Raw genomic sequence first — 229,937 nt, forward strand, 5'->3', positions numbered from 1 at the left:
CAGCAAACTCTCGAACCCCACATGAGCGCGGACCGTGCTGGACCACCACGAGCCTTCGTAGTTCCGCTTGCCCGGCCACGCAAAGAACGACCGCACCGGCAGCGTCGATTCGAACCGAGACGACGCGACATCGCACGACAGCCCGGCATCGAACATGCCCTTCTCGAAACGGGCCAGTACGCGAACGGATCCCGTCGCGTTCACAGGCAACGACCTCAGACCACCCTGAACCACGCTGACAGGTTAACTGAGACAGACAAGGGGATCCCGTAGGCTGACCGATTCAATGAGAAAACTGACAACAATGTTGAGTGTCCCGTCTCAAATAAGGTGAACCACCTCGCCACGGAATTGCGCGGTTTGGGTCAACTAAAGTGAGACAAGTTTCCCCGATTTGTCTCACTTTAGTTGACCCAAATCGTCGAATCCTGCCGTTGACGTCGCGTCTACCTCTGCTGCCTATCATCCGAATCGTCAGCAAGTGGCGCCGGGCACCAGGGCGAGGTCCCGTAAGGGGAACCCTGACCGGACAGTCCTAGGCGTCAAGCCCTGCTGATCACTGCTGGCCGCCTGGCATCCAGCACTCTGGACTCTGAGCACGCCACGCGTACATTGACGAGGCACCGAGATGGACCGGGGTCGCGTGTGAGCGGGTGCCATTGTTCCCAGTCGTCGGTTCCGGCGTAGTGGCTGGCTGAGAGGGTCTTCCCGATCCCGGGAGGTCCGTAGCACAGGGCCGATGTATCGGTGGGAGCGCACGGTGTCGGCGAACTCCGTGAAGCGGCGATGTTCTCGCATGGTGACGAACGCCGGCCGGGTGTCTGCGTGAGGCGGTGGTGCGGTGAACTCGTCGAAGTGGCCGCTGAGGAACCGGCGTCCGTCATCGCCGGGAGCGAAGAGAAGTCCCTTCTCTTCGATGGGAGCGAAGAGAAGGGACTTCGGAGCTCGTCCTCGGCCTTGGACGCTATTCGGTAAACACCTTCTTCGCTATCCCCATCGCACCCATCCCCTTGGGCCAGCCGGCGTAGAGGGTGACGTGGGTCAGGGCTTCGATGAGCTCTTCCTGGGTCACGCCGTTCTCAACGGCACGGCCGAGGTGGAACTCGAGCTGGGGGTAGTCGCCGCCGGCGGCGAGCACCGCGACGGTGATGAGGCTGCGGTCGCGGGCGGAGAGCTCGGGGCGGTTCCAGACGTCGTCGAAGAGCACATCGTCGGTGAGGGCGGCGAGCTTCGGAGCGAAGTCGCCGAACAGGCGGCGTCCGCCGCCTATCTGCTTGGGCTGGTCAGTCATGAGGATCTTCTTTCATTGGTGGGGTGGGCGGTTGGTTCTACGGTTGCAGCAGCACTTTGATGGCGCGGCGTTCGTCCATCACCGATCATCTTCTGCATCGGGGCTTGTTCGTTGTCGGTCATGATGGCTTTTTGGGGATTGTGGCGGCTCCTGGGGGTGGCTGGGTTAGAGATGAAAGGCAGTCCGGGAGGACCGCACCGGGCTGATAGCTGGAGCAGCGGTTCGTGGCGCTGCTCCAGCCGGAGGTCAGTCCGCGTCAGTGGACAACGCGAGCTGCTCCTGCGCCTCGAGCGCCGTGAGGCGATCCTGCAGAACCTGATGCGTTGTGCCGTAGGCGTCGGAGCCGAGCAGCAGTCGTAGCGGCGCGGGCTCGACATCCACACTGTCGATCATCGCGGCGGCCATCTTGCCCGTGTCACCGAGCGCATCGACACCGATCAGTCCGCGGAACGCGTGGGCCGGGTTGCCTTCGTAGGCGGCGAGCTCGTCGGCGATCTGCGCGCTGCCTCTGAGGAAGTCGGTGCGCGCTGCACCGGGCTCGACGATCGTCACACCGATGCCGAATGGGGCAACCTCTTGCGAGACCGACTCCGCAAAGCCTTCGATGCCCCACTTTGTGGCGTGATACATCGACGAGCCGGGGAAGGTGACCTGCCCGCCGTAGCTGGAGATCTGGATGATCCGTCCCCCGCCCTGTGCACGGAGGTGTGGCAGCGCAGCGCGGATCAACTGGATCGAGCCGGAGAGGTTGGTGTCAATGATGTGCTGGATCTGCTTGTCGGAGAGCTCTTCGGCCGCCCCGAAGAGTCCGTAGCCGGCGTTGCTGACTACGGCGTCGATGCGGTCAAGGTCTCCGAAGGCGCGGTCGACGGTCGAGCGCACGGCGGCGGCGTCGGTAACGTCGAGCAGCTCAACGCGGAAGGCGTCGCCGTACTGCTCCTGCAAGTCCGCGACGGTTTCGGGCTTACGCACGGTGCCTACGACACGGTCACCGCGCGTAAGCAGCTGCTCGGCGAGCACCCGACCGAAGCCGCTGGATACACCGGTGATGAGCCAGGTGCGCTTGGCGGTGATGGAATCGGTGGTCATGGTTCTCCTTTTACGAGGTCGGCCGGTTAGGAAGGTTTTGGGTTCGTTTAGAGATGAGGAGGCCGCCGTCGACGCTGCGGGTGGTGCGCGACGCTGTTGCGTCGAGTGTCCCGCGCACCGAGCACGACCGTGTGGCCACGCGTGGCGGGACCTGGCGGGGGCCCGGCTGACTTTCTGCCCGTTCCCAGGATCCCTATTCTCACGATTCGCCTCCGGGCCTGTCAGCGGGTGGTCGGGAGGGCGACGCCGCTGTGGTCGGCGAGCTGTGCGATCAGTTCGTCCTGAAAGCCTTGGTTCAGGGTGGCCGGGTGGGGTGCCTGCTGGTGCATGTGGTGCCAGTGCCCGCCGGTGACTTCGGCTCCGGGGTCGTTGCTTCCGGCCAGCCATGCCTGGGTGCGGTGGCCTTCGCGGAGGTCATCCGACGCCGCAGGCCCGCCCATGCGGGTGGGCACCCAGCCGGGGTCGACGGCGTTGCTGAAGGTATCAGGCCAGGTGCGGGCGAGGAACATCGTGAATGCGGTAATGAACAATTTCGAGTCGGAGTACGTCTTGGTGGATCGGGTCCCGGACCAGTCTGCGCCGGTCAGGTCGGCCCGCCCGCCGCGGTGCATACCGCTGCTGAGGTACACCAGCCGGTCCGGGCGCTCGATCAGGGCTGTGAGCAGGTAAGGGGCGACGACGTTCACTGGTAGGAGCGGGAACCCGTCAACGACGCCGGCGTTGTGGATGATGGCGTCCATCCGGCCTATGCTGTTGACTTGCTCTGCGACAGCGAGAACGTCGTCGGTGTGGGCGAGATCTCCGACGACGACCCGTGCCCCGCGCGCGGTCAGGTCGATCAAGGCGTCGACCCGGCGGTCGTTGCGCGCGTGGAGGACGAGCTCGTGCCCGTCGTCGAGAAGCGCGAGGGCGGCGTTTCGGCCAAGTCCTTCGGAGGATCCGGTGATGAAGATGCGGGACATTCGAGGATCTCTTTCCTGGTGTTCGGTGGTGTCAGTTCTGGTCGATGAGAGCACCGCGGCGGGTGAGGACCCAGACAAGAAGCGCGACGACGACAATGCCCAGTGCGGTGCCGGTGATGGTGGTCCACCCTCCGGTGGCCCACAGCGGCCCGGCGAGGGCGGAGCCGATCGCGCCGCCAAGGAAGTTGCTGACGACGAACGCGGTGTTCAGGCGGCTCCGGTTCTGGCCGGGCAGGGACAGCAGCCGGGTCTGGCCGAGCACGAGGGTGGCCTGGGCGGCGAGATCCAACACGATGACGACCACGATCAGGGCGATGACGGAGGACTGTGCCAGCCATGCGCCGACGAAGGACACCGCAAGGAGGCCGAGCGTGACTCCAGAAACCGGCACTGACCAGCCGCGGTCGTGAAACATGCCCGCGCGCCGTGCGGCGACTGCACCCACGAGGCCCGCGAGGCCGAACAGGCCAATCTGGCCAACGGTGAAGGAGAATGGCGGCGCGGACAGCAGGTAGGTCAGCGAGGTCCAAAACAGGGAGAACACGGAGAACACGGCGGCGCTGATGAGGATTGTGGGCGCGGCGGCACGGTGCTGGGCGACGGTGGTGAATACGGACCCGAGCAGACGGAAGTAGTTCGTGGCCGGGCGCTTTTCCAGCCGTGGGATCAGAAACGAGAGCACGACGGCGAGAGCGACGGTGAGGATGGCGGCGAGGACGTAGATGGCGCGCCAGCCGACGTACTCTGCTACAGCTCCGCTGATGGTGCGGGACAGAAGGATGCCGATGAGGGCTCCGGAGGCGATGGTGCCCAGCACACGCCCGCGCTGTTCGGGTGCCGCCAGCTCACTGGCCAGCGGGGTCAGCAGCTGCGCGGAAACGGTGGTCAGGCCCACTCCGCCGAGTGCGGCGAGCAGTAGCGAGAAAGTGGGGGCGACGGCCGCGCCGATGAGGGCGAACGCTGACATTCCGAGAATGAGGGGGATCATCCTCTTGCGGTTGAGGACGTCGCCAAGGGGGACGATCAGGAAGATCCCGAGCGCGTAACCGATCTGGGTGACGGTTACCAGCGACGCGGCGACAGCGGAAGAGACCTCAAGTGAGCCTGCGATCTCTTCGATGAGGGGCTGCGCCCAGTAGAGGTTTCCGACGGCGAGGCCGGCGGCGATCGCGAAGGTAATGGTCCGCGTGCGCGTCATGCCACTGCTGGCGAAAGTTGAATTGATTTTCGTTACTGATGATGGCGTGACACTCATAGCCGATGTCCTTCTCTCTGACGCCGCTCTCGCGCGCCAATCCATGAAACAAGGCCCGGGCGGGCCGCTAGCACGTGCGGCCCGCTCGGGGCGTGGTCTAGGTCCTAGGCCTCGTCGATGACGATGCCGAAGGACTCGGGGTCGAGGCTCTCGAGGTCGAGGGTGTCGCCGGTGTCCAGGGCATCGATCCGTGCCAACTCGCTGGTGGTCAGCTCGAAGTCGAACACGTCGAAGTTCTCGGCGATGCGTTCGGCGTTGATGGACTTGGGGATGGCGGAGCGGCCCTGCTGGATGTGCCAGCGCAGCATGACCTGTGCATTCGTCTTGCCGTAGCCCTCACCGATGGCGCGGATCGTGGTGTCGTTCAGCGGGTTGGAGGCCTCACCGTTGTAGCTGCGGATACCACCGATCGGGGACCACGCCTGGGTGATGACGCCGTGCTCGGCGTTCTTTGCTTGCAGCTCGGCACGGATGTTGTACGGATGAAGTTCGATCTGGTTGACCGCCGGCACGATGTCGGTCTCAGCGAGCAGTGCGTCCAGGCGGGCCGGCAAGAGGTTGCTCACACCGATGGCGCGGACAGATCCGTCGGCGAGGAGCTTCTCCAGTGCCTTGTAGGCCTGGATGGTGCGCTCGAACTTCGCGGGCAGCGGCTGGTGCAGGAGCAGCAGGTCCAGCTGCTCGACGCCGAGCTTCTTCGCACTCTTCTCGAACGCGTGCAGCGTCTCTTCGTACCCGTAGTCGGTGACCCACACCTTGGTTTCGATGAACACCTCTTCCCGCGGCACCCCAGAGCGGCGCAGGCCCTCACCAACCTCCCGCTCGTTCAAGTAGGCGGCGGCGGTGTCAATGTGGCGGTACCCGAGCTCCAGCGCCGTCTGCACGGCTGTGACCGTCTCCTCCGGAGCAGTCTGGAACACGCCCAGGCCGATCGCGGGCATGGTGACGCCATTGTTGAACGTGATTGTCGAAGACATCTCTTCTCTTTCCTTCTTTCGGTTCAATGTTGAAGTTGGAGCGCACTCCCACGACAAGGTGTCCAGTCGAATCAGAAGCACGACCGCAGGACGACTGGCGCAGCGCTTAGGAGGCCTCCGCCGCGACACCCGTTGCGGGCTTGTGGTGGGCTCGCATGTCGCCGACGCCGTCAGCATCGACAACTCGCTCGTGAAAACGCCACGTTCCCTCTTCGAATACGAAAGTGTCGATGTAACGCCCCTGGAAAATCAGCTGCAGCGGGAAGTCCTTGGTTACCTGGATCGAGTCGACGTACGAGACGCTTTGAGCGGTTGCACCGTCCTCCGCGATGTCGATGATCAAGTTGCTCACCACATGCCGGGTGCCAAGCCTGTCACCGTAGACACGAATGACCTGGAGGGCAGCGAGATGCTCCTCGGCGCCGTGGCAGATCACATCGGGCGATAGCTGCCAGCGTGCGTTCTCGAACAACGCGGCCGCGCCGGCCAAGTCAGCGCCATCCAGACGATGGCAGTAGGTGTAGATCAAGCGTGTGATCGCCGATTCGGCGTCGCGACGCTGCTCAGATGTCAGCATGTTTTCCTTCACTTTTAATCGGCAGTACGACTGCCCCTGTTCGCGCTGGGCTCCGGAGCGTTGACTGCTACAAATCTGAATACCCGAGTCCAGACGGAGACCTGGGAACCCTTCTGGCGCGCCGGTTTTAGTGCCGAACTTCGGAGGCTGGATGCACGCTGTCTGACGGCAGCAAACTTGATTACAAGGAAGCGGATACCGTGCATCCGTATAACGAAATTATCATAGAAGCGGATACGCTGCAACCGCTTTGATAGGCTCTTGCACATGAACGACGTCAAGTTGCGTAAGGATGCCGCCCGCAATCGCGCACGACTCTTGGAAGCAGGGCGCGAGGTCTTCGCCCAGCGGGGCCTGGATGCGACCCTGAACGATGTCGCCCACCATGCCGGCGTAGGTGTGGGCACCGCGTACCGACGATTCGCGAACAAGGAAGACCTCATCGACGCGATTCGATGTCAGCAGGACAATGAACTCGAGGCAATCCTGAATGAATCTCTCGCCATGGATGACCCCTGGGACGCACTCGTGCTCTATTTGGAGAAATCGCTCGCTCTGCATGTGAAAGATCGGGCGATGGCTCAGCTCCTCACAGGCCGCCGCGTCAGGCCGGAAATGCACGATCAGAGCCGCAACCGGCTCGCGCCTCTCGTGAATCGCGTCGCCGAACGTGCACGCGACGCCGGAGTCATACGCGCAGACGCTACCGGCACCGATCTAGTCTTCCTCCAGATAGCCTGCATCTCCATCAGCAACGTCGTGCAGGACGGCCCCGAGATTGAAGAACGCAGCGATTCCCGCGACCTATACCGCCGCTATCTATGGGTCATGCTCGATGGCCTGATCCCTCAACGCGGCGACACCGCACCACTCCCCGTACAGGCACTTACGACGGTGCAGCTCCACGCACTCCTCAGCGATCCCATCAACGCGGACAACTCACAAGCGGCGCGAAGCACCTGACCCCGCCATTGCGGCGCGTTGTCCTACTTGCACCGCTAGGTTCGCGGCATCCAATTTTCAGCGGGGAACGCAAACGACGACCGCGAGTATTGTTGTCCGGTGTTTGAATCGCGTCAGCTTAGTGAAGATGTCAGCATGCGTGTACTGCGCCCGAGCGATGCGTCAGCGCTGGCCGCTTCGTATGTGCGCAACCGCGAGTACCTTTCTTTCTGGGAGCCGGTGCGTGCCGAGGAGTATTACACCAGGCCATGGCAGGCTGCCGACATCGCCAGCCGCCTTGCTGCGAAGGAAGCCGGTGAGGGGTATCCCTTGGGTTTATTTGCCGGCGATACCCTCGTGGGCCGATTCAACGTGGCCGGGATCGTACGTGGCCCCTTCCAGAGTGCGGGTCTTGGTTACTGGGTGGATAGCACATACTCGGGCCGCGGGCTGGCATCAGCTGCGGTCCAATTGATAGTCGAAACGGCCCGCGACGAGCTCGGACTGCACCGCATCGAGGCGAGCACTCTGCCGCACAACGTTAGCTCGCAGCGGGTGCTTTTGAAGGCCGGCTTCCAGCAGATCGGGATGGCACCGCGATACCTGCAGATTGCCGGGAGATGGCAAGACCACAACCTCTACCAAGTAGTCCTGCATGACTAGGCCCCTCTCGTACTCACCGATAAGTTTCAGAGTCCTAAAGGCGGCGGCAACCCGTCCTCGGAGCCAACCCGCTGAGGACGATTCCGGGGCATCCGTCGGCAGAGTCGCCCTGACCGCAAGCGGATCCTTCACCGGACAGCTCAGTTGAACGAGACCGAAGGCTATGGCATCCAGATCATTGCAGTTACGGTGGCGCTATGAGGGACAGGATGCTGCTGATCATGTGCGGGACGACAGAGTTTACCGCGCCGCGCTGGTCTATAAGCTGGAGACCGACTGACGGAAGGCTGGTTCCGTGCGGAAACTGATCTACGGCATGAACCTGACCATGGACGGCTACATCGCCGCGGCCGGCGATGACATCGGCTGGAGCGGGCCGAGCGACGAACTGTTCCAGTGGTGGCTCGACCAGGAGCGGGCGAGCGGGCTGTCGCTGTACGGGCGCAAGCTGTGGGAGACAATGAGCTCCTACTGGCCGACCGGCGACCAGCAGCCCAACGCCACCCCGGCGGAGATTGAATTCGCGCGGAACTGGCGGGACACGCCCAAGGTGGTGTTCTCCTCGACGATCGACAAGGTCGACTGGAATACCCGCCTGGTCACCGGCGACGCGATCGCCGAGATCACCCGGCTAAAGGCCGAGGACGGCGGCCCGATGAGCGTCGGCGGCGCAACGCTCGCTGGGGCGGCCATGCGGGCCGGGCTGATCGACGAGTACGCGCTGGCCACCTATCCGGTCCTGGTGGGCGGCGGCACGCCGTTCTTCACTGCGCTGGACAGCTGGGTGAACCTGAACCTGGTGGAGAGGCGGACGTTTCCCGGCGGCGTGGTCCTGACCAGGTACGAGACGAGGCGCTGAGCGCGATTCCTCCGCGCGATCGGGGAAGTGCATCCACCACCAGCGGCCCCACGGCGGTGGCCAGCCAGCAGATAGTCCGGAAGGTGCTCGCGAACCGCCTCGGCGACCAGCTCTGCCCGTAAGCCGGTCCTTCACCGGACAAACCTGCGGCTGACCTGCAGCGACCCTGTTCCCGATGGTCCGCTGTCCCGTGAGACCAGTCCGTTGAAGTGTCCGGTGAGGGGACCTTACGTGGAACAGGGATCCGAGTACCCATGTGGCGGCTCTCATGGCGCAGGTTAATCATCGAGGTATGGACGGACGAATCGCGTCTGACCCACGAAATCCTGGCAGCCAGTCGGTGTCCATCCAGTGTCGCAGGGGGTCGAAGGCTCCGCGCGGGGACCACCCTTCGGTGACTTCAACGCTGATGCGGTCCAGGAAGAGGTTGGGGCGGCGTGCGTGGGCTATCTGTGCCCAGTAGTGCGATGCCATCGCTGCGGTGAGGTTGACGATGGAAGGGTAGAGCGAGGCCGCCACGACGGCGTGACCGTTGGCATGCGCCGGCTGGTCTGCTGCCAATGCGTCGTAGATATCCGTGGAGGCGGTGAAGTGGTTGAACTGGTCGTACCAGGTCCAGTTGATGACGCCGGCAATGTGGAAGGCCTTCCGTACTCCGGAGCGTCCGTGCCGGGTGATGAGGTTTTTGTGGTGGTGCCACGCGGCGGTGATCTCCGTGCCGGCACGGATGGAGAGCTGGTCGGTGAAGCCGGTGACTCCGTCGCCGATCCAGAGGCCATGGCACGGGCAGATGACGTGTTCGTGGGTGGTGTAGATCTGCACGTACCGGCCGGCTCCGTGGGCAAGGGTGCAGCGGTGGCAGGCGACGGTGTGGGTTGTGCGGGTTGGACGGCCCGCGAGAGTCCGTCGCACTACTGGATCTGGATCGTGCATGCCGAGTTGGGGCATGGCCAGCTGAAGCACAACCGCATCGTAGCTTGTCCAGGCCGCAAGGCCTTCTATCCATGGCCGGCGGCTTGCCTTCAAGAGCGTTCGGAGCTGCCCGGGCCGGAGGGAGTTGGCGGCTTCGAGCCGCCGGATGAAGGAGGGTGTTGTCTCGTCCTTGTAGAAGGCGTTGGGGAGGTAGGCCTTGCCGTGGTCGCAGACAATAGTTTCCGGAACAATGATCGGTTTCGCTGCGGCATTTTCGAGTCGTTCGTCGATGGATCTCATCGACCGGTAAGGCAGGGCGGAGGCGGCCATGGATGCCGCCTGGGCCCAGCCAGGTCGCATCAGTTCCGGGGTCAGGCAACGGGCCAGCAACAGGGCGGCATCCACAGCCTTCGTGGTCGGTCGGATGACGGCTGCGGGGATGCTGCGGGTGGCGATATCAACCATGGCCGTTAGCTCGACCCGCCCGATGATGCCGTCGTCGAGTTCAACGGCAATGTCCAGGGGAGTGGAGTCGATCTGCATCAGTTCCCCGGGCCTGACCGGATAGACGGCGCCGAACGGACCCGAGGGTTGCTGGGCAAGGGTGCGCCGGGTTCGGGCAGAACCCGTCGCATGGCGGCCTTCAGCAAGCCGGCCAACCAGGCGGTGGAAGGTTGAGGTTGACGGCATGGGCACAACGCCAGCGCCGTGTCCGGCTTCGAGGAGTTTGCGAACTTGGCGCATCAGGCGGTCCGTGGTGCCGGAGGATTGCCGGGTGTTTTCACTCAAGACCCGAAGGATGGCGTCGACAACGCGCTGATCGGTTTGTCCGGCAATCGGTACTTGGCGGATGAGTCGTTGGTCGACCAATCCGAGGACACCTTGCTTTTCGTAGGCCCTGCGCATTCGTTACAGCTTGCTGAAGCTTACGTCATTGCCCAGTTCGTGGAGTTCAGCGTGTTTTGTCAGCTCACGCTGGCGAAGCGAGCGGAGCCGCACGTCATAGCTGCGGTTGGGGACCTGCTCCGGGGCAGCGTTGCAGGGTACGCCGTCGAGGACCTCGGTGACGTGGCCTTCCCACCATCGGGCTGTTTTCTGAACGTCGGCCGGTAGAGAATCGAAAACCCTGGACGGGCCGGTGATGCGCCGATGCAGTGGTATGGCATCAAGGATCTCAAAGCTCTGATCGGCTAAGAGAGAAGTCACTCTGATGGCGACTGGCGGCTCACCTGGCACGGTCAGGAGTGCCACGTCCCCGTCGAACCCGGTGAGTCCATAGGTCACGCCCCGGAACGAAATACGGTCCCCGATTCGCAAGGTCGCGTTTCCGTTTTTCACGCTGCCCTCACCAGACTCACCATGGTGTCCAGATGCAGGGGAGTGGTCCTCAGATTGGCCGTTATTTGCTGTTGCCACATCAAATGAAACAGCGTTGGGAGAACCCAGACCGGGTCACCAACTGCTGCCGCCAGATCCCGCAACGATAGTGGTCCCGCAGCCCCCAGATGTGCAAGCAAGGCGGGCGGAAGCCCACCTCGAATACACCTTGGATGGCGGTAGCCAGCGAGCCAATGAAGGTTGGCCACATAAACGGAAGGCAAGCCGCCGAGCCGCTGATAGCCCCAGCCTACGGACGTGCACAGTGCCGCCGTGGCATCGAAAACCTCCTTGTCCTCGGGTTTTACCAAGGCATCGGGACGGACGTCGATGACGACGCCGGTGCCGTCGGCGCGCCGGACAAAGTAGTCGGGCACATGAGTGATCTGGGAGAGCGACCCGGGAAGAGTGATGCTAAACGGCTGGGAGGCCACACCGGTCACATCAGGATCAAAGTCCAGGCACATCAGGTGATCGCGTTCGCACCAGGATTCAAACCCGACATGGCGCCGGTTCGTTGCACACCACCACAGGCCGGCGAAGTTATGTTGTCCTTTGTAGGCCGCAGCGCGTCGGATCGGCAGGGAATCCTCAAACGGGATCACCCAGGAATCCGAAAGATGCCCGGTGCTGGGGGCAGAGCTGAATTGCGCCCTGAATCTCAAGGTGCCTGCAAGAACAGAGTGTCCGGCGCCGACCTCGGACACCAGCAACGGGCGTCCCATGCGTCAACTGTAGTGACATATTTTTGCACAATGCCTCAGGTGTAATGAGACACGCCGAGCCAATACCTCGACTGTAGTGACAAAAATTAGCCAGATGCCCTGACTGTAATGAGAAAAATTCGTCCAATGCCTCGATTTAGGTGAGAATGCCTCAACTTAGATGACAAAGGACATTGAGACCGGACACATATCTTGCATCAGATGCAACAATCATCATTCAACTTTACATAATGTTGATTATCGGCGTTTTAGAACAAAGCCCGGAAGTAGCCCTGGCGCATCGAGCCCGAACAGCTTCATTCCGTCCGTTGGCCCGGCGATTATCCTGCCGAATCCATTGTCTTTAGCGGCACGCTCACTGAGAATGAACCATGACGGTCTACCTGAGGTCCCTGGAAACTGCTGTTCCGCCAACTGTCCTGATCCAGTCCGAAGCCCGGGATGTGTTCGCCGCCCAGCCGGGTCTCACTCGGCTTGGCTCACGGCTCGTCAGCACGTGCTTTGACTCGGCAGCCATCGACACACGGTTCACCGCCGTCGAGGAACTGACCAAGGACAGCCGGGCTGAGAACCCGCGATTCTTCGACCCCGCCACAGGCCTGCTGCTCAGTCCCAGCACTAAGGTCCGGAATGACATCTTCGCTTCGGAAGCCACCAAGCTCTTCATCGAGGCGGCCCAAAAGGCCCTGGATGCCTGCTCCGGAATCGATTTACTTGACATAACTCATCTCATCACCGTCTCCTGCACCGGCTTCTTCAATCCCGGCCCGGACTACAAGATCGTCCGCGCCCTGGGCCTGAACCCGGCCGTGCAGCGCTACCACCTGGGTTTCATGGGCTGCTACGCGGCCTTCCCGGCGCTGCGGGCCGCCAAGTCCTTCTGCGAGGCCGATCCCGAGGCCGTGGTGCTGGTGGTCTGCGCCGAACTCTGCTCCCTCCACGTCCGCACGTCCAACGATCCCGACACCATCATGGGATCAGCCCTGTTTGCCGACGGCGCCGCAGCGGCCATCGTGACAGCCAGGGAATTCCCCGGCGAACCCGCGCTGCTCCAACTGGACCACTTCGAGACGGTCCTCACGCCGGTCGGTGAGGAATCCATGGCGTGGAACATCGGCGACGAAGGCTTCGAGATGGTGCTCGGCAACTACGTCCCGCACATCATTGATGACCACATCATCGGGGCCCTTGAACCCCTGCTGTCCCGGGAAAGCGCCCTGCTCGGACTCCCCTACCGGCACATCCGGCACTGGGCCATCCATCCGGGCGGCCGCAGCATCCTGGACAAGGTCCAGTCCAGGCTGGACCTCAGCGACGAGCAGCTGGTGCCGGCGCGCGAAACGCTGCGCAACTTCGGCAACATGAGCAGCGCCACGGTGCTGTTCGTGATCAAGCACATCCTGGACCTGCCTCCGGCGGAGGGAGAATTGGACGGAGCCGCCGACGGCGACGAGCGGATCTGCTCGATGGCGTTCGGCCCCGGACTGACGGTAGAAACGGCACTCTTCACCAAGATCCGCGACCCGCGGCGTGCTGATCCTGCGCGCCCGGAAACGGCGGCTGAACCCGGGCGGCAGCAACCGGTGGAACCGGAACAAGCACACCCTGACCTAGCACAGCCGGCATCGGCCCTGGCCTGAAACCGTTCAGCGTGAAGCTCCTGCGGGACCGGGCGGCAGACGCCGTCGAAGAAATGGACCTGCCCGGCTGCGACCCGGCGCGACTGGACCGCACCTATGCCCAGTTCGCCCTTGTCAACCGGGCCGTCTCCGGCTGGCGGGGGCTCTACCGGACCCAGCTGAGGCCTCGGCTCTCCGCCGGCTCCCCCACCACATTGCTGGACATCGGCTGCGGCGGCGGCGACGTGCCGGTCATGCTCTCCCACTGGGCCGCCCGGGATGGACTGCGCCTGGATATTACGGCCATTGACCCGGATCCGCGCGCCAGCCGCTTCGCCCGGAAACGGCACGCATCCGCCGGTATCAGCTTCCGACAGGCGACCGCCGCGGAATTGGTGGCGGAAGGCCGCAGCTACGACCTCGTGGTCTCCAACCATGTGCTTCACCATCTCGGGCAGGATGAGCTTCGCTCGTTCCTGGCCGAGTCGGCGGCGTTGTGCAGCGGCCGCGTCTTCCACAACGACCTCCGCCGCAGCCCCGCCGCCTATGCGCTCTTTTTTGCCCTTTCCTGGGCTTTCACCGGTTCTTACATCCGGCAGGACGGACTGACGTCCATCCGGCGGAGCTACACCGCACCGGAGCTCGAGTCCGCCGCTCCCCCGGGATGGACGGTTGCCCGCCACTCCCCTTTCCACAACCTGCTGGTCCTGAACAAGACAGCTAGCGACACGACGGACAGGGACAAAACGGACGGGACGGCAGTCGATGGCTGACGTGCTGATCGTCGGCGGCGGACCGGTGGGGCTTTTCATGGCCGCCCTGCTGCTGCAGCACGGCGTGGAAGTCCGGGTCCTGGAACAGCGGGCCACGCCGGAGACCCACTCCCGGGCCATAGGTATCCATCCCCCGGCGCTTGCCGCGCTGCAGCAGATCGGCGTTGCCCGGGCCCTCGTCGCCGAAGGGGTCCGGATCCGTCGCGGCATCGCCGTCGCGGGCGGAAGGACGCTCGGCGAGATGTCCTTTGCCGGCGTGTCGGAGAGCTTCCCGTACGTATTGTCCCTTCCCCAGGCGCGCACCGAAGCGGTGCTGGCACAGCGCGTCCGGATGCTCGACGCCAACGCCCTGCTCAGCGGCGTCCGGCTCACCGGACTGCACGACGACGGCGGCCGGGTCACGGCGGAGGCAGACTTCCGTGGCGGGGCGCTCTTGTATTCGGCACCGCTGGTCATTGCGGCCGACGGTGTGCGCTCCACCGTGCGCGCACTGCAGGGCACCGCCCTGAGGACGAAGGACTATCCGGACAGCTACCTGATGGGCGATTTTGCCGACAGCACGGGCTTCGGCCCGGATGCCGCGCTGTTCCTCGAGGGCGCGGGCATCGTCGAGTCCTTTCCCTTGCCGGGGCAGCTGCGCCGCTGGGTGGTCCGGCTGGATGCCGAAAACCCCGGCGCGGACGCCCGGTGGTTGGCACGCCATGTCCGTGAACGGACGGGAATCGACGTCGATCCCGGAACCAACAGCATGCTCAGCAGCTTCGGCGTCCGCTCACGCTTGGCGCGCCGGATGGTGGCCGGACGCACCGTGCTGATCGGGGATGCCGCCCATGAGGTCAGCCCGATCGGAGGCCAAGGCATGAACCTCGGCTGGCTCGACGCGGCGGCCCTGGCACCGGTGGTGCTTGCTGCCTTGGCGGGCCGGAACGTGGCGGCGCCGTTGCGCACCTTCGAACGGACCCGGCTGCGGGCAGCGGTCAAAGCCTCCCGCCAGTCGGAAATCAACATGGCGCTCGGGCGCCCCCTGACGGGCTGTCTCCTGGCGGTGCGGAACCGGGCCATCTGCGCTGCGGCCGCAGTTCCGGCAGTGAATTCGCTGGTGGCCCGCCGGTTCACGATGCACTGAAAACCCCGGGCCGCCCAAGCCGGGAATAGACTTTCCGCATGGACCGGCTCCCCGCGAAGCACCGTCGTCGTACAGCGCCGCGGATACTGGCCGCCGCGGCCGTACTGGCAACGGCGTCCTGCAGTACGGTCACCGGAGGAACTGCCGCCGGCACGTCCGCCCTCGAGACCGCCTCCACCGCGGCTTCGCCCGTGACTGCCGAGATCAGCCAGTTCCGCGACAACTACAGCAAGCAGATCATCGAGATTCAGCTCACGAACACCACCGGCGCCGCGCTGACGGTCCTCAGCGCGGAACTGACGAGCCCGCTCTTCATCGCGGGGATCACCTGGCCGGCGCGGACCGGCGGGATCGAGCTCCCGCCGGGACAGACGAAGAGCCTCCCGGTGCCGCTTCCTGCCGCGGACTGCAGCCGGCCGCCCACGACAGGAGCCACCGCGGTTCCCGCCACCGTGTCCCTCCGGCTGGCCGCACCCACGGGTACGGCAGCCACGGGAACGGCAGCAGCCGGGGCCGCCACCACGGCCACAGCGGCGGACCCCTACGGCGTCCTCACCCGGAACAGCCAGGAAATGTGCGTGGCCCGGGCAGCCGCCGCCGTGGCCGCGATCCGGCTGGAACCGGAACTTGAGGTCACCGCAGACGCACAAACCGCCGTCGTGCGTCTGCTGATTACGCCGCGCGCGGCGGCCGGCGCGGCGGATCCGGGCACCCTGACGATCGACCGGATCGAGGGCACCACCCTGATCGCGGAGGACCCGGCCATCCCGTGGCCCCACTCGGTTTCCATCAGCGCGGGCGGGGACAGCCAGGAGATCCGGCTCAGTATCCGGCCGGCCCGCTGTGATCCCCACGCCGTGGCGGAAGACAAGGTGGGGACGCTGCTGCCGCTCCGGGTAACGGTCGCGGGGCGGGAAGGGCTGCTGAAGATCGACGCCGGCGCCACCCTTCGCGGCCGGATCTACGACTTTGTCACCACAGCCTGCGGACGCCAGTAGTCTGTTCCCATGTCCACAGACGCCAAGCCCACTGACTTCAGCGCGGCCCGCATCCACGAAACCGCCCAGCAGATTCTGACTGCCGGCGTCCTCCCTGCGATCGTCGAGGCCGGCCACCCGGTCCTCCGGCACGAGGCCGCGCCTTTCGACGGCCAGCTGGGCGAGGCGGAACTCGGGCAGCTGATCGACCTCATGCGCAGCGTCATGCACAAGGCTCCCGGCGTCGGCCTGGCAGCCCCGCAGCTGGGGATCCCCCTGCAGCTTGCGGTCCTGGAGGACCAATTCGAGGTCGACCCCGAGGTCGCTGCCGCCCGCGGACGTGAACCGCTGCCGTTCTTCGCCATGCTGAACCCGTCCTACCAGCCGCTCGGCACCGCGGTGGCGGCGTTCTACGAAGGATGCCTCTCCGTGAGCGGGCTCCAGGCGGCGGTGGTGCGCCCGGAGTCGGTGCGGCTGGATTTCACGACGCCGGACGGTACACGGCTGCAGCGGGACTTCACCGGCTGGCAGGCGCGGATTGTCCAGCACGAGACCGACCACCTGCATGGGATCCTGTACCTGGACCGGGCGGAGTTGCGCTCGATCAGCAGCAACGCCGAATACTCCGCACGCTGGGCGCAGCCGGACATCAGCCACGCCCGGCAGGAACTCGGGTTCCTGCCGGACCGCTAAGGACCTGCGTCATAGCCTCAATACCGCTCGGCAATGGGGCCGGTCGGGGCCGCAGCCACGGCCTCCGCTTTCCGGGGAGCCGGTGATCGAGGCACTACGGTTCTGCTGGGCGGTCCAGGGGACCCCGGGCGGGCGGCTCCTCGCGGCCGCACTGCCGGACCTGGTGCCGCGCCTGCGACGGTTCAAGGAGCTGCTTCGACGAGACTCGTCTGGCCAGTGGATTCGGGCTTAGTCCTGCGTCTTAGCCCTGCGACCGGTGCCGGGTTCGCCGTCGTCGGCAGATAGCGGGCCCACCACTTCAGGATCTCGTCGAAACGCTGCTTGCGGTGGTGCGGCGTGCCGGATCGTGAGAGCTCATGGTTCCCGCCCGGAAGACCAGGAAGGCGGCCTCCACGCCCTGCTGCTTGAGGGCAGTGAAGTAACGCCGCATGACACGCGCGTGGAGCGGCGCCCCTAGGATGGAGCGTATGCTCCCCGCTGCCGCCTCCGCCCTGCTCTGCCCGGTGTGCCGGAAGAGCCTCGGACCTGGCGACGGCGGCGGCCGCACCCTGGTGTGCGCAGCCGGCCACAGCTTCGACGCGGCCAGGCAGGGCTACTTCAACTTCCTCGTCGGCAAGGGCACCGTCTTTGAGGCGGACGCGGCCGACATGGTGGCGGCCCGCTTCGACTTCCTCTCCGCCGGTCACTACCAGCCACTCGCCGAGGCAGTCGCCGAACTGTCCGCCCCGGCACTCTCGCGCGCTGCCGACGGCCCGGCCGGCACGGTGCTGGACGCCGGCACAGGCACCGGCCACTACCTCAGGACCCTGCTGGACCGGATCCCGGCAGCGGCCATCGGACTGGACATTTCAAAGTTCGCACTGCGCCGCGCCGCCAGGATGAACCCGGAAGCCGTGAACCTGGTCAGCGACGTCTGGCAGCCGCTGCCCGTCGCGGACGGCGCCGTCGACGTCGTGACCGTCGTCTTCGCGCCGCGCAACGCGGCCGAGTTCGCCCGCGTGCTCCGGCCCGGCGGCCGCTTGGTGGTGGTCACGCCGAGGCCCGGCCACCTCGCGGAGGTCTCCGGACAGACCGGCATGCTGGGGATCGAACCGGCGAAGGACGAGCGGCTCGCGGCTTCGCTGGAGGGGCACTTCGCCGCACACTCCGCCCGGGACCTGGATCTGGGCCTGTCCCTGAACCCGCGCGACGTCGAGAACCTCGCCCTGATGGGCCCCGCCGGGCATCATCTGGACCGCGCGGCCCTGGCCTCACTCGCGGCCGGGCTTCCGCCCGTGACCGCCGTGACCGCGCGCTTCCGGATCAGCACGTTCGAACCCCGTTCTTGAGCGCCCCTTCAGAACCCCGCAAGGACCCGCCACGTAACGACTTGGCCACTATGGCCACCGGTTTTCGGTACCCCGCCGCAGCCCTTGCCTTTCGGCTTAGGATGGAATCACAGTTACTGGGGAGCAGCGCGTGCAGCTCCCGGGACGAAGGGGGAACGGATGTTTGAATGGCTGCCCGAGAACTGGTGGGCCTTGTGGCTCACGTTCTTCCTGGTGTTCGCCGTGGTCGAGATGCTGACCCTGAACCTCTTCTTCATCATGCTCGGGGGCGGCGCCCTCGCCGGGCTGCTGGCCGACTTCGCCGGCGCGGTCCTCTGGCTCCAGATTGTGGCCTTCTGCGTGGTCTCCCTGCTCATGATCGGCTTCGTCCGGCCGGTTGCCCTCAAGCACCTCCGCATGGGCCCGGCGGACCAACGCAGCAACATTGAACGCCTCATCGGCGAATCCGCCCTGGTCATGGAACCCGTCAGCGCTAGCGGCGGCCTGGTCAAGATCGGCGGCGATGTCTGGAGTGCCCGGTCCGAGTCCGGGGTCCTGGCGCCCGGCCAGCACGCCGTCGTCAGTGCCATCGACGGCGCGACCGCCGTCGTGGCCCCGCAGCCCGAAACGGCGGTCCAGTAGCAGCACGCCCGCGCGTCGGGCACAACTTACTGCTGCCGGCACCGGCGGCAGGTGACGTGGCGGCGAATCCGTCACAGCGGGAGCAAAACCAAACAACTGGGGAATAGGTGATGTATGGATATCGCAGTCGCAATTGTGCTGCTGGTTCTGGTTGCATTCGTAATTATTGTGCTGGTCCGCTCGGTGCGGATCATTCCGCAAGCGCGCGCCGGCGTCGTCGAACGGCTGGGCAAGTACCAGCGCACCCTCAACCCCGGCCTGACCATCCTGATTCCCTTCGTCGACCGACTTCTGCCGCTGCTTGACCTGCGTGAACAGGTGGTTTCCTTCCCGCCGCAGCCGGTCATCACCGAAGACAACCTGGTGGTCTCAATCGATACCGTCGTCTACTTCCAGGTCACCGACGCACGGGCCGCGACCTACGAGATCGCCAACTACATCCAGGCCGTAGAGCAGCTCACCACCACGACGCTCCGTAACGTCGTCGGCGGCCTGAACCTCGAAGAGGCCCTGACATCGCGTGACCAGATCAACGGACAACTCCGCGGCGTTCTGGACGAAGCGACCGGGCGCTGGGGCATCCGCGTCTCCCGGGTGGAGCTCAAGGCGATCGATCCGCCCCACTCCATCCAGGACTCGATGGAAAAGCAGATGCGTGCCGAACGTGACCGCCGCGCCGCCATCCTCACCGCCGAGGGCACCAAGCAGTCAGCCATCCTCACGGCTGAAGGCCAGCGACAGTCCTCCATCCTGAAGGCCGAAGGCGACGCCAAGGCCGCGATCCTCCGGGCCGACGGCGAGGCTCAGGCCATCCAGAAGGTGTTCGACGCCATCCACAAGGGCAACCCGGACCAGAAACTCCTCGCCTATCAGTACCTGCAGGTGTTGCCGAAAATCGCCGAAGGCACGGCCAACAAGCTCTGGATCATTCCAAGCGAGGTCGGCGAGGCCCTCAAGGGAATCGGCAACGCCCTGGGCGGCGCGGTGGCCGGCCAGGCATCAGACGGACTGTTCGGTCCGGATGCCGGTCCCAAGACGGCGGAGGCGGGTGCCGTTTCGGGTGCCGGTGCCGTTTCAGCTGCCGGCGACGGCCGGGCAGCTGGCACGGGGGCCGGGTCCACAGCACCGGCACCCGCCACGCACCCGGAGCCTTAGGTCGCCGGTGGCCCGGGTCCGCCGGTGGCCCGGGTCCGCCGGTTCCGGCACGTCAACGGCGGACCCGGACCCGGACCGGGCGTTCAAGAGGATACCTGTGTGCCCCGGGGCAGCTACTGATCCCGCCACTGATCCGCTACTGGGGCGCCGGCAGGCTTTACCTGGAGTGCGCCGTTCCCGTATACTTGGTTATTTGTCCGGCCGGTTCAGCCAGTCGGAACAAATACGCCTCGCAAAGCGTTAAATGCAGTGACTGCTTATCCAGGATTCATCCACTCATGCAACGCAATGCAAACAGTAGTCCGGCGAGGCCCCACGGCCCCCGGCTAACGCAGGGCATGACCCTGCGAACCGAATAGAGGGAGAAAATATGAGCGATCGCAGCCTGCGGGGTATGCGCCTTGGCGCACAGAGCATGGAGACCGAATCCGGCGTGGAGCCGGCTCCGCGCCAGCGCGTCGAGTACCGCTGCGAGGACGGCGAGCAGGTATTCGTGACCTTCTCCTCCGAAGCGGAGATCCCCCCGGTATGGGTTTCGAAGACGGGCAAGGAAGCCTTGCTGGTCGACGGCGAACGCCCCGTTAACAGCAACGAGAAGGCAGTGCGCACGCACTGGGACATGTTGCTGGAACGCCGCAGCCTCCCCGAGCTGGAGCAGATCCTCGAAGATCGCCTCACGATCCTGCGCGAACGCCGCGGCGAACGCCGCTCGGCCTAAGCAGCCGGCGCTACACCCACAGCAAAAGGGCCGGGCCCGCATCGTCTTTCCGACGACGCGGGCCCGGCCCCTCTGTTGTGCCGGCTGCTGCAGCTGTTAGGCGGCTTTCTTGCCCGTGAGCTTGTTCCAGCGGGCCGCAAGGCCCCATTTGGTGACGTTGATCATGGCTTCCACCACGATGATTCCGCTCATCTTCGAAGCGCCAAGCTCGCGCTCGACGAAGGTGATGGGACGTTCCACAATGTTCAGACCGAGCTTCGCCACACGCCAGGCGAGATCCACCTGGAAGCCGTACCCGATGGAGTCCACCACATCCAGATTCACCTTCTCCAGGGTGTTCCGGCGGAAGGCGCGGAAGCCCCCCGTGACGTCCTTGATCTTGACACCGAGCATGATCCGCGCGTACGTGCTGCCGACCCGGGAAATCGCCTGCCGGTAGAGGGGCCAATTGACGACGCTGCCGCCGGGAACCCAGCGGGAACCCATGGCGAGGTCGGCGCCCTGCTCAACGGCGTCGAGCAGCAGCGGCAGCTGCTCGGGCTGGTGCGATCCGTCGGCGTCCATTTCGACAAGGACGTCATAACCGGCGTCGAGGCCCCACTTGAAGCCGGCGATGTATGCCGCCCCGAGCCCGGCCTTGCCCAGGCGGTGCAGGACGTGGACCTGGCCGTCCTCTGCTGCCATGCGGTCCGCCAGCCGCCCCGTACCGTCGGGGCTGTTGTCGTCGACAACCAGCACATCGGAGGCCGGCACGGCTGTGCGCAGGCGCCCGAGGGTCTTGGGCAACGATTCCAGCTCGTTGTAGGTCGGGATGATGGTGAGGACACGCACAGCGAGGCCTTTCCTTGAAGGGAGCGGTCAAAGCGCCAAGCTGGATTCAATCCAGACAGGAATCCGGACAGCATCCGGACAACAATCCAGACAGGAGTGACTGATACCTTGGCGCAACTCTCCATTATAGGGAGTCGCCGGGGGCTCGGAGGCCGCAACTCTTCCGCCGGGCAGGTCCACCCGCTTCGGGCCAGTTCCGGCAGGCCACGAGAAGCGGCGCCGGAACCGTTTTCTGCTGCGAAGTGGACCCGCCCGCGGGGGATACCCGTGGTCACGGCCAGAGAAACTACCGCGCGCGGCAGCCTGGAACGGACCGGGGTCAACGGGAGCCTGCGGTGTACGCTACCCTCCGTTGACCCTCAATGCTACGGGCCTGCCCTGATCTGTCAACCGGACCGTGACCTGCCATTACATCCATCGGCCCAGCTCAGAGGCATGTTGCGGGGATCGGAGTTTCCGGCCGGACACCCGCGGCGTCAGGAGCTGAGGGAGCCGAGGGAGCCGTTGGTGAACAGTTCGTGGCCGTCCCGCACGGTCCGGAGGCAGACCGGATCGTTGCCTGTGTCCAGGGCGGGCAGCAGCGGTGTGCGGGCCCGCGGGTCCGTGCTCCACGACTGCACCCTGCCGTCGGCGACCTGGACCATGAGTTCCTCGACGTCCCAGACCGCGAAGCTGGCCGGGGCGCCCGGCACCAGCTGGCCGGCCATGGGGTTCCGGTAGCGGGCCGCCCGCCAGCCTGCCCTCGTGTGGCCGAGGAATGCTGCGCGCGCGGAGATCTGTTCTGCGGGGTTGTTGTGCTCCAGGCACGCACGGACGCTGGACCACGGCCGGAGCGGGGTCACCGGGCTGTCGCTGCCGAAGCAGATCGGCACCCCGGCGGCGTAGAAGGATCCGAAGGGGTTCATGCCCCGACGGCGTGAGCCGAGGCGCTGCTGGTAGAGGCTGTCCTCGCCTCCCCAGAGAGCGTCGAAGACCGGCTGTGCGCTGACTGTGACGGAATGGCGGGCCAGCCGGCTGATGGCGTCGGGATCGGCGATCTCGACATGCTCGAGTCGGTGGCCGGCGGCACGGACCCGCTGCTCGCCCACCTCGGCAGCGGCCTGGTCCAGGGCGTCCAGGGCCGCATCGAGGCCGGCGTCGCCGATGACGTGGAAGCCGGCCTGGATGCCCAGCAGCGAGCACGCCGCCAGGTGCGCGGCCGCCTCCGCGACCGAGAGATACAGGCTGCCACGCTCCCCCGGAGCGTCGCTGTAGTCGGCGCGGAGGGCCGCGGTCCGTGAGCCGATCGAACCGTCGATGTTCAGGTCTCCGGCGAGGCCGAGCACGGACACGCCCAGGCCGTCCAGGACGGACTGGGCATGTTCCGCGGAAGTGGCCAGCTGGCCCCAATACGGCAGGATTTCAGGGACTGCGGCCCCTTCGCCGGTGGCCGTGTTCCAGCCCGCCGCGAGCTGCAGGTCCTCGAGGCTGCCGATGTGCGGGGCCGCCATCTCCGCGAGGGCCACGTAGCCGTTTGCGGCCGCTTCGGCCAGGGCCCGCTGCTGGTAGCCGCGCAGGGCGGCGGCGGGAAGCTGCCGCGCCGCCAGCCGGGCCGCGGTATGGGCGCCGCGTTTGACCTGGCTGCCGGTGGAAAACCCGTCGACGCCGTCGAGGCCGGCCGACGCCGCCAGGGATGACGACACCAGGGCCGAGTGGACGTCAACGCGGGACAGGTAGACCTTCCGGCCGCCGGCTGCCCGTTCGAGTTCTTCCCGCGCCGGCAGGGTGGGATCGGCCCACAGGGTCTCGTCCCAGCCATGGCCCAGCACGGTGCCTTCCGCGCGGGAGCCGGCGACGGCGTCGAGCAGTTCAGCCGCCGAGCGGACGCCGCCGAGCTGCAGCGAGTCCAAGGCGATTCCTGTTTCCGTCAGATGGACGTGGGAATCGACGAATCCAGGAGCCAGGAGCGCGCCCTGGAGATCGATTACCTCCATGGAGGAGTCGGCAATCGAGGTGGCGGCCTGCTCGGAGCCGACCCAGGCGACGGTGTCGCCGTCGACCAGCATCGCCGTCGCAAAGGGATCGGCGGCCGTGTAGACTGAGCCGTTGCGGTACAGCGTGATCTTGCGCGGTGTTGGAACGGCCGGTGAGTCGGTCATGGTGCGGGGGCTCCTTGTAGCTGGTGGCCGGCACGGCGCCGGGCGTGTTCGAAGACGGTGGCTGCGGGGTGTTCTGCGGGGTAGCGGCGTTCAGGCGTCCACTGTTGAACCCGGCACTAGGCCACCGAGGAATACGCGACGACGCCGCGTTTGACGAGTTTGATGGCGTCCCCGCACAGCCGCGCCACACGGGGATCGAGGTTCGGGATCTTGGCCAGCTGGTCCAGCAGGTCGATGACCTGTTTCACCCAGCGGACAAAGTCCCCGGCGGCCAGCTCCGTGCCGCTGAGGACGTCCTGGAGGTGCCGGCCCTTGGCCCACTTGAAGATCGGCCAGACGAGGCCGAGCTCCGGCTCGCCGGTCAGCGGAAGTTTGTTGGCCTCCTCCACGTCCTCAAGGGCGGACCACTCGCGCACCACGGTGTCCACCGCGGACTCCAGCGAGACGCTGGGCATCTTGGGCCGCAGCCCGCGGTCCTCCCGCTTGGCCTGATACACGAGGACGCTGACGAGGGCGGCCACTTCGGCGGCGTCGAGGTCGCCGAAGGCGCCCATCCGGAGGGACTGCGAAATGAGCAGGTCCTTCTCCCCGTAGATCCGGCGGAGCCGCTGCCCGTCGGGGCTGATGGAGAGCACACCGGCGTCGGACGTTTCCAGGTAGCCGTAGCTCGTCAGCACCCCGCACACCCGGTCGAAGGTCTTGGCGATGGTGTTGGTCCGGCCCTGGATCTGGCGTACCAGCCCGTCCGTCTCCTGGCGGAGCTTCCACCAGCGTTCGGACCACCGCGCGTGGTCCTCGCGTTCGCTGCAGCCATGGCACGGATGGGCGCGGAGCTCCCGGCGCAGCTCGGCGATCTTCTTCTCCTGGTTCGGCAGGGCGGCGGCCCGGCCGAAGTCCTCGTTCCGTCTCGGCGGTGCCGGCGGCCGGTTCTCGCGGACGGCGTTGCGCACCGAGGACGCCAGGTCACGCCGGGACTTGGGCAGCTTGGCGTTGAAGGACTTCGGGATCCTGATCCGCGTGATCGGCGACACCGGACCGTCGACGTCGTGGATGCCGATCCGGCGCAGCTGGTTGTCCAGCGTCATGACGGCCGGTCGTGGCTCGCGGGATTCGTGGTCGGAGCTGAGCACGACGGCGAGGCCCGGCGCCCTGCCCGTGGGTACATCCACCACGTCGCCCGGGAGCAGGCGGCTCAGGGAATCCTCGGTAAGGGACTTCCTGGCCCTGGAGCTGCTCTTGGATGCCATGTTCTCCGCATCGGCCAGGGCCCGCCGCAGCCGGGAGTACTCGGTGAAGTCGCCGAGGTGGCAGGTCATCGCCTTGCTGAAGCCGGCCAGCGATTCCTCCCGGCTCCGCACCTGCTTCGCCAGTCCGACGACGGAGCGGTCCGCCTGGAACTGGGCAAAGGACGATTCCAGGATCTCGCGGGCGCGGGGCCTGCCGAACTGTGCCAGGAGGTTGATGGACATGTTGTACGTGGGCCGGAAGCTGGAGTTCAGCGGGTAGGTGCGCCGCGAGGCGAGGCCCGCGACGGCGGCCGGGTCGGTGCCGGGCTGCCACAGCACGACGGCGTGGCCTTCGACGTCGATTCCGCGGCGGCCGGCGCGGCCGGTCAGCTGGGTGTACTCCCCCGCCGTGATGTTCACGTGCGCCTCGCCGTTGAACTTGTCCAGCTTCTCGAGCACGACGCAGCGGGCCGGCATGTTGACGCCGAGCGCCAGGGTTTCCGTGGCGAACACAGCCTTGACCAGCCCGTCGACGAAGAGCTTCTCCACCACCTCCTTGAAGGTGGGCAGCATGCCGGCGTGGTGGGCGGCGAGGCCGCGGAGCAGGCCGTCCCGCCAGCTCCAGAACCCGAGGACGTCCAGGTCGTCCGAGGGGATATCCTGGGCGGCTTCGTCGACCCGCTGGGCGATGATCAGCTGTTCCTGCTCCGTGGTCAGCCACAGGCCGGCGGAGACGCACTGGGCGACGGCCGCGTCACAGCCGGCACGCGAAAAGATGAAGGTGATCGCCGGCAGGAGGTCCTGCCGGTCCAGGCTGGCGATGACCTGGGGGCGGCTGGCCTTCCGCACCGGGCTGCGCTGGCCGGCTTGCGGCTCGTCGTGCTGGCGCGGCTGCCTGCGCTGGTTGCGGCCGCCGTGGCCGAAGCGGCCGCGGAAATTCATCTGGCTCTCGGCCCGCGCCATGGACAGCAGCTCGGGGTTGACCTCGAAGCCGGCCCGCGTGCTGAGGTCGGCGGTATCGGCGGGCGCGGACACCTCGGACTCTCCGGCCGGGGCGATCTCGTCGAAGCTGGTGTCGCCGGCGAAGAGATCCACGATCTTCCTGCCCACCATGACATGCTGCCAGAGTGGCACCGGGCGGTGTTCGGAGACGATCACGTCGGTCTGTCCGCGGACGGTGTCAAGCCAGGCGCCGAACTCCTCGGCGTTGGAGACGGTGGCGCTCAGGGATACCACCTGGACCTCGCTGGGCAAGTGGATGATCACTTCCTCCCAGACGGCGCCGCGGAAGCGGTCGGCAAGGTAGTGGACCTCATCCATCACCACGAAACCGAGGTCGTCCAGGGTGTCGGAATCCGCGTACAGCATGTTGCGGAGCACCTCGGTGGTCATCACCACCACGGAAGCGTCGCCGTTGATGCTGGTGTCGCCCGTGAGGAGACCGACTTGGGCTGGGCCGTACTTTGCGGCCAGCTCGGAGTACTTCTGGTTGCTGAGGGCCTTGATGGGAGTGGTGTAAAACGCCTTGAGTCCGCGCTGGAGGGCCAGGTAGATCGCGAACTCCCCCACGATCGTCTTGCCGGCGCCGGTGGGGGCGGCCACGAGCACACCCCGTCCGGCCTGCAGGGACAGGCACGCCTCGCGCTGGAAGTCATCGAGCTCGAATTCAAGCGAACGGATGAAACCGCCCAGATACGTTTTGGCTTCAGCGGCCCGCTCGACGCTGGCGCGGTAGCGATCGGACGGCGACTCCGGCCCGGGTTGTGAGGACATGCTTCCAGCCTAGTGCGCGACGGCCTAGAGATTCTCCAGCTCGGAGCTTGGAGTCGCCTCGTCCGCGGTGGCTTCGGTTTCGGCGGCGCGCTTGACGGCGCGGCGCTCCCGCCGGCGGTCGTTGAGCAGGCAGAGCCCGATCGCTGTGAAGAACAGGACCAGCATGGGCACCGCGAGGTAGAACATGCTCATGGCATCGGCGCCGGGAGCGGCCATGGCGGCAAACAGGCATACGAGGAAGACGGTGACGCGCCAGCTCTTGAGAAGCTGCGCGCCTTTGACCAAGCCCGCCAGATTCAGGCCGAACAGGACCACGGGCAGCAGGAAGGCAATGCCGAAGGCCAGCAGTAGGCGCAAGACGAAGGAGAGATAAATCTGGGCGCTGATGAAATTCGAGCCCCCCGAGGGGGTGAAATCGGTCAGCACCCGCACCGCGTTCGGCAGCACGAGCCAGGCCAGGAGCACGCCGCCCACAAACAGCGGGACGGCAGCCGCGACGAAGGAGAGGGCGAGCCGCCGTTCTTTCTTGTGCAGGCCCGGCACAATGAACGCCCAGAGCTGGTACAGCCAGACGGGGCTCGCCACGATGAGGCCCAAGAAAACGGACACCTGGATCATGAGGTCAAACGAGCTCGCCACGCCGTCGAAGTTCAGCGACGCCTGCCGGCCCTCGTGCGCGTTCAGGTCACGGATCGGTTTGATCAGTGCCGCGAGCATCGGCTGGTAGACGAAGAAGCCGACGACGGTTCCCAGCACGACGGCGATCGCCGCCTTGAAGAGCCGGTTGCGCAGCTCCTTCAGGTGATCGAGGAGCGCCATCCGTCCTTCGGGATTGGATCGCCGGCTCATGGTTACTGCCATGTGGTCTTAGGCGCGGGTCGACGGCGGGACGTCGGTTCCGTCTCCCGTCCGGGTTTCGGTGCCGGTGGACTGCGGGTGGTTGACTACCCTGCCCTCAACCGGATCGGAGTCCGTCTTGGATTCGGGGGTGCCGTCCTTCTTCATTTCGCGGACTTCCGACTTGAAAATACGCATCGACTGGCCAAGGCTCCTGGCCATGCCGGGCAGCTTCGGTGCAGCGAAAAGCACCAGAGCCAAAACGATGATGATGATGAGATGCCAGCCTTCAAGCCTCATGGGGGGAGGTCCTTTCGTTGAAATACATCCTACGTCTATCTGAATTCGATGTCGCGCAGCGCCTGGGGCTGGCCCCGGTCCTTCTTGCGCTGGATGCGCCGCAGGCGGCGGTCGTCCTGCCGGGACTTCTTGGATGAGTGGTAGTCATGTCGCACCCGGGCGGGCGAGGCAAAAACGGCGGCGCCCGGCTCGGGGCGCGGCCCCGCCGTTGCCCCGGTGCCCGTGCTGCCGGTGTCCGGGTCGCTCGTGTGCGGGCGCGACGGCAGGTGGGTGAACCTCTCCCCCGCCTCGCCGAGTTCCTTGAGCGTGGTCATGAACTGCCGGAACAGCCGGATGCCAAGCATGACGAAGAACAACAGCGACAGCGCGACGAGCGCTATCCAGATCACGATCCAGGACCACCAAGGCATGCTGAGTAGTCTAGCTGGCGTACTGACTAGTCTTTATATTGCGCCAGGGCCGCGGCGAGCCACTCCCGCGCAGCGTCCGCGGGGGCCCCGGGCTGAAGGATCCGGACCAGGCCGCCATGCCGGGCCACGAACATCGGCAGCCAGTCCGTGCTGCCGAACCGGATCTCGGCCAGCATGGCGCCGCCGGGGAGTGCCGCGGTCCGTTCCGCATAGTAGTCATCGGCGAGCCAGGTCCCGCGCGCGGCCAGTTCAACCACAACCATGGTGTCGTCGTCGTTCGGGGTGAACAGCTTCACCGGGAAGCTCTCCGCAGGCGTCGCCGCCGCGGACACGGGACGGCCGTTCGGCGCCAGGCCCTCGATCCGGTCCAGCCGGAAGTTGCGCAGGCCCCGGGCCGAATGGCAGTACGCCTCGAGGTACCAGGTGTTGTCCAGCGAATAGAGCCGCCGCGGGTCCACGTCCCGCTCGGACACCGCATCCCGCTGCGCCGAGAAGTAGCTCAGATGAAGCTGCGCACCGGCACGGATCGCCTCCCGGGCGGTTTCGAGTGTGGCGGAGTTCGCGGGGGCCACTTCCGGGCCGGAGAGCGAGGCCGCCTTGAGCCCCTCCTCCCCCGCAGCCGCCATGAGCTTGAGCGTCACGGACTCCAGGGCGCTGCCTTCGGCGAGCTCCGGCAGGCCGTTGAGGGTCTCCAGCCCGGTCAGCAAGGCGCAGGCCTCGTCGACCGTGAATCGGACGGGCCGGTTCAGCTCGAGGTCCTGGGTGATGAAGACGTGGTCGTCGTCCCATTGGATGTCCAGCAGGTCGTCGGGGTAGCCCTCCGGCAGGCCAGAGCAGATCAGGATCCGCAGGTCATCCTCCAGTTCCTTGCGGGTGACGCCGAACTTCGCGGCCACCTCGCTGATGTGCAGGCCCTGGTTGTGCACGAGGAACGGGACGAGCTGCAGCATCCGCTTGAGCTGGTCCTCGGAGGTGCGTTTGCGGCCGCGCTGGGCCGGTCCGGCTTGCCGGAAAACCTCAGGGAAGGCCACCTCCGGGACCGGAGCCGCAGCGAACACGGCGGCGGCGCTCAGGCGCCGGCGTACGGCGGCGACGAGCTCGGGAGGGGAAACCGCCGCCACCCGGGGTCCGTAGGAGGCGAGTTCCTCACCGAGGGCCTCCGCGTCCCGGAAGGGAACGCTGAGCCTGTCCCGCCCGGCGCGGGGCTGCCCGGCCGCCGGGCCCTGGGCGACGGGGGCAGCGGAGTCGCCGGCACGCTTCCGGAGCCCCAGCAGCCTGCCTTCCTCGACGTCGACGACGGCGGTCCGGACGGGCAGCTCCTGAAGGCCCGCCAGTTCGGCCCGGACGTTGAACCCCGACGGCGCCGTGAAGGATTCCTTGTCCAGCACTGTGACCGCCGAGGTGAGGCGCGAGAGGCGGAAGAAGCGCTTGGCTCCCCTGCCCCGGTCCTGGCCTACGACGTACCACTGGCCGAAGCGGCTGCCCAGGCCCCAAGGCTCGACAAGCCGCTCCTCCTCCTTGCCCGTGCTGTCGGCAAAGTAGCGGAAACTCACGGGATGCTGGGCGTGCATGGCGCCGACGAGGTCCTCGAAGGCCCTGCCGGCCGGACGGATGCGCGGCTGGACACCCACCGGAAGTTCGGCGTCGACCAGGCCGCCGGCCGCCTGCAGCTTGCGCACCGCGTTCACGGCGGCGGAACCGAGGGCGGCGTGCTCCCAGAGCTGGGCCGCCAGGATAAGGACCGCACATTCTTCGGGGGTGAGGCTGACGTCGGGCAGCCGGTTGGATTCCTTGCCGATCCGGTACCGCGTCGTGGCGGGATCATCCGAGCCCCAGCCCTGGTCCATCACGGTCTCGACTTCGAAGCCGAACTGGCGCAGCTCGGCCTTGTCGCGTTCGAACATCCGGCCGAACGAGACATCGGTGCTGGTGGTGTCGTGATAGACCTTCTCCCGCAACTCGCTGCGGCGGAGCCCGTACTTGGTGTTGAGCAGCGCGATGAGCAGGTTCAGGAGGCGTTCTGTACGTGAGGCGGACACCTCGCAAGGGTACTAAAGTCCCTGCTGGAAAAAGACGAAAGCGCGGCAACAGCCGGAAGAACTTTTCCGATTGTTACCGCGCTTCCGGTCCGGCCCTGCTATACGCCTAGCGGACGGCGACGAGGTCTACGACGAAGATCAGTGCCTCGTTGGGGCCGATCGCTCCGCCGGCGCCGCGGGAACCGTAGGCTAGTTCGGACGGGATTTCCAGCCGGCGGCGGCCGCCGACCTTCATGCCCAGCAGGCCCTGGTCCCAGCCTTGGATGACCTGGCCGACGCCGACGCGGAAGTCCAGCGGTGCGCCGCGGCCCCAGGAGGCATCGAATTCTTCGCCGGTGGACCAGGCGACGCCCACGTAGTGGGTCGAGACGGTGTCGCCGGCCTTGGCCTCGGTGCCGTCGCCCTCGATGAGGTCGGTGATGACCAGTTCGGTGGGGACGTCGCCCTGGGGGAAGTCAATTTCCGGCTTCTGGCGGTCGAGGTCGCGCTGTCCAAATGACATGGTTGCTCCTTCTGCGTTGCTTTGGGTGGCGTGTTTGGTGCCGTGGTTACTTGACGGTACTTACTTGAGGGTGCTTACTTGACGCCGAGGATGTCGACAACGAAGACGAGGTCGCCCTTGGCGTCGCCCTGGCCTTCGTCACCGTAGGCGAGGTCCTTGGGGACCACCAGCAGGACACGGGAGCCGACGGTCTTTCCGGCCAGGCCCTGGGTCCAGCCCTTGATGACGCCGGTGAGCGGGAAGCTGGCCTTCTCGCCGCGGTCGAAGCTGGAATCGAAGACCTTGCCGCCCGCGAGGGCGACTCCGACGTAGTTGACGGTGACCGTATCGGTTTCCTTGAGCTCTTGGCCCTTGCCCTTGATGAGGTCCTGGGAGATCAGGGCGGTCGGGGCGGGCACGCCTTCGACCGAGATTTCCGGGATGCCCTTGTCATTTTCTTTCACGGTCGGCAGTCCGGCCGGCGGGGTGACGGTGTCGCCCTCCGGCTTGTCCAGGACCGGCGGAGCGTCCTTGGCGGAGAGCACCTTAACGATGAGGAGCTGGGTGGGCTTGGCTTCCGCGCCGTCGGCGGCGGCCTGACCGGGAACGGCGAGGGCCAGGTGTGAGCCGATCTTCGCGCCGACGAAGGCGTTGTAGATGACAGCGCTGCCCGTCTTGAGCTGGTCGTTCAGTTCGAGCGGCTCGGGATCGTTCGGGAAGGTGTCTTCCAGCGTTGTGCCGTCCGTGCCGTTGAAGGCCACGATGGAGATTTCGGCGATCTGGTTTGCCTTGACCCTGTCGCCGCTGCCTTCGCTGACTACCTTGGCGGTGGGTTCTTTGACGTCGAGAGGCTTGGCGAAGTCGACACCGGGAGCTTTCTTGTCGCCGTTCTCGGTCAGTTTGACGGAGTCCAGCTTCGCGATCTCGCCGGCGGACTGGCTGGTGGGTTCCGGCGGGGCTGGCGGTGTTCCGCCGCCGCAGGCGGTCAGCAGCAGCAGTCCGGGAAGAAGAATTGCTAGTAGTCGGCGCACTTAGAAACTTTCGTCGAGGCTGGGTGGACGCATTGCCGGACGGTTTCCCGTGGCAAAGAAAACGGTGGCCGCAAGGCGGCCCCGTCCAGAATAACGTGGAAAGCTGGCAATCAACCCATAGAGTCCAGCAGCGCATCCACCCGTTCGTCCACGCTGCGGAACGGATCCTTGCACAGAATGGTCTGATGGGCGCGGTCGTTGAGCTTCAGATGGACCCAGTCCACCGTGTAATCGCGGCCCAGTTCCTGGGCCCGCCGGACGAAGTCGCCGCGGAGTTTGGCGCGCGTCGTCTGCGGCGGGGCATCCACCGCGTCCTTGATCGTGGTGTCGTCCACCATCCGGCGCACCGCGCCGCGAGCCTGCAGCAGGTAGAAGAGACCGCGGCTGCGGGAAATGTCGTGGTACGTCAGGTCCAGCTGCGCGATCCGGGGCGCGTCGAGTCCCAGCCCGTGCCGTTCGCGGTAGTTGTCCATGAGCTTCTTCTTGATGGCCCAGTCAACCTCGGTGTCGATCGTGCTGGTGTCACCGCTTTCGATCGCGTCGAGGGTGCGTTCCCACAGGTCCAGGATCAGCGGCACATGTGCGTTGTGTGCACCGTGTTCGGCCACGAAGGCTGTTACCTTGCCCAGGTATTCCCGCTGGATTTCCAGGGCTGTCAGCTGCCGGCCGTTGGCGAGGCGTACCAGGGCCCGGCCGCTGAGGTCGTGCGAGATTTCGCGGATGCTGCGGATCGGGTTCTCCATCCGCATGTCGCGCATGATGACTCCGGCTTCGATCATCCGCAGGATCAGGTCCACGGTGCCGACCTTGAGCAGGGCCGCGGTTTCGGACATGTTGGAGTCGCCCACAATGACGTGCAGGCGGCGGTAGAACTCGGCGTCGGCGTGCGGCTCGTCGCGGGTGTTGATGATGGGCCGGGACCGGGTGGTGGCGGAGGATACGCCTTCCCAGATGTGGTCGGCCCGCTGGGAGAACGCGAAAGTGGCACCGTGGGGCGTCTTCAGGATCTTGCCGGCACCGGCGATGAGCTGGCGCGTGACGAGGAACGGGATGAGGATCTCGGCGAGCCGGGAGAACTCTCCGCGGCGCGGGATGAGGTAGTTCTCGTGGCTGCCGTAGGAGTTTCCGGCGGAGTCGGTGTTGTTCTTAAACAGGTACACGGTGCCGTTGAAGCCCTCGGCTGCGAGCCGTTCCTGGGCCTCGTCCACGAGGTCGCACAGGATCAGTTCCCCGGCGCGGTCGTGGGCGATCAGCTGGGCGAGGTCGTCGCACTCTGCCGTGGCGTACTCCGGGTGGGATCCGACGTCGAGGTACAGGCGCGAGCCGTTGGTCAGGAAGACGTTGGACGATCTTCCCCAGCTGACCACCTTGCGGAAGAGGTAGCGGGCCACTTCCTCGGGTGCCAGCGGCCGGGATTCCGGGCTCGAATAGGAAATTCCGAATTCGGTTTCGATACCGAAAATGCGCTTGTCCATGTCAGTTCTCCTCTGCAAGCAATGCCACGATGTCGGCGTCCTCGAGCCGGCGGAAGGCCCGGCGCGTGCCGCGGCCGCTTTCCGAGCCGCGGTCCAGCACGGCAACCTCCACCGCCGAAGCCGGCAGCGTGGTGGTTTCCTTGTCCGCCACGAGTCCCGCCAGGGCGAGCCGGATGGCTCCCGCGAAGTCGAGTTCGCTTTGCCAGCCCGCCGCGACGGCTGCGGACACCTTGTCCGCCTGTCCGCCCATCACGATGAAGCCGTGCTCGTCGGCGATGGACCCGTCAAATGTCAGCCGGTACAGGTGGTCCGCCTCCTGGTCGGGGCCGACCTCGGCCACGGCCAGTTCCACTTCGAAGGGTTTCTGCTCGGCCGTGAACACGGCTCCGAGGCTCTGCGCGTAGACGCTCGCCAGCCCCCTGGCCGTGACGTCCTCGCGGTCGTAGGAGTAGCCGCGGACGTCCGCGTACCGCACGCCGGCCTGGCGCAGGCTTTCGAATTCGTTGTATTTGCCGACGGCGGCGAACGCGATCTTGTCGTAGATCTCGCCGATCTTATGCAGCGACGGTGAGGGGTTCTCCGCCACGAGGGCGATTCCGTCCCGGCAGCTGATGACCACGACTGAGCGTCCGCGTGCGATGCCTTTCCGTGCGAAGTCCGCACGGTCCTTCATTAGCTGTTCTGGCGATACATAGAACTGCTGGGTCATCTCAGGCCTCCCGCTGGGCGACGGCCCTGGACTCAATGACCGCGCCGGCCACCGCGGCGAGGTCGCGCTCCGGGACCCGGATCGCACCTGTGCGGTTGACGATGTAGACCACCGGCCAGAGCTGCCGGACCGGATCCGGCCCGCCCGTCGCGGAGTCGTCGTCGGCGGCGTCGTACAGCGCCTCGACGGCGACGGCGACGGCGTCCTGCTCGGAAAGGTTGGGCCGCCACAGTTTCTTCAGCGCCCCGCGGGCGAACATCGAGCCGGACCCCACGGAATGGTGCTCCTGCTCCTCGTAGCGTCCGCCGGTGACGTCGTAGGAGAAGAGCCGGCCGAAGCCTTCGGGCCGGTCGAAACCGGCGAACAGGGGGACGACGGCGAGCCCCTGCATCGCCATCGGGAGGTTGCCGCGGATCATGGCACCGAGCCGGTTCGCCTTGCCGTCCAGGCTCAGCAGGGTTCCTTCGATCTTCTCGTAATGCTCCAACTCAACCTGGAACAGCCGTGTGAGGTCGAGGGCGATCCCGGCCGTCCCCGCGATGCCCAGCACCGAGTACTGGTCGGCCGGAAAGACCTTCTCGATGTGCCGGCTGGCGATCACGTTGCCCATCGTGGCGCGGCGGTCCCCCGCCATGAGCACTCCCCCCGCGTAGGTCAACGCCACGATCGTGGTCCCGTGCGGCACCTGGAGGGGCGCGGCGGCGTGGGCGGTCAGCGCCCCGGCAGGCAGCTGGCCGAAAGGCAGCTGGCCGAGAGGCAATTGTCCGAAAGGCAGTTGGCCGAGAGGCAATAATCCGGGACGCTCGCGTTGCAGGTGCTCGGTGAATGAGGACGTCGCGTTGGCTGCTACCTGGTTGGCTGTTGTTTCCTGCACTGACGCACTCCCTCAACGTGGTCTATCAACGACTCTTCCGGCCCTTAGCCCCTGTGTCTCCACAAGCCCTGCCGCCCTCATCCGGCGGCCGGCGGCGCTCCTACTGGCCGCCCTTTTGCACGAAGGCGCGGACGAACTCCTCGGCGTTGGACTCCAGGACACCGTCGATCTCGTCGAGGAGATCGTCGACACCCTGGGTCGCTGCCGACGCCTGGGCCTCCGCGGGGGCCGGCGGCGCAGCGGGGACGTCCTCGTCAACCTCGGTGTCCCGCGACTGCGGCTGCTGCTGCTCCTGGCCTGCCATTTTCTTCTCCTTCTATCCGTCCCCTTTTCGCAAGGGACATCCTGTAGCAATAGTGCCACGCCCGCGGCGTCGGCGGGGGCCTTTTATTCCTACGAACCGGGGCTGAGTCCCAGCAGTTCGGCCAGGAACGGCCCGGCCTCCCGGTGACGGGCAAACAGGCCGCCGGTGAGGGCCTCTGTTCCGCGCAGGGGCTCGCGGGTGGGGACCCGCTGAAGCCTTCCGCGGCCGGGAACATCGAAGATGACGGAGTCCCAGCTGGCGCCCACCAGATCGGTGCCGAACCGGCTGACGCAGCGCCCGCGGAAGTAGGCCCGCGTGTCCGACGGCGGTTCCGTCATCGCCCGTGCGATCACGGCGTCGTCGACGATCCGCTGCATGCGGTCGCGGGCAAGCAGCCGGTGGTAGAGCCCCTTTTCCGGCCTGATGTCAGCCCATTGCAGGTCCACGAGGCCAAGGCGGGCGTTGTCCCAGCCCAGGCCGTCGCGTTGACGGTACCCCTCGAGCAGGGACAGCTTGGCCAGCCATTCCACCGAGGAGGCCGCGGCAGCCCGGTCACCGCCCAGTTCGGTCAGGGTCGACGACCAGCGCTCCAGCACCTCGTGGGTGTGGCCGTCACCGTCTACGGCATCGGCGACGCCGGTGTCCTGGGCGTGCTTCGCGGCGGTCTCGTAGTAGATCCACTGCAGGTCCAGGGCCGTGATCCGGCGTCCGTCCAGCAGCCGCAGGGTGGCCGCGAGCGAGGTGTCGTGGCTGACGGCCTGGAGGGCGGCGACGGGTTCGTGGACTTCAATCCGCGGCGCCAGGCCGGCCTCGATCAGGCTCAGGACCATCGCGGTGGTGCCGAACTTCAGGTAGTTGGAGGCCTGGCTGAGGTTGGCGTCGCCGATGATGACGTGGAGCCGGCGGTACTTGTCCGCGGTGGCGTGGGGCTCGTCGCGGGTGTTGATGATGGGGCGGCGGATGGTGGTCTCGAGTCCCACCTCGGTCTCGAAGAAATCCGCGCGCTGGCTGATCTGGTAGCCGGGCCGGGAGCTGTCCTGTCCCATGCCCACCCGGCCGGCACCGCAGATGATCTGCCGCGTGACGAAGAACGGCGTGAGCCCGCGGACGATATCGCCGAACGGCACCGCGCGGGGCATCAGGTAGTTCTCGTGGGAGCCGTAGGAGACCGACTTGTTGTCCGTGTTGTTCTTGTACAGGTTGATGGGCGGTAGTTCCGGATCCGCGGCGAGGCGGCGAACGGCCGCCAGGGCCACGAGGTCCCCCGCGGCGTCCCAGGCGACGGCGTCGCGCGGGTTGGTGACTTCCGGGCTGGAGTACTCCGGATGGGCGTGGTCGACGTAGAGCCGTGCTCCGTTGCCCAGCACCATGTTCATGAGCAGCGTGCCTGACTCGTCCTCGCCGTCGGCCTCCAGCTCTTGCCGTCCGTAGGCGAGGGCGATCGCCTCGGCATCGAGCACCGGAGGCTGGTCGGTGAGCTGCTCCGGCTCCGCGGCTCTCCGCTCCAGAGTCCAGCCGCGCGCGTCGTGCAGCGGCTCCTCGTCCGTGTAGTCCCAGCGCGTTTCGGCGCCGCCGGCGGCGCGCTGCCGCGTTACCTGGGCATACGCCTGGATCACCCGGGCGGACATCATCGTGGCGTTGGCCCCGGGGGCGGAAGGCGCGTGGATGCCGTACTCGGTCTCCGAGCCCATCACCCTCATCGCCCCGCCCACGGGCAGGCCACCGGTAGCGTCGGCCGGCCTGCCGGAAACAGCCCCCGTCACAGGTACTGGCCCGTGCTCGGCATCGTCTCGATGGACTTGCCGGGCTCCTGGCCCGCCTTGCCCTGGACGATGGTGCGGATGTAAGTGATGCGCTCGCCCTTCTTGCCCGAGATCCGTGCCCAGTCATCCGGGTTGGTGGTGTTGGGCATGTCCTCGTGCTCCCGGAACTCGTCCACGACGGCACGCAGCAGGTGGTCGATGCGCAGGCCCTTCTGCCCGATGGTCAGCAGGTCCTTGATGGCGTACTTCTTGGCCCGGTCCACCACGTTCTGCACCACGGCGCCCGAGTTGAAGTCCTTGAAGTAGAGCATCTCGGTGTCGCCGTTGGCGTAGGTCACCTCGAGGTACTCGTTGGACTTCTCGGTGGAGTACATGGCCTCCACGGTCCGCTGGATCATCGCATCCACGGTGGCCTGGACATCGCCGTTGTGCTCGCCGAGATCGGACTCATGGAAGGGCAGGTCGGTGGTGATGTACTTGTTGAAGATGTCCGCGGCGGCCTCGGCGTCGGGGCGGTGGATCTTCACCTTGACGTCCAGCCGGCCCGGCCGCAGGATGGCCGGATCGATCATGTCCTCCCGGTTGGAGGCGCCGATCACGATCACGTTGTCGAGCCGTTCCACGCCGTCGATCTCGCTGAGCAGCTGCGGGACGATGGTGGTTTCGACGTCGGAGGAGATGCCGGTGCCGCGGGTGCGGAACAGGGAATCCATTTCGTCGAAGAACACCACCACGGGGCTGCCCTCGGAGGCTTTCTCCCGGGCGCGGGCGAAGATCAGCCGGATGTGCCGTTCCGTCTCGCCGACGTACTTGTCGAGGAGCTCAGGGCCCTTGATGTTCAGGAAGTAGCTCTTCATGTCAGTCTTGCCGGTGCGCTCGGCGGCCCGGGCGGCGAGAGAGTTCGCCACGGCCTTGGCGATGAGCGTCTTGCCGCAGCCAGGCGGGCCGTAAAGCAGGATGCCCTTGGGCGCCTTCAGCCCGTGTTCGCGGTACAGGTCCGGATGCAGGAACGGCAGTTCGACGGCGTCGCGGATCTGCTCGATCTGCGGACCCAGGCCGCCGATGTCCTGGTAGGTGATATCCGGCACTTCTTCCAGCACCAGGTTCTCCACCTCGGAGCGCGGAACCTTCTCCAGCGCGTAGCCGGTGCGCGAGTCGATCGAGAGGGCGTCGCCGACCCGCAGCTTCTGGGCAAGCAGGGCGCCGGAGAGCCGGATGACGCGTTCCTCGTCCGCGCGGCCGACCACCAGGGCGCGGTCCGGGCCAAGCATTTCCTTCAGGGTCACGAGGTCCCCGGCCCGTTCGTAGCCGAGCCCGGCCACCACCATCAGGGCCTCGTTGAGCAGGACCTCCTGGCCGACCGCCAGCTGGTTGATGTTGACCAGCGGGCTGATCCCCACCCGCATCTTGCGGCCGGCGTTGAAGATGTCCACGGACTCCTCGGTGGAGGCCTGGCCGCTGCTGCCGGCGGAGGGCTGGCGCTTCGGATTGAGCTGCAGCACCGTGCCGAAACTGTACGGCGGCTGGCCTTCCTGGTCGAGGGCGTTCTTGAGCCGCAGGATCTCGGCCTTGGCGGTCTCGAGCATGCCGACCAGCTTGGAGTTGTTCTGCGTCGCAGCGGCGAGCTGGCGGTCAATATGCCGGAGCTTGTCCCGGAGGATATTGACCTGCCGCTCTGCCACGGACAGCTCATTGGCCGCATAGCGGTCACCGTCGTCGGCGGCGGCGGCGTGTCCTGTGGCCTGGCCTGTGGCCTGGCCTGCGGCCTTTCCTGTTTCCGCCCGTGCCGCCGCCGCCGCTGCGTCCTCTGCCGGTGTGCGGCCCGGGTCAGTGTTCGGAGTCTCCATCGTGCATCAGCCCCTTCCTGCTCATCTGTTAAGACCTTAGCCCCAAGAAGGCGGGTGACGCTGGAGACATCCGAAATATGCTAGTTCGTTATCTCCGGGTCGTCCACGACGTTCGTTCCGGCGATCGCGTCCCGCGCGGCGCGGCGCAGCTTTTTGTCCGAGACCGCGCGTTCCCCCACCGCGCCGGGCGTCCAGGCGTTGACGTCCTCTTCGTTGAAGCCGGTCTTGGACGGGCGGCGCTTCACAGAGATGCCCGTGACGCCGTCGGCGAGCCGGCGCGTGACGAGCAGGAAGCCGGTGTGGGCGACCATCCGGTGGTCCGGGCGCACGGCCAGGCCCTCGAGGTGCCAGCCGCGGACCATGGATTCCCAGGCGTCGGGTTCCGTGAAGCGGCCGTCAGCGCGGATGGCCTCCGCCGTGCGGGACAGCTGGGTGACAGTGGCGACATAATTGATCCACACGCCTCCCGGGGCCAGGACGGTTGCGACGGCGTCGAGGCATTCCCAGGGGGCGAGCATGTCCAGGACCACGCGGTCCACGGACGCCGGGGCCTCGGTGCGGACGACTTCCTCCTGGAAGTCACCGAGGGAAATCTTCCACGCGGGGTGCGGGCCGCCGAAGATCGTCTCGACGTTTCCGCGGGCGATGTCCGCGAATTCCTCGCGGCGTTCAAAGGAGTGGAGGTAGCCGTTGTCCCCCACCGCACGCAGCAGCGAGATGGACAGCGCGCCGGAGCCGACCCCGGCTTCGACAACGCGTGCACCCGGGAAGATGTCCGCCATGGTGACGATCTGGCCGGCGTCCTTGGGGTAGACCACTGCTGCGCCGCGGGGCATCGACAGCACGAAGTCCGAGAGCAGGGGGCGCAGGGTCTGGTACTGCTGCCCGACGTTGTTGACGACGACGGAGCCGTCCGGCTTGCCGATGATCTCGTCGTGGTTCAGGAAGCCGCGGTGCGTGTGGAAAGCGCCGCCCACTTCGAGGGTGATCGTGTTCATGCGGCCGCGCTCGTCCGTAAGCTGGACACGCTCGCCCTCGCGGAACGGTCCGCGGCGGCGGCCCGCGCCGACAGGTGCAGGGCCTGCCGGTGCGGTGCCGGTAGCTGTGCTGGTGGCTGCGCCGGTGACGGTGTCGGTTTTGCTGGCGCCAGCGTTGGTGTGGGCGGCGGTGTGGCTGCTCATAAAGATATTCCTCGCTCCTGTAAAGCTCTGTGGCCGCGGATATGCCGGCGGGCACCGGTCCTTGCGCGTGGGGCCGGAAATTCACGACCGGCACGTAACTCTACCGGTTCTGGCCCTGGTTCTGGTGGGTGGTACTGCGCTGCCCGCGTCCGGCCGTGCCCCTGCCGGTGATGGCCTTGAGGACGGTTGACTGGCGGAGCAGGCCGGTAACGGTCCCGTCCCGGTCCACCACGGCGTACTCCTGGCCCTCCAGCTGCGCCAGGTACTGGACGAGTTCCTGGCCCCTGGACCACTCGGGTACATAGGCGCCGGCACCGAGGGCGTAGGACACGGCCGTGACAGGGGTCATCGCCGCAGCCGAAGCAGGGACCGTCGCGGCGGCTCCCGAGTCTACGAGGGCCACCGGGCGGCCGTCCCTCCCGCACAGCACGACGGCGGGAGCTGCGCCCGTGGCGCTGTCCCGTGACAGCGCCAGCACGTCGGCGACCGTGGCGGTTTCCGGGAGGCCGACGGCGGGCTCGGCGAGGGCGGCGGCGTCCACGAGGTGCAGCCGGCTCCTCAGGCGCGCCTGCTGGATCGACGCCGTCGCGCCCATCCAGAGGAAGCTGCCCACCAGGGCGGTAATGAGCGTGAAGGAAATGTCCGGGCGCCCTCCGCTGAGCAGGGGCAGGACCACGAACCACAGGGCCAGGGCGATCACGATGATCCTGCCGCCCCAGCCTGCCGCGATCGTGCCCTTTTCCTGGCTGCCGGTCGCCTTCCAGACGGCGGATTCGACAAGCCTGCCGCCGTCGAGGGGAAGGCCGGGCAGCACGTTGAAAATGCCGATCAGCAGGTTGGCCCACACGAAAATGTTGGCCAGAATGTCGGCGACGCCGCTCAGGGTTCCGGTGGACAGCAGGAGCCAGCCGCCACCGGCGAGGACAAAGTTCGCGGCCGGTCCGGCCATGGCCACCAGCACTGACCGGCCCGGGGAGGCGGTGAAGCTCTCGAACTGGGTGTGGCCGCCCCAGAGATTGAGGACGATCTTCTCGGTGGGCCAGTGGTACACCTTGGCGGTCAGCGCGTGGGCGAGTTCGTGTACAAGCACGGAAATCAGGAGGAGCACGGCGTACGCGAACGCAACGAAGTAGGCGGTCAGGCCCAGCCCGGGATCATTGCGCTGGAGGACGGGTCCGTAGACGATCACGGTGAACGCCGCAATGATGAACCAGGAATAGGCGAGCACCACCGGAATGCCGGCAATGCGTCCGAGCGGGATCCCGTCCTTGCGGGTGGCCGGGCCCTTGCCGGGCCGTCCCCGGGTGCCGGTGTCAGTCAATGGCCAGGCTCCTTGTGGCGGCGCTTGCGAACCCGAAGGTCGCATCCGGGAACTCATGCCGCAGGGCCACCAGCTCTTCGAGGTCGGCGACGGTGCGTCCCTCGAGGGTGTCCCAGGTGGCGCGGCGGGGATCGTGCGGCAGAGGCATGATGTGGGGGATGCCGACCGTCACGACGCCGGACGCCATCGCTGCGGCGACGCCCGGTTCGGAGTCTTCCAGCGCGACGCACTCGTGCAGCGTGAGTTCCGGATCCTGGCGCTGCAGCAATTCAACGGCTTTGAGGTAGGCCTCGGGGTGGGGTTTGCCCTGCGTGACGGTATCCCCGGTGACCAGGAAGTCGAAATACGGCTTCGGCAGGCTCGCTACGATCTCGCGGGCAAGCGGGGCCTCGGACATGGTCACGAGGGCGCAGCGGATGCCGGCGGTGTGGAGCTCGTCGAGCAATTCGCGCGCCCCGGGCCGCCAGGGAACGGAGGTACGGACCCGGCTGATGACCTGTGCCGTGAGGGTGTCGATGATTTCACGGCGGTCCAGCTTCACGCCGGCGTCCTGCAGGACTCCCGCGGAGAACACGAGGGACTGGCCGACGAGCTGCATGGCCTGATCGTGTGACCACTGTCCGCCGTGCGCGGCCACGAGGGCGTGTTCGGCTTCGATCCAGTACGGCTCGGTGTCGACGATAGTGCCATCCATGTCCCATAGCGCAGCTTTGAGAATTGGCTGGGAGGCTGAGGATTGCATGCCCTCCAGTCTACGGTGCTGCCCGCCCCCGCCACCCGTACTTCGCCGATGGCGAATACCACGCGGCCGGGAGGCAGAGATTTGCGGACTTGCGGAGCTTCATTCCATGCACTGGCCCGCCCCTTGGACGTAGGGTGATGAGATGAACAGCTTCGAGGGAGACCCCACGGAACCAGGCGCCGTCCCCGAACCGGAACGGTTGTTGCAGGCCGTTCCCGAGGGTCGGCGAATCACGGTGATGCTTGCGGCCTTTGAGGGCTGGAACGACGCCGGGGAGGCCGCGAGCGATGCCCTGCGCTACCTGAACAAGCTCTGGGGCGGCAAGAAGGTCGCGTCGATCGACGCCGACGAGTACTACGACTTCCAGTTCACGCGGCCGACGATCCGCCGGACCGCTTCCGGAGAGCGGAAGATCAAGTGGCCGTCCACGCGGATCTTCAAGGCCAGCGTGCCGAACTCCAATGTGGACGTGATCTTCGTCCAGGGCACCGAGCCGTCCTACAAGTGGCGCGCCTACACTGCCGAACTGCTGGTGCACGCTGAGGCGCTTCACGTGGACTACGTGATCCTGGTCGGCGCCCTCCTCGCGGATGTGCCGCACAGCCGCCCGATCCCCGTGAGCACGTCCACGGACGACAACGCCCTGCGTGAGCGGATGGACCTGGAGGCGTCGCAATACGAGGGGCCGGTGGGAATTGTCGGCGTGCTCGGCGAGGTGGCGTTGCTGGCCGGCCTGCCCACGGTCTCGCTCTGGGCCGCCGTGCCGCACTACGTGGCCCAGGCGCCGTCCCCGAAGGCGCAGCTGGCCCTGTTGCACCGGATCGAGGAGCTGCTGCAGGTTCCCCTGGACACCCAGGAGCTCGTGGAGGAGTCGGACGCGTGGGAGCGCGGCGTGGACGAGCTGGCCACGGAGGATCCCGAAATTGCGGCCTATGTGCGCCAGCTGGAGGAGGCGAAGGACACCGCCGACCTCCCCGAGGCCAGCGGTGAATCGATCGCGCGCGAGTTCGAGCGCTACCTCAAGCGGCGGGGCAAGGACAAGCCCTGACCAAGGGTCCGACTGCCAGTCCCGCCGCCGGGTGGCCGCCGCTAGGGTTCGCGGTTAGAGTTCGACGCCGAGCAGGGCGTTGACGGCGTCGCTCACCAGGGCGGCGTCCGTAGCCGAGCCCGCAGCCGCGGCGCCGGTGTTCGCCAACGCGGCGGCGGCCCATGCGTCCACCGCTGCCAGGGCCCCGGGGGCGAACAGGTCGTTGGACAGTTCGGCGCGCAGCCGGGCAACGAGTTCGCCGGCGGAGCCTGCCGGCGCCAAGGCCAGGGCGGAACGCCAGGCACGGAGCCTTTCCTTGGCCTCAAGGAAACCGGCGTCGGTCCAGGACCAGTCCGTGCGGTAGTGGTGCGCCAGGATGGCCAGGCGGATGGCCGCCGGCTCTTCCCCGGCGGCGCGGAGCCGGGACACCAGCACCAGGTTGCCCTTGGACTTGCTCATCTTCTCGCCATCGAGGCCAACCATGCCGGCGTGCGCAAAGTGCCGGGCCAGCGGGACCCCGGCCAGCGAATAGGCGTGTCCGGCCCCCATCTCGTGATGGGGGAAGATCAGGTCCGAGCCGCCGCCCTGGACGGTGAACGGGGCGGGCAGGTATTTCTGGGCGATGACCGTACATTCGATGTGCCAGCCGGGCCGCCCCTCCCCCAGCTCGCCTCCGGGCCAGTGCGGTTCGCCGTCGCGGGCAACCCGCCACAGCAGGGGATCCAGCGCCTGGCGCTTTCCGGCACGTCCCGGGTCGCCACCGCGTTCGGCGAAAAGTTCCAGCATTTCGGTGTCGGAAAGCCCCGAAACGGCGCCCAGCGTCCAGGCGTCGACGGCGTCCGCGGAGTGCTTGCCGGCGGCCTCGACGTCGTAGTACACATCGCCGTCGGGTTCGCCGGCACTGCCGGCAACCCGGTACGCGAGGCCCTGGTGCAGGAGGCGCTCGATCGCGGGCACGATCCGAGGGACGGCTTCGACGGCGCCCACGTAGTGGTCCGGGGCCAGGACATTGAGGGCTTCCATGTCCGTCTGGAAGAGCTCGATCTGGCTGGCGGCGAGGTCCCGCCAGTCGACGCCGGTCGCCGTCGCGCGCTCCAGCAGGGGGTCGTCGACGTCGGTCACGTTCTGGACGTAGGAGACCTGCTGCCGGCCGTCGCGCCAGGCGCGGTTGAGCAGGTCGAAGGCGACGTAGCTGGCAGCGTGGCCCATGTGGGTGGCGTCATAGGGGGTGATCCCGCAGACATACATTGACTGCTCACCCGTCGCCTCAAGGGTGACGACTCCGCCCTTGACGGTGTCGAAGAGGCGCAGGGCAGGCATGCTGCCCGGGAGCTGGGGAACGGGGCGGGATATCCAGGACTTCACAGCCCAAGCCTAGTGCTAGGCGCTGATGACATTGAAACCGAGCAGCAGGTACAGCGCCAGGCCCAGGAAGATCCGGTACCAGACAAACAGCCGGTAGCTGCGGGTCGAGACGAACCTCAGGAACCAGCCGATGATGACGTAGCCCACGACGAAGGCGATGACGGTGGCGAGGGCCGTTTCCGGGAGGCCGTAGGGGCCGGTGATCCCTTCCTTCGAGACCACCTTGTACAGCTGGTACAGGCCGCTGCCGAACACGGCCGGGATGGCCAGCAGGAAGGAGTAGCGGGCCGCCGCCTCGCGGGTGTAGCCCATCAGCAGGCCGGCGGTGATGGTGCCGCCGGAGCGGGACACACCCGGGATCAGGGCCATGGCCTGCGCCAGCCCGTAGAAGATGCCGTGCCTATAGCTCAGTCTGGTGAGGTCGCGTTCCTGTCGCCCCACGGCGTCGGCGACGGCGAGGATCATCCCGAAGACAATGAGCGTGGTGGCGACGATCCACAGGCTGCGGAGCACCGATTCGATCTGGTCCTGGAAAAGCAGCCCGAGAACAATGATCGGCAGGCTGCCCAGGATGACCAGCCAGCCCATCCGCACGTCCGGGTCCTGCCGGGACACCTTTCCGGTCAGCGAACCGGCCCAGGCCCTGACGATCCGGACGATGTCGCGCCAGAAGTAGACGATCACGGCCGTCTCGGTCCCCAGCTGGGTGATGGCGGTGAACGCCGCCCCGGGATCGGCAGCGTTGGAAAGGAACGAACCAACTATCCGCAAATGGGCGCTTGAGGAAATCGGGAGGAACTCGGTCAGTCCCTGTACTAGGCCCAGAAGGGCCGCTTCAAACCAGTTCACGTTTATAGACCCTACGTTATGAACCCTCCTGAATCCCCGTAAGCTTGCTGACATGCAGCAGCGTTATGTCGGCAACAGTGGGTTGCGCGTGTCCGCCCTTTCCCTTGGCACCATGTCCTGGGCCCGGGAGACCGATGAGCAGGATGCCTCGGGGCTGCTCCTCGCCTTTGTGGACGGCGGTGGGACCCTGATCGACACGGCGGCCTCGTACGCCGACGGCCAGGCCGAAGCAATGCTCGGCGGGATGCTGGGCGACGTCGTCGCACGTTCCGAGGTGGTGATCTCCACGAAGGCCGGGCTTTCGACGTCGGACGGGCGCCGGAGCGTCGATACGTCCCGGAACGGGATGCTGTCCGGCCTCGACGCGAGCCTGGCCCGGCTGGGAACCGACTACGTTGATCTCTGGTTTGCCCACGCCTGGGACCCGAATGTGCCGCTGGAAGAAACCCTGTCCGCGCTCGAATACGCCGTCCGTTCCGGCCGTGCGCGCTACGCGGGCGTCTCGAACTTCAACGGCTGGCAAACGGCCAAGGCCGCCGCGGTTGCGGGTTTCCCCCTGGTTGCGAACCAGTCCGAATACTCCCTCGTGCAGCGCACCGCCGAGACAGAGCTCATTCCGGCAATCGAGGACGCCGGGCTGGGACTCATGGCATGGGGCCCGATGGGCCGCGGAGTCCTGAGCGGAAAATACCGCGGGCACATCCCCGCGGACTCGCGGGCCGCACACCAGCGGCTCGCCAGCTATGTGGAACCGTACCTCGAGGGGCCCGCGTCCAGCGTGGTGGAAGCAGTTGCGATGGCCGCGAAGGGGCTGGGCAGGACGTCACTGGACGTCTCACTGAGCTGGCTGCTGTCCCAGAACGGCGTTGCCACCGCGATCGTGGGCGCGCGGACCTCCGTGCAGCTCAAGGAGATCCTGGATTCGACGCTGGTGCCACTCCCCCCGGAGATTGCACAGGCGCTGGAAGACGTCTCCAGCCCGGTCTGAACCCGCGTCTCTGAACCCGGCACCGGCTTGGTGCTTGCCTTAGTTCTGGTCGGAATCCTGGAGGATCTCGAGGTCTTCTTCGTCGTCGAGGTCGTCTTCCTCGTCCTCGTCGCTGTCGTCGTCGATCACTTCAAGCGGCGTCACTTCCCCGTACGCTTCGTAGAGGGAGTCGTCGTAGACTTCAAAGGCGTCAGCAACGGCAAAGAAGGCCGCTTCGACCGCGGGGTCCCCATCGCCCCGGCGCGCCGAGGCTGCTGCCAGGTGTTCTTCCAATGCGGAGGTCAGGGATTGAAGCGCGACACGCGGATCGATGCTCATGACTTCACGTTAGCCGGAAAAGGACGAAAATGGAGAGCAATGAAGGAACATTTTCTGAGCAGTTCAGTCCAGCGGGAGCGGGACTACGTGAAGCAGTACGAGTACCTCGTACTGACGGTCGGCCCTGAGGATTCCCTGCCCGAGGCGCGGCGGCGGCTCGTGGAGCATTCCGAGTACGGCAAGTGGGAACTGGAGCGCAGCCGCCTCTATGTAGGCGGCGGACGCCGGTTCTGGCTGCGCCGGAAGGTAATCCAAGTCCAGCGCACCGTTTAAGGCGTTTCGAGCGGTCCCAGCCAGGCGTTGGCCACCGTGTTGTGCGCCGATTCGTCGTCGGAAGGATGGAACATCCCGGCCAGCACGTCCCGATACAGCCGCTCCAGTTCGGACCCCCGGAAATAGCTTGAGCCCCCGGAAACCCGGATGGCGAGATCCACCACGGCCCGTGCCGTCTCCGTCGCCCTGACCTTGAGGCCCACGAGTTGCGGGAACCACTGGCTGCCGTGCTCGGCCAGTTCGTCGACGTCCGTGGCCACGCGGGACAGCTGCGGGTAGAGCGCGTCCATGGCCATTGCCGCCTCCGCCACCTTCCAGCGGATATCCGGATCCTGGGCGTAGCTGCGGCCGCCGTTCTTGAACGAGGTGCGGCGTTTGACGGCCTCCACCCCGAGCAGGAGCGCCCGCTCGCCGATGCCCGTGTAGACCGCCGCCAGCAGCGTCTCAAAGCAGGCAAAAATCGCGAAGATCAGGGGGTCGGCGTTCGGGCCCACCGGCATTTTCCGGAAGATCCGCTCCGCCGGCACGACGGCGCCGTCCAGCACCGTGGTGTTCGACTGGCTGGCCCGCATGCCGAGCGTGTCCCAGTCCGGCAGGATCTCGTAGCCGGCAGTCTCCCGGGTGATGAAGCCGTGCACCAGCTCCCCCGCGCCGTCCGCGGCCGAGGTATCCTTTCCGAAGATCCCCAGCCGCGTCCAGGCCGGTGACAGGCTGGTGAAGATCTTGCGGCCCGTGAAACTGTAGCCGCCGTCCGGCAGCGGGACAGCCTCGGTCTTCGAGTCGAACAGCACGGAGTCGTTGCCCGCCTCCGAATTCCCGAACGCGAAGACCTCGCCCTGCGCCGCTTCCTGGAGGACGAAATCGAGCGAGGAGTCGCCCCGGGCAGCCAGGACGTGCGCGACGCCGGTCCACACCAGATGCATGTTGATGGCCAGCGCCGTGGCCGGCGCCGCCGTCGCCAGCCGCCGCTGAAGCTGCGCAGCGTCGGCGAGCCCCAGTCCCAGGCCGCCGTCGGACGCCGGGACGAATATCTTCAAGTACGCCGCCGCGGCAAGTTCCGCCAGGTCCTCATGGAAGAACGCGTTGTCGCGGTCGTAGCCGGCAGCACGGCCGCGTATCCTTTCCAGCAGGGGCTCGGTCAGCACTTCCTCGGGTGCCATGGTCGAGGTCAGGCTCAGTAGTTCGTGAGCAGGGTGTCCAGCACCCGCGCGCCGAATTTGAGGGATTCGGCCGGGACGCGTTCGTCGACGCCGTGGAACATTCCGGTGAAGTCCAGTTCGTCCGGGAGCTGGAGCGGGGCGAAGCCGTAGCCGATGATGCCCAGCCGGCTCAGGGACTTGTTGTCCGTGCCTCCGGAGAGCGTGTAAGGCAGCACCTTGGCGCCCGGGTCCTCGGCGTGCAGGGCATCGATCATTGAATCGACGAGGTTGCCGGCGAACGGGACCTCGAGCGAGACGTCGTTGTGGACGTAGCTGATGTCGACGCCGCTGCCCGCGAGCTCGCGGACGATCTCCAGGACCTGCTGCTCCTGGCCCGGCAGCGTCCGGCAATCCACGAGGGCTTCGGCCGATTCGGGGATCACGTTGTGCTTGTAGCCGCCCTTGAGCAGGGTCGGGTTGGTCGTGTTCTGCAAGGTGGCCCCGACGAAGCGGGCCACCGTGCCGAGCTCCTTGAGGATCTTGTCCGGATCGTCCGGATCGAATTCCACGCCTGTGAGTTCCGTCACGCCGTCCAGGAACTGCCGGGTGGTGGGTGTCAGCTCCACGGGCCACTTGTATTCCCCGATGCGCGAGACGGCGCCGGCAAGCCGCGTCACGGCGTTGTCCGTGTTGATCTGGGACCCGTGGCCCGCGCGGCCGTGGGCCACGAGGCGCAGCCAGGAGAGGCCCTTTTCGGCGGTCTGCAGCAAGTAGGTGCGCTGGCCGCCGATCGTGGCGGAGAAGCCGCCGACCTCGGAGATCGCCTCGGTGGCGCCGTCAAAGAGTTCGGGCCGCTTCTCGACGGCGTAGCGGGCACCATACTGGCCGCCGGCTTCCTCGTCGGCGAAGAACGCGAAGATCAGGTCCCGCTTGGGTTTGCGCCCGGTCCGGGCGAAGTTGCGCAGCACGGACAGGATCATGGCGTCCATGTCTTTCATGTCCACGGCTCCGCGGCCCCAGATCATGCCGTCCTTGAGTTCGGCACCGAAGGGATCCACCGACCACTGTTCGCGGAGCGCCGGAACGACGTCCAGGTGCCCGTGGACCACGAGGGCGCTTGCCGACGGGTCCTCCCCCGCCAGCCGGGTGATCACGCTGGCACGGCCGGGTGCGGCCTCGAAGATTTCGGCGTCCAGCCCGACCTCCGTCATGAGCCCGGCGGTGTATTCGGCGGCCGCGCGTTCACCCGGACCAGAGCCATCGCCGTAGTTGGAGGTGTCGATCCGGATCAGCTCCTGGCAGATCCTGACAACTTCGTCCTCGGGCCTGGTTTCAGTCCGGATGTCGGTCATGTGCAGCTCCTCGTGGCGTGGCTCAATTGCTGGCTTCAGCCTACCCACAAGCCCCGATTCGATGTTTCCGGAAACTTCATGTTAGAGTTTTTCTCGCTGCTTCGGAGAAAAGCAAAACGCTGAAAGGCGCAAACGATCTCCGAATTACCACCTGCGCGGGTGGCGGAATGGCAGACGCGCTAGCTTGAGGTGCTAGTCCTCGAAAGGGGGTGGGGGTTCAAGTCCCCCTCCGCGCACAACAGGAAAAGGCCCTGGAATCCTATGATTCCGGGGCCTTTTTTGGCGTTTCAGAACATTCGCCGAGGTGTCCCCCGGGGGTCCGGGACCGTCGGCTCGAGGACCCTATTTGAGCAGCTCCGTCATGACGGGGGCGTTCCGATCGTTGTTGGTCAGGGGTGATAAGCCCCACACCTCCTCGATCGTGTGCAACAGGGAGTAGTGGGTGTACGCGGCATCGGATCTGTACGCTGTCCGTGCAGCCGGGCCGGCAAAAACCGTGGCCACCCGGTTGTCGTCGTTGCTGCCCTCGTCCCACGTGACTACCAGCAGGGAATTCCGGGTCGTGAATGCCGGCGAGCCAAGGATTCTCGGGACCTGCCGGGCCAGCCAGTCGTCTCCGGTCCGGATCGGGCAGTCGTGCGTGTCGTTGCACAAATCGGGACTGATGAAGACGTAGTTCGGAAGGGTGGAGGCGGACTTCAGGTCCTGGTCCAGCCGGCTCAAGGGCACGACGTGGGCGGAGCACGAGTTCTTGTCCGCCGTGACCGAGGGGTAGTACATGAACGGATTGTGCTTCACCGCGTACCGTCCGGAGTTCTCGGCCCCGCAGGGCGCAGGCATGCTCTCGGCGTACATCTTCCAGCTTCGTCCGGACCTCGAGACCTCATCGGCGATGGACCGCACGTCCGCCCTGCATTCTTTCGGTTTGCAGTTGCTCGTTATCCCGGCGTTGGTTCCGCCGGTCAGGGCGAGATAGTTGGGCAGGCTTGGGTGCATGATCGCCCGGTAGTTGGCGGCCAGCGCAAATTCGTCCGCAAGGGTATTCAGATAGCCGGCATCGCCGGCACCCATAATCTGTGAGGCGGACTTGTTTTCCTGGACGATGATGACGATGTGTTCGATCCCGCCGCTCGCCGGGTTGGCCGGGGGCGACGGCGGCTGGGCCGGGACCGGGGGCGGCGGCGGCTCGGCGGGGACCGGGGGCGGCGGCGCTTGGCTGGACTCCGGGGGCGCCTGCGGCGGGATGGGGGCCGGCTGCGCCGGAGTGCACCCCGCAAGCAGCATGGCCAGCGCAAAGCCACCAGCAAGAGAGCGCCTGCCGATTCGCCTCATCGGATCATGGTAGCGGGAGGAGCCACACCCCGCCATGGCTCCCGCCAAGATCTGCGTCAACGACGGGCCTGTGGGGCAGGTGACACCCGTAAGCGAGTGAGGTGCGCTACCTCAGCAGTTCGGTCATCGGGGCGGCGTTCCTGGAGTTGTCCGTCAGAGGCTGCAGCCCCCAGACGCTTTCGATCGTGCGCACTAACGAGTAGTGGTTGTAGGGCGCATCGGATTTGTACGCTTTCTTGGCGGCCGGTCCGGCAAATATTGCAACTGCCTGATTGCTGGAGTCATCGCCTTCGTCCCACGTGATCACCAGGAGGGAGTTCTGCGTCGTGAAGGCCGCCGAGGCGAGAATCTTCGGGACCTGCTGCGACAGCCAATCGTCCCCCGTCTTCATCGGGCAGTCGTGCATGTCGTTGCACAGGTCAGGACTGATGAACACGTAGTTCGGCAGGCTTGAGGCTGACTTCAAGTCGTCGGCCAACCGGGAGAAGGGCACAACGTGGGCGGCGCAGGAGGCCTTGTCCCCGGTAACTCCGGGGTAGTACATGAACGGATTGTGTCTGACGGCGTACCTTCCGGAATTGTCCGCACGGCAGGGGGCAGCCATGCCCTCGGCATACATCTTCCAGCTGCGCCCAGACTGCGCTATTTCGTCCGCGATGCTCCGTACATTCGCCGTACACCCGCTGTCCTTGGGACTGCAGTCATCTGTGACGCCTGCAGTGGTGCCACTTGTCATGGCCAGATAGTTTGGCAGACTGGGGTGCGTGATTCCCGCGTAGTTCGCCGCCACAGCATATTCGTTGGCCAGCTTGTTGAGATACGGGGCGGAACTGCCACCGAGAATGCCTGTGGCAGGCTTGTTCTCCTCGACGATGATGACCACGTGGTCGATACCACCGGAGCCTCCCGACGTCGTCGGCGGAGGCGAGGTGCACCCCGCAAGCAGCATGGCAAGCAACATGGCCAGCGCAAAGCCGCCAGCGAGAGAGCGCCTGCCGATTCGACTCATCGGATCATGGTAGCGGGAGGAGCCATAGGCCGCCATGGCTTCCGCCAAGATCGGCGTCGGCCATCCCGCCGGCTCCCCTCAGGCCCTTGGATGCAGGGCTGTCCGGACGGTCCCCACGAGGGACCGGAACCCGGGATCATCGGGTAGCCCATCGAGGAGGACGGGCCCGTCGGCTCCGGCCAGCGGGATGCACCAGTTCGGGTATTGCGTGCTGGTCCCCGGCTGGTTCTGGGTGCGGGTTTCCCCGACCGCATCGACGAGTGCCACCCCCAGCAGTGACGACGGCGTCAACGCGGTGAACGCGTAAAGGGCCTCGACGGTCCCCCGCACATCGGTGTGGTCCGCATCCGGCAGCAGCCCGCGTTCCCTGACGAGGGCGAGGACCGCCTCCTGCTCGGCGGCGGCCTCTGCGCGTTCCTCGTCCACGGGACGCTGCAGCAGCCCCAGCGACTCACGGAGCGTGACGTGCTCGCCGGCCAGGTAGCCCGCCGTCGGAGGCAGATCATGGGTGTTGACGCTGGTCAGGCACTGCTGGCGGTACCGCTCCGGCGGAATCGGTCCGGCTGCGTCGTGTTCGAACCAGAGGATTGACGTGCCGAAGATCCCCCGTTCGGCAAGATAATCGCGGACCCAGGGCTCGAACACGCCCAGGTCCTCGCCGATCACGATCGCCCCGGCCCGTTGCGCCTCGAGTGCAAGGATGCCGATGAGCGCCTCGTGGTCATAGTAGACGTACGTGCCCCGCTCCGGCCCGGCCCCCTCCGGGATCCACCACAGGCGGAACAGGCCCAGGATGTGGTCCACGCGGATTCCTCCGGCATGGCGCAGCACGGTCCTGAGCATGTCGCGGTAGGCGGCATAGCCGGATTCGGCCAGCCGGGCCGGATGCCACGGTGGCTGGGTCCAGTTCTGGCCCTGCTGGTTGAATATGTCCGGCGGTGCGCCCACCGTGACGCCCCGCGCGAGGACACCGGAGAGGGTCCAGGCATCGGCCCCGCCCAGCTTCACCCCGACGGCCAGATCGTGGATGACGCCGATCTCCATGCCTGCCTGCCCGGCCGAGTGCTGCGCCGATTCCAGCTGCCGGTCGCAGCACCACTGCAGCCAGCGGTGGAATTCGATCCTGTCCGCGAGCTGCGCCCGTTGTTCCGTGCAGTACGGCGTACCCGGGGCAGCCGCCGCGCCGGTCCACTCCGGGGCCGAGGGCGGCAGCTTTTCCGCGAGCGCGCACCACAGCGCAAAGTCGTCCAGTCCCTGTCCCTGTTCCGCGCAGAAGACCGCAAATGCGCGCGCGCGGGCCGGGCCCCGGCGGACCTGGAAAATGAGCTCCAGGGCGGCGAGCTTTGCCCCGTAGCTGGCGTTGCGGTCCAGCAGTTCCGCCGACCGGCTGGCGGGGTACAGTTGCCCGGCCTGCCGGGCCACCTCGGCCCGGCCCGCGGCGTCGAGGTAGCCGTACTCGGGAATTTCCTCCACCCTCAGGTACAGCGGGTTGAAGAAGCGCCTGGTGGTGGGGAGGTAGGGGGAATCCTCGACCGGCGGGGCAGGCTCGGCGGCGTGCAGCGGATTGACCAGGACAAAGCCGGCGCCCTCCTGCCCGGACATCGTGGCTATGTCCGCGAGGTCAGCGAAGTCACCTATCCCCCAGGAGCGTGAGGACCGCACGGAATAGAGCTGGGCCGTCAGTCCCCAGTTGCGTCGCCCGGCCAGCAGACCGGTGGTGCCGAGCTGCCGCGGTGTCACGACGAGCGGACATTCGGCGAGGGTGCCGTCGGCGTCCGCCCGGAGGGTGTGCCAGCCAAGGGCCAGATGGTCCGGGACGGCGAACGTCGCGCGGCCGGTGAGAACGCCGTCGACGTCGGCGGGCACGTCCCGATTCTCACGCTGGGTGGCCTCATGCCTGCTGCCGTCCTCGGCGTCGATCCAGACGGTGACCGTACCCCCGTGCGGGACGTGGACATCAACGTGGACTTCCTGGCCTTCCCGCTGGACGAGGACCGGGGGCAGGATGCGCCGCCACGGTGCCAGCCGGGCCTCGCGCAGTGATCGTTGCATCTCCTCGGGCCCGTCGGCCGGGACGCCGAGTGCCGCCAGGACACTCTGCAGCGTGCTTCCGGACACGGACCGTTCGACGCCGTCCCAGCCCCAGTAGCTGGTCCCTACGCCGTGGGCCGCCGCCAGTTCCCGAAGGAGCCCGTCTGTGTCGTCCTCTACGAGGTCCGCGTTTTCGTGGTGCTTACCGTCCGCCATGGGCCCACTCTAGACGCTGCCACGGGGCCAGCGCCCTCCCAGTGGATGTGGGATTCACCTACGTGTTCATCCAGGCCCTCCACTGCTGCGGCAGTTTGCCCTCCCGTGTGTTCCGCGCGCCGGCGTACAGCGGACCCTCCGACGTGTTCGACGGGGAGGAGCCGTCCGCGCTAGCCTTGCAGCCTATGGTTGACGTCGAACGGTTCCGGATCCTCCTTCAAGAGGAGCGCGATCGGAAACTTGCCCTCCTGACGGCACTCCGCCAGGACATCACTTCGGTGAATGCCGCCCGGCAGGATGCAAACGCCGACGACGAACACGATCCGGAGGGTGCCACGATCGCGTTCGAGCTCTCCCAGGCCTCGGCATTGCTGGAACAGAGCAGGGCCGGGCTGGCCCAGATCGAGGCCGCTCTCGGGCGGATCGATGCGGGCCGCTACGGAATCTGCGAAGTCTGCGGGGACGAGATCGCGGAGGGCCGGCTTGAGGCCAGGCCATGGACCCCATCCTGCATACGGCATTCCGCGGGGAAGGCATGAACCTCCCCGGCATGGACATCCCTGCCACGAACTTCCCTCTTGCGGGAACGTCACTGGTGAACGGCCCGGCCACGGACAACCTTGCCGAGACGTGGTGGAGCCGGATCATCGCCGGGTTCGCGCACTCCCCCAGCCCGCACGTCACGAGTACCGAGCTGGCTGTGGTGATCCTCCTCGCCGTCGCCCTGTCCCTGCCGCGCGCCACGTGGCGGTACTTCGGCCTGCTCGCCACCGTCGCGCACGAGCTGGGCCATGCCTTTGCCGCCCTCATGACGGGCCAGCGCCTCGGCGGCATCAGGCTGGGCCTGGACCACTCCGGCACCACCACCACCTACAGCAGGGGCCGCCTGCCCGCCGTGTGGTCCACCTTCTGGGGCTACCCCGTGCCCGCCGTCGTGGGCGCCGCGATGGTCTGGTGCGGCTTCAGCGGCTGGGGTCCGGCGGCGATGTCCGTGGGCACACTGGTGCTGCTGGCATCGTTCCTGTTCCTCCGCAACGGCATCGGCCTGCTCATCACGGCGGCGGCAGTGCTGGCCGCCGTGCTGCTCGTAGTGTTCGTTCCCGCGGAATTCAACGGACACGTGGTTATCGTGCTCGGCCTGGCCCTCCTGGTCGCCGCCGTCCGGGACCTGGGCAAACTGGCCAACCTTCACCTGCGGCACCGCGACCGGCTGTCGACGTCGGACGCCTACCTGCTGGACCGTGCAACCTCCGTTCCCGCAATCGTCTGGATCTTTCTTTTCGCCGCGGTGGTGGCGGGTTCCTGGTGGTGTGCGTGGCAGCCGATGGCGCTCGTGGTCACGGCGCTGCTGGGTGAGGGCGTTTCCCCGGCATAGGCTGGGACCATGAACCAGGCACACACCGATGACCCCGGATACAGCACCCGAGGCGCCTACGTCACGGGCGGCGAGGAGTTCACCCGGGACACCAACTACATCGAGGACCGGATCACCAGGGACGGAGCCCCGGGCCGCAACGGCGAACCCGGCTGGCCCTTGGAACCGGACCGCTACCGGCTGGTGGCTGCGCGCGCCTGCCCCTGGGCGAACCGGACGGTGATCGTGCGGCGCCTGCTGGGCCTGGAGGACGTGATCTCGCTCGGCCAGCCCGGCCCCACCCACGACGCGCGGTCCTGGACTTTTGATCTGGACCCCGGCGGCAAGGATCCCGTCCTCGGCATCGAAAGGATCCAGGACGCCTACTTCCGCCGCTTTCCGAAGTACCCCCGCGGCATCACGGTGCCGGCAATCGTGGACGTTCCCTCCGGGCAGGTGGTGACGAACAACTACCCGCAGATCACCCTGGACTTCTCCACGGAATGGACCCGATACCACCGGCCCGGCGCCCCGGAGCTGTATCCGGAACACCTGCGGGAGGAGATCGACGCCGTCAACCGCAGGGTCTTCACCGAGGTGAACAACGGCGTCTACCGCTGCGGCTTCGCCGGGTCCCAGGCGGCCTATGACGCCGCCTATAAGCGTCTCTGGACCGCCCTGGACTGGCTCGAGGAACGGCTCGCCGGCCAGCGGTACCTCGTCGGTGACACCATCACGGAGGCGGACGTGCGGCTGTTCACCACCCTGGCCCGCTTCGACGCCGTCTACCACGGGCACTTCAAATGCAACCGCCAGAAGCTCAGCGAGATGCCGGTCCTCTGGGCCTACGCGCGGGACCTGTTCCAGACCCCCGGGTTCGGCGACACCATCGACTTCGTGCAGATCAAGCAGCACTACTACATCGTCCACGAGGACCTCAACCCCACCGGAATCGTCCCGCGCGGGCCGGAGCTGGGCAAGTGGCTCACCGAACACGGCCGCGAAGTGCTCGGCGGCCGGCCGTTCGGCGACGGTACGCCGCCCGGCCCGGTCCGGTCCGGCGAGGAAGTTGCTCCGGGACACGGGGCCGCCTGACAGTCCTGTTGGCGGCGGCCCCCGGCGGGACTGGCTAGGGTGGTGCCATGCAAATTTCCGCTGCCCCGATGCCTGAAAAGGGGGCGCTTCAGAAAACGGAAAAAAATACCACGCTAAGCCTTGGAAGGTGATCGTAGGGGCCTGAATTTGCCCGTGCCGATCCTGGCGCTGCTGCGCCAGGTGTAGTCGCCGGTGAGGTTGATGTGTTCCCAACCCAGTGGTGACAGGTATTGCAGGAGCGCGTCATGGGATTCCGGGTCCTGGTCGCGTCGCGCGTTTGCGGCTCGTTCGAGGTAGACGGTGTTCCAGAGCACGATGGCGGCGGTGAGGAGATTGAGGCCACTGGCGCGATAGCGTTGCTGCTCGAATCCACGGTCCCGGATTTCGCCGAGCCGGTTGAAGAACACGGCCCTGGCGAGGGCGTTACGTGCCTCGCCCTTGTTGAGCCCGGCGTTTACCCGGCGCCGGAGTTCGACGCTTTGGAGCCAGTCCAGGATGAACAGGGTGCGTTCGATCCGGCCCAGCTCGCGCAGGGCCACCGCCAGGCCGTTCTGGCGGGGGTAGCTGCCGAGCTTGCGCAGCATCAGTGAGGCCGTCACGGTGCCTTGTTTAATCGAGGTGGATAGCCGCAGGATCTCGTCCCAATGGGCGCGGATGGCCTTGGTATTGAGGGCGCCACCAATCAGGGGCTTGAGTGCGCCGTAGGGGGTGTCCCCTTTGGGGATGTACAGCTTGGTCTCGCCCAGGTCGCGGATGCGTGGGGCGAAGCGGAATCCCAGCAGGTGCATCAGGCCGAAGACGTGGTCGGTGAACCCGTTTGTGTCGGTGTAGTGCTCCTCGATGCGCAGGTCCGACTCGTGGTAGAGCAGGCCGTCGAGGACATAGGTTGAGTCGCGGACGCCGACGTTGACGACCTTGGCGCTGAAGGGTGAGTACTGGTCCGAGACGTGGGTGTAGAACATCCGCCCGGGATCCGTGCCGTACTTGGGGTTGACGTGGCCGGTGCTTTGGGCACTGCCGCCGGCCTTGAACCGCTGGCCGTCGGATGACGAGGTGGTCCCGTCGCCCCAGTTCCCGGCGAGAGGTTGCCGGAATTGGGCGTTGACCAGTTCGGCCAGGGCGGTTGAGTAGGTTTCGTCCCGGATGTGCCGGGCCTGCAGCCAGGACAGTTTGGCGTAGGTCGTGCCGGGGCAGGACTCGGCCATCTTGGTCAGCCCGAGGTTGATGCCGTCGGCCAGGATCGTTGTCAGCAGGAGTGTCTTGTCCTTCGCGCTGTCGCCGGTCTTCAGGTGCGTGAAGTGGCGGGTGAAATCTGTCCACCCGTCCACTTCCATGAGCATGTCGGTGATCTTGACGTGCGGCAGCTGCATCGCCGTCTGATCAATCAGTGTTTGCGCCGCGTCGGGGACGGCCGCGTCGAGCGGGGTGATCTTCAACCCGGACCCGGTGATGATGGCGTCGGGCAGGTCGTTGGCTGCGGCCATCCGGTTGACCACCGTCAACTGCTGCTCCAGCAGTGAAAGCCGGCCATGCAGATACTCGTCGCAATCGGTGGCCACGGCCAACGGCAAGCCGCCGGACGCCAACAGATCGCTGAACACCCCCGCCGGGACCAGGTATTCCTCGAAGTCCTTGAACTGGCGCGAGCCCTGCACCCAGACATCGCCCGAGCGCAGGGCATTCTTCAACTCCGACAGCGCACACAGCTCGTAATACCGCCGGTCGACCCCGTCTTCGGTGACGACCAGTTTTGCCCAGCGCGGCTTGACGAATCCCCGTGGCGCATCGTCCGGCACCTTACGGGCGCTTTCCGCGTTCATGGTACGCAGCACCTCGATGGCCTTGAGCATATCCTTGGCGGCCGGTGCCGCCCGGAACTTGAGCACGGCCAGGAATTCGGGGGCATAGCGGCGCAGCGTGGCGTAGCTTTCGCCCACGCGGTGCAGGAAGTCGAAGTCCCCGGGCCGGGCAAGCTTTTGCGCCTCGGTCACGCTGGTCGTGAAGGCATCCCACGACAGGACGGACTCGATGGCAGCGAAGGGGTCGGTGCCGCTTTCCTTGGCTTCCAGCAGCGCCTTGCCGATGCTCCCGTACAGGCGCACCTTGTCGTTAATCGCCTTGCCGGACGCCTGGAATTGTTGCTGGTGCCGGTTTTTGGCGGTGTTGAACATCTTGCCGATGATGCGGTCGTGCAGGTCGATGATTTCATCGGTGACGGTGGCCGTGCTTTCTACGGCCACCGCGACCAGGGTCGCGTAGCGGCGCTGCGGCTCGAACTTGGCCAGATCAGCCGGCGTCATCTGCCCGCCCTCACGGGCGATCTTCAGCAGACGGTTCTGATGGACCTGCCGTTCGATGCCGGCGGGCAGCTCCAGCGCCTGCCAGGCTTTGAGTCGCTCAATATGTTCGAGCATGTGCCGCGAGTTCGGTTTGACCGGCGACTGGCGCAACCAGGCAAGCCGGGTGGACTTGCCTTCCTCCCTGCGCTTGAGCAGACCATCCAACCGGTGTTTATGATCATCTGAAAGGTCACCGGTCAATGCCGCGTAGATGCGCCGGTTGGCTTTGGTGATCGCCTCGGCACAAACCCGCTCGATGACATCCACTGCCGGGACGACGATGCCCTGGCGGCGCAGGCTTTCCACCAGGGCGCCGGCCAGCACGATGCCTTTGTCCGTTTGCAACGCCAGCTCAACCAGCTCATGGACCGCCGCCCGGTACTGGCTCAGTCCGAATAGTTTGAATCCGAAACCCGTTTGCAGCTCGATGAGATGCTCGTGCCGGGTCTGTTCGCGCCGGCCGTACTCGTCCCAGCTCTCGACCGGAACGCCGAGCTGCGCGGCCACCATGGCCAACACCGGTGGGTCCGGTGTTTGGTCGGTGCCAAGGATGGTGCCGGGAAATCGCAGGTAGCAAAGTTGGATGGCAAAGCCCAACCGATTCTCCGGCTTGCGACGCTGGCGAATGAGGGCCAGATCGGCATCATTGAGGGTGTAGTGCTGGATCAGCTCTTCCTGGCCCTCGGGCAGGGCGAGCAGGGTGTGCCGCTCGGCGGCGGACAGGATTGAACGATTGGGCATCGGCCCTCCTTCTGAAAACCTGGGTTCTCGATAAGCCCGGCCATGCCACCCATCGGACACGGAGAATCAAGTCATTCACATTTGCCACTGGTAGCCCGGGTCGACGGTTTTCCCAGCGTCCGGACTGCGGTTCCGGGGCCATACGCGCGGGCTCCTCCGGCGTTGTTTTGAACGTCGGACGGTCTGGGCATCTGCGCCGATGGCTCTGGGGCCGACGGGATCGAGGCAGCCGTGGATGGAGGGTCTGGCCTTCCCAGTTCCATGCCGGTCCCTCTCAGTCCTTCAGCCGGACGTTGGCTTGCTGGTGCCGGTACAGGGTGGCCCGGCTCCAGCCGACGAGTTGGGCGGCCTGTTGTGCGGTTTTTCCCTCGGCACGGGCCGTGGCGACGATCTGGAGCTTTTCGGCGGTGAGGGCGGGGTCGGTCACGGGGCGGCCGAAGATGGTCCCGGCGGCGCGGGCGGCGGTGATGCCGGCATTGACGCGTTCGACGATGAGTTCGCGTTCGTACTCGGCCAAGGTGGCGAGCATGTTCAGCATCAGGCGCCCCGTGGTTGTTTCCGGGTCAATGCCGTCGGCGATCGAGCGGACCATGATTCCCTTGTCCCGGAGCCCGTTGACGTGTTCAGGACATCGAGCAGAGATCGGCCGAGCCGGTCGATGCGCCACACCACGATCGTGTCACCGCTTTGGGCGTAGCCCAGGAGCCTCTGCATCCCGGGGCGGCTCGTGGCCTCCTTACTTCCGGAGGTCACATCGGAGTAGATGTCCCGGGCCTGGACGCCTGCCGCGGTGAGGGCGTCACGTTGGAGTTGGTCGTCCTGGCCGGCGGTGCTGATCCGGGTGTATCCGAGAAGTGCCATGACCGCAGTCTGCCCCATAAACCCCTAAGAAAGTACCTGAGACACGCTATGCTATGAGACGATTTGTCGAGACATTGCCGTTCCGTGCCGCAGTGCGAAAGTGCCCTGTTGTGACTGTTAACTTCGTTTGGCGGGTTTTTCACAGTTGGGAATGGCGGTTCTTGTTGACGTCGAATCCGAGATTGCCCCGCATGGCACAGTAGACGGTCCGCGAGATGAGGTCCGGAACCGCCAAATGAACTGTCAGAAACCCGCCATTCCTGACCAAAAGTCACAGCTCAGGGGCAAACGCCCGGTGAAGGTACGCCAAAAACGGCCGTTTCTGAGACGACCCGTGCCCCAGCAACGTGTGATTGTTAGCTGAGAATGGCGGCTTTTCACAGTTCGGATGGCGGTTCAGCTGATGGCGATGACGAGGGTCCGCGGGAACCGCGACGTTACCGATCCGATCGAGCACCGCGAAGAACTCGTCCTTCTCCTGTTGCGTGTATTTCCCGTTTCCCGGCGATTTGTCCGTTAAAGCGATTTGTCCGTTAACGCGGCACGGTCGTTGCAACTCCCCAAAGTCTGGGTGTTGCAACGACCGTGAGAACCTAAGCCCGGTTGACCAGGGCCTCAACTGTGCGATAGACGCGGGATGGTAGGGCTACTGGCGCTGGAAGATGTTGAGAATGTTGCCCTCGCTATCCGTGAACCAGGCAGCCTTCCCCACCGGGGTCGCCGCGATGCCGTTCTCGGTCTTCAGGCCCGGAAAGTCGTACTCCTCGAAGACGACGCCGCGGCCCCGCAGATCCTCGACCTCGCCCTCGATGTTGTCAGTACCCCAGCCCATCTGGGTGTTTTTCGCGGTGCCCGCATTGTCGGTCCTGTAGAGCAGGAAGGCCGTTCCGTTCCCGCTGCGGTAGAGCAGGTTTTCCTCGTCCATGGTGTCCGAGGGTTCGAGGCCAAGCACGTCCCGATAGAAATCCCTCGCCCTGGCCATGTCCTTCGCGGGGAGGACCGCGATGACGTCAAGTTCCTTAAGCATGCTGATTTCTCCTTCTTTGCAGTGATGGCGGTACGCTCCACCGGATCCGGTCCCCGCGGGGCCGATTTACCCGCTCTTTTCCGGGGCCCGGTTGCCGCCTTTTCGGCGACGCGCCCGGACGGCCGCAGGGGAGCTCATCGGTGCCGGGCCAGCGACGGCCGGCTCGAGAGTCCCCACAGCGTCCATGCCGCCATTATGGACACAGATCGGCATCCACGGATATAGGGAAGCGGAACCCGGTCGGGCGGTACATGACGACCCACAAGAAACGGTGCTGACGCCGTTTGCCGTCGGCCCGTTTGCGGTCGCAGCAGCCCTGGAGCATGGGTCTTTCGGGGCTGCCAAGGCTGAAAGGAACACCGCTCGCGTGAGGATCTTGTCGCCTTGGCGCGATGGGCGGTCGCCGCGGATCGAGGTTCCGGACCGTCAGGTGGCGGGGGCCGGTCCTGCTAGGAGCCAGGTGATTTCCGGGATTTGACAGCAATCGGGGATTCGTTGACGGGCGTACGGGCCGCTGCCATAGTGAGGGTGTCCGAGCAACGGTGCAAAGGAGTCCGTCATGGCCGCCATGATCCGCAAGAGTCTGAATGAACCCGAAGAAACCCGGCCGTTTGAGGAGGGGAAGGGGAAAGTCGACCTCGTCAATGTTGAGACCGGCGCCGTGGGGAGGGCCGTTTTCGAATCAGGTTGGCAGTGGTCCAAGCACGTCAAGCCGATCGCCAAGACGGACAGCTGTCAGGCCGCACACATGGGTTATGTCCTGTCCGGGCGCATGAAGGTCGTCATGGACGACGGCGAAGCAGATGAGTTCGGGGCCGGGGATTATATGGTTGTGCCTCCGGGCCATGACGCGTGGACGCTGGGGGACGAGGCATGCGTCGTCATCGACTGGCAGGGTCTGACCGACTATGCCAAGCGCCGGGCGTAGCGGATATTTCCAAGCCGGAGTCTCCCGGATGATCACGGATTCCTCAGGCGACGGGTGTCCGGGACCATCGCCGATGTCAGGTCGGCTCCTGATGCGGACGGCCGGGCCACCAGATGCTTCGCGGTGAACCTGAACGGTACCGGGTTTGATGCGGCCTTCTTTTGGTGAAGAATCGCGACTATGCCCCGGCGACGCCCGGCGACGGGGCAGCGCGAACGACATCCGCTGCCCGGCCGGCCGGAGACGGACGTTCAGTCTTTGAGGCTGCTGGCAGTGACTTCGAATTCTTCCACTTCAAGGATCTGGATTTTTTGCTCCTTGCTGGTATCCGCGCGGATGCTGTTGGCAGCCTGTTGGCTCGCAGTGAGAGCTTCCTCGGTGTCCCACAGAGTAATGGACAGGGCCTTGTCGGATTCCTTTCCGTTCAGGAAATAGATCCCGCGGCATCCGGGGATTTCAAGCACCCGATTAAGGGTTTCCTCCGTGGGTGCATCCGAGGTGGTTTCGGGGCCGGTTTTATAGGTGCTGACTCGGGCGTACATCGATCTTCCTCCAATAGTCCTTGGCCGGAGCCCGCGTACCATTTCAGTCCTCGACCCAGTGCGCTGACCGCGTATGGCGGGAATACATGTTGCCGCGCGGCAGGCTGCACCGGATGGTCCGGGTTCCTTCCACCAGTAGGGACCCGACAACGTGCGGGTGCAAGGTCTATCTGAATGGATGCATTGCTGCGGACATCGCCTCAAACCTGTGACTTTTGGTCAGGAATGGCGGGTTTCTGACAGTTCATTTGGCGGTTCCGGACCTCATCTCGCGGACCGTCTACTGTGCCATGCGGGGCAATCTCGGATTCGACGTCAACAAGAACCGCTATTCCCAACTGTGAAAAACCCGCCAAACGAAGTTAACAGTCACAGCCCTGTCTTCCTGGGGTCGGATCGGATGTCTCAACAAGTAAAAGCTTTGCAAGACACTCCACCGATGTGCCATTGCTCGGCAACGGCCGTCGAGCTTACCCGCCCAGCCCTCGTCGTCGTCAGGACAGTGCCCAGGCCCAAGAGCTTGTGTGGGTCCGGAACGCAGGAGAGCGCGTCCAGCAGCGTGGCCAGCGTGACGCCCGGGTCCATTGTCACCAGCCAGCTGCTCCAGCCGGCCAACAAGGGTCTGGATGGGCGAAGACGTCATGACGGAACGCCTGTTGAACGGCGGTTTTGAACGATCACCTGTTTACCGGGGGTTCCCCTGTATTAAGAGCACTTGCGCCGGGCATGCCGGCATCCGCGCCACAACCCCGCACACGACTTTGCACCAGCCCTGGGTGCCGAGTCGGGGCAGGGCTTAGCGTGGGATTTTTTCCGTTTCCAGTAAGCGCCCCCTGAAGGGCCCAGCGGTGGACCTGATTCAAGCCGCCACAGCGGACCCGGATGAGATTGACATAGACACAGCATCGGGTTGGTTGACTGTTCCTGATGCGCCGTCAAGGGCACCGACGCGGCACTCCGTGAAACGCATCTGACTCACCGATGGCGGTTCTCAGGCGCTTCGCTGTGCCGCTGCCGTCCCGGATCGATAAGGTCTCACACCTGCCTGTGAGCCGCCGCGCAGCAGGGCCGTCACCGGCCGGGCGCTGCTGCCAGGATAGTCACCGGGCCCGGCAATGCTGGGGGCCGCGCCCGGTGACCAGACCCGAAGTGCGCGGACACCGTGCAACATCAGGACGGGGCAAGTCTGGTCGAAACTCCTTGTGAAAACCCCGATCGTAGACCGCACCCGCGGGCAATGCACCCACCCCACGCCGGGGAGGGTCGTCCGCTGCGCGGCGGGCTGTGGGTGGTCGCGTCGGCGGGACTCCTCCGGTCGCGGTCGTTGTCTGCTTCCGGCAAGGTTTGAAGGACGTGCCGCCGTTCACCGTATGCGGTTACGAACGTTCAGGCAATGAGTGCGAGGCCAATCAATGCCTGGACTTCCTCGCTTCGGTTCCAAAAGCGCCGACGCACCGTTGACGAAAAGCCCGCCTCAAGCCGCTCAAGGGCCGTTACTGGCTCGCCGGGGGTTCCTCGGGGCCGTCTTCGGCTTCGGTCTTGTGGCGGGCCTCCTGCTGATGCTCCTCAAGCTTCTGTTCCGCATCCCGGCGACGCTGGCCCACGGTGCGCATCCCCTGGGTGGGCGGCGCTGCCTGATGTTCTCTGCTTGCCGGCGCCGGGTCATTCCTTCCCGCTCCGTCAGTGGCGGGGGGCGCCGGACCTTTGTTTTCACTTTCGCTCATGCAGGCATGGTCCCACGATGCAGCCACGGGAAAAAGCGGCGCTCAACGCAGAAGGTTGATGCGGGGATCTCCAGTGCAGGGAATAACAGCCCTCCTATGGTTCGGCGCGTGAAACGATGTACTTTATGGAGAGTCCAGGGATGTTGGACGCGCACCGCCTTGACGGCGGACAGCCTTCCCAGGCGGACATCGATCTGTACCGCGTGCTCAGCGCGGACATCTCCGCCGGCGTCGCTGTGGTTTCCACATCCCTGCGCAAGCGCGACTACGCGGCAACGGTGACTGCTTTTCTCTCCGTCTCCTATGACCCTCCTACGATGCTGGTCAGCCTCTACGCGGGCTCACGCATCGGCGAAGCGGTCGCCGCGACGGGTACATGGGCGTTGAGTCTGCTGCGCAGCAGGCACCAAGGCGCGGCGGACTGGCTGGCCAGTCCAGGGACCCCGGTTGAGGGCCTGCTGGCCCGGGTCCCGTACCGCCGCGGCCCGGCCACCGGATCGGTGATCCTCGACGGATCGATCGCGTACTTCGAGCTGAGAACGGTTGCCATCCATCCGGCGGCTACACATCTGCTCGTCGTAGGAGAGGTAGTTGCGTTGGGCGGTGACGCTCCGGGGTCGGAGGTACCGGACCCGCTCATACATTTTGCCTCCGCCTACCACCGCCTGGCGCTTTAGAAGCTGCCCGCCCAGATGTACTAACCCGGTACGTTGGTGACGCGTTCGGTGGGCGAGGCGCCTTTGAGTGCCGTGTGGGGCCTGTGGTGATTGTAGTGCTCGATGAAGTCCTCGCCTGGGGGCGGTGCCGAAACCACAGTTACAGCAGAGTCCAGTGGTGACATCGCCGTCGTCGCGGCAGGCGGCGCCGACGAGGGAACCGTTGCTACCTGCCGGACGGATCCCGCCGGCGAATACTCCGGGAGGTTCCTGCCGTGCTTTAGCCGCTTTCTCCTTCAGGGGCGCAGCGTTTTGAGGGCCCCGGCCCACGCGATGACCTGGTCGAAGACCCGTCCCAGGCCCTGCACCGCCAGGGGCGACGGGGTGAACGTGGTGTAGTTTTCGAACTCCGTGGCCAGTGGCAGGGAGACCTGGGCGCGGACATCGGCCATCTGCACTTCGGCGGCGATCTGCCGCAGATGTTCCACCGCCCGGGTCCCGCCGGCGCTGCCGTAGCTGACGAAACCGACGGCTTTGTTGTTCCACTCCCGGTAGAGGTAATCGATGGCGTTCTTCAGTGCCCCCGGCACGGAGTGGTTGTATTCGCCGGTGACGATGATGTATCCGTCGAAGGAGGCGATGACCTGCGCCCAGGCCTTCGTATGCTCGTTCCGGTACCGCCCGCGGGAGGGCGGGAGCGGTTCATCCAGCAGCGGTAGACCGAAGTCAGCCACATCGACAAGTCCGAACTGTGCATCAGAACGCTTCTTCGCCTGCTCATAGACCCAGTCCGCGACCGCTTTCCCGACCCTGCCCGGGCGGGTGCTTCCCAGCACGATGGCTATCCTCACCATGGCACCTCATCTCCCCTGCTTCAATGGCAGCCTGTGCCCGTTAAAACACTGCTGGAAGGGCGCTTCTTCCCCTGAGACGGTCGCTGGAGCCCAACACCGGACCCGGCGGACTGCACAGCACGTTTGCGGTGTCTCAGATACTGGGAAGGGGAACGTCAGGAGATGAAGCGAGGAAACGCCCGAAATCGCCCAGAAAGGTGTTCCTAAAGCCCGGCTCAAGAGTCCGACCCGATTCATGTCTCCATAGATAGCTGCCGAGGCGATGAAGTCGATCATGCCCGGCTGTCCGTCGGCTTTCGTTGGCCATTAGTCGCAGTTCGAATTGGCCGACTCTCAGAGGGTGCTTTCACCGTCGGCCCTGACGAGACTCGGCATGGAATCACGTCGAGACGTTCGACGGCCCGGTCCGCCGGCGCGCAGCGGAGCCGGTCCTTGGCCGGCGGGTTCTGTTCCTCTCCGTGGTGAAGGTGGCGGGTCCGCGCGTGCGGGTGCTGGGGGCGTGCCGGCCCCGGCCGGAAGCCTTTGGCCACTGCCGCAGTTCCACCGCGCGGCTTAGCCTGAAGTGAAAGGCACCCCGGGAGAGGCGGCAGCCATGTCCACGCACCGTCAGCGGGTACGCCGGTCAAGGCAGGGGGCCCGGCCGCGCGTGCGGCGGCGCGGCCATTGGGGAAAGGACCCGGTGGAGGACCTGCGCGAATGCTGCCGCGCTTCCACGGCCATTGACAAGGCCCTTGGCGAGACGATACATGCGGCTGTCGCCGCTGGAACCCCGTGGCGTGACATCGGCCGGGTTCTTGGAGTAGCCGAGGCTGCCGGGTCCAAGCAGGACGTCATCGATGCTCTAGCGGAGAGCAAGCGCGAGCTGTGGCACCGGTTCCGGGGGGCAGGCCGGTCAGATGCGTGAAATGCCGCGGCACCCGCATTGGCCGGGTTCACCATGAGGAGGATGTCGTGAAAGCTGTCCAGTTCGCCGAGTACGGAGGTCCGGAGGTCCTCAAGGTCGTCGAGGTTGAGGAGCCGCATGCCGGGCCCGGCCAGATCCGCAGAGCCGTCCGGGCGGCCGGCGTGAACCCGATCGACTGGAAGATCCGCAGCGGGGCCCTGGCGGCCATGATGCCCTTGAGGCTTCCCTCGGGGGTGGGGATGGGCGCATCGGGCGTCGTGGACGAGGTCGGTGAGGGTGTTGGTGGCGTCGTCATCGGCGACGCGGTGTTCGGCACCGCGGTTTCGGGTGCCGCCGCTGATTACGCCGTGCTGGCGGAATGGGCGCGGAAGCCCGGCGGCCTGTCCTTTGAAGAGGCTGCGGGTTTCCCGATGGCCACTGAAACGGCGCGGCGGGCGCTGAACCTGCTGCCCATGAGTCCGGGACAGACGCTGGTTGTCAATGGTGCCGCCGGCGGGGTGGGTCTGGCCGCGGTGCAGTTCGCGGTCGGCGGCGGAGTGACCGTGATCGGTACCGCCAGCGACAAGAACCACGAGTACCTGCGGTCACTCGGGGTGATCCCGACGACTTACGGCGGGGGTCTCGTGGACCGTGTGCGCGAGCTCGCCCCGCAGGGTGTCGATGTCGCCTTGGACACGGTCGGCTCCGGCGTGCTGCCGGACCTTATTCGGCTCACGGGCAGTGCCGTTAGGGTCATCACCATCGCCGACAGTGATGCCGCCCGGTACGGTGTAGGGTTCGCTTCCGGCGGCGTGGGCCGCGCGCCGGAAGCACGTGCCGAAGCCGCGGAGCTGTTCGCGCGGGGAAAGTTCAGGCTGCCGGTCGCGGAGACGTTCACGCTGGAGACCATCGCGGCCGCCCACGCGAAAAGCGAACAGGGACACGGGCTCGGGAAGTACATCGTGAGGGTCAGCTGAGCCTCGGACCTGGCAGCAGCCGTGATGTACCGCTGCTGTGGCCTGTTCCTGAGGCAGCCGGTTCAGTGTCTGTGACCCGGGCCGGAACCAGCCGGGGCATCGAATGCGATCCGCCGGGAAATGATGAACCAATGCGCCGTTACCGGGGGAACCGCGGTTCCGTGGCCGACCTGGCACCGTGGGTGTGAAGCCACCGGACGAGGTCTGCGGCACCGTTGCGCCGCGCCGCGTCCAGAGGCGTCAGCTCTTCCCGCGCCGGTATCCGGTTCAGGTCGGCTCCCCGGCCATGAAGGTAAATCGCGGCATTGAACTGCCCGCCGTGGCAGGCGTACCAGAACGCGGCATTGAGCTCTTCCGGCGACGGCTGCGCCGCGTCGGGGAAGCCAGCGAGGATGCGGGATCGTAGTCCCGTTGCCGCCGCCTGCCACAGCGTCGTGCGTGCACCGCGGTCGATCAGGTGCCGGGCCGCCTGCCACTGCCCGAAGCCGATGGCATCCGCCAGTGGTGTGCCGTCTCCGAACACCGCTCCCGGGGCTTCAATGTCGGCGCCGGCGTCCAGCAGGGCCTCGAGCGCCTCGACATCGTTGCTGCTCGCGGCCCAGTGCAGCGGGGTCTCGGCGTACGGCCCGGTGCACGGGGCGCTGACGTCAGCCCCGGCTTCGGCGAGTATCGTGACGGTCTCGGCACTGTGGGGGTAGTGGCCCGGGAGGTCGGTGGCCACATGCAGGAGCGTGCGTGCCACCCCGTGCGGGTCTCCGGTGCCAAATCTGGCGCCGGCCAGGGCGGGGTTCTCACGCAACAGCCGCCTCACCGTCAGCGGGTCGCCGGTGTGGATCGCCCGGACCATGGCATCAGCGGGCGGACCCGCAATATCAATCATCGCAACGCCTCTTTCTTCGACTGCATGCACTATCAGCCCGGCACCTGTGGAGGCACTCACTGCGTGGCCGGGTGCCGGCGTCGGCCGAGTGGAGCTATCCGGAATCCGCAGGCATCCGCCGGTCGTCAGGACCGCAGTGCCAGCCCCCGGCCGGACTCGACCGGGTGGTTGTTCAGCAGTCCCTGGCCCGCGGCTGCCGGGGGGGGAACAGGGTCCGGTAACTCCTGCGGGAGCGCTGCGTGGCCAGTCAACGGAGGGAACGCCGCACACGCGGCGACGAAGCAATTGTCCCCGGCTCGCGGACTGACGCTCACCCGGTCCCGCCGGAGCGGCGCCAGCCACGTTTCTCGTGGAAAGTAGCGCGTGCCGATCCATGAATGTCCTCGACGATGTGGCGCGTGAAGCGGATCAAGGCCGTAAGCACATTATACGCTTTCGGTCCGGTACCGATCGTGGCTGCTACCTGCCGATCCCGGGCCCGTCGGCTTGTTCCTGTCCGGCCCTGGACCGAATAAACTGCCGGTCCTCGTCGGAGAGTTCGAGCTGCCCGTGCTGATCCTCGCCGAGGTCCCCGTGAATGGCCGTACTGATGGCATGGACCACGGTCCGGGGCAGAATAACGCACCCGGGGTTCTCCACCAGCCACTGCCGGGTGACGGAATCGAGCTGATCCCACCACTGCTCCATTGAACCCATGGTCCGTTCCGTCCTGTCCGTGGTTGAGCCTCAGACGTACCATTGCCAGCCGGGAGGCGTCCATGCCGGCGGGACTGTGTGGCTGCTGAACCGGCCGCATTTGCCGCAGGTGTAGCTGACGGTGGCCGGCAGCGGCCGGCCGTCGGGCAACACCCGGGGTGGGACAAATACGTCAAAGATCAGAAGCCTGTCCGTACCGCAGTCGGCGCGGTACGGCGCAGCCAGGTCCGGGGTCGGACCGGTTTCGGTAGTGCGGTGTCCCCGGCCGCGCGGTTGAGTGACGGTCACAGTGTTGCCACCTTCGTTGGTGCCGGTGCCGGTGCCGGTCCGCGTGCGGGTATGCGTGCTGCGTTCCGGCCGTTGCCGTTACCCTCTGGCCAAGTCCCGTGGCCATCGTCGGCCACGCAACCAATGCGACGGGATAATGCCGGTCCGCCGTTCGAGTCACCGCGTGTCAGCGCCCCTGGGGGCAGGTATCCAGCCTATCCCGGACGCCTGGGCATCGGAAGGGCGTAAGGGGCAGGCTGCACCTTTTGACTGTCCGGAGCGGGACAGCGGGGAAAATGTGGTGCGGGGGCCATCCACGTCCGACTGCGGGGCCGGTCGGCGCGTCGTTCCACGGGAACCGGCCAGACGGTTTCAGGCGGCGGTTCTGTTGGCTGGAAATAGACGGTTCTTCCGCGTACGTTGGTCGGGGACGCGCTGTGGCGCGTTTCACATTTGCGTTCATTGAACAACTGATTGAGTTGCCAGACCGGCGGGGAAGGAACGCAGCGTGGCGTTCCGGCCCCGGGAGACAGCTTGTTGAACGTGGGCTTGTGTGCCCGCCTCCAGGAGGACCGCAATGACCGGAACTTTCGAACTCTTCGTTGACGAGGATTTTGGCTACAGGTTCACGATGAAAGCCCCCGACGGAACCGTGATGGCCCTCTCCAGGTCCTTCCCGGACAAGCGGGCTGCCGTGAGCGGCATCAGTGCGGTGCGCGAGTATGCGGGAATGGGCCTGATCACGGACCTCTGTCCGAAACCGTCTGCCCAGCAGCAGGAATCCCGGCCCGCAGCTCCCGGCACCGGACAAATCGTCCGGCCTTCCCCAAACAGCCATTCCACCGCCAGGCCGCGGCGTGCCACGGCACCGGTTCACCCTTGTGATCCGCCGATTCCCCGCCGCGCAGTGGCCGCACGCGGAGCCTGAACGGGGTTGCCTGAACGCCAGGACCGGACCCGCGGACACCTGACACCGCTGCGGGCGTCGTCGTCTCACTCCAAGGATCCGGAACACCGTGTATTGACGGTCGACGGCCTCATTGACGGGTAGCACAGTCGTGGCGGTCAGGGCTTCCACGGTTTCCAACCGGCGGGCACGGGAGTCTGTGTCGGTTGCCGCATTCACCCGTGCGTTGAGCTCGGCGATAGTGATGATGCAGATATAACCCTCCTCCGCCAGGTTATTTCGGTCGAGCGGGCGCCCGGATTCCAGAGCGATGAAAACGCTGGTGTCCAGGATCGCCCGGATCATCGGATAGGAGGGCCGAAATCGTCGGCCGTGTCGCCGGCGAGTGGTCCTAGGTCGTCAGGCAGCTTTGGGTCAGCTTGCGGAAAGGTTGGGGCGTCTAGAATTTACCATAGCCACCGCCGTGATGAACTTCGTCGTGATCGGCCTCGTCTCCGTGACAACGCGGCAGCTGCATGATGTGTTTCCCCACTGGCGACTGGCCTCGAATCCCCGGTCCCCGTCGATCAGTGGCCCTATGCTGGTGCCATGACGCAGACGTCGATCAGCTCCGCCGCAGCACTGGCCGAAATGCTGGCCTCCACCGGCTACCTCGCCGATGAAGGCCTGGCCACGATCGGCTACCTCGCCCTGAGCATGGAACGCCCGCTGCTGCTCGAGGGGGAACCCGGTACGGGCAAGACCTCCCTGGCCGAGGCCCTCGCGCAAGCCCTTGGGCTGCCACTGATCCGGCTGCAGTGCTACGAGGGAATCGATGCCACGCAGGCGCTGTACGACTGGGACTTCACCGCTCAAATTCTGCATCTGCGCAGCGTGGAGGCCGGCGGTGGCGCGGGGTTGAGCGTGGCCGAGCTGGAGCACTCGCTCTACGACAAACGATTCCTGCTTGCGCGGCCGATCCTGAAGGCGCTGCAGCAGAGCCCTGCCGTGCTGCTGATCGACGAAATCGACCGTGCCGACGACGAGTTCGAGGCATTCCTCTTGGAAGTGCTCTCCACCTACCAGGTCTCAATCCCCGAGTTCGGCACGGTCAAGGCAGACACCGCGCCGATTGTCGTGCTCACCTCCAACCGGACCCGTGACGTCCACGATGCACTCAAACGGCGATGCCTTTATCACTGGATTGACCACCCGGGGCTGGCCCGCGAAGTGGAGATCGTGCGCACGCGGCTGCCGGAAGTCGCCCCGCTGCTGGCCGAACAGGTGGTACGCGTGGTCCAGCAGATCCGGGCTTCCGACGACGTACTCAAGCCTCCCGGCGTGGCCGAAACTCTGGATTGGGCCCGGGCTCTGCACCAGCTCGGCCGGGCCGAGCTCGACCTGGCCTCGGCCGCGGCGAGCATCGGCGCGCTTTGCAAGTACCGTGAAGACACCGAGCGGGTATCGGCAGCCCTGGCCCGGATGCTCGGCTGACTGATGGCGGCCGTGGAGCACAGCGCCGAGGAGATCCTCCTGGCATTTGCCGCTGCGGTGCGGTCGGCCGGAGTGATGGTGACCGCGGACCGGGCGCGCAGCTTCGTCGATGCCGTAGGCAGGCTCGCCCTGGACCGCCGCGCCAGCGTTTTCTGGGCCGGCCGGGCAACTCTGTGCGCCTCGCCGGACGACTTGCCGACCTATCAGCGGACCTTTGAGGCCTGGTTCTCGGTGGAGCATTCCTCCGCCACCCGCGACTCGCCGTCCGCAACGTCCGTCAGCGAGGCCTCTTTGGACGATGACGGCGGCCGGCAGGACGGCCGGAACCAACTGAGGGCGCTTGCCAGCCGCCGGGAGCGGCTGAGGCACCGGGACGTGGCGACGCTGGATGACACCGAGCGGGCGCTGCTGCACCGGATGTTCGAGGAGCTGCCGGTGCGGTTGCCGACCCGGCAGACCCGGCGCAAACGCCCGGACCGGCACGGCGACGTCGATCGGGTGCGGACCCTGCGCGACCAGCTGCGCCGCGGCGGGGAACCGGGTCCGCTGCGCCGTGCCCGGGCGCCGCGCAAACCACGCCGGGTTGTCTGGCTGATCGATGTTTCGGGCTCGATGGCACCCTATGCGGACAGCCTGCTGCGGCTCGCCCACCGGGTAGTCGAGGCCGCCCCGCATCAGGTGGAGGTCTTCACCCTGGGCACGCGGCTGACCCGGGTGACCGGCGCTATGCGGGTGCCGGACACCGAAAAAGCGCTTGCCCTCGCGGGCCGCGCCGTACCCGACTGGTCGGGCGGAACCCGGCTGGGGGAAGTGTTGCGGGTATTCAACGACCGCTGGGGCCAGCGCGTGGTGGCACGCGGCGCCGTCGTCGTCATTGCCAGCGACGGTTGGGAGCGGGGCGACCCCGCCCTACTGGGCCGCCAGACCGAGCGGCTGCATCACGTGGCGAGGCGCATTGTTTGGTCGAACCCGCATCGGGGCAAAGTGGGATACGAGCCCATACAGCGGGGGATCACGGCGGTGCTGCCGCACGTTGACTTCTTTATAGGGGGGCACTCAATGCAAAGTTTCGAGGAATTGTTGGACGTGCTTGCCAATGCGTGAGGTCTTGGATGATCTGGTTGCCGCGATACGGGCCGGCCACACCGTGGGACTGGGTACGGTGGTGCGCACCTTCCGGTCGGCGCCGCGGCCGGCGGGGGCAGCAATGATGGTCGACGCCGACGGCCGCGCGGTCGGGTCGGTGTCCGGCGGCTGTGTCGAAGGTGCGCTTTACGAATTGGCCACCCAGGTCGCCCACGACGGTCGGCCGGTGCTGCAGCGGTACGGCATCAGCGACGACGATGCGTTCGAGGTCGGCCTGACCTGCGGGGGGATCCTGGACGTCTTCGTCGAACCGGTCTCGGCCGAGACCTTCCCGCAGTTGCCGCAGGTGGCCGACGACGTCGGCGCCGGCCGGCCGGTGGCCATGGTCACCGTGATCGAACACCCGGATCCGGCCTGGGTCGGGCGCCACCTGGTGGTCCGCCCGGACGGATTCAGCGGCTCCCTGGGCAGCGACCGCGCCGACCACGCGGTCTGCGACGACGTGCAGGGCCTGCTGGCCGCCGGCCGCAATGCCACCCTTAGCTATGGGCCGGACGGCCAGCGGCGAGGCGAGGGGATGCGCGTGTTCGCGGTCAGTTTCGCCCCGCAGCCGCGGATGCTGGTGTTCGGCGCGATCGACTTTGCTGCCGCCGTCGCCAAACAGGGCAGCTTTCTCGGCTACCGGGTCACGGTCTGTGACGCGCGTCCGGTCTTCGCAACGGCTGCGCGTTTCCCTCAGGCGGACGAGGTGGTGGTGGAATGGCCGCACCGCTACCTGCAGGCGCAGATCGGCGCCGGCCAGGTGGATGACCGCACGGTGATCTGCGTGCTCACCCATGATCCGAAATTCGACGTGCCGCTGCTGGCGTTGGCGCTGCGCCACAACGTGGCCTATGTGGGGGCGATGGGGTCCCGGCGCACCCACCACGACCGGCTGGAGCGGCTGCGCGAGGCCGGCCTGACCGAGGCCGAATTGTCCAAGCTTTCCAGCCCCATCGGTCTGGACCTGGGGTCCCGGACGCCCGAGGAGACGGCCGTTTCGATCGCCGCCGAAATCATTGCGCTGCACTGGGGCGGGGAAGGCGGACGATTGAGCAGCATGGACGCGCGGATCCACCACGAGCCCATGGCCGACGCCGGCCATGAGGACGCAGGTACGAACGTAGGAATCCCTGACCCGCAACGGTTCGGCTTGATGTAACGTGTGACACATCAAGACTGGAAGCCGGGCAGCCGTGCTCGTCCTCCACGGCGAGAGGAGATCTCAATGGCGAGTTCCAAAATGATCACCGTCGAAGTCGACAATGTGAGCTATACCGACGACGTCGAGCCGCGGCTGCTGCTGGTTCAATACCTGCGCGAACGGCTAGGGAAGACCGGCACATTGATTGGCTGCGACACCACCAACTGCGGCGCCTGCACCGTCCATCTGGACGGCGTCAGCGTGAAGTCCTGCACCATGTTCGCGGTCCAGGCCGATGGCCACCGGGTCACCACCATCGAAGGCCTGGCCCGGGACGGGAAACTCGCCCCGCTGCAGCAGGCCTTCCACCAATGCCATGCGCTGCAATGCGGCTTCTGCACGCCGGGCATGATCATGCAGTCGGCGTCCCTGCTGGAAGAAAACCCTCACCCGTCCGAACAGGAAATCCGGGACGGTCTGGAGGGGAACCTGTGCCGGTGCACCGGGTACCAGAACATTGTTGCCGCGGTCCGGGCCGTCGCGGAGGGCACCGTGTACTCGGACAGCGACGAAACGGAAACGGCGGGTGTGGCATGACCACCGCCGAAGTCGGCAGGGCCCGCCTCCGCAAGGAAGATGCCCATCTGATCACCGGTCGCTCCAGGTACACCGACAACATCACGCTGCCCGGCATGCTGCATCTGGCGATGGTGCGCAGTCCATTCGCCCACGCGAAGATCACCTCGGTCGACGTCGCCGCCGCGAAGTCTTCCCCCGGCGTCGTTGCGGTGCTCACCGGAGCCGACGTGGCCGCCGAGCAGGGCAGCCTGCCCAACGCCTGGCCGATTACGCCCGACCAAAAGGCCCCCGCGCACCCGGCGATCGCCGTGGATGAGGTTGCTTTCGCCGGCGAGGTGGTTGCCTGCATCATCGCCCGCAGCGCCGCCGCCGCACGCGACGCCGTCGAGCTGGTCGACGTCAACTACGAGGAGCTGCCCGTCGTCCTGGATCTGGAGGAAGCGGCGAAGGACCAGGTGCTGGCCCACCCGGGCCTGGGCACCAACAAATCGGCCACCTGGGTCTTTGACTCGGGCGAGGCCGGCACCGGCAAACCGATCCGTGAGGCACTGGAGGGCGCCGAGGTCCTCATTGAGCGTACGTTCTACCAGCAGCGGCTCATCCCGTCGTTCATGGAGCCCCGCTCGACCGTAGTGGACCCCACCGGTGAGCAGATCATTGTGTGGTCCGCCACCCAGATACCGCACATTCTGCGATTGATGCTGGCGCTGACCCTGGCCATCCCGGAAAGCAAGGTGCGCGTGATTGCCCCCGACGTCGGCGGCGGCTTCGGCGGAAAATTGCAGGTGACCCCCGAAGAGGCCATTACCGTACTGGCGGCCCGGCACACCGGCAAGCCGTGCAAATACACCGAGACCCGCAGCGAATCCCTGATGGCGGCCCACCACGGCCGGGCCCAGGTACAGCGGCTGAAGCTCTCGGCCACCAAGGAGGGGATCGTCACAGGACTGGACGTTAACCTGCTGGCGGACATGGGAGCCTATCTGGGCCTGGTCACCTCCGGTATCCCGATCCTGGGCGCCTTCATGTACAACTCGATCTACAAGTTCCCGGCCTACCGGTTCGAATGCACGAATCTGTTCACCAACAAGGCGTGGACCGACGCATATCGCGGTGCCGGACGTCCGGAAGCCACCTTTGCGATCGAGCGGATGATGGACGAACTCGCCGCCGAACTGGGTCTGGACCCGCTTCAGGTCCGGGAAAAGAACTGGATCAAACACGAGGAATTCCCGTTCACCACCGTTGCCGGGCTCGAATACGACAGCGGCAACTACGAGGCGGCCACTGCGAAGGCGCTGGAGCTCTTCGGCTACGATGCGCTCCGGGCTGAGCAGGCCCGGCGCCGCGAAACGAAGGACACAGTCCAGCTTGGCATCGGCATCTCCACCTTCACCGAAATGTGCGGACTGGCCCCGTCCCGGGTGCTCGGTGCGCTCAATTACGGCGCCGGCGGCTGGGAGCACGCCCAGGTGCGCGTGCTCCCCACCGGCAACATCGAGGTGGTCACCGGGTCCTCCTCCCACGGCCAGGGCCACGAAACCGCGTGGAGCCAGCTCGTGGCGGATAAGCTCGGCGTGCCGTTCGAGAACGTCGAAGTGCTGCACGGCGACACGCAGATCTCCCAACGGGGGCTGGATACCTACGGATCCAGGTCGCTGACAGTCGGCGGCATGGCTGTGCTGGCCGCGGCGGACAAGGTGATCGAGAAGGCCAAGGTCGTGGCCGCTCACCTCATGGAGGCCAGCGAAGACGACATCGAGTTCGCCGATGGCAGGTTCAGCGTGAAAGGCACCGATCAGTCGACGGCGCTGGGTGACATCGCGCTGGCGACTTTTTCGGCACACAACCTGCCGGACGGGTTTGAGCCGAACCTGGATTCCGACGCGACCTTCGACCCGCAGAATTTCTCCTTCCCGCACGGCACCCATCTGGCGGCCATCGAGGTGGACACCGAGACCGGGCGGGTCTCGATCCGCAAGTACGTCTGCGTGGACGACGTCGGGGTTGTGGTCAATCCGCTGATTGTGGAGGGCCAGGTGCACGGCGGTCTGGCACAGGGAATCGCGCAGGCACTCTATGAAGAGGCTGTGTACGACGACGCCGGCACCCTGGTCACGGGCTCGTTTGTGGACTATCTGGTTCCCGGCGCACCCGACCTGCCGCACTACACCACGGCGCGCACCGAGACGCCCTCGACCACCAACCAGCTGGGGGCCAAGGGGGTCGGGGAGGCGGGTACCATCGCCTCGACGCCCGCCATTGTCAACGGTGTGCTGGACGCGGTGCGGCATCTGGGCGTGAAGGACATCAGGATGCCCTGTTCGCCGTCCCGTGTGTGGGCCGCACTTGAAGAAGCCAAGATGACCGGAGGTGTCCGATGATTCCGAGCGCATTCGACTACGCCGCGCCCAATACCGTCGCGGAGGCGCTGAGCCTGCTGGCCTTGGCCGGCGACGCGGGGAAGCTGCTGGCCGGCGGGCAAAGCCTGATCCCGGTGATGAAGCTGCGTCTGGCCGACCCGCAGATGGTGATCGATCTGGGCCGGATTGGAGGGCTGGCCGGGGTGCGCGAGGACGGGGATGCCCTGCTGATCGGCGCCATGACACCGCACCACCAGGTCGCCACCGACCCGCTGGTGACTACATATGTGCCTTTGCTGGCAAAGGCCGCGGCAACGGTGGCGGATCCGCAGGTCCGCCACCGCGGCACGTTCGGCGGCGCCCTGGTGCACGCCGACCCGGCGGGCGACCTGCCCGCGCCGGTGTTGGCCGCAGAGGCGACGTTCATCCTGGCCGGCCCGGGCGGGGAACGCCGGGTGGCCGCCGCGGACTTCTTCCAGGGCTACTTCACCACCGCAATCGCCGAGGACGAGATTCTGACCCACGTGCGGGTGCCGAAGTACACCGGCTGGGGCGCGCACTACGAGAAGTTCACCCGGGTGGCCCAGCAGTGGTCCATCGTCGCGGTCGCCGCGATGGTCCGGGTGGAGGGCGGCACCATCGCCGAGGCCAGGATCGGGTTGACCAATATGGCCAGCACACCTGTGCGGGCCACGGCGGTCGAGCAGGCGCTGGCGGGGGTTCCGCTGACCCGGGACGCGATCGCGGCCGCCAGCTCGCACGCCGCCGAGGGGACCGATCCGGCCAGCGATCTCAATGGCGACGCAGCCTACCGGCGCCATCTGGCGGAGGTTCTGACCAGGCGGGCGGTCGCCACGGCCGCGGGGCTCTAGCGGAACACGGCGAGAGGAAGACGTGGAACTCAAACATCACTTCGTGGTTCCCGGTTCGCTGGAGGACACCTGGCATTCCTTCAACCAATTGGAAGATATCGCGCCCTGTTTCCCGGGAGCGGCTCTCACATCCGTGAGCGGGGACCGGTTCACCGGAACGGTCAAGGTCAAGCTCGGACCAATCGCCATGGTGTATGCCGGCACCGGTGAATTCCTTGAACGCAACGAGGATTCGCACACCGTGGTCATTGCCGCGACCGGGAAGGACAAGCGCGGCAATGGCACGGCAGGTGCCACGGTGACAGCGGTGCTGACGCGGGACGGCGACGGCACCGCCGTGGACGTGACCACCGACATGAACGTCACCGGCAAACCGGCCCAATTCGGCAGGGGTGTCATCCAGGACATCTCGGACAAATTGCTGGCCCAATTTATCCAGTGCGTGGTCGGGAAAGCGGCCGGCGGGGAGGCCGGGCAGACCGCGGAACCGGCAGCCGGGACGACCACGGGACCTTCGGCGACAGCACAGGACACCGTGGAAACGGCCGGGCCCGCCTCCGCGGGCCCGCGGGCCGCAGCCGCGTCACCGGTAACCCGGCCTTCGGCGGGAGAGTCTCCGTTCAAACCCCAGTCCGTGCCGGCGGCCGAATTGGACCTTGGCTCGACCATGTGGCCGATACTGGTGCGCCGTTTCGGTCCCGTCGCGCTCGGCGTCGTCGCTGTGCTGGCGCTCGTCATCTGGCTGGCTCGCCGACGCCGTTAGGCCGGCGATCCGCCTTATGCGCACGTGCTTTCCGACGCGACATCGTCGCAGCAGCCGACGACCGTCAAGAACCTGTCCCCCGCCCAAATAGGCAGGACAGATTGACAGCAGGCCACGGTCACTCACGTTTTACTCACCTTTTCCAACTAAATGCAATGACCAGCGATGACATGCCACCGAATGGAGGATCTCCGTTCAGGCCCGGAAATTCTTTGAAAGGAGTATCGCGGGAGGTTTCTTCACGAACTCATTCAGAACGGCTACGACGCGCATCCCCGCGGTACCGGCGGAGACGGAATTCGGATCCTCAGGTGGGAGGACGGACTTCCCGGACGACCCCACCCTGGACGGTGACCTTTTCCAGCAGCATCCGGGCCTTGGCCAGCCGTTTGGCGAATCCGGATCGCTCCAAGGCCTGCTCCCTGAACTCGGGCGGCACGTTCGACGCCCAGCGTTCCATGAGGGCTATTTCGAGTTCGAAATTGCCCATTTTGCGGGCGATGATGCAGCAGTCGTCCGTCCACCCCGGCGCGGGAGCTGCCATCGGGTCCCTTGGCGACAGCCATGGAGCGCCCGAGAATCATCACCGTCAAGATGCCCGCCTGGGCTGTTTCGTGGAATCATTTGGTTTTGCCCGGATAGCCGGCTGAGGTTTCGGGCCCTGTTTGGCCGTGGTCACCGTCAGGAGCTCTGCGCAAAGGGCCTGGATCTGGCGCGAATACCCCAAGTGGGCCTGAGGCGACGTAGCATCAAGGTAGGCGGCAGCCAGGAGTGTGGCGAAAATGTTTGAGCGATTTACGGACCGTGCCCGTCGCGTAGTTGTGCTTGCCCAAGAAGAGGCACGCATGCTGAACCACAATTACATTGGTACCGAACACATCCTCTTGGGTCTGATCCATGAGGGTGAAGGTGTTGCCGCCAAAGCCCTTGAGTCCTTGGGTATTTCGCTCGACGGTGTCCGCGAGCAGGTGCAGGAGATCATCGGCCAGGGCCAGCAGGCCCCGTCCGGCCACATCCCCTTCACGCCGCGCGCCAAGAAGGTACTGGAGCTCTCGCTGCGCGAGGCCCTGCAGCTGGGACACAACTACATCGGCACCGAGCACATCCTGCTCGGCCTCATCCGCGAGGGTGAAGGCGTTGCCGCCCAGGTGCTGGTCAAGCTCGGCGCTGACCTGAACCGCGTCCGCCAACAGGTCATCCAACTGCTGTCCGGCTACCAGGGCAAGGAAACCACGGGCGCAGGCGTCGGCCCAGGCCAGGCCGAGGGCACCCCCGCCGGTTCCGTCGTCCTGGACCAGTTCGGCCGCAACCTGACCCAGGCTGCACGCGAGAACAAGCTTGACCCCGTGATCGGGCGCGAGCATGAAATGGAACGCGTCATGCAGGTCCTTTCCCGCCGTACCAAGAACAACCCGGTGCTGATCGGCGAGCCGGGCGTCGGCAAGACCGCCGTCGTCGAGGGCCTGGCCCAGGCGATTGTCCGCGGCGACGTGCCCGAGACGCTGAAGGACAAGCAGCTGTACACCCTGGACCTCGGGTCCGTGATCGCGGGTTCCCGGTACCGTGGGGACTTCGAAGAGCGGCTGAAGAAGGTCCTGAAGGAGATCCGCACCCGCGGCGACATTCTTTTGTTTATTGATGAGATCCACACCCTGGTAGGTGCCGGCGCGGCCGAGGGTGCCATCGATGCGGCCTCGATCCTGAAGCCGTTGCTGGCCCGGGGCGAGCTCCAGACCATCGGTGCGACCACGCTGGATGAGTACCGCAAGCACATCGAGAAGGATGCCGCCCTGGAGCGCCGCTTCCAGCCGATCCAGGTCAAGGAACCCTCCGTGGCTGACACCATCGAGATCCTCAAGGGCCTGCGTGACCGGTATGAGGCGCACCACCGGGTCACCATCACGGACGGCGCCCTCGCCTCGGCGGCGCAACTCTCGGATCGTTACATCTCGGACCGTTTCCTGCCGGACAAGGCGATCGACCTGATCGATGAGGCCGGTGCACGGCTGCGCATCCGCCGGATGACGGCCCCGCCGGAGCTCAAGGTCATGGACGAGCGCATCGCCGCGATGAAGACGGCGAAGGAGTCCGCGTTGGATGCGGAGGACTACGAGGGGGCCGCGGCGTTGCGCGACGAGGAGCAGAAGCTGATCACCGTGCGCAAAGAGAGGGAGCGCCGATGGAAGGCGGGCGGCATGGACGACATCTCCGAAGTTGATGAGGATCTGATCGCCGAGGTGCTGGCGAACTCCACCGGTATCCCGGTCTTCAAGCTCACCGAGGAAGAATCCAGCCGTCTGCTGAGGATGGAAGATGAGCTGCACCAGCGTGTTGTGGGCCAGGAGGAGGCGATAAAGTCGGTCTCGCGGGCCATCCGCCGCACCCGTGCAGGCCTGAAGGACCCGAAGCGTCCGGGCGGTTCGTTCATCTTCGCCGGCCCCACGGGCGTCGGCAAGACCGAGCTGGCCAAGGCCTTGGCGGAGTTCCTGTTCGGCGAGGAGGACGCCCTGATCACCCTGGACATGTCCGAGTACTCGGAGCAGCACACCGTGTCGCGTCTGTTCGGTGCCCCTCCCGGGTACGTGGGCTACGACGAGGGCGGACAGCTGACCGAGAAGGTCCGCCGTCGTCCGTTCTCCGTGATTCTCTTCGACGAAGTCGAGAAGGCCCACGCGGACCTCTTCAACTCGCTGCTGCAGATCCTGGAGGACGGCCGCCTGACCGACAGCCATGGCCGGGTGGTGGACTTCAAGAACACGGTGATCATCATGACCACCAATCTCGGCACCCGCGACATCTCCAAGAGCGTTGCCACCGGCTTCCAGTCCGGCACGGATACGCGGACCGGCTACAACCGGATGCGCGCCCGCGTCACGGAGGAGCTCAAGGCCCACTTCCGCCCCGAGTTCCTGAACCGGGTTGACGACGTCATCGTCTTCCCCCAGCTGACCCAGGACGAGATCATCGAGATCGTGGACATGTTCGTGGGCCGGCTGGAGCAGCGCCTTGCGGACAAGGACATGGGCATCGAGCTCACGCCGGCGGCCAAGGTGCTGCTGGCAACCCGCGGCTACGATCCCGCGATGGGTGCCCGGCCGCTGCGCCGCACCATCCAGCGCGAGATCGAGGACCAGCTCTCCGAGAAGATCCTCTTCGGCGAGCTGCACGCCGGCGACATCGTTGTGGTGGATGTGGACGGCGAAGGCGACGACGCCAGGTTCACCTTCGCCGGCAACACCAAGCCCCGCATCCCGGACGCACTGCCCGCCGCGAGCTAAACGGAAAACCGCCGCTGGCCACCGCCGAGGCGGGCTGAAATCCGGTGTCTCACCTCATTGTCCTGCAGGCCGCACAGGATCGGCACGGGCAAACTCAGGCCCCTACGATCACCTTCCAAGGCTTAGCGTGGTATTTTTTCCGTTTTCTGAAGCGCCCCGTGAAAAGTCCCTTCCGCCCGCAGCACATTCAGCGGGGTTTGCCGCGCCGGAATTCGCCGCCGTCCGCGAACTGTTCGACTCCTTCCTGGCCGGGGACCCGGGCTACAGTGCACAGCTGGCGGTCTACCGCGACGGCGTGAGGGTACTGAAGCTCAGCGGCGGTCCCGGGCTGGGTCCCGGCGACATCACCGGCACGTACTCCTGTTCCAAGGGCGCGGCCGCCTTCGTCATTGCTTTGCTGGTCCAGGACGGACTGCTGGACCTTGACCGGACCGTATCCTCCTATTGGCCGGAGTTCGCCGCCCACGGCAAGGGGAGGCTCACGGTCAGGCAGGCCCTCTCACATCAGGCCGGCCTGCCCGGCGTCGCGGGCGGCTTTGCCCTGGATGAGTTCACCGCCCCGGAAGCGGCCGCCCGGCTTGCCGCCGCTGCGCCGCTCTGGCGTCCGGGCACAGCCTTCGGCTACCACGCGCTGACCATCGGGATCCTGATGGAGGAACTCTGCCGCCGCACGGCCGGCACCAGCCTGCAGGAGCTCTTCGACGCGCGCATCCGCCGGCCCTTCGGTGTCGACTTCTTCCTTGGACTGCCCGAGGACCAGGAACCGCGCTACCGGGACGTCCTCTACGCGGAGGACCCCGCCGACCGTGGCTGGATCCGCTCAGCCTGGACGGGCTGAACAGCAACTCCGCCGTCAGCACCATCATGGAGCTCCCCAACCACCGCATCATCCGCGCGGGCGGGATGAGCAGCGCCGGCGGTGCGGGGTCCGCCGACGGCCTCGCCAGGCTTTACGCTGCCGCCACCACGGGCGTCGACGGCGCTCCGCCGTTCCTGGCGCCCGCCACCGTGGATGTCATGGCCAAAGAACAGGTCTGGGGCCTGGACCGGGCCTCCGGGCTGGAGAACGTCTTCGCCGTGGTCTTCATGAAACCGCAGCCGGGCCGCAACTTCGGCAGCCACCGGGCGTTCGGCCACGAGGGCGCCAGCGCGGCGCTCGGGTTCGCGGATCCATCCTATGGACTTGGGTTCGGGTACGTGCCCCGGCGCAGTGAAGAGGGCCGCACCAACGGCCGGGCGCAGCTTCTCTCCTTGGCTGTGCGGAAGGCGGCGCGCTCCGCGGGCCGCGAGTTCCTCCACTTGTAGCGGCAACAGCGTCAGCCTAGGGTGGGCCGGGATGAGCATCACGGAAGAAACAAGCGCCAAGCAGCCGTCCCCGGCCCGGAAACTATGGCGGATTGTGGCCGGCGGCGTCTCGTCGGTGCTCCTGTGGCCGCGCCTGCAGCTGGCCGCCAAGGCCGGACTCGCGGCCGGGATCGCCTTCTTCATCGCCCCGTTCATGCCGGGCTCCGCCGCCGATTACCCGTACTACGCGCCGCTCGGCGCTCTGGTCGCCATGTATGAGAACGTGGCGGGGTCCATGCGCCAGGGCCTGCAGACCCTCGTGGGTCTGGGGCTGGGCATCGGCCTGGCTTTCACGCTCTTCAGCCTCGGGAACCCGTCGCCGCTTTCGGTTGCCATCATGATGGGCCTCGGAGTGGTCCTCGCCGGACTCCCGCGGCTCGGCTCGGGCAGGGACTGGATTCCGACGGCGGCGCTGCTGGTCCTGCTGGTGGGCGGCCACAATCCGGACAGGTTTTCCTTCGGCTACCTGGTCCAGATGGGTGTCGGGGTGAGCGTCGGCATCCTGGTGAACCTGCTGGTCTTCCCGCCGCTGCACTTCCGCGCTGCGGCGCTCAGCATCGCCGAACTGCGGCTCGCGCTCGCCGAGCAGCTGCGGGACATGGGGAAGGCGCTCAAGGAGAGCTGGCCGCCGGAGCACGAAGCCTGGTCGGGCCGTTCCGAGAAGCTCGCGGTCTCGGCCCGCACTGTCCGGCTTGCCGTGCAGAAAGCCGACGCCAGCCGGCAGGCCAACCCGCGGCGGCGCCGCCATCCGCGCGACGTGGACCAGGACTACCGGAACCTCCGGGACCTGGAGCGGCTGACCTTCCACATCCAGGACGTGACCCAGGTCCTCTCGGACGTCATCTGGGCCAAGGACACGCCGTTCGTGGTGCCGGAGCAGTACACGGTTCTGCTGGCCGACGCCATGTCGGCGGTGGGCGACGTGCTGCGTTCCGTCGAAGAGAACAGTGCTGAACGGCAGGCGGAACTGATCGAAACGGCCGACGCCGCCGTGAACGTGCTCACGGCCCGCATGGCCGCCGAGGAGGCGGCAACGGACGCGCCCAGCGCCGTCGAATCGATTCTGCTGAGCCTGCACCGCATGCTGCGCGTGGTGAAGTCCGCCGGGGCTTAGCCGCCGGGTGACCGAGGACGGCGGCGGTCACCCATTGGAGGCGGCCGCCGCCGTCGTAGACTGCAGAGTCAGCTGTCAGAGCGCCGCGACCGACCCGCTGAAGTGCTTGCGCCCCGAACGCGGGTTCCACCCGACGTAGTCGGAGCGCTGCCATGTGCCGGCGCCGTCCTGCGCCGTGCTGATCTCCAGGGCCACGCGGGCGGGCAGGAACACCGGCGCCTCGAAGGCCACGTCCCAGCTGAAGGCGTCCCCCTTGGCGGCGCCCACGTCCGCCAGCGCCCGGGATGCCAGGTACATGCCATGGGCGATGGACCGGCGCATGCCCAGTGCCTTGGCCGTCAGTACGCTCAGGTGGATCGGGTTGAAGTCGCCGGACACAGCGGCATAGGCGCGCCCGGTATCGACGCCCAGCTGCCAGAGCGCGGTGGGATCCGGCGCCGAGAAGGTCGCCGGCGTCGAGGGCGCCGACGGCTTGTCGATCCCGGGCAGGAAGACACCCTTGGCCAGGTAGGTCGAAACGCCGCGCCAACGGATGGCTTCCTCTCCCGCGGCTCGGACCTCGGCCACGACGTCGAACTGGGTGCCGGCCCGGTGCCCGCGCAGGATTTCCACCCCGGCCCGGATGTCCAGGGCCTCGGTGAACCGGACCGGCGCGGACTGCACCACCGTGTTCGTCAGGTGGATCGTCCCCAGCAGGGACAGCGGAAAGTCATCCCGGTTCATCACGCTCATGGACAGCGGAAACGCCAGGGCGTGGATGAACCCGGCCGGGAGCACGTCGCTCGCGGTCTCGCCGATCAAGTGCTGGTAAGCAGTGAGGTTGGCGACGTCCGCCTTGACGCCCCGGACCTCGTGGCTGGCGTCCGGCAGTTCGGTGCCCCCGTGGGTGCCGAGCACCCGCCGCCTGGCGGCCGTGGCGGCCGCATTGACGTACAGCTTCGACAGGGACGGCATCTCGCCCAGGATGACGGGCTGAGAACCGGTCATGCGCCGACCAGGTTCTGCCCGCAGACGCGCAGCACCTCGCCGGAGATCCCGCCGGCAGCGTCGCTGGCCAGAAAGGCGATCGCCTCGGCGACGTCGCCCGGCTGGCCGCCCTGCTGCAGCGAGTTGAGCCTGCGGGCCACTTCGCGGGTGGCGAAGGGGATCCGCGCGGTCATCTCCGTTTCGATGAAGCCAGGGGCCACGGCGTTGACGGAGCCGCCGTGCGCGGCGATCAGCGGTGCCGTGGCCCGCACCATGCCAATGACGCCGCCCTTGGAGGCTGCATAGTTGGTCTGGCCGCGGTTGCCGGCGATACCGCTGGTCGAGGCCACGGACACGATCCGCGGCGACCTCCGGAAGTGCTCCGATGCCAGCAGTGCCTCATTGATCCGCAGCTGCGCGGCGATGTTCACGGCGATCACGGAGTTCCAGCGGCCGTGATCCATGTTGGCCAGGAGCTTGTCACGGGTGATGCCGGCATTGTGGATCACGATGTCGAGGCGGCCGTGGCGTTCCGCGGCGTGGTCAATGATCCGCGGCCCGGCGTCGTCACGGCTGATGTCCAGCTGCAGCGCCGTACCGTGAACCTCGTTGGCCACCTTGGCGAGCTGGTCACCGGCGGCCGGGACGTCGACGACGATCAGCGTCGCCCCGTCGCGGTACAGCGTGCGGGCAATCGCGGCGCCGATTCCGCGGGCGGCACCGGTCACGACGGCGACCCTGCCGGCCAGCGGCTTCTCGGCGTCGTCCGGCAGCTGCCCGGCGCCTGAGCTGACGGTCAGGAACTGCCCGTCGACAAACGCTGACCGGCCGGACAGGAAGAACCGCAGCGCGCCCAGGGTGCTGGGGCTGGTGGTGCCGGCACCGCCCGCGAGCAGGATGCCGTTTGCGGTGGCACCGGCGCGGAGTTCCTTGGCCAGCGACCGCAGCAGCCCGTCCACGCCCTGCCGGGCCGCGGCAGCCGCGGGCCCGGATGCATCGGCGGCGGTCCGGGACACGGTGATGACGCGGGCATTGGGCGCCAGGTCCCGCAGCGAGGCTGCGGCCGTCAGGACCGGCTTTTCCAGGTCCCTGGGCGCCGCCAGCTCGTCGAGCACCACGATGATGGCGCCGAGCTTTTCCTTGGGGACCGCGTTGCGGCGGACGTCCAGGTTCCAGGCCAGGAGGCTCGAGGCCAGGTCGTCGGCGCCGCTGGTGGATCCCTGGACCAGCACCGGTCCTTCCACGAGCGGCCGGCCCGGCTGGTGGCGCCGGAGGACCACCGGTTGCGGCAGCCCGAGCTTCCTGGCGATGTCCTTGCCGAGCCCGCGGCTTACGAGCTGGGTGTATTTGTCTGTCATCCGGTCCCCCTAGTGAGCTTCAAGAATAGCGACGACGCCCTGGCCGCCCGCGGCGCAGATCGAGATCAGCCCGCGTGCGGGGCGGCCGTCAGCCTGGCCCCGGGCGTGCAGCATCTTGGCCAGGGACGCCACGATCCGTCCGCCGGTGGCGGCGAACGGGTGTCCGGCGGCCAGCGAGGATCCGTTGACGTTGAGCTTGGACCGGTCGATGCTGCCGAAGGCGCCGTCCAGGCCCAGCCGGGTGCGGCCGAATTCCTCGTCCTCCCACGCGGCCAGGGTACTCAGCACGGTGCCGGCAAAGGCTTCGTGAATCTCGAAAAGGTCGATGTCCTCGAGGGTGAGACCGTTGCGGGCCAGGAGCCGCGGCACGGCGAAGGCCGGCGCCATGAGCAGGCCGTCCTTGCCATGGACGAAGTCAACGGCCGCCGCCTCGCCGTCTACCACGGTGGCGAGCTTGGGCAGGTCATGGGCATCGGCCCATTCCTCCGAGGCGAGCAGCACGGTGGACGCGCCGTCCGTCAGCGGCGTCGAGTTGCCGGCGGTCATGGTCGCTTCGGCGCCCAGGTTCTTGCCGAAGACCGGCTTGAGCGTGGCCAGCTTCTCCAGGCTTGTGTCGGCCCGCAGGTTGGAGTCCTTGCCGAGTCCCCGGTATGGGGTGAGCAGGTCGTCGAAGAAACCGGCGTCGTAGGCCGCGGCAAGGTTCCGGTGGCTCTTGAAGGCCAGTTCGTCCTGCGCCTCGCGGGTGATCTTCCACTGTGCCGTGGTCAGCGCCTGGTGTTCGCCCATGGACAGCCCGGTGCGCGGTTCCCCGGTGTTCGGGGCGTCGGGGGCGAGGTCCTTGGGACGGAGGCGGCCGAGGACCTGCAGTTTCCGGGGCAGCGTCTTGGCGCGGTTGAGATCCAGCAGCACCTCGCGCAGGCCCTCGCTGACAGCGATGGGTGCGTCAGAGGCCGAGTCGACGCCGCCGGCGATGGCCGAGTCGATCTGACCGAGCTTGATCTTGTTGGCCAGTCCGAGGACCGTTTCCAGGCCGGTGGCACAGGCCTGCTGCAGGTCGTAGGCCGGGGTCTCGGCGGAGAGCGCCGAGCCGAGCACGGCTTCGCGGGTGAGATTGAAGTCACGGGAGTGCTTGAGCACGGCGCCGGCGGCGACTTCACCGATGCGCTCGTCCTGCAGGCCGAAGCGCGCGATCAGCCCGTCCAGCGCCGCAGTGAGCATGTCCTGGTTCGAGGACTTGGTGTACGCGCCCCCGGTCCGGGCAAACGGGATGCGGTTGCCGCCCACAACCACGGCGTTGCGGAGCGGCGGCAGCGCCGCTGATGCCGCAGCCGATCCTGCGGACGGGGTCGATTCCTGAGGTCCGGGTGCGGACTGTCCGTTGACGGACATGGGCTGTCTCCTTCGATCAAAGCGGGTTACCGATACCCAGCGTACCTGATACGCTGGGTATCGTGAACATCCCCCACGCTGAAATCCTCCACGCTGACCTGTCCGGCCCCGGCGCGTCCGGCGGCCTGGAATCCGGCGGACCCGCGGCCGTCGACGGCCGCGCCTCCCGCTGGGAGTCCCACCGCGAGGAACGGCGCCGGGAACTCATTAAGTCCGCCCGCAAGGCGGTCCACGCCCTCGGCAGCGACGCCTCCATGGAGGAGATTGCCGCCGCCGCAGGAACCTCCAAATCGGTGTTCTACCGCTACTTCGGCGACAAGACCGGACTCCAGCAGGCGGTGGGCGAGGTGGTCCTCAACCAGATGCAGCGGCGCATCCAGGAGGCAGCCCAGTCCGCCCAGACGCCCCGCGAGGGCCTGTTCGCCATGGTTTCCGCGTACCTCCAGATGGCCGAGACCAGCCCCAACGTCTACACCTTCGTCACCCGCTACGCCCCCGGCGAGCCGGACGGTACCAGCGCGTCCATCGCCACGGCAGGAGCCCTGGGGCACTTCTTCGCGGCCATCGGCGACATGATCGCCCGCCCCATGCGCAGCCACCTGGGCGGTGGGCCGGACAAGGAAGCCGTGATCGGCTACTGGCCCCACGCCGCGATCGGGCTGGTCCGCAACGCCGGCGAACAGTGGCTCGCCAGCCCGGCCTCGGCCGCCAAACCGGACCAGGAGGCGATGGCACGGCAGATCACCGACTGGCTCTGCTTCGGGATCGCCCCCGAGCTCCCGGCCCAGGACCCGCCGGCCCCGGCCGACGCCGGCCCCTGGGCCCTGTGACCTCACGCTTCAGAACACACGCTTCAGAACTCACGCTTCAGAACTCACGCTTCAGAACTCAATTGTCAGAACCAACGAAGGAATCGACATGACTGAACTAGCGGACCGCACTGCGGGCCACGCAGCCGGCCACACCGGGACCCCGGCCCTGTCGGCGTCGGCCCATGGAGCCCCAACGGCCGCTGCCACGGCGCCGCCCGCCGTCGACGTCGCCGCCCTGGGCGAGCAGCTCCTCGGCAAATGGGCCGACATCCGGCGGCACGCCCGCGGGGTCTCTGCCCGGCCGGAGCTGCACAAGACCGAGGGGCTCACCCACACGGAACACCGCAAGCGCACCTTCGCGCAGCTGCAGTACCTCGTGGAGAACGACACGGTACACCGCGCCTTCCCGTCGTCCGTCGGCGGCTCCGATGACCACGGCGGCAACGTGGCAGGCTTCGAGGAGCTGGTCACGGCCGACCCCTCACTGCAGATTAAGGCGGGCGTCCAATGGGGACTGTTCGGTTCGGCCGTGATGCACCTGGGCACCGAGGAACACCACAGGAAATGGCTGCCCGGCATCATGAACCTGGCCATCCCGGGCTGCTTTGCCATGACGGAGACCGGGCACGGCTCGGACGTGGCCAGCATCGCGACGACCGCCACCTACGATCCCGGCACCGGGGAATTCGTAGTGCACACACCCTTCCGGGCCGCCTGGAAGGACTACATCGGCAACGCCGCGATCGACGGGCTGGGCGCCGTCGTCTTCGCCCAGTTGGTGACCAACGGTGTCAATCACGGCGTCCACGCCTTCTACATGGACCTGCGAGATCCCGCCACCAAGGAATTCCTGCCGGGCATCGGCGGCGAGGACGACGGCGTCAAGGGCGGCCTGAACGGCATCGACAACGGACGCCTCCACTTCAACCACGTCCGCATCCCGCGGACCAACCTGCTCAACCGTTACGGCAACGTGGACGCCGACGGCGGCTACAGCTCCCCCATCGCCAGCCCGGGCCGCCGCTTCTTCACGATGCTGGGCACCCTGGTCCAGGGCCGCGTGTCCCTCGACGGCGCCGCTGTGGCCGCCTCCAAGCTGGCCTTGAAGACCGCCATCCAGTACGCCACCGAGCGCCGGCAGTTCAACGCCTCCTCCCAGACTGACGAGGAAGTCCTGCTGGACTACCAGCGGCACCAGCGTCGGCTCTTCACGCGGCTGGCCACCACCTACGCCGCGAGCTTCGCGCACGAGCAGCTGCTGCAGAAGTTCGACGACGTCTTCTCCGGTAGGCACGAGACCGACGAGGACCGGCAGGACCTTGAGACCCTCGCCGCGGCCCTGAAGCCGTTGAGCACCTGGCATGCCCTGGACACGCTGCAGGAGTGCCGGGAGGCCTGCGGCGGCGCCGGCTTCCTGATCGAGAACCGTTTCGCGTCGCTGCGCGCCGACCTGGACGTCTATGTCACCTTTGAAGGCGACAACACGGTGCTGTTGCAGCTGGTCGCCAAGCGGCTGCTGGCCGACTACGCCAAGGAATTCCGCAACGTCAACGTCGGGGTGCTAGCCCGCTACGTGGTAGCCCAGGCCACCGGTGCGGCCATCCACCGCACCGGGCTGCGCCAGGTGGCCCAGTTCGTGGCCGATTCCGGCTTGGTGCAGAAGGCCGCCATCGCCATCCGCGATGAAGCGAGCCAGCGGGCGCTGCTGACCGACCGTGTCCAGACCATGGTGGCGGAGGCTGGTGCGGCGCTCAAGGGCGCCAACAAGCTGCCGCAGCAGCAGGGCGCCGCCCTGTTCAACAAGCACCAGAACGAGCTCATTGAGGCCGCACAGGCGCATGCCGAGCTGCTGCAGTGGGAGGCCTTCACCGAGGCCCTCGGGAAGGTTTCCGACCCGGGCACCCGCAAGGTCCTGACCTGGCTGCGTGACCTCTTCGGGCTGTCCCTGATCGAGAAGAACCTGTCCTGGTATCTCATGAACGGCCGGCTGTCGATGCAGCGCGGGCGCACCGTGGGCGAGTACATCAACCGGCTGCTGGTCAAGATCCGCCCGCACGCGCTCGATCTCGTGGACGCCTTCGGCTACGGCCCGGAGCACCTCCGCGCCGCGATCGCCAGCGGAGCGGAAAAGGTCCGTCAGGACGAGGCCCGCGACTATTTCCGTACGCAGCGTGCCAGCGGCCAGGCACCCGTGGACGAGAAGATCCTGCTGGCCCGGAAGGCGCTCCACACCAAGGCTCCGCGGAGCTGACCCTTCCGGCAGGACAACGACGACGGCGCCGCCCCCTCGGCCGGGGCGGCGCCGTCGTCGTCTGTTCAGGTAGTTAGTCTGCTCGGCTGGTTGACGGCCTCAGCCGGCCGTCCGCCAGGACGCTGCGTCTATGACACTGCGTCAGGAAGCACTGAGCGGTACACCTCGAGGGTGGTCTCCGTGATGGATTCCCAGGAGAAGTGCTCCTCGGCCCTGCGCCGGCCGGCCCGGCCCATGTCGCGCGCCCGTTCGGGATCGGACACCACTTCAGTCAGGGCGGCGGCGAACTCTGTGACGAACTTCTCCGGATCCAGCGGGGTGCCGGTCCCGTCGGTGACCTGCTCCAGCTGCACCAGCAGCCCGGTCTCGCCGTGCTGGATAACCTCCGGGATCCCGCCGGTGGCGCTGGCCACCACGGCGGCACCGCAGGCCATCGCTTCGAGGTTCACGATACCGAGCGGTTCGTAGATGGACGGGCAAGCAAACGCCGTCGCATGGCTGAGGACCTGGATGAGCTCATTGCGCGGAAGCATCCGTTCCACCAGGATCACCCCGCTGCGCTTGCCCTGCAGCTCCTCGATCAGGCGCGCGGTCTCGGCGGCCAGCTCGGGAGTGTCCGCGGCGCCCAGGCAGAGCACCAGTTGGACGTCCGCCGGCAGCTTGGCGGCGGCCCGCAGGAGGTACGGGACACCTTTCTGGCGGGTGTTGCGGCCGACGAAGACGACACTGGGCAGCTCCGGATCGATCCCGAGGCCGCGGATGACGTCCTCGCCCTCGTCCCGGTTCCAGAGGCTGACGTCAATGCCGTTGTGGACCACCTTGACCTTGGCCGGGTCCACCTCCGGGTAGCTGCGCAGGATGTCCTGCCGCATGCCTTCGGAGACGGCAATGATGGCAGCGGCGGACTCGTAGGCGGTCTTTTCCACCCAGGAGGACACCGCGTAGCCGCCGCCGAGCTGCTCGGCCTTCCACGGGCGCAGCGGCTCCAGGCTGTGGGCGCTGAGCACGTGCGGTATCCCGTGCAGCAGGGATGCGATGTGCCCGGCCATGTTGGCGTACCAGGTGTGCGAATGCACAAGGTCCGCGCCGGCGATGTCCGGAACGATCCTCAGGTCCACCCCCAGGGTCTGGATGGCGGCATTGGCAGACCCCAGGTCCTCGGGCACGGAGTAGGACGTGACAGTCGCTCCATGGTACCCGGGCTCACGGGGCGCGCCGAAGGCACGCACCTGAAGGTCCACACGCTGGGCCAGCACCCTGCTGAGCTCGGCCACATGGACTCCGGCGCCGCCATAGATTTCGGGCGGGAATTCTTTAGTCACAATATCTATTCGCACAAGACCCAAGGTAGTCGGTACGGTGGAACTCATCTAGTGTGAAGACGTTCGGGCGTGCCGGACTGTTTGGGGAGTAACGAAGGCGTTCAGGAGCGATCACCATGCCGTTGAAGAAAGTTTTGGCAATTGTCCTCGCAGGTGGCGAGGGAAACCGGCTCATGCCATTGACGGCGGACCGGGCCAAGCCCGGCGTGCCGTTCGCCGGAAGCTACCGGCTCATCGACTTTGCCCTGTCCAATCTGGTCAATTCCCGTTACCTGCAGATCGTGGTGCTGACGCAATACAAGTCGCACAGCCTCGACCGCCATATCTCCGAAACCTGGCGCATGTCCACGCAGCTGCGAAACTATGTGGCCTCCGTTCCGGCGCAGCAGCGCGTGGGCAAGAGCTGGTTCCTCGGCAGCGCCAATGCGATCTACCAGTCCCTGAACCTCATCCACGACGCCAACCCGGACATCGTGGTGGTGGTCGGGGCCGACCACGTCTACCGCATGGACTTCTCCCAGATGGTTGAACAGCACGTCGCCAGCGGGGCCAAGGCCACCGTCGCCGCCGTGCGCCAGCCGCTGAACATGGCGGACCAGTTCGGCGTCATCGAGGTGGACCCGGAGAATCCGCAGAAGATCGCCGCGTTCGTTGAGAAGCCGTCCTCCACGCCCGGGCTTGCCGCCGACCCCACCCAGTTCCTGGCGTCCATGGGCAACTACGTTTTCAACGCCGACGCGCTGGTCGAAGCCCTGCACGTCGACGCCGAGCGGCTCGACACCAAGCACGACATGGGCGGGGACATCATTCCCTACTTCGTCAACAAGGGCGAAGCCGGGGTCTACGACTTCACCCTCAATGACATTCCGGGTTCCACCGAACGTGACCGCACCTACTGGCGTGACGTCGGCACCATCGACTCGTTCTACGAGGCGCACATGGACCTCATCTCCCCCATGCCGGTGTTCAACCTCTACAACTCGGAATGGCCCATCTACACCCGGCAGAGCATCTCCCCGCCGGCGAAGTTCGTCCGCGGCCAGGGGAACACCGTGGGAACGGCGCTGGATTCGATCGTTGCCAGCGGCGTCGTGATCTCCGGCGGCATCGTCGAGGGCTCCGTGCTGTCCAACGACGTCTACGTCGGTACCTCCAGCCGGGTCGTCGACTCCGTGCTGATGGACAAGGTCAACATCGGCGAAGGTGCCGTCGTCAAGCGCGCCATCATCGACAAGAACGTCAGAGTGCCCGCCGGGGCGGCCATCGGCCTGGACCACGAGCTGGACCGGGCACGCGGGTTCAAGGTCACGGACTCCGGCATCACGGTCCTGTCCAAGGGCCAGGCAGTGCCGGAGCCCGGTGACGCAGAGCGTGCCCTCTCGGCCGCCAACCTGCACCTCGTTCCCAACGCAGTGAAGACCGCAACCGAGAACTTCCCGGACGCCCGCTATTCGGCTGAAAAGGCAGGCGAAGCCCAGGCCGCTGCCGTGGGTGTGGAAGCTCCCGCCAGGCACTCGACCAAGGCCTACTGAAGAGCGGAGCCCGGCCCAGGCGGCGGGCCGGGCTCCCTGCAGGCTGTAAAATTGGGGCAATGAGCTCCCGCGATCTGACCCCTGACATTAGCCCTGAGGATATTCAGGCCTGCCTCAAGGTCTTGAACAGCATCCATGTCTACGACGAGGAGCATCCGGACTACGTTTCCGTGCGCCGCGCCACGGGAAAGATGTTCAAGGCCGTCAAACGGCACCGCCGGGTCACCAAACGGGATCTGATCGCGGAATCCGACCGCGCCGTCATCTCGCAGACGGCGACGGCGGCACCTGACCGGATCGACGACGAGACGCGCGGCAACAAGCTTGCCCCGTCCGCCACCGGCACGATTGCCGGGCACCTGATCAAGTCGCGGCCCTGCTACATCTGCAAGCAGCACTTCACCCAGGTGGACGCCTTCTACCACCAGCTCTGCCCCGAGTGCGCGGCCTTCAGCCACAGCAAGCGGGACGCCCGCACGGACCTGAGCGGACGCCGGGCGCTGCTGACCGGCGGCCGGGCCAAGATCGGCATGTACATCGCGCTGCGGCTCCTCCGCGACGGAGCCCACACCACGATCACCACGCGTTTCCCCAAGGATGCTGCGCGGCGCTTCGCGGCCATGGAGGACAGCGGCGACTGGCTGCACCGGCTGCGGATCGTCGGGATCGACCTCCGTGATCCGTCCCAGGTCATGGCCCTGACGGATTCCCTGGATGCCGCCGGCCCGCTGGATATCATCATCAACAACGCCGCGCAGACCGTGCGGCGGTCCGGCAACGCGTACAAGCCCCTTGTCGACGCCGAGGACGAGCCCCTGCCGGCAGCGCTCCAGGCCGTCAACGGCGGTCCCGAACTCGTCACCTTCGGCCACGCCCATGACAAGCACCCGCTGGCCCTGGCCAGCACCGTCCTGGAGCATCCGGTGCTTGCCGGGGACACCATCACCTCGCTGGCGCTGTCCACCGGTTCCGCGTCGCTTGAGCGCATCGCCACCGGAACGGCCATCGACGCCGGCGGACTGGTTCCGGACCTCGCCACGATCAACAGCTGGACGCAGGTCGTGGACGAAGTCGCTCCGCTCGAAATGCTCGAGGTGCAGCTCTGCAACGTGACCGCTCCGTTCCTGCTGGTCAGCCGGCTGCGCGGGGCCATGAAGCGCTCCAACGCCCGGCGCAAGTACATCGTGAACGTCAGCGCCATGGAAGGCCAGTTCTCCCGCGCCTACAAGGGCCCCGGACACCCGCACACCAACATGGCCAAGGCCGCGCTGAACATGATGACCCGGACCAGCGCCCAGGAAATGCTGGACGCCGACGGCATCCTGATGACCGCCGTCGATACGGGCTGGATCACGGACGAGCGCCCGCACTACACCAAGGTCCGCCTCATGGAGGAGGGCTTCCACGCGCCCCTGGACCTCGTTGACGGCGCAGCCCGCGTCTACGACCCCATCGTGATGGGCGAGGCGGGCGAGGACCAGTACGGCGTCTTCCTGAAGGACTACAGGCCGAGCCCCTGGTAGGCGCGGTCCCCGATCAGCGACCAGGGCGTTGCGCGCCAGCGCTACAGGCCTTATGGCCCTGATGTGGGTCCCGGCCGGTACGTAAGGTGGGTCTACATGAACTCATCTACGCCCCGGCCGGAATACATCGAGCCCGATGACAAACTGTCCATCGACCAGTGCTGGGTGTTGCTCGACGCTCAAACCGTGGGGCGGATTGCGCTCATTGTGGACGGCCACCCGGAGATCTTCCCGGTCAACTTCGTGCTGGAGCGGCGGGCGATCGTCTTCCGGACCTCCGGCGGCACGAAACTCTGGGGTGCCATCACCTCCAAGCCGGTCGCCTTCGAGATCGACGGCTATGACGCCCACGAAGAGACGGCATGGAGCGTCGTGGCCCGCGGCGAGGCCGAGCTGATCCAAAGCCAGGAAGAGAAGGACGCTGTGGATGCCCTCCTCCTCGAGCCCTGGCAGCCCGGTGAAAAGAACTACTACGTGCGCGTGGCACCCAAGGCGCTGACCGGACGCCGCTTCAAGGTCAACAGGCCCGATCTGTGGACCACGCGCCTTGCGGACCCGCGCCGCTCGACGTTCGAATAAGGGCCGGCACGGGAAGCCGGCCGATAGGTCCAATGACCCTTGTCTCCCTCGGAGGCGTGCAGAAGAATGGCAGAGGCTGGAGAGCACGGCATCACACGAGGCAGCATCAAGCGGCCGGACAGGAGAAACATGATTGCCTGGGCAGACGCAGGTCTCTCGGAACCTGATCGCGTTCCGGCGGTCATTCGGGTCTTCATTCTTGATGACCATGAGCTCGTCAGGCGGGGGCTGCAGGAACTCCTCGAAGGCGAAGGCTTTCTCGTCGTGGGAAGCTCCGGATCCGCGGTGGAGGCGACCCGCCGGATCCCGGCCCTGCATCCCGATGTCTGCGTGCTGGATGCCCGGCTGCCGGACGGGACGGGCATTGAGGTCTGCCGGGACGTGCGCTCCGTGGATCCGTCACTGAACTGCATCATTCTCACGAGCTTCGACGACGAACAGGCCTTGCGCGGTGCGGTGCTGGCCGGCGCGCGCGGCTACGTGCTGAAGGAAATCGGCGGCACGGACCTGATCGGTGCCCTGCGCCGCGCGGCCGCCGGCGAATCACTCTTCGGCGAAGGCGTCGCGGCGGGCGTCGTCGACAGCCTCGTGGAGGCTGAAGAGGTGGACCCGCGCACGTCCTCCCTGACACCACAGGAACGCAGGGTGCTGGAGTTGGTGGGCGGTGGACTCACCAACCGCCAGATTGCCGCCGAAATGTTCCTGGCGGAAAAAACGGTGAAGAACTATGTGTCCTCGTTGCTGGCCAAGCTCGGCTTCGAGCGCCGAACCCAGGCCGCCGTGTTCATCGCCAGCCCCGCGGTGTCCGCCGGCAGTGGCGCCAGCGAAGGGAGCCGTCCGCACAGCGGCCGTTAGTGGGCACCACCGCTAAAAGGGTACGGACCACTCCAGGCTGGTGCCGGCGTCGGGCGCGCTGGTAATCGTGCACTCGCCGTCGAGCATCCGCGCCCGGTCCTCCAGGTTGATCAGGCCGTTGCGTTTGTCGGGGTCGGTGAAGCCGGAGCCGTTGTCCGTGATGACCACCGTCACGCGCCCCTTGATGACGGCGACCGAGACGGAGATTGAGTCGCCGCCGGAATGGCGGATCGCGTTGCTGAGGCCCTCGGAGACCACGGCCACGACGTTATCCGCCTTGTCCGCAGTGACGGCGTCGACGGGGCCCGTGATGGTCAGCCGTGGCGCGAAGGGCATGGACTTTGACGAGCTCCTGGTGACCCGACGGATCCGTCCGCTGAGCAGCTCGGTATCGCCGCTGCTGCTCTTCAGCGAGTAGATGGTGTCGCGCAGGCTCCGGATCGCTTCGTCGAGCTCGCCAGTAACGTTCCGGATCCGCTCCAGCGCCAGCTCATCCTTCGTGAAGCGGGTCAGGCTCTGGACGCTCAGACCGGCCGCGAACAGCCGTTGGATGACCAGGTCATGCAGGTCCCTGGCGATGCGGTCCCGGTCCGAATAGACCAACAACTCCTCACGCAGCCTGTGGACCCGAGCCAGTTCCAGGGCGAGGGCCACGTGGGAACCGAAGACGGCCCCCATCTCGATGTCCGTGCGGGCATAGTGCACCGAATCGCTGTCACGGGACAGCAGCAGGAGGCCATGATGGGCACCCTGGGTGCTCAGCGCCACCGCCAGCAGCGGGCCGGTGACCCCGCCGTCGACCTCCCCGAACAGGACCGAAGCGTCATCGAGCAACACCGGCTCGCCGCCGTCCAGGACGCCCAGGAGCAGCGGGGAATCCAGCATCAGGGACCGGCCCGAAAACACGGCGCCGCGTTCACCGGCGACACCGACAACGACGTATCCGGGGCCATTCACAGCCGGGGCAACTAGCAGGGCCAGCTGGGACTCGGACTCCTGCAGGGCCCGGCTGGCGATGGGGTCCAAGCCTCCCGAAGTGTAGTCGCGGTCGCTGCTGAGCATCAGCCCGGAGACATCCATGCAGGCCTCCAGCCAGCGTGCCCTGCGCCGCGCGTCGTCATACAGCCGGGCGTTTTCGATTGCGACGCCGGCGGCGGCCGCCAGGGCGATGGCCAGGCCCTCGTCCTCGGCGGTGAAATCACCGCCGTCTTCCTTTTCAGTCAGGTAGAGGTTTCCGAAGACCACGTCCCGGACCCGCACGGGCACACCGAGGAAGGATTGCATGGGCGGGTGGTTGGCGGGGAAGCCGTAGGCTTCCGGATGCCTGCGGAGGTCGTGCAGCCGCAGGGGCCGCGGATCGGAAATCAGCAGGCCCAGCACGCCGTGGCCGGTGGGCAGCGGGCCGATCTTGCCAGCCAGCTCGCCGTCGATACCGACGGTAATGAAGTGGCTCAGCGCACGGTCGTCCCCGATCACACCCAGCGCGCCGTAGCGGGCATGCAGCAGCCTGCAGGCGGACTCGACGACCCGTTCCAGCACGGCATCCAGGCTCAGGTCCTCCGCCACCGCGACGACAGCTTCCAGCAGGCCGGCCATGCGTGCCTGGGACTGGAGCAGTTCTTCCGCCCTGGGGGCAAAACCCTTCAGGAGATCCTCGACCCTAGGACTTCCCTCTGGCGCGGTTTGCCCCGGACTCTTACCCGTTGCATGCATGTTCATTGCCCCAATTCACTCCGACGTACATCCACGCTGACGGACGTGATGCCAGAATACCGTGTGCGGGCGCAGACCGACTCTAGGTGTCGCAGATTGTTGGCCGGTGTGGGACGTTTTGCCCTAGCCGTCCGGCGTCCGGCGGGCGTAGGCTCGCCGCCATGACCACTGATTCAAGTCCAGGCGCCGAGCAGCCAAAAAACCAGCAGCCAAAAGACCAGGAGCCCCACGCCGTTGAAAACCTCGACCACCACGAGTGCTGGCGGCTGCTGCGCAGCGTCACGGTGGGCAGGCTGGCGGTCTGGGTGGACGACCACCCGGATATCTTCCCCATCAACTACAAGGTGGACCACGGGACGCTGGTTTTCCGGACGGCGGACGGCACCAAGCTGCAGGCGGCCACGGGCGACACGCCCGTGGCGGTGGAAGCGGACGGCGTGGATCCGGACAGCGGGATCGCCTGGAGCGTCGTGATCAAAGGCCAGGCCGCAGCGGTGAAGAACCAGCAGGAGATCCTCGATACCGTGGGCCTGCTGCTCTTCCCCTGGCAGGGCGGCAAGAAGGAGCACTTCGTCCGGATCACGCCGGACACCGTGACCGGCCGGCGCTTCAAAGTGGCGCCGCCCCTGACTTGGTGGACGCCGCTGGACGACGCCACCCGCTCCGGGCTCGAGTAGCCGGGCTCAGGCGAGGCGGGTGATCTCCACGCTCACGCTAAGCGCGGATCCGCCGCCGCCCGACAGGATGCCCTTCAGCGGCGGCACATCGCGGTAGTCCCGGCCGCGTGCCACGGTGACATGGAAATCGCCGGCCGGCTTGTCGTTCGTCGGGTCCCAGCTGCGCCATTCGCCGTCCCACCATTCGAGCCACGCGTGCGACTGGCCGGCAACCGTCTCGCCGAGCTCCGCCGTCGAACGCGGGTGAAGGTAGCCGGACACATAGCGGGACGGGATCCCGCAGCTGCGCAGCGCGCCGATGGCCAGGTGGGCCAGGTCCTGGCACACACCCTGGCGCTGGTTCCACGCCTCTTCCGCGTTGGTGGTGACGCCCGTGGAACCCTTCATGTACGTCATTTGACCGCGCATCCATTCAAAGACCGCCATCGCGGCCTCGTGCGGGTTCCGGCCCTCGACGACACCCGGAATGATGGCGAGCACCTCGGTACCCGGTCCGGTCAGCTGCGACTGGGGAATCCAGTCGCTGTACCAGTTGAGGGTCTCCGGGGCGGCCAGCACGTCCCAGCCGACGATGTCCGCCTCCGCCGGGATCTTTTCCACACGGTGCACCTCGACGGTGGTGGTGGACAGGACCTCCAGGTGCTCATGCGGCATCTGCATGTCGAAGGCCGTGACGCGGGTGCCCCAGTAATCGCGGTAGCTGCTCAGGGCTGCCTGCGACGGCGACACCTTCAGCGAAGACTCCAGCACCACCTGCTGGGGGTCGGTCAGCGGCGTCATGCGGGCCTCGTTGTAGGAGAGCGTCACGCGCTTGTTGTACTTGTAGGCGGTCCTGTGGTTGATGCTCAGCCGGGTCATGAAACTTCTCCTACCCAGGCCAGTTCGTCCGCCTGATTGAAGTACTTACGGGAAATGGCGTCCGAGGCCTGCGACACGGCCTTCTGCACCCGCTCCATGTGCTCCGGCAGCTCCAACATGAGGTCGTCCGTGCGGTGGAACTCCAGGAAGGTCCGGGCCTGGCCCACGATCCGGCGGGCGTCGTTGATGAAACCGACGCGCTGGGCGGAGGGGTCGAGCTTGGCGAGGCATTCGTCAGCGTCGCGCAGCGCGTACACGATGGAGCGCGGGAACAGCCGGTCCAGCAGCAGGAACTCGGCGGCGTGCTGGTCGCCGAAGGCTGCCCTGCGGGTGCGCAGGAAGGATTCGTAGGCGCCGGCGCAGCGGAGCATGTTCACCCAGGACATGCCAGCGGAGAGCACATCACGGGTGGAGAGCATGCGCGCCGTCATGTCCGCGCGCTCCAGCGAACGGCCCAGGACCAGGAACAGCCAGCTTTCGTCGTGGCTGACCGTGGTGTCCGCCAGGCCGCTGACCATGGCCGTGCGCTCCAGTACCCAGTTGCAGAAGCGGTAGGTGCCCACCACGTCCTTGCGGTGCTGGTTGAGCCCGTAGTACGTGGTGTTCAGGCTTTCCCAGAGTCCGGAAGACACGGTTTCCCGGGCGCGCCGGGCGTTCTCCCGCGCCGCGCCGAGCGAGCCGGCGATGGAGGTGGCGCTGTGCTTGTCGTAGGCGAGGGCGTTCAACAGCTCGTTGAGGCCGAATTCCTCGCTTTGCGGTCGCGCCCCCATCACGGCGAGGAGTTCCTGCGCGACGCTGCGCTGCTCCTCCATGGGCAGGTGGTTCAGGCGCTCCAAGTGGACATCCAGGATGCGGGCGGTGCCGTCGGCCCGTTCCACGTAGCGTCCGATCCAAAACAGTGACTCGGCAATACGGCTAAGCATTCGCGGCTACCTCCTGCGCGTCCGAAATCTGCTGTTGTTGCTGCTCTGTCTGGCGGTCGCGCCAGTTGCTCTCCACGGGCCAGACCGACACACGCTCACGGGTGGCGATGGACTGCCGCGGCAGCGTCTCGACAGGGACCTGCGGCGAATCCGCCAGCACCCAGGTGTCCTTGGAGCCGCCGCCCTGGCTGGAGTTGACGATCAGCGAGCCCTCCTTCAGCGCCACCCGGGTCAGGCCGCCGGGCAGCACCCAGACGTCGTCGCCGTCGTTCACGGCAAAAGGCCGCAGGTCCACGTGCCGCGGGCCAAACTTGTCGCCGCTGAGCGTGGGGACGGTGGACAGCTGCAGGACCGGCTGGGCGATCCAGCCGCGGGGATCGGCGATGATGCGCTTGCGCAGGGCCTCGAGCTCGTCTTTGGACGCGTCCGGGCCGATCACGAGTCCCTTGCCGCCGGAGCCGTCGACGGGCTTGACCACGAGCTCGTCCAGGCGGTCCAGGACGTGTTCCCGGGCTTCCTTCTCCTCCAGACGGAAGGTGTCCACGTTGGCGATCACGGGCTCTTCGCTCAGGTAGTACCGGATCAGGTCCGGGACGTAGCTGTAGACCAGCTTGTCATCGGCCACGCCGTTGCCCACCGCGTTGGCGATGGTGACGCCGCCGGCGCGGGCGGCGTTGACCAGGCCCGGGCAGCCGAGCATGGAGTCGGCGCGGAACTGGAGCGGATCGAGGAACTCGTCGTCGATCCGCTTGTAGATGACATCCACGCGCTGCTCTCCCGCGGTGGTTCGCATGTAGACGCGGTTGCCGCGGCAGATGAGGTCCCGGCCCTCGACGAGTTCCACGCCCATCAGGCCCGCGAGCAGGGTGTGTTCGAAGTAGGCGCTGTTGAAGACGCCGGGGGTCAGGACCACCACCGTGGGGTCGTCGACGCCGGACGGCGCCGTCTTGCGCAGGGCGGACAGCAGCCGGCGCGGGTACTCTTCGACCGGCCGGATGAGCTGCTGGCCGAAGGCTTCGGGCAGGCCCTTGGCCATGGCCCGGCGGTTCTCGAGGACATAGCTGACGCCGGAGGGCACGCGCACGTTGTCCTCCAGCACGCGGAAGGTGCCCTCGGCGTCACGGACGACGTCGATCCCGGAGATGTGGACACGGACACCGCCGGCCGGCTCGAAGCCGTGCACCTGGCGGTGGAAGTGGGCGCTCGTGGTGACGAGCTGGCGCGGGATGACGCCGTCTGCCACAACGGTCATCTTGTCGTAGACGTCGTTGAGGAAGGCTTCGAGGGCCCGCACGCGCTGGGCTACTCCGCGTTCCAGGACGGTCCATTCGTCGGCCGGGATCACCCTAGGCACGATGTCCAGCGGGAAGGGACGCTCCTCCCCGGCGAAGTCAAAGGTGACGCCGCGGTCAAGGAAGGTCCGCGCCATGGAGTCGGCGCGGGCGGTGACGTCAGCCAGCGAGAGTTCACGCAGGGCCCCGGCAACCTGCCCGTAGGACTTCCTGGCCTGCTGGCCGGGGGTGAACATCTCGTCGTAGGCGCCGGTGCGGCCGGCAGCCTCTGAGTAATCATGGAAAAGGTCAGACATGGTCACTACCCAACCACTTTTTCGTTACGAAATCATTTCGGGGACCCGGTGTCAGGCCTCAGGGCACGTCCGCCGTCGCGGTTAGTGCTTTTGCCGGCGCTTACGGCAAGGTAGGTGCGTGCCCCCGAACAGAGCGAAGTCCACGGCAGCGCCCGGCCTGCTGGGCGCCGCCGCCGCCGTCGGCGTTGCCATGGCCGTCCATGCCCTGGTTCCCGTGCTGCCGGCGATGACACTCGCCGTGCTGCTCGGACTGCTTGCCGCCAACCTGCCCGGCGTGGCCGACTGGACCGCGGGCCGGGCCCGGCCCGGACTCGACTTCGCCGGTAAACACCTGATGCGCGCCGGGATCGTGGTGCTGGGCCTGAAGGTCAGCCTCGTGGACGTGCTGGACCTCGGCTGGGCCGCCCTGCTGCTGATCACGGGCGTGGTGCTGGCCGCCTTCGCCGGAACCTACGGCATCAGCAGGCTCTTCCGGCTCCCGCCCCGGGTGTCACTGCTGATCGCCACGGGCTTCTCCATCTGCGGGGCGTCCGCCATCGGAGCCATGGCCGCCGTGCGCCGGATCAGACAGGAAGAGACCGTGCTTCCGGTCGCGCTCGTGACGCTGTGCGGCACCCTGGCGATCGGCGTGCTGCCGCTGCTCGTGCAGCCGCTGCGTCTCGGCCCCGACGTGTTCGGGGCGTGGACCGGCGCCTCGGTGCACGACGTGGGCCAGGTGGTCGCCACCGCGCAGACCGCCGGCGCCACGGCGCTGGCAGTCGCCGTCGTCGTCAAACTCACCCGGGTGATCCTGCTGGCGCCGATGGTGGCCGCAGCGGGCTTCCACCACCGCCTCGGGGCCGGGGCCGGCGCCACGCTGCCCCCGGTCGTCCCCCTGTTCGTGATCGGCTTCGTGGCCCTGGCGGCCGTGCGCACCACCGGCTGGCTCTCCCCCGCCGTGCTGGACGCGGCCGCCGTGCTGCAGGACCTCCTGCTCGGGATGGCGCTCTTCGGGCTGGGCTCCGCCGTCCGGGTGGGCCAGCTGCTGCACACCGGCGCCCGGGCGCTGCTGGCCGCACTGGCCTCCTGGCTGCTGATTGCCGTGCTGGGCCTCGCCGCCGCCCTGATGATGTTTCCGCAGTGATCCGGCGCACAGGCTCCCGTGATTAGATAGCTGGGTGTCGAACCAGAACCTGCGCCGCGATGAAGCCGCAACACGCTCCGCCCTGATCACCACCCACAGTTACGACGTCTCCCTTGACGTCCGGCAGGCAGCGGATGCGAATATCGCCGGGTACACCAGCCGCAGCGTCATCAACTTCTCCGCCAGTGAATCCGGCGCCTCCACCTTCGTGGACTTCATCTCAAGTGACGTGCACAGCGTGTTCCTGAACGGCAAGGCACTGGCCGTCGCCGACGTCCTGGACGGCTCCCGGATCAGGCTCGACAACCTCCAGGCCGAAAACCAGGTCTCTGTCACCGGAACCGCGCTGTTCAGCACGTCCGGAGAGGGCATGCACCGCTTCTTCGACCCCGCCGACGGTCAGTGCTACCTCTATACCCAGTACGAGCCCGCCGACGCCCGCCGGGTCTTCGCGAACTTCGAACAACCTGACCTGAAGGCCGAGTTCACCTTCCACGTCACGGCCCCCTCGGAGTGGCAGGTGTCCTCCAACGGGGTGGAAACCCTCCGCACACAGCTGACCAGTGATCCGGCCACGAGCCGCTGGGACTTCGCCCCCACCAAGGCGATGTCCACCTACATCACCACTGTGCTTGCTGGCCCGTATTTCAAGGCGGAAGATTCCTGGAGCAGGACGCTCGACGACGGCACCGCACTGGACGTGCCGCTGGCACTGTACTGCCGGGCATCCATGGCGGCCTCCTTCGACGCCGAGGCGCTCTTCGGCCTCACGAAGAACGGCCTGGACTTCTTCACCGTGCTCTTCGACTTCCCCTACCCGTGGGGCAAGTATGACCAGGCCTTCGTGCCCGAGTACAACCTGGGCGCCATGGAAAACCCCGGCCTGGTGACCTTCACGGAGAGCTACGTGTTCACGTCACGGGCCGCCGATTCGCAGTACCAGGCCCGCGCCAACACGCTGCTGCACGAGATGGCCCACATGTGGTTCGGCGATCTCGTCACCATGCAGTGGTGGGACGATCTGTGGCTCAAGGAATCCTTTGCGGACTACATGGGCACTTTGGGCGTCGACCGGACCACCGGCTGGGACACCGCATGGGTGAACTTCGCCAACAACCGCAAGGCCTGGGCCTACGTGCAGGACCAGCTGCCCACCACCCATCCGATCGTCGCCGACATCCCGGACCTTGAGGCGGCGAAGCAGAACTTCGACGGCATCACCTACGCCAAGGGCGCCTCCGTGCTCAAGCAGTTGGTGGCCTATGTCGGCTTCGAGGCGTTCATCGCCGGCTCCCGCCAGTACTTCAAGGACCACGCCTACGGCAACACCACCCTGGCCGAGCTGCTGGCCGCCCTCAGCGCCGCGTCCGGCCGGGACCTCGGCGACTGGGCGCGCCAGTGGCTGCAGACCTCCGGTATTTCCACTCTCTCGAGCGAGATCGGAGAGCACGACGGCGTGCTGGGCACCGTGACCCTCGTGCAGGACGCCGCGGATCCGATCACCGGCCGGCAGGAACCGCGGCCGCACCGGCTGCGGATCGGCCTCTACGACCACGATGAGGCGGGCGCGCTCGTCCGCACCGACAGCGTCGAGACCGACGTCAGCGGCGCCCGGACCGGGGTGACCGGGCTGGCCGGGAAGCCGCGGCCGGCCCTGCTGCTGGTCAACGATGATGACCTCAGCTATGCCAAGGTCCGGCTGGATCCGCGCTCGGAAGCAACCGTGCGCAGCTCCCTCGACAGGCTGAGCGACCCGATGGCCCGGGCCCTGTGCTGGACGGCGCTGTGGGATTCGGCCCGGGACGCCGTCACGCCGTCGTCCCTTTACGTGGACGCCGTGCAGCGCTTCGGCCCCGCCGAAACCGGGATCGGCGTGCTGCTCAACGTGCTGGGCAACGCCTCCACGGCGATCGAACGCTACGTGCCCCGGGCCCAACGGGACGCGGTGCGGCGCGGCTTCCTCACCGTCGCGGCCGATCAGCTGCAGGCCGCCGGGCCGGGCTCGGACCAGCAGCTGGCATGGGCCCGCACCCTGGCCTCCACGAGCCGGTACGACGCCGGCCGGCTGGATCTGGTGCGCGGCATCCTGGCCGGCAGCACCGTCGTCGACGGCCTTGCCGTCGACGCCGAACTGCGCTGGAACTTCTGGCACGCCCTCGCAGGAAACGGCCAGGCTACCCCGGAGGAGCTTGACGAGGAACTGGCCCGGGACAACACCGCGGCCGGCAAGTCCGGCCACGCCACGGCTCTCGCCGCCCGTCCCGAACCGGCCGTCAAGGCAGCCGCCTGGGACGCCGCGGTCCACGGCACGGCGCTTTCCAACCAGCTGCTCAGCGCGACCATCGCCGGGTTCAACACCGGCCCGGCCTCGCTGCTCGGTGACTTCATCGATCCCTATTTCGAATGCCTGGAGCCGGTCTGGGCGGAACGCAGCATCGAGATCGCCAGCCGGATCGTCCGTGGCCTCTACCCGGCGGGGCAGGATCTCGACGGACACGGCGGGACACCGGAGACGCACGCCGTGATCGTCCGGACCGACAACTGGCTGGCCGAAAAGCCCGAGGCACCGCGGGCTTTGCGCCGCATCATCATCGAACAGCGCAGCCACTTGCACCGGGCCCTAAAAGCGCAGGCCCTGGCCGCGCAGACCGCCGGTTAAGCGGCGATTCCGGGGAACGCCTTCCCGCAGCACACGCTCCTACGGCACACGGTGCAGCCACTCGGCGGTGCCGAACTTCGCCTCCACCCGGCGGCGGGCGGCGTCGAGCTCGGCGTCGGTGAGTTCGGAGGGCGTTGCATCGTAGCGTTCGGTGAAGACGTCCATCATCGCCGCGACGATCTCGGCACGGGCCAGGCCGGTCTGCCGCCGGAGCGGATCCACGCGCTTCTTGGCGCTCCGGGTGCCCTTGTCCGAGAGTTTCTCCTTGCCGATCCGCAACACCTCAACCATCTTGTCGGCGTCGATGTCGTAGCTCATCGTCACGTGGTGCAGCATCCCGCCGTTGGCGAGCCGCTTCTGGGCCGCGCCGCCGATCTTGCCCTGGTCCGTGGCGATGTCGTTGAGGGGCACGTAGAAGGCGCTGATGCCCACCTTCTCAAGGGCCGCCATCACCCAGGCGTCCAGGAACGCGTAGGAGTCGGCGAAGCTGATGCCGTCAACAAGCGTCTGCGGCAGGTACAGGGAATAGGTGATGCAGTTGCCGGCTTCCATGAACATCGCTCCCCCGCCGCTGATCCGCCGGACCACGGTGATGCCGTGCCGGGCCACACCCTCGGGGTGGAGTTCGTTGCGGACGGACTGGAAGCTGCCGATCACCACGGACGGCTCCTCCCAGTCCCAGAAGCGCAGGGTCGGATTGCGCCGGCCGGCGCCGACCTCCTCGGTGAGGACCTCGTCCAGGGCGACATTGACGTGGGTGGGCAGCACCGAGGGGGCGATGATGGTCCACTGGTGGTCAGCCCAGCCGGTGGCCTTCGCGAGGGCGCGGCGGACCGTGACTGCCACGGCGTCGGCGGAGAAGCCGAACAGGACGGCGTCCTCGGGCAGCGCCGCCTCCACCGCTGCGGCCATTTCTGCGCCGGTGGAGTCCGCCGGGAGCCCCGTGAGCGCGCGGTTGATCTCCGGCAGTGCCTCGTCCGGTTCCAGGAAGAAGTCCCCGCTGAGGGAGACGTTGGCCAGGACGCCGTGGACGACGTCGAAGTCGGCGACCACCAGCTTGCCGCCGGGAACCTTGTACTCGCCGTGGTGGCCCGCGCGGCCGTCGGCGCTGCTGGAGCCGGTTGCCAAAGGAAGGGATGTCATGGCATCCATCCTGCCCCAGGAATCGCTGAATCCGGTACGCAAAAAGCCCGCACCCAAAGGGCGCGGGCTTTTCCAAAAGACCTTGGGGAAGAAAGTTACTTCTTGCCGCCGAAGCCCTTGAAGCGAGCGTTGAAGCGCTCGACGCGGCCTGCAGAGTCCATGATGCGCTGCTTGCCCGTGTAGAACGGGTGGGACTCGGAGGAGATTTCGACGTCGATAACCGGGTAGGTGTTTCCGTCTTCCCACTCAATGGTCTTCTTGGAAGACACGGTGGACTTGGTCAGGAACTTGACGCCGGAAGCCAGGTCGTTGAAAACAACAGCTTCGTACTTCGGGTGAGTATCAGACTTCATAATTGGACCTTTGTTCGCACAACTGGATTTTGCCAGTTGCCAGGTATGAATGGGATGGCCGACGGAAAGCACCGGACGGCCAGCTATCAATCATAGCGGAAAATGCGCCGCATCGGCGAACGTTCAGTCCCGGGGCCGCAGTTCCCAGAACGCCACTGCCGACGCCGCCGCGACGTTGAGCGAGTCGACTCCCGCGCGCATGGGGATCCTCACGGCGAGGTCGACGGCGGCGAGGGTGCTTTCGCTCATCCCGGCGCCCTCCGTGCCGAGCACCAGGGCCAGCCGGTCCGGCCTGCGCGCGGCGAGTTCGTCGAGGTCCACGGCGTCTTCGGTGAGCTCCATGGCCGCCACCGTGAAGCCGTGCTCGCGCAGCACCCCCAGGTCCCCCGGCCAGTCCTCGAGGCGCGCCCACGGCACCTGGAATACGGTGCCCATGCTGACCCGCACGCTGCGCCGGTACAGCGGGTCCCCGCAGCGGGGCGAGACGAGGACGGCGTCCACCCCGAGGGCCGCGGCGGAGCGGAAGATGGCCCCGACGTTCGTGTGGTCCATGATGTCCTCCAGGACGGCGACCCGGCGGGCACCGGCGAGCAGTTCCGGCAGCGGGACGGGGGCCGGGCGGTGCATGGCGGCCATCGCGCCGCGGTGCAGGTGGAAGCCGGTGATGTCCTCCAGCAGCGCGGCGGAGCCGATGAACGCCGGCACGTCCGGGTACTGCGCAAAGATGTCCGCCAGGTCTTCGAGCCACTTTTCGGCGAGGAAGAAGGACCGTGGCCGGTGCCCTGCGGCCAGTGCACGGCGCAGCACACGGGAGGACTCCGCGATATACATGCCCTCCGCGGGTTCCCGGACCTTGCGCAGGTGCACGTCCGTGAGCTGCGTGTAGTCGGAGACCCGGGGGTCGTCGGCGGATTCGAGATAGTGGAAGGTCACAGACGGGTCATTTCAACGGGTCATTTCAGCGGGTCATTTCAGCAGGTTGGCGATCATGAAGCCCAGCGCCACGAGTCCGAGGGCGAAGATGACCCCGCGCAGCACCATCGGGGAGAGCCGGCGGCCCACCTTGGATCCGATCACGCCGCCGATCAGGGAGCTGACGGCGATCAGCCCCACGACCGCCCAGTTGATCCGGCCGAAGGCAAAGAGCAGGTACGAGGCCGCCGCGACGACATTCACGCCGAGGACCAGGATGTTCTTCATGGCGTTGGCGTTCTGGATGGTTCCGGTCATGAAGACACCGAGGATGCCCACCAGCAGGATCCCCTGGGCGGCGACGAAGTAGCCGCCGTAGACTCCCGCGAGGTACACCAGCACCACGAGCAGGATGCCGTGGCTCCGGTCGCGGATGGCATGCTCGGGGTTTTGTTCCCGGTTCTTCACCCACTGCTGCAGGCGGGGCTGGAAGACCACCATGAGCAGGGCCACCACGATCAAGGCGGGTGCGGCGTAGTGGAACACTTTGTCGGGGAGGTGCAGCAGCAGGTAGGCGCCGGTGATGCCGCCCAGCAGCGAGGCCGGCAGGAGCCGGAGCAGCTGCTTGCCGCGGCCAGCGAGCTCCTTGCGGTACCCCCAGGCACCCGCGGCGCTGCCGGCCACGAGGCCCGTCGCGTTGCTGATGGAGGCCGTGACGGGAGCGTAGCCAAGCGCGATCAGCACCGGAAACGTCACGAGGGTGCCGGAACCGACGACGCTGTTGATGGTGCCGGCCCACAGCCCGGCGAAGAAAATGAAGACGCTATTAAAGAACTCCACGCGCTGTCAGCAGTCCCGTCAGCGGCGGGCTGTGGCGGTGTACCGGCCCGCGTTGGCGGTGACCTCCAGCGGCAGGCCGAACGTCTCGCTCAGGTTCTCTGCGGTGAGGACGCCCGGGAGCGGTCCTGAGGCCACCACGCCGCCGTCGCGCATCAGCATGGCATGCGTGAAGCCGGGCGGCACCTCTTCGAGGTGGTGGGTGACCAGGACGACCGCCGGGGCGGTCTCGTCGCGGGCTAGCTCGCTGAGCCGCCGGACAAGGTCCTCCCTGCCGCCGAGGTCGAGCCCGGCAGCCGGCTCGTCGAGGAGCAGCAGTTCCGGGTCCGTCATGAGGGCGCGGGCGATCTGCACGCGTTTGCGCTCGCCCTCGGACAGGGAGGCGAAGGGGCGGTTGAGCAACGGGCCCATGCCCCATTCGTTCAGGAGGCCGAAGGCGCGGCGTTCGTCGTTCTTTTCGTAGCCTTCGCGCCAGCGGCCGGTGACGCCGTAGGCGGCCGTGACCACGACGTTGAGGACTTTTTCGTGTTCGGGGATCTGGCTGGCCAAGGCGGCCGAGGACAGGCCGATCCTGGGCCGGAGTTCGAACACGTCCACGGCACCGAGGACTTCCTCCAGGATGCCCGCCATGCCGCTCGTGGGGTGGATCCGTGCGGCGGCCACCTGGAGGAGAGTGGTCTTGCCGGCGCCGTTGGGGCCCAGAATAACCCAGCGTTCGCCTTCCTTGACCTGCCAGTCGACCTTGTCCAGGAGGGTTTTTGCCCCACGTACAACACTGACGCCGGCCATTTCAAGAACATCACTCATAGGAGTAGACACTAGGACAAAAAAGCGGACGACTGATAACCGGAACCGTCGCCCGTGCCGGAGCGTCACGTGGCGCCCGCCGGGGCGCCACGAATTCGGGCCACCTCCTGCCGGCTCGCTAGGATTGCAGCCATGAGTTCGAACGTGACCGCAGTGAGCTACGGCCTGAAATTGTCCCTTCCCGACGTGCAGCGCCTGCGCTCGCTCCTCACCGCCGCGGGGCTGGCGGTCGACGCCGAAACCCGCACCGGAGACGGCCGCTTCGAGGTGTACACGGCGGACTGCGTGCTGGAGTCGGGCGCAGGGGCCGACACGGACGCCAGGCTGGAAGAGCTGCGCCGCAGCGTGGCCGGCTCCGGCGTCGACGGCGTGGATACGGCCCTGGTTCCGGCCGCGCTGCGGACCGCCCCGCGGAAGTTCCTGATCATGGACGTGGATTCCACGCTCATCCAGCAGGAGGTGATCGAACTCCTGGCCGCCTACGCCGGCAAGCGCGAGGAAGTGACCGCGGTGACCGAGGCTGCCATGCGCGGCGAACTGGATTTCGCGCAGAGCCTGCACGCCCGGGTGGCGGTGCTCGCCGGCCTGCCGGCCGACGTCGTCGATGCCGTCCGTGCCGAGGTCAGGCTCACTGACGGCGCGGCGGAACTGGTGGCGGCGTTCAAGGCCGCCGGCCATGCTGTAGCCGTGGTGTCGGGCGGTTTCAACCAGATCCTCCGGCCCATCGCCGAGGGCCTCGGACTGCACTACTGGATCGCCAATGAGCTGGAAATCGTCGACGGCGCGCTCACCGGCAAGGTGATCGGCGACGTGATCGACCGTGCGGCCAAGGAGAAGTACCTGCGTGAGTGGGCTGCCGCGGAAGGCATCCCGATGGAGCACACCGTCGCGGTGGGTGACGGTGCCAATGACCTTGACATGCTCGGTGCCGCCGGGATCGGGATCGCCTTCAACGCGAAGCCGGCGGTGCAGGCGGCCGCGGACGCCGCGGTGAACCTGCCGTTCCTCGATGCCGTGCGGTACATCGCCGGGGTCTGAGTGAAGTGTGCCGGATTCCCGGCGCCTGCTGCGGCCGCGGTCAGGACAGGAAGCCGCGCAGGAGGGATGCGGTTCCTTCCAGGTGCTCGATCGTGGCCCGCTCCGCGGTGGCCGCGTCTCCGCGGAGGATGGCGTCGGCAATCTCAGCGTGTTGCTCGTTCGCGTGCTCAAGGTTCGTGCCAAGAAGCGGGATGCGGTCCAAAAGCTCATTGAGCCTGGCCCGCGTTTCAGCAACGGCCCCGACGAGACTGGAAGATCCGGAAAGTTCGGCAATGGCAATGTGGAACCGGGCATCGCGCGGCCGGTAGGCCTCCGCTGACGCATTGCTCACTTCCGAAAGGCAGACTTGCAGGTGCCTTCGGGCAGCCGCAGTCAGATCCGCCTTCGCGGACAACGCAGCAGCTGCAGGCTCAATGATGCCGCGGAACACCAGAACGTCCTCGACCTCCGCCGGATCCAGCGGTCCGGCGTCGTGCGTCCCCTGCAACGCCAAACTGGACACGTAGGTCCCGCCGTACCGCCCCCGCTGCACCTCGAGATAGCCCGCGCTCTGCAGTTCTCCCAGAGCGTCCCTCAAAGTTGCGCGCGAAACGCCCAGCCGCTCGGCCAGTTCCCGTTCAGGTGGCAGTTTTTCCGATGGCGCAAAGATGCCGAGCTTGATGGTTTGAAGAATGTGTTCGATGGTCTCTTCGAACGCATTGCCGCCCCTCACCGGGCGCAGCATCGAGTAGGAGCGGACAAACGAAGAGTCCTGCATGGTGTCTCCTCCAATTCGCTCACGGCATGGCCACACGCCTGATGCTGACACAATGCTACCCGCATTAATCCCCAAAGGTCATGAAAGGAACCATTGAAACGCGAGCCGTGTGATCCAAACATCAGTTTTTAGACGAAAACTATTGACGCACGGTCAATCAAGATCCAGACTGTGAAGCACCCCTTGGACTGAAAACAGTCCTTTAGGATCAGGTTGATCCTCCCATGAACCCTCTTCACCAGCACTCCTCACACGTAAGGAACACGCATGGAATCAGCGGACAAAGCAGTGAGCACGGCGAAATCCGGGGGCAGCAAGGCTGTCAGCAGTGAAGACGAGTACCTGCAGCATTGAAGCCTGAAGCGGGGGGCCGCCGGATGGGTCCTGCTCGCAGGCCTTGGCGTTGCCTATGTTATCTCCGGTGACTTCGCCGGCTGGAACCTTGGTCTGGCGCAAGGCGGCTGGGGCGGCCTGCTCATCGCCTTTGTGCTGATGGCCGTCATGTACACCTGCATGGTGTTCGGGCTGGCAGAGCTCTCCTCCACCCTGCCGACCGCCGGTGCCGGCTACGCGTTTGCGCGCCGGGCCCTGGGGCCGCTCGGAGGGTTCGCCACCGGCATTGCGGTACTGATTGAGTACGCTGTGGCGCCCGCTGCAATCGCCACCTTCATCGGCGGATACATTGAGGCACTGGGACTGTTCGGCCTCACGAACTCCTGGCCTGTCTATCTGGTCACCTACGTCATTTTCATCTGGATCCACATCCGCGGCGTCGGCGAAGCACTGAAGCTGATGTTTGCGATCACGGCCGTGGCGACCGTCGCCCTGCTGGCCGCTGCAATCGGACTTCTGCCGAAGTTCGACCCCGCAAAGCTGTTCGACATCGTCCCGGACGGATCCCCCGGGGCCAGCGCTTTCCTCCCGATGGGGATCAGCGGCGTGCTCGCGGCGCTGGTTTACGGCATCTGGTTCTTCCTTGCCGTCGAGGGCGTTCCGCTTGCCGCCGAGGAAACGTCCAACCCCAAAAGGGACATGCCCAAAGGAATCATCGTGGCAGTCATCATTCTGGTGGTCTTCGGCGCCCTGATGCTGTTCCTCGTGCCCGGCGCGGCAGGGGCCCAGGCCATGAGCGGCTCGGACAATCCCCTGCCGGAAGCCCTCCGCCTCGCCTATGGCGGCAACACGTTCCTTGCGGACTTCATCAACTACGCAGGGCTCGCCGGCCTCGTGGCCAGCTTCTTCTCCATCATCTTCGCCTACTCCCGGCAGCTCTTCGCGCTCTCCCGGGCGGGCTACCTGCCGCGCTGGCTCTCTCTCACCGGAAAACGCCGCACGCCGTACTGGGCGCTGATCGTCCCCGGCACCATCGGATTCGTACTTGCCGCCGCCACCCAGGACGGCGCACTGCTCATCAACATCGCAGTGTTCGGCGCAACTGTTTCCTATGTACTGCTGAACCTTTCCCACATTGTCCTGCGTATCAAGGAGCCGGATCTGGAACGCGGCTACAGGACACCAGGCGGGATTGTCACAACGTCGATCGCTCTGGTCCTGTCCGCTGTGGCAGTGGTGGCCACGTTCGTCGTCGACGTCTTTGCCGCGTCCATAACAGCAGCGATCTTCGCAGCCGCCCTCCTCTACTACTGGTTCTACAGCCGGCACCGGATCGTCGCCGGCGCCCCTGAGGAGGAATTTGCCCGGTTGGCCCTGGCCGAAGCCGAACTCAAACTGTGATCAGAACGAAAACTGCGATCCCACCCATTGAAGAACCCACGTTGCGGAGCCATCATGAATGATCAAAACAACAAGCCCGGCCAAAAAGGCCAGCTGAGCGTCGACGACCTGAGGGAACTGGTAGCCGCCGGCACCATAGATACCGTCATTGTCGCCATCACGGATGCCCTGGGCAGGCTGCAGGGAAAACGTTGCGGCGCACGCTCGTTCCTCGAAGACGTACTGGACCACGGAGCGGAGGGTTGCAATTACCTCCTGGCGGTCGACGTCGAAATGAACACCGTGGACGGCTACGCCATGTCCTCCTGGGAAACCGGCTACGGCGACATGGTGATGCTCCCGGATATCTCCACGCTCCGCCTGGTCCCGTGGCTGGAAGGCACCGCAATGGTCCAATGCGATGTGATGTGGACGGACAAATCCCCCGTGGCTGCCTCACCCCGCCAGATCCTCCGTGCCCAGGTGGAACGGCTTGAAAAACTCGGCTACAGGGCCTTTGTGGGGACCGAACTGGAATTCCTGATGTTCGACGATTCCTATGGGCAGGCCTGGCAGAAGAACTACAGCGGCCTGACGCCGTCCACGCAGTACAACGTGGACTATTCCCTGCTGGCGACGGCCCGGCTGGAGCCGGTCATCCGGTCCATCCGCACCAACATGGAAGCCGCCGGGCTGGTGGTGGAGTCCTCGAAGGGTGAGTGCAATCTGGGGCAGCAGGAGATCACCTTCCGTTTCGACGAGGCGCTGTCCGCCTGCGACAAACACACCTTCTACAAGAACGGTGCCAAGGAAATTGCCGACCAGCACGGCAAAAGCATCACCTTCATGTCCAAATTCAATGAGCGCGAAGGCAACTCCTGCCATATCCACTTCAGCCTGACTGACCTCGAAGGCAAGCCGGTTCTACCCGGCGACGGAGAGCACGGCTTCAGCCCGGTCATGGAGCACTTCGTAGCCGGCCAGCTGGCGGCCTTACGGGAATTCGCATATTTCCTGGCTCCCAACGTCAACTCCTACAAGAGGTTCGTGGAAGGAAGCTTCGCCCCGACCGCCGTCGCCTGGGGGCTCGACAACCGCAGCTGCGCTCTCCGCGTGGTGGGGCACGGACGCGGACTCCGCACTGAAAACCGGGTGGGCGGCGGGGACCTCAACCCGTACCTGGCGGTTGCCGCACTGATTGCCGCCGTCATCCACGGCCTCGAAAACGATCTTCCGCTGCCTGCCATCACCAAGGGCAATGCCTATGACTCGGATGCACAGCGCCTGCCAACCAACCTCCGTGACGCCCGTGATCTGTTGGCGGACAGCATCATCGCCCGCAAGGCGTTCGGCGACGACGTGGTGGACCACTATGTCCATGCAGCGGCCGTGGAGCTGAAGGCCTACGACAGCGCAATCACAGACTGGGAGCGTGTCCGTGGCTTCGAACGACTCTGAGACATACCGGCCCCGGATCGCGCTGACCAGCTACTTCCAGGAAGCGTCCTGGGGCGTGTGGAATACGACAGCGGCCATCCTCCCCGGAACGTACGTCCAAGCCGTCGTCGCGGCAGGCGGAACACCCATCCTCCTGCCGCCGGTAGGCACCGACGAGTCCGTCCTGGACCTCGTGGACGGGCTAATCGTGGTGGGCGGTCCCGACGTCGATCCTTCCCTGTACGGGGCAACGCCGCATCCCAAGACCAAGGCGCAGCCGCTGCGCGACTCGCATGACACGGTGCTCACGCGTGCCGCGCTTCATCGCGGACTGCCGCTGTTCGCGATCTGCCGTGGAGCGCAGATCCTCAATGTGGCCTTGAGCGGTTCGCTGATCCAGCACATTCCGGACGTCAACCCGGATGCCAACTACCAGCCGGCTCCGGGCGTGTACGGGGAGGCCGCGTTCAGCACCACGCCCGGCAGCCTGATCCAGGGTCTGCTCGGGGATTCCGCCACGGCGCCCTGCTACCACCACCAGGCGATTGACGCCGTGCCGGCGAGCCTCCGCTGCACGGCCCGGTCTCACGACGGCACTGTCCAGGCATTGGAAAGCACCGACGTTGGATGGGTCCTTGGGGTCCAGTTCCACCCGGAACAGAACCCGGATGATCTGCGCCTGTTCCGCGGGTTCGTGGAAGCCGCGGCCGGCTACCGCGCCGACCGCACCGTCACTTCCAACGCAACCAATTCCAACGCCACCACCATGAAAGCGATGTCCCCCGCATGACCGCCACCGCCTTTGATGTCATCAACCCAGCCACAGAAGAGATCATCCAAACGGTTCCGCTCGCCGGCCTGGCCGAAGTGGACGCTGCCATCGCCAGGGCTGCCGCTGCCTACGAATCCTGGCGGGCCCTGGCCCCGGCCGACCGTTCGCTGCTACTCCGCCGGTTCGCGGCGGCGGTTGACGCAGATCTGGAAAACCTGGCCCAGCTGGAGGTCCTGAACGCGGGCCACACCATTGGAAATGCGCGTTGGGAGGCCGGCAACGTCCGCGACGTCCTCAACTACTACTCCGCAGCTCCGGAACGGCATTTCGGCAAGCAGATCCCGGTAGCCGGCGGGGTCAACATCACCTTCCATGAGCCGCTCGGTGTCGTGGGGGTCATTGTCCCCTGGAACTTCCCTATGCCGATCGCAGCCTGGGGCTTCGCCCCGGCGCTGGCAGCGGGGAACACGGTGGTGCTCAAGCCCGCCGAGGTGACTCCGTTGACTGCCATCCGTCTCGGCGAGCTGTCGCTCGAGGCCGGCATCCCTGAGGGCGTGTTCCAGGTGATCCCGGGCAAGGGATCCGTGGTGGGCCAGCGCTTTGTCACCCACCCTGCCGTGCGCAAGGTGGTGTTTACCGGCTCCACCGGCGTGGGCAAGCAGATCATGGCGGGCTGCGCGGACCAGGTGAAGAGGCTGACCCTGGAGCTTGGCGGCAAGAGCGCCAACATCATTTTCAACGACGCCGATCTGGAGCTCGCGGCCGCCGCGGCTCCCGGTGGCGCCTTCGACAACGCCGGACAGGACTGCTGTGCCCGTTCACGCATCCTCGTCCAGCGCAGCGTCTACGACCGCTTCCTGGAGCTGCTTGAACCGGCGGTTCTCGGCATGTCTGTTGGAGACCCCGCCGACGCCGCCACCACCATGGGTCCGCTCATTTCGGCCCAACAGCTCAGTACTGTTTCGGCTTTTGTGCCCGACGGCGCCCCGGTCGCCTTCCAGGGGAAGGCCCCTGAAGGCGCGGGGTTCTGGTTCCCGCCCACCGTGCTGACCCCGGACCTGAATGAGCCGTCGTTCACGGACGAGATTTTCGGCCCGGTAGTCGCCGTCGTGCCGTTTGACGACGAAGCCGACGCCATCAGGATCGCGAACAACTCCGAATACGGTCTGTCCGGCTCCATCTGGACATCCAAAGTGGACCGGGCATTGAGGGTCGCCCGGGCCGTCGAGTCCGGCAACCTGTCCGTCAACTCACACTCGTCCGTCCGGTACTCCACCCCGTTCGGTGGCTTCAAGCAATCGGGGCTGGGCCGTGAACTCGGACCCGACGCACTGGACGCGTTCACCGAGACCAAGAACGTGTTCATTTCCACCGACCTCCACTAAGCACCCACAAGCCAGCCGTTTCCCGGCACGCACTTCCTAAGGAGCAACAATGCAAGCAGTAGTTTCCAACCGCCTCGCCGGCCGCAGCGCAGTCATCACCGGCGGAGCCAGCGGCATCGGACTCGCCACGGCACGCCGGATGGCAGCCGAAGGCGCCAACGTGGTGATCGCGGACATCGAACCGACGTCCGGCCTTGCCGCCGCCGCCGAAGTGGGCGGCTTGTTCGTCAAGGTGGACGTAACCAGCGAACAAGACGTCAAGAACCTCTATGCCCAGACCAAGGAGACGTATGGGAGTGTGGACATCGCGTTCAACAACGCCGGTATCTCCCCCGCCGACGACGCCTCGATCCTGGACACGGGCATCGACGCCTGGCGCCGGGTCCAGGAGGTGAACCTGACCTCCGTTTACTACTGCTGCAAGTACGCGATTCCGTACATGCAGGAGCAGGGCAAGGGCTCCATCATCAACACGGCCTCGTTTGTGGCCGTCATGGGCGCGGCCACGTCGCAGATCTCCTACAGTGCATCCAAGGGCGGCGTGCTGTCCATGAGCCGGGAACTCGGCGTCGAATTCGCCCGCCAGGGCATCCGCATCAACGCCCTCTGCCCGGGACCGGTGAACACGCCGCTTCTCAAGGAACTCTTCGCCAAGGATCCGGAGAAGGCCGCACGCCGCCTGATCCATGTTCCGCTGGGCCGTTTCGCGGAACCCGAAGAGTTGGCCGCCGCTGTTGCGTTCCTGGCCAGCGACGACGCCTCCTTCATCACGGCGTCAACGTTCCTGGTGGACGGCGGGATCTCTGGAGCGTACGTCACCCCGCTTGCCTAAGCCGCGGAAGCCGGGCAGGGCATTTGTAAATTTCCCTGCCCGGCCCGGTGGCGGGTCACGACCTGCCGGTAGGTGGCGTTCCAGGACCAGCCGTGGACCCGTGGATCAAGGCTTAGCTGACGCTCTTGTCAGTCGTCTTATCGAAATAATCCGAGCCGCCGACATATTCGGTGTGGCCGGTCTCGACGTCGGCCGTGACCATCTTGGCGACCTCGGCGGCGAACTCGGACACCGAGTACAGCTTGCCGGCCTCGGCGCGGCGGGCTTCGATGGCACCGGGGTTGGAGCGGTCCAGCAGGGTGGCCGTGACGGTGCCCTCGATCATGTCACCTGACACGACGACGAGGGAGATGCCCTTCTCGGCCAGGTTCGGCACGAGTTCGCGGAGGGCGTCCTCGCCGGCGCGCTTGCTGCGGGCCACGGGCTCGTACTCGGGCATGGTGGGCACGGTGCCGATGAAGTGGGCCTGGTGGCTGGTCACGAACACCACGCGGGATCCCTCGGGCATCAGCGGCACGGCGGCGTTGAGCATGTTGACCTGGGCGTCGCGGTTCAGCTTCAGCGCGTAGCCCTCTTCCATGCCCGACTCCATCCCGCCGGAGGCGTTAAGGACCAGGATGTCGAGCGAGCCGAAGTTTTCCATGGCGGCGCTGGCCAGGGCCTGGACGCCTTCCTGGGTGGTGAGGTCCGCTCCCACGGCGGCGGCGCGGCCCCCGCCGGTCTCGATCTCCGCGACCACCTTGTTCGCCCGCGGCGCCTTCTGGCGGTAGTTCACGACGACGGCGGCACCTTCGGCGGCGAGGAACTTGGCGACTTCGGCGCCGATTCCCCGCGATGAACCGGTCACGATTGCGGTCTTATTGTCCAGCAGTCCCATTCGAGCTCCTTTGTTCCAAACGTCCAAACACTGTGGGTCTGCAGTCCATCATGCCAGCGGTGTGCGCCTTTTCAGTTGTTCGGGGTCCACAAAGAAGCCGTTCAGGCCTAGTTCAGGGACTGTGTGTCAGCCGCGATCGATCCTGATCTTCTTGGCGGACTCCTCCGCCGGCGTGGCGGGGGCCGGTGAGCGCACTTCGAGGACGCCGTCCTTGTACGTGGCGGTGATGTCTTCTTCCCGGTTTCCCGGCGGCAGGGCGATGCTGCGCGTAAATGATCCGTAGTGAAACTCGGAGCGGTAGCCGGTCTTGCTCGTGTGCTCGGATTTTTCCTCGCGTTGGGCCTTGATGTGCAGCATGCCTTCGCTGACCGAGACGTCGACGTCCGTCTCGGGATCGATCCCGGGCACTTCCGCCCGCACCACCAGGGTGTTGCCGTCCTGGAACTGTTCCACCTTGATTGTTGACGTCATCATCGGCAGATCGCCGTCGAGGAAGCGACGGATCGGCTCTAGCATGTCCGAGGGCGCCCACTTGCTGGGTTCAGCCATGATAATCCTCCTGATTCCATGCCCCTGCCTTGCATGTTCAGGGGCTGTAAGCCCATTACACGCTTCCCGACAGGGCGTTGCCAAGGGCAAAAGGCCTATCGTGGAGGACTCCTGCGCCCGAACCCGGCGCAGTGGCGGCGGGCGGTTGACGACGGCGGCTCCCGCCGCCGTCGTCAACCGGAAACCAGGCCTAGTGGCCCATGCCGAGGCCGCCGTCGACCGGGATGACGGCGCCGGAAATGTAGGCCGCCTCGTCGCTGGCGATCCAGCGGACGACGTCGGCAACTTCGGACGCCTCGGCGAAGCGGCCGGCCGGAACCTTGGACAGGTAGTCCTTCTGCGTCGCCTCGGGCAGCTCCGCCGTCATGTCCGTGTTGATGAAGCCCGGCGCCACCACGTTCGCGGTGATGCCGCGGGCCCCGAGCTCGCGGGTCAGCGAGCGGGCGATGCCGACAAGGCCCGCCTTCGAGGCCGAGTAGTTGATCTGGCCCGGGGCGCCGTACAGGCCGGAGACGGAGGAAATCAGGACCACGCGGCCCTTCCGCGCCCGGATCATGCCTTTGGAGGCCCGCTTGATGACGCGGAAGGCGCCGGTGAGGTTGGTGTCGATGACCGAGGTGAAGTCATCCTCGCTCATGCGCATCAGCAGGGTGTCCTTGGTGATGCCGGCGTTGGCGACGAGCACTTCCACGGGACCGTGTGCGGCTTCGACTTCGGTGAAGGCGGCATCGACCGAGGCTTCGTCGGTGACGTCGGCCTTGACCCCCAGGATGCCCTCGGGGAGCTTCGATTCACTGCGGTATGTGACCGCCACCTTGTCCCCGTTGGCCAGGAAGGATTCAGCGATGGCCAGGCCGATCCCGCGGTTGCCGCCGGTGATCAGAACGCTGCGGCCGGTGGTGGGTGTTTCAGACGTTGTTTCAGACATAGGGGGCTCCGGGATTCTGCGGCGGGTCGGCGCCGCGCTGGGGGCTGGATTTTCCTGCCTCCGATCTTAGCGCCCGGGAGTCGTCCGTTTGGGCGGGTCCGGCGATGGTGAGAGAATTGGAGTAAGCCTTGGGAGCGTGATCTGACAGCCGTGACACTCAAAAACCGACCCGGTGAGCCGATGCCCGGCGACCCGGATGCGCTATCCGGCGACACCGAGGTGCACAGCATCACGGACGCGGCCGCAGCGCACTCTGACGAGATGCGCCAGCGGATGATCAAGTACGCCGTGGCCATGGGCATCCGCATGGTGTGCCTGATCCTGATTTTTGTGGTGGACGGCTGGTTTAAGATCATTCCCGTGATCGGCGCAGTGTTCCTTCCCTGGATCGCCGTGGTGATCGCGAACGGCAGCGACAGAGCGGAGATCCACAGTGATTCCCTGCTGGACTACGTTCCGATGGGCGAGTCGGATGCCGGGGCCGGCTCCCCCGCACCAGAAGAAGACGCCTCGATTACGCTGCTGCAGGGCGAGCTGATCGAGGATGAGGACGACATCGCTGATAAGGACGGACTTTTTGAGGACAACGGCGAACACGGACGTGCAGCTTCATGAACCTATTTGACCTGGCCGGGAACGGCGGCGGCACCGCCCCGCCCGCCGGTACCGTCTGCTCGCGGAAGGCCTGCCGGGCCGGGGCCGAGTGGCAGCTGCTGTGGAACAACCCCAAGATCCATACCCCGGAGCGGCGCAAGATCTGGCTTGCCTGCGGCGAACACCAGGCGTGGCTTGAGGACTACCTCCAGACCCGCGGGCTCTGGAAAGAAACAGTGGCCCTTGACCCGTCAGGCAAGGTCGGCTGAATGTACCGCTTTCTCTTCTCCAGTAAGTGGCTGGGGTATTTGTTCCTGGCCGCGATCTTCGCCGCCGCCTGCGTCGGGCTGGGCCGCTGGCAGATGGACCGGCGGGCGGAGACGCTTGCGGAAATCAACCGCGTGGTCTCCAACTACTCCGCCCCCCCGGTCCCCTTCGCCGACGTCCGGGATGAGTTCACCAGGCTCGACGCCGAGCGCGAGTGGACGCAGGTGGAACTGAAGGGCAGCTACGACGTCGCCGGCCAGCGCATCGTCCGCAACCGTCCGCTCAATGGCCAGCCCGGCTACGAGGTGGTGGTCCCGTTCAAGCTCGACAGCGGTGAGACGGTCGTCGTCGACCGCGGCTGGCTGCCGATCGGTAACAACACGCCGGGCCGTCCCGACTCGGTCCCGGCGCCGCCTAAGGGCCAGGTGACGGTAGTTGCCCGCCTCAAGTCGGCCGAACCCGAGCTCCAGCGCGGCGCCCCGGACGGCCAATTGGCCTCGATTGACCTCGCAGCGTACTCCACTCAGCTGGGGTATCCGCTTCTCACGGGCGCCTACGGCCAGCTGGCCTCCGAGAGCCCGTCCGTGCCAGACATGCCGGTTGCCTTCCCTATGCCCTCAACCGACGAGGGCACGCACCTGTCCTATTCGCTGCAATGGTTTGCGTTCGGGGTGCTGATGTTCATCGGCTTCGGCTACGCGGCCCGGCAGCAGGCCCGTAACGCCGCCATCGACGCGGAGGACGCCGAAGCCGGGGGGGCAGATGGCGGATACCTGCACTCCAGCGGCCCGGCAGTGCGGCGTCGTCCGGCTCCCCGGAAACGCAAGAACACGACTGCGGAAGAAGAGGAAGACGCCATCCTGGATGCCCGGGGTTACTGAGAGGGGGCCCGGATGTATCCGGAGCCGGTAGTCAACGTGAAGAACGCGCTCGCCGCGGCGGGTGCCGAGGACACGGTGACGGTCTTTGATGCGAAGGTCCCGACGGCGTCCGCCGCGGCAGAGGCCTTGGGTTGCGACGTCGCCGCAATCACGAACAGCCTCGTGTTCGAGCTCGGGGGCGCTCCCCTGCTCATCCTCGCCAGCGGCGCCGCCAAGGTTGATGTCCGCAAGGTCGCCGCGCAACTGGGCACGGGCAAAATCCGCCCCGCCGCTCCCGACTTCGTGCTGGAACACACCGGCCAGGAGGTTGGCGGAGTCGCCCCCGTGGGCCACCCCGAGAAGATCCGCACCCTGCTGGACAGCTCCCTCGTGGTCCACCCGGTTCTCTGGGCAGGGGCCGGAGACCACAACTCCATGTTCTCCATCAGCTACCGGGAACTGCAGCGCATCACCGGCGCCGAGGAAATGCCGGTCCGCTAACCGAGCGCAAGAGGCGCGAAGCTGCCCGCCGAGCTGAGGCCTAGGCCAGCGTAATCAGGTCCAGGTAGTCTTCATTCCAATGATCCTCGATGCCGTCGGGCAGCAGCACGACGCGCTCGGGGTTCAGCGCCGCGACGGCGCCTTCGTCGTGGCTCACCAGCACGACGGCGCCGGTGTAGTTGCTCAGGGCCCCTAGGATTTCGGCGCGGCTGGCCGGGTCGAGGTTGTTCGTGGGCTCGTCGAGGAGTAGCACATTCGCACTCGAGGCCACGATGGTAGCCAGGGCCAGGCGCGTCTTCTCGCCGCCGGACAGCACACCGGCGGGCTTGTCGACGTCGTCGCCCGAGAACAGGAACGAGCCCAGGATGTTGCGTACTTCCGCGTCATTCATGTCCGGGGCGGAGGAGCGCATGTTCTGCAGGACGGTGCGGTCCACGTCGAGCGTCTCGTGCTCCTGGGCGTAGTAGCCCACTTTCAGGCCGTGGCCCGCAACGACTTCGCCGGTGTCCGGCTTGTCGACGCCGGCCAGCATGCGCAGGAGGGTGGTCTTGCCGGCGCCGTTGAGGCCCAGGATGACCACCTTGGAGCCGCGGTCGATGGCAAGGTCCACGTCGGTGAAGATCTCCAACGAGCCAAAGGACTTGCTGAGGCCATCCGCGGTGAGCGGGGTCTTGCCGCAGGGCGACGGATCCGGGAAGCGCAGGGCTGCCACGCGGTCGGTCGCGCGCACGGCTTCCAGCCCGCCCAGCAGACGCTCGGCACGCTTGGCCATGTTCTGCGCGGCGACGGCCTTGGTGGCCTTGGCGCGCATCTTGTTGGCCTGGTCGATGAGGACCTGGGCCTTCTTCTCCGCGTTCGCGCGCTCCCGCTTGCGCGCGCGCTCGTCCGTTTCGCGCTGCTGGAGGTAGCGCTTCCAGTCCATGTTGTAGAAATCGATCTGGGCGCGGTTGGGATCCAGCAGGAACACCTTGTTGACGGTGGCTTCGAGCAGCTCCGTGTCGTGGCTGATCACGATCAGACCGCCCTGGTGGTTCTTGAGGAACTCGCGGAGCCACGCGATGGAGTCGGCGTCGAGGTGGTTGGTGGGCTCATCGAGGAGCATGGTTTCGGCGCCCGAGTACAGGATGCGGGCAAGTTCCACACGGCGGCGCTGGCCGCCGGAGAGGGTCTTCAGCGGCTGGTTCAGCAGGCGGTCCGGGAGGGCCAGGTTGGAGCAGATCGCCGCGGCCTCGGCCTCTGCCGCGTAGCCGCCGGCGGCCAGGAACTCGGATTCCAGCCGGTCGTAGCGGTTCATCGCCTTGCGCTGGACCTCGGCGTCCTTGCTGGCCATGTCCTCATGCGTCTGCCGGAGCTTGCCGACGGCGATGTCCAGGCCGCGGGCGGCGAGGATCCGGTCGCGTGCCAGCTGCTCCATGTCCGGCGTCCGGGGATCCTGCGGCAGGTAGCCGATCTCGCCGGTGCGGGTGACCTTGCCGCCGGCCGGCAGGCCTTCGCCCGCGAGCACCCGGGTGAGCGTGGTCTTTCCTGCACCGTTACGGCCGACAAGGCCGATCTTGTCTCCCTTGTCGATCCGGAAGCTCACCTGGTCCATGAGCAGCCGGGCGCCGGCGCGCAGTTCGAGATCCTGGACGGTAATCAATGCAGCTAAGGCCTTTCAAACAGGGAACGCCGCGGCACAACGGGTGGAGTCTGGACGGGGCCGGGGCAGTGTGGCCGAGAGAACGGCCTCTACAAGTCTACCGGCCCCGCCTCGGCCGGATGACAAGGGGCTTGGACAGCGACGGCGGCGGCCGACGGCGGGGCCCGGCCTGCCCTCGTGTCGCCCCTGGGGCCGCCCATTGGCTGCGCTCTCCAGCATCCGGGCCGCCGATTAGTGGGGCACCTACAAAAAAGCCGAAACGCCGCGGACGTACAGTCAGAAACACGATCCCTTCTCCTTCGCTTCACTCGACAGGAACAACCATGACCCAGACTGACAAGGCCGTCACCGCCCGGCCCGTGCCGAGGCGGAACCGCTGGAACGCCACCGACCTCGGCCTGATCGCCGTCTTTGCCGCCCTCGTTGCCGGTTCAGCGCTGATCGCCGCCATCCCGGTGGGCGGACTCGGGGTCCCCATCACCCTGCAGACGCTCGCCGTCATGCTCACCGGCCTAGCCCTCGGCCCGGGCCGGGCCTTCGCCGCCGTCGGGCTGTACGTGCTCCTCGGGCTCGCAGGGCTGCCGATCTTCAGCGGCGGCCGCAGCGGGCTGGGCATCCTTGCCGGGCCGTCCGCCGGGTACATCATCGCCTTCCCGCTGGCGGCCGCGGCGGTGGGCTGGCTGACCGCCGTCGTGCTCCGGCGCACGGCAATCCGCGCAGCGGAGAACTCGGGCAAGCTCCGCGGCGTCCTCCTGTTCGGCGCCGCAATGGTGAGTAGCATCGTCCTCGTCCATACCCTCGGCATCCTGGGCATGGTGGTCAACGCCAAGCTGGACCTGTCCAAGGCCTTCCTCGCCGACCTCGCGTACTACCCCGGCGACATCATCAAGAACGTGCTGGCCGTCAGCATTGCGCTGGCCCTGCACAAGGCCTTCCCTGACTTGCTGCTGCGTCGCGTCCGGAAGGCTGACGACCGCCCGTGAGCAGCATCGTCCTGGACCGGGTGACGGTACGGGTGGAGGTTGACGGCCGCCCCGTTCCCAAGACCCTGCTCGCTGGGCTCTCGCTGGACCTTTCGGAGCAGCGGATCGGGGTGATCGGCGCCAACGGCTCGGGCAAGTCCACCCTGCTCCGGCTCCTCAACGGTCTTGTGGCGCCCACCTCCGGTTCGGTGACCATCGACGGCCGGGACACCGTCCGCGCAGTGCGGGACGTCCGCCGCCGCGTCGGCTTCGTCTTCACGGATCCGCTCTCCCAGCTGGTGATGCCCACGGGGCGCGAGGACGTGGAGCTCTCGCTGCGGCGCTCCGTCCGCAATGCCAAGGAGCGCCGCAGCCTGGCCGAGGCGACCCTGGACCGCTTCGGCCTGCTGCCGCTCGCGGACCAGAGCATCTACGAGCTCTCCGGCGGCGAACGCCAGCTCCTGGCGCTTGCCGCCGTCCTGGCCGTGGAGCCGGAAGTCCTGGTGCTGGACGAGCCGTCGACGCTGCTGGATCTGCGCAACCGGGAGCTCCTGCGCCGGACTGTGGCCGGGCTCCGCCAGCAGGTCATTCTGTCCACTCACGACCTCGAACTCGCGCAGGACCTGGACCGCGTCCTCGTCGTGGACGCAGGAAAGGTGGTGTTCGACGGCGGGGCGGCCGCCGCCGTCGACCACTACCGGTCCCTTTCCGCCGCCGGCCTGCCTTCAGCAGGGCTGCCTGCCGCCGGGCTTCCTGCCACGGGCGTTCCTGCCGCCGGCCGGGCCGGGCTGGAGCAGGGGTGAGCGGGCACGGCTTCCTGCTGGCCAACTATGTGCCCGGTTCGTCCGTGATCCACCGGGCGCCGCTGTGGCTGAAGTTCCTGCTGGTCCTCGGGTGCGGGATGGCACCCTTCCTCATTGCGGACTGGGTCGCGGCGGCCGGCGCGCTGGCGCTGATGTGCGTGCTGTTCCTGCTCAGCGGGGCCGGCGCCGCCCGACTGTTCCGCGCGGTGCGCCCCGTCCTGCCAGTCCTCGTGGCCATCGGCCTGTTCCAGTGGTGGCAGCTGGGCGCGCCCACGGCGGCGCGGATCGTGCTGAACGTGCTCGTCTGTGTGGTGGCGGCGTCGATCCTGACCGCCACCACCCCGGTGCAGGCGCTTCTGGACGGCGTCGCGTCGCTGGCCAGGCCGTTCAGGCGTTTCGGCGCGGATCCGGAACGCTTCGCCCTGACCATCGCGATCATGCTCCGCAGCATCCCGTTTATCGCCGGGGCCTACGCCGATGTGCGGGATTCAGCCCGGGCGCGCGGCCTGGAACGCAATCCCCGGGCCCTGGTGCTGCCGGTGTTCATCACCACCGTGGCATTCGCCCGGCAGACCGGTGAAGCCCTCGCCGCCCGAGGCCTGGGCGAGGCCGAGGACCCGGACGACTGAGCCCTGACCCCTTCGGGACATGCCCTCCCCTACCCACGGCCACGGGACATATGCCCAATATGCGCACTCCCGAGGCCAAAGAATGAGCATGTCCTGTGCGCGGCTCCCACGGCGCGCATGTCCCGCGCCCCCGGCAACGGACATGCCCTCCCCTACCCACGGCCACGGGACATATGCCCAATATGCGCACTCCCGAGGCCAAAGAATGAGCATGTCCTGTGCGCGGCTCCCACGGCGCGCATGTCCCGCGCCCCCGGCAACGGACATGCCCTCCCCTGCCCACGGCCACGGGACATATGCCCGGTATGCGCGCTCCCGAGGCCAAAGAATGAGCATGTCCCCTCGGAGGTGTCAGCTGAGCCGGCGGTAGCCCAGGAGCGCGGCGGTGCCCATGCCGCCCGCGATGCTGATCATGGCCAGGGCCAGCTGCCCTTCCACCGGGGTCCGGCGGGCCTGCGCCAGCAGCCGGGTTACCAGCACCGCGCCGGAGGCTCCGTAGGCGTGCCCCAAGGCCAGCGCCCCGCCGTCGAGGTTTGCATCGTCCGGGGCGATGCCCAGCTGGTCAAGGCAGGCGAGGGTCTGGGAGGCGAAAGCTTCGTTGAACTCGACGAGGCCCACATCCGCGGCCGTGAGTCCCTGGGCAGCGAGGAGCCGTTCTGCCGCCGCCGCCGCGCCGATCCCCAGGAGCTCCGGGTCCACCCCGGCGGTGTCCGTGCCCAGGACCAGGAGGCCGTCGCGGGCTCGGAGCTGGCGGGCCCGCTTTACCGAGGTGATCACGACGGCGGCGGCACCGTCGGCGTCGAAGCAGGAGTTTCCGGCGGTCACGGTGCCGCCGGCCGAAAATACGGGCGGGAAGCGTGCCATCAGCGCCGCGTCGAGGCTTGCGCGCGGGCCATCGTCGGCCCGGACCCCGCGCCCGGAATCCGCGGCGGCATCCTCCCCGGCATCGCAATCGCAGTCGACGATGAGCGGCACGAGCTCGCCGTCGAAGGTTCCGACGGCAGCGGCGGCCAGCGCCCGGCGGTGGCTGCGGAGCGCGAAGGCATCTTGCCGTTCCCGGCTGATCCCGAAACGGGCGGCCACGTTCTCTGCGGCCACCCCCATGTCCGGATCGCCGTGGCTGAGGGGCACGAACTGGGCCCGGCGGAAGAAGTCCGGGGTGCCGTCGTCGTTTCGGTGGGCGCGGAGCGGGGCGGTGCTGATACTTTCCACGCCGCCGGCGAGGTACACGCCGCCGCCGCCGGCCGCCACGAGGCGTGAGGCCAGCACGATCGCGTCCAGTCCCGAACCGCACTGCCGGTCCACGGTGACACCGGGGACGCTGACGGGCAGGCCCGCTTCCAGCGCGGCGAGCCGTGCCACGTTCCCGCCGCCGCCCACGGCATTGCCGATCACGACGTCCGTCACGGCCTCCGCTGCGATCCCGGCGCCCGTACCGGACATCAGGCTGCGGAGGACAGGCGCCAGCAGCTCATGGGCAGGCAGCCGCTTCAGTGCCCCGTCGGCGCGGCAGAGCGGCGTCCGGCGGGCGGCGATGATCACCGGCTGCCGGTCGTCCGGAAGGAACTCCGGAGAGGATCCCGGTAGGCGAACCGGAATGGACTCCCGCAGGGCCTGCGGGCCGCGGGGGCCGGATTCCGTCCGCTGCTCAGGCAAGGCGCCGGATCCTGGGGTCGTTGCGGTCCACCCAGTCGAGCAGGAGCTGCCTGCTGATCTTGCCCCGGTCCGTCAGGGGAAGCTCGGTCAGCGCGAAGTACTCCATAGGCCGCTTGTTCCGTGCCAGCACGTCCTCGATGCCCGCCTTGAGCTGGGTGCCGGTGACAGCGCCGTGGGACGGCACGACGCCGGCCACCACGCGCTGGCCGCGGAGGTCATCGGCCATGCCGGCGGCCACGGCCGCCGCGACGCCGGGGACGGATGCCAGCGCCAGCTCGACTTCGTGCGGGTAGACGTTCGTGCCGGCGGTGATGATCATGTCCGAGCGCCGGCCCAGCATGTGCAGCGTGCCGCCGGAGAGGTACCCCTGGTCCCCGACGGTGAACCAGCCGTCGAAGCAGCGCAGCGCCTGGCCGTCGTCGCCCCAGAGGTAGCCGTTGCTGACCATGCCGCTGCGGACGCAGATGTTGCCGTCGCTGCCGTCCGGAAGTCCGGTTCCGGCGTCGTCCAGGATCCGGATCTCGACGCCGGGAAACGGCTTCCCGATGCCGGTGCCGCCGGGCTCCGCGGGTTCGCCGAGCCGCAGCCCGGCGCCGGAGACGAAGCTGAGCTCCGAGGCGCCGTAGTACTCGAAGATGGTGGCGTTCGGTGCCCAGCGCCGTGCCGCCTCAAGGGTCCGGGTGTCCAGCTTGGAGCCGGCGCAGATGATGCTGCGGATGCCGGAGGCGTCCACGCCGCCGGTGAGGCCGCGCTCGCTGAGCAGCCTGAGCATGGTGGGGACCAGGACCAGCCGGGTGATGCCGTCGTGGCTGACGGCGGCGTGCGCGGCGCCGACGTCGAAGTTTTCAAGGGTGTGGAACTCCGCGCCGGCGTACAGGCATTCGGCCAGGGCGTACAGGTTCAGGCTGGCAGCGAGCGGGCCGGGGGCAAGGGTTTTGTCTTCCGCGGTGAGCCCGAAGAATTCAATCGAGGCGTCGAAGGACTGCCGCCAGGACCGCCGCGAGCGGGTGAAAGCCTTGGGGACCGAGGTGGTGCCGGACGTCAGGCCGATCAGGAACGGCGTCGCGGGTGTCCCGTCGATGAGTTCCGCCCCCGGGACCCGGACCCCGGCCGCCGGGACGGGGCCCGCCGCCGGCCTTGGAACTGCAGGCGTTGCCTGGCCGATCCGCTCCACTATCCCGTCCTGCAGCTGCTTCGGCCAGGCCGGATCCAGCACGGCACACTGGCGCTCCCCCGCGACGGCCGCCGCGAACACGACGGCGAAATGCGTGGAGTTGTTTTCCGAGAGCACCGTGACTGCAGGGGCTGCGGGCACCAGCGCCGCTGCAGCATCCCGGAGGCCGGCCCAGCTGAGGCGCTGCCCGGCCACGACGACGGCGGTACCGTCGGGGCGCTCATCGGCCCAGCGCTGAAGTCTGTTGAGAAAGGGCATCAGCTCAACTTTACCGGCCGGGGGCGCTCCCGCAGCCGGTGCAGGATATTGTGACAGCATGAGTTTCAATGACAACGTTGAACTGGATCCGTCGCAGGTCCAGGACCGCCGCGGCATGGGCCGCGGCACCAAGATCGGCGGCGGCATCGGCGGCGGAATCATTCTGCTTCTGGCCGCCCTGTTCGGCATCAACCCCCAGCTCTTGGAAGGCCTGGCCGGCGCAGTCCAGGGGCCCCCGTCGCAGGGTGCGGGTTCCGCCCCCGCCTGTGGCACCGGCGCCGACGCCGACGCCCGCCTCGACTGCAGGATTGTCGGCACGGTCAACAGCCTGAACGCGTTCTGGCCCGGTTACCTGGCGCAGTACAACAAGAAGTACCCGCAGCCGCACACCGTGATCTTCACCGGCGGCACCGACACGGGCTGCGGCCCCGCGACCTCAGAGGTGGGACCGTTCTACTGCCCGGTCGACACCACTGCCTACTTTGACCCCGGCTTCTTCCAGGAGCTCGTGGACAGGTTCGGGTCCTCCGGCGGACCGCTCGCGCAGGAGTATGTGGTGGCCCACGAATTCGGCCACCATGTCCAGAACCTGCTGGGCAACCTGGACCGGGCGCAACAGGATCCCCAAGGACCGGGATCCGGCGCCGTCCGCGTGGAACTGCAGGCAGACTGCTACGCCGGGCTGTGGGTCCACTACGCCACCACCCAGCCGGATCCCAAGACCGGGCAGCCCTATCTGGATCCACTCAAGGAAAAGGACCTCCAGGATGCGCTGTCCGCGGCCTCGGCCGTCGGTGACGACCGCATCCAGAAAGCCGCCACAGGCCGCGTCTCGCCCGAGGCCTGGACCCATGGTTCCAGTGCGCAGCGGCAGAAATGGTTCTACCAGGGCTACAAGACCGGTGACATCAACCAGTGCGACACCTTTAGCGTCGCCGCGCCGTAGGACGGCGCGTGTTGGCACCATGGCGGGGCCGCCGGTCACAGGCAAGTGCCCCGCGCCTACGCGTTCTGGGCTGGTATCTCGACGTAGCAGATGAATCCCGAATGTGGCAGGTACCGGTGCCTCGGGTGCCAGACGGGCCGATAGCTGTGCCCGAAAGGGTCCGACACGCGGATCGTCTCCAGCCGGTCCTGGCCGGCGAGGACGGCGTCGACGTCGGGAAGGGTGTTGCGCCGGGTCGGGAGCCCATCGATGTCCAGGCTCCACGGACCGGCGTCAGGGTCCGTTCCGCGTTCCAGCTGGAGGGTTTCGAACAGCCCCGCGACGAGGTCCGCCCGCCCGGCGGCCTCCGCCCGCTGCAGCCGGTGCATCTCCGGGTGCACATCACGGGCGTCCGCCAAGGCCTGGCGGAGCCAATGGAATTCCACCGGGCCCATCGGGGGCCCCAGGCACAGGCGCCGGTTCCGGTCCAGATCGAGCCGGTAGCTAGTTCCGCTGCGGTCAATGATGCACGGGGCCTCGCCAACGTATTCGAAGTCCCCCAGGAGTTCCTCGCGGGACCCGTAGTAGGAGAACTCGCCGCTGTCATCAACGGCGACGAAATCCCCGGCACCGCCGGTGCCCGGTTGCGGTTGTGGTGTGGAGTCCATTCCGGCTCTTCTCCTGTCGGCAGTCGGCCCGTGACCGGTGGCAGCGGTACCTTGCACTCTTCATGACACCACCGTCAGCGCCTTAACGGAATGGTGTTGCCCATGTCCATGCGAACCCGGAAAACGACGGCGGCGGACCCACCTCCTTGAGGTGACCCGCCGCCGTCGTTGGCCAAGTTCTAGATGTTGAAGCCCAGGGCCCGCATCTGGTCGCGGCCGTCTTCGGTGATCCGCTCCGGACCCCACGGCGGCATCCACACCCAGTTGAGGCGCCACTCGTCCACAATCCCGTCCAAGGCCTTGCCGACCTGCTCCTCGATCACGTCGGTGAGCGGGCAGGCGGCCGTGGTGAGCGTCATGTCGATCAGCAGGGCGCCGTCGTCGTCTGAATACTTCAGACCGTACAGCAGGCCAAGATCAACGATGTTGACCCCGAGCTCAGGGTCGATCACATCCTTGAGTGCCTCTTCGACATCCTCGAGGCCCGTGCGGGCCACATTGATTTCCGTCATGGCGGAGTCCTAACTAGACCTGGGCTGCAGCGTCTGCGGCAGCGATCGTGGCTGCTCCGGCGCCCGTGGCGTAGCGGTCGTAGCCTTCTTCTTCAAGGCGGTCGGCGAGTTCCGGGCCGCCTTCTTCCACAACCTGGCCGTCAACGAACACGTGCACGAATTCCGGCTTGATGTAGCGCAGGATCCGGGTGTAGTGCGTGATGAGCAGGGTGCCCATGTTGCCTTCGGCGTGGGCGCGGTTGACGCCCTCGGAGACAACCTTAAGCGCATCGACGTCGAGTCCGGAGTCGGTCTCGTCCAGGACGGCGAACTTCGGCTTGAACAGCTCCAGCTGGAGGATCTCGACGCGCTTCTTCTCGCCGCCGGAGAAGCCCTCGTTGACGTTGCGCTGGGTGAAGTCGGCGTCGATGCGCAGCTGAGCCATGGCAGCCTTGACCTCCTTCGTCCAGGTACGCAGGGCGGGGGCCTTGCCGTCGATGGCCGTCTTGGCGGTGCGCAGGAAGTTGGTCATGCTGACGCCCGGGACCTCAACGGGGTACTGCATGGCCAGGAACACGCCGGCGCGGGCGCGCTGGTCGACGCTCATGGCCAGGACGTCTTCGCCGTCCAGCGTGATGGAACCGGAGGTGACGTTGTAGCGCGGGTGGCCGGCGATGGTGGACGCCAGGGTGGACTTGCCGGAGCCGTTGGGGCCCATGATGGCGTGCGTTTCGCCGGTCCTGATGGTCAGGCTGACGCCCTTCAGGATTTCCTTTGTGCCCTGCTCGGTGTCAATGCTGACGTGCAGGTCCTTGATCTCAAGAGTAGACATATGTCTTGTTCTCCTCTGCACTGTGCCCTCCGGCACCGTGCGGTTTCTTGGCTGAAAGTTCTTTTATGCTGTTGCTGGCTGCGTGGGACGGGCCGCGCGGTCAGCTGAAGTTCGGGGCTTCCGCACCGTTCAGGACATTCGTGACGTCTACATAGACGTCGTCGCCCTGGATGGTTACGGCAAAGACAGGCACGGGATCATAGGCAGGCAGCTGGAGCGGCTCGCCGCTGCGAAGGTCGAACTGGGAACCGTGTCCCCAGCACTCGATCTTGCAGCCTTCAACCTCTCCTTCGGAGAGGGAGATGTCCGCGTGCGAGCAGGTGTCACCGATGGCGTGGATCTCCCCCAGCGAGTCCTTCACGACCGCCACGGGGTAGTCGTCGATCAGGATCCGCAGTGCCTGCTTGAGTTGGATCTCGCTGGTATTGCAGACAAGCTCGCCTTTTGGCTGTTCAGTCATTGATGGTTTCCTGTGCCGTGTAGGTGTTCTAGTTGTCCGTTGCCGCGAGTTCGCGCTCGACGGCGGCCGTGAGGCGCTCTTCGATGGCCGGGACCCTGATCTGCTGGATGATCTCGTTCAGGAAGCCGCGGACCACCAGCCGGCGGGCCACGTCTTCCGGAATGCCTCGGGCCATCAGGTAGAACAGGTGCTCGTCGTCGAACCGGCCGGTGGCGCTGGCATGGCCGGCGCCGGCGATCAGGCCGGTCTCAATCTCGAGGTTCGGCACCGAGTCGGCGCGGGCGCCGTCGGTCAGGACCAGGTTGCGGTTGGCCTCGTAGGTGTCGGTGCCTTCTGCTTCCTTGCGGATCAGAACGTCACCCACCCACACGGTGTGCGCATTGCGGCCCTGGAGGGCGCCCTTGTAGAGCACATTGGACTTGCAGTTGGCCACGGAGTGGTCCACGAAGAGGCGCTGCTCGAGGTGCTGGCCGGCGTCGGCGAAGTACAGGCCGAACAGTTCCAATTCGGCGCCCGGGGCGGTGAAGCGTGCCGACGGCGTGACGCGCACGAGGTCGCCGCCGAGACTGACGACGATGTGCTTGAACTTGGCGTCGCGGCCAAGCTTCGCCTGCTGGGAGGAGGCGTGCACGGCGTCGTCGTTCCATTCCTGGAGCGAGATGACGGTCAGCTGGGCGCCGTCGCCAACAACGATTTCAACGTTTTCCGAGACGACGGCGCTGCCCTGGTGGTCCAGGACGACGACCGACTTGGAGAACTTTTCCGCCACGATGACGAGGTGCTGCGCGGAAGCCCCGGTGCCCTGGCCGGTCAGCAGAACGGTGACTTCACCATCGGCCTGGACTCCGGCCGGAACGGTGATGACCGTCGCCTCGGAGAAGTTTTCCCAGGCGTTGGCGGAGACGCGGTCCTCGGGGATGCTGGCGGACCCGATGCGCCTGTCATCGCGGCCGACGGTTTCCACGGTGACGCTGTCCGGGGCGGTGACATTCACGGACGGTGCGGCACCGCTGAGGACCTCGGTGTGCAGGCCGCGCAGGCGCTTCAGCGGGGTGAACCGCCAGTCTTCTTCCATGCCGGTGAGCGGCTTGAAGTCGGCCAGCTTGTACGAGGTGAGGCGACCGGCGCGTGAGCTGTCCGGAATGCCGACGCCGCCGCCGTGGGAGTGGCGCTTGACGGCTTCGCCGGCCAGCGGGGACTTGGACTCGGCGGAGTTCAGCGGCGAAAGGCTTTCGCCTTCCTCGGTGAAACCGTTGATGAACGGCTGGGCTGAGGGCGCGCCGATGCGGGCCTTTTCAGTAGTGATGTCAGTCATTAACCGACCGATCCTTCCATCTGCAGTTCAATCAGTCGGTTCAGCTCGAGGGCGTATTCCATCGGCAGTTCGCGGGCAATGGGCTCGATGAAGCCGCGGACGATCATCGCCATGGCCTCGTCTTCGCGCATGCCGCGGGACATCAGGTAGAACAGCTGCTCTTCGCTGACGCGCGAGACCGTGGCCTCGTGTCCCATGGTGACGTCATCTTCACGGATGTCGATGTACGGGTAGGTGTCCGAACGGCTGATGGTATCGACCAGGAGGGCGTCACAGCGGACAGTGTTGGCCGAGTGCTTGGCGCCTTCACGGACCTGGACCAGGCCGCGGTAGGCAGCACGGCCGCCGCCGCGGGCCACGGACTTGGACACGATCGAACTCTTGGTGTTGGGCGCGATGTGGACCATCTTGGAGCCGGTGTCCTGGTGCTGGCCTTCACCCGCGAACGCGATGGAAAGGGTCTCGCCCTTGGCGCCTTCACCGACGAGGTAGACGGCCGGGTACTTCATGGTGACCTTGGAGCCGATGTTGCCATCGATCCACTCCATGGTGGCGTTCTCTTCGCAGATGGCGCGCTTGGTGACCAGGTTGTACACGTTGGTGGACCAGTTCTGGATGGTCGTGTAGCGGACGCGGGCGCCCTTCTTCACGATGATTTCCACGACGGCGGAGTGCAGCGAGTCCGAGGTGTAGATCGGCGCGGTGCAGCCTTCGATGTAGTGGACGTAGGAGTCCTCGTCCGCGATGATCAGCGTGCGCTCGAACTGGCCCATGTTTTCCGTGTTGATGCGGAAGTAGGCCTGCAGCGGGATGTCCACGTGGACGCCCTTGGGAACGTAGACGAAGGAGCCGCCGGACCAGACGGCCGTGTTCAGCGAGGCGAACTTGTTGTCGCCCACCGGGATGATCGTGCCGAAGTACTCCTGGAAGATCTCCGGGTGCTCGCGCAGCGCGGTGTCGGTGTCCAGGAAGATGACGCCCTGGGCTTCCAGGTCCTCGCGGATCTGGTGGTAGACGACCTCGGACTCGTACTGAGCCGCGACGCCGGACACGAGGCGGCTGCGCTCGGCTTCCGGGATGCCCAGCTTCTCGTACGTGTTCCGGATGTCCTCGGGAAGGTCCTCCCAGGTGGCGGCCTGCTTCTCGGTGGACCGCACGAAGTACTTGATGTTGTCGAAGTCGATGCCGGACAGATCCGCACCCCAGGTGGGCATGGGCTTCCGGTCGAAGTACTTCAGGCCCTTGAGGCGGAGGTCGAGCATCCATTCCGGCTCGTTTTTCTTGGCCGAAATGTCGCGGACAACGTCCTCATTGATGCCGCGGCGGGCATTCGCCCCGACGTCGTTCTTGTCGGCCCAGCCGTACTCGTAGGTGCCGATTCCGTGAAGCTCGGGATTCTTTTCGAGAATTTCCGAAATCACAGTAGATTCAGCAACCGTCTTCTCTGATAGTTGGTCCGTCATCACGGCCTTTCTTGCAGATGGTTGGATACTTCGCCCAGGGTGTCCGGAGTGGCTGCGGAGCCGTGAGGCCCCGTGACCGCCGGGCGCCCTGTAGGTATGTGGGTGGTGCAGACATGGCCGCCGCGCGCCAGCGTGGAAAGCCGGCGGACGTCGACGCCGACCAGCCGGGAGAACACTTCGGTCTCCACGTCGCAGAACACCGGGAACTGCGCGGCGAGGTGCTGGATGGGGCAGTGCCCCTGGCAGAGCTGGACGCTGGAGAGGGCCGCCGGCAAGGGGGCCTTGGCTTCGAGGGATTGCGCGGAGGCCACGAAACCGTCGCGGCTCAGGGCTTCCGACAGCACCTGCGCGCGGGCCGTGATGTCCGGCCCGGCCTGTTCGATTTCCGGCGCGTAGCGGCGTTCCATATCGGCAAACCGTTCGACGGCGAACTGCCGGACGGCTTCCGGGCCGGCCATTTCGTCAAGGCGCCGCAACGCCGAGGTGGCGATGTCCAGGTAGTCGTTGCCCAGCGTGGACTGGCCCTGCGAGCTGAGGACGTAGCGGCGGGCCGGACGTCCCGCGCCGGCGCCGGCGCGGGCAACCCGCTTGACCTCGATCACGCCGCTGCGCGCGAGGTGGTCGAGGTGACGACGCACCGCGGCGGGGGTGAAACCGAGCAGGTCGCCGAGTTCGGCGGCGCTGATGGGGCCATGCTCCAGTACCGCGTTCAGGACGCGGTCCCTGGTGCGCTCTTCGGCGTCGTGGGCCGGAACGGCGCCCGTTGCCGGAGCTGCCACCGGTGCCACTGCCTCGAACGCGCCGGCCGAAGCGCGTGAGGTGCCGCGCCCGGCAAGGGCTACGGACGTGGGGGGGCTCATGGAATACACAACACAATCATGTCGTAATTTACTCCCGCAATCCAGTAAGGCATGGCTTGCTTCCGGTCGATGCAGCGGGGCCCGATGCCGGCCGGCCACGGGCCGGAGGCCCGTACCGGCGTCCCGGCCCGCACCGTACTACATCACGTAGAATGCTGTCGTGCGATCTCCCGAATCCCCCGTCCTTTCCATCAGCGGGCTAGTCAAGGATGTTGGTCCGCTGTCCTCCCTCGACGGCAAGATGCTGAGGGTGGTCAGCGGCCTCTCCCTCGTTGCCGAACGCGGCCAGGTCACGGCCCTGCTGGGCGCCAACGGGGCCGGCAAGACCACCACCATCGAGTGCGCCCAAGGACTGCAGAAGCGCACCGCCGGCACCATCAGCCTGCTGGGACAGGATCCCGACACGGCAGGCGCCGGGCTGCGGGCCCGCGTCGGCGTGATGCTGCAGGACGGCGGTCTGCCGCCGTCGGCCCGGCCGATTCCGCTGCTCAGGCACATTGCCGGCATGTACCAGGACCCGTGGCCCGTCGAGGAGCTGATCCGGCGCCTGGGCATCGATACGTTCAGCCGCACTGCCGTCCGCCGGCTGTCCGGCGGGCAGAAGCAGCGACTCGCCCTCGCGGCCGCCTTGGCCGGGAAGCCGGAGGTGCTCTTCCTGGATGAGCCGAGCGCGGGCCTGGACCCGCAGTCCCGCCAGATGGTCTTCGGGCTCATCGCCGAGCTCCGGGACCGCGGCATGGGAATCATCCTGACCACCCACCTCATGGACGATGCCCAGCGACTGGCCGACTACATCTACATCATCGACGCCGGCCGGAACGTCGCCGAAGGCACCGTGGCGCAGCTGCTGCAGCATGAGCTGCAGCCGGGTGCCGGCGAGCAGCACATCCGGACCCTCCTGTTCGACGCCGAACCGGGGCTGGACCTCACCGGCGTCCTGCCCGATGCCGTCGAGGTCAGGGAATCCCGGGCCGGCAGCTACTCCGCGACCGGTGTCCTCACCCCGGCAGACCTCGCCGCGGTGACAGCCTGGTGGGCAGCCCGCGGCATCATGCCCACCTCCATGAGCCTCGAGGCCCGCAGCCTGGAGGACGTCTTCCTGGACATCTCCGGAAGGGAGATCCGATGACCCCGGTTCCTGGCAGTTCTTCGTTGGGCAGCGCCCCCGCCCCGCTCCTGCGGAGGATTGTGCTGCAGGGCAAGTACGAGACCGTCGCCATGCTCCGGAACGGCGAGCAGCTGATCCTCGCCGTGGTCCTTCCGCTGCTGGCCATGATGGGGCTGACCGTCACCCCCCTGCTTGACGGGCTCGGCTCCAGCCGGATCAACGTCGCGGTCCCGGGCGTCCTGGCGCTCTGCGCCATGTCCACCGCTTTCACCGGGCAGGGCATCGCCACGGGCTTCGACCGCCGGTACGGGGTGCTCCGTTTCCTCTCCACCACTCCCCTGGGCCGCACCGGTCTCATCGCGGGCAAGGTCCTCGCCGTCCTGGCCGTGCTGCTCCTGCAGGTCCTGGCCGTCACTGCCGTGGCCCTGGCGCTGGGCTGGCGGCCGGATCCGCTGGGCTGGCTGCCCGGCCTGGCACTGCTGGTGCTGGGAGCCGCGTCGTTCACCGCGCTGGGTCTGCTCGTGGCCGGCACCGTCCGGCCGGAGGCGACGCTGGCCATCACCAACCTGCTGTGGATCCTGCTGGGGGCCCTTGGCGGCATCGTCATCCCGGCCGAACGGCTTCCTGCCCTGGCACAGGCCGTGGTGCATTTCCTGCCTTCAGGCGCGCTGGGACAGGCACTGAGGGACGCTTTCCTGCACGGCAGCATCAACAGCGGTGCCGTGCTTGTCCTGCTGCTCTGGACGGCTCTTGCCGGCGGCGCAGCAACCCGTTGGTTCAAGTGGAATTGAGAAAACTGTGAGTACGGCGTCACGCCCACCCCGGATCGCCTCCCGGATCACGTCACGGATCACGTCACGGCTGCCAGCCACCGTCGACAAGACGGTGAGGCGGCTGGCGGTGTTGTCCCTGATCGGCCAGATCGTCCTCGTGGTGACCGGCGGCGCTGTCCGCCTCACCGCCTCCGGCCTCGGCTGCCCCACTTGGCCCCGCTGCACCGACGGTTCCCTCGTGAACACGCCGGAAATGGGGATCCACGGCCTCATCGAATTCGGCAACCGGCTCCTGACCTTCGCGCTGGCCGCCGTCGCGGTGATGATGCTGGTCTACCTGTGGAACCTGCGCAAGGAACGCCGCGACCTCTTCCTGCTGGCCCTGGGACTGCTCGCCAGCATCCCGGCCCAGGCCATCATCGGCGGCATCACCGTGCTGACACAGCTGAACCCCTGGGTGGTCGGGCTGCACTTCCTCGTCTCCATGGCCCTCGTCGTCCTGGCAACCCTGCTCGTGAACCGGGCGTACGGCCGGACCGGACGCGTGCGGACGTTGTCAGTGCCTGCGCTGCCGCTGCCCGCGCTGCCGGGGGCCGCACGCCCCGTCATGGCCGCCGTCGCCCTCTTCTCCGGCGCGGCAGTGTGCCTGGGCGTGATCGTGACGGGAGCCGGCCCGCATGCGGGCGACGCCGATGCTCCCCGCAACGACCTGGACTGGGACCTGTTCTCGCACATCCACGCCGTGCCGGCGTACCTCGTGACGGCCGGGGCGCTGTTCGGGCTGTTCCTGGTGCTCCGCGACCGGATCGCCGGACCCTTCCGGAGCGCCGTGCTCCTGCTGCTGGCAGTCACCGTCCTGCAGGCCGTCGTCGGCTTCACGCAGTACTACAACGGCATCCCGGCCCTCCTCGTCGCGGCGCACATGCTGGGCGCCGCCCTGCTCATGAGCGCCGCCACGAACGCCGCCGACCTCGCCAGTTCCAGCCCGGTGAAATAGCCTGACCCTATAGATGTGACCCCGCAGACCGGACTCCGTAGAGAGGAAGGCACCCGGCCATGAACGCTTTCATGGAAGGCATCCTGAACGTCAGTCCGGTCCTGGCCTTCACCATTGTGGGGTGCCTGGTCTTCGCCGAGGACGCCCTGTTTGTGGGGTTCGTGATTCCCGGCGAGACCGCTGCGGTACTGGGGGGGTGTCGTCGCCAGCCGCGGCCAGGCGCCGCTCTGGGCCATGATGGCTGTGGTGGTCCTGGCCGCGGTGGTCGGCGACACGGTCGGCTACGAGCTGGGCAAGCATCCCGGTCCGCGGTTCCTCGATCTGGGGGTCATGAAGAACCGCCGCGCCGCGCTGGACAGGGCACAGGATTTCCTGCGCCGCCGCGGCGGCTGGGCCGTGTTCTTCGGCCGCTTCGTTGCCTTCTTCCGTGCCGTCATGCCGGCCCTGGCCGGGACGTCACGGATGCACTATCCGCGCTTCCTGGTCTTCAATGCCGCCGGCGGGCTCGTCTGGGGTGCCGGCTTTGTCCTGCTTGGATTCTTCGCCGGCAATTCCTATGAGGCGGTGGCCAAGGTGGCAGGGCGGGACATCACGGCCGCCGTCTTGGTGACCGGCATCATCGTGTTGATCGTCTGGCGCATCCGCAGGGCCCGCACGCGGGCGCGCAGGGCGGCCGCGCCGTCGGATCCGGCCTGATGCCCCGACAAACAACGCGGGGTCACTTACGGCCCGTCCGGAACGCCGGAATGGGCGGCAAGTGACCCCGCGTTGCTGTTAGTTGCTGCTAGTGGTGGGAGCCGCTAGCCGCCCATGATGCGCGAACCCACGAACGGGTCGATTGCCAGCGCGATGAACAGCACGGTGAGGTAGCTGATGGAACCGTGGAAGACCTTCATCGCTCCCGTGTCGGACACGTCGCCGCCCTGCGCGCGGGTGTGCAGCGCATGCGACTGGTACAGGAACCAGGCACCGGCCACCACGGCCGTAACGGTGTACACCCAGCCTGCGCCGCCGGCCGGAACCATCAGCAGGGAGCACGCCACCATGGCCCAGGCGTACAGGACCACCTGCACCGACACGACCTTCGCTCCGGCGATGGCGCCGAGCATCGGGACCTTGGCGTTGCGGTAATCCTCGCCGTACCGCATGGAAAGCGGCCAGTAGTGCGGCGGCGTCCAGAGGAAGATCACCATGAAGAGCACGACGGCGGGCCACTGAACCGTGTTGGTCACCGCGGCCCAGGCGATCAGCACGGGGAAGCAGCCGGCGGCGCCGCCCCAGACGATGTTCTGGGCGGTGCGGCGCTTGAGGATCATCGTGTAGATGACCACGTAGAAGACGATCGCGCCGAGCCCCAGCCACGCGGAGAGCGGGTTGGCCCCGAACCAGAGGACGGCAATCGCTGCCGCGCCCAGCAGCCAGGAGAAGACGAGTGCTTCCCGGGGTGTGACCTCGCCGGTGACCAACGGCCGGTTCTCCGTGCGGCGCATGAGCTTGTCGATGTCGCGGTCGATGTAGCAGTTGAAGGCGCCCGCGCTGCCTGCCGCGAAGGCCCCGCCCACGAGGGTCGCGAGGATCAGCCCGATCGAGGGGAAGCCGCGTTGCGCGTAGATCATGGTGGGCAGCGTGCTGACCAGCAGGAGCTCGATGACGCGGGGTTTCGTGAGCGCCAGGTAAGCCTTGGCCTTGCGGCCGAAGCCGATTCTTCCCGGGGCCGCGGAAGCGTTCAGCGGCGTATCTGTTGTGCTCACGGTGGCAGTCACTCTGTTCTGTCTGGCTGTTCTGTCCGGCTGTTCAGTCCGGCTGGGATTTCGCAACGCGCTTTGCAATGGAACGGGTGCGCGCTCAGCGCACGCGCGTGTCCTCGCCCCCGTTGGAAGCCACCACCCATCATACCGTGATGCCGCAGGCGCCGGGCTCGCCGGGCTCGCGAGATCCCGTTGGACTGCCGTTGGACTGCCGGCGTGATTCCAGCAGGTTAACGCGGGCTCACCGCCGCGGCGGCCGGCGGTGATTCATATAAGCCGAAATGCGGTCCATTTAGTGAGATACACGCTGCCCACCCAGTGGAATAGGGCTAAGCTGTCTGCAGATCAGCGCACACGGGAGATTGCCGGAATAGGCGACTCTGTATCCGCACAAGTGCATTTGCAGATGCGACTGAACGATAGATAAACGTTTCGATGGTGAACGGCTGGTACGAACCGCAGCGGGCACCGAACTGTGCCCGGGACCGGACTGACCGTACCACCGGCCGTCAGCACAGAGAGGGGCCCGGTTTTCGTGCCACATTTGGAAGAGCAAGAACTGTCATGGACCAGCTTGGACCAGCGTGCAGTGGACACTGTCCGCGTGCTGGCCGCGGATGCGGTGGAGAAGGTCGGTAACGGCCACCCGGGCACCGCGATGAGCCTGGCCCCGGCCGCGTACCTCCTTTTCCAGAAGCTGATGCGGCACGATCCGGCGAATCCGGACTGGCTGGGCCGGGACCGGTTCGTCCTCTCCCCGGGCCACACCTCGCTGACGCTGTACATCCAGCTCTTCCTCTCCGGCTACGGCCTGGAGCTGAAGGACCTGGAGGCGCTGCGGACCTGGGGATCACTGACCCCGGGCCACCCGGAGTACAAGCACACCGCCGGGGTGGAGATCACCACCGGGCCGCTGGGCCAGGGCCTGGCCTCCGCGGTCGGGTTCGCGTACTCCCAGCGCCGCCAGCGCGGCCTGTTCGACGCCGACGCCGCCCCGGGCACCAGCCCGTTCGACCACACCGTGTGGGTCATCGCCTCCGACGGCGACCTGCAGGAGGGCGTGACCTCCGAGGCGTCCTCGCTCGCCGGCCACCAGGAGCTCGGCAACCTCGTGGTGATCTACGACGAGAACCACATCTCCATCGAGGACGACACCGACGTCGCGTTCACCGAGGATGTCCTGAAGCGCTACGAGGCCTACGGCTGGCACACCCAGCGCGTGGACTGGACCCGGACGGGCGAATACGTCGAGGACGTCCGGGAGCTCCACGCCGCCCTGCTCGCCGCGAAGGCCGAAACGTCCAGGCCGTCCATCATTTCGCTGCGGACCATCATCGGCTACCCGGCGCCGAAGAAGCAGAACACCGGCAAGATCCACGGCTCGGCCTTGGGCGCCGAGGAAGTCGCCGTGCTCAAGGAGATCCTGGGCTTCGACCCGGAACGGTCCTTCCAGGTCGACGAGGACGTCCTGGCCCACACCCGGGAGGCCGCCGCCCGCGGCGCGGCCGTCCGCCGCGACTGGCAGGGGACCTTCGAGGCCTGGCAGGCGTCCAACACCGAAGGCGCGGCCCTGCTGGAACGCGTCGAGGCCCGCAAGCTGCCGTCCGGGTTCGACGCCGCCCTGCCGGCCTTCCCCGCCGGCAAGGAGGTCTCCACCCGCGCCGCCTCCGGCAAGGTCCTGAACGCGATCGGCCCGGTCATGCCGGAGCTGTGGGGTGGCTCGGCCGACCTCGCCGAGTCCAACAACACCACGATCGAGGGCTCGCCGTCGTTCATCCCGGCGTCCCGCCAGACGGAGGCCTGGAAGGGCAACCCCTACGGCCGGGTCCTGCACTTCGGCATCCGCGAGCACGCCGCGGCCTCGATCGTGAACGGCATCTCCCTGCACGGGGCGACCCGCGCGTTCTCCGGCACCTTCCTGATCTTCAGCGACTACCAGCGCCCCGCGATCCGGCTCGGCGCCCTGATGGGTGTGCCGTCCCTGTACGTGTGGACGCACGACTCCATCGGCCTCGGCGAGGACGGCCCCACCCACCAGCCGGTCGAGCAGCTCGCCTCGCTGCGCGCCATCCCGGGCCTGGACGTCGTCCGCCCGGGCGACGCCAACGAGGTCGCGGCCGCCTGGACGACCATGCTGGAAAACCACGCGAACCCGGCCGGGATCGTCCTGACCCGGCAGAACATCCCCACCTACGCCCGCGGCGAAGGCGACGCCGAGGCCGACACCTTTGCCTCCACCGCCGGGGTCGCCAAGGGCGGCTACGTCCTGGCCGAAGCCTCCAGGGACGGCAGGACCGTTCCGGCCGAGGTCATCCTGATCGGCACCGGCTCCGAGGTCCAGCTCGCCGTCCACGCCCGCGAGGCGCTGCAGGCCGAGGGCATCCCCACCCGCGTGGTGTCCATGCCATGCGTGGAATGGTTCAACAAGCAGGACCCGTCCTACCGCGACGCCGTCCTTCCCGCCGCCGTCAAGGCCCGTGTCTCGGTCGAGGCCGGCCTGGCCCTGGGCTGGAAGGAATTCGTCGGCGACGCCGGCCGCTCCGTCTCGCTCGAGCACTTCGGCGCCTCGGCGGACTACAAGAGGCTCTTCCAGGAATTCGGCATCACCGCCGAAGCGGTCGCCGCCGCAGCCAAAGAGTCACTCGCCGGCCTCACGGCCTGACCCACATCCCCTGTTTCAAGGACCCAGATTTCCAGGAGTTATGACATGACCACCACCCCCACCCAACAGCTGTCCGACGCCGGCGTCTCCATCTGGCTCGATGACCTGTCCCGCGGACGCCTGGCCACCGGCAGCCTGCGCAAGCTCATCGAAGAGAAGAACGTCGTGGGTGTCACTACGAACCCGAGCATCTTCCACACTGCCATCACCACCGGCCATGACTACGACGCCAAGATCAAGGAAATGGCGGCAGCTGGTGCAGGCGTAGAGGAGACCGTCTTCGCGATCACCACTACCGACGTCGCCGATGCCTGCGATCTCTTCGCCCCCGTGGCCGCTGCCAGCAAGGGCGTCGACGGCCGCGTTTCCATCGAGGTGGACCCCCGCCTCGCCTGGGACACCGCAGGCACGATCACCGAGGCCAAGGAGCTCTACGGCCAGGTCAACAAGGACAACGTCTTCATCAAGATCCCCGCCACCCTCGAAGGCCTGGAAGCCATCACCGCCACCCTGGCGGCCGGCATCAGCGTGAACGTGACGCTGATCTTCTCCCTCGAGCGCTACCGCGCCGTCATCAACGCTTTCCAGGGCGGACTGGAGCAGGCCAAGGAAAATGGCCACGACCTGTCCAAGATCCATTCGGTCGCGTCCTTCTTCGTCTCCCGCGTGGACACGGAAATCGACAAGCGCCTCGACTCGATCGGCACCGACGAGGCCCGCGCGCTGAAGGGCAAGGCCGGCGTGGCCAACGCCCGGCTGGCCTACCAGGTCTACGAAGAGCTCTTCTCCACCGAACGCTGGGCCCTCCTGGCCGACGCCGGCGCGCTTCCCCAGCGCCCGCTGTGGGCCTCCACCGGTGTCAAGGATCCGGCCTACCCGGACACCATGTACGTCACCGAACTGGTCGCCCCTGGCGTCGTGAACACGATGCCGGAGAAGACCCTCGAGGCGACGTTCGACCACGGCACCGTCACGGGCAACACCATCTCCCGCGGCTACAACGACGCCAACGCCACGCTCAACGCGCTCGATGCCCTCGGCATCTCCTACAACGACGTTGTCGCGGTGCTCGAGTCCGAAGGCCTCGACAAGTTCGTGGCCAGCTGGAAGGAACTGCTGGGCGACGTCGAGGCCGCCCTCGCCGCTGCACGGAAGGACGCCTAGCCCACATGACCACTCTCAGCTACGACGCCACGGGCGCCGCCCGCCAGGCCCACGAACAGCACCTCCCCGCGCTCCTGGCGGACAAGGTCGCCACCCGGATCTTCGCCAAGGACGCGACCCTGTGGGGTCCCGACGCCGAGTCCGAGTCCACCGTCCGGCTCGGCTGGGTGGAGGCGGCCACCGTCTCCCAGCCGCTCGTGGCGGATATCCTGGCACTCCGTGACGCCCTCCGGAACGAGGGCGTCAGCCGGATCGTCCTGTGCGGCATGGGCGGCTCCTCTCTGGCCCCGGAGGTCATTGCCGGGACCGCAGGCGTCGAGCTGACAGTGCTGGACAGCACCGACCCGGAACAGGTTGCCGCCGCACTGGCGGACCGCCTGGCCGAAACCGCCATCGTGGTGTCCTCCAAGTCCGGCTCCACCCTGGAGACGGACTCGCAGCGGCGGATATTCGAACACGCCTTCACCGAGGCCGGCGTCGATGCCAGGAGCCGTATTATCATCGTCACCGATCCGGGCTCGCCGCTGGACAAGGCCTCCCGCGAGGCCGGCTACCGGGCCGTCTTCAACGCGGATCCGAACGTCGGCGGGCGCTATTCGGCGCTCACCGCGTTCGGCCTCGTGCCGTGCGGCCTGGCCGGCGTGGACATCCAGGCGTTCCTGGATGAGGCCGAGGAAGCCGCCGAGGTCCTGAACGATGACTCGGAGGAGAACATCGGCCTCGCCCTCGGGACCGCACTGGGCGGCACCAACCCGCTGCGCAACAAGATCGTCATCGCCGAGGACGGTTCCGGTATCGTCGGCTTCGCGGACTGGGCGGAACAGCTCATCGCCGAATCCACGGGCAAGCTGGGCACCGGCGTGCTGCCGGTCGTCGCAGGCCCGGCGTCACCGGAGGCCACCCTTGGTGCCGCCGACGTCCTGGTCATCCGGCTCGTCGCGGCGGATGACCGGGACGTCGAACTGGGCGAAAACGAAGTCGCGATCGCCGGAGGCCTTCCCACCCAGATGATGGCGTGGGAATTCGCCACCGCCGTGGCCGGCCGCCTGCTGGGCATCAACCCCTTTGACCAGCCCGACGTCGAAGCCGCCAAGGTGGCTGCCCGTGGACTGCTGGACGCGCAGCCGGAGCCGACGCCCGCCAACTTCACCGACGGCGCCATTGAGGTCCGCGGCGGGGACTGGCTTGGCGGTGCGGCCACCGCAGCCGACGCCGTGAGCGCGCTGCTCGCCGAACTCGGCGAGGACGGCTACCTCAGCGTCCAGGCCTACTTCGACCGCCTCGCGTACGCTCCGCTGGAGGGGGTCCGGGACGAGCTGGCGGCGGTCAGCGGCCGCCCCGTCACTTTCGGCTGGGGCCCTCGCTTCCTGCACTCCACCGGCCAGTTCCACAAGGGCGGACCCGCGATCGGCGTGTTCCTGCAGGTGACCGCCGCTTCCGCCACCGACCTTGCCATCCCGGACCGTCCGTTCACCTTCGGCGAGCTGATCACGGCGCAGGCCGCCGGGGACGCGCAGGTCCTGAGCGAGCACGGCCGCCCGGTCCTCCGGCTGCACCTCACGGACCGCGCCGCGGGCGTCCTGCAGCTGCAGGAGCTCGTCACGGCGCTGGCCGGCCGGGCAGCCCACTCCCCTGAACGCTAAGGCACCCACGCAACCATGCCAGAAACTTACAACGGCGGCAGGAACCCGGGCGGCCGGGGGCGCAACCCGCTCCGGGATCCCCGTGACCGCCGCCTGAACCGCATCGCCGGACCGTCGTCGCTGGTCCTCTTCGGGGTGACGGGCGACCTCGCCCGCAAGAAGCTCATGCCCGCGGTCTATGACCTCGCCAACCGCGGGCTCCTGCCGCCGAGCTTCGCCCTGGTGGGCTTTGCGCGGCGGCAGTGGGATAACGAGGACTTCGCCGCCGAGGTGAAGGAATCGGTCAAGGCCTACGCCCGCACCCCCTTCGATGAGACGGTGTGGAAACAGCTCTCCGAGGGCATCCGTTTTGTCCAGGGCGAGTTCGACGACGACGACTCGTTCGAGCGGCTCGCCGCGACGATCGACGAGCTGGATGAGCAGCGCGGGACGCGGGGTAACCATGCGTTCTACCTGTCCATCCCGCCGAAGGCCTTCGAGCTGGTCTGCCGTCAGCTGTCCAAGCACGGCCTGGCCCAGGCAGAGGGTGACAAGTGGCGCCGGGTGGTCATTGAAAAGCCGTTCGGACACGACCTCGAATCGGCCCGCCAGCTCAACGACATCGTCGAATCGGTGTTCCCGCAGGACGCGGTCTTCCGGATCGACCACTACCTCGGCAAAGAGACGGTGCAGAACATCCTGGCGCTGCGCTTCGCCAACCAGCTCTTCGAGCCGCTCTGGAACGCCAACTACGTTGACCACGTCCAGATCACCATGGCGGAGGACATCGGCACCGGCGGCCGCGCAGGCTACTACGACGGCGTGGGCGCGGCCCGCGACGTCATCCAGAACCACCTGCTGCAGCTGCTGGCGCTGACCGCCATGGAGGAGCCAATCTCCTTCAACGCCGATGACCTGCGGGCCGAGAAGGAAAAGGTCCTGGCCGCCGTCCGGCTCCCCCAGGACCTCTCCGCCCACTCCGCCCGCGGGCAGTTCACGGGCGGCTGGCAGGGCGGCGAGCAGGTCCTCGGGTACCTGGATGAGGAGGGCATTCCGGCCGACTCCAAGACCGAGACCTTCGCCGCGATCCGGGTGGACATCAACACACGCCGCTGGAGCGGTGTGCCGTTCTACCTGCGGGCCGGCAAGAGGCTCGGCCGCCGGGTGACCGAGATCGCCGTCGTGCTCAAGCGCGCGCCCAACCTGCTCTTCACGGACCACGGCGAGGACGACTTCGGCCAGAACGCCGTCGTCATCCGGGTCCAGCCCGACGAGGGCGCCACCATCCGCTTCGGTTCCAAGGTCCCCGGGACGCAGATGGAAGTCCGCGACGTCACCATGGACTTCGGCTACGGCCACTCGTTCACGGAATCCAGCCCCGAAGCCTACGAGCGGCTCATCCTCGACGTGCTGCTGGGCGAACCGCCGCTGTTCCCCCGCCATGCGGAAGTCGAGCTGTCCTGGAAGATCCTTGATCCGTTCGAGGACTACTGGGCCGGCCTCGACGAGCAGCCCGAGCCCTACGCGCCCGGCAGCTGGGGCCCGGCCTCGGCCGACGAGTTGCTTGCCCGCGACGGACGAACCTGGAGAAGGCCATGATCGTAGATCTTCCTGACACAACAACCTCCAACGTTTCCAAGAAGATCATGGCCCTGCGCGAGCAGGGCGGCGTGATCGCGCTGGGCCGGGTGCTGACCCTGGTGGTCGTCACCCGGTCCGGGCTCGAGGAGGAGGCCATCGAGGCCGCCAACGAGGCCAGCCGCGAGCATCCGTGCCGGATCATCGTGCTCGCCGACGCCGGGGCCTCGGCGCCGACGCGCCTCGATGCGCAGATCCGGGTCGGCGGCGACGCAGGAGCCTCCGAGGTGATCCTGCTCCGCGGCTATGGCGAACTCGCGGAGGAAAGCGAGTCACTGGTCGCGGCCCTGCTGCTGCCGGACGCGCCGATCGTGGCGTGGTGGCCGCACGGCGCCCCGAAGAACGCGTGCGAGACGTCGATCGGGCGGATCGCGCACCGCCGGATCACGGACTCGGCCAACGAAGCCGATCCCCAGACGGCCCTGGACAACATCCGCCGCACCTACAAGGCCGGCGACACCGACCTCGCCTGGACCCGGCTGACGAACTGGCGCATCCAGCTGGCCGCGGTCCTGGACCAGGTCGATGACTCCCCGGTGACGGCCGTCGCCGTCGAGGGGGCCTCAGACTCGCCCAGCACCCTGCTGCTCGCGGCCTGGCTTACGCTGGCCCTGGACGTGCCTGTCACGATCGTGGCGGACCCCGCCGGCACGGGCATCCGGCGGGTGCGTCTGTGCAGGACGGGCGGTGACATCCAGCTGTTCCGGCCCGGCCTTACCGTCGCGGAGCTGACCCAGCCCGGGCAGCCCGCGCAGCGGATCTCCCTCCCGCGCCGCAGCCTCAAGGACTGCCTCGCCGAGGAACTCCGCCGCCTGGATCCGGACGAAGTGTTCGGTGAAGTGATTACTATGGGACTGCCACGTACCAACCTAAGGAGTGTCCGTCCCAGTGAGCGCTGACCCCAGAGTAAGCATCCATCCAGACTCGACCGTCCTCATGGCTGCGATCGCGGCCCGGCTGATAACCAAACTCGTGGATATCCAGGACCGGCACGGCGAGGCGACTGTGGTGCTTACCGGGGGCTCAATGGGGATCGGCTCGCTCCAGGCCGTGGCGGAGTCGCCGGCAGCACCCGCCGTCGACTGGTCCAAGGTGAATTTCTGGTGGGGTGACGAGCGCTTCGTCGGGGCGGACGACGCCGAGCGCAACGCCCGCCAGGCGCACGAGGCTCTGCTCTCGCACATCTCCGTGGATCCGGCGCGGGTCCACGTGCCGGGATCCTCGGATGACTTCGACACCCCGGAAGAGGCAGCCGCGGACTATGCGCGCCGGCTGAGCGAGGCGGCCGCCGCGGAGCACGCCGCGGACATGTCGGATGACCGCCCGGAACAGCCGGCAAGTCTCCCCCGCCTGGATATCGTCCTGCTCGGCGTCGGGCCGGACGCGCACGTCGCGTCCCTGTTCCCCGAACAGGCGGGCATCCGCGAAAAGGAACTCACCGTGGTGGGCGTCCGCAACTCGCCCAAGCCGCCGCCGGCGAGGGTTTCCCTCACGCTGCCGGCGATCAACACGGCCTCAGAGGTGTGGATGGTGGTGGCCGGTCAGGACAAGGCCGGCGCCGTGGGTCTTGCCCTCGCGGGCGCCAACCCGGTGCAGGTTCCGGCGGCCGGTCCGCGCGGCCGCCGCGAGACGCTGTGGCTGATCGACGAGAACGCGGCCTCACGGGTCCCGGAGCAGCTCGTCCGGAAGGGCCCCTCCGGCGCGTAGCCGTTCCAGCGCTCCGGCCAGCACGTCTTCGGCGTCCTGGCTGGAGCGCCGCTCTTTAACGTATTCGAGGTGGGTTTTGAAGCCTTCGGCCGGGGTGTCCTCGAGGGCGAACTTCGCCTCGTCGCGGGTGGCCGTTCCACCGCAGCGCCGGCAGTCCCAGACGCCCGGGATCTGGTCCTCGGGAAGCTGGGCGAACACCAGGGGCGTTTCATGGCCCTTGGCGCAGTGGTAGGAGACGCGGATGCGGGGCTGGCGTACGCCAGCCCCGTCAAGTGGCTCGTGGCGGGGGGAAGCCCCCTCGGTGGCACCTACACGGATGCCCCTGAATCCGGAAGCAGAATGCAGCATCGGGAACTCCTGGCTACTTAGCTGGTGGAATGTTGCATGCCATCAGCCACAGTGTAGTTCGTAAATTCCCGATGCCGGGAGTGTCGCCACAGCGGACGAATGAAGTTGTGCGGAAAGCCTAGGAATCCGCTCCGGTGCTGAACCGCATGAGCAGGCCAAGTGCGATGATCACGACGGCCCAGGTGACGCCCAGGATGACCGTGAACCGGTTGAGGTTCCGCTCGGCAACGCCCGAGGAACTGAGGCCCGAACTCATGCCGCCGCCGAACATGTCGGACAAGCCCCCTCCACGTCCCTTATGGAGCAGGATGAGCAAAGTCAGCAGGAGGCTGGTGATGCCCAGGAGGACCTGCAGAATGACATGAAGAACGTCCACGACGGCCTTTCAGAAGAATTGGATTGCGGGGGCCAAGCCTGTGTCCGGACTAGTCCGTCAGCAGGTGACTCTCGAACCTCACAATATTAGCAAACTCGGCAGCATCCAGGCTGGCACCGCCGACCAGCAAGCCGTCGACGTCGCGCTCCTTCAGGATCGAGGCCGCGTTGTTCGCCTTGACCGAACCGCCATAGAGGAGGCGGGTCTTGGCTGCGACGTCGGCACCGAAGAGGGTGGACAGCTCGGCGCGGATGGCCGCGCACATTTCCTGGGCGTCCTCGGGACCGGCGACCTCGCCGGTTCCGATGGCCCAGACGGGCTCGTACGCGACGACGAGTTCGGCGGCCTGCTCGGCGGTGAGGCCTTCGACGCCGTCGCGCAGCTGCGCGAGGGTGTGGTCCACGTGCGTTCCGGCCTGGCGGATTTCGAGGCCTTCGCCGACACAGAGCACGGGCGTGATGCCGTGCCGGAAGGCGGCCTTGACCTTGGCGTTGAGCACTTCGTCGGACTCGTTGTGGATGGTGCGGCGTTCGCTGTGCCCGACCAGGGCGTAGGTGCAGCCGAGCTTGGCCAGAAACTGCCCGGAGATGTCGCCGGTGTAGGCGCCGGAGTCGAACTGGGAGAGGTCCTGGCCGCCGTAGACGACCTTCAGCTCATCGCCCTGGACGAGGGTCTGGACGCCGCGGAGATCCGTGAACGGGGGGAAGACTGCAACCTCCACCCGGCCGTAGTCGTGCTTGGCGTCGGACAGGGTCCACGCCAGCTTCTGCAGGAGGGTGATGCCCTGGACGTGGTCCATGTTCATCTTCCAGTTGCCTGCGATGAAGGGCGTGCGGTCGAATGTGCCGTTGGTTGACGTTGTCACGTGGTCTCCAAAAGGTGCCGGTCAGAAAAGCTGGTTCAGGAAAAGACAGGTTCAGGAAAAGACAGGGGAGGAACTGCCCGCCATGCAGACAGCCGGCAGGGCGCCCGCTTCTTAGTGCGGGGCGCCTGCCGGCTGCAGACTCAGCGGTCCAGTACGCTCAGGCCGGGGAGTTCCTTGCCTTCAAGGTACTCGAGGCTCGCGCCGCCGCCGGTGGAAATATGGCCGAACTGGTCATCGGCGAAGCCGAGGGTCCGGACCGCGGCGGCGGAGTCGCCGCCGCCGACGACAGTGAACGCTTCCGTCTCCGTGAGCGCCTGGGCGATTGCCCGGGTGCCGCCGGCGAAGGCCGCGAACTCGAAGACGCCCATGGGTCCGTTCCAGAACACCGTCTTGGCGCCCTTGATCCGGTCCGCGAAGGCTGCTGCCGATTCCGGTCCGATGTCAAGTCCGATGCCCTGCGCGCCGAAGCTGCTGGACTCGATGGCGTCGGCACGGACCGTCTCGTGGTCGGCGTCGGCGGCGAACTTGCCAGCCACCACGACGTCGGTGGGCACCACGAATTCGGTCCCGGCGTCAGCCGCGCGCTTGAGATAGGCCTGGACGACCGGGATCTGGTCTGCTTCCAGCAGGCTGCCGGCCACCTTGTGGCCCTCGGCCGCGAGGAAGGTGAACAGCATGCCGCCGCCCACCAGGATCGTGTCCGCCTTGCCGATCAGGTTGTCGATCACGGCAAGCTTGTCCGAGACCTTGGAGCCGCCGAGCACGACGGCGTAGGGGCGCTGGGTGTCGGTGGTGAGCTTGCGCAGCACCTCGACCTCCGTGCGCACGAGGTCGCCCTGGTAGGACGGCAGCCGGGTGGCGACGTCGTAGACGCTGGCGTGCTTGCGGTGCACGGCACCGAAGGCGTCATCGACAAAGGCGCCGTTGGCGCCTGTGAGCGCCACCAGCTCATCCGCGAACGCGCCGCGCTCGGCGTCGTCCTTGGAAGTCTCGCGGGCATCGAAGCGCACGTTTTCCAGGACCAGGACTTCGCCGTCCTGAAGAGCGGCGGAAAGCGCCTTGGCCGACTCGCCGACGGTGTCTTCCGCGAGGGAGACCTTGACGGGGGCAAGTTCGGCCAGCCGGGCGACGGCGGGCTTGAGCGAGTACTTGTCTTCGGGGGCGCCCTTGGGGCGGCCGAGGTGTGCTGTGACCAGCACGCGGGCACCGGCGTCCGTGAGCTTCGCCAGCACTGGCAGGGAGGCCTTGATGCGGCCGTCGTCAGTCACTGTAGAGCCGTCGAGCGGCACGTTCAGGTCACTTCTGACCAGAACGTACCGCCCGCGGACACCATCAGCGATCAGTTCGTTGAGGGTGTGGAATGTCATGTGTCTTACCCTAGCCCAGCTTGGCTGCGACAAGCTCCGTGAGGTCCACCAGGCGGTTGGAGTAGCCCCATTCGTTGTCATACCAGGCAACAACCTTGACCTGGTTGCCGATCACCTTGGTGAGGCCCGAATCGAAGATGGAGGAGGCCGGGTCGCCGACGATGTCCGAGGAGACGATCGGTTCGTCGGTGTAGGTCAGGAGCCCCTTGAGTTCCTCGGATTCCGACGCCGCCTTGAGGGCCGCGTTGACTTCGGCGACGGTGGTCTCGCGGGACACGGTGACGGTGAGGTCGGTGGCGGAGCCGGTGGGGACGGGCACGCGGATCGCGTAGCCGTCGAGCTTGCCCTTGAGCTCCGGGAGGACCAGGCCGATCGCCTTGGCCGCGCCGGTGGAGGTGGGGACCATGTTGATGGCGGCGGCGCGGGCGCGGCGGAGGTCCTGGTGCGGGCCGTCCTGCAGGTTCTGGTCGGCGGTGTAGGCGTGGATCGTGGTCATGAGGCCACGCTCGATGCCGAAGGAGTCGTTGATGGCCTTGGCCAGCGGGCCGAGGCAGTTGGTGGTGCAGGAGGCGTTGGAGATGATGTGGTGCGCGGCGGGGTCGTAGAGCTCGTGGTTGACACCCATCACGATCGTGATGTCCTCGTCGGAGGCGGGTGCGGAGATCAGGACCTTCTTGGCCCCGGCGTCGATGTGCTTCTGCGCGTCGGCCGCCTTGGTGAAGAAGCCCGTGGACTCGATGACGATGTCGACGCCGAGCTCGCCCCACGGGAGCTTGGCGGGGTCGCGCTCGGCGAGGACCTTGATGATCTGGCCGGCGACGACGATGTTGCCGTCCTTGACCTCGACGGTTTCCGTCAGGCGTCCGCCGACGGAGTCGTACTTGAGCAGGTGGGCCAGGGCCTCCGGGCTGGTGAGGTCGTTGACTGCGACGATTTCCAGGTCTGCACGCTGTGCCAGCGCTGCGCGGAAGTAGTTGCGGCCGATGCGGCCAAAGCCGTTGATGCCAATACGGGTGGTCACGTTTCAGTCTCCTTGGTGCTTGTGCAAGCACGACTAGTTGAGTCAGGCGTTCAAGCCAACTAACAGATCCCGCACGCCATTGGGCAGAGATGATTACCAGATCGGAGGGCGACCAGCCACATTGCTGAAGGCTAACCGCCTTCCGTGACCTATCTTACGTTTAACTGGGTCCGCCCCCGCAAGTGCGGGGGCGGACCGTCCACGATTCGGGCCGGACGGCGTGAATTGTGAGCTTTGTTACAGCCGGATGTGCACTACGTCACCCTAGAGGGTAATGAGGCCCGTGGCGTTTTTGCGGGCACCGTCGAAGCGCCTGGCGACGTCGGCCCAGTTGACGATGTTCCAGAACGCCTTGACGTAGTCGGCCTTGACGTTGACGTAGTCCAGGTAGAAGGCGTGCTCCCACATGTCCAGCATCAGCAGCGGGGTGGTGCCCAGTGCGACGTTGCCCTGCTGGTCGTAGAGCTGCTCGATCACCAGGTTGCCGCCGATCGGCTCGTAGGCCAGGAAGGCCCAGCCGGAGCCCTGCAGGGCGAGGGCTGCCGCACTGAACTGGGCGCGGAAGGCGTCGAAGGAGCCGAAGGCGTCGTCGATGGCAGCCGCAAGCTCACCCTCGGGCTTGTCGCCGCCGTCCGGGGAGAGGTTTTTCCAGAACACGGAGTGGTTGATGTGGCCGCCGGTGTGGAAGGCAAGGTCCTTGGAAAGCCGGTTGATGTTGGCGAAGTCGCCCTTCTCCCGGGCGTCGGCCAGCTGGGCCAGGGCGTTGTTGGCCCCAGCCACGTAGGCGGCGTGGTGCTTGCTGTGGTGCAGCTCCATGATCCTCGCGGAAATGTGGGGCTCCAGCGCTGCATAGTCGTAGTTCAGTTCGGGCAGTACGTACTCGGTCACAAAATCCTCCAATGTCGTGGACGGGATGTCCGGTTCGGTAACTCTCGGATTGTGCATCCGGATGGCTTGGCACCCGGAAGTTTCTGCGGCGGAATCCTGAGGGCGGAATCCACCGACTGGATTGATTGTAGGGGCCGGTCAGTCGTCCAGCATTTCCGGCGTCACATTCGCCTCCGTGCCCGGGATGCCGAGGTCCTGGGCCCGTTTGTCGGCCATGGCCAGGAGCCGGCGGATCCGGCCGGCGATGGCGTCCTTGGTCATCACCGGATCGGCGAGGCGGCCGAGCTCGTCCAGGCTCGCCTGCTTGTGCGCCACGCGCAGCTCGCCGGCGTACTTGAGGTGGTCCGGGACGTCATCGCCGAGGATCTCCAGGGCTCGGTCCACGCGGGCGCCGGCGGCGACGGCGGCCTGGGCGGAGCGGCGCAGGTTGGCGTCGTCGAAGTTCGCCAGGCGGTTGGCCGTGGCGCGTACTTCCTTGCGCATGCGGCGTTCCTCCCAGACCATGAGCGCGTCGTGGGCGCCCATCCGGGTCAGCAGCGCGGCGATGGTGTCGCCGTCGCGGATCACCACCCGGTCCACTCCCCTGACCTCGCGGGCCTTGGCCTGGATGCCGAGGCGGCGGGCGGCGCCGACCAGGGCGAGGGCAGATTCGGGGCCGGGGCAGGTGACTTCCATGGCGGACGAGCGCCCGGGCTCGGTGAGCGAACCGTGCACGAGGAATGCGCCGCGCCAGACGGCCTCGGCGTCGGCGGCGGATCCGTTGACCACCACCGAGGGCAGGCCCCGGACGGGACGCCCGCGGGCGTCCAGGAGCCCGGTCTGGCGGGCGAGGGCCTCGCCGTCGCGGACCACGCGCACCACGTAGCGGCTTCCGCGGCGCAGGCCGCCGCCGGAGACGACGATGATCTCGCTCTGGTGCCCGTAGACCTCGGCGATGGCGGCACGCAGCCGCCGCGCGGTCGAGGCGAGGTCGACTTCGGCCTCGATCACGATCCGGCCCGATATGATGTGCAGCCCGCCGGCGAAGCGGAGCATTGCCGATACTTCAGCCTTGCGGACCGAGGACTTCTTGATATCCAGACGGGAAAGTTCTTCCTTGACTGATGCTGTCAGTGCCATGGCACCTTTCCTAACTGTTCCCGAAAATATCGTGGTACGCCGTTGCCAGACGCAGCGGGTCGTGGATCGGACGGCGGCCAGACGCCCCCACTTTACCCAACACCACCTCGGCACCGAGCATCCCGGCCGCCTGCTCGAAATCGGGAAGGTCCTGCACCGACGCCGGATCCGCCAGGACGACGTCGATCGTGAAGTCCGGCGCGTACTCCCGCAGCACGCGCAGGTGGTCGGCGGCGGACATGCCCAGGGTTTCCTTGGTGTCCGTGGCGAGGTTCATGGTAAGGCAGCGCCTGGCCGCCGTGTTGCACAGGGCCTCACGCATCTCCGGCAGCAGCAGGTGCGGCAGTACGGAGGTGTACCAGGATCCCGGGCCCAGGATCACCCAGTCTGCCAGTTCGATCGCGGTGAGCGCCTCCATGCAGGCGGGCGCGTCCTCGGGCAGCAGCCGGACGTGCTCCAGCGAACCGGCCACGGCGCATTTGGCCTGGCCGGTGAGGGTCTGAAGCACGGAGGTGCCGTCCGGCGCCGTGACCCGGACCTGGCCCTCGATGGTCAGCGGGATGCTGGACATCGGCAGGACCTCGCCGCGGGCGCCCAGCAGGGCGCCGGCCCACTTGAGGCCCGCGACGGTGTCCCCCAGCAGCTCCCAGAGGGTCACGATCAGGAGGTTGCCCATGGCGTGCTCATCGAGGGATCCGCCGCGGCCCTTGCCGGGCTCGAAGCGGTATTGCATGACGTCGCGCCAGGTGCGGCCCCAGTCGGTGTCGTCGCACAACGCGGACAGCGCCATGCGAAGGTCCCCGGGTGGGAGGACGCCGTACTCCTCCCGGAGCCGGCCGGAAGAGCCGCCGTCGTCCGCGACGGTGACGATCGCGGTCAGCTCGGAGCTGAGCAGGCGCAGGGCGGACAGCGAGGCGGACAGGCCGTGCCCGCCGCCGAGCGCCACCACGGAGGGACCCTTGTCCTGCTGGCTGGCGAAGGCCGCACTGGTAAGCGGGACCAGGGGCAGCGGTCCGGTGAGCAGCGCCATTATTCGCGGCCCAGGTCCCGGTGGGTGGTGGTCACGGTGACGCGCGGGTACTGCGCCAGCCTCCGCGACAGCTCGACGGCCACCGCCACGGAGCGGTGCTTGCCGCCGGTGCAGCCCACGGCGATCGTGGCGTAGTGCTTGTTCTCGCGCCGGTACCCGTCCAGGACCGGCTCCAGGGCCAGCACATAGCGTTCCACGAAGTTGCTGACGCCCTGGGCCTCCAGGACGTAGTCGCTGACGTCCTTGTCGAGGCCGGTGTGCGGGCGGAGCTGCGGCACCCAGTGCGGGTTGGGGATGAAGCGCGCGTCCGCCACGAAGTTGGCGTCCACGGGGAGGCCGTACTTGAAGCCGAAGCTCATGACGTTGAGCCGCAGCGCCACCGGCCCGGTTTCGCTGAACAGTTCGGTGATGGCAGTGGCCAGGCCGTGCACGTTCAGGGCTGACGTGTCCAGGACGATGTCGGCGGTGTCCCGAAGCTCCTGGAGCAGTTCCCGTTCAGCCGCGATGCCGTCGAGGATCCGGCCGCCGCCCTGCAGCGGGTGGGGCCGGCGGCCCTGTTCGAAGCGGCGGACCAGCACGTCGTCATTGGCGTCGAGGAAGAGCACGCGGAAAGTGACGCCGCTGGCCTCGAGGGCGCGGAGGGCCGCGCGGATGTCCGCGAAGAGGTCCTTGCTGCGGACGTCCATCACGACGGCGAGCTTGGAGATCGAGCCGGGCGCGTGGGACACCAGTTCCGCGAGCGTACCGAGCATCTGCGGCGGGAGGTTTTCCACGACGTACCAGCCATGGTCCTCGAGGGCGTCCGAGGCGGTGCTCCGGCCGGCGCCGGACATCCCCGTCACCACGAGCAGTTCCGCCTCAACGGGTTTGACCGGCGTCATGCCGTCCGCTTCCGTCCCGGATCCTGCCGTCGACTCTGCCATCAGTGAAGCCCCATTCTGCTGTGTGGTGGCCGCGCGGATTTCACTGTTCAGTGCAGTCTGCTGTGCACTATGCTGCGCACGGAACCCGCGCGTGCCGTTTCCCAAGTCCTTACCCTAGCTAAGATTCCCGAAGCTAGCTAAGTTTCGAGGATTTCCCCGGTGGTCATGTTGACCGCGGGCACGGCTTCGGCGTCGTCCGTGCTGAAGTGCCGGACGATCGCCTCGGCCAGGGACGGCCCGATCCCCTTGGACGCCCGCAGCTCCTCGGCCGACGCCGCCTGGATGCTCTTGACCGACCCGAACTGTGCCAGGAGCGCCTTGCGCTTGGACTCGCCCAGTCCGGGCACGCCGTCGAGCGCGGACACGGTCATGGCCTTGCCGCGCTTCTGCCGGTGGAAGGTGATGGCGAAGCGGTGGGCCTCGTCGCGGATGCGCTGCAGCAGGTAGAGCCCGGCCGAGGCGCGCGGCAGGATCACCGGGAAGTCGCTGTCCGGCAGCCAGACTTCCTCGAGCCTCTTCGCGAGGCCCACCACGTAGACGTCTTCGATGCCCAGCCCGGCCAGGGCCCGGGCCGCCGCGTTGACCTGGGGCTTGCCGCCGTCGACCACCACCAGGTTCGGCGGGTAGGCGAACCTCGCGCGGGGCGCCGGCGTCGTCGTGTTCTCCAATGCGACGGCGACGGCGGCTTCCGCAGCCGCGCCGAGCGCCACCTGATGGCCGGCTTGGTTGCCGTGCCGGCGGGCGGCGTCCGCCTGGGCCGCCTGCGCTGCCTGGTCCTGAAGGTAGTGCCGGAAGCGGCGGGTCAGGACGTCGTGCATCGCGGCGGTGTCGTCCGTGGCGGCGTCGCCGGTGACGGAGAACTTCCGGTAGTCGGACTTCTTCGGCAGGCCGTCCTCGACGACCACCATGGAGCCGACCACGTTGGTGCCCTGGACGTGGGAGATGTCATAGCATTCGATCCGCAGCAGCGCGACGGGCAGGTCCAGCGCCTCCTGCAGTTCCTGGAGGGCCTGGGACCGCAGGGTCAGGTCTCCGGCGCGCCGGGTCTTGTGGAGTTTCAGCGCGTGCTCGGCGTTGTCCCGGACCGTGGAGAGCAGGGCTGCCTTGTCGCCGCGCTGGGGCACCCGGACATCCACCTTGGCGCCGCGCAGGCCGCTGAGCCATTGCGTGAGTTCGGCCGCATTGCTCGGCTCGGCCGGGACGAGGACCTCGCGTGGCAGCCTCCCCTGGCTGCCGGCTTCCTCGCCGTAGACCTGCTGGAGCAGGTGCTCCACGAGATCGGGCACGGTGGAGTCCTCGACCTTCTCCACAACCCAGCCGCGCTGGCCCCGGATCCGGCCGCCGCGGACGTGGAACACCTGCACCGCCGCCTCCAGCTCGTCCTCGTGCAGGGCGAAGACGTCGGCGTCGGTGTCCTCGGCCAGGACCACGGCGTTTCGTTCAAAGACCTTTTTCAGCGCGACGATGTCGTCCCGGAGGCGTGCAGCCCTCTCGTAGTCCAGTTCCGCGACGGCGGCGGCCATGTCCTTCTCCAGCCGCGAGACGAAGGGCTTGGCTTCGCCTCCCATGAAAGTGCAGAAGTCCTCGGCCAGGGCGCGGTGGTCCTCGGCCGAGATGCGGCCGACGCAGGGGGCCGAGCATTTGTCGATGTAGCCCAGCAGGCAGGGGCGGCCGCTGGCTTCGGCCCGCTTCAGCACCCCTGCGCTGCAGCTGCGGACCGGGAAGACGCGCAGCAGCGTGTCCAGGGTTTCGCGGATGGCCCCGGCCGTGTACGGGCCGAAATAGCGGGTGCCCTTCCGGCGCTCCCCCCGCATGACCTGGACGCGGGGGTACTTCTCGCCCATCGTGACGGCCAGGTACGGGTAGGTTTTGTCGTCCCGGAACATGACGTTGAACCGCGGCGCGAACTCCTTGATCCAGGTGTATTCAAGCTGGAGTGACTCCAGTTCGCTGCCGACGACGGTCCACTCCACGCTGCTCGCCGCGTGGACCATGGCGTGGGTTTTGGGCAGCAGCCCGGCGGGGTTGGCGAAGTAGGAGTTCAGCCGGGAACGGAGGTTCTTGGCCTTGCCGACGTAGATGACCCGGCCGTGCGGGTCGCGGAAGCGGTACACGCCCGGATTGCTTGGAATCTCGCCCGTCTGGGGTCGGTAACTCGCTGGATCTGCCACATATCCATTCTAATGAGCCAGCCGGCGTGTCCCTGACCGGGCCGGGGCTATTCGGCGCTCTTGCTCTGGTTGTAGCTCGTGGAGCGTTCCTGGCCGCTGAGTTCCGCGATCGCGTCCATGATGCGGTCGGTGACCTGGCGGCGTGCCGGCAGCGAGTGGTCCGGGCCGGTCTTCTCGAAGTACAGCGGTTCGCCCACCTTCATGGTGAAGTGCTGCGGCTTGACCGCCCTGCTGTCCGCGGGCTGCAGGTGTTCCGTGCCGATCAGGCCCACCGGAATGACCGGGGCGCCCGTGGTGAGGGCCAGCCAGCCAACCCCGGTGCGGCCGCGGTACAGGATGCCGTCGCGGGAACGCGTTCCTTCCGGGTAGATGCCGACGCCCTTGCCGCCGTCGAGGATGTCCAGCAGCGTCTTGAGCGCCTGGACGCTGGCCGCCTGCTCGCCGCGTTCCACCGGGATGGAGCCCACGGCCTCGAAGAAGGACTTCATGACCGTGCCCTTGACGCCTCCGGTGGTGAAATATTCCGCCTTCGCGAAGAACGCCACGGGGCGGGGCATCAGGGCCTGGACGATCACGCTGTCCAGGAAGGAGAGGTGGTTGGGTGCCACGATGAACGGGCCGTCCGTGGGCACGTTTTCGAGGCCGATCACCGTGGGCCGGCAGGTCGAGGAAATGAGCCCGCGGGTGGTCCAGCGGATTGCGTCAAACATTGCCATCGGTGTGCACCTCGTTCGGGGCGTCGGCGGTCGGATCGGAGGTCAACCGGGCTGCGGTGCGGACCGGGTCCAGCCCGCCAATGGTGTCATACAGGGCAGCGGTGCTGTGCACGATCGCGACGGCGCCGGCCGCACGCAGTTCGCCGTCGAGGGCAAAGCCCCAGCCGACGCCGATGCAGTCCAGGCCGTTGGCCGCGGCACCGGCGACGTCCTGGGCGCGGTCCCCCACCATCACGGCATGCCGGGTATCCGCCTCGGCCAGCGTCTCCAGATCCGCGAGGGCGGCGGCGACGATGCCGGCCTTGCCCGCCTGGCCGGTCGCGGGCGCTGCCTCATCGGCGGCCGAGCCGCGGATGAAGCGGAAGCAGGTGTCGATGCCGTGGTGTTCGAGCACGATGCGGGCCAGGCCCTCGGGCTTCTGCGTGGCGACGGCGATCGGCCGCCCGGCTTCCACATATGACTCCAGGAGGCTCCGGATGCCCGGGTAGAGCCGGCTCTGCGCGATCCCGGTGGACAGGTAGTGGGCCCGGTAGATCCGGATGGCCTCTTCCAGCTGTGCGGCCGGGACCCCGGCGATGTCCACCAGCGAGTGGCTGAGCTTGGGGCCGATCATCGCGTCCAGCCGGGCCTTGCCGGGGACGGCGAGTCCCAGTTCGGTGAGGGCCGTGGCAATTCCGTCCGATATTCCCTGTGCCGGATCGACAAGAGTGCCGTCGAGGTCAAAGATCACGGGCACGGTTGTATGGGTCACCGGCTTAGTTTCTCACGAGTCCGCTGATGCCAGAAACTCGCATACCCCACCGGGAATACATCCGGGAATACTTCCGCCTCAGGCCAGCAGCTCGGCCAGGAACGGCGCCGTGTGGCTTTCAGCCGACTTCGCCACCTGCTCGGGGGTGCCGGACGCGACAATCCGGCCGCCGCCCGAACCGCCGTCGGGCCCCAGATCGACGATCCAGTCGGCGCTCTTGATGACATCGAGGTTGTGCTCGATCGTGATGACGGTGTTGCCCTTGTCCACGAGGCCCTGGAGCACCATCAACAGCTTCCGGATGTCCTCGAAGTGCAGGCCCGTGGTGGGCTCGTCCAGGACGTAGACGCTGCGGCCGTTCGAGCGTTTCTGGAGCTCCGCCGCCAGCTTCACGCGCTGGGCCTCGCCGCCGGACAGCGTCGTGGCGGGCTGGCCCAGCCGGACGTAGCCGAGCCCGACGTCGACGAGCGTATTGAGGTGCCGCGCGATCGGCGAGAAGGCCGCGAAGAACTCCGCGCCTTCCTCGATCGGCATGTTCAGGACATCCGCGATCGTCTTGCCCTTGTAGTGGACCTCGAGTGTTTCCCGGTTGTACCGGGCCCCGTGGCACACTTCGCACGGCACGTAGACGTCCGGCAGGAAGTTCATTTCGATCTTCAGCGTGCCGTCACCGGAGCACGCCTCGCAGCGGCCGCCCTTGACGTTGAAGGAGAACCGGCCCGGCTGGTAGCCCCGGACCTTTGCCTCGGTGGTTTCGGCGAAGAGCTTCCGGATGTTGTCGAAGACGCCCGTGTACGTGGCCGGGTTCGAGCGCGGGGTGCGGCCGATGGGGCTCTGGTCGACGTGGACGACCTTGTCGAGGTGCTCGAGGCCCTGGATGGATTTGTGCCGCCCGGCCACCTGCTTCGCGCCGTTCAGCTTGTTGGCCAGCACCTTGTAGAGGATCTCGTTGACCAGGGTCGATTTGCCGGAGCCGCTGACGCCGGTGACGGCCGTGAAGAGGCCCAGCGGGAAGGTGGCGTCCACGTTGAGGAGGTTGTTCTCCTTCGCGCCGACAACCTTCAGCTCACGCTTTTTGTCGTACTTGCGCCGTTTTTTCGGGATTTCGATCTTCTTGCGGCCGGAGAGGTAGTCGCCGGTCAGGGACGCGGTGTTTTCCAGCAGGTCCTGATAGGAACCGGAGTGCACCACCATGCCGCCGTGCTCGCCGGCGCCCGGCCCGATGTCCACCACCCAGTCGGCTTCCTGGATGGTGTCCTCGTCATGCTCCACAACGATCAGGGTGTTCCCGAGGTCGCGCAGCCGGGTGAGCGTCTCGATCAGCCGGCGGTTGTCCCGCTGGTGCAGGCCGATGGACGGCTCATCGAGGACGTAGAGCACGCCCACGAGGCCGGAACCGATCTGGGTGGCGAGCCGGATGCGCTGGGCTTCGCCGCCGGACAGGGTGCCGGAGGGCCGTTCCAGGTTCAGGTACTCAAGGCCGACGTCGAGGAGGAAGGTCAGGCGGGCCTGGATTTCCTTCAGGACCTGATGGGCGATCTGGGCCTCACGGCCGGTGAGGACGAGGTTGTTGAGGAAGTGCGAGCATTCACGCATGGGCAGGGCGGCGACCTCGGCGATGGACTTGCCGTTGATCAGCACCGAGAGCGACGCCGGATTCAGGCGGGCGCCGTTGCATGCCGGGCACGGGATCTGCCGCATGTATTCCTCGTAGCGGACCCTGGCGATGTCCGAATCGGTTTCGCTGTGTTTGCGGTGGACGTACTGGACGACGCCCTCGAAGCCGGTGCTGTACTTGCGCTCCCGGCCGAAACGGTTGCGGTACTGCACCACGATCTTGTGGTCCTTGCCGTGCAGGACCGTCTGCCGGATGTCGGCGGAGAGCTTCTGCCAGGAGGTCGTCATGGAGAAGCCGAGCTCCTTGGCCAAACCGCCCAGCAGCCGGTTCCAGTACTCCGTCGTCGCTGTCCCCAGGGACCAGGGTCCGATGGCCCCTTCCCCGAGGGACAGCTCCGGGTTCGGGATGATCAGTTCCTCGTCGACCTCGAGCTTCGTGCCGATGCCGCTGCACGCGGTGCAGGCGCCGAAGGGGTTGTTGAAGGAGAAGGAGCGCGGCTCGATCTCGTCGATGGCGAGGGGGTGCTCGTTGGGGCAGGCGAGGTGCTCGGAGAACGCCCTGATCCGCTCCGGATCATCGGCCTCGAGATCGACGAATTCGGCCAGCACACGGCCCTCGGCCAGTCCCAGTGCGGTTTCAACGGAGTCGGTGAGGCGCTGGCTGATGCCCTCCTTGGCCACGAGGCGGTCCACCACCACTTCGATGGCGTGCTTGAACTGCTTGCCCAGCTTGGGCGGATCGCTGAGCTGGACCAGCTCGCCGTCCACCCGCGCCCGCGAGTACCCCTTGGCCGTCAGTTCCTTGAACAGGTCAACGAATTCGCCCTTGCGGCCCCGGACGACGGGGGCCAGCACCTGGAACCGGGTGCCGGTCGGCAGCTCCAGCAGCTGGTCCACGATCTGCTGGGGGGTCTGCTTCGCCACCGGTTCCCCGCAGATGGGACAGTGCGGACGGCCCACGCGGGCCCAGAGCAGGCGCATGTAGTCGTAGATCTCGGTGATGGTGCCCACCGTGGAGCGGGGGTTCTTGCTCGTGGACTTCTGGTCGATGGACACCGCGGGTGAGAGGCCCTCGATGAAGTCGACGTCGGGCTTGTCCACCTGCCCCAGGAACTGCCGCGCGTAGGCGGACAGGGACTCAACGTAGCGGCGCTGGCCTTCCGCGAAGATGGTGTCGAAGGCGAGGGAGGACTTCCCGGACCCGGAGAGCCCGGTGAAGACGATCATCGCGTCGCGGGGCAGGTCCAAGTCCACGTTGCGCAGGTTGTGCTCGCGCGCACCCTTGACGACGAGGCGCGTCAGGTCGGGGCGCTTCAGCCGGGGGCGCGGCTGGTCCGGGTCCGGTTCGGAAGGGTTCAACGGTACGGCGGCGGACTGGACTTCAACGGCGGGATCTTCAGCTACAGCTTTAGGCACGGAACTAATGCTAATCGAAAACTTCTTCGAATAACTATTCCCGCCGCAGTCTCTGTGCAGTCACTGTGCGGCCTCCCGGGGGAGGGGGCGTGCTATTCACGGTCATAGGCGGCGGCGAGCAACTGCACGGCCTCGGCGAAACTCGCGCCCTGGGCCTTGGCCGCCGCGGCGAACTCCGCGGCAGCGGCGGACAGCGAGCTCCAGGCGGCGTCCCGGGCGCAGACGACCGTCCCGTTGCGCCCCCGCGTCACCACGACGCCGGCGGCCTCGAGTTCCTTGTAGGCGCGCGCCACCGTGTGGGGTGCCACGCCCAGTTCCCCTGCAAGGCTGCGGACGGGCGGCAGCCTGGTGCCGGGCGCCAGCGTCCCGTTGTCGGCGCGTTCAATGATGTAGAGGCGGAGCTGCTCGAACAGCGGCACGGAGCTCGCGGGGTTGGTCCGCCAGGCGCCGGGGAAGCGTCCTGCCGCGGTCTCGGCGGGGCTCACTGTTCCGGCTCCGGCACGCCTTGCAGCTTTCCGCGGCCGGCGAACTGCGCCTCGTACAAGCTGGTATACAGCCCGCTCCTGGCCATCAGCTGCTGATGGGTACCGTGTTCAACGATCCGTCCGTGGTCCATGACGAGAATTAGATCAGCGTCCCGGACTGTGGACAAACGGTGGGCGATGACGAAGCTCGTATGACCCTGCCGCAACTGTTTCATCGCCTGCCGGATCTGCACCTCGGTGCGGCTGTCCACGGAACTCGTGGCCTCGTCGAGCACCAGGATGCTGCGCCCGGCGAGCTGTGCCCGCGCGATCGAGATGAGCTGGCGCTGCCCCCGGCTGAGGGAGTCGCCGTCGTTGCCGAGCATCGTGGCGTAGCCCGCCGGAAGCGACCTGACGAACTGGTCCACATGGCTGGCCCGGGCCGCGGCGACGATCTCTGCGTCGGTGGCGCCGGGCCTGCCGTACTCGATGTTTTCCCTGATGCTGCCGGTGAACAGCCAGGCGTCCTGCAGCACGCTGCCGAAGACGGCCCGCAGTTCGTCCCGCGGCATGTCGGCGATGTCGGCGCCGTCGACCGTGATCCGCCCGGAGTCCAGTTCGTAGAACCGCATGAGCAGGTTCACGACAGTGGTCTTGCCTGCGCCCGTGTGCCCGACGATGGCGACCGTCTGACCCGGCTCGACGGCGAAGGAGAGATCCTGGACCGCACGGGTAGCGGGGCTGTAGCTGAAGGTGACGTGTTCGAAGGCGACGCGGCCCTCCACTCCCGGCTCCTCCCCTGACCGCACTCGGGCCGGCACGCGGGCCGGGATGCGGGACCGCACACGGGCCGGAAAGCGGGCCGGCATCCGGGCGGCGGCGGAAGTCTCCGGCGGGATCTCCGGGGCGTCCAGGAGCGAGAAGACCCGCTCCGCGGAGGCCAGGCAGGACTGCATGAGCGTCAGCATGCCGCCGATCTGGCCCATCGGCTGGCTGAACAGCCGGCTGAATTGGATGAAGGCCTGGATGCCGCCGATGGTCATCGCGCCCGCAGTGACCTGGAGCGCTCCCACCACCGCGACAGCGATGTAATTCAGGTTGGAGACGCAGACCATCAGCGGCTGCACGACGCCGGACAAATACTGGGCGCGCGCGCTCGAGCGGGTGAGCCTGTCATTGCTGTCCTTGAAGCCGGCTGCCGAGGCCTCCTGCCGGCCGAAGGCCTTAATCACCTCATGCCCGGTGAAGAATTCCTCCAGTTGGGAGTGAAGCTCCCCCGTGCTGTTCCACTGCGCCGTGAAATGGCTCTGGGATTTCCTGGCCACGAGCACGGTGATCAGTGTAGATAAGGGCACGGACACCAGGGCGATCAGCGCCAGGATCGGTGAGAGCCACAGCATCATGACCAGCGCCCCGGAGAGCATCAGGACGGACATGATCAGCTGGTTGAGCAGCTGATTGAGGGCCTGGGAGATGTTGTCGACGTCGTTGGTGGCCCTGCTGAGGACCTCGCCACGGTGCTGTTCATCGAAGTGGCTGGACGGCAGCACGTGCAGTTTCTCCTCGACGGCGGCGCGGAGCCCGTACCCGACGCGCTGCACGGCCGTGGCGGTCAGGGCACCCTGGATCCAGCTGAAGAGCGAGGCCCCGAGGTACATGACTGACACCGCCAGCAGCAGCGACGCAAGCTTCGGCTCGTCGAAGGAACCCCGCAGTACACCGTCAACAACGACGTCGGTCGCGTCGCCGAGGACTTTGGGCGCCGCCACGTTGAGACTCACAAAGGCGCAGGTGGCTGCGATGACGCCGGCCATCCGCCACTTCGAGGGCCGCAGCATGCCAAGCAGCCGTACCGAGGACCGCCACCGGGAGCCGCCGCCGTCCCGGGGACCCGTTCCCGCCCCAGACGGGGCTTTGTGGGCCGGATCCCGGCTCATGGGGTCTCCTCCAGCACGAGCTGGGAGGCGGCAATCTCCTGGTAGCTCGGCGAGGAATCCATGAGTTCCTTGTGCGTGCCCTGCGCGATGAGGCGGCCGTTTTCCAGCACCAGGATCAGGCCTGCGTCCACGATAGTTGCCACCCGCTCGGCCACGATCAGCACGGTGGCCGACCTCAGCAGGGGTTCAATCGCCGCACGCAGCCTGAAATCCGTGCCGTAGTCCAGCGCCGAGAAACTGTCGTCGAACAAATAGACCGGGGCGGCCCTGAGCAGGGCGCGGGCGATGCACAGCCGCTGACGCTCGCCGCCGGAGAAATTGGTGCCACCCTGGCTGACCGGCGACTGCAGCCCGTGCGGCAGCGCACGGACGAAGTCCTCGGCCTGGGCAGTCCGGAGCACCTGCCAGAGTTCCCCATCCGTGGCCGCGGGCGAACCGAACCGCAGGTTCTCCGCGAGCGTCCCGGAGAACAGGTAAGACTGTTGCGGCACCAGGGCGATCAGGCCGCGGACAACGTCGAGCGGCAGGGCGCGCACGTTGCGGCCGCCGATGCTGACCTCTCCGCCGGTGGCGTCAAGGAAACGGGGCAGCAGGTTCAGCAGGGTCGTCTTGCCGCTGCCGGTGGCCCCGATTATCGCCGTCGTGTTCCCGGGGACCGTTGTAAAAGTGACGCCGTCCAGCACGGGCGCTTCGGCGCCGGGATAGGCGAAGGAAACACCGCGGAACTCCACGGTGTTCCCGGAAGGGGCGGTGCCGGAAGGGGCGGTGCCGGAAGTGGCTGTCCCTGCCGCCGCCGGCGGGTCTGTGATGATCACGTGCGTGATGATCGGGTCCGCGATCGCCGGAACCGTGTCCAGCACCTCCTGGATCCGTTCCGCGCACGCGGCTGCCCGCGGGGCGGTCATGAACACGTACATGGCCATCATGATGGCAATCAGGATCTGGAGGATGTAGGCGATGAAGGCTGTGAGCGCCCCCAGCCGCATCTCACCGGCCTCGATCCGGTGCCCGCCGAACCACACCACGCCGACGGAGGACAGATTGACCACCAGCATGATCATCGGCAACATCCCGGCGACCAGCAGTGCGGACTGGAGGCTGTTCCGGGTCAGGTCCTTGTTGACCCGGTCGAAACGGCGGGCTTCGTGGCCCTGCCGGACGAAGCCGCGGATGACGTTGGCGCCGATGATCTGCTCCCGCAGCACGCGGCTGATCCGGTCGATGAGCCCCTGGCCCTCCCGGTAGAGGGGAATCAGGCGGCGCACGATCAGCGCCATGATAACGGCCAGCACCGGGACCACCGCCACGACGATGCCGGACAGCGCGATGTCCTGGTGCATGGCCAGGGCGATGCCGCCAAGGAAGATGGCGGGGGCCGCGACCAGCATGGTGAAGACAAGCACGGCGAGGTTCTGGATCTGGGCGACGTCGTTGGTGGCCCGGGTGACGAGGCTGGGGGCGCCGAAGACCCCTACCTCCTGCGAGGACAGTGACTGCACCTTGGCGAACAGCTCCTCGCGCAGCTGCCGTCCGAGGTCCATGGCCACGACGGCGCCCAGGTAACCGGCCGCGATGGCGGCCACGACCTGCACGGCCGCGATCCCGGCCATCCAGGCACCGAGGCGGAGGATCTCCCCGGTGTTGCCGAGGACGATGCCGTCATCGATGATCGCAGCGTTCAGGGTGGGCAGGAGCAGGTTCGCGGTGGTCTGCACGAGCTGCAGGAGGACGATGGCAACCACTGTCAGCTTATGGGCGGACAACAGCCGCGCGATCAGGCCAATTAGCACCGAACCTCCATCGCTAGCTCAGCGCTCGGACAGGGAATGAGCATGACGTCCACCCCCAGGCCGTCTCGTCATTGTAAGCCCCATCACACAACCCTCCGTGTCATACCGTCGGCACGTCGCTCAGTGGCGTTTTCGGGCCACCGCAAAGGTGCGCCGGAAGGGGAAAACCGTCCCGTGCGCGCCCGCCGGATACGCCTCGTCCAGCCGCGCCGAATACTCGTCCTCGAACTCGCGGGCTTCCCCGGCCGGGAGGGCGGCGAGCACGGGCCGGAGCCCCGTGCCCCGGACCCACTCCAGCACCGGGTGCGCGCCAGGCAGGAGCTGCATGTAGGTGGTCTCCCAGGCGTCGGCGTCGCAACCGGCGTCGAGCATGATGTCGAGGTACTCGGCGGCCGCCCCTACGACGTCGTCGTGGCGCAGCACGCCGGCGAGCCGGCCGGCCCAGGCCTCGGACTCGGCGAGCCCGCGCATCAGTGTGTGGGACGGCGAGTTGAAGTTGCCCGGTACCTGCAGCGCGAACCAGGCTCCGGGCTTGAGGGCGTCAAGCCAGCGCGGCAACAATTCACGGTGGCCGGGCACCCATTGCAGGGCGGCGTTCGTGACCACCACGTCCGTCTCGCCGGACGGCATCCATTCGGCGATGTCGGCCAGTTGATACGAGAGATTGGCCGCCCGGGCGGCGAAGTCACCGGACTTGGCCAGCATCTCCTGAGAGGAATCCAGTCCCGTCACTTGAGCCCCTGGCCAGCGCTCGGCGAGGGTCGCCGTCAGGTTGCCGGGGCCGCAGCCCAGGTCGACAACATGCCGCGGGGCCTCTGCATGGACCCTGGCCGTCAGGTCAAAGTAGGGCCTGTCCCGGTAATCCCCGAACTGTACGTATTTTGCGGGATCCCATTTCACAATTTCCTCCAGTCACCGCCAACGATGCGACACCCGAAGCGTAACCCCGGCCCAAGGGCCAGCCAAGGAGGCTCGCACCGGTGGACGGCGGCGGAGGACCCCCGCGGAGGACCCGGGCCCCGGTGACGGGCACTAAGCTGGAAAGCAATGAAACTCGTTGATCAGCTCCCCGCCCCGGCCGCCCGAATTCCAGGCAGGACCGGCCTGGATCCGGACGAGCTCTACACCCGGTTTGTCGAGTGGACAGAGAGCCGCGGCCTTGCCCTTTACGCCGCCCAGGACGAAGCCGTCATGGAGTTTGCCTCCGGCGCCAACGTCATCCTGGCGACGCCCACGGGGTCCGGAAAATCGTTGGTCGCGATCGCGGCGCACTTCCAGGCCATGGCCCGGGGACAGCGCAGCTACTACACCGCCCCGATCAAGGCCCTCGTGTCGGAAAAGTTCTTCGCCCTCTGTGAGATATTCGGGGCCGAGAACGTCGGCATGATCACAGGAGACTCCGGGGTCAACCAGGACGCGCCGATCATCTGCTGCACCGCCGAGATCCTGGCCAACATCGCCCTGCGCGAAGGTTCCGCCGCCGAACTCGGGGCCGTCATCATGGACGAGTTCCATTTCTACTCCGACCCGCAGCGCGGCTGGGCGTGGCAGGTTCCCCTGCTGGAACTCCCGCAGGCCCAGTTCCTGCTGATGTCCGCGACGCTGGGCGACGTCAGCCGCTTCGAGAAGGGCATCAGCGAGCTGACCGGGCGCCCGACGACGACCGTCAGTTCCGCGGAACGTCCCATTCCGCTGCACTACTACTACGAGCAGACCCCCGTGCACGAGACGCTCGAGGAGCTGCTGGCCACGAAGCAGGTCCCGGTCTACGTGGTCCACTTCAGCCAGGTGGAAGCGATCGACCGGGCCCAGAACCTGATGAGCATCAACGTGTGCACGCGCGAAGAGAAGGACAGGATCGCCGAGCTCATCGCCGGCTTCCGGTTCGCCGCGGGCTTCGGCAAGACCCTCAACCGGCTTGTCCGGCACGGCATCGGCGTCCACCACGCCGGCATGCTGCCGAAATACCGCCGGCTCGTGGAGCAGCTCGCCCAGGCCGGCCTCCTCAAGGTCATCTGCGGCACGGACACCCTCGGGGTGGGCATCAACGTCCCCATCCGCACGGTGCTGCTCACGGCCCTCAGCAAGTACGACGGCGTCCGCACCCGGCTACTGAACTCCCGCGAGTTCCACCAGATCGCCGGACGGGCGGGCCGGGCCGGCTATGACACGGCCGGAACCGTGGTGGTCCAGGCTCCCGAACATGTCAGCGAGAACGTCAAGGCGATGGCCAAGGCCACGGCCAAGTTCGGCGATGACCAGAAGAAGCTGCGCCAGGTGGTCAAGAAGAAGCCGCCCGAGGGCTTCGTGTCCTGGGGCGAGCCGACCTACAAGCGGCTCGTGGAGTCCGTCCCGGATCCGCTGACGTCCAGCTTCACCGTGACCCACGCGATGCTGATGAACCTGATGGAGCGCCCGGGCGACCCGTTCCAGGCGGCCCGCCGCCTGCTCACCGAGAACCACGAACCGCGGTCCTCCCAGCTGCAGCTCATGAAGAAGGCCCTCGGCATCTACCGCGAACTGCTCGCGGCCGGCGTCGTCGAGCGGATCCCGCCCGAGGAGCAGGGGCCGGACGGGCGCACCGTCCGGCTCACGGTCCACCTGCAGGCCAACTTTGCACTGAACCAGCCGCTGTCCCCGTTCGCCCTCGCGGCGCTGGAACTGCTGGACCCGGAGTCGCCGCCGTACGCCCTGGACGTCGTGTCCGTGATCGAGGCGACGCTGGAGAAGCCGCGGCAGATCCTCTCCGCGCAGCAGAAGAAGGCCCGCGGTGAAGCCATCGCCGCGATGAAGGCCGACGGCATCGAATACGACCAACGCATGGCCATGCTCGAAGACGTCACCTACCCGCAGCCGCTCGCGGAGATCCTCGGCGAAGCCTTCGACGTCTACCGCAAGGCCGCACCGTGGATCGGCGACTTTGAACTCGCACCCAAGTCCGTGGTCCGTGACATGTACGAGCGCGCCATGAACTTCGGCGAGTTCGTGCAGTTCTACGGACTGGCCCGCTCGGAGGGGATCGTGCTGCGCTACCTCGCGGACGGCTTCAAGGCGCTGCGCCAGACCGTCCCGCAGGACGCGCTCCGCGAGGACCTCGAGGACCTGATCGCCTGGCTGGGTGAACTGGTCCGCCAGGTGGACTCCAGCCTGCTCGACGAGTGGGAGGAGCTCACCTCCGGCGCCGCGCCGACGCCGCACGACGCTCCCCCGCCGCCTCCGCCGTCGCTAACCTCCAACATCCGGGCCTTCCGGGTGATGGTGCGCAACGAGATGTTCCGCCGCGTCGAACTGTTCGCCGATGAGGCCGCCACCGCCCTGGGCGAGCTCGACGCCGGTTCCGGCTGGGACGCCGAGCGCTGGGAGAACGTGCTGGATGACTACTTTGACGAACACGACGACATCGGCACCGGCCCTGACGCCCGCGGACCCGGCCTGCTGATCATCACCGAGGAGCCCGGCGTGTGGAAGGTCCGGCAGATCTTCGATGATCCGGCCCGCAACCACGACTGGGGCATCTCCGCGGAGGTGGACCTGGCAGCATCGGACGAGACCGGAACCGCCGTCGTCCGCGTCACGGACGTCAACCGGCTCTAACCAACGGGCTGCAGCCGTTCGGCGGGCGCGGCCGCCCCTAGTAAACTCGAACAATGAGTCTAATCCGGCCCGCCACCGCGAACGATGTCCCCGCCATCCTGCAGATGATCCATGACCTGGCCATCTACGAGAAGGAGCCGGACGCCGTCCGGAACACCCCCGGGATGCTCACCGAGGTGTTGTTCGGCGAGAACCCGAGGGTCTTCGCCACCATGGCCGAGAACGCGGGCGGCGAGGTCCAGGGCTTTGCCCTCTGGTTCCTGAACTACTCCACGTGGGAAGGGGTCCACGGCATTTACCTCGAGGATCTCTACGTGACGCCGGAGGCCCGCGGCGAAGGCCACGGCAAGGCGCTCCTGCAACACCTCGCCGCGACCGCCGTCGAGCGCGGCTATGCCCGCGTCGAGTGGAGCGTCCTGGACTGGAACGAGCCCTCCATCAAGTTCTACAAGAACCTCGGCGCCGCCCCGATGGGGGACTGGTCCACCTTCCGCCTCACCGGCGAGGCGCTGGAGGCTTTCGGCACATCCCGCAGCGACTCACGGCAGCTCAACTCACGGCAGTCGGATGTCCGTGGCTGACCTGCCGATGACGGGACTCGCCGCCGCGGACCTCCTCGAGGCCGGAACCACCGTCCGCCACAGCGTCCGTGCCCGGCACAGCTACCGCGGCATGCGCACCGCGGAGCACTATTTCCGGGTACCCCTGGACCATTTCAGCAACGACGGGCCGGCCGGCGAGACCATCACCGTCTTCGCCCGAGAGTATGTCTCCACGGACCACAGCGAGGAGGAAGCCGCCGGGCTCCCCTGGCTGCTGTACCTGCAGGGCGGCCCCGGCGGACGCGGCAACCGGCTTCCGTCCCTCAGCGGCTGGAGCAAGGCCGCCGCCAAGGACTTCCGGATCCTTATGCTGGACCAGCGCGGCACCGGCCTGTCATCGGCGATCGACCGCAACACGCTCCCCCTGCGCGGAAACGACGCGGACCAGGCGGAATACCTCGCTCATTTCCGGGCGGACTCGATCGTCGCCGACGCCGAGGCCGTCCGGCGGGCGCTGGGCTCCGCCCCGTGGACCATCTACGGCCAGAGCTACGGGGGCTTCTGCGCGCTCAGCTACCTGTCGTTCGCGCCCGAGGGGCTGCGCGAAGTGCTTGTCACCGGCGGCCTTGCCCCGCTGGCGGGTCCGGCGGAGCGGGTGTACCGGGCCACCTTCCAGCGTGTCGCGGCCCGCAACGCCGAATACTTCGGCTGGTATCCCGAGGACCGCCCGATAGTCAGCCGGATCGCCCGGCATCTGCGGGACACGGAGGAATTCCTGCCCGACGGCGGCCGGCTCACCGTCGAGCGGTTCCAGATGGTGGGCTCGTTCCTGGGCGGCAACACCCGGGTGGACGCCCTGCACCACCTGCTCGAGGACGCCTTCGTCCGCACGCCCGACGGCGACCGCCTGTCGGATGCCTTCCTGGAGCAGGTCCGCGGGCTGGTGTCCCGGTCCGGCAATCCCCTGTATGCGCTGATGCACGAGTCGATCTACGGGCAGGGTGCAGCCACCGGCTGGGCGGCCTGGCGGGTGTTGGAGGACTTCCCGGAATTCAGCCCGGACGCCGCCGAGCCCCTGCTGACCGGGGAGATGGTCTACCCCTGGTACTTCGAACAGGACGGGGCGCTCCGCCCGCTGCGGAACGTGGCGCAGCTGCTGGCCGGGAAGGCCGACTGGAAGCCGCTCTACGATCCGGAACGGCTGGCCCTCAATGCCGTGCCCGTGGCCGCGGCCGTGTACAGCGAGGACATCTACGTGGACCGGGAGCTGTCGCTTGAGACTGCGGCGGCGGTCCGCGGGCTGCAGGTCTGGGAGTCCGCGGACTTCCACCACGACGGCATCGCGGACGACGGCGAAGCGATCTTCGCCCGGCTGCTGGGGATGGCCCGCTCGGCCAGGCGCTGATGCGCCGGGCCAGAACTGACCAGGAACTGAACAGGCCCCGGGCCGGCCTTGGCTGGCCCGGGGCCTGAGGTCCCCTCCGTGGCTACTCGGCGTCGGTCAGGCTCTTGCGGGAGTCCTCTTCCAGCCGGACGTCCAGCTTGGCTTTCGATGCCTTGGAGCTGATGAGGCTCGCGATGACGGCCACGATTATCGTGCCGATGATCACCGCGAGGGAGAGGTAGGTCGGGATCTCGGGAGCCCACTCGATGTGCCTGCCGCCATTGATGAACGGCAGCTCGTTGACGTGCATGGCGTGCAGGACCAGCTTGACGCCGATGAACGCCAGGATGACGGACAGTGCGTGCTTCAGGTAGATCAGCCGGTTCATGAGGCCGCCGAGCAGGAAGTAAAGCTGGCGCAGCCCCATCAGGGCGAAGATGTTGGCGGTGAAGACGATGAAGGCGCTCTGCGTGAGGCCGAAGATGGCCGGAATGGAGTCCACCGCGAAGAGCAGGTCCGTCATGCCGATGGTCACGAACACGATCAGCATGGGCGTGAAGACCTTCCGGCCTTCCACGACGGTGCGCAGCTTGCCGCCGTCGAACTTCTCGGACATCGGCAGGACCTTGCGGATCCGGGCGATGAGCGGGTTTTCCTTGTCTTCCTCATCCTCGCCTTCGTCCTGGACCTGCTTCCAGGCGGTCCAGAGCAGGAAGGCGCCGAAGATGTAGAAGACCCAGCTGAACTGTTCGATGACGATGGCGCCGAGCATGATGAAGATGCCGCGGAGGATCAGCGCGATGATGATGCCCACCATGAGCACTTCCTGCTGGTACTTACGCGGTACCGAGAAGCGCGCCATGATGATGATGAAGACAAACAGGTTGTCGATGCTGAGGCTGTATTCCGTCACCCAGCCGGCGATGAACTGCCCGCCGTATTCCGGGCCGGTGAAGGCGAACATGGCGGCGGCGAAAACCAGCGCCAGGGCCACATAGAAGGTGACCCACAGTCCGGCCTCCTTCATCGAGGGCTCGTGCGGTCGTTTGAGGACCAGCAACAGGTCGACGGCCAGGATGATGCCGAGGACGACAAACGAGCCGATCTCGAACCAGAGTGGAAGTGCGGGCACGGAGGCGCCTTTCGCAGGGTACAGCTAAGCGGTGTAAGTCTCTCCGACGGCCCGGCGCACGTGGTGCTGCGTGGCTGCCCGCTACGCCCGGCATGGCATCTGTGCCGTGCGTGTTGACGATCGTAGCGCTTGGGATACTCCCCTACGTCCGACCAACTTTACCCTAGGCGTGCCCGGCTGACTGCATCTGCCGCAGTTCCTTCTTCAGCTCCCCCACCTCGTCACGGAGCCGGGCGGCGAGCTCGAACTGCAGCTCCCCGGCCGCGGCGTGCATCTGCTCCGTCAGCTGTTCGATCAGCCCGACGAGATCCTCCGCCGGAGCGGCGGCCAGCCCGTCCGCCCGGATGGTGGACGCGCCCTTGCCCTTTCCGCGGTTCTTGCCGGCGGCGGCCAGGAGCTCGCGGGTGTCCGCGTCCTCCTTGGCCAGCTGGTCGGTGATGTCGGCGATCCTCTTGCGCAGCGGCTGGGGGTCGATGCCGTTTTCGGTGTTGTACGCGACCTGGATTTCGCGGCGGCGGTTGGTCTCGTCGATCGCCTTGGCCATCGAATCGGTGATGCGGTCCGCATACATGTGGACCTGGCCGGAGACGTTACGCGCGGCGCGGCCGATGGTCTGGATCAGGGAGGTCGCCGAGCGCAGGAAGCCCTCCTTGTCCGCGTCCAGGATGCTCACGAGCGACACCTCGGGCAGGTCGAGTCCTTCACGAAGCAGGTTGATGCCCACCAGGACGTCGAAGACGCCCATCCGGAGTTCGCGGAGCAGCTCCACCCGACGCAGGGTGTCCACGTCCGAGTGCAGATACTCCACCTTGACGCCGTGCCCCAGCAGGTAGTCCGTGAGGTCCTCGGCCATCCGCTTGGTCAGCGTGGTGACCAGCACGCGCTCGTTCTTCTCGGTCCGGAGGCGGATCTCGCCCAGCAGGTCATCGATCTGGCCCTTGGTGGGCTTGACGATGACCTCGGGATCGATCAGGCCGGTGGGCCGGATGATCTGCTGGACGAAACCGTCGGACTTGCCGAGCTCGTACTTCCCCGGGGTGGCGGACAGGTACACCGTCTGGCCCACGCGTTCGAGGAATTCGTCCCATTTCAGCGGCCGGTTGTCCATGGCGGAAGGAAGCCGGAATCCGTGGTCCACGAGGGTGCGCTTGCGGGACATGTCGCCTTCGTACATGGCGCCGATCTGTGGAACCGTGACGTGGGATTCATCGATCACCAGCAGGAAGTCGTCCGGGAAGTAGTCGATGAGGCAGTGCGGCGCCGTCCCGCCGTCGCGGCCGTCGATGTGCCGGGAGTAGTTTTCGATGCCGTTGCAGAAGCCCATCTGCTGCATCATTTCCAGGTCGTACGTGGTCCGCATCCGGAGCCGCTGTGCCTCCACGAGTTTGTTCTGGCTTTCCAGCACCTCGAGCCGCCCGGCAAGTTCGTCTTCGATCCGTGTGATGGCCCGGCCCATGCGTTCCGGACCGGCCACGTAGTGCGAGGCCGGGAAGACGTACATCTCGTTCTCATCCCGGATCACTTCGCCGGTGAGCGGGTGCAGGGTGTAGATGTTCTCGATCTCGTCCCCGAAGAACTCGATCTTAATCGCAAGTTCCTCGTACATCGGAATGATTTCCACGGTGTCCCCGCGGACCCGGAACGTGCCGCGGTGGAAGTCCATGTCATTGCGGGTGTACTGCATGGCCACGAACTTGCGGAGCAGGTCGTCGCGGTTCATTTCCGCACCCTTGCGGAGCGTCACCATGCCGGCGATGTATTCTTCCGGCGTGCCGAGGCCGTAGATGCAGGAGACCGTGGCCACGACGATCACGTCGCGGCGGGTCAGCAGCGCATTCGTGGCGGAGTGCCGGAGCCGTTCCACTTCCTCGTTGACGGAGGAGTCCTTCTCGATGAAGGTGTCCGTCTGCGGCACGTAGGCCTCGGGCTGGTAGTAGTCGTAGTAGGACACGAAGTACTCCACCGCGTTGTTCGGGAGCAGTTCGCGGAATTCGTTGGCGAGCTGTGCGGCGAGGGTCTTGTTCTGCACCATCACCAGGGTGGGCCGCTGGACCTGCTCGATCAGCCACGCCGTCGTCGCGCTTTTACCGGTACCGGTGGCGCCAAGCAACACCACGTCCTTCTCGCCGTTGGTGATGCGCTCGGTGAGTTCCGCGATCGCGGCCGGCTGGTCACCGGCCGGCTGGAAGTCGCTGATGACCTCGAACGGAGCCACGATGCGGTTGATTTCCTGGGCAAGACTCATGTATCTAATCTACCGCCGCCCGCCGACAGGAACTCCTGATTCAGCTTTGGGCCGTACCCGGTGCGGCAGCGGACGCGGCGCCTGGCGCGGTACCGGCGGCGCCATTTGCACCGCTGCCAGGCGGGTACGAAGGCGGCTGCCAGCCGGTGCGCAGCACCCAGGCTTCCATCCGGGGCGCGGCGTATCCGGTGAACCAGCCCTCCTTGTCCGCCGCGTAGCCCGCAGTGGATTTGTCCACGTCGTGCAGCCCGGCAACCCTGCCCTTCTCCGCCACGTAGTCCGCCCGGGCTTCGGCGTCGGAACGGAGCCAGTCCCGGAAGCACAGCGCGTACCGCCAGCCGGGCGACCCGGCGGCGCGGATGTGCAGGTTCACCGGCCGGCCGGGATCGGCATTGGCATGCAGCCGCTTGCCCCAGTCGGCGGGGTTCGGGTGCGAGGGCTTGGGGTTGTCGGAAATGATGCCGGGCCAGCGGGGATATCCGGCCGCGGCCAGCAGCGGCGAAATCCGGTCTGCGGCAGCCAGGTCGCGGACACTCAGCTGGAGGTCGATCACGTCCTTGGCATCGAGCCCGGGGACGGCAGTGGATCCGATGTGGTCCACGGCCAGGACGTCCTGCGGCACTGCGGCCTGCAGGCGGGCGATCAGCCGGCGCGCCTGGCCTTCCCAGTCCGGATCCGCGGCGGCGAGGACCGGCCCGCCCGCCCGGGGGGCGATCTTGTGCCCGGCCAGGTTCAGCGCAAACGGGACAAGCCGGTGTTCCCAGAGCCGGTCAACGGCGGCCCTGAGCTCCGCCTTGGTGCCCGCGTTGTCGAGCACGACGTCGGCGGCGGCCAGCCGGTCCTCCCGGCTTGCCTGCGCGGCCATCCGGGCGCGGGCCTGTTCGATTCTCATGTTTCGGTGTTCCACCATGCGCTGCACTCGGACCGCGTCCGGGGCGTCCACCACGAGGACCAGATGGAAGTTCTTCCCCTGCCCGGTTTCCACCAGTAAGGGGATGTCCTGGACGACGACGGCGCCGCCGTGGGCGGCGTCGACCAGCGCGGCGGCGCGCTCCCGGACCAAGGGATGGATGATGCCGTTCAGCACGGCGAGCCGTTCCGGGTGGCCGAAGACGACCGCCCCCAGCCGGGCGCGGTCCAGGCCCCCGTCGGGCGTCAGGACATCCGTGCTGAACGCGTCGGCCACTCGGGCCAGACCGGGCGTGCCAGGCTCCACGACCTCGCGGGCCAGCGCGTCGGCGTCCACCAGTACTGCGCCGAGCTCGCGCAGGCGCGCGGCAACCACTGACTTCCCTGAGGCGATCCCGCCCGTCAACCCGATCTTCAGCACCTCACCAGACTAAACTGAACCGGTGGCTGATGACGCGGTTTCCCCGGAGAGCAGGGCCACCGTCTACACTACGCTCGCCGCTGGGCCGGAGTTCCGCCGCGAAATCGAGGTGAGGCGGTCCCGGTTCATCACCGTCCTTTGCCGCACCGGAGACGAGGAAAGCGCCCGGCGCGTGCTGGCCGGGCTGCGCAAGGAATTCCACGACGCGCGGCACCACTGTTCCGCCTTCGTGCTCGGCCCCGACCGCGAGGTGCAGCGCTCCAACGACGACGGCGAACCGTCCGGGACCGCCGGAATCCCGATGCTTGAGGCGCTGCTGAAGCGTGAACCTACTCCCGGCGTCGCGGACCTCAGCGACGTCACCGCCGTCGTCGTCCGCTATTTCGGCGGCATCCTGCTCGGTGCCGGCGGGCTGGTCCGGGCCTATTCCGAGTCCGTCTCGGGCGCCCTGGACCTCGCGCCGCTGGTGCAGCGGCGCCGTTTGCGGATCTGCTCGGTCAGGGTGCCGCATGCCGCGGCCGGCCGGCTGGAAAATGACCTCCGGTCGGCGGGGTATGTCATGGCCGAGACCGGGTATGAGGCGCAGACTACGGTTCTGAGGCTTGCCCTGCCGGACGAACCGGCCGGGCTGGCCATGGCCGCCGACCGCCTGGCGGCCATGTCGGCCGGAAGCGCCTCGCTGCTGTCCGGAGAAACGGAGTGGATCGATGTCGCCATCAGCTGAACCGGCCGCGGCCGCCGTCGTCGTGCTGCCGTCCGCCGTGCTGCCGTCCGCCGGGACATGCCCCGCTTTGGCCGTGACCGCTGGACATATTCCCTGAGTGTCCAATGCCCGGGCCCAAGACTGGACATGTCCCCTCAGATCCGCGCTCGGGGCTGGACATGTCCCCCTGCGCTACGGGTGGTTATGCCTGGTTGGCACGCTACTGGGAGATTTCCTGGCCGATTGACTGGGCGATCTCCCAGATGTGTCCGCCGGGGTCGCGGAAGCTGGCGGTGCGGATGCCCCACGGCCGGTCGATCGGGCCGTTGAGCATTTCGACTCCCCGGATGGCAAGCTCGGCGCACATGGCATCGATGTCGTCCACGCCGATGGTGAACTGCATCCGGGCCCCGGCCTCGGGCGTTGCCACAGTCGCAGGGTGGATAAGCTCCGGCGCCGCGGTGGTCTTCAGCAGGTTGATCATGGTGTTCTCGAACTTGAACACGGCCGAGGCATCGTCCTCAAACGCCACCGGCAGGCCGAACACATCCCGGTAGAAGCGCTTGGTGGCCGCTAGGTCCTCGACGAATAAGGTGATGGCTCCGATGCCCCTCGGCCACGGGCCGAGGCCCGATCGTGCCGCCGGGGCTTCATCTGCCCCTGATGCTTCAGCCATAGATGTTCCCCTCGTCGCGGCGCGCACATTTCAACCTGCACAGTGTGGACTCGGAGCGGCGGGTGCGTCAAGTAAACCGTGGCTGCCCCTCTTCCCTCGGAGCTCGGGACATGCCCCACCCTCGGGCTCATGACTGGACATAGTGCCCAGATGTCCAGTGGCCGGGCCCGGGGCTGGGCATGTCCCCCTGAGCAATTACACGAGGTCCCGCGGAGCTCGGGACATACCCAGGGGCGCCTACGCTGGGACAATTAAAGCAAAAGGCGGCCGCCCCTTGGGGACGGCCACCTTCAGCGAACTAAACGCCAGATCTCACGGAGCGGACTCCGGGAGAGAACAGGCGAATTAGTTGCCGGTCAGCTTCTCGCGCAGTGCGGCAAGAGCCTCGTCCGATGCAAGCGTGCCTGCACCGGCTTCGGCTGCAGCCGGCTCGGAGGAGTAGCTGGTGGTGCCGGAATCGCTCTCACCGGACGTTGCAGCTGCAGCGTCGTCGGCAGCGTGCTGGGCAACCTGCTTCTTGTGTGCTTCCCAGCGGGTCTGGGCGTCAGCGTACTGCTGCTCCCAAGCGGCGCGCTGCGTCTCGTAGCCTTCAAGCCACTCGTTGGACTCCGGGTCGAAGCCCTCGGGGTACTTGTAGTTGCCCTCTTCGTCGTACTCGGCGGCCATGCCGTAGAGTGCCGGATCGAATTCGGTGCTGTCGGCGTCGACGCCCTCGTTGGCCTGCTTGAGGGAGAGGGAGATGCGGCGGCGCTCGAGGTCGATGTCGATGACCTTGACGAACAGCTCGTCACCAACGGAGACAACCTGCTCGGCCAGCTCAACGTGGCGGACGGCGAGCTCGGAGATGTGGACCAGGCCTTCGATGCCGTCTTCAACGCGGACGAACGCGCCGAACGGAACCAGCTTGGTGACCTTACCCGGAACAACCTGGCCGAGGGCGTGGGTGCGGGCGAAGGTCTGCCACGGATCTTCCTGCGTAGCCTTGAGCGACAGCGAAACACGCTCGCGGTCCAGGTCCACCTCGAGAACCTCGACGGTGACTTCCTGGCCAACTTCGACAACCTCGGACGGGTGGTCGATGTGCTTCCAGGACAGCTCGGAAACGTGGACCAGGCCGTCTACGCCGCCCAGGTCCACGAAGGCACCGAAGTTGACGATGGAGGAAACGACGCCGGGACGGACCTGGCCCTTTTCCAGCTTGTTGAGGAACGTAGAGCGGACCTCGGACTGGGTCTGCTCGAGCCATGCACGGCGGGACAGCACAACGTTGTTGCGGTTCTTGTCCAGCTCGATGATCTTGGCTTCGATCTGCTGACCGATGTACGGAGCAAGGTCGCGCACACGGCGCATCTCGACGAGGGATGCGGGCAGGAAGCCGCGCAGACCGATGTCGAGGATAAGACCACCCTTGACAACCTCGATGACGGTACCGGTAACGACACCGTCTTCTTCCTTGACCTTCTCGATGTCGCCCCAGGCACGCTCGTACTGAGCACGCTTCTTGGAGAGGATCAGGCGGCCTTCTTTGTCTTCCTTGGTGAGCACCAGGGCTTCGACCAGATCGCCAACGGAGACGACGTCTCCGGGATCAACGTCGTGCTTGATAGAAAGCTCACGGGAGGGGATGACACCTTCGGTCTTGTAACCGATGTCGAGCAGAACTTCGTCGCGGTCGACCTTGACGACGGTACCTTCGACGAGATCTCCGTCGTTGAAGTACTTGATGGTGGCGTCGACTGCTGCGAGGAAGTCCTCAGCGGTACCGATGTCGTTAATCGCGACTACGGGGGTACCGGGCTTCTCGGTGGAGGTGATGGTCATGTAGTAGGGGCTCCGTTGTGGATAGTTAGTCGGTCAGGCAAACCGCTTCGCCCGCATTGTGGAATGCAGGCAAAGAACACGGCAGCTCGACAAGCGATCAGCCGGGTCATCCTGATTTTGTGGATTGTAGATACGCGCACGTAGTACACGCCCGTTTAGTCTAGTCGTTTCCGTCAACGCCGGTCAAAGCGCACGGGACCGGACCGTAGGGCTGGACGGCTCCCCCTGAGGCCCCTAGAAGTGCGTCAGGCAGTGAGGTGCGCGTTCGACGGCGAACATCAGGCGCGCTGTCCGCGCCGCCCCGGGTGCGTGTTCGGAGATTCTTCCCGCGGCCGCCAGCGTCACGGGGCACACGGCGCCGAGGTAGATGGAGCCGAGATCCGCGACGTCGAGGGACAGGTGAGGCTCCGCCCCCGCGGGAGCGTCCGTGATGGTGGCTTCGCCGCCGCTGACGTCCAGGGTGACTGTGCCGGCGGCGAAACCGAGGCTGTCGCGGACGGCAAGAACGAGGCTCCCATCGGCGGAGTAGCGCCTGGCACCGAGCGCTGTGGCAGTGTCCAGGATCCGGAGCCAGAGCATGTCGCGGTGGTCCGAGGAGTCGATGCAGCGGGGATCCTCCAGGGCCCACGCCAGCGGGTCATCCACCGGCGCTTCCTCCCAGCTGACCCGATGGATCAGGTCCATGCTGCCGAGGAACTGCCACAGCTCCAGGTAGGCGGCGTCGCTCGCTGCCACCAGGTCGATGATTTCCACGGTGGCCGGCTTCGTGTTCCAACCCGCGAACTTGTAGGAGACGTAGCCGTCCACGTCGCCGGACGCGTCGTAGTGCAGAGCGCACTTGATGGCCTCGTCCTCGCTGCCGTCCCGGCCGCAGGTGCCGGAGACATGCTGCCGGTAGGCTTCCTGCCGCACTATCGAACCGGGCGTCCGGCGGTGGACCCGCTCGAAGACCTCGGGACCCAGCTCCAGGAGAACCTTCCGGTCGGCAATCTCCACCGTGCCGGTGGCCTCGTGCCGCAACCGGAACCGCGGGCCGGTGTTCACCTTGATGCTGCGCTCAAAGGTGGCGACGCCGTACCCGAACCGGCCGTAAATGGATCCTTCCGTGGCGGTCAGTGCTGCCATCGCCAGGCCGTCGGCCTTCACCGCGGCCAGGTCCTCGGTCATCATCCGGCGCAGCAGTCCCTGCCGGCGGTGGGTGCCGCGCACGGTCACGGCGGTGACCAGCTGGGTCTGGAGCTGGCGGCCGTAGCCGATGTTGAGCTCCTTGCGCAGGGTTCCGAACGTGGCCACCGGAATGTCCGCCGCCAGGGAGTGGGGTGCGACGTCCCCGGCCTGGTACACCCCTGTCATTTCACGGTTGTCCACGCGGTGCATGGCCATCATCTTGTCCACGAACTCGTCGTTCCGGCGGGTGTCGTGGAATCCGAAGCCCACCGCGCGGATCCAGGCGGTGCCCTGCGCATAGTCAGGCGCATCCTTCTCAACCGCGCGGAATCGCCTGATCTCGTACTTGCCTGCCACGTGCTTCTCCCCCTGAGAATCCTGTAACGCCTAAAACCAATCCTGTAACGCCTGAAACCGAAACCGCTAGGGCGTGTCTCCTAATGCTGGGGGTGGCTTTTTGGCAAAATTGAGTGGTGAGTTCGCGTTATGCCTTGTTGTCCGATGCCCAGTGGGAGTTCATTGCCCCGTTGATGCCTGATTCGTCGGGGAAACCGGGGCGGCCGTTCAATGACCACCGGTTGATGACAGAGGGCATCATCTACCGCTACCGGGCAGGTATCCCGTGGCGGGATCTCCTTCCCATTTCGGGTCGTGGAAGACCGTGTGGAAGCACCACCGCCGCAACAGCGCCAGCGGGACCTGGGACAGGGTGCTGGCTGCGCTGTTGACCCGTGCCGACGCACAAGGGCTGATCAACTGGGAGGTGTCGGTGGACTCCACGGTCAACCGTGCCCACCAGCACGGCACGAACCTTCCCCGCCACACAGGGGGACCTCTCGAATTACAGGAATCTGCTTGATGAGCCGGATGATCATGCCGTCGGACGCTCCCGCGGCGGCCTGACCACGAAGATCCATGCCCTGGTTGACGGCAACATGCGCCCCTTGGTCCTGCTCCTGGGGCCCGGGCAGGGCGGGGACTCGCCCATGTTTGAAAACCTCATGGATGCCCTGAAGGTCGAACGGGAAGGTCCCGGCCGGCCCCGCAGCCGCCCGGACCGGGCCATGGCTGACAAAGCCTACTCATCCAAAGCGATCAGGAGCTACCTGCGCGGGCGTGGCATTGAATGCGTCATCCCCGAAAAGGACGACCAGAAAGCCAACCGGAAACGCAGGGGCTCCTCCGGAGGACGGCCCGTCACCTACGACAAGGACGCGTACAAGCGGCGCAATGTCGTCGAACGCAGTTTCAACACCCTCAAGCAATGGCGCTCCCTGGCCACTCGCTACGACAAATTGGCCCTCACCTACCGCTCAGCGGCCGTTCTGCACGCCGTCGTCATCTGGAGCACACGATTAGGAGACACGCCCTAGTGCCCCGCCTCGTACCAGCTGGAGCCGATGCCGATCTGGACATCCAGCGGAACGGTCAGCTTGGCCGCCGCGCCCATCTGCTCCGTCACGAGCTCTTCCACGGCCTCCCGCTCGCCGTGGGCCACTTCGAGGACGAGTTCGTCATGGACCTGCAGCAGCATCCGCGATTTCAGCCCCTGCTCGGCCAGCGCACCGGAGACGCCCAGCATGGCCCGCTTGATGATGTCAGCGGCCGATCCCTGGATCGGGGAGTTCAGCGCAATGCGCTCCGCGTTCTCGCGCAGCTGGCGGTCTGTGCTGGTGAGGTCCGGGAGGTAACGGCGGCGGCCCTCGATGGTGGCGGTGTAACCGTCGATTCTGGCCTGGTCCACCACGCCGCGGAGGTAGTCGCGGACGGCGCCGAACCGGTCGAAGTAGTCCTTCATGAGGGTCCGTGCCTCGTCGACGGAAATCTCGAGCTGCTTGGAGAGTCCGAACGAGGTCAGTCCGTACGCGAGGCCGTAGGACATGGCCTTGACCTTGGAACGCATCGCACTGGTCACCTGGTCGGTGGGCACATGGAAGATGTTGGAGCCCACGAACCGGTGGAGGTCTTCGCCGTCCTTGTAGGCCTGGATCAGGCCGGCGTCGCCCGAGAGGTGGGCCATGATGCGCATCTCGATCTGCGAGTAGTCCGCGGACAGCAGGCAGTCATAGCCTTCGCTGACCACAAAGATGCCGCGGACGCGCCGGCCTTCCTCGCTGCGGATGGGGATGTTCTGCAGGTTGGGGTTGTTGGAGGAGATCCGGCCCGTGGCTGCGACGTTCTGCGCATAAGTGGTGTGGATCCGGCCGTCGTCGGTGACGGACTTCTTGAGCGACTCCAACATCTGACGCAGCTTCGACGACTCGCGGTGCGCCATCAGCTGGACCAGGAATTCATGCCCCGTCTTTTCCAGCAGGTTCTTGAGCGACGCGGCGTCGGTGGTGTAGCCGGACTTGATCTTCTTGGTCTTCGGCAACTGGAGTTCCTCGAAGAGGACGGTCTGCAGCTGCTTGGGTGATCCGAGGTTGACCTCGTGGCCAATCGCGGCGAAGGCAAGCTCCTGGGTGTTGTCGATCACCTTGGCGAGATCCGCCAGCTGCTCGTCCATGCGTGGCATGTCGATGGCGATTCCCGCGAGTTCCATGTCGGCAAGAACCCGGCTGACAGGTAGCTCAAGGGTGGTCAGCAGGTCCTGGGCTTTGCGTTCCTTCAGTTCCGTTTCGAAGTAACGGCTCAGGGCCCGGACGACGGCGGCCACCTGGACCAGCGCGCCGGCAGCGGCGGCATCATCGCCGTCGAACGCCAGCTCAAGCTGGCCTGCCTTGGCGGCCTCGGTCGAGACGCTGATGTTGAGGTGGTGCTGCGCCAGTTCGGCGAGTTCATAGCTGCGGCGGTCAGGCTGAATGAGGTAGCCGGATATTGAGGTGTCGTCCAACACGCCTTCCAGGCCCAGGCCACGGTTGGAGAGGGCTTTGAGGGCCGCCTTGTAGCCATGCATGACTTTGGGCGCGTCGGCGTCCCTGAGCCAGCCGGCCAGGACGTTCTCGGCAGCGGCGTCCTGGCTGGCGAGGTCGATGTAGGCGGCCCCGTCGTCATGGACGATGGCCAGGGCGGCGGCATCCTCACCGATCCGGCCCGGCACGAGATCGACGGCGACGGCTGAACGCTTGCCGGCCCCGGACTCGAGGAAGGCGGTCAGCTCGGAAGCGCCGGAGGGGGTCACGAAGTCCGGGGTTTCGAGGCTTTCCCGCTCCGTTTCAGGTACCTCACTGCCGTAGAGGGCAAAGAGCCGGGTGCGGATGGTTTTGAATTCGAGTGTGTCGAACAACTCCTCGATGGCGTCCTGGTCCGGCCGCGGTTCCGCAAGTTCGTTCAGCGTCACCGGGAGTTCCAGGTCGGTGTGGAGCCGGTTCAGTTTCCGGTTGCGCTTGACCGCATCGACGTTGGCCCGGAGCGCATCCCCCACCTTGCCGCCGATCGTGTCGAGGTTCTCCAGAACCCCCTCCAGCCCGCCGTAGAGGTTGATCCACTTGGCTGCCGTCTTGGGACCCACGCCGGGAACGCCGGGAAGGTTGTCCGCGGACTCCCCTACCAGTGCGGCGAGGTCCGAATACTGGGCGGGGCTGACAAAGTACTTTTCCTGGATGGCCAAGGCATCCAGCCGGGGAATGTCGCTGACGCCTTTCTTGGGGTACAGCACGAACACGTTGTCCGTGATGAGCTGGAAGGCATCACGGTCACCCGAAACCAGGAGTACCTCGAAACCGGCCTTGTCTCCCATGGTGGCGAGGGTGGCCAGGATATCGTCAGCTTCATAGCCGGGCATCTTGATGGTCTTGATGCCCCACGCGCCCATGACCTTGTCGATGAGGTCGATCTGGCCGCTCATCTCCCGGGGAGTTTCGTTGCGGCCACCCTTGTAGTCGCTGTATTCGGCCTTGCGGTGAGTGGTGTCGTCCGAGACATCGAAGGCTACGGCAACGTGGGTGGGCTTCTGTTCCTTGATGAGGTTGATCAGCATCGACGTGAAGCCGTGCACGGCGTTGGTGTGCTGCCCCGTGGCGGTGGAGAACTTGTCCGCCGGCAGGGCGAAGAAAGCCCGGAATGCCATGGAGTGGCCGTCGAGGACCATCAGCCGGGGCTGGTCCGTGATGGGAATCACGGGGGCCTCAGCGGCGGAAACCGGCTCCGCGGCCCGGCTGGATTTCCGGGCGGGCTTGGCCGCAGTCACTGATTCGGACTCAGTTGCCGGGAGGATGTCTGCTGCAGATGGGGCAAGGGCCGGTTTGGTAGTTTCACTCACAGGTGCCAGCCTAGTTGCCATGATGGACAATTTCACGCCCGCCCCCTACGCGGCCGAACTGGCAGCTGCCGGAGTTCCCGAAGAACTGCACGATTGGCTCGGCCGGTACGGCATCGGGGCCCTCGTGGTGAAGATGGGGATCCGGTTCCTGGAGATGAGTCCGGAGCGCACGGTCGCCACCATGCCGGTGGAGGGCAACACCCAGGTGGCGGGCATCCTGCACGGCGGAGCACACGTGGTCCTGGCCGAAACGCTGGGCTCCTTCGCCGCGGGCATGCATGCCGGCCCGAAGCGGCAGGCCCTCGGGATCGAGGTCGGGGCGACCCATCACCGGGCGATCTCCGAAGGGACCGTCACCGGCACCTGCACGGCCATCCACCTGGGCCGGACCCTCACCACGCACGAGATCGTCATGACGGACGAGCAGGGCCGCCGGCTCTCCACCGCCCGGATCACGAACCTCGTCCGCGATATCGCGGAGTAAGCCGCCGGGCGCTATGACTTGCCCCTACGACTTGCCGCTGAAACGGTAGTGCAACTCCACGATTCCACGGCCCATGGTCTGGGATGAGATCAACTCCAGCGGCGGCGTCGGACCTGCCAGGGGAAGTACCGGCTTGCCGTTTCCCAGCGCCACCGGAATGATCGAGATGATCAGCTCGTCCAGCAGCCCTGCGTCCGCGAACTGCGCCGCGAGCACTCCCCCGCCGACAATCCAGACGTTCCGGCCGCCGGCCTTTTCCTTGAGGTCCTCGACGAATTCTCCCACGGGTCCGCGGACGAACGTGATGTCCGTGCCCTTCGGCGCGGACAGCTCGTGGTGCGTGAAGACCCAGCAGGGCGTCGCGGGGTAGGGCCAGTTGCCGGGTTCGTGTTGCATCAGCCAGGCGTAAGTTTCGCCACCCATAACGATGCAGCCGACGTCGGCCATGAAGGCGTCGTAGCTTTCCTTACCGCCGGCAAAGCCGTCGAACTGCAGCAGCCAGTCCAGCTTGTCATCGCCGGTGGCGATGAATCCGTCCAGGGAGGAGGCCACAAAGTACTGGAGAGTCGGCATGGCCCCAGCCTAGCCACTTCGGCCCGGGGTTCCCAGCAGTTCTCAGAGTCCGCCGCGGCCGGCTTACTTGCTGAAATAGGGAATGATCAGGTACAGCCCGAAGAGGATGGCCAGGCCGCACATGCCGAAGCACGCATAGGCGAGCGGACGGACCCAGGCCGGATTGCTTTGCCGGACGTCTCCCGCGATGGCGGTGAGGCGGACACCCAGGGAGTACAGGACCACGACCGTCAGCGCGGACACGAGGGTCGCGCCCGCTACAGTGACAAGTTCCATCCATTTCATCGCTGGGCATCCTTATTCTTGCTCGGCTTGGCGGCGGGCTTCTTTTTGCGGAACTGCACGGCCTGGCCTGCTTCCTCGACCTCGACGGCGTTGTGGTGGCCCACGTGGGACTTCCGCGAATGGATGAACATGTACGTGACGGCGGCGGTGCCGGCGATGGCCGCGACGACGACGCCAATCACACCGGTCTTGACGAGCACTGCGGTAAGCGCGCCCACGATACCGGCGGCCGGGAGGGTGAAGAGCCACCCGACGGCGATCCGCCCGGCGGTGCCCCAGCGGACCGAGGTGCCGCGGCGTCCCATTCCGGAACCGATGACCGAGCCGGAGGCCACCTGCGTAGTGGACAGGGCGAAACCCAGGTGCGAGGAAGCCAGGATGGCGGAGGCCGTGCTGGTCTCGGCGGCAAAGCCCTGGGCGGGCTTCACATCGGTGAGTCCGGCGCCCATGGTACGGATGATCCGCCAGCCGCCCGCGTAGGTGCCGACCGCGATGGCGAGGGCGCAGGCGGTGATGACCCACCACTGCGGTCCGGAGCCTGCAGGCTGGGTGCCGGCGGCGATCAGGACCAGGGTGATGATGCCCATGGTCTTCTGCGCGTCGTTGGTGCCGTGGGCGAGGGCGACGAGGCTCGAGGTGAAGATCTGGCCGGTCCGGAAGCCGCCGCGCTTCTGCGTGAGCTTGTCTCCGGTCTCCGGGTCGTGCCGGGACGTCAGGGCATAGGCCAGCCGGGTGCACAGGTAGGCCACGCCGCCGGCGATGATCGGGGCGAAGACCGCGGGAAGGATGACCTTCTGAAGGAGCGACTCGAAGTTCACGGACTGGATGCCGATGCCTGCGATCGCGGCGCCGATCAGTCCGCCGAAGAGCGCGTGCGAGGAACTCGACGGCAACCCCTTCAACCAGGTGATCATGTTCCAGAGGATGGCGCCCATCAGACCCGCGAAGATGATGTCCGGGGTGATCTGAACACCGTTGGATCCTTCGTGGATGATCCCGCCTGAGACGGTCTTGGCCACTTCCGTGGAGAGGAACGCTCCCACCAGGTTCAGCACCGCCGCCAGGGCGACTGCCGTTTTCGGTTTGATGGCGCCGGTTGCGATGGGCGTGGCCATTGCGTTAGCGGTGTCATGAAATCCGTTGGTGAAGTCGAAGAAAAGCGCCAGCGATATGACTAGCGCCACCATTACGGTGATTTCCACCTGTTGCCCAATCTGCAGAGTCGACGGTCAGCTGTTTAACGTCCCCCGTTGCCGCTTTGCAAGTGTCCATCCGATGTCCGACCGGGACGACTTGCGGGGTGAGGCAGAGCAGCTTGAAACCTTATCGATGGTACGTGGGAAAGTCGGCACGGCAAAACACCCGCAGGTCAGAGGAATGCCCGCACGGACTCAAACTCGGCAATGGGCAATCCGCGCCTCGCGTGGGGTGAGATCAACAGGAGCCGCGCGCCGAAGGACGACGCCCAGGAACGCGCCGCGCTCTCAAACTCGAGCTGATCATCGATCCACACCGCGCGGTCCGGTGCGAAGTTTTCAAGGTCTTGTTGGATTGCCTGGAGTTTCCACCAGCTTTCACCGCCGCCCGGGCCGTCACAGACTAGGACAGGCCATTCCTGCCCCGCCAGCCCGATGGCCGGACAGAGGTACTTCGGCGCCATGCCCTCCCAACTGGTCAGCCACACGCACCGGAGACCGGGTCTCCGGGCCAATTGGTTCAGGGATTCCACGAGCTCGCAGGCGTACGTGACGTCGAGGAAGCCGGCGTCGGAGGACCGCCAGGCCGAGACCCAGTCGGTGGTGCCCGTGGCCCCGAACGGGCAGATCACCCCGTCCACATCCAGATAAAGAGAGATATTCCTCACTGCTGTGTCCTCCCTCGCTCCTGGCCAATGACCAGCGGCCATGGACCAGGCGCCGTCGAAGCTGGGAGCTGCACCAAAAACGTTACAGGCCGCGCCGAAGCAGACAACAAGTCCTGTGTCTGGCCTTTTTGCGGGCGCCAGCTGCCAAGGGCGTCAGCTGTCCGTCGTCAGGTCAGGCAGTAACTTTCTCCGCAACAGTGACGCGCAGCCCCGCGGCGGCGGGGATGCCCCCGCCTTCCTGGCCGTACAGCCAGTCGTTGTACTGGAAGTCGTTGTCCTTCCGGCTCTTGAAGAGCAGGTTACGCAGCGTCCGGGCCAGTCCGGAGACGTGCCAGGATTCGCCCCAGATGCGGGCGGTCCGCTGGACCCTGGCCGTGCGCCCGGCGCGGAGGTTGTTGAATTCCCGGATTGCTGCGTCCCAGGCGTCAGGGTTGACGCCGTCCGCGGTGAACACGGTGCCGTTGCTGGTGTCCTGCAGCACGGCGGCGTCTTCGAGCGCCTGGCAGGCTCCCTGGGCGAGGTACTGGAGCATCGGGTGGGCGGCGTCACCCATGAGCACCATCCGGCCGGCGACCCAGTTTTCGATCGGGTCGCGGTCGTACATGGGCCAGCGGATGCCGGTGGCCAGGTTCTTCAGTGCATCCTGCACCTGCGGCACGCAGTCCCTGTAGGCTGCCTCAAGCTCGTCCACGCCGCCGTACTGTTCCTCGCCGCGCTCAAAGGAGGCGGACTTGAACACGGCGACCGTGTTGAGCAGCTCGCCCTTGCGCAGCGGGTACTGCACCAGGTGGCAGTCCGGTCCGAGGTAGACGATCACGTCTTCCAGGTCGGCCTTGGGCGTGTTTTCGGTGATGGGCACGGTGCCGCGGTAGGCCACGTAGGCGGACGGTACGGGGTTGTCGTCGGCCACCAGCGGACGCAGGGTGGACTTCAGGCCGTCGGCGCCGATCACGACGTCGGCGTCGTAGTCCACGCCCGCGGAGGTGTGGGCCACGCCGCGGCCGTTCACGGTTTCCACGCGTTCAACCATGACGTCATTGACGAGCTTGACGCCCGCTGCCTGGCAGCCTTCGAGCAGGACGCGGTGCAGGTCGCTGCGGTGGATCACCACGTAAGGGGCGCCGTAGCGTTCCTCGAATTCACTGCCCAGCGTCTGCCGGGTGAGTTCCTCGCCGGTCACGGCGTCGCGGAAGACGAGGTGCTTGGGCTGGACACCGATTTCCAGCGCCTTGTCCAGCAGGCCCCAGCGCCGGAGGACTCGGGAGGCGTTGGGGGCCATCTGCAGCCCCGCTCCGACCTCGCCGAATTCGGGGGCCCGTTCCACGAGGGTGACGTTGGCGCCGTTTTCGCGCAGTGCGAGGGCTCCGGCCAGTCCGGCCATGCCCCCTCCGATGACGAGGACATCGGTGGACGTGGCGTGCTCAGACATTGCTTGCTCCTTGCGGGATGGTGGGTGAGATTGAGGCTTGCGCCTTCAGTTTGAGGCCGACGGCGGCCAGCAGCACGGCCGCGATGGCGGCTGCTCCGGCGAAGGCGAGGAAATTCGAGTTGACGCCCAGCCCGGCGGCCAGCAGGAGGCCTCCGACCTGGGGTGCGGCGACGGCGCCGATGCGGCCCGTCCCCAGCGCCCAGCCCAGCGCCGTGCCCCGGAGGTGCCCGGGATAGTGGCTTGCGACGGCGGCGATGATCAGGCACTGCGTTCCGTGGGTGCCGACGCCGGCGAGGACGAGCATGAGGTACACGACCGTGACGGGCTGTCCGCTGACCAGGACCACGAGGGCGACGGCGGCGACGGCGGCGGCCGCGATCCCCGTCGCCACCGGGCCGAACCGTGTCCCCGCCCAGGCGGTGATGACCGAACCGCCAACCGCGCCCAGGTTGAGGGCCAGTGCGAAGGTCAGCGCGGATCCCAGGTTGTACCCGGCCAGTTGCATGAGGTTCGGCAGCCAGGTGCCCAGGCCGTACCAGGCGAACAGGGTGGCCAGCGTAGCCAAGGCGAACAGCACGCTCACCCCCAGATACGGGGCGCGCAGGAGCGAGGAGAAACCGGCCGGCTCCTTGATCCTTTTTGAGCCCCTCTTGGAGCCGGTGGCTGGCGCCAGTGTCTCCGGGAGGTAGCGCAGGCCAAGCGGAACAACCACCAGCAGCGCGACCACCGCAACGAGGAACATGGCCGGCCAGCCGAAGGCGGGGATCAGCGGGATGCCGGCGAGGGCGGCGATGGATCCGCCGATCGGTACGCCGGACATCATCAAGGTGGCGACGGTGGACCGCCACTTGGCGGGGACCAGTTCGGCAACGAGCGCATTCGCCGAGGGCACCAGGCCACCGAGTCCGATCCCGGCGAGGAGCCGCATGGCACCGAAGAAGGGCGCGGTCGGGGCGAAGGCGCAAAGGATGGTGAAGATCGAGAAGATGATGGCGCAGCCGAGGATGGTGCGGCGGCGGCCCCAGGAGTCGGCCGTGCGGCCGGCGAAGATGGCGCCGATCATCATGCCGAGGAAGGCCATGGAACCGATCGTGCCGGCCGTGGCCTTGTCCAGACCCCAGCCCGTAGTGGTGATGAGCGAGGACTGGACGGTGCCGTAGACGATGAGGTCGTACCCATCGAAAACCACCAGGAGCCAGCAAACCAGGACGGCCAGGGCCGAGCGTCGGGAGAACCGGGATGCAGGCCCATCCTCGGTGGTGGTGCCTGTCATGCGTGACTGGGGACGCTCCGGCGCTGCAGCGGAAGGATTGTGATTCATCCCACTACTGTCGTGGCCCTCCCAGATGAACCACAATACAATTCTGATGTGCAGAACAAACCATTACCCAAAACAGCCCGGAAGCCCGTCCAGAAGCGGCCGACGTATTCGATCGAGGCAGTCGACAACGCGCTGCAGCTCCTCCAGTTGCTCCGCGACGGCGGCGCCCTCCGCCTCAAGGACGCTGCGGCCGAACTGGGGGTGGCCCCGTCCACCGCCCACCGACTGCTCGCGATGCTGGTCTACCGGGGCTTCGCAGTGCAGGATGAAACCCGCCGCTACGTCCCGGGACCGGCCATGGGCGTGGGGCCGGCCGGACTAAGCTGGACCAGGCTTCTGCGCGCCATTGCCCAGCCCCACATGGAGATGCTGTCGGGGCAGCTTAACGAGACGGTCAACCTCATGGTCCGGGTGGGCACGAAAGTCCGGTTTCTGGCTACCGTCGAAGGACAGAATGTGCTGCGGGTTGGCGACAGGCAGGGGACGGTGATGCCGGCCAACAAGACCTCCGGCGGTAAGGCCATGCTGGCGGAGCTGGAGCCCCACATGATCGAGCAGCTGTTCCGCAGCAATAATGCCGAGATTGGCGGAGACGGAATTCCGGACAGCGAATACCCGGCGTTCCTGCGCGAGCTTGCGTCCATCCGCAGCAACGGCTTCGCGGCGAATTTTGAGGGCACCGAGGAGGGCGTGAGCGCTCTCGGGATCGCCCTGCACAACATGAACGGACAGGTGGTGGGAGCGCTCAGCGTCGCCACGCCGGCCACCCGGTTCCGGAGCGTATTCGACACCGGCCTGGTGTCCGCGATGCGCGAAACCTGCCGACAGCTGGAAATCGACATCGCAGCCAATCCGGCCGAGCCGGACTGAGCACGCAGCAGTCGCGGACAAGCAATTCTGTGCAGCAGAATATGTTGGGGGTCACACTGCCGCATCCGTAGAGTCGAGATACGCCAAAGAACTGTCCTGCATTTACCGAGGAATGAGCCGAGGAGGCCCACGTGTCAATCAGCGCCGATAACACAACGCATGAATCTGTCGCGGCCCAGCACATCGCTGCCGAGCCGACGCCGGAGGAGGCTGCACAACTGGAGAAGCTCTACCAGGATTTCGAGACCGGGAACCTGATCCCGTTGTGGACCGAGATCGCGGATCTCATGCCGATGGTCCCGGCGCCGAAGGCCGTCCCGCACGTCTGGCGCTGGGCCGACCTCTACCCCCTGGCCGCCCGTGCCGGCGATCTGGTCCCCGTCGGCCGCGGCGGCGAACGCCGCGCCATTGCCCTGGCCAACCCGGGCCTGGGGAACACCCCCTACGCCACGCCGACGCTCTGGGCCGCCATCCAGTACCTCGGCGCCCGCGAGACCGCCCCGGAGCACCGCCATTCCCAGAACGCTTTCCGCTTCGTCGTCGAGGGTGAAGGCGTCTGGACGGTCGTCAACGGTGATCCGGTGCGCATGTCCCGGGGCGACTTCCTACTGACCCCGGGCTGGAACTTCCACGGCCACCACAACGACACCGATGAGCCGATGGCCTGGATCGACGGCCTGGACATCCCCTTCGTGCACTACGCCGACGCCGGCTTCTTCGAGTTCGGCACCGAGCGCGTCACCGACGAGGCCACCCCGGACATCTCCCGCTCCGAGCGGCTCTGGGCCCACCCGGGCCTGCGTCCGCTCTCCGGCCTGGACGACACCACCAGCTCCCCCATCGCCGCCTACCGCTGGGAGTACACGGACCGGGCACTGCGCGAGCAGCTGCTGCTCGAGGACGAGGGCCACCCGGCCACCGTCAGCCAGGGCCACGCCGCGGTCCGCTACACCAACCCGACCACCGGCGGCGACGTCATGCCGACCATCCGGGCCGAATTCCACCGCCTCCGCGCCGGCGCCTCCACCGAGACCCTCCACGAGGTCGGCTCCAGCGTCTGGCAGGTCTTCGAAGGCCGCGGCTCCGTGGTCCTCAACGGCGAAACCAGGAACCTGGAGAAGGGCGACCTCTTCGTGGTTCCCTCCTGGGCTGCCTGGTCCCTGCAGGCGGAGACCGAGTTCGACCTCTTCCGCTTCAGTGACGCCCCCATTTTCGAACGGCTGAACTTCAACCGCACCTACATCGAAGGACGCAACAACAAATGAGACTCCTCACCCTCCGCACCCCGGCCGGCAGCAAGGCTGTCCGCCAGGACGGCGACACCCTGACCGAGATCGACGGTTTCGCCGACGTCGGAGAGCTGCTCCGCTCGGCAGGCTGGGAGGCGACCGCGAAGACGGCCGACGGCGCCACGCACCCGCTCGAGGGCGCGGACCTCGCCGCCGTCGTCCCCTCCCCCGGCAAGATCATCTGCGTGGGGCACAACTACCGCAACCACATCAAGGAAATGGGCCGGGAAGCCCCGGAATTCCCCACCCTGTTCGCGAAGTACCAGGAAAGCCTGATCGGCCCCAACGACGACCTCGCCCTGCCGCAGGAATCGGACGCCGTCGACTGGGAAGCCGAACTCGCCGTCGTCATCGGCAAGAAGGGCCGCCGGATCAGCGAGACGGACGCCGCAGACCACATCGCCGGCTACGCCGTGCTGAATGACGTCAGCATGCGCGACTACCAGTTCCGCACCATCCAGTGGCTGCAGGGCAAGACCTGGGAAAAGTCCACCCCCTTCGGCCCCGCCCTCGTCACCAAGGACGAATTCAGCGCAGGCCCGCTGATGACCTCGGAGGTCGACGGCGAAGTCCAGCAGCAGACCCCGACCGGCGACCTCGTCTTCACCCCCGAGTACCTAGTGTCCTACATCTCCACCATCATCACGCTGAACCCGGGCGACGTCATCGCCACCGGCACCCCCGGCGGAGTGGGCCACGCCCAGGACCCCAAGCGCTACCTGCAGGAAGGCCAACTCCTAGTCACCACCATCGAGGGACTGGGACAGCTGAAGAACCGCGTGGTCAAGGAAGCCTGATGGTAGGCCGCCACGACCAGACGACGGACCCGGAACTGCTTGCGGCACTGCTGCAGGCGCGGCGGGGCACTGCGTTCTTCGCCCGCAAGCTCAACGAACTCAGCGACGCGGAGCTCGACGGCGATTCGCTGCTGCCCGGCTGGACCCGGCGCCACATCACGGCGCACATCGGCTACAACGCCCGGGCCATCGCCCGGCTGGTCGAGTGGGCGGCCACCGGGGTGGAAACCCCGATGTATCCGTCCACGGCCGTCCGTGACCACGAGATCGACTTCGGCGCCACGCTGAGCCCGATCGCGCTGCGGCATCTTTTCGACCACTCCGCCGTGCACCTGAACGTCGAATGGCGCGACCTGCCCGAGGACGCCTGGCACCACAAAGTGCGGACGATCCAAGGCCGGGAAGTGGCCGCGACGGAAACGGTCTGGATGCGCACCCGCGAAGTCTGGATGCACGCCGTCGACCTGGACAACGGCGCCACCTTCCGGGACATCCCGGTCCCCGTGCTGGAGCGGCTGCTCAAGGACATCACCGGCGCCTGGAAGGCCCGCGGCACCGATGAGGATCTCGTGGTCAAGGTAACGGACTGCGATCTCACGTTGGGGGACCCGACGTCGGCGTCCCCCACGGTGGTTTCCGGACCGCTGGCGGCCGTCGTCGAATGGGTCGCAGGCCGGGGCAACGGCGGCGTCACCGCCGTCGTGCCGCGCGTGGACGCTGTCGAAGGCTTCGTCGATGCAGTTCCACCCGCACCGAAATGGATCTGAACCTGGCGCAGCCCGCGTGCATGTCAGCGCTGAGGGAGGTCAGTGGCCTTTCCGGCGTCGATCATCGCGGCGATCTTGTCCTCCAGGGCCGCGACGGTGGCTTCCGGCAGCACGATCAGTCCATCCAGTTCGCGCCGGGCGCGTTTGTAGGCTGTCTGCCGTTCGGCCGGCGTCGCCGCGGCGTCGGAAGCGATCCTCAGAAGCTTCCGGGCCGTCTCCAGCCGCTGGCGTTCCGGGCCGGTGAACTTGCTGTCCTTGATGCGCATGGCTTCCCGTTCGGCAACATCGAACGCCAACTCGAAACTGTTGACTGCTGCCCGGTACTCCGCGAGCCGGCCGGCGGTCCTGATGTCGGCCGGTGAGGCGGGGTGCAAACCGTCGGCCTCCCGCTTGGCCCGCAGGAAGGCCACCGTGAGGGGTTCCCGCACATCCGTCATGACCGGATAGTCGATGAGTTTTCCCACGTCCAGTTCGTAGTCCAACCAGCGCCGGTTCACGGTATCGTGCGCCGTCATCAGGGCTAGCACGTCGGCCTGGCTGGCCTGCTCCGACTCCGCCGCCTGGTTCTGGAGCTTGTAGAGCTCCACCCTGCGGCGGTGCCGGCGTTCACTGGCTTTGGACCAGGACCGCGCCCAACCGCCGATCAGTCCGCTCATGGGAAAAACGAGCCACCAGTAGTGGCCGACAAAATCAAAGAAGGGATCCACGGCTTCATCGTCCCACCCGCCCGCACCAGCCTCAAGGGTCAGGCGGGCTCTTTTCCCGGCACCCGACCCGGCGTCAGGCTTCGTGCTTGATCTTGTGCACCCTCGTGACGATCGTGGGGCACGGGACGTTCAGCAGCACGGCGTGCGCGGTGGAGCCGAGCACCAGCCGGGAGAAGCCTCCGCGTCCGCGGCTGCCGATCACCAGAAGACGTGCCTCCCCCGCGATGTCCACCAGGGCCTTGGCCGGCTCGGTGTCCGTTTCGAGGCGCTGGTTGACGACGAGGTCCGGGTATTTGTCCGTCAGTCCCGCGACCGATTCGGCCAGGACGATCCTGTCCTCCTCGAGGATGGTCTCGGCCAGTCCGCTGGAGGGCATCGCGTTCTCGACCCACCGGGCCGGGCTCCGGAACGCCAGGACCACAGTCAGTTCGTCACCCTCCCGATCAGCCTCGGCGGCAGCAAGAGAGACAGCCTGCAGCGACTCCTCGGATCCGTCCACGCCGACCACAACCCCCTTGTTACCCGCACCCACGGCGGGCGGGATGACGGCGACGGGGCTGTCCGAAGCGGAAACGATCTGCAGGGCGCGGTCCGTCATGGGGCCGCCATCCAGCCAGTGCCTGTCATGCGCCCCGACAACCACCATCCAGGCTTCCTTGGACGCTTCGCGGAGCGCGGAGCCTGCGCTGCCGTGCCGGAGCTGGATTTCGACCTCGACCCCGGGGGCTTGCGCGTTGGCGCTGGCCTGCGCCTTCTGGAGCAGTTCCATCCCCGCCTCCCTGATGAGTTCGTGGTACTGGAAGTCCGGGGACATCCACCGGTCATCCACTGCGTGAACGGCGACAATGGACAACTTCTGCCGGGCCGCACGCTGTAGAGCCCACGTCAGAGAGGCCTCGCTTCCCGCAGACCCGTTGATACCGACGACGATTCGTTTACTCATTCTGAATCCTGCTCTTCTTCATTGCGTGATCTGTACCGCGTGATCTGACCGAGAGACTGCTAACGCGTGCTCTGACCCCGTGATTTGTTCATCGCATGAGCCGACCAGCAGTACCGGCAGTCTGCTGACAATTCAGTGTGCGCCGTCAGCAAAACAGTGGTCAGGGCCTTAAGCCCCTGACCGCGCCCAGGCCGCTGACGCGCGCCTTCCCGCCGGTGGGGTCGCGGGTGTCCGGTGCGGCCACGGGTGTGATGCCAAAGAGGGGCAATACCACCTCATCCACTATTTCCTTCAGGTACTCGTCTCTGATCGGTCCGTCGGTGAAGATGAACCGCTGCCGCAGCATCGCGGGGCCGGCCTCCAGCCGGCGGTCAGTGACCAGCGCGGGATCGCATTCACCGCGGGCCACGGCCCTGGCCACCATTTCGCGCATGACCTTGGTGGTGTTGCCGCGGCTGTATTCCCTGACCTCGGCCGCCACATCGGGGTTCTGCAGTGTTTCCCCGAGCAACCCGCGGATGGCCAGGCCGGCCGGGCCTTCCAACTGCCGGACGAGCTGCCGCATTGTTGTGAGGATGTCCTCGCGCAGGCTGCCGGTATCCGGGGCGGCCGCGTTGCTGGGCATCACGTGGTAGGCGGCGTCCAGGACAAGTTGCACCCGGTCCTGCCAACGCCGGTAGAGCGAGGCCTTGCTGGCACGCGCCCGCTCTGCCACGTGCTCCATGGTCAGGGACGCGTAGCCCGTTTCGGCGATTTCGGCCAGCGTGGCTTCGAAGATTGCCGCGTCCAGAGCGGCACCGCGGCGGCGTGGGCCCCTGCGGTGGTCTTGGGCCGGCGCGGGTGCCCGCGTTGCGGGGACACCCGTGTCCGGGGCCGGCCCCGGGGTCATGTCAGTGCCTTTCCTCGGCGGAGGTGACGCGCCCGGTGGTGCCGTCAACCGTGATGCGTTGTCCGTCGGTGAGCGTACTGGTGCCGTTTCGGGTTCCCATGACCGCGGGGATCCCGTATTCGCGAGCGACGATGGCGGCGTGGGAGCCGATCCCGCCCGTGTCGACGACGACGGCGGCCGCGCGTTGGAACAGGGGGGTCCAGGACGGGTTGGTGTACGGGCACACCATGATTTCGCCACTTTGCAGTTTCCCGAAGTCCGCGGGGCCGCCGATGATCCGGACCCTGGCGGTGGCGGTGCCGCGGCTGGCACCCGTGCCGGTGAGCAGCGCGCCGCTGTCCGGTTTACGGTCGGCGAACAGGGCGTTCAGATCCAGCAGCGGAAACCGGTCCAGTTCGCGCCGCTTGGCAGCCCTGGCCAGTACCGTCTTCCGGAGACGGTCCTTGTCCTCGGCCGGCAGCGCGCTGCCGTCGTTGATCGCGGAAAGTTCTTCCAGGCGCAGGTGGAAGACGTCTGCCGCCTGGTCCAGCACCGCGGCGGCCCGCAGCCGCTCACCCATTTCCAGCAGGGAATGGCGCAGGGTAGGAAGCAGCATGGTGAAATAGAAATGCGTGTCCTCGCGGAAGGCCGTCCCGGTTTTTGCGTCAGTCACCGCGGCCAGTACATGCCGGCGCAGCCAGCCGCTGCGGAGTGCCGGATGCGCCGTCAGTTCCCGCAGCGCGTCGCCGGTCTGGTCCACCTCCTGCCGCCGCTGGCCGAGCAGGGCCTTCACCAGTCCCAGGACGACTTCCTGGGCGTCGGCCCAGGTCGGCGCACTGCTCAGCACCACGCTCACGGTTTCACGGTGCCCGTATTCAGCCAGGAAGGCTCGGAACTTCCGGTCAAATTCCGCAAACCGGGGGTCGTCGGAGATCATGCGCAGCAGTTCCGCCGGTTCCAGCCGGGTGAAGGACTGGCCAAGGTCCCCATCCGCGCGGACCTGGTCCGCGAGCTCCTCCAGTGCGCGGTTGGCCTGGCTGGTCCGTGTCCTGGCGCCTGCCATAAGCGACGCGGCCAGTCGCCGATTCCCCAGCAGCAGCAACCACAGCCTCAGCCTCAGCTGCGGCACAAATGCACCCGGAAGATAGGACACCCGCAGCTCCGTGATGGCACCCGTGACGGCAAATATCCGGCGAACGTGCGCCCGAAGCTGCGACCAGCCCAGCTGCCGCGGGTCCTGGCTCTTCAGCTGTTCCGACTCGGCCAGGAAGCCCGTAAAGCGCTCGTCCTGCGACCACCGAGAGGGGTTGTAGCGGCGGACGCGACGGGCAATCGATACCGGTGCGCCCAGTGTTCGGAAAGTGGGACGCGGCACCGGCGGCACCAGTTGGAGGACCACGCCGTCTTCTTCGGGCAGCAGTTCCTGCGTGGACGGAAACACGACGCCGACGCTGGCGGCCATCCGGCGGACCATGTCCAGGACCCCGTAGTGCAGCCACCCCGATACGTCCAGCGGGTACGGGCGCACCTGGAACATTTCGACGAAGAACGGTCCCGCCAGTTTCTGGAAGGGATTGAGCCGGAGTGGCTCCGGCGGCAGCGCGGTCATCGGCCGTGCCTGCAGCAGATGAACCGTTCCGCCGGCCACCGCCCATTCCAGGTCCTGCGGCCGGCCGAAGTGGGCGGCGGCTCTGTGCGCGATCCCGGCCAGCTGAGCGATCTGCCCGCTCGTGAGCATCGGTTCCGTGCTCCTGGTCCCGGCCGTTTCGCTGGTGCCGCCGCCGGTCGCCGGCCGGATGACCACTTCCTGTCCGCCGGGCGTCCATTCCTTCAGCCGCCCGCGCGCATCGAGGGTGTAGTGCTCGGGCGTGACGAGCCCGGAGACCACCGCCTCGCCCAGGCCCGTGCTGGCGTCAATGAGGATCTCATTCCTCGCCCCGCTGACCGGATTGGCGCTGAACATCACGCCGGCGGTATCCGCCGCCACCATGTTCTGGACCACGACGGCGATGGCAACCTCGTCCGGCCGGATCGCCTGCCGCTCCCGGTAGGAAATCGCCCGGTCCGTCCACAGGGAGGCCCAGCAGTCAGCGACCGCCCGGATCAGGGCATCCTCGCCCACGACGTTTAGATAAGTGTCCTGCTGGCCGGCAAAGGCGGCACCCGGCAGGTCTTCTGCCGTCGCGCTGGAGCGGACAGCCACCGGCCCGCCGCCGAGCTGCCGGTAGGCCGCCGTGATCGCGCTGCCCAGGATCGCGGGCACACCGACCGAGGCGAAGGCATCCCGGATCGCGCCGCCGCCGGCCCCGGCTTCCACCAGTCCGGCCAGCGTGGCGCCCAGCCCGGTGTCCTCCAGTAGGGCCGTGTAGGCGGCGGTGGTGACGATGAAGCCTTCAGGCACCGGGAAGCCCGCGCGGACCAGTTCGCCCAGGTTCGCTCCCTTACCGCCGGCCGCCGCCAGGTCTGCGGCCCCGAAGTCTGCCAGGGCCCCGACCAGCAGCGGGTGTCGGGGCTGGCGGGGACTGGTTGCTGCGGGTGCTTCAGTCATTCGGGGCTCCTCGTGGGTGATGGTTCCCTGGATGTTTGCTGTCTTGGATTTCCGCTGGCGCGGTTTCCGTCGGCGCGGTTTCCGTCGGCGCGGCCGGGGTCCGGGGCGGGGTCCGGGGCGGGGCCGGGTCGGCGTGCGCCGTGGTCCGCAGTTCGCGTTCGGGCAGGAACAGGGTCAGGATGAACGCTGCCAGGAGCAGGATGGCCGCGTATCCAAAAACGGGTGGGAGCGCGGAGCCGAAGGCCGTCCCGACGGCGGTCCGGTCTGCCGCCGGCAGCGCAGCGATGGACCGCGGCGTGAGGGCGTTGAGCCTGTCACCCAGCCGTGCGGCCAGGTCGGCCGGCACGCCGGCAACGAAGCGCACGGCAATGAGCGAACCGAGGACGGCCACACCGATGGAGCTGCCCACCTGCCGGAGAAACGTGACCGCAGCGGTGGCCGTGCCCAGGTTCCTGTGGTCTACGGAGTTCTGCACCACCAGAATCATGACCTGCATGACCAGGCCAATGCCGAGTCCGAGCATGAGCATGGTGAGCAGGACAATGCCCGGGCCGCTCGAGGCCTGCAGGGTGCTGAAGATCCACATCGCCGGTGCAGCCAGCGCCGTCCCGGCGATCGGGTAGAGCTTGTAGCGGCCGGTGCGCCTGATCAACTGCCCGGAAACCACCGTGGTCAGCAGGATGCCCCCCATCAGTGCGATCAGCATGGCCCCGGACCCTGTGGCAGAGAGACCCATGGCCACTTGCAGGAAGGCCGGCAGGTAACTGACAGTGGCGAACATGGCGAAGCCGATCACGAAACTGATGGCCGTGGAAAGGGCGAACGCCGGGTCGCGGAAAAGCTGAAGGTCAATGACCGGGTCCCGGGCCCACCGGGCGGTGATCAGCCAGCCGGACACGGCGGCGGCCGCCGTAGCAGCCAGCAGCGGGGCCAGCCAGGCGGGGCCGGTGTAGATGCCACGGCTGCACAGCATGATCACGGTGACGATGGCCAGCGAGAGGAAAGAGGCACCGGCGTAGTCGACCCGGCGGCCGGGTTCGGTCTCCGGGAGCCGCAGGGTCAAGGAAACCACGGCCAGGGCCGCCAGCCCGAGGGGGATGTAGGAATAAAAAATCCACCGCCAGGACAGGTGGTCGACTACCGCGCCTCCGGCCAACGGACCGGCAACCACGGCCAAGACATAGGCCCCGCCGATAAAGCCCAGGTAGCGTCCGCGTTCGCGGGGGCTGACAAGTTCACCGATGACCGCCTGCGCGCCGATCATCAGCCCTCCTCCGCCAATCCCCTGAACGGCGCGATAGGCGATGAGTTCGGGAACGGACTGGGCCGTCCCGCACAGTCCGGCACCGATAGTGAACAGCGCGAGGGAGGCCTGCAGCACGGGCTTGCGGCCCCAGGCATCGCCCAGTTTTCCGGTCAGAGGCATGGCCGCGGTGGCGGCGGCAAGGTACCCCGTGACGATCGTCGACATCTGGTCCAGGCCGCTAAGGTCACCTGCCACCGTTGACAGTGCCGAGGCCATGACGGTTTGATCCAGCGCACCCAGGAACATGACAATCAAGATGCCCGGCAGTGCTGCCCGGATGGCCGGCCGGGACGGACGGACCGCGGTTCTTTCCCGCTTCATCGGCCACCCGCCCAAATAGAAAACGAACTGTTCTCTATAGAATACGACCCTCGCTTAGGAAGCGAAAGGTTCCCTGGCGTCCTGCCTAGAAGCCGGTGGGCTCCGTCTCGAACTCGGGCTCCCGGGGCGGCCCCTCATGGTGCACCGGCCGCAGGGATGCCGTGTGTTCCAGCCAGATCAGGGCGTCATAGCGTTCCCCCATCCGGGTCGGGACGTAGTTCCCGAGCTCCCTCTCCGGGTGGTACACCACCCCGATCGCCCGGTGGCCCAGCCAGGTCGAGAGCCACGGCCCGGACCTGTCGTCGCCGAATTCCAGGACCGCCGGGACGCCCAGGGCCTGGTGCAGGAAGTCCTCATGGCTGCCCGGACGCGCTTCCGGCACCGGGAGGATACGCTCCGGGCTGCCCCAGGCATCGGCGGCGAGGACCGAACCGCGGTGGGAAGCGAAGCCCACCAGCAACACGCCTTCGCCGGCATGCCGTTCGCGCAGCAGCTGCCCGACGTTGACCAGGCCGTCCTGCGCCATGTCGGTGGCCCGCGCATCCCCGACGTGCGTGTTGTGCTCCCAGATGAGGCCCTTCGACGATGGCCCCAGGTGCCGGCTGAGCCGGTCGATGGTGTCCGCCATATGGTGGTCGCGGACGTTCCAGGACTGCCGGTCGCCGCGGACCATGATGCGGTAGTAGTGCTCCGCGTTCGCGGCCACCTCGGCGTTCTGGACGGCGTCGAAGGCGTCCTCGTCTAGGGTTACCGGGCTGAAGACCCGGTTCCTGACCTCGGTCAGGAGGGCGACGACGTCGGCCTCGCAGGACTGCGGCACCAGCCGGGTGCTCCAGGCGTACTTGTGCGGATCCTCATGGTGTGGCACGAAACACTGCCAGGCGCGCATGGCCGCCGGGACGGCGTCGGGCACGTTCTCCTCAAGCCAGCCGATGATTTCCCGCAGCGAATCCCAGAGGGAGTAGACGTCCAGTCCGTAGAAGCCGACGCGCTTGTCCATCGGCCGTCCCAAATTCCAGGTACGCAGCCAGTCCAGGAACGCCGCCACTTCCTCATTGGCCCACATCCAGGTCGGCCAGCGTTCAAAGCCGGCAAGTAACGCGTGGACGCCCTGGTCCTGCCCGCTTTGGCCTCGGACCCAGCGGTTGATGCGCCAGCAGTCGGGCCAGTCCCCCTCCACCCCGATCCAGTTATAGCCCTCTTCCGCGATGAGCCGTCTGCTGAGCGTGTCCCGCCAGGTGTAGAACTCGTGCGTGCCGTGGGAAGCTTCGCCCATGGCCACGAAGCGGCAGTCGGAGGCACGCCGGACCAGCCCGTCGAGGTCCCGATCGGTCTTCAGCGGCCGGGCGAGGGCGTGGATCTCCTTGAGGACTGAGGTCTTGGTGACTGCGCCCGGATTCATCGTTGGTCCTCGATGGAGACGTCTTCAAGATATTCAGGCACCCTGGCCCGCCACCCCAGTTCGTGTTTGATCCGGACGCGCAGGGCCTCGCATGCTTCGGGCTCGCCGTGGGTGATGTAGGTCATGCGGGGCTCCTTTTCGGCGGCCTTCATCCACCCGATGAGGCCATCGGTGTCCGCGATGTACTCCCAAGCTTCCGCGCAGGCCCGGTCCGCACATAGGGCCGAAAGTCACGTCCCGTCGCGGCCGGCACCGCATTGTGCCGATCCATCGACGCGCGTAGTTTGGTTCAGAAATGAATGCCGGGAGGCGGACGTGACTTCGAATCAGAAAGCAAGGTCGGCCAGGGCCAACGCCGATCACCAGGCTCAGGCCTCCGAGGCCGCCGTTCGAAGCACGATGACCGAGGACCTGGTCGCCGCGCTGCTCGGACTGGGCATCGTGGTGGCGTTGTATAGCGACGGGCGCGCCCACGTGCTGAGACTTCCTGACTCCTTTTTCACTCCGTGGCACGCATTCCTATACGGCGGACTCGTGCTGCTCAGCGCGTGGCTCGCTGTGATCAGCCGGCGCGCCGCCGTCCGGCACCGGCTAGCCCGGATTGCGCACATCCCGGCCGGATACGGGTTCGCAGTGTTCGGCGCGGCAGCCTTCGCGGTTGGTGGTGCCGCCGACCTGGCCTGGCACGAGGTCTTCGGAATCGAGTCCGGCATCGACGCGCTGCTCAGCCCGACGCACCTGTGGCTCTTCGTCTCAGGTGTGCTCCTCGTGTCGGGGCCGGTTGAAGCGCAGCGTCGGCGCACCGGACGACCGACGGCCACTGCCAGGATCTTTGCCACCCTGGCGGTCACGTCGATCGCCGCCATCGCGGCTTTCGCTCTCAGCTTCTACTCCGGGTTCCTCACGGATCCGGAGCATTTCGCCGTCGGCGGTGCCGCACAGGTGGCCCGGGGCAGTCTCGTGGTCGTCGGACTGGGCGGCTACCTGATCACCACCGTGGTGCTCGTGACACCCGTGGTGTTCCTGCTCCGGTTTGGGCTGGCAATAGCCGGATCGGTGACATTCCTCGTGACGGTTGTCGCGGCGCTGGCTGAGGTCTTGGAGAACTTCCATGACCTCAGGGTCGTCCCGGCAGCGTTCGTTGCTGCGGTCTTCACGGACGCCGTTCTTGCCGGGCTTCGACTCCGTGGTGTGGGTCTTCGAGGGCAGGAACTCGTGCTGGCCGCGGCGCTACCCATGCTTGTCTGGCCGGCTCAACTCGTCGTCAAGAACCTGGGCCAGGGTGTGGCGTGGTCGGTTGAGTTGGTGAACGGCATCGTCATTCTCTCCGCGCTCGTTTCCTTCGCCGTCGTTCTCGCGCTTGGTCCGAACCCGAGGCGGGAAGGCACCGATACCCGCTGATGCGCCGCGATATCCGGGAGGCACTCGGGGCCGGCCGGTAGGATCTTCTCCTTCCGGCCGGCCACTGGTGCGGTCAATGCCCGGCGTCGTCGTGGCCCGAGTGATCCTCGGTCGGCTCCGGGGCCGGCTCCGGCTCCTGGGAGAGGTCCACGCCTTCCCCCGTTGCCGAGCGGGGCGTCAGGGCAACATTGCCCGGATCGACGCCGGCGCTGCGGGCCATGCCGTTCCGGACCGAGTCCACGAGCGCGTCACTGAGCAACGGGCCCGTGTAGCTGACCGTCAGGGCGCCGCCGTCCAGTGACGTGGCGTAGTTACCGAGCGCGTCCGAGAGAATGCCTTCAGCGGCGATGGACTCTGCCAGCGCTGCCGGGTCCGGGGAGGCGACAGTGAATTGCAGATCGTGGACCAGCACTGACGCAACATGGACATGCTCCACCGCGGCGTAGGATCCCTCGGGACCGAAGGCGAGCCCGGCCAGCTGGTCGGCGTCCTCGCGGGTCCGTTCGGGCGGTAGCGCCGCGATCAGTTCCGGAACGATGTGCTCGAGGATCGCGGGGTCGAGCACGTCCGGCGAAATGTTTGACAGGACCACGCCGCTCGCGGCCGCGGCCTGCTCGAGCCGTGTGCGCACGGCCGCCAGATCTGCCTCCGGGGCGGGGTGGACGGCGATCACCACACGACGTCGCACCATCAGCCCGTCATGGCTGACCGTCGGCCGCCCGTTGCCGACGTCGGTACCCGTCTCAAGGGAGACGGCCGCGGCGCTCGCCGACGCTCCGGCGGGCGCACCGGCAGGAACTCCCGCCGGATCCGGTGTACCGCCCGTGCAGGCGCTCAGCGCCAGCACGAGCAGGGCAGCCGCGGTCATCTGCCTGATGTGTCCCATCTCAGGTCCCGGGCGGAAGACCGGGCCGGTAGACCGGCGGGAACGAGCCCTCGGGGGTGGTGTCCAGGACCGGCGGATCGGAGCTGATCGGATCGTTGTTCCGCAAGTCGCCCACGGAGAACTGCACCATCATGTCGTGGTCCTCGTGCACCAGGTTGTGGCAGTGGATCATGTACCGCCCGCCCTGCTCCGGCCCCGTGTCGAATTGCGTGAGGGCGGTGATGGACTCGTTCTCGCCCGCGTAGAACACATCCTTGGGGCCGGTTTCCCACGCGAACGGTTTGCCGCCGTTCGTGTTCCTCGAGATGATCTTGGCGTCGATCAAGTGGATGTGAAGCGGATGGAACCAGCCGCCGGATGCATTCGTGATGGTCCATTGCTCGATGTCGAAGGGCTTGGGGTTGCCGAAGAGCTTCGTGAACCCTGACTTCTCCACGTCCGCCCAGGTGACGCCGTTGACGGTCCACTGTCCATTCGCCCGGAACAGCTTGAGGTCGCGTTTTGCCACGGCCATGTCCGGCGTCAGGCTCATGGTAGCGATGCCGCCCCTGGTCGGATTCAGTGCACCCCCGTCGTCCAGCGTCGCGGGGATGCTGGAGATGGAACCGGCTCCTGAGCCGGAGTCGGCCACGACCTCGAACCGCATGATCTTTCCCGTATTGGCGAAGTCGATGTTGTTCTTGTTGCTCAGGTTCCGCAGCTCGATCATCTGCCCCGCCCGGTAATGCCGGAAGTCAATCAGGACCTCGTAGCGCTCCGCCGTCCCCTGCCGCCACGATTTCACCGCCTGGACCTTCGGCACCATGCCGGCGTCGGTGCCGACCACGTAGACCGGATCTCCGGTCGACAGCGTCGGGCGGTAGGAGCGTGAAATGGAGGCGTCGAGCACCCGGAACCGGTAGATCCGGGGCTTGACCTTCATGGTCGGCCAGGGCACGCCGTTGACCATGATGATGTCGCCCCACAGTCCCTTCTGGTCGTTGTCGTTGTAGGCCAAGGATCCGTCCGCGTTGAACATGGCGTCCGAAATCATCAGGGGAACGTCGAACTCGCCCTGCGGCAGCTGCGCCCGCTCGAAGCGGTCGGACAGCGGGTAGAACCCGGCGAGGCCCGAGTACACGTTCTGGGCCGTGATGTGGTGCTTGTGATCGTGGTACCAGAGGGTCCGCGCCGTCTGCCAGTTGGGGTAGTGGTAGTTCTTGACATTTCCCGGCACGGTGATGTCGTTGGCGTAGCCGTCGTACTGAGGGAGCGATGCCGAGCCGTGCAGGTGCGTGACGGTGTTGATGGCCCCGGGAAACAGCAGGCCGGTCCCGGGGAAGGCGTTACGGATCCGGACTTCGACCCGGGTGCCCTGCGCGGCCCGGATGGTGGGGCCGGGGAAAATGCCGTTGTACCCTGCCACCGTGGTGGACAGGCCGGGCACAAACTGCGCCTGGCCGAGCTTTTGGGTAAGGGCGTAGCGCGCGAAGGGCAGCGCCGGGTCGCCGTTGTCGAAGCCCGTCTCGAAGGGCACGAGCTCCGGCGGGCGGCGGAACACCCCTGCGTACGGGATGGGCATGTTCTGGGGCGCCAGCAGGCTGGCAGTCACGGGGGGTGTTGCCGCGGTCGTGGCCGGGGGGATTGTGTCATCGCCTCCCCTGAGCCCGGCCAGGCCGAGGGCGCTAACGGCACCTAGTTTCAACATGTCTCGTCGTGTGGTCATGGCCCCTCCAAAGTGGGCTATCAGGCTGAATACTGTGTCCAAAGAGTCGTTCTTCGAACAAGTGAGGAAGCCGGCTGGCGGGCCGTTGCGGACCCGCCAGCCGGCGATCTCGTACTACTTACTACAGTGCTGTTCCCGTGGTGAACGTCCAGATACGGGTGGTCACCGGGTTGCCGGCCAGGTCCCGAACTCCAGTGGTGCTACCGGTGATGGTGACCCGGTACTGGGTGTTCGAGAGAAGGGTCGCGCTGGGGTTGATCGTCAGCACCCTGGTGATGGGGTTGAACGAGACCACTGCGCCGAGCTGGCCCCCGTTGGAAACCCTGTTAATGCGGACGCTGCCAGCAACATTGAAGCCGGTGATGACCTCACTGAAGGTGGCTGTCACATTGTTGTTCCGCCGTACCGCGGTGGCTCCCGGGACGGGGGTCGTAGCGGTGATGGTGGGCGCGGGGCCTGTGGTGAACGACCACGAGGTGGTCGTCATCGTGTTGCCCGCAGCGTCACGGACACCCGAGAGGGTCACCGTGAACACCCGGTCGGCCGTCAGGTTCCCGTTCGGGTTCAGCGTCGCAACCCGGGTGAGCGGGTTGTAGGACACTGAGGCGGGGATCAGCGTGGTGCCGAGCCGGAGTCGGAAGTTGGTTCCTGTGACTCCCGTCACCGCTTCGCTGAGTGTTGCCGTCAGGTCCGCGGACTGGCTTACCGAGCGGGCACCCGATGCGGGGGTCCTCGCCGTCACGGTGGGAGCCACAAAATCAGTTCCCAGAGTCACTGGTGCCGAAGCAGCTGAGGCAGCTCCCGTTCCCACTGCGTTGACCGCGGCCACGTCGAACGTGTACGTGGTCCCGTTGGTGAGTCCGGTGACGACGACGGTTCCCACGTTCCCTGTGACCGCCTGGGTTACAGCCAGCGTCGTTCCGGAGAACGCCCGCACGGTGTACCCCGTGATCGCCGATCCGCCGTCAGAGGCGGGGGCTGTCCAGATCAGGGATGCCGAGGCATTCCCCGGCGTTACAGACCCGAGGGCCGGGGCTCCGGGTACTGCCGCTGACGGAGTCACCGGGTTGGATGCCGCGGACAGAGGGCCGGGACCGTTCGCGTTCACGGCGCGCACCTGGAGGGTGAACGTCGTCCCGTTGGTCAGGCCGGTAACGGTGCCGCTGGTTGCGGTCGCCGGGATTCCGGTCACTGTGATGGCAGGGCCCGTGGCCGGGGTCGCGACGATCTCGAAGCTCGTGATGGCCGGGCTCCCGTTGGGTGCAGGGGCCGTGAAGCTCACGGTCGCCGAACCTGTCGTGGCAGTCGCTGCGCCGATCGCCGGTGCCGCCGGTGCCGACGGAGGTGTCACCGCGGCCGCGACGGACACTGTCTGGTCGGAGAACTGGAGCATCTCGATGTTGCGCAGGGTGTCCACTCCGTCACTGATCTTCTGGCCCGCTACATTGGCGCCGGTCTGGGTGACCTTCACCGAGGCCAGAGTGGTTCCCGCGGCGGGGACGGACTCAAACGTGTAGTTCGACAGCGGGCCGGAGAAGACCGCGGTGTCGACGGACGCCGTGTCTGTCCCGGCAGCCGGGCTCAGAATCTCGCGGACAGAGACCAGGTTGCCGGGGTCGACCTGTCCCGCGAACACAGCGGCCTGCAGCGTCGGGCCGGTGAGGGCGCCCGATGCGTCATGCAGGTACTGGTGCTCCATGAGATCGGTGCTTCCAACCTCAGTTGCCGGGTCGGCCGGATTGGTGCGAACACTGATCCGGACAGCCAGGGACCTGTCCCCGTCGATGATGTCGTCGCCGCCTCGACCTACGATCGAGTCGTTTCCGGCACCGCCTAGGAGGATATTGCCTTCCCCCCAGATCGGGCCGGTGAGCGGGCAAGACTTGTTCGCCGAGGCCGCGACCACCGCAGCCAGGTCGCCGGACAGCGGGGGCAGCAGGGCTCCCAGTCCGTTGATCCGGTCGACGCCAGTCTGATCGAGGACGTCGCAGCCGGTGAAGCCGGCACCACCGACGGCACTCGGCACAGCGTCGTCGCCACGGATGATGTCGTTGAACGCAGATCCCGAGTTGGCTTCGGTCTCCTGCCAGCGGTCGCGGTTCACGACTACCGGCAGAGGCAGCCCGATCAGGTTGTTGTTGATCATCATGTCATCGTCGGCTCCGACAGTGTCGTACTGGTGGATTGCCCAGTCGAACCCGGCTGCACCGGCGAACCGGTCGATCGCGGCGTTGGCCGCCATGATGTCGTCGCCACCCTCGGCGTCGTAGTCGTTCTCGCCGACCTGGCCGATCATGATGTCGTTGCCCGGTTGGACCTGGGCAGGATCATCGAAGAACGGGGCACCATGGTCACCGATCAAGAGGTCCTGGCCGGAACCACCCTCTATCCAGTCGTCGCCTCCGTCGCCGAATACGGCGTCCGCGCCTTGACCGGCGATGACGAAGTCATTGCCGGGACCGGCGAAGGCCTCATTGTCATTGGCTCCGCCGTTGATGAAGTCCTGGCCATCGCCACCCATAAAGATGTCGTTGCCGATACCTCCGTCGAGGGCATCGTTGCCGGGGCCGCCTTTCAACACATCCGCGCCGGAAAGGTCGGTGATGATGTCGTTGCCGTCGCCGCCGAGAATGACGTCGTCGCCGCCGTTGCCTTCGATGACGTCATTGCTTGCGCCGCCCCAGAAGGTGTCGTTGTCGTTGCCGCCAAAGATGCGGTCGACGCCGGGCGTGCCGTTGTAGACGGACTGCCCGTTGATCCCCACGGGATCGACGCTGTTGACCTGTCGGTACTGGATGGTCCCGTCAGGCTTGCGCAGCAGCAGCTTGGACTCGTCGCAGCCGGGCGTCGTCAAATCGTCGGCGACCGTGGACCCGAAGGCGGTGAAGCCGGCGGGCGTTCCATTGAGGTTCGAGAGCTCGAACTTGCAGTCGGCCGTAGCGAACGCGTCGGCCTTCAGCGTGTTCGTGCCGTCCGTGTTGCGCTGGATCAGCTCGGCGAACGAGTTGCCCTCGAGCTGGCTGCGCAGGTTCATGCCGGGGGTACGGGCCAGGTAGTACAGCCGGTCCCCGTTCTGCAGGTCGGTCAGCTGGTTCTCGAAGACGTAGTTGAAGGTGCTGCCCAGCAGGCCGCCGAACAGGTTCGTAATCTCAGCGAGCCCGCCGACCCAGAGGTCGACGTCGTCGACGCCGGTGACGGTCACGCCGTCGGCCGTGTTCGCATATGCTCCGGTGCCGAACATGAACTCCGCCGCGTCGGCCGGGATGGTCGTGGGGTCGGTTGCCGGTGCCGAGGTCGGGTCCACGATGGCCTTGGCCGCTGCCCGCTTGCCGGCCAGGGTCGTCTGGCTGGTGATAGACGGGTGCTTTCCGTACGCCGCGACGAAGTTGATCAGCGACTCAGGGTGCTTGAGGTGCTGACCGAAGTCCGACCAGCTTGTGTAGGGTGCGAGCTGACCATCGTTGGTTGCGCCGAAGATCTGCCTGCGGACGTTGTTCAACGGCGGGACGCCCGCGTCACGGGCCCGCGTCATGTTGAGCGTGGGCAGGTCCAGGGGCAGCCCCAAGAGGTTGTTGCGCAGCGTTTCGGTGACGAACTCGTCGAGCTCGTTACCCACCTGGTCCGAGGAGCCCATGACGACGCTGCCGGCGGCCTGTTCAGGGGTGAGCTGGCCGGCGGAACCGCCGTTGAAATACTCCGGGGGGTTCAGGAACGCCGTGAGCAGCGGGACCGAGTTGTCCGACCCGTTCAAGTTGGTGCGGGCGACCGTGTCGTCCAGCATCGAGTGCCCGAAGCGGTACACCGCGTGGGCGAATTCGGCGTGGATCGCCGGGTTGATGTCGGAGTGGTAGACGTGGAACGGCTGGATTGCGGGCTGGACCTTGCGGCCGAACTCCTCGAACACCAGGTGCTGGTACTCCATCTCGGTCACGAAGCGGGCGGCCTGGAACAGGCGCTCCCCGTTCCAGCCGTTGGCACCGGACACCGACTGCCAGTCGGCCAGGGCAGCGACTCCCGCCGAGGAGGTGTCGTTGGTCAGCGTGTTCTTGATGTCATCGATCAGGCGGTCGTGCTCGGAGTGGAAGACCTGATGGATCGTGGTCAGGGCGATGTTCTCGTTGACCCGGCCGTCACCAGCGCAGAAGTGCGCGTTCAGCATCTCGTCGTCGTACGTACCGGCCGGCTGGTTGGCAAAATCTGCCGAGGCGACATTGTCAGCGTCCGGAACCGGTGCCACTGGCGGCGTGGCCGGGTTGTGGTCCGTGTCCTGCGGCGACGGGTCCGCGTTGTGCGCGATGTCGGTCAGGAACGGCGTGTCGAAGTGAAGCACATCCGCCGGAACAAGCACAGGGTTGGCGGTGTCGCCCTCGACCATGCCGGACGCCGTCACGTACTGCGGGAGACCGCGGAGCGGACCCGGCAGGAACTTACCGTACGGGTCGGTGGCCAGCATCGGGATGTTGGTCACGTCCGTGTCGACGAGCTGGAGTCCGAGCAGCGTAGCGGCCTGGGCCTTGACCGAAGCCCAGGTGGCCATGCCGGTGGCCTTGGGGCCGGGGGTTCCGTCAAGGTTTTTCGGACCGCCCAGGAGCTTGCCTGTCGAGACCGGCTTGCCGGCGGGGTTGTTCACGTACTCGCGCAGGAACACCTGGTGCGATGCGTGCGAGGTGTACGTCTGGCTCTGGTCCACCCAGGGCGAGTCCGTGTTGTTGGCGTTCTGGATGTCGTCGGCGCTCTCGTCGACGGGGGTTGCGGGGTTGTCACCCAGGATGCCGTCAGGACCGGGCTGGTTCTGCGCCCGGGTCAGCACCATGAACTGCAGGTTCGGCGGCAGGTCGTCGGCGTTGCCGAGGATGTGGTCCGGTCCGGCGATCAGCGGATCGTCAGCGTGGAGCGGCACAAAGACTGTACCGCCGCTCTTGACGGTCTGGTCGACACCGTGGTCGAAGAACTGGCCGAAGAAGGTGAACAGGGAGTTGTAGGGTGGCGAGAGACCCACATCCGTGGTGACGTTCGGGATGAACAGGGTCTGGTGCGACGGCACGCAGCCGGCGGGAACTCCGTCAACTGCCGGAGGCCCCGGATTCGGGTCCGTGGTGCACGGGAAAAGGCCGGGGTTGCCCTGCGTTCTCACAGGGAACGCAGCCGCTGCCACGGCAGCCGGGTTGGTGGACGTCTGGTCGACAATCAGGTTGCTGATCTCGCGCGGCTGCGAGTCGAAGACATTGCCCTTCTTCTGGGCATAGGACGTCGGGCCGGGCGGGCCGAAGCCAGGCGGTGTGTCCTCCGCGGCCTTAAAGACGGGATTGGTGAAGCGCGGGAAGGGCTGGTCTGCCGCACCGAACTTCTCCCGACCCGGGATCAGGTTGTTGCACGAGCCGTCCACCGTCCGCAGACCGTAGGAGGTGAGGGCATCGGGGATCTGGTCGGGACCGGGGCCGACCAGGGTGGAGCACGGTTGAGCGGGAGTCAGCGTTGCGGCGTGGTGCTCAGCGATTTTGATCTGCTTGAGGATGAACGCCAGATCGGATGGGGTGACGGTGAAGCCCTGGCCGACGGGGGCCACGACGGCGTTGGCGCTGACCACCGATGTGGTGAGTCCAAGGAAACTGAGCAGAGCCATTGCTGTCCCTGCGGCGACTACTAAGCGCAATACCGTTCAGTTAAGGGTTTCTGCGGTATTCTCGGGGTATGCCTCGTTCTGGATGGAAAAAGCCCGTGTCCGGCCGCCGGTTGTCTGATCTGGTGTCGGTGGGCCTGTTGACGCGGGTGTTTCCTGCCGATGTGGTGGATGAGGTGGTCGCGGCGGCCGGGCGCACGGAGCGGCGGCACCGGGCGTTGCCGGCGCGGGTGACGGCGTATTTCTCGATCGGGATGGCGTTATACGCCGAGGGGTCGTACGAGGACGTGTTCGCGCAGCTCACGGACGGGCTGTCGTGGTCCTCGGGATGGGCGGAGTCGTTCGTGCCGCCGTCGAAGTCGGCGATCTTCCAGGCACGCTCACGTCTCGGGGCGGAACCGGTGCGGGGGCTGTTCTTCCGGGTGGCGCGTCCCTTGGCCGGGCCGGGCACGCCGGGGTCCTGGCTGGCAGGGCGGCGGCTGGTCGCGATCGACGGGACCTGCCTGGACGTGCCCGACACGCCGGCGAACGCGGAGCACTTCAGCCGTCCGGCCTCGACCGGGGCGAGCAGTCCGCTTTCCCCCAGGCCCGGCTGGTGGCACTGGCCGAGTGCGGCACCCACGCGGTCATCGATGCCGAAACCGGGCCCTGCGCTGTCTCCGGGATCGAGCTGGCCCGGGAACTCGCGGGGCGGCTGAAACCGGGCATGCTGGTCCTGGCCGACCGCGGCTTCTACGGCTTCCGGCTCTGGGGCCAGGCCGCCGGCACGGGCGCGGACCTGCTCTGGCGCGTGAAGACGAACCTGCGGCCCCGGTATCTGGAAACCCTGTCCGACGGGTCCTGGCTGGCCACGATCAGACCGACCTCCGGCACGGACCGGGCGAAGACCGAGCCGCTGAGCGTGCGCGTGATCGACTACACGATCGGCGACGGGCGGGAAAACCCCGAGGAATACCGGCTGCTGACCACGATCCTGGACCCGGCCGAAGCGGGCGCGGCAGATCTCGCGGCCGCCTACGCCCAGCGCTGGGAGATCGAGAGCGTTTTCGACGAGCTCAAGACCCACCAGCGCGGACCGCGGGCCGTGCTGCGCTCCAAGTCCCCGGACCTGGTCAACCAGGAAATCTGGGGGCACCTGTGCTGCCACTACGCCATCCGCACGCTCATGGCAGACACCGCCGCCCGCGGCGGGCACGACCCCGACCGCATCTCCTTCACCGCCGCCCTGCGCATCGCCCGCCGCTCCACAGCGCAGGGCGCCTTTTCCCCCTCGGGACCCTGACACCGCCGCCGCGGCCTGGCAGCATGCCGTCCGCCTACTCCTCCGGCGCCTGAACCCGGCCCGCCGGAAACGCTCCAACCCCCGCGTCGTCAAACGCAAAGTCCTCAAATGGGCAGCCAAACGCGCCCGTCACAGCGAATGGCCGCAACCGGAGCACAGCCCACACATCCGGATCCAGACTCTTAACTGAACGGTATTGAGGCTAAGCGGGTCGGTTTGCCAAAGACACGACTTGGCCCTCGACCTTCGTGCATGCGAACACATTCATTACGCACCTGCCTCTTGAAGTGAATGATGGTGAAGGAGTGCAGGGTGGTTCTTAGGGAAATCTTGGACGGGTCCTGGGCTTTCTCTCCGGACCGCGCGCCGAAGCCAGTGCGCAGTGCGCGCACGGCTGCTTACCCAAGGGGGTTTACCAAAGGAAAATCCGGGCGGGGAGGCCATGCCGTGGCTGCACCCAGGGGGCCGGAAGCGCGGGCTGTCTCAGCACCGCCGCCGGGCCGCGCCGGATCGGAAAACCGCATGGGTAAGGCCGGTCCGGCTGAAGGAGGACCCCTGTGCCCCTTCAGCTGTTCCGGCTGATCCGCAATGGCAGGGGTCCCTTTCCACTGGCCCCTGCTGCTGCCCCTTTTCGGTCGGTCCTTTTTGCACCCGGTTTCTTGCACCCGGCCACGCCATCGTTCGCCCGGGCCGGGTAAGCCGTATCCTACGGAACGGGACCGCTGCCGTCGAGGGTGCGGCCCGGCGTCGTCCTACGCCGCAACGGGTTCCAGGCGAGAAAAATCCGGCGCCGCCGGACGGATCGCTTGCGGGGCTCCGGGCAAACCTGATACGCCTGTGATAGATCTGTGATCGGCGTGAAGGTATCGTGCGTAGTGGCAGATCAGCGCGCCACCCCAACCCGGTGGTGTTTGCAGAAGGGAAGTTCACCGTGACCCGCAAGAATCCTCGCATCGAGGAAACTGACGAAAAAGACCTCGTGGTCGGAGACGGGCCGAAGAGCTGGGCGGCCGGCATTCCGGGTGTCTACCATTCGATGCAGCCGGCCATCGAGCAGATGGGCCTGAACCGCACCCGCAAGACCGTGATGGCAATGAACCAGAAGGACGGGTTCGACTGCCCCAGCTGCGCGTGGCCGGACCCGCACCACCGCAAGGCATTCGAGTTCTGCGAGAACGGCGCCAAGGCCGTCACCTGGGAAGCGACGCCGGTCGTGATTCCCTCCGGATTCTGGGCGGAGCATTCGGTCAGCGAGCTGCGCAGCCGCTCGGAATACTGGCTGGGCATGCAAGGCCGGCTCACGGAGCCTGTGCACAAGCCCGCCGGCGAGGACCACTATAAGCCGGTCAGCTGGGACGAGGCGATCAGGATCGTCGGCAGCAAGCTCAAGAGCGTGGACTCCCCCGACGAAGCCGCCTTCTATACGAGCGGCCGGACCTCGAATGAGGCGGCCTTCCTGTACCAGCTGTTCGTCCGCGGCTACGGCACCAACAACCTGCCCGACTGCTCCAATATGTGCCACGAATCCTCGGGCTGGGCAATGGGCCAGACCATCGGCATCGGGAAGGCCACCGTCACCTTCGACGACTACGCCAACGCGGACCTGATCATCATCATGGGCCAGAACCCGGGTACCAACCACCCGCGCATGCTCACCGAGCTGGAGGCCTGCAAGGAAAACGGCGGTGAGATCGTTGCCGTCAATCCCCTGCCCGAGGCCGGGCTGCGCCGGTACAAGAACCCGCAGAAGGTCAAGGGGATCATCGGCCGGGGCACGGAGATCGCGGACCAGTTCCTGCACATCCGGATCGGCGGCGACATGGCGTTGCTGCAGGCCGTCTCCAAGCGCGTGCTCGACGCCGAGGCCAGGAACCCGGGAACCGTCCTGGACCACGACTTCCTGGCCGAACACTGCGAGGGCCTCGAAGAGCTCAAGAAGCACCTGAACGAACTGGACGAGCAGGCGGTCCTTGAGGCAACGGGCCTGCGCGTCGAGGAAATCGATGAGCTCGCCGCCCGCTACCTCAAGGCGGAAAAAGTCATCATCACCTGGGCCATGGGCATCACGCAGCAGAAGAAGGGCGTGGCCACCATCAAGGAGATCATCAACCTGCTCCTGCTGCGCGGCAACATCGGCAAACCAGGAGCCGGCGCCTCCCCCATCCGCGGGCACAGCAATGTCCAGGGCGACCGCACGATGGGCATCTGGGAGCAGATGCCGCAGTCCTTCATGGAGGCCCTCGGCAAGGAGTTCGATTTCGAGCCGCCCCGCGAACACGGCGTGGACGCCGTCGAGACGATCAACAAAATGCGCGACGGCGAAATCAAAGCCTTCGTGGCCCTCGGCGGCAACCTGGTTGCCGCCATCTCCGACACCCACGCCGCCGAGGCCGCCATGGAGAACACCGAGATGACGGTCCAGATCTCCACGAAGCTGAACAGGTCCCACACGGTGACCGGCCAGGAAGCGCTGATCCTGCCGACAATGGGCCGCACCGAGATCGACGTCCAGGAGTCCGGACCCCAGTTCGTGTCAGTTGAGGACACCGTATGCGCGGTCCACCCGTCCTGGGGCAGCGTAGAACCCGTCTCGCACCACCTCCTCTCGGAGCCGGCCATCGTGAGCCGGCTCGGCAAGGAAGTCGTGGGGAACAAGATCAAGGCCGACTGGGACGGCTTCGAGAAGAACTACGACCTCATCCGGGATCACATTTCACGGGTCGTGGGCGGCTGCGAAAACTACAACGAGAGGATCCGCCAGGAAGGCGGCTTCATCCTGGCCAACGGTCCCCGCGACTCCCGCACGTTCCCGACGCCGACCGGCAAGGCCGTGCTCACCGTCAACGAGCTGGAACACGTGGAGCGCCCCGCTGGCACCCTGATCCTGCAGAGCATGCGCTCCCACGACCAGTTCAACACGACGATTTACGCGCACAACGACCGCTACCGAGGCATCAAGAATGGACGCCACGTAGTGTTCGTCAACCCGGACGACATCGCCGAACTGGGCCTTGCCGACGGGCAGTACGTGGACATCCGCGGCGAGTACCAGGACGGCCTGGAGCGGGTCGTCCGCAAGTTCCGGGTGGTCTCCTACCCCACCGCCCGGGGCTGCGCGGCAGCCTACTATCCGGAGGCCAACGTGCTGGTGCCGCTGAACCACACGGCCGAAGGCAGCAACACCCCGGTCTCCAAAGCCGTAATTGTCCGTCTCGAACCGAGCCTGGACCAGACACCGGACGGTTCGTCGACCGTAACCACAGGGGTAGCGGCTCCGGCGCCGTCCTGACGCTCCGCGGGACATGTCCAGTCCTGGCCGCGGGCACTGGACATAATGCGAACATGTCCATCCCCGGGTCCGAGGGGAGGGCATGTCCCACGGGGGTTGGATGTTGGCGCTACTGGGCCCTCTTGGCCCAGCCCTTTTCGTCCGGGCCGCCGGACTCGCCGTCCTCGCAGAGCTCAATGACTTTGTCGGCGGCGGCGCGAACGGCCTCCTGCGTGCCCTTCCGGCCCTTGGTGGACGCGGTGCCCGCAGCGTAGCCGACGATGAACGCGCTGATGGCATCCGCATGCGGCCCGACGGCCTTCACCGACTCCTCCGCGACATCGACGATCTTTTGGTGGTCGACGTCCAGATCAAGGATCTGCAGGGCCTGGATCAGGCGGCTGCTCCAGTGCCGCAGCGAGCCGTCTTCCTCTCGGGACAAAGTCATGGCTACTCCTTCTGGTGGGGTGTGAACCGATCGCCTACCCCTCAAGGGTTAGCACCGACATCAGCGTTGTGCAACGCGGCACAACGGCCCGCACCTCAGCTCCAGAGGGCCACATGGAACTTGGACCCCCGGCGTTCAAGGCCGCGCGAGCCACCCGGGGCCACCATGGCGGCGGTCGCATCCGCCGTGCTGACAAACCGTTGCAGGGTCCGCGCCATGGTGGTTGCCCGGCGCCGGTCCAGCGTGCTCGCCCACCAGAGACCGGAGATCGGGGTCCCGGCGACCGGCACACGGACCAGGGATCCTCTCCGGATTTCGGCCCGGACGATGTGCCCGAGGGCAAGCATGGTTCCTTCGCCCGCCCTGACGGCCGCGAGGGCGTCGGTTTCGCTGCTGAGCCGGACGATCTCCGGCGCCACCCCCATGGAAGCCAGCCAGCGGCCTTCTTCGGTGCTGTCCTGGATTCCGGCCGGTCCGGCAAACCAGGGCCGGCCCAGCAACTGGGCCAGCGGGACCGGCCCGTGCAGCCTGCCGAGGGGGTGCTCCGCCGCGACGACAAGGACCCGCTGGTACCGCAGGAATGGGGCTGATTCCAGGCCGACGTCGGTTGCGGCGGTGCTGGTGAGCGGCGGCCGGGCCCCCAGTGCAATGTCATACGCACGTTCCAGCAGCAGCGAGGCAACGTCCTCCGCCGCCTCGACCACCACATCCACAGTGGCCCCGGGAACGCGCCGGGTGAAAAGATCCAGCAGCCTGCCGGCGGCGTGTTCCGCAAAAGGCGCCGTCGCCACGATCTTCAGCCGCCCCGTGTCGGTCTTGGCGTGCGAAACCTCCCACCGGGCCTGCTCGGCCAGACCGACGATGTCCTGGGCATATTCCGCGAGCGCCCGGCCGCCAGGGGTCAAGGCGATCCCGCCATGGGCGCGCACAAACAGGGGGTCGCCAAGGTCCTGCCGGAGCGCGGCGAGGGCCGTGGACACGGCGGGCTCGCTGACTCCGAGGTGGGCTGCGGCGGCGTGAAGCGAGCCCAGCTTGGCCACGAGGGCGAACGTGCGCAACTGGCTCAATGTCATCGCCACGGCTTCATAACCTTTCGCTTATAACGATATTGACACTCCCGTTCCGACGGGGCAAGACTGACCTCAATCCGGCGCTTCACAACGCCGCCGGGCTTCCGGAGTGAGGTAGGGACAATGCAGATTCCGGCTCCATTTGACTACGTGCGCGCCACAACGGTGGACAACGCCCTGGAGCTCCTAGCGCGCTACGGTCCGGAATCCCGGGTCGTTGCCGGCGGGCACAGCCTCCTGCCGATGATGAAGCTCCGCCTCGCCCGGCCCGAGTGGCTGATCGACATCAACGATCTCTACGAGCTCGACTTCGTCCTCCGCGACGGCGACCAGCTCCGCATCGGCGCACTGACCCGCCACACAACGCTCCTCGAGTCGGACGAGATCGCCGGGCTCTTCCCGATCGTGCGGGATGCCGAATCCGTGATCGCCGACCCGGTTGTGCGCAACCGCGGCACCATCGGCGGCTCGCTCTGCCAGGCCGACCCGGCCGAGGACCTCTCCACCGTCTGCGATGTGCTGGGTGCCCAGGCAGTGATCCGCGGCCCCGGCGGCGAGCGCATCCTGTCCATGGCCGAGTTCCACCGGGGACCCTACGAGACCGCGGTCGATCAGGACGAGCTGCTCTGCGAACTCCGGTTCCCGATCCGTCCCCGCTCCGGGAGCGCCTACGAGAAGGTTGAACGCCGGGTGGGCGACTGGGCGGTCGGGGCTGCCGGCGCCGCCGTCTGCCTTGCGGCGGACGGCACCATTGACGACGCCGCCGTCGGACTCACGGCACTCGGCCTTGACCACACGGTCGCCGAAGCGGCGTCCCTGCTGCGGGGACGGCACCCCGACGAGGGTCTGTTCGTTGAGGCAGGGCGGCTGGCGGCCGCCGCCTGCGATCCGGTCCAGGACCAGCGCGGTCCGGTCGACTACAAACGGCACCTGGCCGACGAGCTCACCCGGCGGGTATTGCGGCGGGCCTGTGCCCGCGCCGCCCAGACACAGGAAGGCTGAAGCAGATGCAGATCAGCATGACCGTGAACGGCAACGAAGTCACGAGTGAGATTGAACCGCGTGTGCTGCTGGTCCACTACATCCGCGAGGTCCTGGGCCTGACGGGTACCCACTGGGGATGCGACACGAGCAACTGCGGCACGTGCGTGGTCCTCATGGACGGGCAGCCGGTGAAGTCCTGTACAGTCCTCGCGGCCATGGCATCCGGGCATGACATCCGTACGGTCGAAGGACTGGCCACGGGCGGGACCCTCGATCCCGTCCAGCAGGGGTTCATGGAGGAACACGGGCTGCAGTGCGGATTCTGCACCCCCGGCATGATGCTGACCGCCCGGGCCCTGCTGGATAAGAATCCGCACCCGGATGACACCGAGATCAGGCAGGCCATCTCCGGACAGATCTGCCGGTGCACCGGCTACGCAACCATTGTGCGCTCGGTGCAGTGGGCCGCCGCGCACCCCGCCGGCACGGAGACCGCGGAGACCGCAGAGACAGAGGTGAAGGCATGACCGTCATCCACGAGCGGCCGAGCAACCCGGCCGCCGGCGACGAGGACCGGCCGATCGGCTATGGCCGCATCCAGCGGAAGGAAGACCCGCGCTTCGTGCGGGGCAAAGGCCACTATCTTGACGACATCGTGCTGCCGGGGATGCTTCACGGTGCCATCCTGCGCGCCCCGGTAGCGCACGCGCGCCTGGTATCCATCGACACGACCAACGCCCTGGCGCATCCCAAAGTGGTTGCCGTGATCACCGGCAAGGACCTCGTGGGACTGAAGCTCGCGTGGGCGCCGACGCTCTCGGCGGACGTCCAGGCGGTCCTCGTCACCGACAAGGTGCGGTTCCAGGGGCAGGAGGTCGCCTTCGTCGTCGCGGAGGACCGCTACGCCGCCCGGGACGCCCTGGAGCTCATCGACGTCGAATACGACGTCCTGCCGCCGCTGGTCGACGCGCGCAAAGCCCTCGACGCGGACGCCCCGGTGATCCGCGACGAGATCGCGGGCCGGACGGACAACCGGATCTTCGACTGGGAGATCGGCGACAAAGCGGAAACCGAGGCGGTGTTCGCCTCCGCCGACGTCGTCGTCAGCCAGGAGATCGTCTATCCGAGGGTTCACCCGGCACCCATGGAGACCTGCGGCGCCGTCGCCGACTTTGATGCGGTCAACGGGAAACTCACTCTCTACGAGACGACGCAGGCTCCCCATGCGCACCGGACCCTGTTTGCGATTGTCGCCGGCATCCCGGAGCACAAGATCCGCATCGTCTCCCCCGATATCGGCGGCGGGTTCGGCAACAAGGTCGGCATTTATCCCGGCTACATTCTCGCCGTCGTGGGGTCGATCGTCTCCGGCCGCCCGGTGAAGTGGGTGGAGGACCGCTCCGAAAACCTGATGTCGACGTCGTTCGCCCGCGACTACATCATGCAGGGCGAGATCGCGGCCACCAAAGACGGCAAGATCCTCGCCGTCCGGACCCACGTGCTGGCCGACCACGGCGCCTTCAACGCCACCGCCCAGCCGACCAAGACCCCGGCCGGCTTCTTCTCCATTTTCACCGGCAGCTACGATCTCAAGGCCGCCTACTGTTCCGTCACGGGCGTCTACACGAACAAGGCGCCGGGCGGGGTCGCCTACGCCTGTTCCTTCCGCGTAACCGAGGCCGTCTACCTGGTCGAGCGGATGGTGGACATCCTGGCCCGCAAGCTGGAAATGGATCCGGCGGAACTCCGGCTGAAGAACTTCATCAAGCCCGAACAGTTCCCCTATGCCAACAAGACCGGCTGGGTCTACGACTCCGGCAACTACGAACCCGCCATGCGGCTGTCCATGCAGATGGCCGGCTACGACGAGCTCCGGCGTGAGCAGAAGGAGAAGCGGGCCCGCGGAGAGCTGATGGGCATCGGAGTCGCCTTCTTCACCGAAACCGTGGGCGCCGGACCCCGCAAGCACTTCGACATCGTGGGCCTGGGCATGGCCGACGGCGCCGAGCTGCGGGTCCACCCGACCGGCAAGGCCGTTGTCAGGATCTCGGTGCAGAGCCAGGGGCAGGGCCACGAGACGACGTTCGCGCAGATCGTCGCCGAAGAGCTCGGCATCCCGCCGGAGGACATCGATGTGGTCCACGGCGACACGGACCAGACCCCGTTCGGCCTGGGCACCTACGGCAGCCGGTCCACACCGGTGAGCGGCGGCGCCGTCGCCCTCGTGGCCCGCAAGGTCCGCGAGAAGGCCAAGCTGATCGCCGCAGCCATGCTGGAAACCCGCCCCGAAGACCTGGAATGGGAAAAGGGCCGCTGGTTCGTCAAGGGCGATCCCAGCGTCGGGAAGACCATCTCCGAAATCGCCATGGGTGCGCACGGCACGGTGGCCCTGCCGGAGGGGGTGGATGGCAACCTCGACGCAGAGGTGACCTATGACCCGCCGAACCTGACGTTCCCGTTCGGCGCCTACATCTGCGTGGTCGACGTCGATCCGGGCACCGGACACGTCAAGGTGCGGCGCTTCGTCGCGGTGGATGACTGCGGAACCCGGATCAACCCGATGATCATCGAAGGCCAGGTGCACGGCGGGCTGACCGACGGGGTCGGAATGGCCCTGATGGAGATCATCGAGTTCGACGAGGCCGGCAACTGCCTCGGCGGGTCCTTCATGGACTACCTGATCCCCACGGCCATGGAGGTACCGGACTGGGAGACCGGCTTCACCGTCACCCCGTCCCCGCACCACCCGATCGGCGCGAAAGGCATCGGTGAGTCCGCGACGGTCGGCTCGCCGCCGGCAATCGTGAACGCGGTCGTCGACGCCCTGGCACCCTACGGCGTCACGCACATGGACATGCCCTGCACCCCGGCCCGCGTCTGGGCCGCCATGCAGGGCCGGGCAAGGCCGCCGATCTGAGATGTCCACTACCGCAGAGTCCCTTGCGGCCCGGGCGGATGAACTCGCCGGCCGCCGTGAGCCGTTCGTCCACGCCACGGTGGTCCGCGCCCAGCGGCCGACCAGCGCCCACGCCGGTGATACCGCGTTGGTGCTCTCCACCGGCGAGATCCAGGGATTCGTGGGCGGAAGCTGCGTCGAGGAATCCGTGCGGGAGTACAGCCTAAAGGCGCTGGTGTCCCAGGAACCGCTCCTGTTGCGCGTGGTTCCCGGCGTACCGTCCCGCACCGCCGAGGAGGGCGCCGTCGAGGTCTCCAATTCGTGCCTCAGCGGCGGGGCGATCGAGATTTTCCTCCAGCCGCGCCTTCCGGCGCCGCGCGTCCTGGTGGTCGGCACGACGCCGGTGGCGCAGGCCCTCGCGACGCTGGGATCCGGCGTCGGCCTGGCGGTCGAGCTCACCGACGGCGAGGCGGCGGACCCCCGGAGCGACGACGCGGCGTTGATCGTCGCCTCGCACGGCAAGGCCGAGGAGGGCGCCCTGGAGGCTGCCCTGCGCACCGGCGTGCCTTACGTGGCCCTCGTGGCCAGCGAGACCCGCGGGGCCGCCGTGCTGGACTCCCTCGACGTCGACGACGTGCTGCGCTCGCGGGTGTACACGCCGGCGGGCCTGCAGCTCGGGGCGAGGACCCCCGGGGAGATCGCGCTCTCGATCCTTGCCCAGCTCATCGGGGAACGGTCCAAGGCACGGCGGGCCGCGCCGGCCGCTGCTGCCCCGGCGCCAACAACCGCGCCCGCAGGGGCACGGGCGGATGCTCCACAGGCTGCGCCTGCGAGCGCGATCGACCCGGTCTGCGGCATGTCCGTGCCGGCCGTCGAATCGTCGCTGCACATCCAGTACAACGGCGCCACTGTGTATTTCTGCTCGCCCGGCTGCCGGGCCGCCTTCCGCAAGGATCCTGTGCGCTATGCCGTCCCTGTCTGAGCCGCGACACGAGACCTTTCCTGGACCCGCGCACCAGACGGTCCTGGCACTGGGCGGCGCGGCCGGTTCCATCCGCCTGGACGGGGACGCCGGGGAAGATTTCCGCCGGTTCCCGGGCGATCCCCTGGGGGCCGAATGACCACGGCGGCGCGGTCCGGCGCGGAGGAGGACGTGCAGCGACGGGTGCCCGATGTCGCGTCACTGATGGCGGCGCTGGACCGGAACGACTACCTGGCCGACGTCGGGCTGGCGACGGCACTGTTCCTGGCCGTCCGCCTGCCGCAGCCCATCCTCCTGGAAGGTGAGGCCGGGGTGGGCAAGACGGAAGCGGCGAAGGCACTGGCCCAGCTCCTGGACACGCCGCTGTACCGGCTGCAGTGCTACGAAGGCATCGACGCCGGCGAGGCACTCTACGAATGGAACCACCAGCGCCAGCTCCTCGGGATCCGGCTGGCCGAGGTCCGCGATGCCGCCGTGACCGAAACCGACCTCTTCGGTCCGCAATACCTGCTGCGCCGGCCGCTGCTGCAGGCGATCGAGCATCCCGGGCCACGCCCCGCCGTGCTCCTCCTGGATGAGATCGACCGTGCCGATGCCGAGTTCGAGGCGTTCACCTTTGAACTGCTGGCAGAGGCGGCCGTCACCATCCCGGAGCTGGGGACTATCCGGGCCACCCATCCCCCGATCGTCCTCCTGACGTCCAACCGGACCAGGGACCTGCACGACGCGCTGACCCGCCGCTGCCTCTATCATTGGATCGACTACCCGGGGCCGGCCCGGATCGCCGAGATCGTGCGCCGCCGGGTGCCGGCCAGCAGCGGCCCGCTGGCCCTCCAGGCCGCTGCCGTGATTACCCGGCTGCGGACCCTGGACCTCGCCAAGCCACCAGGGATTTCGGAGGCCATCGACTGGGTTTCGGCCCTCGCCGTGCTGGGGGTCGAACGCATCGACGCCGGGACAGCCGAACAGACCTGGGGGTCCATCGTCAAGAACCGCGACGACCTCGAGCTGGTGGGCGCCCGGGGGGCCGCCTGGCTCGTGGAGGGCACAGATGGCTGAGGGCACCGGAACCGTTCTGCCGAGGGTTGAGGCGGCCGCCCTGTCCGCCGCGTTCATCACGGAGCTGCGGCGGGCCGGCCTTTCGAGCTCTCCGGACCGGGCGGCGCGGCTGGCCGAGGCACTCCACCTCGTCCCTCCGGCCCGGCTCGAACAGCTCTACTGGACCTGCCGCGTGGTGCTCGTGTCCGCGCGCGAGCAGCTACCCGTGTTCGATGCCGTCTTCGCTGCCGTGTTCCGCACCGGATTCGACCCCGCCGCGCAGCTGGGCGGCCCGGCAGTACCCGCCGCATCGCCATCGCTCGGGCCGGAGGCGCGAACCCGGCCCGCCCCAGCCGACGCACGGGCGGCGGGGAATCCGTCCGGCCGGCCGCAGCCGCATCCGGCGGTGGCGTCCGCCGGCCGTGACGGCTCCGAGGGCCCCAGCGACCCTGAACGGGAGGCCGTGCTCGCCATGGCCTCGACCGAGGAACACCTGCACGGGACGTCCTTCGCTGAACTCTCCCCCAGTGAAGTCCTCGAGGTGAGGCGGCTGGCGGCCAGGATGCTGCTGGCGACGCCGGTCCGGCTGAGCCGCCGCACGCACAAGTCCGCGCACAGCAGCGTACGGCTGGACGTCCGCGCCACGGTGCGCGCGGCCCGGCGGTCCGGTTCCGACACGACCCGGCTGCTGTATGCCCGCCGCCGTGAGCAACGGCGCAAACTCGTGTTGCTCTGCGACGTTTCCGGCTCGATGGAACCCTATGCCCGCGTGTTCGTGTCGCTGCTGCAGGGCGCGGTGGCCGGCGCGGGGGCCGAGGCGTTCGTCTTCTCCACCCGGCTGACCCGGCTGACCCGGCCACTCATGCTGCGCGATCCCGATAAAGCGCTGGCCCGGGCCGCTGCCGCTGCCCCCGGCTGGGCCAGCGGTACCCGGATCGCCGAGAGCCTCCGACGGTTCGTGGATGAACACGGCCGCCGCGGTCTGGCGCGGGGCGCGGTGGTGGTGGTGTTCTCGGACGGCTGGGCCGAGGAGGATCCCGAGCAGGTGGCGGCGCAGATGGCGCGGCTGCGCAGACTGGCGTACAGGATCATCTGGGTGAATCCCCGCAAGGCTGCGCCGCAGTACCAGCCTTTGGTGGGCGGGATGGCAGCGGCCCTGCCCTACTGCGATGCATTCGTCAGCGGACACAGCTACACGGCTTTGGCAGAGGTGGCAGCCGCAATCCGCGGGCGTGGGCCAGTCAACACGTGAGAGGCAAGGGACAAGCTAATGCAGATAGACAGCACGTTCTCGGTAGTCGCACCGATCGACCAGGTGTGGGACACGCTTATGGACTTCGAACGGGTGGCTGGTTGCCTCCCCGGGGCCAAGATCCTGAACAAGCTCTCGGACGACGCCTACCAGGTGGGCATGACCGTGAAGCTGGGCCCGGTAAGCATGCAATACAAGGGGCTGCTGAACGTCGTTGAACGCGATGCGGCCGCCCACCGCGCAGTGCTCGGCGGAAAGGCCCAGGAAGCCCGCGGGCAGGGCACCGCCGAGGCAACGGTCACCCTGGTGCTCGCGGAAGACGGCGGCACCACGCGAGGGACCGTCAACGCGGAACTGGCACTCTCCGGCAAGGCCGCAGCCATGGGAAAGGGCGTGATCGGGAGCGTCACGGAGCAGATGATGTCCCTCTTCGCCGCAAACCTGCAGGCCATGCTGGCCGAGGTGGCGCCGGAGCAAGCCGCTGTCTCCGTGCCGGCGGGGGCAGTTCCCACGGCTGCAAGTCCCGCTGCTGTGCCGCCCGCTGCCGGCCGGAAGGCCGCTGCCCCGGGAGGCAGCCTGGACGCCATGGGCCTTGCCAAGGGCATCGCCGCGGATCAGCTCTCCAACCCCGGGAAGGTCCTCGGCCTCATGGCAGTGGCGGCGTGCCTCGCCTACTGGGCGGGACGCCGCTCGGCGTTCCGGCTGCTCCGGCTGTGCGGCAGGCACTGAGGCGCGCAGATGCGCGACGTCCTGGCAGCCATGATGCCGGGCTGGCGGAAGGGCAGCACCGCCGGCCTGGCCACTGTCGTGAGCACCTTCAAGTCCGCCCCGAGACTCCCGGGGGCGTCCATGCTGGTCACCGCCGACGGCGACGCCGTCGGCTCGGT

Annotated in this window: 201 protein-coding genes, 1 tRNA gene and 6 pseudogenes (1 of these 208 running past the window's edge); 90 read left to right on the top strand and 118 right to left on the bottom strand. The window is 66.9% G+C overall.

Annotated features, from left to right (window positions below):
• Positions 1-964 precede the first annotated feature (964 nt).
• The 7 genes from ACQCSY_RS20220 to ACQCSY_RS20250 form a co-directional block, all read right to left on the bottom strand.
• The gene (locus ACQCSY_RS20220) at positions 965-1,291 is read right to left on the bottom strand and encodes a carboxymuconolactone decarboxylase family protein (protein ID WP_427131595.1); all 327 of its coding nucleotides are present in this window, start codon (positions 1,289-1,291) and stop codon (positions 965-967) included.
• A complete protein-coding gene (locus ACQCSY_RS20225) occupies positions 1,288-1,413 on the bottom strand; it encodes a hypothetical protein (protein ID WP_427131596.1) in 126 nt (41 codons plus the stop codon). Before ACQCSY_RS20225 ends, ACQCSY_RS20220 begins: the two co-directional genes overlap by 4 nt.
• 124 nt (positions 1,414-1,537) lie before the next feature.
• Positions 1,538-2,380, bottom strand: a complete 843-nt coding sequence (locus ACQCSY_RS20230; protein WP_427131599.1) for an SDR family oxidoreductase — start codon at positions 2,378-2,380, stop codon at positions 1,538-1,540.
• 221 nt (positions 2,381-2,601) lie between these two features.
• Positions 2,602-3,342 (bottom strand): SDR family NAD(P)-dependent oxidoreductase, encoded by a 741-nt coding sequence (locus ACQCSY_RS20235; protein WP_427131601.1) that lies wholly within the window; start codon positions 3,340-3,342, stop codon positions 2,602-2,604.
• Positions 3,343-3,373: 31 nt separating this feature from the next.
• Positions 3,374-4,540 carry an MFS transporter gene (locus ACQCSY_RS20240; protein WP_427131603.1) on the bottom strand — a complete coding sequence of 389 codons (1,167 nt, stop codon included), beginning with the start codon at positions 4,538-4,540 and terminating at the stop codon, positions 3,374-3,376.
• 161 nt (positions 4,541-4,701) lie between these two features.
• The gene (locus ACQCSY_RS20245; protein ID WP_427131605.1) at positions 4,702-5,574 is read right to left on the bottom strand and encodes an aldo/keto reductase; all 873 of its coding nucleotides are present in this window, start codon (positions 5,572-5,574) and stop codon (positions 4,702-4,704) included.
• 106 nt (positions 5,575-5,680) lie between these two features.
• Positions 5,681-6,151: a nuclear transport factor 2 family protein gene (locus ACQCSY_RS20250; RefSeq protein ID WP_427131607.1), complete on the bottom strand. Its 471-nt coding sequence runs from the start codon at positions 6,149-6,151 to the stop codon at positions 5,681-5,683.
• Positions 6,152-6,418: 267 nt separating this feature from the next.
• On the opposite strand from ACQCSY_RS20250, the gene ACQCSY_RS20255 reads away from it, so the two are divergent.
• From ACQCSY_RS20255 to ACQCSY_RS20265, 3 genes are all read left to right on the top strand, one after another.
• Positions 6,419-7,114 (top strand): TetR/AcrR family transcriptional regulator, encoded by a 696-nt coding sequence (locus ACQCSY_RS20255; RefSeq protein ID WP_427131609.1) that lies wholly within the window; start codon positions 6,419-6,421, stop codon positions 7,112-7,114.
• A 99-nt stretch (positions 7,115-7,213) separates the two neighbouring features.
• Positions 7,214-7,756 (top strand): GNAT family N-acetyltransferase, encoded by a 543-nt coding sequence (locus ACQCSY_RS20260; protein WP_427131610.1) that lies wholly within the window; start codon positions 7,214-7,216, stop codon positions 7,754-7,756.
• Positions 7,757-8,051: 295 nt separating this feature from the next.
• Positions 8,052-8,615 carry a dihydrofolate reductase family protein gene (locus ACQCSY_RS20265; RefSeq protein WP_427131612.1) on the top strand — a complete coding sequence of 188 codons (564 nt, stop codon included), beginning with the start codon at positions 8,052-8,054 and terminating at the stop codon, positions 8,613-8,615.
• A gap of 282 nt (positions 8,616-8,897) precedes the next feature.
• Here the strand turns inward: ACQCSY_RS20265 and ACQCSY_RS20270 are convergent, their stop codons facing one another.
• Positions 8,898-10,217: a hypothetical protein gene (locus ACQCSY_RS20270; RefSeq protein ID WP_427131614.1), complete on the bottom strand. Its 1,320-nt coding sequence runs from the start codon at positions 10,215-10,217 to the stop codon at positions 8,898-8,900.
• Between the two features lie 18 nt (positions 10,218-10,235).
• Between ACQCSY_RS20270 and ACQCSY_RS20275 the strand changes: the two genes are divergently transcribed.
• Complete coding sequence (locus tag ACQCSY_RS20275) at positions 10,236-10,640, top strand: hypothetical protein (RefSeq protein ID WP_427131616.1); 405 nt, start codon at positions 10,236-10,238, stop codon at positions 10,638-10,640.
• 221 nt (positions 10,641-10,861) lie between these two features.
• On the opposite strand, the gene ACQCSY_RS20280 is transcribed toward ACQCSY_RS20275, so the two are convergent.
• Positions 10,862-11,629: a TnsA-like heteromeric transposase endonuclease subunit gene (locus ACQCSY_RS20280; RefSeq protein WP_427131618.1), complete on the bottom strand. Its 768-nt coding sequence runs from the start codon at positions 11,627-11,629 to the stop codon at positions 10,862-10,864.
• 371 nt (positions 11,630-12,000) lie between these two features.
• Here ACQCSY_RS20280 and ACQCSY_RS20285 point away from each other — a divergent pair, with 371 nt between their 5' ends.
• From ACQCSY_RS20285 to ACQCSY_RS20305, 5 genes are read left to right on the top strand one after another with little or no spacing between them, the layout of a single operon-like run.
• Positions 12,001-13,269 (top strand): type III polyketide synthase, encoded by a 1,269-nt coding sequence (locus ACQCSY_RS20285; RefSeq protein ID WP_427131620.1) that lies wholly within the window; start codon positions 12,001-12,003, stop codon positions 13,267-13,269.
• An 11-nt stretch (positions 13,270-13,280) separates the two neighbouring features.
• Positions 13,281-14,021, top strand: coding sequence for a class I SAM-dependent methyltransferase (locus ACQCSY_RS20290; RefSeq protein ID WP_427131622.1), 741 nt, complete (start codon positions 13,281-13,283; stop codon positions 14,019-14,021).
• Positions 14,014-15,147, top strand: coding sequence for an FAD-dependent oxidoreductase (locus tag ACQCSY_RS20295; RefSeq protein ID WP_427131624.1), 1,134 nt, complete (start codon positions 14,014-14,016; stop codon positions 15,145-15,147). Before ACQCSY_RS20290 ends, ACQCSY_RS20295 begins: the two co-directional genes overlap by 8 nt.
• Positions 15,148-15,185: 38 nt before the next feature.
• Entirely contained in the window at positions 15,186-16,145 is a 960-nt protein-coding gene (locus ACQCSY_RS20300; protein WP_427131626.1) for a hypothetical protein, read from the top strand.
• 9 nt (positions 16,146-16,154) lie between these two features.
• Positions 16,155-16,817 carry a peptide deformylase gene (locus tag ACQCSY_RS20305; RefSeq protein WP_427131628.1) on the top strand — a complete coding sequence of 221 codons (663 nt, stop codon included), beginning with the start codon at positions 16,155-16,157 and terminating at the stop codon, positions 16,815-16,817.
• Between the two features lie 263 nt (positions 16,818-17,080).
• Here the strand turns inward: ACQCSY_RS20305 and ACQCSY_RS20310 are convergent.
• A pseudogene (locus ACQCSY_RS20310) lies at positions 17,081-17,244 on the bottom strand (alpha/beta hydrolase family protein); the annotation flags it as partial.
• A gap of 40 nt (positions 17,245-17,284) precedes the next feature.
• Between ACQCSY_RS20310 and ACQCSY_RS20315 the strand changes: the two are divergent.
• The 4 genes from ACQCSY_RS20315 to ACQCSY_RS20330 all read left to right on the top strand — a co-directional run bounded on the left by ACQCSY_RS20315 (position 17,285) and on the right by ACQCSY_RS20330 (position 20,639).
• Positions 17,285-18,145: a methyltransferase domain-containing protein gene (locus ACQCSY_RS20315; protein WP_427131630.1), complete on the top strand. Its 861-nt coding sequence runs from the start codon at positions 17,285-17,287 to the stop codon at positions 18,143-18,145.
• Between the two features lie 159 nt (positions 18,146-18,304).
• Positions 18,305-18,766 carry an NfeD family protein gene (locus ACQCSY_RS20320; protein ID WP_427131632.1) on the top strand — a complete coding sequence of 154 codons (462 nt, stop codon included), beginning with the start codon at positions 18,305-18,307 and terminating at the stop codon, positions 18,764-18,766.
• A gap of 114 nt (positions 18,767-18,880) precedes the next feature.
• Positions 18,881-19,921: an SPFH domain-containing protein gene (locus tag ACQCSY_RS20325; protein WP_427131634.1), complete on the top strand. Its 1,041-nt coding sequence runs from the start codon at positions 18,881-18,883 to the stop codon at positions 19,919-19,921.
• Between the two features lie 370 nt (positions 19,922-20,291).
• Positions 20,292-20,639, top strand: coding sequence for an RNA polymerase-binding protein RbpA (locus ACQCSY_RS20330; protein ID WP_026266329.1), 348 nt, complete (start codon positions 20,292-20,294; stop codon positions 20,637-20,639).
• A gap of 96 nt (positions 20,640-20,735) precedes the next feature.
• On the opposite strand, the gene ACQCSY_RS20335 is transcribed toward ACQCSY_RS20330, so the two are convergent.
• The 18 genes from ACQCSY_RS20335 to ACQCSY_RS20420 all read right to left on the bottom strand — a co-directional run bounded on the left by ACQCSY_RS20335 (position 20,736) and on the right by ACQCSY_RS20420 (position 41,921).
• Positions 20,736-21,470: a polyprenol monophosphomannose synthase gene (locus ACQCSY_RS20335; RefSeq protein ID WP_427131636.1), complete on the bottom strand. Its 735-nt coding sequence runs from the start codon at positions 21,468-21,470 to the stop codon at positions 20,736-20,738.
• A gap of 476 nt (positions 21,471-21,946) precedes the next feature.
• A complete protein-coding gene (locus ACQCSY_RS20340; protein WP_427131638.1) occupies positions 21,947-23,608 on the bottom strand; it encodes an amidohydrolase in 1,662 nt (553 codons plus the stop codon).
• A 116-nt stretch (positions 23,609-23,724) separates the two neighbouring features.
• Positions 23,725-26,607, bottom strand: coding sequence for a DEAD/DEAH box helicase (locus tag ACQCSY_RS20345; RefSeq protein ID WP_427131640.1), 2,883 nt, complete (start codon positions 26,605-26,607; stop codon positions 23,725-23,727).
• Between the two features lie 24 nt (positions 26,608-26,631).
• On the bottom strand, positions 26,632-27,426 hold the full coding sequence (gene tatC, locus ACQCSY_RS20350) for a twin-arginine translocase subunit TatC (RefSeq protein ID WP_427135959.1): 795 nt from the start codon (positions 27,424-27,426) through the stop codon (positions 26,632-26,634).
• A 48-nt stretch (positions 27,427-27,474) separates the two neighbouring features.
• Positions 27,475-27,744: a Sec-independent protein translocase subunit TatA gene (gene tatA, locus ACQCSY_RS20355; RefSeq protein WP_427131642.1), complete on the bottom strand. Its 270-nt coding sequence runs from the start codon at positions 27,742-27,744 to the stop codon at positions 27,475-27,477.
• Between the two features lie 35 nt (positions 27,745-27,779).
• Positions 27,780-28,154 carry a hypothetical protein gene (locus ACQCSY_RS20360; protein WP_427131644.1) on the bottom strand — a complete coding sequence of 125 codons (375 nt, stop codon included), beginning with the start codon at positions 28,152-28,154 and terminating at the stop codon, positions 27,780-27,782.
• A gap of 26 nt (positions 28,155-28,180) precedes the next feature.
• Positions 28,181-30,193, bottom strand: coding sequence for a helix-turn-helix transcriptional regulator (locus ACQCSY_RS20365; protein ID WP_427131646.1), 2,013 nt, complete (start codon positions 30,191-30,193; stop codon positions 28,181-28,183).
• 106 nt (positions 30,194-30,299) lie between these two features.
• Positions 30,300-30,695, bottom strand: coding sequence for an FKBP-type peptidyl-prolyl cis-trans isomerase (locus ACQCSY_RS20370; RefSeq protein WP_427131648.1), 396 nt, complete (start codon positions 30,693-30,695; stop codon positions 30,300-30,302).
• A gap of 74 nt (positions 30,696-30,769) precedes the next feature.
• Entirely contained in the window at positions 30,770-31,705 is a 936-nt protein-coding gene (locus ACQCSY_RS20375) for an FKBP-type peptidyl-prolyl cis-trans isomerase (RefSeq protein WP_427131650.1), read from the bottom strand.
• 110 nt (positions 31,706-31,815) lie between these two features.
• Positions 31,816-33,180, bottom strand: coding sequence for a Pup--protein ligase (pafA, locus tag ACQCSY_RS20380; protein WP_427131652.1), 1,365 nt, complete (start codon positions 33,178-33,180; stop codon positions 31,816-31,818).
• Between the two features lies 1 nt (position 33,181).
• Positions 33,182-33,889 (bottom strand): proteasome subunit alpha, encoded by a 708-nt coding sequence (gene prcA, locus ACQCSY_RS20385; RefSeq protein WP_427131654.1) that lies wholly within the window; start codon positions 33,887-33,889, stop codon positions 33,182-33,184.
• A gap of 1 nt (position 33,890) precedes the next feature.
• The gene (prcB, locus tag ACQCSY_RS20390; protein WP_427131656.1) at positions 33,891-34,763 is read right to left on the bottom strand and encodes a proteasome subunit beta; all 873 of its coding nucleotides are present in this window, start codon (positions 34,761-34,763) and stop codon (positions 33,891-33,893) included.
• Between the two features lie 100 nt (positions 34,764-34,863).
• Positions 34,864-35,067, bottom strand: a complete 204-nt coding sequence (locus ACQCSY_RS20395) for a ubiquitin-like protein Pup (RefSeq protein ID WP_211881074.1) — start codon at positions 35,065-35,067, stop codon at positions 34,864-34,866.
• 89 nt (positions 35,068-35,156) lie between these two features.
• Positions 35,157-36,767: a depupylase/deamidase Dop gene (gene dop / locus ACQCSY_RS20400; RefSeq protein ID WP_427135961.1), complete on the bottom strand. Its 1,611-nt coding sequence runs from the start codon at positions 36,765-36,767 to the stop codon at positions 35,157-35,159.
• 59 nt (positions 36,768-36,826) lie between these two features.
• Positions 36,827-38,677: a proteasome ATPase gene (arc, locus tag ACQCSY_RS20405; protein ID WP_427131658.1), complete on the bottom strand. Its 1,851-nt coding sequence runs from the start codon at positions 38,675-38,677 to the stop codon at positions 36,827-36,829.
• Between the two features lie 80 nt (positions 38,678-38,757).
• Positions 38,758-39,858: a tRNA (adenine-N1)-methyltransferase gene (locus ACQCSY_RS20410; RefSeq protein WP_427131660.1), complete on the bottom strand. Its 1,101-nt coding sequence runs from the start codon at positions 39,856-39,858 to the stop codon at positions 38,758-38,760.
• A gap of 100 nt (positions 39,859-39,958) precedes the next feature.
• Positions 39,959-41,179, bottom strand: a complete 1,221-nt coding sequence (locus tag ACQCSY_RS20415) for a site-2 protease family protein (protein ID WP_427131662.1) — start codon at positions 41,177-41,179, stop codon at positions 39,959-39,961.
• Complete coding sequence (locus tag ACQCSY_RS20420) at positions 41,172-41,921, bottom strand: HAD family hydrolase (protein ID WP_427131664.1); 750 nt, start codon at positions 41,919-41,921, stop codon at positions 41,172-41,174. The genes ACQCSY_RS20415 and ACQCSY_RS20420 overlap by 8 nt, the downstream gene beginning before the upstream one ends.
• A 142-nt stretch (positions 41,922-42,063) precedes the next feature.
• Here ACQCSY_RS20420 and ACQCSY_RS20425 point away from each other — a divergent pair, with 142 nt between their 5' ends.
• Positions 42,064-42,969: a PAC2 family protein gene (locus ACQCSY_RS20425; RefSeq protein ID WP_427131666.1), complete on the top strand. Its 906-nt coding sequence runs from the start codon at positions 42,064-42,066 to the stop codon at positions 42,967-42,969.
• A gap of 54 nt (positions 42,970-43,023) precedes the next feature.
• Here the strand turns inward: ACQCSY_RS20425 and mshC are convergent, their stop codons facing one another.
• Both mshC and ACQCSY_RS20435 read right to left on the bottom strand, forming a co-directional pair.
• Positions 43,024-44,313 (bottom strand): cysteine--1-D-myo-inosityl 2-amino-2-deoxy-alpha-D-glucopyranoside ligase, encoded by a 1,290-nt coding sequence (gene mshC / locus ACQCSY_RS20430; RefSeq protein ID WP_427131668.1) that lies wholly within the window; start codon positions 44,311-44,313, stop codon positions 43,024-43,026.
• 15 nt (positions 44,314-44,328) lie between these two features.
• Positions 44,329-45,162, bottom strand: a complete 834-nt coding sequence (locus tag ACQCSY_RS20435; protein ID WP_427131670.1) for an undecaprenyl-diphosphate phosphatase — start codon at positions 45,160-45,162, stop codon at positions 44,329-44,331.
• Positions 45,163-45,214: 52 nt separating this feature from the next.
• Between ACQCSY_RS20435 and ACQCSY_RS20440 the strand changes: the two genes are divergently transcribed.
• A complete protein-coding gene (locus ACQCSY_RS20440) occupies positions 45,215-46,150 on the top strand; it encodes an aldo/keto reductase (protein ID WP_427131672.1) in 936 nt (311 codons plus the stop codon).
• 39 nt (positions 46,151-46,189) lie between these two features.
• Here ACQCSY_RS20440 and ACQCSY_RS20445 read toward each other — a convergent pair whose 3' ends face one another.
• The gene (locus ACQCSY_RS20445; protein WP_427131674.1) at positions 46,190-46,468 is read right to left on the bottom strand and encodes a hypothetical protein; all 279 of its coding nucleotides are present in this window, start codon (positions 46,466-46,468) and stop codon (positions 46,190-46,192) included.
• A gap of 39 nt (positions 46,469-46,507) precedes the next feature.
• Here ACQCSY_RS20445 and ACQCSY_RS20450 point away from each other — a divergent pair, with 39 nt between their 5' ends.
• Positions 46,508-46,741 carry a DUF5703 family protein gene (locus ACQCSY_RS20450; protein WP_427131676.1) on the top strand — a complete coding sequence of 78 codons (234 nt, stop codon included), beginning with the start codon at positions 46,508-46,510 and terminating at the stop codon, positions 46,739-46,741.
• On the opposite strand, the gene ACQCSY_RS20455 is transcribed toward ACQCSY_RS20450, so the two are convergent.
• Positions 46,738-47,901: an acyl-CoA dehydrogenase family protein gene (locus ACQCSY_RS20455; protein WP_427131677.1), complete on the bottom strand. Its 1,164-nt coding sequence runs from the start codon at positions 47,899-47,901 to the stop codon at positions 46,738-46,740. The genes ACQCSY_RS20450 and ACQCSY_RS20455 overlap by 4 nt on opposite strands.
• A 14-nt stretch (positions 47,902-47,915) precedes the next feature.
• Positions 47,916-49,232 (bottom strand): M20/M25/M40 family metallo-hydrolase, encoded by a 1,317-nt coding sequence (locus tag ACQCSY_RS20460; RefSeq protein ID WP_427131678.1) that lies wholly within the window; start codon positions 49,230-49,232, stop codon positions 47,916-47,918.
• 153 nt (positions 49,233-49,385) lie between these two features.
• On the opposite strand from ACQCSY_RS20460, the gene ACQCSY_RS20465 reads away from it, so the two are divergent.
• Positions 49,386-49,468, top strand: a tRNA-Leu gene (locus ACQCSY_RS20465).
• Between the two features lie 106 nt (positions 49,469-49,574).
• On the opposite strand, the gene ACQCSY_RS20470 is transcribed toward ACQCSY_RS20465, so the two are convergent.
• From ACQCSY_RS20470 to malQ, 3 genes are all read right to left on the bottom strand, one after another.
• Positions 49,575-50,564: an alkaline phosphatase family protein gene (locus ACQCSY_RS20470; RefSeq protein WP_427131680.1), complete on the bottom strand. Its 990-nt coding sequence runs from the start codon at positions 50,562-50,564 to the stop codon at positions 49,575-49,577.
• 106 nt (positions 50,565-50,670) lie between these two features.
• Positions 50,671-51,573: an alkaline phosphatase family protein gene (locus tag ACQCSY_RS20475; RefSeq protein WP_427131682.1), complete on the bottom strand. Its 903-nt coding sequence runs from the start codon at positions 51,571-51,573 to the stop codon at positions 50,671-50,673.
• 78 nt (positions 51,574-51,651) lie between these two features.
• Entirely contained in the window at positions 51,652-53,820 is a 2,169-nt protein-coding gene (malQ, locus tag ACQCSY_RS20480; protein ID WP_427131683.1) for a 4-alpha-glucanotransferase, read from the bottom strand.
• A 185-nt stretch (positions 53,821-54,005) separates the two neighbouring features.
• On the opposite strand from malQ, the gene ACQCSY_RS20485 reads away from it, so the two are divergent.
• The 3 genes from ACQCSY_RS20485 to ACQCSY_RS20495 are packed head-to-tail and all read left to right on the top strand — an operon-like array spanning position 54,006 to position 56,269.
• Positions 54,006-54,359, top strand: a complete 354-nt coding sequence (locus ACQCSY_RS20485; protein WP_427131685.1) for a TraR/DksA family transcriptional regulator — start codon at positions 54,006-54,008, stop codon at positions 54,357-54,359.
• Positions 54,317-55,195 carry a M50 family metallopeptidase gene (locus tag ACQCSY_RS20490; RefSeq protein ID WP_427131687.1) on the top strand — a complete coding sequence of 293 codons (879 nt, stop codon included), beginning with the start codon at positions 54,317-54,319 and terminating at the stop codon, positions 55,193-55,195. The genes ACQCSY_RS20485 and ACQCSY_RS20490 overlap by 43 nt, the downstream gene beginning before the upstream one ends.
• 9 nt (positions 55,196-55,204) lie before the next feature.
• The gene (locus ACQCSY_RS20495) at positions 55,205-56,269 is read left to right on the top strand and encodes a glutathione S-transferase family protein (protein WP_427131689.1); all 1,065 of its coding nucleotides are present in this window, start codon (positions 55,205-55,207) and stop codon (positions 56,267-56,269) included.
• Between the two features lie 113 nt (positions 56,270-56,382).
• On the opposite strand, the gene ACQCSY_RS20500 is transcribed toward ACQCSY_RS20495, so the two are convergent.
• The 4 genes and pseudogenes from ACQCSY_RS20500 to ACQCSY_RS20515 form a co-directional block, all read right to left on the bottom strand.
• On the bottom strand, positions 56,383-59,349 hold the full coding sequence (locus ACQCSY_RS20500; RefSeq protein ID WP_427131691.1) for a Tn3 family transposase: 2,967 nt from the start codon (positions 59,347-59,349) through the stop codon (positions 56,383-56,385).
• 274 nt (positions 59,350-59,623) lie between these two features.
• Positions 59,624-60,210, bottom strand: a pseudogene (locus ACQCSY_RS20505) (recombinase family protein).
• Positions 60,211-60,856: 646 nt separating this feature from the next.
• Positions 60,857-61,237, bottom strand: a complete 381-nt coding sequence (locus tag ACQCSY_RS20510; protein WP_427131693.1) for a VOC family protein — start codon at positions 61,235-61,237, stop codon at positions 60,857-60,859.
• A 262-nt stretch (positions 61,238-61,499) separates the two neighbouring features.
• Positions 61,500-61,663, bottom strand: a pseudogene (locus ACQCSY_RS20515) (IS110 family transposase); the annotation flags it as partial.
• Positions 61,664-61,796: 133 nt separating this feature from the next.
• Between ACQCSY_RS20515 and ACQCSY_RS20520 the strand changes: the two are divergent.
• A complete protein-coding gene (locus ACQCSY_RS20520; protein WP_427131695.1) occupies positions 61,797-62,165 on the top strand; it encodes a cupin domain-containing protein in 369 nt (122 codons plus the stop codon).
• A gap of 251 nt (positions 62,166-62,416) precedes the next feature.
• On the opposite strand, the gene ACQCSY_RS20525 is transcribed toward ACQCSY_RS20520, so the two are convergent.
• Complete coding sequence (locus ACQCSY_RS20525; protein WP_427131697.1) at positions 62,417-62,707, bottom strand: hypothetical protein; 291 nt, start codon at positions 62,705-62,707, stop codon at positions 62,417-62,419.
• Between the two features lie 1,493 nt (positions 62,708-64,200).
• Positions 64,201-64,431: a hypothetical protein gene (locus ACQCSY_RS20530; protein ID WP_427131699.1), complete on the bottom strand. Its 231-nt coding sequence runs from the start codon at positions 64,429-64,431 to the stop codon at positions 64,201-64,203.
• 140 nt (positions 64,432-64,571) lie between these two features.
• Between ACQCSY_RS20530 and ACQCSY_RS20535 the strand changes: the two genes are divergently transcribed.
• Positions 64,572-65,108 carry a flavin reductase family protein gene (locus ACQCSY_RS20535; protein ID WP_427131701.1) on the top strand — a complete coding sequence of 179 codons (537 nt, stop codon included), beginning with the start codon at positions 64,572-64,574 and terminating at the stop codon, positions 65,106-65,108.
• Positions 65,109-65,383: 275 nt separating this feature from the next.
• Here ACQCSY_RS20535 and ACQCSY_RS20540 read toward each other — a convergent pair whose 3' ends face one another.
• Complete coding sequence (locus ACQCSY_RS20540; protein WP_427131703.1) at positions 65,384-65,941, bottom strand: NADPH-dependent FMN reductase; 558 nt, start codon at positions 65,939-65,941, stop codon at positions 65,384-65,386.
• A gap of 951 nt (positions 65,942-66,892) precedes the next feature.
• On the opposite strand from ACQCSY_RS20540, the gene ACQCSY_RS20545 reads away from it, so the two are divergent.
• On the top strand, positions 66,893-67,801 hold the full coding sequence (locus ACQCSY_RS20545) for an NADP-dependent oxidoreductase (RefSeq protein ID WP_427131705.1): 909 nt from the start codon (positions 66,893-66,895) through the stop codon (positions 67,799-67,801).
• A 139-nt stretch (positions 67,802-67,940) separates the two neighbouring features.
• Here ACQCSY_RS20545 and ACQCSY_RS20550 read toward each other — a convergent pair whose 3' ends face one another.
• The 3 genes from ACQCSY_RS20550 to ACQCSY_RS20560 all read right to left on the bottom strand — a co-directional run bounded on the left by ACQCSY_RS20550 (position 67,941) and on the right by ACQCSY_RS20560 (position 69,665).
• Entirely contained in the window at positions 67,941-68,681 is a 741-nt protein-coding gene (locus tag ACQCSY_RS20550) for an ankyrin repeat domain-containing protein (RefSeq protein ID WP_427131706.1), read from the bottom strand.
• Positions 68,682-69,140: 459 nt separating this feature from the next.
• A complete protein-coding gene (locus ACQCSY_RS20555; RefSeq protein WP_427131708.1) occupies positions 69,141-69,377 on the bottom strand; it encodes a hypothetical protein in 237 nt (78 codons plus the stop codon).
• 30 nt (positions 69,378-69,407) lie between these two features.
• Positions 69,408-69,665 (bottom strand): hypothetical protein, encoded by a 258-nt coding sequence (locus ACQCSY_RS20560; protein WP_427131710.1) that lies wholly within the window; start codon positions 69,663-69,665, stop codon positions 69,408-69,410.
• A 556-nt stretch (positions 69,666-70,221) separates the two neighbouring features.
• Between ACQCSY_RS20560 and ACQCSY_RS20565 the strand changes: the two genes are divergently transcribed.
• Positions 70,222-70,572, top strand: a complete 351-nt coding sequence (locus tag ACQCSY_RS20565) for a YegP family protein (RefSeq protein ID WP_427131712.1) — start codon at positions 70,222-70,224, stop codon at positions 70,570-70,572.
• A 102-nt stretch (positions 70,573-70,674) separates the two neighbouring features.
• Here the strand turns inward: ACQCSY_RS20565 and ACQCSY_RS20570 are convergent.
• Positions 70,675-70,896 (bottom strand): annotated as a pseudogene (locus ACQCSY_RS20570) (PIN domain-containing protein); the annotation flags it as partial.
• Between the two features lie 243 nt (positions 70,897-71,139).
• On the opposite strand from ACQCSY_RS20570, the gene ACQCSY_RS20575 reads away from it, so the two are divergent.
• From ACQCSY_RS20575 to ACQCSY_RS20605, 7 genes are all read left to right on the top strand, one after another.
• Entirely contained in the window at positions 71,140-72,024 is an 885-nt protein-coding gene (locus ACQCSY_RS20575) for an AAA family ATPase (protein ID WP_427131714.1), read from the top strand.
• Positions 72,025-72,027: 3 nt separating this feature from the next.
• Entirely contained in the window at positions 72,028-73,128 is a 1,101-nt protein-coding gene (locus tag ACQCSY_RS20580) for a vWA domain-containing protein (RefSeq protein ID WP_427131716.1), read from the top strand.
• On the top strand, positions 73,121-74,311 hold the full coding sequence (locus ACQCSY_RS20585; protein ID WP_427131718.1) for an XdhC family protein: 1,191 nt from the start codon (positions 73,121-73,123) through the stop codon (positions 74,309-74,311). Before ACQCSY_RS20580 ends, ACQCSY_RS20585 begins: the two co-directional genes overlap by 8 nt.
• Before the next feature lie 66 nt (positions 74,312-74,377).
• Positions 74,378-74,890, top strand: a complete 513-nt coding sequence (locus ACQCSY_RS20590; RefSeq protein WP_427131720.1) for a (2Fe-2S)-binding protein — start codon at positions 74,378-74,380, stop codon at positions 74,888-74,890.
• Positions 74,887-77,256 carry a xanthine dehydrogenase family protein molybdopterin-binding subunit gene (locus ACQCSY_RS20595; RefSeq protein ID WP_427131722.1) on the top strand — a complete coding sequence of 790 codons (2,370 nt, stop codon included), beginning with the start codon at positions 74,887-74,889 and terminating at the stop codon, positions 77,254-77,256. The genes ACQCSY_RS20590 and ACQCSY_RS20595 overlap by 4 nt, the downstream gene beginning before the upstream one ends.
• A complete protein-coding gene (locus tag ACQCSY_RS20600) occupies positions 77,253-78,107 on the top strand; it encodes an FAD binding domain-containing protein (RefSeq protein ID WP_427131724.1) in 855 nt (284 codons plus the stop codon). The genes ACQCSY_RS20595 and ACQCSY_RS20600 overlap by 4 nt, the downstream gene beginning before the upstream one ends.
• A gap of 22 nt (positions 78,108-78,129) precedes the next feature.
• A complete protein-coding gene (locus ACQCSY_RS20605) occupies positions 78,130-78,870 on the top strand; it encodes an SRPBCC family protein (protein ID WP_427131726.1) in 741 nt (246 codons plus the stop codon).
• Between the two features lie 307 nt (positions 78,871-79,177).
• Here the strand turns inward: ACQCSY_RS20605 and ACQCSY_RS20610 are convergent, their stop codons facing one another.
• On the bottom strand, positions 79,178-79,414 hold the full coding sequence (locus ACQCSY_RS20610) for a hypothetical protein (RefSeq protein WP_427131728.1): 237 nt from the start codon (positions 79,412-79,414) through the stop codon (positions 79,178-79,180).
• A 238-nt stretch (positions 79,415-79,652) separates the two neighbouring features.
• Between ACQCSY_RS20610 and ACQCSY_RS20615 the strand changes: the two genes are divergently transcribed.
• The 4 genes from ACQCSY_RS20615 (at position 79,653) to ACQCSY_RS20630 (ending at position 84,606) form a co-directional block, all read left to right on the top strand.
• Positions 79,653-82,148 carry an ATP-dependent Clp protease ATP-binding subunit gene (locus ACQCSY_RS20615; protein ID WP_427131730.1) on the top strand — a complete coding sequence of 832 codons (2,496 nt, stop codon included), beginning with the start codon at positions 79,653-79,655 and terminating at the stop codon, positions 82,146-82,148.
• Between the two features lie 127 nt (positions 82,149-82,275).
• Positions 82,276-82,986 (top strand): serine hydrolase domain-containing protein, encoded by a 711-nt coding sequence (locus ACQCSY_RS20620; protein WP_427131732.1) that lies wholly within the window; start codon positions 82,276-82,278, stop codon positions 82,984-82,986.
• Positions 82,987-83,012: 26 nt separating this feature from the next.
• Positions 83,013-83,453: a hypothetical protein gene (locus ACQCSY_RS20625; protein ID WP_427131734.1), complete on the top strand. Its 441-nt coding sequence runs from the start codon at positions 83,013-83,015 to the stop codon at positions 83,451-83,453.
• A gap of 31 nt (positions 83,454-83,484) precedes the next feature.
• On the top strand, positions 83,485-84,606 hold the full coding sequence (locus tag ACQCSY_RS20630) for an FUSC family protein (RefSeq protein WP_427131735.1): 1,122 nt from the start codon (positions 83,485-83,487) through the stop codon (positions 84,604-84,606).
• Between the two features lie 75 nt (positions 84,607-84,681).
• Here ACQCSY_RS20630 and ACQCSY_RS20635 read toward each other — a convergent pair whose 3' ends face one another.
• Genes ACQCSY_RS20635 through ACQCSY_RS20645 form a run of 3 tightly spaced genes read right to left on the bottom strand, consistent with a single transcriptional unit; the run spans position 84,682 to position 88,319 of the window.
• Positions 84,682-85,593 carry a MaoC family dehydratase gene (locus ACQCSY_RS20635; RefSeq protein WP_427131737.1) on the bottom strand — a complete coding sequence of 304 codons (912 nt, stop codon included), beginning with the start codon at positions 85,591-85,593 and terminating at the stop codon, positions 84,682-84,684.
• The gene (locus ACQCSY_RS20640) at positions 85,590-86,930 is read right to left on the bottom strand and encodes a 3-oxoacyl-ACP reductase (RefSeq protein WP_427131739.1); all 1,341 of its coding nucleotides are present in this window, start codon (positions 86,928-86,930) and stop codon (positions 85,590-85,592) included. Before ACQCSY_RS20640 ends, ACQCSY_RS20635 begins: the two co-directional genes overlap by 4 nt.
• 9 nt (positions 86,931-86,939) lie before the next feature.
• Positions 86,940-88,319 carry an acetyl-CoA C-acetyltransferase gene (locus tag ACQCSY_RS20645; protein WP_427131741.1) on the bottom strand — a complete coding sequence of 460 codons (1,380 nt, stop codon included), beginning with the start codon at positions 88,317-88,319 and terminating at the stop codon, positions 86,940-86,942.
• 125 nt (positions 88,320-88,444) lie between these two features.
• Here ACQCSY_RS20645 and ACQCSY_RS20650 point away from each other — a divergent pair, with 125 nt between their 5' ends.
• Positions 88,445-89,149 carry a TetR/AcrR family transcriptional regulator gene (locus tag ACQCSY_RS20650; RefSeq protein WP_427135962.1) on the top strand — a complete coding sequence of 235 codons (705 nt, stop codon included), beginning with the start codon at positions 88,445-88,447 and terminating at the stop codon, positions 89,147-89,149.
• A gap of 88 nt (positions 89,150-89,237) precedes the next feature.
• Positions 89,238-91,382: an acyl-CoA dehydrogenase gene (locus tag ACQCSY_RS20655; RefSeq protein WP_427131743.1), complete on the top strand. Its 2,145-nt coding sequence runs from the start codon at positions 89,238-89,240 to the stop codon at positions 91,380-91,382.
• 128 nt (positions 91,383-91,510) lie between these two features.
• Here the strand turns inward: ACQCSY_RS20655 and glgA are convergent, their stop codons facing one another.
• Positions 91,511-92,719 (bottom strand): glycogen synthase, encoded by a 1,209-nt coding sequence (gene glgA / locus ACQCSY_RS20660; protein ID WP_427131745.1) that lies wholly within the window; start codon positions 92,717-92,719, stop codon positions 91,511-91,513.
• 95 nt (positions 92,720-92,814) lie between these two features.
• On the opposite strand from glgA, the gene glgC reads away from it, so the two are divergent.
• From glgC to ACQCSY_RS20680, 4 genes are all read left to right on the top strand, one after another.
• Positions 92,815-94,236, top strand: a complete 1,422-nt coding sequence (glgC, locus tag ACQCSY_RS20665) for a glucose-1-phosphate adenylyltransferase (RefSeq protein WP_427135964.1) — start codon at positions 92,815-92,817, stop codon at positions 94,234-94,236.
• 59 nt (positions 94,237-94,295) lie between these two features.
• On the top strand, positions 94,296-95,759 hold the full coding sequence (locus ACQCSY_RS20670) for an SDR family NAD(P)-dependent oxidoreductase (protein ID WP_427131747.1): 1,464 nt from the start codon (positions 94,296-94,298) through the stop codon (positions 95,757-95,759).
• Between the two features lie 96 nt (positions 95,760-95,855).
• Complete coding sequence (locus ACQCSY_RS20675) at positions 95,856-96,338, top strand: pyridoxamine 5'-phosphate oxidase family protein (RefSeq protein WP_427131749.1); 483 nt, start codon at positions 95,856-95,858, stop codon at positions 96,336-96,338.
• A 129-nt stretch (positions 96,339-96,467) separates the two neighbouring features.
• Positions 96,468-97,193 (top strand): response regulator, encoded by a 726-nt coding sequence (locus ACQCSY_RS20680; RefSeq protein WP_427131751.1) that lies wholly within the window; start codon positions 96,468-96,470, stop codon positions 97,191-97,193.
• Positions 97,194-97,205: 12 nt separating this feature from the next.
• Here the strand turns inward: ACQCSY_RS20680 and ACQCSY_RS20685 are convergent, their stop codons facing one another.
• Entirely contained in the window at positions 97,206-98,906 is a 1,701-nt protein-coding gene (locus tag ACQCSY_RS20685; RefSeq protein ID WP_427135966.1) for a GAF domain-containing sensor histidine kinase, read from the bottom strand.
• Between the two features lie 161 nt (positions 98,907-99,067).
• Here ACQCSY_RS20685 and ACQCSY_RS20690 point away from each other — a divergent pair, with 161 nt between their 5' ends.
• Positions 99,068-99,583 (top strand): pyridoxamine 5'-phosphate oxidase family protein, encoded by a 516-nt coding sequence (locus tag ACQCSY_RS20690; RefSeq protein ID WP_427131753.1) that lies wholly within the window; start codon positions 99,068-99,070, stop codon positions 99,581-99,583.
• A 6-nt stretch (positions 99,584-99,589) separates the two neighbouring features.
• Here the strand turns inward: ACQCSY_RS20690 and ACQCSY_RS20695 are convergent, their stop codons facing one another.
• From ACQCSY_RS20695 to ACQCSY_RS20705, 3 genes are read right to left on the bottom strand one after another with little or no spacing between them, the layout of a single operon-like run.
• Positions 99,590-100,441 carry a transglutaminase family protein gene (locus tag ACQCSY_RS20695; protein ID WP_427131755.1) on the bottom strand — a complete coding sequence of 284 codons (852 nt, stop codon included), beginning with the start codon at positions 100,439-100,441 and terminating at the stop codon, positions 99,590-99,592.
• Positions 100,438-101,364 (bottom strand): alpha-E domain-containing protein, encoded by a 927-nt coding sequence (locus ACQCSY_RS20700; RefSeq protein WP_427131757.1) that lies wholly within the window; start codon positions 101,362-101,364, stop codon positions 100,438-100,440. The genes ACQCSY_RS20695 and ACQCSY_RS20700 overlap by 4 nt, the downstream gene beginning before the upstream one ends.
• The gene (locus tag ACQCSY_RS20705) at positions 101,357-102,952 is read right to left on the bottom strand and encodes a circularly permuted type 2 ATP-grasp protein (RefSeq protein WP_427131759.1); all 1,596 of its coding nucleotides are present in this window, start codon (positions 102,950-102,952) and stop codon (positions 101,357-101,359) included. The genes ACQCSY_RS20700 and ACQCSY_RS20705 overlap by 8 nt, the downstream gene beginning before the upstream one ends.
• A gap of 190 nt (positions 102,953-103,142) precedes the next feature.
• Between ACQCSY_RS20705 and ACQCSY_RS20710 the strand changes: the two genes are divergently transcribed.
• Together ACQCSY_RS20710 and pepN are read left to right on the top strand one after the other, a co-directional pair.
• Positions 103,143-104,075, top strand: coding sequence for a YeiH family protein (locus tag ACQCSY_RS20710; protein ID WP_427135968.1), 933 nt, complete (start codon positions 103,143-103,145; stop codon positions 104,073-104,075).
• Positions 104,076-104,109: 34 nt separating this feature from the next.
• Positions 104,110-106,734, top strand: a complete 2,625-nt coding sequence (gene pepN / locus ACQCSY_RS20715) for an aminopeptidase N (protein ID WP_427131761.1) — start codon at positions 104,110-104,112, stop codon at positions 106,732-106,734.
• Between the two features lie 39 nt (positions 106,735-106,773).
• On the opposite strand, the gene ACQCSY_RS20720 is transcribed toward pepN, so the two are convergent.
• The 5 genes from ACQCSY_RS20720 to ACQCSY_RS20740 all read right to left on the bottom strand — a co-directional run bounded on the left by ACQCSY_RS20720 (position 106,774) and on the right by ACQCSY_RS20740 (position 110,786).
• Complete coding sequence (locus ACQCSY_RS20720) at positions 106,774-107,877, bottom strand: lipoate--protein ligase family protein (RefSeq protein WP_427131763.1); 1,104 nt, start codon at positions 107,875-107,877, stop codon at positions 106,774-106,776.
• A 95-nt stretch (positions 107,878-107,972) separates the two neighbouring features.
• Positions 107,973-108,230 (bottom strand): type B 50S ribosomal protein L31, encoded by a 258-nt coding sequence (locus ACQCSY_RS20725; protein WP_024365679.1) that lies wholly within the window; start codon positions 108,228-108,230, stop codon positions 107,973-107,975.
• A gap of 123 nt (positions 108,231-108,353) precedes the next feature.
• A complete protein-coding gene (locus tag ACQCSY_RS20730) occupies positions 108,354-109,163 on the bottom strand; it encodes a TrmH family RNA methyltransferase (RefSeq protein ID WP_427131765.1) in 810 nt (269 codons plus the stop codon).
• Between the two features lie 33 nt (positions 109,164-109,196).
• The gene (locus tag ACQCSY_RS20735; protein ID WP_427131766.1) at positions 109,197-109,982 is read right to left on the bottom strand and encodes a sulfite exporter TauE/SafE family protein; all 786 of its coding nucleotides are present in this window, start codon (positions 109,980-109,982) and stop codon (positions 109,197-109,199) included.
• A gap of 18 nt (positions 109,983-110,000) precedes the next feature.
• Positions 110,001-110,786, bottom strand: coding sequence for an ABC transporter ATP-binding protein (locus tag ACQCSY_RS20740; RefSeq protein ID WP_427131767.1), 786 nt, complete (start codon positions 110,784-110,786; stop codon positions 110,001-110,003).
• A 132-nt stretch (positions 110,787-110,918) separates the two neighbouring features.
• Here ACQCSY_RS20740 and serB point away from each other — a divergent pair, with 132 nt between their 5' ends.
• A complete protein-coding gene (serB, locus tag ACQCSY_RS20745; protein WP_427131769.1) occupies positions 110,919-111,824 on the top strand; it encodes a phosphoserine phosphatase SerB in 906 nt (301 codons plus the stop codon).
• 40 nt (positions 111,825-111,864) lie between these two features.
• On the opposite strand, the gene ACQCSY_RS20750 is transcribed toward serB, so the two are convergent.
• Positions 111,865-112,548, bottom strand: coding sequence for a FadR/GntR family transcriptional regulator (locus tag ACQCSY_RS20750; RefSeq protein WP_427131770.1), 684 nt, complete (start codon positions 112,546-112,548; stop codon positions 111,865-111,867).
• Between the two features lie 390 nt (positions 112,549-112,938).
• On the opposite strand from ACQCSY_RS20750, the gene eat reads away from it, so the two are divergent.
• Genes eat through ACQCSY_RS20775 form a run of 5 tightly spaced genes read left to right on the top strand, consistent with a single transcriptional unit; the run spans position 112,939 to position 118,720 of the window.
• The gene (gene eat / locus ACQCSY_RS20755; protein WP_427135970.1) at positions 112,939-114,315 is read left to right on the top strand and encodes an ethanolamine permease; all 1,377 of its coding nucleotides are present in this window, start codon (positions 112,939-112,941) and stop codon (positions 114,313-114,315) included.
• Between the two features lie 54 nt (positions 114,316-114,369).
• Entirely contained in the window at positions 114,370-115,752 is a 1,383-nt protein-coding gene (locus tag ACQCSY_RS20760; RefSeq protein ID WP_427131772.1) for a glutamine synthetase family protein, read from the top strand.
• Positions 115,733-116,521: a gamma-glutamyl-gamma-aminobutyrate hydrolase family protein gene (locus ACQCSY_RS20765; protein ID WP_427131774.1), complete on the top strand. Its 789-nt coding sequence runs from the start codon at positions 115,733-115,735 to the stop codon at positions 116,519-116,521. Before ACQCSY_RS20760 ends, ACQCSY_RS20765 begins: the two co-directional genes overlap by 20 nt.
• Complete coding sequence (locus ACQCSY_RS20770) at positions 116,518-117,888, top strand: aldehyde dehydrogenase family protein (RefSeq protein WP_427131776.1); 1,371 nt, start codon at positions 116,518-116,520, stop codon at positions 117,886-117,888. The genes ACQCSY_RS20765 and ACQCSY_RS20770 overlap by 4 nt, the downstream gene beginning before the upstream one ends.
• Positions 117,889-117,937: 49 nt before the next feature.
• Positions 117,938-118,720 carry a 3-oxoacyl-ACP reductase gene (locus tag ACQCSY_RS20775; protein WP_427131778.1) on the top strand — a complete coding sequence of 261 codons (783 nt, stop codon included), beginning with the start codon at positions 117,938-117,940 and terminating at the stop codon, positions 118,718-118,720.
• A gap of 112 nt (positions 118,721-118,832) precedes the next feature.
• Here ACQCSY_RS20775 and ACQCSY_RS20780 read toward each other — a convergent pair whose 3' ends face one another.
• From ACQCSY_RS20780 to ACQCSY_RS20790, 3 genes are all read right to left on the bottom strand, one after another.
• Positions 118,833-119,597, bottom strand: a complete 765-nt coding sequence (locus ACQCSY_RS20780; RefSeq protein ID WP_427131779.1) for an SDR family oxidoreductase — start codon at positions 119,595-119,597, stop codon at positions 118,833-118,835.
• A 126-nt stretch (positions 119,598-119,723) separates the two neighbouring features.
• Complete coding sequence (locus ACQCSY_RS20785) at positions 119,724-120,146, bottom strand: Hsp20/alpha crystallin family protein (protein WP_427131781.1); 423 nt, start codon at positions 120,144-120,146, stop codon at positions 119,724-119,726.
• Between the two features lie 190 nt (positions 120,147-120,336).
• On the bottom strand, positions 120,337-121,074 hold the full coding sequence (locus tag ACQCSY_RS20790; RefSeq protein ID WP_427131783.1) for a beta-ketoacyl-ACP reductase: 738 nt from the start codon (positions 121,072-121,074) through the stop codon (positions 120,337-120,339).
• Positions 121,075-121,224: 150 nt separating this feature from the next.
• On the opposite strand from ACQCSY_RS20790, the gene ACQCSY_RS20795 reads away from it, so the two are divergent.
• The 4 genes from ACQCSY_RS20795 to ACQCSY_RS20810 are packed head-to-tail and all read left to right on the top strand — an operon-like array spanning position 121,225 to position 123,296.
• The gene (locus ACQCSY_RS20795; protein WP_427131785.1) at positions 121,225-121,689 is read left to right on the top strand and encodes a DUF3099 domain-containing protein; all 465 of its coding nucleotides are present in this window, start codon (positions 121,225-121,227) and stop codon (positions 121,687-121,689) included.
• Complete coding sequence (locus ACQCSY_RS20800) at positions 121,686-121,937, top strand: hypothetical protein (RefSeq protein WP_427131787.1); 252 nt, start codon at positions 121,686-121,688, stop codon at positions 121,935-121,937. The genes ACQCSY_RS20795 and ACQCSY_RS20800 overlap by 4 nt, the downstream gene beginning before the upstream one ends.
• Positions 121,938-122,816, top strand: a complete 879-nt coding sequence (locus tag ACQCSY_RS20805; RefSeq protein WP_427131789.1) for an SURF1 family protein — start codon at positions 121,938-121,940, stop codon at positions 122,814-122,816.
• 12 nt (positions 122,817-122,828) lie between these two features.
• Positions 122,829-123,296 carry a YbaK/EbsC family protein gene (locus tag ACQCSY_RS20810; RefSeq protein ID WP_427131791.1) on the top strand — a complete coding sequence of 156 codons (468 nt, stop codon included), beginning with the start codon at positions 122,829-122,831 and terminating at the stop codon, positions 123,294-123,296.
• Between the two features lie 40 nt (positions 123,297-123,336).
• Here ACQCSY_RS20810 and ACQCSY_RS20815 read toward each other — a convergent pair whose 3' ends face one another.
• Complete coding sequence (locus ACQCSY_RS20815; RefSeq protein ID WP_427131793.1) at positions 123,337-124,935, bottom strand: ABC-F family ATP-binding cassette domain-containing protein; 1,599 nt, start codon at positions 124,933-124,935, stop codon at positions 123,337-123,339.
• 323 nt (positions 124,936-125,258) lie between these two features.
• Here ACQCSY_RS20815 and ACQCSY_RS20820 point away from each other — a divergent pair, with 323 nt between their 5' ends.
• From ACQCSY_RS20820 to ACQCSY_RS20830, 3 genes are read left to right on the top strand one after another with little or no spacing between them, the layout of a single operon-like run.
• Entirely contained in the window at positions 125,259-125,918 is a 660-nt protein-coding gene (locus ACQCSY_RS20820; protein WP_427131795.1) for a biotin transporter BioY, read from the top strand.
• On the top strand, positions 125,915-126,700 hold the full coding sequence (locus ACQCSY_RS20825) for an energy-coupling factor ABC transporter ATP-binding protein (protein WP_427131797.1): 786 nt from the start codon (positions 125,915-125,917) through the stop codon (positions 126,698-126,700). The genes ACQCSY_RS20820 and ACQCSY_RS20825 overlap by 4 nt, the downstream gene beginning before the upstream one ends.
• On the top strand, positions 126,697-127,329 hold the full coding sequence (locus ACQCSY_RS20830; RefSeq protein WP_427131798.1) for an energy-coupling factor transporter transmembrane component T family protein: 633 nt from the start codon (positions 126,697-126,699) through the stop codon (positions 127,327-127,329). Before ACQCSY_RS20825 ends, ACQCSY_RS20830 begins: the two co-directional genes overlap by 4 nt.
• Positions 127,330-127,680: 351 nt before the next feature.
• Here ACQCSY_RS20830 and ACQCSY_RS20835 read toward each other — a convergent pair whose 3' ends face one another.
• Positions 127,681-128,871, bottom strand: a complete 1,191-nt coding sequence (locus tag ACQCSY_RS20835) for a thiolase family protein (RefSeq protein WP_427135972.1) — start codon at positions 128,869-128,871, stop codon at positions 127,681-127,683.
• Positions 128,872-128,977: 106 nt separating this feature from the next.
• Positions 128,978-130,417, bottom strand: coding sequence for an AMP-binding protein (locus ACQCSY_RS20840; RefSeq protein WP_427131800.1), 1,440 nt, complete (start codon positions 130,415-130,417; stop codon positions 128,978-128,980).
• Between the two features lie 58 nt (positions 130,418-130,475).
• On the opposite strand from ACQCSY_RS20840, the gene ypfJ reads away from it, so the two are divergent.
• Entirely contained in the window at positions 130,476-131,363 is an 888-nt protein-coding gene (ypfJ, locus tag ACQCSY_RS20845) for a KPN_02809 family neutral zinc metallopeptidase (protein WP_427131802.1), read from the top strand.
• Positions 131,364-131,419: 56 nt separating this feature from the next.
• On the opposite strand, the gene ACQCSY_RS20850 is transcribed toward ypfJ, so the two are convergent.
• From ACQCSY_RS20850 to ACQCSY_RS20880, 7 genes are all read right to left on the bottom strand, one after another.
• Positions 131,420-132,010: a hypothetical protein gene (locus ACQCSY_RS20850; RefSeq protein ID WP_427131804.1), complete on the bottom strand. Its 591-nt coding sequence runs from the start codon at positions 132,008-132,010 to the stop codon at positions 131,420-131,422.
• A gap of 179 nt (positions 132,011-132,189) precedes the next feature.
• Positions 132,190-132,522 carry a metal-sulfur cluster assembly factor gene (locus ACQCSY_RS20855; protein WP_427131806.1) on the bottom strand — a complete coding sequence of 111 codons (333 nt, stop codon included), beginning with the start codon at positions 132,520-132,522 and terminating at the stop codon, positions 132,190-132,192.
• A gap of 13 nt (positions 132,523-132,535) precedes the next feature.
• Positions 132,536-133,333: a Fe-S cluster assembly ATPase SufC gene (gene sufC / locus ACQCSY_RS20860; RefSeq protein ID WP_427131807.1), complete on the bottom strand. Its 798-nt coding sequence runs from the start codon at positions 133,331-133,333 to the stop codon at positions 132,536-132,538.
• 100 nt (positions 133,334-133,433) lie between these two features.
• Positions 133,434-133,793 carry a non-heme iron oxygenase ferredoxin subunit gene (locus ACQCSY_RS20865; protein WP_427131809.1) on the bottom strand — a complete coding sequence of 120 codons (360 nt, stop codon included), beginning with the start codon at positions 133,791-133,793 and terminating at the stop codon, positions 133,434-133,436.
• Between the two features lie 28 nt (positions 133,794-133,821).
• On the bottom strand, positions 133,822-135,108 hold the full coding sequence (gene sufD, locus ACQCSY_RS20870) for a Fe-S cluster assembly protein SufD (protein WP_427131811.1): 1,287 nt from the start codon (positions 135,106-135,108) through the stop codon (positions 133,822-133,824).
• A complete protein-coding gene (gene sufB, locus ACQCSY_RS20875; protein WP_427131812.1) occupies positions 135,108-136,571 on the bottom strand; it encodes a Fe-S cluster assembly protein SufB in 1,464 nt (487 codons plus the stop codon). Before sufB ends, sufD begins: the two co-directional genes overlap by 1 nt.
• The gene (locus tag ACQCSY_RS20880) at positions 136,571-137,431 is read right to left on the bottom strand and encodes a helix-turn-helix transcriptional regulator (RefSeq protein WP_427131814.1); all 861 of its coding nucleotides are present in this window, start codon (positions 137,429-137,431) and stop codon (positions 136,571-136,573) included. The genes sufB and ACQCSY_RS20880 overlap by 1 nt, the downstream gene beginning before the upstream one ends.
• 160 nt (positions 137,432-137,591) lie before the next feature.
• Here ACQCSY_RS20880 and ACQCSY_RS20885 point away from each other — a divergent pair, with 160 nt between their 5' ends.
• The 4 genes from ACQCSY_RS20885 to ACQCSY_RS20900 all read left to right on the top strand — a co-directional run bounded on the left by ACQCSY_RS20885 (position 137,592) and on the right by ACQCSY_RS20900 (position 141,005).
• On the top strand, positions 137,592-138,560 hold the full coding sequence (locus ACQCSY_RS20885) for an ABC transporter ATP-binding protein (RefSeq protein ID WP_427131816.1): 969 nt from the start codon (positions 137,592-137,594) through the stop codon (positions 138,558-138,560).
• Positions 138,557-139,330 (top strand): ABC transporter permease, encoded by a 774-nt coding sequence (locus ACQCSY_RS20890; protein WP_427131818.1) that lies wholly within the window; start codon positions 138,557-138,559, stop codon positions 139,328-139,330. Before ACQCSY_RS20885 ends, ACQCSY_RS20890 begins: the two co-directional genes overlap by 4 nt.
• Before the next feature lie 7 nt (positions 139,331-139,337).
• Positions 139,338-140,309 (top strand): COX15/CtaA family protein, encoded by a 972-nt coding sequence (locus ACQCSY_RS20895; RefSeq protein ID WP_427131820.1) that lies wholly within the window; start codon positions 139,338-139,340, stop codon positions 140,307-140,309.
• A gap of 234 nt (positions 140,310-140,543) precedes the next feature.
• Positions 140,544-141,005, top strand: coding sequence for a DedA family protein (locus ACQCSY_RS20900; RefSeq protein ID WP_427131822.1), 462 nt, complete (start codon positions 140,544-140,546; stop codon positions 141,003-141,005).
• Positions 141,006-141,109: 104 nt separating this feature from the next.
• Here the strand turns inward: ACQCSY_RS20900 and ACQCSY_RS20905 are convergent, their stop codons facing one another.
• Positions 141,110-142,072, bottom strand: a complete 963-nt coding sequence (locus ACQCSY_RS20905) for a heme o synthase (protein ID WP_427131823.1) — start codon at positions 142,070-142,072, stop codon at positions 141,110-141,112.
• A gap of 529 nt (positions 142,073-142,601) precedes the next feature.
• Here ACQCSY_RS20905 and tkt point away from each other — a divergent pair.
• The 6 genes from tkt to pgl are packed head-to-tail and all read left to right on the top strand — an operon-like array spanning position 142,602 to position 150,850.
• Positions 142,602-144,719 carry a transketolase gene (gene tkt / locus ACQCSY_RS20910; protein WP_427135974.1) on the top strand — a complete coding sequence of 706 codons (2,118 nt, stop codon included), beginning with the start codon at positions 142,602-142,604 and terminating at the stop codon, positions 144,717-144,719.
• 45 nt (positions 144,720-144,764) lie between these two features.
• Complete coding sequence (tal, locus tag ACQCSY_RS20915; RefSeq protein WP_427131825.1) at positions 144,765-145,883, top strand: transaldolase; 1,119 nt, start codon at positions 144,765-144,767, stop codon at positions 145,881-145,883.
• A gap of 5 nt (positions 145,884-145,888) precedes the next feature.
• Positions 145,889-147,526, top strand: coding sequence for a glucose-6-phosphate isomerase (locus ACQCSY_RS20920; protein WP_427131827.1), 1,638 nt, complete (start codon positions 145,889-145,891; stop codon positions 147,524-147,526).
• Positions 147,527-147,541: 15 nt separating this feature from the next.
• Entirely contained in the window at positions 147,542-149,104 is a 1,563-nt protein-coding gene (zwf, locus tag ACQCSY_RS20925) for a glucose-6-phosphate dehydrogenase (protein WP_427131829.1), read from the top strand.
• On the top strand, positions 149,101-150,042 hold the full coding sequence (locus ACQCSY_RS20930) for a glucose-6-phosphate dehydrogenase assembly protein OpcA (protein ID WP_427131831.1): 942 nt from the start codon (positions 149,101-149,103) through the stop codon (positions 150,040-150,042). Before zwf ends, ACQCSY_RS20930 begins: the two co-directional genes overlap by 4 nt.
• The gene (pgl, locus tag ACQCSY_RS20935; protein WP_427131833.1) at positions 150,032-150,850 is read left to right on the top strand and encodes a 6-phosphogluconolactonase; all 819 of its coding nucleotides are present in this window, start codon (positions 150,032-150,034) and stop codon (positions 150,848-150,850) included. Before ACQCSY_RS20930 ends, pgl begins: the two co-directional genes overlap by 11 nt.
• Here the strand turns inward: pgl and ACQCSY_RS20940 are convergent.
• From ACQCSY_RS20940 to ACQCSY_RS21020, 17 genes are all read right to left on the bottom strand, one after another.
• On the bottom strand, positions 150,803-151,198 hold the full coding sequence (locus ACQCSY_RS20940) for an RNA polymerase-binding protein RbpA (RefSeq protein ID WP_427131835.1): 396 nt from the start codon (positions 151,196-151,198) through the stop codon (positions 150,803-150,805). The genes pgl and ACQCSY_RS20940 overlap by 48 nt on opposite strands.
• A gap of 118 nt (positions 151,199-151,316) precedes the next feature.
• Complete coding sequence (gene secG, locus ACQCSY_RS20945) at positions 151,317-151,574, bottom strand: preprotein translocase subunit SecG (RefSeq protein ID WP_427131837.1); 258 nt, start codon at positions 151,572-151,574, stop codon at positions 151,317-151,319.
• 49 nt (positions 151,575-151,623) lie between these two features.
• A complete protein-coding gene (gene tpiA, locus ACQCSY_RS20950; protein WP_427131839.1) occupies positions 151,624-152,439 on the bottom strand; it encodes a triose-phosphate isomerase in 816 nt (271 codons plus the stop codon).
• A 140-nt stretch (positions 152,440-152,579) separates the two neighbouring features.
• On the bottom strand, positions 152,580-153,806 hold the full coding sequence (locus ACQCSY_RS20955; protein WP_427131841.1) for a phosphoglycerate kinase: 1,227 nt from the start codon (positions 153,804-153,806) through the stop codon (positions 152,580-152,582).
• Between the two features lie 10 nt (positions 153,807-153,816).
• Positions 153,817-154,827, bottom strand: a complete 1,011-nt coding sequence (gene gap, locus ACQCSY_RS20960; protein WP_427131843.1) for a type I glyceraldehyde-3-phosphate dehydrogenase — start codon at positions 154,825-154,827, stop codon at positions 153,817-153,819.
• 264 nt (positions 154,828-155,091) lie between these two features.
• Positions 155,092-155,715: a superoxide dismutase gene (locus ACQCSY_RS20965; protein WP_427131845.1), complete on the bottom strand. Its 624-nt coding sequence runs from the start codon at positions 155,713-155,715 to the stop codon at positions 155,092-155,094.
• Between the two features lie 138 nt (positions 155,716-155,853).
• Entirely contained in the window at positions 155,854-156,834 is a 981-nt protein-coding gene (gene whiA / locus ACQCSY_RS20970) for a DNA-binding protein WhiA (RefSeq protein ID WP_018772999.1), read from the bottom strand.
• A 10-nt stretch (positions 156,835-156,844) separates the two neighbouring features.
• The gene (locus ACQCSY_RS20975; RefSeq protein ID WP_427131848.1) at positions 156,845-157,864 is read right to left on the bottom strand and encodes a gluconeogenesis factor YvcK family protein; all 1,020 of its coding nucleotides are present in this window, start codon (positions 157,862-157,864) and stop codon (positions 156,845-156,847) included.
• Entirely contained in the window at positions 157,864-158,787 is a 924-nt protein-coding gene (gene rapZ, locus ACQCSY_RS20980; protein WP_427131850.1) for an RNase adapter RapZ, read from the bottom strand. The genes ACQCSY_RS20975 and rapZ overlap by 1 nt, the downstream gene beginning before the upstream one ends.
• Before the next feature lie 137 nt (positions 158,788-158,924).
• Positions 158,925-160,958, bottom strand: a complete 2,034-nt coding sequence (uvrC, locus tag ACQCSY_RS20985) for an excinuclease ABC subunit UvrC (RefSeq protein ID WP_427131852.1) — start codon at positions 160,956-160,958, stop codon at positions 158,925-158,927.
• A 47-nt stretch (positions 160,959-161,005) separates the two neighbouring features.
• Positions 161,006-161,674 (bottom strand): lysophospholipid acyltransferase family protein, encoded by a 669-nt coding sequence (locus tag ACQCSY_RS20990; RefSeq protein ID WP_427131854.1) that lies wholly within the window; start codon positions 161,672-161,674, stop codon positions 161,006-161,008.
• A complete protein-coding gene (locus ACQCSY_RS20995) occupies positions 161,661-162,425 on the bottom strand; it encodes an HAD hydrolase-like protein (protein WP_427131856.1) in 765 nt (254 codons plus the stop codon). Before ACQCSY_RS20995 ends, ACQCSY_RS20990 begins: the two co-directional genes overlap by 14 nt.
• A gap of 78 nt (positions 162,426-162,503) precedes the next feature.
• On the bottom strand, positions 162,504-165,401 hold the full coding sequence (gene uvrA / locus ACQCSY_RS21000; protein WP_427135975.1) for an excinuclease ABC subunit UvrA: 2,898 nt from the start codon (positions 165,399-165,401) through the stop codon (positions 162,504-162,506).
• A gap of 149 nt (positions 165,402-165,550) precedes the next feature.
• Positions 165,551-165,943, bottom strand: a complete 393-nt coding sequence (locus ACQCSY_RS21005) for a GntR family transcriptional regulator (protein ID WP_427131858.1) — start codon at positions 165,941-165,943, stop codon at positions 165,551-165,553.
• Positions 165,940-167,859: an ABC transporter ATP-binding protein gene (locus ACQCSY_RS21010; RefSeq protein WP_427131860.1), complete on the bottom strand. Its 1,920-nt coding sequence runs from the start codon at positions 167,857-167,859 to the stop codon at positions 165,940-165,942. The genes ACQCSY_RS21005 and ACQCSY_RS21010 overlap by 4 nt, the downstream gene beginning before the upstream one ends.
• Positions 167,856-169,649, bottom strand: a complete 1,794-nt coding sequence (locus ACQCSY_RS21015; RefSeq protein ID WP_427131862.1) for an ABC transporter ATP-binding protein — start codon at positions 169,647-169,649, stop codon at positions 167,856-167,858. The genes ACQCSY_RS21010 and ACQCSY_RS21015 overlap by 4 nt, the downstream gene beginning before the upstream one ends.
• Positions 169,650-169,769: 120 nt before the next feature.
• Positions 169,770-170,549 (bottom strand): trans-aconitate 2-methyltransferase, encoded by a 780-nt coding sequence (locus ACQCSY_RS21020; RefSeq protein ID WP_427131864.1) that lies wholly within the window; start codon positions 170,547-170,549, stop codon positions 169,770-169,772.
• A 147-nt stretch (positions 170,550-170,696) separates the two neighbouring features.
• On the opposite strand from ACQCSY_RS21020, the gene ACQCSY_RS21025 reads away from it, so the two are divergent.
• Genes ACQCSY_RS21025 through ACQCSY_RS21035 form a run of 3 tightly spaced genes read left to right on the top strand, consistent with a single transcriptional unit; the run spans position 170,697 to position 175,190 of the window.
• The gene (locus tag ACQCSY_RS21025; protein WP_427131866.1) at positions 170,697-173,243 is read left to right on the top strand and encodes a DEAD/DEAH box helicase; all 2,547 of its coding nucleotides are present in this window, start codon (positions 170,697-170,699) and stop codon (positions 173,241-173,243) included.
• Between the two features lie 53 nt (positions 173,244-173,296).
• A complete protein-coding gene (locus ACQCSY_RS21030; protein WP_427131868.1) occupies positions 173,297-173,824 on the top strand; it encodes an N-acetyltransferase family protein in 528 nt (175 codons plus the stop codon).
• A gap of 7 nt (positions 173,825-173,831) precedes the next feature.
• Positions 173,832-175,190: an alpha/beta fold hydrolase gene (locus ACQCSY_RS21035; RefSeq protein ID WP_427135977.1), complete on the top strand. Its 1,359-nt coding sequence runs from the start codon at positions 173,832-173,834 to the stop codon at positions 175,188-175,190.
• An 82-nt stretch (positions 175,191-175,272) separates the two neighbouring features.
• Here the strand turns inward: ACQCSY_RS21035 and ACQCSY_RS21040 are convergent, their stop codons facing one another.
• The 3 genes from ACQCSY_RS21040 to coaE form a co-directional block, all read right to left on the bottom strand.
• Positions 175,273-176,301 carry a TerC family protein gene (locus tag ACQCSY_RS21040; protein ID WP_427131870.1) on the bottom strand — a complete coding sequence of 343 codons (1,029 nt, stop codon included), beginning with the start codon at positions 176,299-176,301 and terminating at the stop codon, positions 175,273-175,275.
• A gap of 163 nt (positions 176,302-176,464) precedes the next feature.
• Positions 176,465-178,546 carry an excinuclease ABC subunit UvrB gene (gene uvrB / locus ACQCSY_RS21045; protein ID WP_427131872.1) on the bottom strand — a complete coding sequence of 694 codons (2,082 nt, stop codon included), beginning with the start codon at positions 178,544-178,546 and terminating at the stop codon, positions 176,465-176,467.
• A 40-nt stretch (positions 178,547-178,586) separates the two neighbouring features.
• The gene (gene coaE, locus ACQCSY_RS21050; protein WP_427131874.1) at positions 178,587-179,876 is read right to left on the bottom strand and encodes a dephospho-CoA kinase; all 1,290 of its coding nucleotides are present in this window, start codon (positions 179,874-179,876) and stop codon (positions 178,587-178,589) included.
• Positions 179,877-179,898: 22 nt separating this feature from the next.
• Here coaE and ACQCSY_RS21055 point away from each other — a divergent pair, with 22 nt between their 5' ends.
• On the top strand, positions 179,899-180,600 hold the full coding sequence (locus ACQCSY_RS21055) for an IMPACT family protein (RefSeq protein ID WP_427131875.1): 702 nt from the start codon (positions 179,899-179,901) through the stop codon (positions 180,598-180,600).
• A 199-nt stretch (positions 180,601-180,799) separates the two neighbouring features.
• Here ACQCSY_RS21055 and ACQCSY_RS21060 read toward each other — a convergent pair whose 3' ends face one another.
• The 3 genes from ACQCSY_RS21060 to ACQCSY_RS21070 form a co-directional block, all read right to left on the bottom strand.
• Positions 180,800-181,255 carry a VOC family protein gene (locus tag ACQCSY_RS21060; protein ID WP_427131877.1) on the bottom strand — a complete coding sequence of 152 codons (456 nt, stop codon included), beginning with the start codon at positions 181,253-181,255 and terminating at the stop codon, positions 180,800-180,802.
• Between the two features lie 345 nt (positions 181,256-181,600).
• Complete coding sequence (gene rpsA, locus ACQCSY_RS21065) at positions 181,601-183,076, bottom strand: 30S ribosomal protein S1 (protein WP_427131879.1); 1,476 nt, start codon at positions 183,074-183,076, stop codon at positions 181,601-181,603.
• Positions 183,077-183,310: 234 nt separating this feature from the next.
• Positions 183,311-184,600 (bottom strand): GNAT family N-acetyltransferase, encoded by a 1,290-nt coding sequence (locus tag ACQCSY_RS21070; protein ID WP_427131881.1) that lies wholly within the window; start codon positions 184,598-184,600, stop codon positions 183,311-183,313.
• Between the two features lie 173 nt (positions 184,601-184,773).
• Here ACQCSY_RS21070 and ACQCSY_RS21075 point away from each other — a divergent pair.
• Positions 184,774-185,616 (top strand): annotated as a pseudogene (locus tag ACQCSY_RS21075) (IS5 family transposase).
• Here ACQCSY_RS21075 and polA read toward each other — a convergent pair.
• Positions 185,613-188,252 carry a DNA polymerase I gene (polA, locus tag ACQCSY_RS21080; protein WP_427135979.1) on the bottom strand — a complete coding sequence of 880 codons (2,640 nt, stop codon included), beginning with the start codon at positions 188,250-188,252 and terminating at the stop codon, positions 185,613-185,615. The pseudogene ACQCSY_RS21075 and the gene polA sit on opposite strands and share 4 nt — an antisense overlap.
• Before the next feature lie 211 nt (positions 188,253-188,463).
• On the opposite strand from polA, the gene ACQCSY_RS21085 reads away from it, so the two are divergent.
• Positions 188,464-188,928 carry a hotdog fold thioesterase gene (locus ACQCSY_RS21085; RefSeq protein WP_427131883.1) on the top strand — a complete coding sequence of 155 codons (465 nt, stop codon included), beginning with the start codon at positions 188,464-188,466 and terminating at the stop codon, positions 188,926-188,928.
• Between the two features lie 24 nt (positions 188,929-188,952).
• Here ACQCSY_RS21085 and ACQCSY_RS21090 read toward each other — a convergent pair whose 3' ends face one another.
• The 6 genes from ACQCSY_RS21090 to ACQCSY_RS21115 all read right to left on the bottom strand — a co-directional run bounded on the left by ACQCSY_RS21090 (position 188,953) and on the right by ACQCSY_RS21115 (position 194,400).
• On the bottom strand, positions 188,953-189,501 hold the full coding sequence (locus ACQCSY_RS21090; protein WP_427131885.1) for a dihydrofolate reductase family protein: 549 nt from the start codon (positions 189,499-189,501) through the stop codon (positions 188,953-188,955).
• Between the two features lie 63 nt (positions 189,502-189,564).
• Positions 189,565-189,786 carry a hypothetical protein gene (locus ACQCSY_RS21095; RefSeq protein ID WP_427131887.1) on the bottom strand — a complete coding sequence of 74 codons (222 nt, stop codon included), beginning with the start codon at positions 189,784-189,786 and terminating at the stop codon, positions 189,565-189,567.
• The gene (locus tag ACQCSY_RS21100) at positions 189,783-190,988 is read right to left on the bottom strand and encodes an inorganic phosphate transporter (protein WP_427131888.1); all 1,206 of its coding nucleotides are present in this window, start codon (positions 190,986-190,988) and stop codon (positions 189,783-189,785) included. Before ACQCSY_RS21100 ends, ACQCSY_RS21095 begins: the two co-directional genes overlap by 4 nt.
• A gap of 167 nt (positions 190,989-191,155) precedes the next feature.
• Positions 191,156-191,650, bottom strand: coding sequence for an HAD domain-containing protein (locus tag ACQCSY_RS21105; protein WP_427131889.1), 495 nt, complete (start codon positions 191,648-191,650; stop codon positions 191,156-191,158).
• Positions 191,651-191,822: 172 nt separating this feature from the next.
• Positions 191,823-193,079, bottom strand: a complete 1,257-nt coding sequence (locus ACQCSY_RS21110) for an FAD-dependent oxidoreductase (protein ID WP_427131891.1) — start codon at positions 193,077-193,079, stop codon at positions 191,823-191,825.
• Positions 193,072-194,400 (bottom strand): MFS transporter, encoded by a 1,329-nt coding sequence (locus tag ACQCSY_RS21115; RefSeq protein ID WP_427131892.1) that lies wholly within the window; start codon positions 194,398-194,400, stop codon positions 193,072-193,074. Before ACQCSY_RS21115 ends, ACQCSY_RS21110 begins: the two co-directional genes overlap by 8 nt.
• Before the next feature lie 48 nt (positions 194,401-194,448).
• On the opposite strand from ACQCSY_RS21115, the gene ACQCSY_RS21120 reads away from it, so the two are divergent.
• From ACQCSY_RS21120 to ACQCSY_RS21135, 4 genes are all read left to right on the top strand, one after another.
• Positions 194,449-195,270: an IclR family transcriptional regulator gene (locus tag ACQCSY_RS21120; protein WP_427131894.1), complete on the top strand. Its 822-nt coding sequence runs from the start codon at positions 194,449-194,451 to the stop codon at positions 195,268-195,270.
• Positions 195,271-195,401: 131 nt separating this feature from the next.
• A complete protein-coding gene (locus ACQCSY_RS21125) occupies positions 195,402-196,535 on the top strand; it encodes a cupin domain-containing protein (RefSeq protein WP_427131896.1) in 1,134 nt (377 codons plus the stop codon).
• Positions 196,532-197,356 carry a fumarylacetoacetate hydrolase family protein gene (locus tag ACQCSY_RS21130; RefSeq protein ID WP_427131898.1) on the top strand — a complete coding sequence of 275 codons (825 nt, stop codon included), beginning with the start codon at positions 196,532-196,534 and terminating at the stop codon, positions 197,354-197,356. The genes ACQCSY_RS21125 and ACQCSY_RS21130 overlap by 4 nt, the downstream gene beginning before the upstream one ends.
• Entirely contained in the window at positions 197,356-198,123 is a 768-nt protein-coding gene (locus ACQCSY_RS21135; RefSeq protein WP_427131900.1) for a maleylpyruvate isomerase family mycothiol-dependent enzyme, read from the top strand. The genes ACQCSY_RS21130 and ACQCSY_RS21135 overlap by 1 nt, the downstream gene beginning before the upstream one ends.
• Positions 198,124-198,146: 23 nt before the next feature.
• Here ACQCSY_RS21135 and ACQCSY_RS21140 read toward each other — a convergent pair whose 3' ends face one another.
• The 7 genes from ACQCSY_RS21140 to ACQCSY_RS21170 form a co-directional block, all read right to left on the bottom strand.
• The gene (locus ACQCSY_RS21140; protein ID WP_427131902.1) at positions 198,147-198,830 is read right to left on the bottom strand and encodes a hypothetical protein; all 684 of its coding nucleotides are present in this window, start codon (positions 198,828-198,830) and stop codon (positions 198,147-198,149) included.
• Positions 198,831-198,903: 73 nt separating this feature from the next.
• The gene (locus tag ACQCSY_RS21145) at positions 198,904-199,773 is read right to left on the bottom strand and encodes a universal stress protein (protein WP_427131904.1); all 870 of its coding nucleotides are present in this window, start codon (positions 199,771-199,773) and stop codon (positions 198,904-198,906) included.
• Positions 199,774-199,933: 160 nt separating this feature from the next.
• Positions 199,934-200,662, bottom strand: coding sequence for a TetR/AcrR family transcriptional regulator (locus tag ACQCSY_RS21150; RefSeq protein ID WP_427131906.1), 729 nt, complete (start codon positions 200,660-200,662; stop codon positions 199,934-199,936).
• Between the two features lies 1 nt (position 200,663).
• Positions 200,664-203,189: a PEP/pyruvate-binding domain-containing protein gene (locus ACQCSY_RS21155; RefSeq protein WP_427131908.1), complete on the bottom strand. Its 2,526-nt coding sequence runs from the start codon at positions 203,187-203,189 to the stop codon at positions 200,664-200,666.
• Entirely contained in the window at positions 203,182-204,816 is a 1,635-nt protein-coding gene (locus ACQCSY_RS21160; protein WP_427131910.1) for an MDR family MFS transporter, read from the bottom strand. The genes ACQCSY_RS21155 and ACQCSY_RS21160 overlap by 8 nt, the downstream gene beginning before the upstream one ends.
• 85 nt (positions 204,817-204,901) lie before the next feature.
• Positions 204,902-206,218 (bottom strand): erythromycin esterase family protein, encoded by a 1,317-nt coding sequence (locus tag ACQCSY_RS21165; RefSeq protein ID WP_427131912.1) that lies wholly within the window; start codon positions 206,216-206,218, stop codon positions 204,902-204,904.
• Complete coding sequence (locus ACQCSY_RS21170) at positions 206,215-206,400, bottom strand: MBL fold metallo-hydrolase RNA specificity domain-containing protein (protein ID WP_427135981.1); 186 nt, start codon at positions 206,398-206,400, stop codon at positions 206,215-206,217. The genes ACQCSY_RS21165 and ACQCSY_RS21170 overlap by 4 nt, the downstream gene beginning before the upstream one ends.
• Before the next feature lie 133 nt (positions 206,401-206,533).
• On the opposite strand from ACQCSY_RS21170, the gene ACQCSY_RS21175 reads away from it, so the two are divergent.
• The gene (locus ACQCSY_RS21175) at positions 206,534-207,619 is read left to right on the top strand and encodes a hypothetical protein (protein ID WP_427131913.1); all 1,086 of its coding nucleotides are present in this window, start codon (positions 206,534-206,536) and stop codon (positions 207,617-207,619) included.
• Between the two features lie 73 nt (positions 207,620-207,692).
• Here the strand turns inward: ACQCSY_RS21175 and ACQCSY_RS21180 are convergent, their stop codons facing one another.
• The 3 genes from ACQCSY_RS21180 to ACQCSY_RS21190 form a co-directional block, all read right to left on the bottom strand.
• The gene (locus tag ACQCSY_RS21180; RefSeq protein WP_427131915.1) at positions 207,693-208,505 is read right to left on the bottom strand and encodes a hypothetical protein; all 813 of its coding nucleotides are present in this window, start codon (positions 208,503-208,505) and stop codon (positions 207,693-207,695) included.
• A gap of 1 nt (position 208,506) precedes the next feature.
• Complete coding sequence (locus ACQCSY_RS21185) at positions 208,507-210,210, bottom strand: multicopper oxidase family protein (protein WP_427131919.1); 1,704 nt, start codon at positions 210,208-210,210, stop codon at positions 208,507-208,509.
• 121 nt (positions 210,211-210,331) lie between these two features.
• A complete protein-coding gene (locus ACQCSY_RS21190) occupies positions 210,332-215,833 on the bottom strand; it encodes a peroxidase family protein (protein ID WP_427131920.1) in 5,502 nt (1,833 codons plus the stop codon).
• A 68-nt stretch (positions 215,834-215,901) separates the two neighbouring features.
• Between ACQCSY_RS21190 and ACQCSY_RS21195 the strand changes: the two are divergent.
• Both ACQCSY_RS21195 and ACQCSY_RS21200 read left to right on the top strand, forming a co-directional pair.
• Positions 215,902-217,112, top strand: a pseudogene (locus tag ACQCSY_RS21195) (IS4 family transposase).
• Between the two features lie 931 nt (positions 217,113-218,043).
• Positions 218,044-220,401, top strand: coding sequence for an FdhF/YdeP family oxidoreductase (locus ACQCSY_RS21200; protein WP_427131922.1), 2,358 nt, complete (start codon positions 218,044-218,046; stop codon positions 220,399-220,401).
• Between the two features lie 109 nt (positions 220,402-220,510).
• Here the strand turns inward: ACQCSY_RS21200 and ACQCSY_RS21205 are convergent, their stop codons facing one another.
• On the bottom strand, positions 220,511-220,828 hold the full coding sequence (locus ACQCSY_RS21205) for a DUF6457 domain-containing protein (RefSeq protein ID WP_427131924.1): 318 nt from the start codon (positions 220,826-220,828) through the stop codon (positions 220,511-220,513).
• Positions 220,829-220,923: 95 nt separating this feature from the next.
• Positions 220,924-221,901 carry a LysR family transcriptional regulator gene (locus tag ACQCSY_RS21210; RefSeq protein ID WP_427135983.1) on the bottom strand — a complete coding sequence of 326 codons (978 nt, stop codon included), beginning with the start codon at positions 221,899-221,901 and terminating at the stop codon, positions 220,924-220,926.
• A gap of 120 nt (positions 221,902-222,021) precedes the next feature.
• On the opposite strand from ACQCSY_RS21210, the gene ACQCSY_RS21215 reads away from it, so the two are divergent.
• The 9 genes in view from ACQCSY_RS21215 to ACQCSY_RS21255 are tightly spaced (at most 18 nt apart) and all read left to right on the top strand, a layout consistent with a single transcriptional unit that may run on beyond the window.
• Entirely contained in the window at positions 222,022-222,900 is an 879-nt protein-coding gene (locus ACQCSY_RS21215) for an FAD binding domain-containing protein (protein ID WP_427131926.1), read from the top strand.
• Between the two features lie 5 nt (positions 222,901-222,905).
• On the top strand, positions 222,906-223,409 hold the full coding sequence (locus ACQCSY_RS21220) for a (2Fe-2S)-binding protein (protein WP_427131928.1): 504 nt from the start codon (positions 222,906-222,908) through the stop codon (positions 223,407-223,409).
• Positions 223,406-225,799 (top strand): aerobic carbon-monoxide dehydrogenase large subunit, encoded by a 2,394-nt coding sequence (locus ACQCSY_RS21225; protein WP_427131930.1) that lies wholly within the window; start codon positions 223,406-223,408, stop codon positions 225,797-225,799. Before ACQCSY_RS21220 ends, ACQCSY_RS21225 begins: the two co-directional genes overlap by 4 nt.
• A gap of 1 nt (position 225,800) precedes the next feature.
• The gene (locus ACQCSY_RS21230) at positions 225,801-226,760 is read left to right on the top strand and encodes an XdhC family protein (RefSeq protein WP_427131932.1); all 960 of its coding nucleotides are present in this window, start codon (positions 225,801-225,803) and stop codon (positions 226,758-226,760) included.
• On the top strand, positions 226,744-226,899 hold the full coding sequence (locus ACQCSY_RS21235; RefSeq protein WP_427131934.1) for a hypothetical protein: 156 nt from the start codon (positions 226,744-226,746) through the stop codon (positions 226,897-226,899). Before ACQCSY_RS21230 ends, ACQCSY_RS21235 begins: the two co-directional genes overlap by 17 nt.
• Positions 226,896-227,819 (top strand): AAA family ATPase, encoded by a 924-nt coding sequence (locus ACQCSY_RS21240; RefSeq protein WP_427131936.1) that lies wholly within the window; start codon positions 226,896-226,898, stop codon positions 227,817-227,819. Before ACQCSY_RS21235 ends, ACQCSY_RS21240 begins: the two co-directional genes overlap by 4 nt.
• Positions 227,812-229,050 carry a vWA domain-containing protein gene (locus ACQCSY_RS21245; RefSeq protein WP_427131938.1) on the top strand — a complete coding sequence of 413 codons (1,239 nt, stop codon included), beginning with the start codon at positions 227,812-227,814 and terminating at the stop codon, positions 229,048-229,050. The genes ACQCSY_RS21240 and ACQCSY_RS21245 overlap by 8 nt, the downstream gene beginning before the upstream one ends.
• 18 nt (positions 229,051-229,068) lie before the next feature.
• Entirely contained in the window at positions 229,069-229,779 is a 711-nt protein-coding gene (locus ACQCSY_RS21250; protein ID WP_427131940.1) for an SRPBCC family protein, read from the top strand.
• Between the two features lie 9 nt (positions 229,780-229,788).
• Positions 229,789-229,937, top strand: partial view of an XdhC family protein gene (locus tag ACQCSY_RS21255; protein ID WP_427131942.1) — the 5' end (the start) only. It continues 979 nt past the right edge of the window; only the first 149 of its 1,128 coding nucleotides appear in the window; it begins with the start codon at positions 229,789-229,791; its stop codon lies off the right edge, out of view.

The sequence above is a fragment of the Pseudarthrobacter sp. S9 genome (assembly GCF_050156545.1).
Taxonomy (GTDB): Bacteria; Actinomycetota; Actinomycetes; order Actinomycetales; family Micrococcaceae; genus Arthrobacter.

Coding starts and splice junctions, on each gene's coding strand:
- tatC (WP_427135959.1), bottom strand. CDS start 27,426: ATGGCGCTCCTCGATCACCTGAAGGAGCTGCGCAACCGGCTCTTCAAG.
- ACQCSY_RS20900 (WP_427131822.1), top strand. CDS start 140,544: ATGATGGCTGTGGTGGTCCTGGCCGCGGTGGTCGGCGACACGGTCGGC.
- rapZ (WP_427131850.1), bottom strand. CDS start 158,787: ATGGCAGAGTCGACGGCAGGATCCGGGACGGAAGCGGACGGCATGACG.
- ACQCSY_RS21085 (WP_427131883.1), top strand. CDS start 188,464: ATGATGGACAATTTCACGCCCGCCCCCTACGCGGCCGAACTGGCAGCT.
- ACQCSY_RS21190 (WP_427131920.1), bottom strand. CDS start 215,833: ATGGCTCTGCTCAGTTTCCTTGGACTCACCACATCGGTGGTCAGCGCC.
- prcA (WP_427131654.1), bottom strand. CDS start 33,889: ATGACCCAGCAGTTCTATGTATCGCCAGAACAGCTAATGAAGGACCGT.
- ACQCSY_RS21035 (WP_427135977.1), top strand. CDS start 173,832: ATGACGGGACTCGCCGCCGCGGACCTCCTCGAGGCCGGAACCACCGTC.
- ACQCSY_RS20810 (WP_427131791.1), top strand. CDS start 122,829: ATGTATCCGGAGCCGGTAGTCAACGTGAAGAACGCGCTCGCCGCGGCG.
- ACQCSY_RS20975 (WP_427131848.1), bottom strand. CDS start 157,864: ATGGCGCTGCTCACCGGACCGCTGCCCCTGGTCCCGCTTACCAGTGCG.
- ypfJ (WP_427131802.1), top strand. CDS start 130,476: ATGAGTTTCAATGACAACGTTGAACTGGATCCGTCGCAGGTCCAGGAC.
- ACQCSY_RS20520 (WP_427131695.1), top strand. CDS start 61,797: ATGGCCGCCATGATCCGCAAGAGTCTGAATGAACCCGAAGAAACCCGG.
- ACQCSY_RS20220 (WP_427131595.1), bottom strand. CDS start 1,291: ATGACTGACCAGCCCAAGCAGATAGGCGGCGGACGCCGCCTGTTCGGC.
- ACQCSY_RS20235 (WP_427131601.1), bottom strand. CDS start 3,342: ATGTCCCGCATCTTCATCACCGGATCCTCCGAAGGACTTGGCCGAAAC.
- ACQCSY_RS21205 (WP_427131924.1), bottom strand. CDS start 220,828: ATGACTTTGTCCCGAGAGGAAGACGGCTCGCTGCGGCACTGGAGCAGC.
- ACQCSY_RS20595 (WP_427131722.1), top strand. CDS start 74,887: ATGACCACCGCCGAAGTCGGCAGGGCCCGCCTCCGCAAGGAAGATGCC.
- zwf (WP_427131829.1), top strand. CDS start 147,542: ATGCCAGAAACTTACAACGGCGGCAGGAACCCGGGCGGCCGGGGGCGC.
- ACQCSY_RS20725 (WP_024365679.1), bottom strand. CDS start 108,230: ATGAAGTCTGATACTCACCCGAAGTACGAAGCTGTTGTTTTCAACGAC.
- ACQCSY_RS20655 (WP_427131743.1), top strand. CDS start 89,238: ATGACTGAACTAGCGGACCGCACTGCGGGCCACGCAGCCGGCCACACC.
- ACQCSY_RS20780 (WP_427131779.1), bottom strand. CDS start 119,597: ATGGGACTGCTGGACAATAAGACCGCAATCGTGACCGGTTCATCGCGG.
- ACQCSY_RS20300 (WP_427131626.1), top strand. CDS start 15,186: ATGGACCGGCTCCCCGCGAAGCACCGTCGTCGTACAGCGCCGCGGATA.
- ACQCSY_RS20550 (WP_427131706.1), bottom strand. CDS start 68,681: ATGATTGATATTGCGGGTCCGCCCGCTGATGCCATGGTCCGGGCGATC.
- ACQCSY_RS20485 (WP_427131685.1), top strand. CDS start 54,006: ATGGTTGACGTCGAACGGTTCCGGATCCTCCTTCAAGAGGAGCGCGAT.
- ACQCSY_RS20410 (WP_427131660.1), bottom strand. CDS start 39,858: ATGAGCAGCCACACCGCCGCCCACACCAACGCTGGCGCCAGCAAAACC.
- uvrB (WP_427131872.1), bottom strand. CDS start 178,546: ATGAGTCTTGCCCAGGAAATCAACCGCATCGTGGCTCCGTTCGAGGTC.
- ACQCSY_RS20695 (WP_427131755.1), bottom strand. CDS start 100,441: ATGACCCGGCTGAGCATCAACCACAGGACCGCCTACAAGTACAACAAG.
- ACQCSY_RS20990 (WP_427131854.1), bottom strand. CDS start 161,674: ATGGCAATGTTTGACGCAATCCGCTGGACCACCCGCGGGCTCATTTCC.
- ACQCSY_RS20635 (WP_427131737.1), bottom strand. CDS start 85,593: ATGACCGGTTCTCAGCCCGTCATCCTGGGCGAGATGCCGTCCCTGTCG.
- ACQCSY_RS21150 (WP_427131906.1), bottom strand. CDS start 200,662: ATGACCCCGGGGCCGGCCCCGGACACGGGTGTCCCCGCAACGCGGGCA.
- ACQCSY_RS20675 (WP_427131749.1), top strand. CDS start 95,856: ATGAACTCATCTACGCCCCGGCCGGAATACATCGAGCCCGATGACAAA.
- ACQCSY_RS20625 (WP_427131734.1), top strand. CDS start 83,013: ATGGAGCTCCCCAACCACCGCATCATCCGCGCGGGCGGGATGAGCAGC.
- ACQCSY_RS21165 (WP_427131912.1), bottom strand. CDS start 206,218: ATGAATCCGGGCGCAGTCACCAAGACCTCAGTCCTCAAGGAGATCCAC.
- ACQCSY_RS20865 (WP_427131809.1), bottom strand. CDS start 133,793: ATGACTGAACAGCCAAAAGGCGAGCTTGTCTGCAATACCAGCGAGATC.
- polA (WP_427135979.1), bottom strand. CDS start 188,252: ATGGCATTCCGGGCTTTCTTCGCCCTGCCGGCGGACAAGTTCTCCACC.
- ACQCSY_RS20475 (WP_427131682.1), bottom strand. CDS start 51,573: ATGAGTCGAATCGGCAGGCGCTCTCTCGCTGGCGGCTTTGCGCTGGCC.
- ACQCSY_RS20690 (WP_427131753.1), top strand. CDS start 99,068: ATGACCACTGATTCAAGTCCAGGCGCCGAGCAGCCAAAAAACCAGCAG.
- ACQCSY_RS20340 (WP_427131638.1), bottom strand. CDS start 23,608: ATGACCGACTCACCGGCCGTTCCAACACCGCGCAAGATCACGCTGTAC.
- ACQCSY_RS20930 (WP_427131831.1), top strand. CDS start 149,101: ATGATCGTAGATCTTCCTGACACAACAACCTCCAACGTTTCCAAGAAG.
- ACQCSY_RS20320 (WP_427131632.1), top strand. CDS start 18,305: ATGTTTGAATGGCTGCCCGAGAACTGGTGGGCCTTGTGGCTCACGTTC.
- ACQCSY_RS20645 (WP_427131741.1), bottom strand. CDS start 88,319: ATGTCCGTCAACGGACAGTCCGCACCCGGACCTCAGGAATCGACCCCG.
- ACQCSY_RS21025 (WP_427131866.1), top strand. CDS start 170,697: ATGAAACTCGTTGATCAGCTCCCCGCCCCGGCCGCCCGAATTCCAGGC.
- ACQCSY_RS21095 (WP_427131887.1), bottom strand. CDS start 189,786: ATGAAATGGATGGAACTTGTCACTGTAGCGGGCGCGACCCTCGTGTCC.
- ACQCSY_RS21185 (WP_427131919.1), bottom strand. CDS start 210,210: ATGACCACACGACGAGACATGTTGAAACTAGGTGCCGTTAGCGCCCTC.
- ACQCSY_RS20790 (WP_427131783.1), bottom strand. CDS start 121,074: ATGTCTGAAACAACGTCTGAAACACCCACCACCGGCCGCAGCGTTCTG.
- ACQCSY_RS20940 (WP_427131835.1), bottom strand. CDS start 151,198: ATGCTGCATTCTGCTTCCGGATTCAGGGGCATCCGTGTAGGTGCCACC.
- ACQCSY_RS20225 (WP_427131596.1), bottom strand. CDS start 1,413: ATGACCGACAACGAACAAGCCCCGATGCAGAAGATGATCGGTGATGGA.
- ACQCSY_RS20450 (WP_427131676.1), top strand. CDS start 46,508: ATGAAGGAACATTTTCTGAGCAGTTCAGTCCAGCGGGAGCGGGACTAC.
- ACQCSY_RS20540 (WP_427131703.1), bottom strand. CDS start 65,941: ATGGTGAGGATAGCCATCGTGCTGGGAAGCACCCGCCCGGGCAGGGTC.
- malQ (WP_427131683.1), bottom strand. CDS start 53,820: ATGGCGGACGGTAAGCACCACGAAAACGCGGACCTCGTAGAGGACGAC.
- ACQCSY_RS20775 (WP_427131778.1), top strand. CDS start 117,938: ATGCAAGCAGTAGTTTCCAACCGCCTCGCCGGCCGCAGCGCAGTCATC.
- ACQCSY_RS21135 (WP_427131900.1), top strand. CDS start 197,356: ATGGTAGGCCGCCACGACCAGACGACGGACCCGGAACTGCTTGCGGCA.
- ACQCSY_RS20280 (WP_427131618.1), bottom strand. CDS start 11,629: ATGGGACGCCCGTTGCTGGTGTCCGAGGTCGGCGCCGGACACTCTGTT.
- ACQCSY_RS20420 (WP_427131664.1), bottom strand. CDS start 41,921: ATGCAATCCTCAGCCTCCCAGCCAATTCTCAAAGCTGCGCTATGGGAC.
- ACQCSY_RS20590 (WP_427131720.1), top strand. CDS start 74,378: ATGGCGAGTTCCAAAATGATCACCGTCGAAGTCGACAATGTGAGCTAT.
- ACQCSY_RS20285 (WP_427131620.1), top strand. CDS start 12,001: ATGACGGTCTACCTGAGGTCCCTGGAAACTGCTGTTCCGCCAACTGTC.
- ACQCSY_RS21215 (WP_427131926.1), top strand. CDS start 222,022: ATGCAGATTCCGGCTCCATTTGACTACGTGCGCGCCACAACGGTGGAC.
- ACQCSY_RS20720 (WP_427131763.1), bottom strand. CDS start 107,877: ATGACATCCCTTCCTTTGGCAACCGGCTCCAGCAGCGCCGACGGCCGC.
- ACQCSY_RS20670 (WP_427131747.1), top strand. CDS start 94,296: ATGAGCTCCCGCGATCTGACCCCTGACATTAGCCCTGAGGATATTCAG.
- ACQCSY_RS20270 (WP_427131614.1), bottom strand. CDS start 10,217: ATGCCGTCAACCTCAACCTTCCACCGCCTGGTTGGCCGGCTTGCTGAA.
- ACQCSY_RS20345 (WP_427131640.1), bottom strand. CDS start 26,607: ATGTCCTCACAACCCGGGCCGGAGTCGCCGTCCGATCGCTACCGCGCC.
- ACQCSY_RS21145 (WP_427131904.1), bottom strand. CDS start 199,773: ATGAGTAAACGAATCGTCGTCGGTATCAACGGGTCTGCGGGAAGCGAG.
- ACQCSY_RS20880 (WP_427131814.1), bottom strand. CDS start 137,431: ATGAGCCCCCCCACGTCCGTAGCCCTTGCCGGGCGCGGCACCTCACGC.
- ACQCSY_RS21060 (WP_427131877.1), bottom strand. CDS start 181,255: ATGGCTGAAGCATCAGGGGCAGATGAAGCCCCGGCGGCACGATCGGGC.
- tal (WP_427131825.1), top strand. CDS start 144,765: ATGACCACCACCCCCACCCAACAGCTGTCCGACGCCGGCGTCTCCATC.
- ACQCSY_RS20555 (WP_427131708.1), bottom strand. CDS start 69,377: ATGGGTTCAATGGAGCAGTGGTGGGATCAGCTCGATTCCGTCACCCGG.
- ACQCSY_RS20760 (WP_427131772.1), top strand. CDS start 114,370: ATGAATGATCAAAACAACAAGCCCGGCCAAAAAGGCCAGCTGAGCGTC.
- ACQCSY_RS20425 (WP_427131666.1), top strand. CDS start 42,064: ATGAACAGCTTCGAGGGAGACCCCACGGAACCAGGCGCCGTCCCCGAA.
- ACQCSY_RS20850 (WP_427131804.1), bottom strand. CDS start 132,010: ATGGACTCCACACCACAACCGCAACCGGGCACCGGCGGTGCCGGGGAT.
- ACQCSY_RS20500 (WP_427131691.1), bottom strand. CDS start 59,349: ATGCCCAATCGTTCAATCCTGTCCGCCGCCGAGCGGCACACCCTGCTC.
- ACQCSY_RS20580 (WP_427131716.1), top strand. CDS start 72,028: ATGGCGGCCGTGGAGCACAGCGCCGAGGAGATCCTCCTGGCATTTGCC.
- ACQCSY_RS20785 (WP_427131781.1), bottom strand. CDS start 120,146: ATGGCTGAACCCAGCAAGTGGGCGCCCTCGGACATGCTAGAGCCGATC.
- ACQCSY_RS20470 (WP_427131680.1), bottom strand. CDS start 50,564: ATGAGGCGAATCGGCAGGCGCTCTCTTGCTGGTGGCTTTGCGCTGGCC.
- ACQCSY_RS20800 (WP_427131787.1), top strand. CDS start 121,686: ATGAACCTATTTGACCTGGCCGGGAACGGCGGCGGCACCGCCCCGCCC.
- ACQCSY_RS21155 (WP_427131908.1), bottom strand. CDS start 203,189: ATGACTGAAGCACCCGCAGCAACCAGTCCCCGCCAGCCCCGACACCCG.
- ACQCSY_RS20460 (WP_427131678.1), bottom strand. CDS start 49,232: ATGACCGACATCCGGACTGAAACCAGGCCCGAGGACGAAGTTGTCAGG.
- ACQCSY_RS21245 (WP_427131938.1), top strand. CDS start 227,812: ATGGCTGAGGGCACCGGAACCGTTCTGCCGAGGGTTGAGGCGGCCGCC.
- ACQCSY_RS21090 (WP_427131885.1), bottom strand. CDS start 189,501: ATGCCGACTCTCCAGTACTTTGTGGCCTCCTCCCTGGACGGATTCATC.
- ACQCSY_RS21250 (WP_427131940.1), top strand. CDS start 229,069: ATGCAGATAGACAGCACGTTCTCGGTAGTCGCACCGATCGACCAGGTG.
- ACQCSY_RS20455 (WP_427131677.1), bottom strand. CDS start 47,901: ATGGCACCCGAGGAAGTGCTGACCGAGCCCCTGCTGGAAAGGATACGC.
- ACQCSY_RS20230 (WP_427131599.1), bottom strand. CDS start 2,380: ATGACCACCGATTCCATCACCGCCAAGCGCACCTGGCTCATCACCGGT.
- ACQCSY_RS20295 (WP_427131624.1), top strand. CDS start 14,014: ATGGCTGACGTGCTGATCGTCGGCGGCGGACCGGTGGGGCTTTTCATG.
- ACQCSY_RS20330 (WP_026266329.1), top strand. CDS start 20,292: ATGAGCGATCGCAGCCTGCGGGGTATGCGCCTTGGCGCACAGAGCATG.
- ACQCSY_RS20705 (WP_427131759.1), bottom strand. CDS start 102,952: ATGTCTGACCTTTTCCATGATTACTCAGAGGCTGCCGGCCGCACCGGC.
- ACQCSY_RS20920 (WP_427131827.1), top strand. CDS start 145,889: ATGACCACTCTCAGCTACGACGCCACGGGCGCCGCCCGCCAGGCCCAC.
- ACQCSY_RS20510 (WP_427131693.1), bottom strand. CDS start 61,237: ATGCTTAAGGAACTTGACGTCATCGCGGTCCTCCCCGCGAAGGACATG.
- tatA (WP_427131642.1), bottom strand. CDS start 27,744: ATGAGGCTTGAAGGCTGGCATCTCATCATCATCATCGTTTTGGCTCTG.
- sufC (WP_427131807.1), bottom strand. CDS start 133,333: ATGTCTACTCTTGAGATCAAGGACCTGCACGTCAGCATTGACACCGAG.
- ACQCSY_RS20955 (WP_427131841.1), bottom strand. CDS start 153,806: ATGACATTCCACACCCTCAACGAACTGATCGCTGATGGTGTCCGCGGG.
- sufD (WP_427131811.1), bottom strand. CDS start 135,108: ATGACTGACATCACTACTGAAAAGGCCCGCATCGGCGCGCCCTCAGCC.
- ACQCSY_RS21160 (WP_427131910.1), bottom strand. CDS start 204,816: ATGAAGCGGGAAAGAACCGCGGTCCGTCCGTCCCGGCCGGCCATCCGG.
- ACQCSY_RS21180 (WP_427131915.1), bottom strand. CDS start 208,505: ATGGGACACATCAGGCAGATGACCGCGGCTGCCCTGCTCGTGCTGGCG.
- ACQCSY_RS20585 (WP_427131718.1), top strand. CDS start 73,121: ATGCGTGAGGTCTTGGATGATCTGGTTGCCGCGATACGGGCCGGCCAC.
- ACQCSY_RS20700 (WP_427131757.1), bottom strand. CDS start 101,364: ATGCTTAGCCGTATTGCCGAGTCACTGTTTTGGATCGGACGCTACGTG.
- ACQCSY_RS20750 (WP_427131770.1), bottom strand. CDS start 112,548: ATGCTGCGCCCGGTGAGGGGCGGCAATGCGTTCGAAGAGACCATCGAA.
- ACQCSY_RS20685 (WP_427135966.1), bottom strand. CDS start 98,906: ATGCATGCAACGGGTAAGAGTCCGGGGCAAACCGCGCCAGAGGGAAGT.
- serB (WP_427131769.1), top strand. CDS start 110,919: ATGAGTTCGAACGTGACCGCAGTGAGCTACGGCCTGAAATTGTCCCTT.
- ACQCSY_RS20255 (WP_427131609.1), top strand. CDS start 6,419: ATGAACGACGTCAAGTTGCGTAAGGATGCCGCCCGCAATCGCGCACGA.
- rpsA (WP_427131879.1), bottom strand. CDS start 183,076: ATGACCATCACCTCCACCGAGAAGCCCGGTACCCCCGTAGTCGCGATT.
- ACQCSY_RS20360 (WP_427131644.1), bottom strand. CDS start 28,154: ATGCCTTGGTGGTCCTGGATCGTGATCTGGATAGCGCTCGTCGCGCTG.
- ACQCSY_RS20490 (WP_427131687.1), top strand. CDS start 54,317: ATGGACCCCATCCTGCATACGGCATTCCGCGGGGAAGGCATGAACCTC.
- ACQCSY_RS20535 (WP_427131701.1), top strand. CDS start 64,572: ATGTTGGACGCGCACCGCCTTGACGGCGGACAGCCTTCCCAGGCGGAC.
- ACQCSY_RS20615 (WP_427131730.1), top strand. CDS start 79,653: ATGTTTGAGCGATTTACGGACCGTGCCCGTCGCGTAGTTGTGCTTGCC.
- ACQCSY_RS20770 (WP_427131776.1), top strand. CDS start 116,518: ATGACCGCCACCGCCTTTGATGTCATCAACCCAGCCACAGAAGAGATC.
- ACQCSY_RS20855 (WP_427131806.1), bottom strand. CDS start 132,522: ATGACGGAAATCAATGTGGCCCGCACGGGCCTCGAGGATGTCGAAGAG.
- ACQCSY_RS20565 (WP_427131712.1), top strand. CDS start 70,222: ATGACCGGAACTTTCGAACTCTTCGTTGACGAGGATTTTGGCTACAGG.
- ACQCSY_RS20710 (WP_427135968.1), top strand. CDS start 103,143: ATGGCCGTCCATGCCCTGGTTCCCGTGCTGCCGGCGATGACACTCGCC.
- ACQCSY_RS20630 (WP_427131735.1), top strand. CDS start 83,485: ATGAGCATCACGGAAGAAACAAGCGCCAAGCAGCCGTCCCCGGCCCGG.
- ACQCSY_RS20440 (WP_427131672.1), top strand. CDS start 45,215: ATGCAGCAGCGTTATGTCGGCAACAGTGGGTTGCGCGTGTCCGCCCTT.
- ACQCSY_RS20325 (WP_427131634.1), top strand. CDS start 18,881: ATGGATATCGCAGTCGCAATTGTGCTGCTGGTTCTGGTTGCATTCGTA.
- ACQCSY_RS20530 (WP_427131699.1), bottom strand. CDS start 64,431: ATGAGCGAAAGTGAAAACAAAGGTCCGGCGCCCCCCGCCACTGACGGA.
- ACQCSY_RS20395 (WP_211881074.1), bottom strand. CDS start 35,067: ATGGCAGGCCAGGAGCAGCAGCAGCCGCAGTCGCGGGACACCGAGGTT.
- ACQCSY_RS21130 (WP_427131898.1), top strand. CDS start 196,532: ATGAGACTCCTCACCCTCCGCACCCCGGCCGGCAGCAAGGCTGTCCGC.
- ACQCSY_RS20240 (WP_427131603.1), bottom strand. CDS start 4,540: ATGACGCGCACGCGGACCATTACCTTCGCGATCGCCGCCGGCCTCGCC.
- ACQCSY_RS20525 (WP_427131697.1), bottom strand. CDS start 62,707: ATGTACGCCCGAGTCAGCACCTATAAAACCGGCCCCGAAACCACCTCG.
- ACQCSY_RS20315 (WP_427131630.1), top strand. CDS start 17,285: ATGCTCCCCGCTGCCGCCTCCGCCCTGCTCTGCCCGGTGTGCCGGAAG.
- ACQCSY_RS20495 (WP_427131689.1), top strand. CDS start 55,205: ATGAACCAGGCACACACCGATGACCCCGGATACAGCACCCGAGGCGCC.
- ACQCSY_RS20610 (WP_427131728.1), bottom strand. CDS start 79,414: ATGGCAGCTCCCGCGCCGGGGTGGACGGACGACTGCTGCATCATCGCC.
- whiA (WP_018772999.1), bottom strand. CDS start 156,834: ATGGCACTGACAGCATCAGTCAAGGAAGAACTTTCCCGTCTGGATATC.
- pafA (WP_427131652.1), bottom strand. CDS start 33,180: ATGGACAAGCGCATTTTCGGTATCGAAACCGAATTCGGAATTTCCTAT.
- ACQCSY_RS21210 (WP_427135983.1), bottom strand. CDS start 221,901: ATGACATTGAGCCAGTTGCGCACGTTCGCCCTCGTGGCCAAGCTGGGC.
- ACQCSY_RS21230 (WP_427131932.1), top strand. CDS start 225,801: ATGTCCACTACCGCAGAGTCCCTTGCGGCCCGGGCGGATGAACTCGCC.
- ACQCSY_RS20370 (WP_427131648.1), bottom strand. CDS start 30,695: ATGTCATTTGGACAGCGCGACCTCGACCGCCAGAAGCCGGAAATTGAC.
- ACQCSY_RS20890 (WP_427131818.1), top strand. CDS start 138,557: ATGACCCCGGTTCCTGGCAGTTCTTCGTTGGGCAGCGCCCCCGCCCCG.
- ACQCSY_RS21010 (WP_427131860.1), bottom strand. CDS start 167,859: ATGAGCCGGGATCCGGCCCACAAAGCCCCGTCTGGGGCGGGAACGGGT.
- ACQCSY_RS20305 (WP_427131628.1), top strand. CDS start 16,155: ATGTCCACAGACGCCAAGCCCACTGACTTCAGCGCGGCCCGCATCCAC.
- ACQCSY_RS20250 (WP_427131607.1), bottom strand. CDS start 6,151: ATGCTGACATCTGAGCAGCGTCGCGACGCCGAATCGGCGATCACACGC.
- ACQCSY_RS21235 (WP_427131934.1), top strand. CDS start 226,744: ATGCCGTCCCTGTCTGAGCCGCGACACGAGACCTTTCCTGGACCCGCG.
- ACQCSY_RS20575 (WP_427131714.1), top strand. CDS start 71,140: ATGACGCAGACGTCGATCAGCTCCGCCGCAGCACTGGCCGAAATGCTG.
- sufB (WP_427131812.1), bottom strand. CDS start 136,571: ATGACGGACCAACTATCAGAGAAGACGGTTGCTGAATCTACTGTGATT.
- ACQCSY_RS20840 (WP_427131800.1), bottom strand. CDS start 130,417: ATGCCCTTTCTCAACAGACTTCAGCGCTGGGCCGATGAGCGCCCCGAC.
- arc (WP_427131658.1), bottom strand. CDS start 38,677: ATGGAGACTCCGAACACTGACCCGGGCCGCACACCGGCAGAGGACGCA.
- ACQCSY_RS21240 (WP_427131936.1), top strand. CDS start 226,896: ATGACCACGGCGGCGCGGTCCGGCGCGGAGGAGGACGTGCAGCGACGG.
- ACQCSY_RS21115 (WP_427131892.1), bottom strand. CDS start 194,400: ATGAATCACAATCCTTCCGCTGCAGCGCCGGAGCGTCCCCAGTCACGC.
- ACQCSY_RS20680 (WP_427131751.1), top strand. CDS start 96,468: ATGATTGCCTGGGCAGACGCAGGTCTCTCGGAACCTGATCGCGTTCCG.
- ACQCSY_RS20445 (WP_427131674.1), bottom strand. CDS start 46,468: ATGAGCATCGATCCGCGTGTCGCGCTTCAATCCCTGACCTCCGCATTG.
- ACQCSY_RS20820 (WP_427131795.1), top strand. CDS start 125,259: ATGACCCAGACTGACAAGGCCGTCACCGCCCGGCCCGTGCCGAGGCGG.
- ACQCSY_RS21220 (WP_427131928.1), top strand. CDS start 222,906: ATGCAGATCAGCATGACCGTGAACGGCAACGAAGTCACGAGTGAGATT.
- ACQCSY_RS20600 (WP_427131724.1), top strand. CDS start 77,253: ATGATTCCGAGCGCATTCGACTACGCCGCGCCCAATACCGTCGCGGAG.
- ACQCSY_RS20640 (WP_427131739.1), bottom strand. CDS start 86,930: ATGACAGACAAATACACCCAGCTCGTAAGCCGCGGGCTCGGCAAGGAC.
- ACQCSY_RS21030 (WP_427131868.1), top strand. CDS start 173,297: ATGAGTCTAATCCGGCCCGCCACCGCGAACGATGTCCCCGCCATCCTG.
- ACQCSY_RS20805 (WP_427131789.1), top strand. CDS start 121,938: ATGTACCGCTTTCTCTTCTCCAGTAAGTGGCTGGGGTATTTGTTCCTG.
- dop (WP_427135961.1), bottom strand. CDS start 36,767: ATGAGGGTGATGGGCTCGGAGACCGAGTACGGCATCCACGCGCCTTCC.
- ACQCSY_RS21110 (WP_427131891.1), bottom strand. CDS start 193,079: ATGTCTGAGCACGCCACGTCCACCGATGTCCTCGTCATCGGAGGGGGC.
- ACQCSY_RS20245 (WP_427131605.1), bottom strand. CDS start 5,574: ATGTCTTCGACAATCACGTTCAACAATGGCGTCACCATGCCCGCGATC.
- ACQCSY_RS21225 (WP_427131930.1), top strand. CDS start 223,406: ATGACCGTCATCCACGAGCGGCCGAGCAACCCGGCCGCCGGCGACGAG.
- ACQCSY_RS20740 (WP_427131767.1), bottom strand. CDS start 110,786: ATGAGTGATGTTCTTGAAATGGCCGGCGTCAGTGTTGTACGTGGGGCA.